The sequence below is a fragment of the Clostridium subterminale genome, from assembly GCF_039521425.1.
Classification (GTDB): Bacteria; Bacillota; Clostridia; order Clostridiales; family Clostridiaceae; genus Clostridium_J; species Clostridium_J subterminale.
This window is the reverse complement of record NZ_BAAACI010000006.1, coordinates 607,408-838,093: the sequence shown is the minus strand read 5'-3', so window position 1 is coordinate 838,093 and position 230,686 is coordinate 607,408. Positions and strand designations below refer to the sequence as shown.

Below are 230,686 nucleotides of genomic sequence, written 5' to 3'. Positions count from 1 at the left end.
ACAGCTTCTATAACTCCATCTATAGCACTATTTTGATCACCTATACCTGCAGACACTATTAATAAATCATCTCCTGCTTCTATGGATTTAACTGCTGATTCAGCAGTTGGATACTTCCCTTTAACCCCTTCCATAATCATATCATCCGTTACTACTACTCCATTAAATCCCAACTCTTCTCTTAAAAGCTTTGTAACAATATTATTAGATAGGCTTGCCACATATTCACTATCTAGTTGAGGTAAATATATATGACTTACCATTATCATATCCATACCATTATCTATTGCATATTTAAATGGAATTAATTCTAAATTTTTTAACTCATTAAGAGATTTATTTATAACTGGTACTGCCACATGGGAATCTACATTCGTATCTCCATGTCCTGGAAAATGTTTTCCTACTGCTAAAACACCAGATTTTCTTAAGCCTTTATACACTTCTGTACCCATGGTTCTAACAATTTCAGGATCATTTGAAAATGCTCTAATTCCTATGACTGGATTATTAGGATTAGAATTTACATCTAGTACAGGCGCAAAGTCCATGTTACATCCTAAAGATTTAATAGTTTCGCCTATAGCTTTTCCATGTTCAAAAGCATAATTTAAATCTCCAGTGGCACCTACATCCCATGCAGATTCAAACTGCCCCATTTCCTTAGGAATTCTGCTTACAATTCCACCTTCTTCATCCAAGGACATAAAAAGTTTAAACTTGTTTTCACTATTTAATTCATTCAAATTTTCTATTAATTTTTTTGTTTGATTTACAGTATTAATATTTTTACTAAATAATATTATCCCTCCTATTTTTTTATTTTTTATTAAATTAATTATATTATCATCAACTTCATAACCATCAAATCCAACAATAAACATCTGACCTACTTTTTCCTCTAATGACATAGAATCTATTTCATTTTGTATTAAGTCCACTTCTAGCTCCTCTTCACCGAGTTCTTCTACGCTATTATTCTTTTCCAAATCCCCATCAGACTTCCCTTCTATATCTATTTCATTATTACGCTTTACTTCTTTACTTATAAGTCTACATCCACAGAATAAAATAACAGATGTGCAAATAACTACGATAATTGTTATAACCTTTATTAATTTACTTTTTGTCGTAAAAATATTTCTATTACTCTTCATTTATTTTACACTCCTTTAATTTCCTATAATAAAATACACAAAATAAACCACACTAAAATTATATCCAAATTAATTTATTTTAGGAGGAATTTTTATGACAAAAGATAGTCAACCAGATAACAAACAAGCTAGAATGGAAAAATGTAATTATCAAACACCAATTACTAGTGAGACAGGAAAAAATCATAATAGAACTGCTAAAAAACACTCCATTAAAAGAGAAGGATTTCAAAGTCCACATATAAATTAAAGTCATAGATTATCCTTTAGTAATGGGGCATTTTCCCCATTACTTTTTTTAGTATTTCCATCTAAAGTGTCCTATTATTTCCCCTTGCTTAAAAATAAATGGACATTCTGAAGCTCTTGGGGGCGTATTGTGAATTATATATGGAATTCCCTTACTATCATATTTATCTGAGATTATAGCTACATGCTCATAAGGTTCTAATGTAATTACTATATCTCCCGGTTGCCACTGATTTAATATTTCTTTATCTTCCCAATTAATTTCTGTAGTTAAAGATTCTGCAAATCGCTGAAAAAATATTAACTGATTAGGAACTCTTCTAAAATCAATATTAGGATCAGGTTTTCCATCAACTCTTGGATACATCTCTGTATTATCTTTTATATCTTTATCCATTAATTCTTTAAGATTTATATTAATATTTTCAAATGCTCTCCATATAACATCAGTACATACCCCTTCTTTTTTAGGCGGATAACCTCCATCATAATAATTACTCTTATATTTAGTTTTATTTTTTACTTCATTTCTAGCTTCTCTAACTAAATCTATGGCATCAGAAATATTATTATCATTCTTATCTATTAAACTATATTCCTTTCCTTCAGTATTTTCTGAATTTATTCCTAAGACCCTTTCTACACTCCAGAAGCTAGTCCCAATTCTACTTATAACAAACCTTCTAAATGGGTCTATATTAACCATTGATATTAAAAATATTAATATGAAAATACATAACCATTGGCAAATTCTTTTAAAAGCATGCTTCATAATAACCTCCATAATATATATAATAAAATTCCTATTGAATATTAATTACTTATCTTAAAAAATGACTTATTATAGTAATTACACTTACTTATATTAAAACTACAATTCCAACGCTATCCAATACCCTTATGTAAAATATTGCATATAATTATAATATTACTCTTATATTCCTTCAACTTAAATTTAATTTTTATTTAAATTTATTTTTTATATAACTTATATTATTCTTCTGTTACATATTAACACCTTTATTCAACTGTAGTAATATATGTATGTACGGAGGTGTATTAATTATGATTTATTTCGCTCATAGAGGTGCTAGTAAAAATTATCCTGAGAATACTTTGCTTGCCTTTAATAAAGCTATTATGGTAGGTGCAAAAGCTGTAGAATTAGATGTTCATAAAACAAAAGATAATAAACTAGTAGTTATCCATGATGAGGATGTTAAAAGAACTTTTCAAGGTAAAGGACTTATAAAAGACTTAACCCTTGAAGAGCTAAGTTCTTTAAAATCTAAAAATATTGAATGTGAAAACAATAAATTATGCAAGATTCCAGCTTTATGTCAAGTTTTAGAGTTGCTTAAACCTAGTAAAGCCTTTATAAATATAGAGCTAAAAACTGATGTTATTCACTATAAAAATATAGAAAAAGACGTTATTGATTTGATAAAGAACCATGGTATGGAAAACACAATATTACTTTCCAGTTTTAATCATAATTCCCTTGAAATATGTAAATCTATAGATGAAAATATAAAATTAGGCGTGCTAATTGATAAAAAAATAGATAATATAATTGCTTATGCTAAAAATCTAGGTGCTTATTCTTTAAATCCTAATGTTTATTTAGTAAATGAGACTTTAATAGGATTAGCTCATAATAATAGTTTAAAGGTATTTACCTACACCGTAAATAAACCATTTATAGCCAATCACCTTGATAAAATTGGATGCGATGGTATCTTTACCGATAACATAGAGAAATTTATTTAAGTATGATTTTAAATTCAGTGGATAAACGGAGTTAAATTGCTTATTTTAACTCCTTTTGTTGTGCTTTATATCAAATTGTTGATTCAATATTCATAATTTTAAAAATAATTATAGAAGTACTTTTACTTATAATGGTATAATTGTTTAGGAACCAAAAATAATTATTAAAAAGGTTGTGATAAAATTGAAAACAAAACAAATAGTTTACAGCGGACTTTTAATTGCTTGCAGCGTTTTACTTCCTCAATTACTCCATTTAATAGGAGGTCCTGGCCTTGGAACTACACTTCTTCCTATGCATATTCCAGTCTTAATTGCTGGATTTATCCTTGGTCCTATTACAGGTTTAATAATTGGTATTATAAGTCCTATTTGTAGCTTTTTATATACTGGAGGAACAATGCCTGCAATACCTATGCTATATCTTATGATATTTGAGCTAGGTACCTATGGATTATTTACAGGTCTTATATTTAAGCAATTTAAATTCAACATATATGTATCACTTATTGTATCTATGATTGCAGGTAGACTAGCTAGAGGTTTAGTTTTTGTCGTTGCTACAAAATTCTTAGGAATTACCCTTCCACCTGCTATGGGTATATCTGTAGCAATAACTCAAGGTATCCCCGGAATAATACTTCAACTGTTAATTATTCCACCAATTCTCTATTTATTATGTAAGCTACCATATACTAAAAACTTAATGACTCAATAAATTGGGAGGCGTATTAAATTGAAAACCCGTATAAAAACTTTACTTGAAGAATATAAATATAGCTGTATTCTTATGAACAAAGAAAAAACTGTGATGACTTCTTTTGATAAAGGTGTAAGCCCTATATATAAATATATCAAAGAAAATGGAGTGTCTCCTATACCGTTAATAATGGGCGATAAAATTATAGGAAAGGCAGTTGCTCTTCTGGCTATTTATGTTGGTGTTGAATATATATACACAAAAATAATCAGCCAAGGTGCTATAGATATTTTAAATTCCCATAATATTAAGTTTGACTACGAAGAAATAGTTCCTTTTATAAATAATCGTAAAAAAAATGGGCAATGTCCTATGGAAGCTTCTTTGTCTGGCACAATAAATCCTAAAGAAGGATTTAACATAATTGATACATTTATTAAAAATAGAGAATTAGAGGAGTGTACAAAATGATTTATAAACCCTATGGTAAAACTGGTAAAATGGTATCTGCCATCGGCTTTGGTGGAATGAGATTTAAAGATGATTGTTCCATTGAAGAAGGAGGTGAAATAGTTAGGTATGCAAATAGCCTCGGTATAAATTACTTTGATACTGCACCTAACTATTGCAAAGATAGAAGTGAAGATATCTTTGGAGAGGCTTTTAAAAATATGCCTGGTGAATTCTATGTATCTACTAAAAGTAGTCTTGGTAGCGAACCAGATGCAGATTCAGTAAGGCGTAGAATAGAAAATTCCCTCAAAAGACTTGGTATAGACAAAATTAACTTTCATCATATGTGGTGTATTATGGACATTAATCACTATAGAAAAGTTATGGCCAAAGGTGGTCCTTATTGGGGAGCTCTTAAAGCTAAGGAGGAAGGCTTAATAGACCACCTAGTATTTTCTACCCATGCTTCTGGTGAAGAAATTAGAATTATGGTAGAAGAAGGCTATTTTGAAGGAGTAACCTTAGGGTACAACATTTTAAACTTCCCGTATCGACAAGAAGGTATTTTGGCTGCTCATCAGCATGGTCTAGGAGTAGCGACCATGAACCCTTTATGCGGTGGCTTGATTCCCGAAAATAAAGAATATTTTTCATTTGTAAAAGAAAATGAAGATGAAAGTGTTGTGCAAGCAGCGTTACGTTTTAATGCTTCTCATGAAGGTATCTCTGTAACTCTATCTGGTATGAGTAGCAAGGAAGAAGTTAGGCATAATGTAGATGCTGTTAAAAACCTTACTATTCTCAAAAACTCTCAAATAGAAACTTTAAAATCTTCTCTTAAGCAAGATATGAATCAACTATGTACAACCTGTCAATATTGTAATCACTGTCCTAAAGGTATTAACATTCCTAAATACATGGATTTATATAATTATTACGTATTAAAAGGACTTAGTGGTATAAAAGAAATGTATAAATTACTCTCTAAATATGGCGATATTGACTTTGAGAAAGATATGGCTCCTAGTGATTGCATTGGCTGTAAAAAATGTGAAACTCTTTGTACACAAAAGTTAAATATAGTAGACAGACTAGCTTGGATTAATCGCAGTGTGATAAATAACTAGTTATTTATAATGTGTTAGTTATGTAGTTTAGCTCTATATTAAAAAGATATGGATTTATTAACATTTCATTTAATAAATTCATATCTTTTCTCTGTTATGTACTTTAAAATACTAATTATAAATTATTTATAATTTTATTTATCCTTTAACCTATTTTTATTAACTACCGTAGTATTTCTTCCCTTTTCCTTAGCCTCATAAAGATTTATATCTGCCCTATGTATTATATCTTCGGTATTCATATCTGAATCTCTAAAGCCATATACCCCGAAACTACAGGTTATACTAAACTTATTCCCCTTATATTCAAGGGTGGTTTCCTCCAAATTTCTCCTAATTCTTTCTGCAATAATTTCTGCTTTATCTTCGTCTGTGTCATTTAAAACTATTAAAAATTCTTCTCCACCATAACGCCCAATCCAATCGTTTCCATTACTTCTAATATATTTAGAAACAATTCGCGTAAAGTCTTTTAATACATTATCTCCAACTATATGACCATAGGTATCATTAATTTCCTTAAAATAATCTATATCTGCCATTATAACAGACATAGGTTTATGTTCTCTTATAGATTTCTCAACATCAACTTCTAATCGCTCTCTTATGTACCTTCGATTATATACCCCTGTAAGATCATCTATTAAGGTAGTTTCCTGTATATTTTTCAAAAAATTCTCGATAGATTCCGAATATTCCCTATCTCTATCTATAATAACCCCCCCTTGGGATATATCCTTCAGTAATTCAACTATATATGTTTCTTTACCAATATTTATAGGAGACGCCATAACTACAAAAATTTTATTATTGTTATACTCTATTTTTACTACGGTTTCATTACTTTCATATGCCTTTTTAGAAACACAATTTTCACATATACCATTCCTATTCCATAACTCATAACAGTGTGTATCAGCATTCATAGTATCACTCTCTGTTGATATAATTTCATTTTTCATTGGATCAACTATTCTTATCATATCGTATATATTTTTAAAAATTGAAAGTCTCTCTTTTACATCATTCATTATATCCATACTTCAAAAGCCTCCTTTTTTAAAATATGGTTTCATTATGTTTTGTCTTTTTTATTTTTAAAAACTTAATGAATTATTTCAATATGTGTTATTCTAGAATGTCTTTCATATATATTAGACAAAAACAATCTAGAATATACTTATACGCCACTATTCCTCTATAGGAAATACATCTATATATTTCTCTGATACATCATTTGTCAAACTTTCTACACTCATAAGTTTTTTGTTAATCTGCTTAGTCCTTGTACCTACAAGTTTATCTAAATCTGTACTTGCTTGATTTAACTTTTTTTGTGTAGATTTAAGCACTTCTTCAAATTTTCCAAACTCTGTTTTTACTGCTCCAAGTACATTCCAGACCTCACTAGATCTCTTTTCAATAGCAAGAGTTCTAAAGCCCATCTGTAAACTATTTAAAAGTGCTGCTAAAGTTGTGGGTCCTGTTATATTTATCTTATACTCTCTTTGAAGAATTTCAACTAAATTAGTTCTCTTAACTACCTCTGCATAAAGACCTTCTATTGGTAAAAACATAATTGCAAAATCAGTGGTATAAGGTGGGTCAATATATTTATCTCTAATATCCTTAGCTGACTTCTTTATAGCTGCTTCTAACTTTTTATAACCCTCTTCAATTAAACTTTGATCTCCTGTATCATAGGCATCCACTAAGTTATGATATACATCTAAAGGAAACTTTGAATCTACTGGAAGATATACTACATCAGAAGCTTTATCCTTACCAGGAAGTCTTATTGCAAATTCCACATTATCTCTAGATCCCTTTTTAGTTGCTACATTTATGTCATACTGATCTTTAGTTAGAATCTGATCTAAAATCCTTCCTAACTGAATTTCTCCTAGAGTTCCTCTAGTTTTAACATTAGAAAGGACTTTTTTTAAATCTCCTACTCCCATGGCTAAGGTTTGCATCTCCCCTAGTCCTTTATGTACAACTTCTAATCTTTCACTTACCAGCTTAAAGGACTCTCCTAGTCTCTTTTCCAAAGTACTTTGCAACTTTTCATCCACAGTTTCTCTCATTTTTTCTAACTTATCCTCAGTGGATTTAAGTAATTCACCTTGTTTTTGGGATAAATCATTAAATTTTTCCTTTTGAAGATTATTAAACTCATTAACACTTTTAGAAAATTGATTTTCGAAGGATTTAAGGGATTTTTCTATAGTATTAGAATAAGTGTCTAATTGATTCTTTTGAAAATTTGCTATTTCACTCATTCTACCTAAAATAGCTTCACTTAACCTCTGTACTTGAATACTCAACTCAATTCTAGCTTCTTTTTCACCTTTACGGGATTCCTCTCTATTTCTAGAAATTTCATCTCTAAATGCTTTTTCTAATTTATCAACACTTTTATCTATATCTCCTACTCCTTGCTGTATCTGTAAAATTGAATTCCCAATATTAGCTGTACTGCCCTTTTGAATTCTATTTCTAGAATTGTTTAAAGTAAAATATGTATTTATAATTAATAATATAATTACAATTACCAAAAGAATCTCCATAACCTCATCTCCATTCTTAAAATTATATAAGAATAAAACCTTAAATACCACTTAAAGGCTAAATAGAAAATTTTATCTATATAGCCTTATATTTAAGGTTAAATTAAGAAACATGAAAATATGTTCCCTTATTCATTATATCATTTTTCATCATAAAATTACAAATATATTAAATTCTTCAGTCTTTTTTACTATCTTTATAATTTATATTAAATACTTCTCATAAGTACAATTTTAAATTCAGTACCTATGTCCACTTTACTTCTAACTTCTATATATCCTCCTTGCGCTTCAATAATTGATTTACTAAGAGATAATCCAATTCCAACAGACTCAGATTTTCCCCCCTTATAAAATCTCTTAAAAATATTAGGAAGATCCTTTTCACTAATTCCTACTCCCTTGTCCCTTACTATTATCTTTGTATTTATATGATTTTCTTCAAGCTCTATATAAATTTCACCATTATCACTATGCTCTATACCATTCTTAACTATATTAATCAAAGCTTCTCCTAACCATTTCTCGTCATAATTAAACATAAACTTATTTTTATTTTCTTTGTCAATTTCTACTTTATTACTTATTAATGCCTCTTCATACATTTTATTTTCAAATATTATATTAACTTTATTTTCTGCTGCCATCAATGCAACATTGTCTATAACTTCATAAATAGTATTAACTAAACTATTTTCCTTCATATTAAATTCAATTGCTCTTGCATCTACCTTAGCTAGCTTCAACATACTTTTTATAAGCCAATCCATACGATTTAATTGTGTCTTACTATTATTTAAGAATTTTTTCCTATTTTCTTCACTAATTTCCTTATTACTTAAAATATCATTGTAAATAATAAGAGCAGACAGTGGTGTTTTTAATTGATGGGATATGTCTGATAATATATTTACTAGAAACTCCTTTTCCTTTTTTAAATCTATCATCTGACTTTGTAAAACTTGTCTCATATTTTTAAATCCATAAGAAAGTTTTGCAAAATCTCCTTCCTTCTCTTCATAAAGATTTACATCATAGTTTTCTTCCAGTATTTCCTTTGAAGCTCTTGTCAAATTTCTTACTCGACTATATATACATCTATACTGAATATAATTTAATAATATTAGTAAACCTCCAAATGTACTACCTATAATTATAAATATAAATTTGCTATTTTTAAAAGCTTCATTTATTCCATCTATATACATTATATCTAAATTGTCTTTATACCCGTAATTATCTAAAATTTTTTCTCCTAATTTTATCTCTTCCTTTGTTGGCACTTTAAAGGCTACCTCTACTAAATCCGCTTCAATGTTAGGGAATTTTTCTGACATTATAGATATCATTGCAGCTCTGCCATCTATATATTGACTCTTTATACTATTAAAACTAAAAGTAATCCATACGTTCACGATAAATATAAATATTGTAATTATAGTCATCAATACTATGGAACTCTTTTTTAATTCTGGATTTATAAGCTCTTTCATTAATTTCTCCTACTTTCCATTAACAACTTCTTTTATCCACATATAGCCCATTCCTCTTTTGGTAATAACATATTCTGGCTTACTAGGATTATCCTCTATCTTTTCTCTAAGTCTTTTAATATAGACTGAAAGGGTATTTTCCTCCACATATGCTCCCTCATCACCAAATAACTCCCTTAATATGTGCTCCTTGCTAAGTAATATTCCTGGATTCTGTAGAAATGCTAAAAGAAGCTTATATTCCTTTGCTGTCAATGATATCTTTTCACTACCTTTGGACACTTCTGCACTAGACGTGTTAATAGTTATATCTTCTGATTTTAAAAGTGTCAAAATGCTATCACCTTTGCCAACTCTTCTTAAAACTACACGAATTCTTGATAATAACTCCTTTACTCTAAAAGGTTTTGTTATATAATCATCACCGCCCATATCTAATCCCAAAATTATATTTACCTCCTCATCTAGGGCAGTTAAAAATATTATAGGTGTGTCCTTCTTTTCTTTTACATACTTACAAAAGTCATATCCACTTCCATCAGGTAAATTTATATCTAAAAGTATCAAATCAAAATCCGTATTATTAAATTTATCTTTTCCATTCTCTATCGATCCCGCTCTAAAAACCTGATATCCTTCTTCTTGAAGGGTATATTCTACTCCTAAAGCCAATGCCTGATCATCTTCAACTAATAAAATTCTATTCATCACGCAACCTCCTTCATAAACAAACCTTTAAATTATTTATTTAACATTAATCCCTAAACACTAATTAAAATTTGCATTTATAACTTGATACTATCATTAAAATCATATAACATCATAATGATTTTAAAAAGCTTATCTTAGAATTATATTAAAACAAAAATCCAAAGAATATTTCCTTGGATTTTTATTTTATCTATTTCTTATTTTAGAATTGCTACTTTATATAATAGTTTACTCTCCCCTTATACCATCAATAATATTTTCTTTATTTAATCTTCTAAGAGGTATTAGTGCTGAAACATATCCCATAATAACTACAGCTATTATAGCTATAATAATACTCTCCCAAGGTAATATAAACTTGAAATCTCTAATGTTGGACATTGGATTATACAATACATATGATAATATAGTACCTAGTATGGAGCCAATGATTCCGCCATATAATCCAAATAATACTCCTTCAAAAGTTATCATCTTTTTTACTTGTTTCCTTGTCATTCCTATAGCTTTTAAAGCTGCTATTTCTTTGCTTCTGAGAAGAATATTTGTAGTTACTGTATTCACTATATTTACAGCACTTATTAGCGCAATTACTATTGTAAAGCCCATAAGTAATATACTTATTTGCAATTTGAATGCCTTATCGCTTTTAGCAGCCTCAATCTTATTATTATAATTAAGCCCTGCATTAGTATTTTCTATCTTTTTTAGAGACTCATCTATTTTATCTACATAGCTTTCATCACTAATCTTTATTTCTATACCATCAATTTTAAAGTTTTCCATCTGCTGTGGATTACCTTCTATTATATTTTTAGCAGTCTCATTGCTTCCTATAATATTCAGTGTTCCTTGGTACTCAACAGAATTGAATGGCTGTACATCTACAATTGCTGCTACCTTAACCTTTTTAAGATCTTTACCATTAAATTCCTTTTGTCCATCTGAATACTCAGCATTACTAATTAAAACTTCATCTCCAACCTTAAGCTTAGCCATAGGCGCAATAAGACTTCTCTCCTCTCCAAAGAATATTGTTTCTCTAACTATAATAACTTCTCCATCCTTAAGATTATCAATACTACCTTCTTTAATATATTTTTTAGCTGCTTCTAATTTATTATCCTCATAGGCTTGAAATACAACCCTAATTTTAGACTTATTTTCTCCATCCACTTTACTATTAAATAAATCTTCACTATCATTTTCTGATGCCCACTGTCTAACTTCTTCCGGTATAGCAGAATTATCAACAAACCCTTCCATTGGAATATACTTATAATTTATATATGTTTCCTCTATTCCTGGAATACTTTTTACTTCTTCAATGATTTTACCATCTATATCCTGTGGCTCATCAGTATTGTAGTTTTGAAATATACTAAATGCCATATCATTATCTTCTGTAACCTTTTCTGCAAAATTACTAGAAAACTTAGCAAAACTCGTAAAAGCTACAAATAAAGTTACGCTTATAGCCATAGATAATACAGTTACATAAAATCTTCTTTTATTTCTTTTTACATTTTTTAAAGCTATGGTAGTATCGACTTTAAGGAATCTTCCTAAAAATTTACCACTTTTATTTTTCTTTTCTTTTTTAATTAAAGATTGGCTACTTATTGCAACTAAAGGTGAAGTTTTCCCTGCACCCCTAGCTGGTAGATAAGCTGAGAAGTATATAGTTACAGCTCCTACACCTCCACTTATCAATAGTGCTAAAGGTGATATTACCACTTTAAGGTTTGAAAAATCTCCAAAACCTGATATTTTACTAAATGTAAAGACAATACAATATACAGACACTATTCCAAAAAATATTCCAAGTGGAATACCTATAAGTATCATAATAGATGCTTCCCTAATTACTAGGGTCATAATTTGTTTTTTAGTAGTTCCAATAGCTCTTAACAAGCCAAATTGCTTCATTCTCTCTGCTATACTAATATGGAATGCATTATAGATAACCACTACTGTAGCTAAAACAACAATTCCTATGACAATAAAAGTTACACTATATATAGACCTATTTAGTCCTCCATTACTAGATTCCCCTGTAAGCCTTAATAAATCCTTATTTTGATTTACTTTACTTTTACCACTAATTAGATTAGATATCTCGCTGATCACTTCTTGTTTATCTGCTTTTTCATTAATTTCAACTAATACTGTAGAGTCTTCTTTTATAATACTACTATTTTTTATCAAATAAGCCTTTGATATGCCTTCACTTTGATTTTTCCAATCGTCCTTAGCTATTCCAGACAAAATATAATTTCTTTCATTTCCAGTTTCATCTTGTATTTTAACTCCATCTCCAACTTTGATTTCTTCATTAAAATATCTAAGAATCCATCTTTCAATAACAATTTCATTATCGTTTTTAGGTAGTTGTCCTTCCTCCAAATTTACATTCATCAGCTTTAAGGCTGCCTCATTTAAATAATTAAGTTGAATACTCTTATTTTTAATAAAGGGTACTGCATCTTCACTAACCATAACTCCTATGGAATTTACCTTAGGATTAGTCTCAATTTTATTTATTTCATTCTCAGATACATTAGTTATAGCTACATGAAAAGCTCCTATTGTTTTCTTTGTATTTTCTAACATTGAATTTTGTACCGTTAATATAAAAGTGCATATAGATGTTATAAGTGCAACTGATAATATTATTCCTATTATAGTTAATATAGTTCTTTTTTTATTATCCTTTAAGTATTTCCAACTTAAAGTTTTATAACTGCTAATCAATGTTTATTCCCCCTATGCCATAATTTTATCACTTTCTATTTTTCCATCACTTATGGTTATAACTCTATCTGCTTGCTCAGCTACCTTACTATCATGGGTTATAAGTATTAGAGTTTGATTGTATTTTCTTGCTGTAACCTTTAAAAGTTCTATTACCTCTTTAGAATTTTTACTATCTAAATTTCCTGTTGGCTCATCTGCAAGAACTATAGATGGTTTATTAATAAGAGCTCTTGCTATAGACACTCTTTGCTGTTGTCCTCCTGAAAGCTCTGCTGGAATATGCTTTCTTCTATCTTCTAGTCCAATCATAGATATAATTTCATCTAAGTATTTCTCATCTACTTTTTCACTATCAAGAAGAGCTGGTAAGGAAATATTCTCTTCTACATCAAGAATAGGCATCAAATTAAAAAACTGAAATATAAATCCTATATTTCTCCTTCTAAAAATGCTAAGTCCAGTTTCATTCTGTTTATATATATCTATATCATTTATAAATACCTTTCCTTCTGTAGGAGTATCTAAGCCCCCAATTAGGTGTAGTAATGTAGATTTTCCAGAACCAGAAGCTCCAACTATAGCTACAAATTGTCCTTTATCAACACTGAAACTAACATCATCTAAAGCACGAACCTGATTATCTCCTTGTCCATAATATTTCTTTAAATTTTCAACTTTTAAAATCTCCATGTGTAATTCTCCTTTATTGTATATTTACATTTTTATTTTAGGCATCTGAAAATAAATAATAAGTCAAAGATGGGAAGTATATTTTGAGTTAGACAAGGAAACAGGTTCCGCAGATAGTAGCACTATCTAAGGGTTTTGTTGACGCAGTATGACACAAAATAGACGAGCATTCTGACTTACTTATTTTTTGAAGATGCCTTATAGTCATAATAACTTGAATCTCAGTGAAGTTAATAGTTTTATTAATTAAATCATATTAGTCCCTTCATTCTCTTTACAAATATCATTATATATATTAAAAATCTCTTTCACCATAAACCTTATCTTACATAATCAATAATTATCTTACAATTTAGTCATATAAGAAAGAGTGTAGTTAAATCCTATAAACAAATTTAACTACACTCTTGTATTCCAAAAAATTATTTTAAATTTTCTATGTATTTTAAATTATATGTATTATCTTCCTAATAAATATAATATGGTGTTGGATCTATTTTCTCTCCGCTAGCATTGGTAACTTCAAAATGTATATGTGGTCCTGTTGAATATCCCGTAGTTCCCACTAAGGAAATCTGTTGTCCACCTTTAACGCTATCTCCTGCACTAACTAAAAGCTGTGAATTATGAGCATATAAGCTGCTAATGCTTCCATGATTTATTACTACTACATTTCCATAACCATTCATCCAACCTGAATAAGCTACAGTACCATCCATCAATGAATGTACACCTGCACCTTGTGGCGCTCCAATATCAACGGCAGCTTGAAATTCTTCCTTACCACTAATAGGATTTGTCCTCCATCCATAGCCTGATGTAATTGGATAAGCTATATTCCCAGTTATAGAGGAAATCTCACCATTAGATGATACTTGTCCACCTTGTGAATTGGTTGAAGCCCCTCTACTTGGTCTTTTATAAGCTTCTTCCATATCATTAATTATAGCAACAATTTCTTGAAATTCTGATTCCTTTTGAGCTATCATTTTTTCCTGAACATCTATATCCTCTTCTATCTTATCCATCATCACAGATTTTTCATTTTTCTTGCTATCAATCTCTTTTGATTTTGATTCTTTTATAGCCATATTTTGCTGTAGAGCTTCTTTTTCCCTAGATGCCACTTGTAGTGTTTCCTGTAATTCCTTTTGGCTATTTGCAAAATCAGACAATACTCCCTTATCGAAATCTAGAATAGTTTTAACCATTTCGAGTCTATTAAAAAAATCAGAAAGTCCCTTAGATTCAAAAAGAGCCTCAATATAGCCTTGTCCTTGATTTTTATATAGAGTTTTCATTCTTTTGTACATGATGTCCTTATTATCTTCTAAATCTTTTTCTAACTTTTTAGCCTTTTCATTAAGGTCCCCTATTTTCGTAGTAGCTTTATCCATATCTAACTTCAATTTATAAATTTCATTATCTAAGGCATTTATCTCTTCATTAAGATCTACCATATCCTGAAGAACATCTTCTTTATTCTTTTCTAGCTCTTTTATTTTTTCCTTACTACTACCTATTTCCTCTTCAATGCTATTTGACTGTTGTTTCTTATCACCTATTTCATCTGCCATCGCACTAGTGGCAACTAAATTAGTACATATCATTACTGAAATAATTAACTTTATTTTCTTATTCATTAGTTTCCCTCTTTTTAATTTTATTTAACTTATAAAATTTATTTTTCCCAAGTTTATTCTAATTCGCCTCCTTAGTCCAAGCATTCATGGGTATATACTAACTTCTTATAAATTAAATGTCAACAGCTTTCCCTCTACCAATAATATATATAGTTAAAATTTGTTCATAAAAAAGCTGCTGCAAGATAAGTTAATCTTAAATAAATATTGAGTATAACTTTATTTTAAAGCTATACTCAATATTTTATAAAGATCAGCAAGATATTTGCAACAGCCTTTCAGCTCAATTGTACTTCAAACTATATATTAGTCATATAAATCCATTTCTAAATCAGTAGTAGATGAATGTTCAAATTCACATATATCATATCCAGATACACTTAATTTGAAATCCTTCTTTTTTCCTCTACCTATATATCCTTCATGACTACTATTTGAAGTTACAGAATTAAAGTTTTCCTCATTACCTAAATCAGCCCCATCAAAATGTACTCTTCCACCACGATTATCTTTTAAATCAACATTCATAGCATATTCATTAAAATCAGTAGTATAATCTATGTCCCTTCCAATTAATATAACATTTTTCCCTATTGGCATGTAGGATTCTATATTTATATAGTCGGCATTGATGGTAACATTATCAGGCAACACTTTACCCTCTTCATAATCATTATAAGTACCTCCTGAATAGACTCTAGCATTACTACAATCGATTTTAATATTCTCAGCATTTATAAATTCCCTTAAATCTATTTCTAGATAATTGCTAGTTTTAATACTTATATTTTTAAGAGTATTATTATATGGCAAATTTACATACCCACCTCTAGGACTTGTGAAAATCAATGTATCTTTTAAAACTTTACTATCCTTTATTATTAAGTTCGTATAATAATTACTATTAAAATTAATGTCTACTCCTACTGGGACTTCTATAATAATTTGAGCATTATCATTTTTTTCTTCCATAAGTGTGTATATAATTGCGTCATAAGATTTTTCAAAAAATCCCCTTATATTTTCTGCTTCAAAGAAATTATACATAGTTCTGTCTCCTACAACTTTAAGTCCCTTTGTATTAGCATCATAGGAAGTTTCTACCTTCATATCATTTTCTATATATTCTAGTACCTTGACCCTTGTATTTTTATCTGGTGAAGGTTTAATTTCTACATTATATCCTTTATTCTCTAAGGATGAAATATCAACAGCATCAACCTGTTCATCAGTTACAAACACTTCCCTTTCAGTTGGAGTTGCATTTATTATCTCTTGTCGAACTCTATAAACTTTATTTACAATTTTAGGCATCATATAAGCTCCACTTATTATAGATCCTGTAATTCCTACTGCAAGAAAAATTCCAGCCACAATAAGAGATTTTTTCCATCTATTCATTAGATTTCTCCTCCTTATTATCTTTATTTTCTATACCTTCTTCAAAATCATCATCTATAACTTCTGTAAATATAGGCTTTTCTTCATGGGCCCTATCTTCTACAGAAATTTCTTCGACTTCTCCATTTCCCTTTAAACCTTCACCTATATATTTTTCATTAAAAGTTTCACCATATCCAGTTTGATTCTCAGTACTATCTCTATTTTCCTCTTCATAATGAATTATCTCTTCATTTTTCTCAGTAACATTTTCATTATCTACAGTGTTTTCTTGTTGATTTTTAACTCTTACATACATATTTCTAGTTTTAACCCAAGATATATACTGAACTACTAGGTATTTTAATCCTTTATACACTAAACAGTATACTGTCCAACCTAAGATAATAAATCCAGTCCATGCTATACAAGCAAAGAATCCAAACACTCCCATAGATATATCAATTCCACAAATGAAGGCAGCTCCTAGATAACCTATAAAGTTTGCAATTGACATTCCAACAAGTCCTAAACCACTGGCTATCATAGACATAACTATTGTTAAAGCTGGGAAAAATAATAGAACGCTTATAACAAATATTATTAATTTTACTCCAGCAGAAGATATCTTCCCGTTAATTACTGAATTGGAATCTAAAAATTCTTTAGTCTTATTACCTGCCTTTTTTCCTTGTCTCTTTACATTTTTCCAAAGATTTTTAGCGTCCTTAGAAACCTTATCTTTAAATTCATTATTGCTATTACTTGTAGATTTGCCTTGTCCCTTCATCTCTTCAGTTAATTCTTTTGCAATACTCTTAGGAGATCCTAATGTTTTTATAATCTCCTCATCACTCTTTCCCTGTAACTCTCCATTTAAGAAAAATTCCTCATAGTCTCTTAATATATCATTTATCTCAAGTTCACTAAAAGCTCCCTTTAAGTAATCTCTAAGTATATCTAAAAAATCATTTTTAGTCATTATCCTTATTCTCCTTCCTATAACATCCTAATATTAAATTTACATCCCTTACAAATTCATCCCATTCCTTAACTAAAGTTCTTAAATTACCTTTTCCATAGTCTGTAATCCTATAGTATTTTCTATCTGGGCCACCTTCAGACTTCACCATATAGGTTTCAAAATTTCCTTCTGTAGTAAGTCTTCGTAATAATGGATATATAGTGCTTTCCTTTACTGACATAACTCTTGAAATATTTTCTACGATTTCATACCCATACATATCTCTGTCATTTATAAGTGTAAGAACACAGATTTCAATTACACCCTTTCTGAGTTGTGTACTCATATCTAAACCTCCTTTATTAAGTTTTAATAACATACTTTTCTTTGTATCTATTTTAACTATCCTTATACTATGTAAAACACAATAGTGTCTTAAAAAATATAGAAGTTACTGTGTATTACACAACCCTTCTAAAAATTTCAGCAACTTTACTATGTAAAACGTAGTAGTCCTTTTAAAATTTAGTACTACGTTTTACGTAGTACTCTTATATTCTTATGTTATCATAGTATTGTGTCATACACAATAGCTATATATTAAAAATATCATAAATAGAACATAAAGATTTATAAATACATTTAATTCCAATATTATAATTTATTTCACAGTTTCTTTATACATTTCAATATAAAATAACCAAGGCTTTAAGCCTTGGTTATCCAATGTTAAAATAAATTATTTATAGCTTTCATATACTTCTTGAATTTTATCCCAGTTAAATAAATTCCAAATGCTATTAACGTAATCTGGTCGTACATTTTTATATTTTAAATAATACGCATGTTCCCAAACGTCAATAGTCACAAGTGGTTTTTTACCTTTACTTAAAGGTGACTCTTGATTTAAAGTAGCCATAACTTCTAGCTCAGCGTCACTATTTAAAACTAGCCATCCATAACCTGAACCAAATTGTCCAATAGCAGCTTTAGAAACAGCTTCTTTCATATTAGCAACGCTTCCAAAAGCTTTATTGATTTTTTCAAGTAATTGTCCTTTTGGTTCGCCTTTTCCACCTGGTGTTAAAATACTAAAGTAAAAGTTGTGGTTTGCCACTCCTCCACCTTGATTAATAACTCCTTGGCGAATTTCATTTGGAATACTATCTAAATTCTCTAACAATTGTTCTAAAGTTTTACCTTCAGTAAGTGCTTCATGTCCTTCAAGTAATTTGTTAAGATTATTTACGTATGTTTGTAAATGTTTGCCGTAGTGAGTTTCTACTGTTAAAGCATCAATGTGTGGCTCTAGCCCATTGTATTCATAAGGTAATTTAATTTTATCATATGTCATTTTAATCCACCTACCCTTTCCATTTATAACATATGCTTATATTTTACCACTTTTCATCCATATAAGCACTAATAAAAATTTTTACATATAATTTATTATTATAATTTACTTAATATATTATTCATTAATATTTCATATACATTAATATGTTATAAATTTGTTTTAAAAATCAATAATTAAGGAGAGATGTTTTATGAAATCCACACTATTTATGTGGGAATGCATTGGTGCAATTATGATTTTCCTAATAGGGGCATTAATACATTTTGGCTATGAAGTAACAAACAAGTTAACTTTTACCTCTGGTATCTTTGCTGTTAATGAAAGCATATGGGAACACTGTAAACTTACCTTTTGGGCTCCTATTATCTTTGCTATTATAGAATATTTTTTTGTCGGTCAATATGTAAATAATTTTCTCTTTGCGAAAACTATAAGCGCCTATATAACTACAATTTCAATGTTAGTCCTTTATTATGGAATGCTTAAAATTAGTGGCTCCCACTCACTTTTAAAAGATTTAATTATCTTTGAAGTTAGTATTCTAATAGGGTTATTAGTAAGCTATAATTTAATGCAATTGCCTGAATTTCCATCAATTATGAATAAAATAGCTATTATTATGTTAGTTGGTGCTACATTCACTTTTTATTTATTTACCTATTGTCCACCAAAATTACCTATATTTTATTGCTCTGTATCCAATTCTTATGGTATCAAAAATTAAACTCTCACAACAAATACAATTAAAATTGACTGTATCAAAATTAACTAAATGTTAATATTTTGATACAGTCAATTTTGAAATTTCTTATATATTAGGTATTTCTATTATAAATTCCGTTCCTTCATTAACTTCACTTTTTACTTTTATATTTCCTTCATGAGCTTCTATTATTGCCTTAGATATGGTGAGACCTATACCCGCTCCTCCCGTAGCTCTAGTTCTTGATTCATCAGCTCTATAAAATCGCTGGAAAACATACGGTAAGTGTTCTTTAGAAATTCCTATGCCACTATCCTTTATGTGTATTATCGTTGTATTCCTTTCCTTATAGCATGTAATTTTAATTATTCCCCCAAATTCAGTATACTTTATTCCATTCGAAATAATATTTACTAGTGCTTGAGTAATTTTATCTCTATCTAAATTTATAATAAAATTTTCTATATTATTTTTTACATTAATATTTTTATCATGAAGTTGCTTTTCAAAATTAATTAGAATCATTTCTACTAGATCCTTTATATTTACTTCACTTTTATTTAAAATCAAATCTTCACTTTCGTATCTAGAGAGATGTTCTAAGGAACCAACCAACCTGCTTAATCTTCGCACTTCCTCATGAATACTTTGTAGTCTTTCTTCTGTAGGTTCCCAAATTCCATCTATTAATGCCTCCAATTGTCCTTGCATGGTAGTTAGCGGAGTCCTAAGTTCATGGGATATATCCTTAGTCAAAGTTTTTCTTATCTTTTCCTCTTCATCTAAACTATTAGCCAAGGTATTTACTGAATTAATCATTTCCTCAATTTCCTTTATATTGCTTTCCTCTTTAATTTTATTTTTATATTTCCCCGTAGCTATAAAATTTGTAGCTTTAACCACACTTCCTATAGGTTTGCTTATTGAAGTAGAAATTAAAACACCTATAAATATGGAAATACATAAAGAAAAAATCCCTACAAAAATTAATATATTATCTAAGGTTTTAAAAAAAATCACATCAGAATCATTGTAATAAAGAGGACCATAGTAGCCTATTTCAAGAATTCCCGCAGATTTGTCATCTATTTTTAAATTATATACTTCCTCAGTATAATTACCTTTATATCCTGGATTTACAATGCTCATATTGTAACCCATCTTATCCATCATTGCCTCACACATACTACTATTATGAGTTTTAGCACTCCATACTACATTATCTGAAATATCTTTAATACTTATAATAAATCCATTATTTATAGCTTCAAGTCCTATGGTTTCTATATTTTTATTGTCCCACTGTCCATTTTTATAAGTATTACTTATATCTTTAATCAATACTTTTTTTCTCTCTTCTATAATATCTTCTAAATATCTATTAAAGTTTTTCTTCATAAATATATGAGATGAAAAACTAATCAAAAGAATTATTGTCATAGAAAATAGTAGAAAAATCAAAGTAAGTCTATGTTTTAATTTCATCGAATTATTCACCACCAAACTTATATCCAATGCCATGAACTGTTAATATATATTTAGGGTTTTTACTATTATCCTCTATCTTGCTCCTTAAATTTTTTATATGAGAATCTATTATTCTATCATAAACATCACTATCATCTCCTAGCGCTCGATCAAGAAGTTCTCCTCTAGTGAATACTTTCTTTGGACTTTCACATAAAGCTAAAAGTATCTTGAACTCTGACGGAGTTAATTCTATTAAATTATTACCATGTCTTACCTCATAAGTATCTAAGTTTATAACTAAGTTTCCTTTATTAAAGCTTAGAACATTATCTCGTTTATAATTCAAGGCTCTTTTTAGCACTGCATTTACCCTAGCCACTACCTGCTTAGGGCTAAATGGTTTGGTAATATAATCATCAGTACCTAGAGAAAAACACTCCAAGATGCTTTCTTCCTCTACCTTGGCTGTTAGCATTATTATAGGCACCTCTGATTCCTTTCTTATGATTTCACAAATTTTTTCTCCCGTTATATCTGGTAACATTAGATCTAAGATTATTAATCTAGGATTGTATTGTTTATATTTATATATAGCTTCACTTCCATTAATTGCTGTTATAACACTATAACCAGCCTTCTTTAGATATGCTTCCAAAACCTCTAAAATTTTAACTTCATCTTCTACAATAAGTATATCCACTTGCATCTATACTCCTCCATTAATTTAAAACTTCTTATAGTATACTTCCTAATTATAATAAACCATTATGAAGATTCTATGTAGAATTCCTCCATAAAATCTACATAACTTAAATATATACTTTAGCTACTATCTTAAAATTATATATGAGGTGATAATTTTGTCTAATAAATCCATAACTCTAAATATTGATAATATGGTATGTATTTCCTGTGAGAATACTATAATAAGGCATTTAAAAAAACTTTCAGGAGTTACAAGTGTAAAAGCAAAATACACTAAAGGAACTGTCCATATTGAATATGATTCTGAGAAAGTATCCTATTCTACCATAGTTTCTACCATTGAAAAATCCGGCTACAAAATTACTAGTGATAAAAAAAATAGTCACTCAGAATTTTTCCCCATTGTGGGAATATTCCTTATAGCTTTACTTATAATACGCCTTGGCAAAGGTACTGGCGTATTCGATATGTCATCTGCTTTAAGTAGTAAAGTTAGTTACATTGCTCTATTTACCATTGGCGTTTTGACCTCTTTACACTGCGTGGGTATGTGTGGTGGAATAATGATGTCCCAAAGTATTACATCATCAATTGTACCTGAAAAAAATAAATTTAAACCTGGACTTATGTATAATTTAGGCCGTTTAATTTCTTATACGGTTTTAGGAGGTATTGTAGGTGGTATTGGTAAAGCATTTTCTCTTTCCTTTGGAGCTCAAGGCTTCATAGCAATAGTTGCAGGTGTATTTATGGTAATTATGGGTTTGAACTTATATGGTTTTAAAGCCCTTCGAAGACTTTCTATAAAGCTTCCTTGGAACGGCTGTAATTCCCAGAAAAAATCTAGAAATCCCCTTATAGTAGGATTTCTAAATGGGTTTATGCCTTGTGGTCCCCTACAAACAATGCAGCTTTATGCTCTAGCTTCTGGTAGTGTTATAGCTGGTGCAACTTCAATGTTTTTCTTTGCTCTAGGTACAATTCCTTTAATGCTAGGCTTTGGAGCTATTGCTAATCTACTTAGTCAAAAAAATTCCAACAGATTAATTAAATACAGTGGTGGTATTATCATAGTTTTAGGTATTATCATGGCTAATCGTGGCTTATCTTTAATGGGAGTTAATTTAATGCCTAATTCCTTATCTTTAGGTGGAAATAATAATACAACTATATCCGAAAAATCTTCAGCTAATAAAGCAACAATTTCTAACGGAAAGCAAGTTATAAAGATTTCAGCTAATAATCAAGGATATACTCCAAATGTAGTTTATATTCAAAAGGGAATTCCTACAGAGTTTATAATTGATGGTGAAAGCATTAACTTCTGTAATAATAAAATTGTTATTCCATCTATGAATATTGAAAAGAATTTATCCTCTGGAGAAAATGTAATAGAATTTACTCCAGACTCTGGAGACATAAACTACAGCTGTTGGATGGGCATGCTTAGAGGAACAATAAAGGTAGTAGATGATTTAAATTCTATAAGTGATTCTACTATACAGAATGATATAGATAGTGAATTTTATTATCCCTCTAATGATTCTAATAATCAATTTTTTAATGGTGGTTTTTCTTGCCATTAATAAAAAAAGTATTAAGGTAACGTTCCTTAATACTTCTTTTTTATATACACTTTATATAATAGATATTTTAATTGACTCTTTAAAATTAATTCACTAGTTAAAGTCATCTATTAATTTTATCCTTTTAATTTTTATTCTAGCACTTCAGAAATAGTTACTAGTACTTTACTATCTACTTCAGCAATTATGCTATGATCTATTCTTGCATCAAAGGGAAGGAAATCACCTTTTTTTAATCTAAACTTTTCTCCAGTTTTAAATTCCATAGTTATATCACCTTCATATACTTGAATTGATGCATAACCATTATGAGTATGATATGGCTTACCACTTCCTTCTACAAAGTTGAAGAATATAGTTTTAAATTTTTTATTTGATGCTATAACCTTAGTCTTAATCTCTATATCATTCATACTTATAGGTACTAATATATTTTTATCTAAACTCATTTTAATTTCCTCTTTTCAAACTTATTTTTTCTTCTTATCTTACTTATATATTAACGTTCCATTAAATATATATAAGTAAATCCTATGTGCAAGATATTAATTTAATGCAGCTAATAATTTTTCTATATCTAATCCATGAACTATAGCAGCTTCTGCAAGAGTTTCTGCTTGAGCTGATGGGCATCCTACGCATCCCATACCAAAACTCATTAAAATTTCAGCAGCTCCTTCTTTCATTCTTATAACTTCACCTATTGTCATATCTTTATTTATCATATTCTTTTCCTCCTATAATTTAAATTTTTATTTATAACTAATAATTTTGGATTATTAGTACCTCTTACAAGTTAAAGTATACTAAAACAATCAACTTTATTCGGTAACATTCGTTACCAATCAATAAATATTTATAAAAAAGTATTCAAAGGTAAACTCCTCAGTTTAACCTCTGAATACTTCATTACTTGTAATTATTAGCTTTCCATGAACATTTTCATGTCATCTTCTACATTAGTTATTCCACCGATACCAAAGTTATCTATAAGAACTTTAGCAACATTTGGTGATAAAAATGCTGGTAATGTTGGTCCTAGATGAATATTTTTAACTCCTAAGTATAACAGTGATAACAATACTATTACCGCCTTTTGCTCATACCATGCAATATTATATGATATTGGTAGAGCATTAACATCATCAAGACCAAAGACTTCTTTAAGTTTTAACGCTATAACAACTAATGAATAAGAGTCATTACATTGTCCTGCATCTAGAACTCTTGGAATTCCTCCAATATCTCCCAGATTTAACTTATTGTATTTATACTTTGCGCAACCAGCTGTTAGAATAACTGTATCCTTTGATAGTTTCTCAGCAAATTCTGTATAGTAGTTTCTTGATTTAGCTCTTCCATCACAACCAGCCATAACAAAGAATCTTTTTATATCTCCAGTTTTAACAGCCTCCACAACCTTATCAGCTAAAGCTAGTACTTGATTGTGTGCAAATCCACCAACTATTTGTCCCTTTTCTATTTCCGTAGGTGCTTTACATTGCTTAGCCATTTTTATAATCTTAGAAAAATCTTTTACTCCACTTTTATCAGCTTCTATATGATCACATCCTGGCATTCCAGTTGCCCCAGTTGTAAATAATCTATTCTTGTAAGATTTATCTGGAATTACTATGCAGTTTGTAGTCATAAGAATTGGACCATTGAATTTTTCAAATTCTTCCTTTTGCTTCCACCATGCATTTCCATAGTTTCCTGCAAAATGTTTATATTTTTTAAACTTAGGATAGTATTGTCCAGCAAGCATTTCTCCATGGGTATAAACATCTATCTCTGTTCCTTCTGTTTGCTCTAATAACATCTCTAGATCTCTTAAGTCATGTCCTGAAATCAATATTCCTGGATTTTTTCTAACTCCAATATCTACAGTTGTTATTTCTGGATGTCCATAGGTTTCAGTATTGGCTTTATCTAATAATGCCATACCATCTACTCCATATTTTCCTGCTTCTAATGCAAGTGCTACTAAATCATCAACAGTTAAACTATCATCTAAAGTTGCAGCTAATGCCTTAGCCATAAATCCATGAATTTCCCTCTCATCATATTTTAGGTTCATAGCATGCTTCATGTATGCTGATAATCCTTTTAATCCATAAGTTATAAGTTCTCTTAGACTTCTAATATCTTCATTTTCAGTAGCAAGCACTCCAACTTTTTCAGCCTTAGCATCAAATTCTATAGTATTATCTGCTGTCCAAGCTACTGCATCTGCCATTATTATTTCTTTCTTTTGTAGACCAAATATCTTTTTAAAGAATCCTCCAGTTATTTTAACTTCTCCAACTTGTCCACCAGCACTAACAACTTTTCTTTTTAAAGTTTCTCTTAATTTTAAAGTTTCTCTTACTCTATTTAAAATAGCATCTCTATCGAAGTTAGCATTAGTAATAGTAATAAATAAATTTTCTGTAATATATTTATCTACTACCGTATCAATAACATTTACTTTTCTTCCTTCATTACTTACGATAGCTAATCCTTTAGTTACATATACTAATAAATCTTGAGCCTTTGCAACTTGCTCGTCTTTACCACAAACACCTTTTATAGTACAGCCTTTACATCCTGCTGTCTCTTGACATTGATAACAAAACATTGACATAAATTTCTCATCTCCTATTAAATTGTTATTATTGCTTTTCACAAGTTAAAGTATACTAAAGTACAAAACAATATTCGGTAACATTCGTTACTAAAAATCAAAAGAATATGTATTTAAATATGTAAATAAAATTCAGATATCAATATAAACAAATAAAATGAACTTTAAGCACAAACTCTCATGCACTTAAAGTTCATCATTTCAAATATTAAAGATATTTTTTCTCTAACTCCTCTAATATTGATGTATATTTTTTCATAACCTCAGTATTTGCATCTTCAAATTCAACACACTCTAAATTTACCTTATCAATGATTTCTTGCTTTAATTCTCTAGTAGCAAATTTATATATTACATTATCTTCTTTATCTATATGCCTTTCTAAAAGATGAGTATAAGAAATGGCATTAGCAATAACATCTAATATAGCTTCTTTATTTCCTGATTTTAAACTTTCAAGTGCCTCACTTAGTCCTGTAATGTAAAGTCTTCCTAAATCATGTTCTACAAGCATACCATATTTTACAGTTTTCTCTGCTATAAGTCCAAGTTCATCTACCATCTTATTAAAAAGAATTACCTCTTCTTTTTTATGGTGATGTGCATCTGCATAATTTCTAATGAAATCTATCATCTTATAAAAGTCTTCGTAGTTTACATTCTTTTCTTCTAAAGCTTTATAAGTAGCTTTTCTAACCACAGTAAGCATACGTTTAATATACTTATGCTCTTCCATCATTAAATCTATAGCATTCATTTCTTCTCCTCCTTCTACTTTCTTTTAATTGCTTGAGTTCCATCTTCTAATTCTACATACTCAAAGTTATTATTAACTTCATTAACAAAAGCTTTAATCCACAATCCTCTTAAGCTGTAGAAATAAGAAACATCTCCAGATTCTCTATTCCATATATCCTTATGCACACAAATTCTTCTACTCCACTCTACCATATCTTCAGTAGACACAAGGACCTCATTCACTCTATCACATGGCATTCCATCTAATATATAGTCATTTATTCTATCATATATATCCATAGCATTACTTGCTGCATCTAATTTTTCTTTAACTTCCTTAGCTGCTTTCATTCCTTGATGAATATATATATTTTCTAATTTTGCCTTAGCTTTTTCATTATTATTAAGTAATTTAGTTGTCCAAGCTGCCATTCTTCCCTCTGCTGAATGTATCTTTCCTTGTAGCCAACCATGAATATTACTTGTATCTATCATGTCTTCTAAAGGAAGATTTGGTAATTTTTCTCCGTGATTTTTATTGATTTCCTTAGCTAATGAAACTACATCTAGTCCCTCTTCCTTAGCTAGATTAATTATCTCTTCCTCTAATCCTTCAAACCATAATATTTTGTTAAATAACCAATAATGTACTTTTCCAAGATATAAACTCATATTTTTTCCTCCTATTATTTAATTGATTTTAAAACTATGATCATGTTTAAAATCTATATTGAAATTACTTCATACCATTAATTTCAACATCTTTATAAATCATAATCCTTTAGTTAAATATATTTTAACCTACCTAATTTATATTAACCTTCATAAGCAGATTATATTTTATTAATCCCTACATCTATGAGTTTATAGTAATATGTATATAAATTCGGTAACATTGGTTACCAATATCAAAATTTAAAGCTGATATATCAAAATATTTTATGATATATCAGCTTATACTTTGTACATTTATCCTATTTATAATTAAAATTCAATAATTCTTCAAACTCTTCCCTTGGCATAGGTTTTGCAAATAGATATCCTTGTGCCATTTCACAACCTATCTCTTTTAGGAAATCAGCTTGTTCCCGCGTTTCTACACCTTCACAAATTACTTCCATGTGAATATTTTTTGCCATATCAACTATACTTTTAACAATATCTTTACTACGTTGTGAATTAGTTGTTTCATCTAAAAATGCCTTATCTATCTTTAATGTATTTGCTGGGAACTCTTTTAAAAGGTTTAGTGATGAGAATCCAGACCCAAAATCATCAACAGAGATTTTAAATCCTACCTTTTTTAAGCCTATCATTTTTTCTATAAGTCTATCAGCATTTTTCATAAAAGCACTTTCTGTTAATTCAAACTCCACTAATTTAGGATCTATATTATAGCTTTTAACTAACTCATTAATATCCTTAACTATATTAGGATTATTAACATGAAATCTAGAAACATTTAAAGATATTGGAACTACTCTTTTTCCATTATCTAATCTTTCTCTTAAATATTGCAATACACTTTTATAAACATACATATCTAGGTTTAATATAAATCCATTTTTCTCAAACAAAGGTATAAATTTTACTGGAGAAATTAATCCTTTTTCAGGGTCCTGCCATCTAACTAAAGCCTCAGCTCCTACGATTTTCTCTGTATTTAAATCATATTTAGGTTGATAATAAACCTTAAATTCTTTATCTATAAGAGCCTTATACATTTTATTTTCTATCTCTAATTCCTCAATAATTTTATTTTCAAAACATTGATCATAAAAGGCAATTTTATTTGCATGCGAACCCTTAACTGATTTACGTGCTATGTTAGCTTTATTGATAATATCTTCAACCTCTATATCATTAGAATCAAATATATATATCCCACTTACAACTATTAATCTATAATTTTTTGCAATAACTTTTTCTATTTGTCTAAAAATATTTTCAAATTTTGTTAACCTACCATTTAATTCTTTTCTATTTGTGTATTCTACAAGTATTAAAAAATTATCCGCAGATACTCTTGCAAAAATTTCATTTTCCCCCAATGAATTATACAATTCATTAGATATTGCACATATAATTTTATCTCCTTCTTCATAACCTAAGTTATCATTTATAAACTTAAACTTATCTATATCGCTATATATAAGCGCATAAGATTTTCCTTTATTAGCCTCAAATATCTTTTTAGCTCTAACTTTAAACTTATTAGCATTCCATAGTCCTGTAAGTGGATCTGTAAATGCCATTTTTTCATAATACTTTGTCCTTCGTTGTCTCACATAAAAAAATATCAAAAGGGATATTATTACTAATAAAGATATAAAAATAATAATTTCTAATCTATATTTAACTAGTATTACCTTTAAATTTATTGGCATGGATTTTTGCACTACATTTTTCATAATAATATCTACCCTAGTTTCTTCATCTATAACATTAATACCCTTATTAAGTATAGATATTACTAGGGGATCTATATCAGTATTTACTCCAATTGATATATTATAACTTAAATTTCCAATATTCATTGTTTTTAATTCATTGTCTTTTATACTGCTAATAGCAATATTGGCTGTGTAGCTATCTAATACTGTTATATCTACTTTTCCAGATTTAACTGCATTAATGCAACTCATATAATCATTGTAATACTCAATGTTGCATTGCCCAAATTTATTTTCAAAAACTTCTTTGTTAATTTTCATATCAGTAGGTATAGCTATGTCTACATTCTCTGTTTTTATATTTCCTTCCCCTTTTCCAACTACGATTAAAGGTAAGGATAAATAAGGATTAGTTAATACTATGTCTCTAAAATGTGTATTTTTTTCAATACTAGATTCACTAGCTATTAAATCTACTTCTCCATTAGCCATTAACTTTATGGCTTCTTCTGTATTTTTTACCTGTACATACTCAAATTCTATACCTATTTTTCTAGATATTTCTTCTAACATATCTTTTACCATTCCAGAGAAGTTCCCCTGGCTATTCCTATATTCTATAGGACTTAAATAATCTTTATAAGCCACTTTCAGCACTGGCTTTCTTTTTATAAAATCTACTTCTCTTGGAGTAAGTAATGGTTGTTGATTTAAAATACTATTACCATAATATTTTTCTTGCAATTTTATGTCAAAATTTAAATCATCTAATTTTATCCTTCTTAATGCCTCATTAAGTTCATTTGTGATACCATTATTGCCTTTTTGTGTTATAAAATAAAAAGGATGAAGGCCACATTTTGCAACTAATCTACCACTATTCTGATTTGAAATGCTTCCTAAAACTATAGCATCTACATTACCTGATTCCATGTCCGCTATCATTTCTTCTTCAAAATCATAATATACTTTTTCATAGGTGAAATTATTTCGTTTTGCATAATCTTCAAAGACCGTATTTTGAAAACTTTCTTTTAAAAATCCTATTTTCAAGCCATTGAATGCTTCAAAATCTTCATAAAATACACTGCTATTTTTACTTGAAACATACATAGTTGTAAGTTCTATTCCATTTGAATATTCTACGTAGTCATATATCTTGCTTCTCTCCTCAGTGTACTGAGCCCCACACAACAAATCTATCTCTCCTTTAGATAGCTTGTCTAATAGTTCTGGCCATGTATCATAAACATATTCATAATTCCAATTAGTATATTTTGATATCTCCTCAAGATACTCCACTCCATACCCTGAAAAAAAGCCATCTTCATCTTTTTCAATAAAAGAAGGATAATCATAATAACCTACTTTAATTATCTTACTCTCAGTATCAGAAAACGCTATCATCGTCATAGCTGTATTGGTAATTATCAAAAATATCAGTGTTAAGCATAATAATTTAAATTTTCTCATCATACCCTCCTTTCTTACTGTAAATAACAATATATTTACATACCACTATAATTATCGTACTTTAAAATTATATCTAAAAGCAAGATTTTTTATCTATTATGAAATAATATTTTTATTTCATTAATTTTATTTTTAAAATTTAAATTTATTATATAATTTTTATAAAAAATAGGCTTTAGATTTATAAATACAAATCTAAAGCCTATTTTCATTTATTTTAAAACTATGATTATATTACAAAAATTAAAAATTTGATGATTGTCCTAATGCATTTCTATCTAATTTCTTGAACTCTACCAACTACACCATCCTCAAGCATTACCTTAATACCTCTTGGATGTACTGAAGAATTAGTTAATAACCTCTTAACTATTCCCTCTGTCAATTTTCCTGTGCGTTGATCTTCCTTCTTTACTACTAAGACCTTTGATCCCACTTTTACATCTGATCTTCTCGTTCCATCCATAATTATACTCCTTACTTCTTGAATAGATCTCCAAGAGCTGCAAATGGATTATCATTAGCTGCTTCTTGTTCTGCTTCTTTTTTCATCTTCTTCATGTAGTTGTTAACATCTCTCTTATCAACTTTTCCGCCCTTTTCAAATCTCTTATTAAATTGGGATGCCTTTTCTCTAAAGTTACAGTTCGATCCTGGACATACATAGATTTGACCTTCTCCATGTCCTTTAAGCATAAGTTTTTTCTTACACTCCGGACAACGAGCATTAGTAGTTCTACTAACCCCTTCTCTGTGACCACATTCTCTATCTTGGCACACATTCATAACTCCAGTTTTAGTCTTAACCTCTAACATGTATTTTCCACATTTAGGGCATTTTGCACCTGTGACATTTTCATGAACAAACTTATTACCATTGACTTTAACATCTTCAACTAGAGCTCTTGAATATCTTCTCATCTCTACAATGAAGTCCATGGCATCTTCTTTACCTTTGCTAATATCCTCTAGTTGACTTTCCCATTTAGCCGTTAAAAGTGGCGACTTAAGGTCACTTGGAACTAATTCTATAAGCTGTTTTCCCTTAGAGGTTGGAGCTATTTCCTTTCCTCTCTTTTCTATAGAAAATGAGTTAAATAATTTTTCTATAATATCTGCTCTCGTAGCTACAGTACCTAATCCACCTGTAGCATTTAAAGTCTTAGCTGCATCTTTACCCACATTAATATACTTATGTGGATTTTCCATAGCTGAAAGTAGTGTTCCCTCATTAAATCTTGCAGGTGGCTTAGTTTGACCTTTATTTATATCTACAGAGTTTATTTTTAACTTATCACCAATATTAAGCTTTGGTAGAACTTGATCTTTTAAACCATCCTCTTCGCTAGAATCCTCCATGTCTTCTCTATCATATAGTACTTTCCATCCCTTAGATTTTATAACTTTTCCTTTAGCTATGAACTTCTCTCCAGCTATTTCTGTCACTATATTAGTTTGTAAATATTCAAAAGGTGGCATCATAACACTTAAAAATCTCTTAACTACCAAATCATAAATATTTCTTTCCTCTGAACTTAAGTTAGACATATTAGGACTTTGCTCTGTAGGAATTATAGCATGGTGATCTGAAACCTTACTATTATCTACAAAACTCTTACTTGGAGTAATTTTTCCCTTTAAGATATTTGTAGCTGCTGCTCTATATGCTCCTATAGATATAGCTCTTAATCTCTCTGGAAGTGTAGCTACTATATCCGTAGTTATATATCTTGAATCTGTTCTTGGATAAGTTAATATCTTATGATTTTCATAAAGTCTTTGCATTATAGAAAGAGTCTGCTTTGCAGAATATCCCCAAATTTTGTTGGCATCCCTTTGAAGCTCTGTCAAATCATAAAGAGCAGGAGCTGGCTTTTTCTTTAAGCTTTCAGTTATATCTACAATACTTGCCTCTTGACCTCTAGCCTTCACTAAAATTTTATTAGCTACTTCTTCGCTAAAAGTACTCTGATAATTATTTTTATCTACCCATTGAAGTGAAAATTCTCTAGCCTTTGCAGTAATTGTATAGTAATCCTTTGGAATAAAGTTTTTAATATCCTCTTCTCTTTGAACTATCATAGCTAAGGTTGGAGATTGAACTCTTCCGGCTGAAAGCTGAGCATTGTATTTGCAAGTAAGAGCACGAGTTACATTAAGTCCTACAAGCCAATCTGCCTCTGCTCTACACACTGCTGCCTTATATAAATTATTATAATCTTTACCTGGTTTTAAATTTTTAAACCCATCTAAAATTGCCTTATCAGTTTGAGAAGAAATCCATAATCTCTTTAGTGGTTTTTTTACTCCAGCCTTTTCTATTGTCCAACGTGCTACTAACTCGCCTTCTCTTCCTGCATCTGTAGCAATAACTATCTCATCTATATCATTTCTTAGCATTTGCTTTTTTACTTCATAAAACTGCTTTTGAGTCTTTTTTAAAACTGTAAGTTTCATACGTTGTGGAATCATAGGTAAAGTTTCCATGCTCCACTTTTTATATTTTTCATCATAGTCCTCAGGATCTTGTAGTCCCACTAAGTGACCTAGTGCCCAAGTTACCACATACTTACTTCCCTCTATGTATGCACCCTTACTCTGATTACATTTTAAAACCTTAGCTAAGTCTCTCCCTACTGAAGGCTTCTCGGCTAATACTAATATTTTTCCCATCTTTTACTTCCTCTCTTATCTACAGTATCTATATAAAGTATTATTAACTTATTAAGCTAAATCTTATCTTTTGTATTATATCATACTTTACCTTAGTATAAAGAGAAATGGTAAAAGAAGGCCATCAACCAAAGTCGATAGCCTTCTTAATATATTGATTAAACCTATTTTACGTACATTCCACTTGGTTTTTCAGATAAATTAACCATAATATTCTTCATTTGAGTATAAGCATCTAGAACAGATTTATGAGTTTCTCTACCTATTCCTGAGTTCTTATATCCCCCAAATGGTGCTCCAGCTGGGAAATTATTATAAGTATTTACCCATACACGACCTGTTCTAATGCCTCTAGCAACTTTTATAGCTTTATTGATGTCTCGGGTAAATACCCCTCCACCTAAACCGTATTCACTATCATTTGCCATATCAATTACTTCCTCTATTGTCTTGAATTTAATAACAACTCCTACAGGTCCAAAGATTTCTTCTCTAGCAACTCGCATGTCATTAGTAACATCTACAAGAAGAGTTGGTTTCATGAAATAGCCTTTAGCAGCATCGCCTTCAGTGTATCTTTCTCCACCTGTAGCTACTTTAGCTCCTTCTTCCTTACCTATTTCTACATAACTAAGAATTTTATTAAGTTGAGCTTCACTTACTTGTGCTCCCATTTGGGTATTACTATCTAATGGGTTACCCACATTAACCTTCTCAAAAGCTTCAACTGCTTTTTTTATAAATTCATCATAAAAGTCTTCCTGTACAAAAATTCTAGATCCTGCTGAACAAACTTGACCTTGGTTAAATAGAATTCCTAGTTGAAGTCCTTCTAGGGCTATATCTAAATCTGCATCTTTAAAGAATATATTAGCAGATTTTCCACCAAGCTCTAGAGTTGCAGGAATGATATTTTCTGCTGCTGCAAGTCCAATTTTTCTACCTACTTCTGTAGATCCAGTGAATGCTAATTTATTAAGGCCTTTATGATGTTGTAGATATTCTCCACTCTTAGAACCTCTACCTGTAATTATATTAATTACACCCCTTGGAACTACATTTTCTATTAATCTCATAAGCTCAAGTACACTTAATGAAGTTGTGCTTGATGGTTTAAATACTGAAACATCTCCTGCCGCTAATACTGGAGCAAGCTTCCATGCAGCCATTAAGAATGGGAAGTTCCAAGGTACTATTTGTCCTACAACCCCAATTGGTTCTCTTAATATTATATTTAAAGTATTTTCATCAATCATTGTTGAGCTACCTTCATCTGAACGAATAACTCCAGCAAAATATCTAAAGTGATCTGCTGCTAGTGGTATATCAGCTCCTGTAGTTTCTCTAATTGGTTTTCCATTATCCATAGTTTCAATAGTAGCTAAATACTCCGCATTGTCATCAATGATATCTGCAACTTTGTTTAACACATCTGCTCTTTCAGCAGCTGTTGTTTTTCCCCAAGTTAGGAAAGCTCTTTGAGCTGCTTTAACTGCATCATCTACATCCTTTTCTGTAGCATCTGCAATCTCAGCTAAGAATTCTCCAGTAGCGGGATTGTAAGTTTTCAAGACTCCTCCATCAGAAGCCTCCCTCCATTGACCATCAATATATAGTTGATATTTTTCTTGTAATTTCATATTCATAGTAAATCCTCCTTGTGCATTCTCATAATGTTTTATATTTTTAAATTTGTTTTTTCTATCTCTTAATTTAACTTTATTATAATCACAAAATATCTTTTCAGGAAGTAGGCACTTTATTCTCATTAACTATACTTTTTGTGACATAGTATCATAAAGGATACTTATATATTAAAATTAAATAAATAAGATTAGGAAATTTTATATATAGCACAATATAAATAGTAGATTTTAAATTTTAATCTCTATGAAATTCATGGTATAATGCAGAGTATGTTATAGACTTTTTATATGTAGTTACTTTTTTATACTATAATATTATAAATATACTATTAGGACGGTGAATATAATGGATAAGAATTTACTATGCATATTTCCCAGACATGAAGAGTGTCATATGAGGAATCAATGAACTAAGTACTCTACGTGCCCCATGGTGGTGGTACAAAATCTTCTATCTGGTAAATGGAAATTATTAATTTTATGGTACTTAAGTTATGGCACCTTGAGATTTAGTGATATTAAAAAGAGGTTACCTAAGGTAACTCAAAAAATGCTGACTTCACAATTGAGAAGCTTAGAAGAAGATAAACTTATATCTAGAAAAGTTTATCCTGTAGTACCCCCTAAGGTTGAATATAGTTTAACTGAAGTTGGTAAAGAAATTATACCTATTCTTGAAATGATGCATTCCTTTGGAAGTGAATATTTAGATGCAGGCTTATTAAATACTGAAGAAAAGGATGAAGCTAGCACTCATTTAAATTAGTTAGACCTTTCTATTTAACCTTATATAATAACTGAAGAAGTACATATAAACCGTGTTCTTTGCTTCAGAGGGAGTTTTTTACTCCCTCTGAAGGTTACTAACAGAATTCTAAGTATCAGTATTTTTGATACTTAGAATTCGTTGTCCTTTAGGGGAAATCATTATCCAGGTTCAGAGACGTAGCAGCTCTTTACTCCCACTTTGAAGAGATGTGCGTATTAAAGCTGGTAGTCATCGGATAAAAAGTACCCAATGTAATTAGCATTGGGTACTTTTTATAATAGTTGTGTAACCTGAATATATTGGTAGCAGATTGGTACAGTATTTAACTATTTTCTTTTATCCATTTAGACTTTAAAATTGACATTTCATATAGACTCCAATAACCCTCCTTAGCCTTTCTTGCATCCTTTAATAATTTTTCTATTACAAAACCAGCCTTTTCATAGCATCTAACTGCACCCTTATTAAAATCAAAAACTCCAAGAGTTATTTTTTCAAATCCTTTAACTTCAAATCCAACTCTTAAGATTTCCTTTAATGCTAAAGCACCTATACCCTTTCCTCTTTTCTTCTCTTCTCCAATTAAAAATCTACATACCCTAGCAATCTTATTTTCTCTATCTATTTCACGCAGCTCCACTGTCCCAATAATATCTCTTGTACTAATATTAACTATCTTATATATAGAGGTATCCACAACTTCCTTATTTTTCTCATCTAAGAAATATTTTTCTACTTGAGAAATGGTTAATGGATACTCATATAAAGGTCCAGCCCATTGCAATAGATCATCAGCAGATTTATTCCTATTCCATTCTACAATTTTGTATAAATCTTCTTTTTTAATTAACTCTAATCTTATCATTTCATATCCCCTATTTCTTATAATTAGTAACTCTTATGACTTATTAGAGTATAGTGTCTTGTTCAAAATTTTCCGAATAAATTTTGTCTTTCTCTCGCAGTAAGTATCAGCATCGTATCTATACTCTTTAGCTAGTTTTGTTTTCAAGGCTGCATAATCCTCTCGTGCATCTCTACTTGTTCTAAGGTAATCTCTTAATGCAACATGTTCTAAATATCCTTTCCCTTCTTTAGGACATACATATAAGTGATATGGCATAAATCTATTTTCCACATAGCTAAACGCCTCTCTATCTTCAATGCCTAAATTCCCTTCATGATGATATCCAGCTTCTTCTAACCTCTTCTTTATTTCATGGAAATCTTTATAACTATCCATAACTACATCTATATCGATGATAGGTTTTGCAGATAATCCTTCCACTGAAGTACTACCCACATGCTCAATTGATAAAACTAAATCTCCAATATAAGAATTTAGCATGTCCCTTATTTTTTCAAATTCTAACTTCCATTTTTCATTATAAGGCTCAATAACAATAACTTTCGTTCTTATGGTCATAGATTTATACCTCCTTTTTTTCTATCTAAAATTAATTATACTATTCAGCTAGAAATCCCTGGAATCCTCATGAATAAAACAACTATTTAACTATTTAACTAGTTTCCTATATACCAATATATCTATATAAATATTTATACAGATATATTGGTCTTAACTTCTTTTCTATCTATATCAACAATTCTAGTTCTAGTATCTGCTTTTGATATAAATATTTCTTCTCCATTACTGTCTATACAATATGAAATAGGAATAGATATACCACAATTTCTGTATGAACCATCTGCATGACTTGTTCCAATTACAATTGTTTTATAGATTTTAGCAATATTTTTTGCTTCTGTTATCCACTGCTCAAATTGTTCATCGCTAAACATTCCTACACCAATAGGATGAGCAATAAACTTCATTTGATCAGTAACTCTTTTTAAATCTCTAGCACCTTTTAAAATTTCCATGCATAGCACATATCCAATATTTATTTTATTATGTCTAACTACTAAAGGAGAATATAATTCCTCATTTTCATCTGGTGGTGTTTTAGCTCTCTCTAATATTTTCTCTCCATGATTATTGATTATCACAGCTCTATCTTTGTTGTTTAATTTGTAGGAAGTAATGATCATCACATTATATTCTTTTGCAATACTACAAGCATCCTTTAATGCTTCTTCATTATCTAAATACCCTTCAGGATATATTACAATATCAACTTCTCTATTTTCTCTTATCTCATTATTAATTCGCTTAACTCCACTTTCATGTAGTGGTTGTCCTATTAATATCTTCATCTCCAACCCCCATTATCTAGATAAAACTTCCTCTAAACCCATTATAAACATTTCCACTGCACCTGTGTATAAATATTACGATTCTAAATTAAATATTGTTACTATCCTCACTATCTAATTTCTTCAATATAATATCTAACTTTTCATCTATTTCTTTATTTCTACTAACAAAGTCTTTACACCATTGTATTCCTTTACAAACAGCTATTAAAATTATAAATAACAAACTAACGTTAATAATAGTAGTTATTATTATAGTATAATCTAACTTCATATATAGTCTCCTTTCTTAATTTCAAATTTTTATTAACTTTACTTCTCTATGTCCCTCACTATTCATCTCACTACATCTATACCATCATACAAAGTAAATTATAAAATTTTTATTTATTTTCATTCATATTAATTTCTTTTACATTTAACTTAACAATAAAACTTCCCATTTGCCCATCATCTTTTAAATAATTAAGATTAAAATATAGATTATCCTTAATGATTTCTGTATCATCTTCACTAAATAATACCTGTGAACTCATTTCCCCTAAACTTTTATTTAACAAAAGTTCATCAGATAAAGATGTTCCTTTATTGTCCATTTCCATTGAAACTGTTTTTAATAAAACTACATCTTTATATCCTTCTTTATATAAATAGATACTTTCAGAATATGATTCAATTTGTTCTTCTTTACCTCCTATATACTGTATATTACCGCCACTAACTATATGTTTGTTAGGAGACATAATAATTAATCCATCAGTTATTCTTATATCTGTACTTTCCCCCTGAAATGAATATACTTTAAATTCTTGTTTATCCAGCTTAGTTTTATACCACATAGTTGTACTAATGAATACTACATTAGTTATAACTAAAAAAAACATAATCCAAAATATAAATGTTTTCTTCATACATTTCTCCTCCTATTTTACTACAAAATCAGCATTTTCAATTGGTGAATAATCTAAGATATATTTTTCTTCCGCTGGGAAGTAACGCCTTTCATATTTGCATTTTATATCCTTTAATCCACCTATATACCCATCTCTTTTTATAACTCTACTTAATCTAACTTCTTGTGGTACATCAAGATAAATTATAAAATCTAAATACCTTCTTATTTCTTTTCTTTGTAGAAATATCCCTTCTAAAAGCAAAACAGTACCATGTTCTATTAAAATTTGTTGTTCAATATATCCATCATTTTCTTTATCATATAACTCTATTAATTTATATATTTTATCTCCTCTTTTTACAGGTGATAAAATTTCTTTCACTAAATAATCATATCTCCACTGCATATTATAATAACAATCCCATTCTTCTTTAGATTCATCATATCTAATATGTTTTGGATGTATAAAATCATCAATATGCAACACATAAGTATGATACTTTTCCTTCTGTAATTGCAATTTTAATGAATTAACTATTGTACTTTTACCTGCTCCTCCTAATCCATCAATTCCAATAACATAAATTCTCTTAGAAATATCTTGATTTCTTAATTCATTTAACAAGCACTCCATTTAATATTTCTCCACTACATATTATTTCGTTCCTTTATCATTTCCTCAAGTTTATTCATTGTAAATAACAACTCTTTTATTGCATCTATAATTGCATCTGGTCTTGTTTCATTTATACAATGATTGCTATTTTTAATTACTCTTATTTCACTCATGCTTGATAATTCTTTTAATCCACTAGATAGCTCTTGTGATAACTTCTCTATTCTTTCTGCTTCTATTTTAGGGATTCCTTCTTCAATCATTTCATTAATAGAAAAAACTGGATCTTCAATTAGTATTATCAATGGACAACTAGGAAAATTTCCATACTTATCCATATATTTTACATTGTTTCTTAAATCCATTATTTCAGATAACTGATTTATGTATATCTCTGGTCTTACATAAAGCTCTAGAATCTCATTCTGCATATTAAGTGGCAATCTTAAACTTGCTTCTGATAATTTAGGTTTTATCTCCTCAATTAATTGCTCCTTGCTAAATTTAGAATATTTTTCCCATAATTTTATGTAAATTTCATCTGAAGCAAATTTATCTGATACAGGAGTTTCTAACTCATCATATTTATCTTCTCTATACATAGATGCCGATTCAACAAGTATCATACTATCTACTTTTTCAGGATACATTCTTGCAAAGTTTTGAATGCATAGTCCACCATAAGAGTGCCCTACTAGTATAACTTTATCTTCAACGCTTAACTTATCTAATAGTAAATTTAAGTCCTTAGCAGCTGTAACTATATTACTTCCCTCACTATTTAACTCACTATTTCCAATCCCAGCTCTATGTATTGCAATAACTTTTGCATATAGAAATATTTTATCTATAATATTTATCCAATCATAAATACTTCCGCCCATTCCAGGCATAATAACGACTGTTTTCTTTCCATAACCTTTTATTAAATATTCTAACTTTCTTCCTTCAATATCTATTAACTTAATCATTATTTAATCTCCTTATCTATATTTCCTTAGATTTTAGTAAGTGATCTGCTTTTAGTTATAATATTTTATCTCTATTTGTTCTCTCAATTCCTTATGAAAAGTAAGCTCCTTTTCCTAAGAAGCCTCTAATATGCTTTCTAATATATTCATTATATCCTGACTTTAAATATTTTACATTATAGGTTTATTATATATCATCCTCAACTATAACCCTATAACTTTTACATAATTTTACTCTTTTAAGTCTTAAAAAGACTGTCATCTTAAGTTAAAATAAAGTATATACTTTAAAATGGATAGTGATATAATTTATTTATTACTAAGTACTATTTAATTAATTTTGTGATAATCTCTATGTGAAAACTTTGAGATTCATACTTATAAAACTAATTTTTTATTGTATTAAAGGGGGATTTCAAAATGAAGGTACTATTAATAAACGGTAGTCCTAATGAAAAAGGATGTACTTATACTGCTTTATGTGAAATAGCAATGGAACTTGAAAAAGAAAATATACAATCAGAAATATTCCATGTGGGCAAGGCTCCCATTAGAGGCTGTATGGGGTGTGGTCACTGCTATAAAACTGGTAGTGGCAAGTGTATTTTTAATGATGATACTGTTAATATTGCTTTAGAAAAAGCTAAAGATGTAGATGGATTTATCTTCGGTTCTCCAGTCCACTATGCTGGTGCCTCTGGTATGATTACGTCCTTCTTAGATAGATTTTTCTATGCAGGAAGTAGCTTTGAATACAAACCTGGGGCTGCTATTGTAAGTTGTCGTAGAGGTGGTTCATCTGCTACCTTTGACCAATTAAATAAATACTTTACTATCTCAAACATGCCAATAGTTTCTTCACAATATTGGAATATGGTTCATGGCAATACTCCAGAGGAAGTAAAACAAGACCTTGAAGGTATGCAAACAATGAGAACTCTCGGTAAAAATATGGCTTGGCTATTAAAATCTATAGAAGCAGGTAAAAAAGCTGGAATATCCTTACCTGCAAAAGAAGAAAGAGCAAGAACTAATTTTATAAGATAGAATAAACAGAGTTCTTTGCTTCAGATGGGGTTCTTTTCTCCCACTGAAGCTTAGAAATCGTTATCCAGGGTCGTAGCCACTCTTTACTCCAACTTTGAAGAAGATGGGAGTATTAGAGCGGATAGTCATCGGATAAAAGCAAAAGTGCTTTTGCAAAATATATCACTAATCTTATATAAAATGTTGAGCATGTACTTTAATATTATTGTTAGCGAACGCCATTTGCAGGAGCATTCGATTTACTTAGGATTTATGAATGGTAAAATCGTAAAGCAACACAACTTGTTTGAGTGAATACGAGTTGTTGTGTTGTAGATTTTAACTTGAATAAATCCTTTTAGTAAATCAATGCTTCGAAACGGCTGAGCGGCAATAATATAAGTACAAGCTCAACATTTACTTAGATTAGCTTATTTTGCTAATCACCTTTAATTTATATTATAAAGTTTACTTTATTCTTCATATCCCTTTGGATTTTGGCTTTGCCATCTCCAAGAGTCTTCACACATTTCTTTTATACCCTTTTCAGCTTTCCAACCTAATTCTTCATTAGCCTTTCTTGGATCTGAATAGCAAGTTGCAATATCACCAGGTCTTCTAGATGTAATTTTGTAAGGAATTTCTCTTCCACTAGCTTCTGAAAATGCCTTAACTATATCAAGAACACTATATCCATTTCCTGTTCCTAAATTATAAGTTACAAGACCAGAGTTAGTTTTTAATTTTTCTAGTGCCTTTAAATGTCCTTTAGCTAAATCTACTACGTGAATGTAATCTCTAACTCCTGTACCATCTGGTGTATCATAATCATCCCCAAATACACTGAGCTCCTTAAGCTCTCCTATGGCAACCTTTGTTATAAAAGGCATTAAGTTATTTGGAATACCACATGGATCTTCTCCAATGGTTCCACTTTCATGGGCACCTACTGGATTAAAGTAACGAAGTAATGCTATATTCCATGAATTATCAGCGCTATATACGTCCCTTAAAATTTCTTCTAACATTAGCTTTGTTCTGCCATATGGATTTGTGGCAGAAAGTGGTGAATCCTCAGTAATTGGAATAATTTTTGCATCTCCATAAACAGTGGCTGAAGAGCTAAATACAAAATTTTCAACTTTATATTTTCTCATAAGCTCTAAAAGTACAAAGGTGCTAGTTAAGTTATTGTGGTAGTACTCTAATGGCTTAGCTACAGATTCCCCCACGGCCTTAAATCCCGCAAAATGAATTACTGAATCTATAGTATTTTCACTAAAGACCTTGTCCATATCTCCCTTATTTAAAACATCATATTTATAGAATTTAGGCTCTTTTCCTGTGATAGCTTTAATTCTATCCTTAACTAACTCTTTACTATTACTTAAGTTATCTACAATAACAACTTCATATCCCTCTTTTAATAGCTCTACAGTAGTATGACTACCGATATAGCCCATTCCTCCAGTTACTAAAACTGCCATGTAATACACTCCATTCTTGCTTTATTTATGTCTAATTTAAATTTATATCATAGCATTTAATTATATTGATAATCTTCAGAAAAAGACTCCATATACAATTATATCTCAAATTGTAAAATTATTAAAGAAAAAAGAGCTATTAGTTTAGCTCTTTATTTAAAATCTTTAAGAATTCTTCCATAGTATCTTTATTAATACTGTAAAAAATTTTATTATCTACCTTTTCCATATATACTAATTTAGCTAAAATCAGAGCATTCATATGGTAGGATACCGTAGCTGTGGTAAGAGATAGACTATTTGCAATCTCCTGTCCAAACATAGACTTTTCCTTAAGCATCTTCATAATATTAAATTTGCTTTTATCGCTTAGACACTTTAATCTATCAATTAGGATTTTTTCCTCATTATCATTTCCTATTGAATCACATAAAAGCTCATAAAACTTCCATCCAAAGTACATATATTCTCTTCTTTTATTATTAAAAACATGGCTTCTAGTTGATAAAAATGATACTGAATTAAATCTAATTATACTTGGAAAGATATAAATATCATCTTCCCACTGATCAAAGATTTTAATACCTGTGGAATCAGAGATAAATTTCGGGTTTTCTTTAACTAAAGCTCTAAGATCATATATAAACTTTTCTACTTCTTTTTCCATAACCTTAAAAGCTTCCTTAAATACATCTATAGAATTTATAATCATATCAATAAGTTCGCTTAAATACTCCTTTGGATTTTGAGAAATAACCGTAAGCCACCACTTAGATTCACTGTCTAAAGTACATCTTTCTATAAGATAAGGCATAAATTCTTTTTCTGCATCTAGGTTAGATAAATCATCCTCATCAGGAAAATCATCTCTAAGATAATCATCTTGACATAGAATATCCTTCATAGCAAGTTCCTTTAGTTCCATGGAATCTAAATTGCGAATTCTCTTACGTCCCTCAATTAGTTCCTCCTCGGTTATATTGTTAATGAACATACTAGCTATACAATGTGTTTTTTCATGGACTTCACTAATATCATTAAAGAATATCTTAAGTCTATCCATAGGTATCTTATTTCTAGTCTTAAATTTTCCGATAAATTTAAAGAAGCTTTTTAAATCCTTATTTATATATTTATCTATATCTTCGCCATACTTTTTAAAACTGTCCTTCAGCTTGTTAACTATTTTTTCTTCATTAACTATAAAATAAAGAGTATTTTTCACTTCCTCAATTAAATTAATGTTATTCTCTACTATATATTTCATATGAAACTCCTTCTCTCTTCCTTCAGATGAGTAAGTTCCAATAACTAAATCAAATATTTAGATTGTCACTTAAATTTCCTGCATGCTTTTATTATAACGTTGACATAGGAATAATACCACCATGCCTGTTCCGAATATTAAGAATAGTTGAGCTGTGCTTAAGAATACACAAAGACTTCCTACTACTAACGATCCTACTGGTGTAGCTGCCATGCATAATGAATTAAGTATTCCTGCTGCCCTTCCCAAATATTGTTGTTCTGTTTTTTGCATAAAAGTTATATTTACTATCATCATAAATATACTAGCAAATGCGCCGAATAAAAAGGCTAATAAAATGATAGTTCCATAAAGGACTAAATCAACACCTATCATAGGTACAAATGCTAGAGATAAATATGCAATTCCTATGATTACCCCTGAAATTATAAATAAATTAATTCCTTTAAATTTTTCTGCTATTTTAGGATATATAGCACCACCAATAAGCATCCCTGTAGTTAAGCTAAAGCTAATCATAGCAACTACTTCAGGTCCCTTTAACAACTCCTCATTTACATATGCAACTCCTAAAGTGTTAAAAGGTATCATAAACAAATTAATTAATGCGGCAAATATGGTTATTGACATTAAAATTTTTCTAGTCTTTAAATATATAAATCCATCCTTTAAATCTCCGAAGTACCCTCTCATATTTAACTGTTGCTTCTTTAAAATCTCTTCTTTATATCTAACCATAGCCATAAATATTCCACATAGAAAAAAACTAACTGCATTAACAATCATTCCACCACCGATACCAATGACTGCAATGATTCCAGCCGCTACAGCAAGGCCTACTAGCTCCACAATTCTAGATAAAGTAGATTGTACAGCTCTTGCATAGGCAAACTTCTCTTTTTCAATAATTAATGGATAGGCTGCTATTGCGGCTGGTCCTTCAAAGGACTCAAAGGTAGAATTCATAAAAGTAAATATAAATAAATGATATGGCTTAAGTATGCCAAATATAAACATTAATGCTGTGATAGTTACTACGGTGGCTCTTCCTAAATTACAAATGACAACTACATTTTTTTTCTTTTTATAGTCTACAAACACACCAGCAATAGGTTGAAACAGTATTGTTGGAATAGCATTAACTCCAAAAATTAAAGCCATTAATGCAGTACTCCCTGTAATTTCATATACCATCCATCCATAAGCAATGGTATCAATAGAATCCCCAAATCTTGAAATCAGATTACCAATGATAAATAAACAAAAATTTTTATCCATAAGTATGTCTTTATATCCTATTTTTTTCTTTTCTACAGCTAAATCCATAACCACACCTCTTTTCCATAATTTATATATTATTAAATTTTCTTCCTAATATTAGTTTATGATTGTATTAGATAATTGTCAATACAAATTAGATATATATCTAATTTGTATTTAAAATAAAAAGGGCAAGAAGTATTTATTCAAAATCACTCTTTATCAAAGTGTCTTGCTACTTCTCAACCCTTTACTTATTTCTTACTTATATTTCTCTTCACTATTACCTAAACATTTTAAAAATAGCTCTACAAGTCCTGGATCAAATTGGGTACCTGCACATTTCCTTAACTCTTTAATAGCATCTTCTTTACTCATGGCCTTTCTATATACTCTATCATGGGTCATAACATCATAGGCATCAGCAATGGCAATAATTCTTGCCATAAGTGGTATTTCTTCTCCTGCAATGCCTAATGGATATCCAGTACCATCCCACTTTTCATGATGGGTTAAAACACATTTTGCCACATTCATTATTTCACTAGAAGCATTGATTATTCTAAACCCCTTCTCAGCATGAGTTTTCATTACTTCAAATTCATTTGTTGTAAGTGGCCCTGGTTTTAGAAGTATATCTTCCTCAATGGCAATTTTCCCAATATCATGGAGTCTAGCTATTATCATTAATTCATCCATTTGTGAGGTCTTAAATCCATATCTCTTTCCTATTTCCAACGCATAGGATTCTACCCTTTCAGTATGCTCTTTTGTTTCCATATTCTTAGCTTCCAAGCTCTTTTTTAATGAGCTCATCATGGAGCTTCTAACACTATTATGTTCTAAGAGTTTTTGCCTATATACCCTCTCTTCTACTTCTTTAATACACTTATCAATATCTTCTTCTACAGAATGCTTAACCACTTCACCAAGAGCAATACTAAGTTCAATGTAATTATGTTTATACTTCTTACATTCACTTCTTATTTTTTCAACACTTCTCTCACAACCGCTTTCATCACAGTTTGGCAGAAGTATCATAAATTCATCTCCACCCCATCTAAAAACAAATCCTTTATCACTACAAGCTTTATTAAGAACACTAGATATACTTTTTAGTAACCTATCTCCTTCTAGATGTCCTAATGAATCATTAACTAGCTTTAATCCATTTACATCTCCCATAATTATTCCTAAAGGAAGGTGCTCCTCATTATTTAATTCTCGTATCTTTTCTTCAAAATAAGTTCTGTTATATATTCCTGTTAGAGCATCATTATAACTCAAATATCTAAGCCTATCCTCTAATTTTTTTTGGTTAGTGATATTTCTAGCTAATCCAACAATTCCCAAAACTTCACCTTTTTTATTTATGACAGGAGCCTTAAAACTTTCTTCCATAATTCTATTTCCATTTTCATCCAAGGTAACTCCTTGAATATATTTTGCTTCTTTACTCTCCATTATTTCTTTATCTACTTTAATAAAATTCTCTGCAATTTCCTTATCTGGATAAACTTCTAAGTCATTTTTCCCAATTACATTATCTACTCCAAATTGCTTATAATAATCATTAAAATTTTTATTGCAACCAATATATCTTGAATCTTTGTCTTTATAAAAAATAGCCTCCGGTAATGAGTCTATTATAGTTCTAAGAATACTTTTTTGATTTTGAAGCTCTATTTCTCTTCTTTTTTCTTCTTCAACATTTACAATAATCCCACCCATAGCATTAGTGTTACCGCCATCATCAGTGATTGGGAATACATAACACTCTTCTACTATGTCTATAGTAGTTTCATCATAAGGATACAATTGTAATTTATCTAAACATTCATTTACTCTTTTGTTATATACACTTGCTACTTTTTTCGGAAAGATTTCTTCATAGGTCTTACCTTTTGCTTCTTCTAGCTTTAAATTATAACTTTTTTCACAGGCTTTGTTAATAAATATAATCTTTTTATCTATATCTGCAATCCATGCAGCCCATGGCATATTCTGTAAATACAATTCAGCTAACCCCATACTTATCCCCCATATTTATTCCCAATAATTCATCATCACCTTATTCTACCACTTTTCTTCCTATAATATCTACATTTTTCTTGTCATACCATGTATTTTTATTCATCCTAAATTTATCTAATCTCGAATCCATACACTATTTAATATAAATCCATACAAACTTATAATATATACTCATATTAAATTATTTTATATTATTTAATATGAGTATATCAGCCAAGAAGATAAAGGAAATTATATCCAAGCTATTTGCTCATATTAGAAGCTTATTAATTTCTATGCAACCCTCTAATTATCTTCTTTCCTTTCTTCTTAATTCTCTTTGCAGTTTAAGCTGAAATCTAGGATCATTATCCATATAGTAACTTAAAATGTCACTTATAGTTTCTCCATCTAAATCTCCAATTGTACCTCTTCTATCTACCTCATCTTCTATAATGTCTAAAATGTATTCCTCTAGAATTTCCCTTATTAATTCCTCTCTCTCTTTTATTTCTTCTTCCCTGTCCTCTCTTTTCTCTTTTTCTTCATCAGCTTTTAATCTTTCTTCTATTGATATATATTTATTAATTTTTTTCTTTCGTTTTTTTCTCTTTTTCTTAATTTTACACAAAAAACATCCCATACTAATCATCTCTCTTTAAAATTCTTTTAACAAACGCTTCACCTACTGACTCTTTTTAATGAACACCTTTCCTAAGAATTCTATTTATATAGTAAACTCCATATCTTTGTTATAATCAGTTCTAGAAATCAAATATCTTTTTAATATTTTAGATGTGTATACTCTAAAGTCTAAGGAAGGCTCTACTTTTATAGAATAGCTTTCACTAGTTATAGCTATTCTTAGTTCTTCTATGGTATAACACGGATTATCTAGTTTAGTATATATCCCACCCAATTGTAATGGAGTGTGACTATCACTACCTGTAATTACATTAACTCCTATTTTATTAGATAATTCATATAACTCTCTTCTTGCTTCTTCTTCACCTTTTTTGAATATATCTTTAGCATTTAAATCTATTGCATCTAGTCTCTTTAGTAGTTCTTCAGGATGATTACATAACTTATGTCCTCTTCTAAAAGGATGTGCTCCTATTTTTAAACATCCATACTCATCAGCTAAATCTAATAATTCTTTGAATTCTACTAAATTTTCTCTATCCATATAGGGCTCTAGTTTTTCATGAATATCTAATATCGCATCTCGCCTTCCTACTAAAACAACATGTCCCTTATCCTTTATGCTAACTTCCATAGCCGGAAAAACAGAAACTCCTTTAACTAAATACCTATTGCCTTTATATTCATAATTTTCTTCCAGATATTTATATATCTCTTTAAAATTTATAGCATTAAAATGTTCACACATAATTATTCCATGCAAATCACTCAGCCTTGCATATTCAATTTCTTCAATAAAAAATCTCTCATTAAAATCTTTTCTCTTGCTCAGCAGTCCATGGACATGAAAATCTATGTTCATATTAACTTCTCCTCATAAAATTACTGACAGAATCTAAAGTCTAAACTGTAAATTCTCTCCTCTTATCATTATATAGAAATAACACTACTAAGTTACCCTTGCTAAATCCCTTCTTCCATATTGTACATAAATAAAAGACTGCCTTAAAATACTTTTGAGACAGTCTTTCTATAAACAGAGTTCTTAGCTTCTCTGAAGCTTTACTAACAGACTTCTAAGTATCAGTATTTTTGATACTTAGAAGTCGTTGTCCTTTAGGAGCATTCGTTATCCACAGGAACGTATCAGCTCTTTACTCCCACTTTGAAGAAGATGGGAGTATTAGAGCTGATAGTCATCGGGTAAAACTAAAACTTGATTTTTTCTTTTCTAAGTTTTTGTATTGCTCTTTTTTCTGTAATTACTGCTACTACTTGACTTTTTAAGTTCTTATTTTCTGAGTATTTTCCATGGAAGGATAAGAAATTGAAATTTCCTATAAGAGCAAGATTTTCATCGCAAATTAACACCTTTTCACAGGTATCACCCTTCTTTATTTCAAAGAGTTTACCATAGCTATTAAAATCATCTTTAATGGTATCTGCTATCCTTTCTAAACCACGTTCCATTTCTTCAATGTCAGAATCCTTATTGGAACCTAAACCATAAATTATCCTAATCCTAACCTCTCTGTTTAAAGCCTCTTTCATAAGGGTGTAAACCTTTTCCTTATACATTACATGATTATTTATCCAAGGAGTAACTATATCTATTTCACTTTTTGCTGAAATTAAAGCTTCTTTGAAAACATCAATAATTTCATCATCTTTTATAGTTTTATAATCAGTTATCCCTAGTCGAGATAGGCTATTTACTATTTCTATAGTGCAATCTACATTTTTCTGAACTGAAGTCATATAGCTTTCTTCTAATTCTTCTATATTTTTTTTAATATTTTCACTTATCTTTTCATAGTTACCTTTTTTCTTTAGTTCTTCAAATTCATCATTAATGTTATCAACCATTTGATTAATTTGTCTCTTACTTTGTTTTATACAAACATCCATAACATTGTTAGTATGACTCTTTAAGTTTTTTTCAAAGTCATCTAACTTAATGTTATTACTATTTTTAATTTCTCCTTTCATAGCCTTCAACTGCTTGTCTATGTTCATTCCTATTTGCATCTTTAATGAAGTGCTCTGTCTAGTTAAAATCTGTTCTACTTCTTTACTATAAATAGTCATACTTTCACTTAAAAGCTCATTTATTTCTTTATTAATCCCTCTGTAATCTTTTTCATTATTATCAATAACATAATTTTTTATCTTAGTTTCTATAATTTCTATGAGTTCTTCGTTGTTCTGTGAAAATTTATTTCTTGATTCCTTTATTACATCTTCATAGGTATTGTTCACAGCTTCACCTATTTCATTGACTACCTGTTTCTCTACAAATCTTTTTTTTCCTTTCATAGAAGTTGCTAAAACATTAGACATACTGTTATTTACCGTATCATTTGCATATTCTATAACAGCTCTTTTAACTTTACTTACTTGACTATTAATTTTTTCTCTTATATCATCCTTAATATCAACAGGTTTTTCATCAAGTGTAACTGCTACTTCTACTTTTTCTTCTTGATTCTTCTTTTTCTTTAAATTATACCCCTCAAGTAACTTTGAAAATAGAAATACACATAATGTAGCTAAGGCTATTACTATTAAAATAGTAATTACTAACGTTACTGTACTTTCTCCTAAATTTTGAAACATCGTTTTTCCCCCACAATCCTATTTGCATCTAATTTACTGTTTATCCCCATATAGTATAAATCTTCATAATGATTATACTATATATTATAATATTCTACCAAAATATATAAATCTTTATAGTTAAAAGAAAATATGATGAAAATATTGTAGCCGTCAGAGACTTTACCTTAGAAATAAAAGATAAGGAATTTATTATTCTGGTTGGACCATTAGGCTGTGGAAAATATACCACTTTAAGAATGAGTATTCTAAAATTTAAAAAGCACCTTCTTAAAAATTATTAAGCAGGTGCATAATTATTAAATTTTACTTGTTTATCTAATTTATTATCTCTATATTATCTATACTTTCAATACGGATAATACTAACTTTAGTTACATCCTTTTTATCTTTATAGGTTATCTTAACCCACTCATCATCTACATCAAGAACCTCACATTCCATTTCATTTTTTCCTGTAAATACTACAGCTCCATCACAATCAATAATACATTTCACACCAATTAGATCCTTTAACAACTTTGACAAGGCATCTTCCCCCTTAATTTTTCTTTTTAAAATCTTTAGTTCATTTTCTAATTTTTTTATTTTTGATGAATATCCCATCTGAGATATGACTAGTACGAATGCAATTAACCCAAAATACTCCAATGAATTAATCTCCTTTCTAAAGTTCACTTATAACTTTACTAAAGTGTCCATATCCTCCCATAGATATGAAACTATATAAATATTAACATATGAACCTAGTTATATATGAAACAATTTATATATAAAAATATATAACTATTTAACTAGATGTTCTGTTCATGCGATTTTCAGCGCTTTTGTTACTTAAATTAGCTCTTTACAAATGCTTCAATAACTGATTTAATTTCCATTTTATTCTCCATATATAACATGTGCTTTCCCGAAAGAATTTTAGTCTTCATATTAGGAAACATAAAATTTTTATGATGATCTGGTCCTACGGCATAATCTTCATCTCCAGTTACTACAAGAACATGAACGGTTATTTTCTTTGTAAGGTCAAAATAACTTTTAAAGTACTCTTTATTGCTAAGTCCCTGATTTGCCATGGTTGCATTAAAACTATCTATTGTATTACTTACTTCTCTTAATTTTATAAAATTATCATATTCCTCATATTGCAGTTTATAAAATATATCTTTTTTAATAAGTATAGTAACTATCTGTTGCCATTTTTCCATATAAGATTTAGCATCTATGCTCTTTAATTCATACTCAGTTAATAGTTTTGCTCCATAATATATCTGACTCTTAAAGGAATCTTCCATGCTAAGACTAACATTTAATAAAATAAGCTTGTCTATAAATTCTCCATACTTATAAGCATAATTTGTTGCAATAATCCCTCCAGAGGAATGAGCCATCACTATCCACTTTGATATACCTAGCTTCATTCTAATTTCTTCCATATCCTCTACAAGTCTATCAATAGAATAATCAGTTTCCTCGTCTCCTTCTGATCTTGCACTTCCTCTTTGGTCAAAATATATCATATTCATAAAATCTTCTAAGTCATTTCCACCTAACACTTCAAAATCAAGACTTCCTTCCCCTGGTCCACCATGGACAAATATACATGGAATACCTTGTCCTGACTTTTTTACATATAAGTTAACCTTATCAATCATCTCCAAATACATTTATTTCACCTCTTTAAAATATCTTCCTGTTATTCCAATAGTGTTTCCCCCTGGATCTTCTAGTAAAATATGATAATAAGACAATTTGATGTTTAAATACATATATAATTTTTTCTATTCATCCATTGTATATTAAGCTTTAATCTTTTTGAAAATATACGTAACAATAAATCCTCTATCATCTTGACTTTCACTATATTTAATTAACTTAAATGACTTATTTAGAACTTCAAAATCAGTTTGCTGAATCAAGTCTTCTTTTCTAATTTTAGTATCTACCCTATGCTTCCATCCAAAACCACATACAAATAAAATACCATCATCAGCTATACAGTCTCCAACATATTCAAGTTGATTCTTACTTAATCTATAATGGTTAATTAGAGCATTATCAAATACGCCAATATTTTCCAAAGAACTTTTTGCACTTAAATCAACTTGTTTTATATGAACAAAATAATTACTTCTTTTAGCAAATCTCTTCAAACGTTCAAGTGCTTTATTGCTAAAATCAATTCCAGTTACTTGAAATCCTTCTTCAAGAAAAAATAAAGTATTCCTACCATCTCCACATGCTATATCAAGAACAGATCCTTTTTTAAAGTATCCTACATTTTCAATTATTGATTTTTCAGGACTTAATGGTTTGTCACTTCGATTTTCAAATTTATCATTCCAGTATTCTTTATTTCCCATGTACTCCATATTCTAACCCCTCGTTAATCCATTTGCTAACATTCTCTTATCTCTATAATCAATAGTGTCATAATTATATTTCTTCTTAAAATAAATGATAAATACTTTTCATCATCTATATACATATTCTTTTCGAACATATTCAAATTATAACATATATTCGAATCCTCTGTATATATTTTACATATAATCAAGTTGATTCTATTATTTCTTGTTTATAAGATAAAGATTTATTGAATTAGTTAATGCAGATACAATAGAGGTTGTTGAAAGCTTTGTTAGCTTAAAGGATAATAATATAGCTATATACCGTATAGAAGTTTTTTACATTGCTTTGCCTTTTATCAAATTGACTCTTCTTATATTAGCCTAATACCTTACCCTTGCTACATCTGATATCGGGTTATAACTTACACATCCTAAGAATACTATCGTCATATCTAGCATTTTTAAATTATGACCTTTTTAATAAGAAAAATTATATATTTAAGTAGCAATCTACTTGAATTGCGCACTAAAAAATACCGCATATTCATTTTGAATAGTACGGTATTGATATTAATTTAATATTTGATTTTATTTTCATAATATAACAAAATTGTTTATTAAATTCAAATGATAAATTGGAATTTATCGAACTTCGTATTATGTTCCTTAGGCGTGGCTGGTAATCCATTCTAAAATATAGTCAAAGCGTTCTTGTGTCAATTGATGACCACCTTTATATTGCTTTATCTGCAAATTTCTTTCTGCATTTCTTGAACTATAGTGTTTTTTTACAATTTTATAAATTTGTGGTGCATCCTTTGAATACTTATCTTCATCAGAGCAAATAATTAAGAAATCTCTCGGTGCTATTTCTTTTATTACATCAACAATTTCAAATTCTTTAAGAAATCCAGGTATAATACTAGACATTTCTATTCCTGTTGAGTTATCCATACGATGTTTATAACTGACAATGCTTCCGCTTGACATGGCATAGCTTATTCTTTTGTCAAAAGCAGTTGCGAAATATGTAGTGTTCCCCCCATAAGAATGTCCTAAGCAACCAATTTTTGTTTTATCCACAATATCCAAACCGTTAAGAACACTTACTGCACCTATAGCATCTTCTATGGAAGTTTTAGCCAAGGTTTCTCCTGTCAAAATACCATGCATAGGGCAAGGAAATGATTCCATTCATCTTCTGTGTGATTTTCTTCAGTGCCTACCGCATTTACTCTTCGTTCCTCGAAACATATTGCATCTGGAGCAATTACTACAAAACCCGCACAAGCAAGCTTACTTCCAAAATCTTGTAATGGGTCACCAACTAATCCGCAAGCTTCACTTTTGCCCCAATTTCGTTGACTATGGTGTTGATGATTAATCAAAACTGCTGGGAACGGTGCTTCACCTTTTGGAATAAGCAGGAATGCAGGGATGATACGACCGTTTACTTCATATTTAATTTTATTTCTTATATAGGCATCACAATCAATAACGGAATTGTAAACAAATTCTATTTTATCTGTTATTTGTTCAAGACCGATAATTTCGGACATTCTACCTATTACACTCATTTTTTCGCCCTTTCTGTTATATAAATAATCTCCACTACAAATTCCTATTTATTGAGTAGTTTGATAAACTAGTAACTCGCACAATAATACTATTATAAAGTTATTATAACATATTTTGTAAATATAGCACTATTCAATTTTCAAAGAACATTTTTAAATTTTCACTTCGCAATATCTACATATTGTGCCATAACACATAGAAATTTATCTTTCATAATAACCTCCCCAATCTATTTTTATTTTATTGCTTCTAAAATACCAGCCTTTGTAGTTATTGAAATATTACCATTTTTCTCAATATAGCTCTCTATATGCTTTTCCAATTTACTTCTCTTATCTCCTACAAGAATAGAGCTCCCTTTTATTGTAGATGCCTTATATGAAACCACTGGTTCAGCAGTATCTACTATGATCTTACCTTCTAAAATCTTAACATTAACATTACTAAAATACTTTTTAAGCAAAGTTTGTCCTTTTTCTAAATCAAATCTTTCACACATACCATTATCATGTAGTTCAAGTTTAGAATCAAAATTTTTCATAAGCACATTTAACTCAGTCATAGCTTCACAGGAGTTAGTTGTTACATAAAATATTCCACCTTTAACAAGTACTCTTTTTATTTCCGCTATAGCCTTTTCCATATCTGATACAAGATATAGCATATGTCTTGCAATAACTACATCGAAGCTTTCGTCTTTATATGGAATGTTTTGTGCATCAATCTCTTCATATAAAAAGTTATGCTCTATATCATTTAATCTATTTTTAGTACTAAGTAGCATTCCCTTTGAGAAATCTGATAAAGTAATTTTCCAATTGTCACTTATATTGCTATTATTCTTATACCATAAGTCACCTGTTCCACAGCCTAATTCTAATATTCTTGCATTTTTAGGAAACTTCATTTGATTAAAACACCAATTGGTCCAATCAGTTTTATTGATATTATAACTATGTAGCTTTCCTCTCAAATTCAACATTTCATCTGTTTTATATTCATCCTTTACCCTATTTTCCATATTAGTTATCTTGATAATATCAATGAGTTTATAAATATCTAAAAATCCCTCTTTATTTATTTGACTTTCAGCCTTATTAAAGACAGTTATAACTGATTCAATATGCTTTTTCTTTTCCTTCAATGACTTTTTTTGAATTTCAATCATATCTTCTAGGTTTTCTCCATTATTATATAAAACCTGATTTATTTCTTTCAATGACAGGCCAATAAATTTCAAAGTAGTAATTTGTTGAAGTTTTAAAAAATCATCCTCACAATAAATTCTATATCCAGATTCAGTTTTTTGTTTTGGTTTCAATAGGCCTATCTTGTCATAATAAAGTAATGTCTTTACAGTTACTCCTGTTCTTTCAGCAACCTCACTTATTTTCAAGATATTACCTCCCCTCGGAGTTATTATAAACTCCCCCCTTAAGGTAGAGTCAATACTAATTCATAATTAAATTCTTATATTATAATCTCTCACTTAATCTATCAACATACTCTTTAGCTTCTTTTAAACCAAGACCAGTAGCTATTCTGTATCTTTTAACAGCTCTAACTTTCTTTCCTTGTGAAATAAGTTCTCTTAATTCTTCATCTATATTTTCTACTTCTGGATTTTTTACTCCTATATGTTTCTCAATCCTATATAAGCTTGCATTAATGCGTGCAATATCTCTCTGTAATTGACTAACAATGGAAAATACAATCCCTAATATTACACATCCCATAATTATACATATTTTTTCTTTAATGTTTAATACTTATTTTTTTAGTTAGTTTATATATTAGTTTTTATCTTTGCATAGTCTTTGAATAAAAATTTATCTCTCAAATTTAATCTTTAAAAAATCTTACTTTATACTATTTATTTTTCTCTATAGCATACACATAGTGAGGCATCTCAATATTATATTATTGCTTTACAAATTCCCCTTCCTTGGTCATACCTACTCTCTTAGCAACCTGTTGCGATGAATAGTTGTTGTCTCTAATTATACTTATAGCTCTATCTCTATCAAGATAATTAAATGCATAATCTCTGCAAGCAATTGCAGCTTCCGTGGCATATCCTCTATGCCAATACTTTTTCTTAAGTAAATATCCTATTTCTAGTTCTTCTTTACCTTCTACACATTGAATTGTAATACCTGCTTGTCCCACAAAGCACTGAGTTTCCTTATCTATAACTGCCCAAAGTCCAAATCCAAATTGTTTATATCTATAGAACTGCTTGTTTAGCCACTCTTCAACCTCATCATCAGAAAACCCATGCTCATAGGCATACATAGTTTCAGTATCCTGTAAAATGTCACAAATATCTTCATAATCTTCTTCAGTCATTTCTCTTAAATAAATTCTTTTAGTTTCTAAAATCTTTTTAATATATTTTCTCCTACATGCTACTAATATCTATATATGATAATAACTTTATTATATTATAGGTTGTATCAGCATCCTGTTTAATTCATCATATATCAACTTCTATACCACCTTGGAATTATGTTTTTAAAGTAGCTTACATTGGTTTTTATTTTATAATTTTGTGCATTTTGTATGCATTAGATTTATATCCATTCCATTCTAATTCTATTTTTTCATTAGATATAAAACCTTGCTTTTCCCAAAAGCCAAGTACATTTTCCTCATATTCATATACAACATCTATTCGAATACGTTTGGCATTCTCAGATTTGAACATTTTCTCTAACTGATTATAAATTAATTTTCCTACTCCTTTGCCTTTAAATTTATCATCAATCATCAATAGAGATAAATATACCTCATCACCACTGCTATAATCACACAGTCCAATTATTTCCCTTTTATTATCTTTTATTATTACTGAATTGAAACCAACTTTTTTCATCTGTTCAATCTCATTAAGTATAAATTCTTTAGAAACACTTGAAATCCCCATATGCCTGTATAAAAAAGTTTTATTTGAATTATAAATATCTACAATTCGATTTATATGATTTTGATTTACTCTATCAATTATATAATTATTCACTTTAAAACCTCCTATATAATCAAGTTATAATACTCAATAGAAAACCATATTAATTTCAACATTTCCATGCATCGGTAAGCTTACTTCTACAATTATAATGAATTAAATCAGAGATATTAATAATTTATTAAACCAAATCATCATTGAATTATTTCTTTATCAATTTTCAATATCCCTTACTAGAGTGTTAATAATAGTTTTTCTTTTATCTCCACTTATATTATGATATATATCTTCTTCCTTATAATCAGGTATTATAAAACTGCTATCAATATTCATCAATCTTGCTAAATGTATGTTAAACTCATAATGACTTACTGGTTTTTCGCCTGCTATATTTATTATTCCTGCAAAATGACTATATATAAGTTCAATTATAGCCTCTGCTAGGTCTTCTACATTAACAAAACTGGCATAGAAATTTGCAGTTCTTGAATAACTTCTACCCGTTTTTGAAATTTCCAATAAAGACTTCATTCTAGAATCCATTCTTCCATCATAGTCATAACCGTATATACTCCCTGGTCTTACAATTACATTATTAGAATGCTTTCTAACTATACTTTCGCCTTCAATTTTACCGTTAATATACTTTGAAAAATATTCATCAGGCATACGTTTATGGGGAATTACATCTTCAATTTGATTCTTTCCTTTTCCAATTGTAGTAGAAACATAAATTAAACGTACATCTTTAGCAATACTGGTAACTATCTCATTTATACCTATTTGTGATAATAACATTTCTTTTTCAGCATCAAAAATGCTCCAAATAATTATATCTGGTTTAAATGAAAACAACTTCTTTATGTCTAATTTATTCAATACATTGATTTGTAAAAGCTCTTGATTATCTGAGCTATAGCAAGTTCCATAAATATCATCATTGCTAGATTCCTTAAGTTTCTTATATATTGTATTTCCTAAATATCCGCTTGCCCCTATAATTAATATTTTCATAGTTGTAATCCTTTCCAAAAGACATAGTAAATACTTTCTATTTCTAATATCATAAAAAGGTTTATGATATTCTACTTTTACCTTTTTCATATAATTTGTTTAAGTATAGTCCAAATGGTATCTCATAGTAGGTTGGATTATTATTGTTATCAATATAATGATAATCATAGTTTTGAAACTTTATCAATTCATTAAATCCCCAAGATTTATATATGGCTGTTAATCTTTCTACATCATCATTATCAGCAGCAGTTCTTACTTCTTTAAATCCTTTTTCTGCAATTCTTTGAAGAACTCTTTCTATAAGTTTTTTGCCGAGTCCTAATCCCCTAAAGTCCTTTTCTACTCTGAAAGCACAAAGATAAGCTCTGTCTTTACCATTAGCTTCATCCTTATCTTCCGAATTCCAAAATATATAAAGCTCACCTATCAATGAACTATCTTTCTCATTTTCAATTATCCAAAACTCTATATTATTTTTTTCAATTTCATTAATGAAATATACTTTAGTTGGAGATTCATTTTTCCATAAAGCCTTTAATTCATTCAAATTGCCCGTCCTAATTATCATATTTATCTCTACCTTTCATGTAACTATTGAGTTAAATACATATTAAAAACCACATTCCTCATTAACTATAAACAACTTCATCCTATTTTTATCTGCTTGTCCCTCAATTATGGAAAGCACATTACAAACCCTTTCCTTTGATGTACAATCTACACATCTATTTATTTCTACACATGGTGGATTATAACCCGCTCTTTTCGCATTTAAAGGACATGCTATATTCTTAACTCTATTTATTCCCTCTTCAACATTCTCTACAATTTTATTTTTACCTACAACTACAATTACTTTATCTGGTCCAAAAGTAATTGCTGCTACCCTATTCCCACTATGATCTACATTAATAATTCTTCCATCAAGGGTTACAGCATTGGAGCCAGTAATATACCAATCAGTTGTAAGAGCTTTCTTTTTAAGCATCTTACTCTCTTCCCTAGTTTTAGCTAACTCCTTATCATACACTATATTTCCTCTGTCCATCAGTGATTCTACTATATTCATTTTCTGAAGAGTAGCTGAATGACCAATTCCAATGGTACATTCTTCATCTATGATTTCTAATATGTGATTCTTAACTTCACTTAAATCTTCAAAACATTCAATCTCTATATTCCTCATCCTAAAATTTTCTTTTAGCTTATTAACAATATTTGTATCCATGATTATACCTCCATAATAATTTTATATAGAAAATACCGTATATACATTAATGAATAGTACGGTATTCTATAGATAAACATTTTAATTTCTTATTAAATACTCCTATGTTATAAATTTCTATTCTTCAACAAATCTCATTAATTCTTCATTAAATTTTTCTTTCTGATCGTAAAATACTCCATGACCACTATATTTGAATGGTACAAGTTTTGAATTTCTAATACACTGATTTTGAATTTCAGCTAACTCAAATAGCACAACTTTATCATGAATGCCATGAAGAATTAATGTTGGAACCCTTATAGTCTCTAGATCAGAAAATAATTTTCCCTCACCTAGCCAAGTGTTTGCAATAGCCGCTGTAGACCATCCTGCTGCTTGTAGTCCAAGATTAAAGAACCACTGAGAAAATGGTTCAGATATATATTTAAAGAAAAATATATCTCCGAAATCTCTCAACATTTTAGGCCTATCATTATATGTCCCTTCAATAATTTTAACAACTTCTTCTCTATCCAATCCATAAGGAAAGTTTTTACGCTTAATAAGACTAGGTGCTGCTGCAGATATAAGAACTAGCTTAGATACTCCATACCCTTTATGACGAGCCATATATCTAATAGCTATAGCTCCACCTGTTGAATGTCCTGCCAGTGTGAAATCTCTAAGATTTAGAGCTTCTACTACACATCTAACATCATCAGATAAACGATCATAATCGTATCCATCATAAGGTTTATCAGAATCTCCAAAACCCCTGGTGTCTATTCCGATACATCTATACCCGAATTTGGGAAGTTGGTCAAACTGATATTCAAACAAATTATGGCTACCAGGCCAACCATGTAAAAATACAATTGTTTTCTTTCCTTCTGGATTAAGATCCTCTACATAAATTTTCACATTTGGTTCAACTTTAATATAATATCCCACTCATTACCTCCATCAATGAAATAAGTATATTGATAGATTATTCATTCGGAAATATTTTGTGAGTTATTTTCATAATTCTTACCCAATATATTGTTAGCTTTTCAATAAATCATTGACTATATATTTTAAATTATCTATAATTGTTTAATATTTCTCTTAACCTAATAATTTGACTTATAATCTCCTCTTTAGCCTCATTACATATATTATTTGGTGATATTAGAGGAATATTAGAGTTAATCCTATCATTATTTCTTCCATATTCTAATGTAACTATTTTAGGATTACATTCTTTTAGAAGCTTTTTCAATGTTCTATACCCTAACTCATTTATTTTAGTGTGTGCCATAATATCACTTTCTGTTTCAATCCATCCGTTAATATGTATTTCATAAACCTTATCTATAGGTAGTCCATAAAGATAAGTTTCGAAATTAACGCCTAATTTTTTTGAAGAGCAATAAACATGGCTTATATCTAATAGGAAATCTGAATCTGTTTCATAAATAATCTCAGAAATAAAATCAGGTTCAATGCATATTCCAAAGTTATTATTCTCCATATAAGGATTTCCATCAGCATTCTCGAAAGATATAAAATCTAAATTATAAAACTGTTCATTAAGATACTTGATGTTACTTTGAAATAGTCTATATCTATTCTACCTTCTTCAACAAGCTCTACAACCTCTGGATAATAATTACATCCTAGTTTTATCATCATATTAATTCTCCTTCTAATTAACTAGTAACTGTATTATAAAATGCTTTTAAATCCCTTTTTACTTCTTCTGAAAGAGAATGCCATCTGATTCCTCGTATTGCTCCCTCTAAGGCACATAATCTATTAATACATGCAGAACTATCTATAGCTCTAATATTTAGCCATGCTTGCTTACTACCTACAGCCTTTAATTGCTCAATAGTCTCTATTCCAACTTCATTAAGTTGCTCTTCTAGTTTCTTGCCTATATTAGGTAAATCAGATAATTTACTCATAACTTTCCTCCCATATTAAAATTATTTAATTTAAAATTTATGCTTTGGTTCTCATAAAATAATCACCATACATCATCATTTTTCTATTTAGCGGAACATAAGATTTTTTCTTTAATGACTCAATACGTTCAGTTGCATTTGGAATTGCCTTTGTAAGAATTTGCTCAACATTAAATAGCTCAAAAAAATTCTCATTTACAATTTCTAAAATATCATCTATATATTTTTGTTTTTCATATTTACTCTGCAAATCTATTCTCAATACTCCATAATCGTTAAACTCATCTTCTGCCTGTCTTCTAAACATTTCAATAGTACCAACTTTTTCATCTGTGTCATTCAAAGTGATTGTCCATCTCACAAAGTATTTATTTTCATAGGAAAAATCCCAAAATTTAATTGCCTGCTCCATTCTTTCAACTGTTGTATAATAAAAATCGTCACCATTACAGTTATCAGAATTGAAGAATTTAACAGCCTCTTTATCTGAATAACACTTTAGTAATTCCCCTGCTTCTATAGTTGTTGTCTTTTTTAATGTAATAAAATCATTTTTAAATATAGGGCACTGCTCATAAACATTCCTTCTCATTTTAATTCTCCCCTTAAATTAGTGCTTTTATCTTGAATCTAACTCACTGAAAATTATTTCATAAAATTTATCTTTACCATAAACTTCATTCCAAGGGCTATGTCCACAGTCCTTCAATAGTATAAATTTAAAATTTTTTATAGCTTTTGATAAGGGCTTTTCAACCCCTTCAAAGGAATGTGAGTCATATTCACCATGTATAGCAATCACAGGACATTTTATCACCTTTCCAAGCTCCAAAAGCTCTCCACTACTTCTCAATTTATTGATTTCTTTCATACAATTTTGAAAAACCTCTGGTTGAAAATCTAGAGATTCATTTTCAATACAAATAGGACTAAAGGAATCCGCCTTTGCCATTAGTTCTCCAAATTCACGTAATACTTCTTTTTTATTTTGATTATTAGATTCATTTAATAGTTGAAATAATACTCTAACTCTTAAATTCTCTTCATCTGTAAGTCTATTTTCTCTTTTACTATTCATTGATGAAATGTAATTATCCTCAAAGGATCCACTTCCAACAAGTATAATCTTACTAACTAGATTAGGATATCTTGATGCAAAAATATAGCTTAACCATGCTCCCCATGAATGTCCAATTAATATTATTGGGAATTCTCCATTCCTTTCAAGTAATTCTTTAAGCTCAAAGACTTGTCCATCAATAGAGTCTTCTGATTGCATAGGTTCCAGAACCCCATACTTTTTTGATAGTTTTTTTGCTACTGGTGCCATTCCACCTGGGGCACCTGGTCCACCATGAATAACAACTATACTATATGGGTTACTTCCATACTTACGTATATTAATCATTTTAATTACTCCTTCTTACAACTTAATAATCTAATACATTAAAAATTAAACCTTTTTACAAGTAAATTTCACCTTATTATCAGCCATTTATTTTTTTATTATACAAAACTTTTAAATTTATTACAAATATTTTCCACCCGTATTATTATAAAGAATTGATATAGCTTTTCATTTTAAATCTACTCTTTAATTAGTTTCATTAATTTCAAAAATGTATTTAAAATTAAATATAGATACTACAATATGGTAAATAATAGTATAATAGACTTATAAATTACTAAGCTATTTAACATATATTAACTAGCAATTAGCTACAATCATAATATCCCAATCATATATCAAAAAAGTTATTAAACAAGGAGAGGAGTTAATACTATTATGGAAAGTATTAAAGCAATTATTTTGAAACCTCCTAGATAACATGTATTCTTTAGTAGTAAGCTTCCAAGAGGTCCTCCTTATATAATTTTGTAAATATATTTAATAACTCTATTAAATTTTAGGGGGATAATATAATGAAAGAAATAAAAAAATTAATATTAAATAAAGAAAGCGAAAATCATAAAATTTTATGTACATCTGATGAAATTTTAATTCGAAAGATGGAGGATATAGCTTTTGACTATGCCTTAATGGCAAAATGGTTAAGTGACCCTGAAGTTCTTTTCTACTATGAAGGTAGAGATAATACCTTTAACATAGATAGAATAAAAGAAAAATACTCTCCAAGGATTCTAGGTGAAGAATCTGTTACTCCATGTATCATTGAGCTTAATCAAAAACCCATTGGATATGTTCAATATTATTATGAAAATGAGAAGAAAGACCTTGGGGTTGAAAACTATGATACTCTTTATGGAATTGATGTATTCATAGGTGAGACAGAGTACCAAAACCAAGGAATTGGCACCAAAGCCATAAAGCTTTTAACTAAATACTTATTTGAAGTAAAAAGTGCTGATGTTATTCTGATAGATCCTCAAACGTGGAATAGTCGTGCTATTAAATGTTATGAAAAATGCGGATTCAAGGCTATTAAAATCCTTGAAAAAAGAGAATTTCATGAAGGTCAGTATAGAGATAATTTGATAATGCATCTAGTTAGAAGTTAGTAAAAATTATTATAACTACTAATATATAATAATTCTAAGAATTATTTAATCTTTTAGCTAAATAAAATAAAGGGAAGTCTCAAAACAGACTTCCCTTTAAGAAAGTATATCTAACTATATTTTAAGAAGCTAGCTAGTAACAATGTGTTTTTATATTCACCTTTGATTTTTATGTTTTTATTTTTTCTTCCTTCTTCAATAAATCCGAACTTTTTATAAAGTGCTATAGCTGGTGTATTTTCTTCAAAAACCTCTAATTCAATTTTCTCAACTTGATTTTCTTTACACCATTTTATAATCTCTTCCATTAATAAAGTTCCTATTTTTAACCCACTGTATTCCCTTAAAATTGTTATACCGAAATCTGCAACATGACTTGTCCTTTTAGTGCTACCCTTTTGTAATGTAGTAGAACCTACTATTTTCCCATCTATCTCTGCTACTAAAAATAAAGATGTGTTTTTAATATATTCTGCCTCATCTTCAGCTGTTAAGTCAAATTCGTCTGGCTCTTTAGGGAAGAAACTTACCTCGCCCATTACTTGTTTCACCAACATTACAATTTCATTAGCATCTTCAACTGTTGCTTTTCTAATTATAAGTTCATGGTCATTTTTTAATTTCATCATAATTATAATACCTTTCTATGACTCTGAAATTTTTATTAATTTATTATTTATATTGTATTTCCCCATCCTTATCAAAGATTGATAATTGAGTATGGCCTTCTTGATTTAATTTTTCTTGCATTGGCTTTGAATAACTACTTGATAAGCCATATTTTTCTCTCAAAGCATTTACTGTTTTATATAAATTATTTTTATATTCCTTATCTGCTCCACCAGTTTTATATAATAATAGTAGGTCATCATATACCTTTGGAAATTCTTTCTTTATGAAATCTAAAAATACTATTCTTGTACTCCCTCTTAAATAAAGAGTTCCAGGAAGAACGTAATCCACATCACATTCTTTAGCATGAAAATATAGGGAATTTATATTTTCAAAAGTATCTGTTATATATGGAATAATTGGCATAAAATGAAGTCCTGTAGAAGCATTTGTTTTACTAAATTCCTTTAGCATTGCAAATCGCTTTAAAGATGCTACTCCATTTGGTTCAATTAGTTTACGTATATTTTCATCCATAGAAGTAATTGTAGCAGCTACATTCACATAGGTAACTCTAGAAAGTTCGTCAATTAAATCATAATCTCTTAAAATTAAATCGGACTTAGTTGAAATAATGCAAGGTGTTTTATACTTTATCATAAGTTTTAATATATTTGGCATCAGTTTATAATTAGCTTCTGCTGGTTGATAACTATCTGTAACTCCTCCGATATTTACAACCTCCCTTTTCCATGAAGGACTACTCAGTTGCTTTTCCAATTGCTCAACTACATTAGTTTTTACATATATATCATCAAAATATTTATCCGAATCTAAGTATTGATGTGAATATATAGCATAACAATATTTACAGCCATGCTCACATCCTCGATATATATTTAAATCCCATGCAAAGGGAACTTTTCTTTTTAATTTATTACATGCTATATCACAAGTAATTTCTCTATACTCTGCCACTTATTCACCTCCAATATCATAATAGTAAGATTTCAGCAAAACTATTTTTATATTTTTACTTATAGGTAACATTTTACCATATACATGTATATTAAGTATATCTTTAAGAAAATATTTATTTATATCCATGAATAAATTTTTATATTTCCACATATGTAATCATTTACTATAGACGAAAATTAGGTTACTATTATTATATGACCATCTTTTTTATAAAAAATTTTATATTACTTAAACTTATCTAATTATCTATTACTTAATGAAAGGGTTGTTGGAAATGAATAAATGCTTTTTCAAGAAAAATAGGCTTAAGTTATCAATGGAGTTAGCCAATGGTTCTATATTAATAATGTTTGCAGGAAGAGCACCTAAAAAATCAAATGACTATAATTATAAGTTCACACCAAACAGAAATTTTTATTATTTATGTGGAATTGATGAGGAATATATAAACCTTGTAGTTATTAAAGACAAAAATGGAAATATGGATGAACGCTTATATATTAGGCAATGCGATGAAAAAAGATCTAAGTGGATAGGTAAAAGTATTGATGTGGACACAACTAAAGAAGTATCTGGAATAGATGATGTAAGATTTATAGATGACTTTAAAAGAGATTTAAATAGTCTAATATCAACTAAAAATTTAGTCCATATATACTTAGATTTAGAAAAAGATGCCTATGAAGATGATTTAACCCCTAATGGTTGCTTTGCCAAAGACTTAAAAGAAAGATATTCTCAAGTTTTTATACATAATGTATATCCTAAGTTATCCATTCTAAGAATGTGCAAAGAAAAAGAAGAAATAGCAGAAATAAAGGTTGCCATAGAAAAAACTAAATTAGGAATAGAGGCTATGATGAAAAATGCTAAGCCTGATATTATGGAGTATCAATTAGAATCCTATTTTGATTTTGAATTAAAAAACAATGGTGTTAAGGATTTTTCATTTCCAAGCATAATTGCCAGTGGACAAAATGGCACTATACTTCACTATGAACAGAATAATTGCGAAATTGAAAATAATTCTTTAGTTTTATGCGATGTTGGTGCTGCCTGGAATTACTATCATGGAGATATAACTAGAACCTTCCCTATAAATGGTAAATTTACTGAGAGACAAAAACAAATATACAATATAGTTCTAAATGCTGAACTTGAAACTATAAAAGCCCTTAAGCCAGGTCATACTTTTATATCAATAAATGAGGTTACAAAAAAAGCTTTAGCAGAAGGATTAATTAACCTTGGTATAATAAAAGATGAAAGTGAATTATCTAATTATTATTATCACCAAGTAAGTCATCATCTAGGCTTAGACACTCATGATGTTGAGGACTATGATGCTCCTTTTGAAGAAGGCATGGTGCTCACTGTAGAGCCTGGACTATATTTGTCTCAAGAAGGTATAGGAATAAGAATAGAGGATGATGTAGTTATAACTAAAAATGGCTGTAAAGTCTTATCTGATGGAATTATAAAAACTGTTGATGAAATTGAAGAATTTATGAAAAGATCTTAAAAATAAAGAATTCTTTATGATTACTTAAAATATAAAGGAGAGGAATGAGTTTGCGTTTACACAAACTCATTCCTCTCCTTTTTTTAATATATAAACTTTTATTTAATAAGTGCATCTCCAAAGAGAGAATTAAAAATTTCATTTGCTATTCTTGTAAAATTTTCAGGTGTAGAATATTCACTTTCTAGATTAAGATTTTCCCATGTTGCAGTCCAAATTAGATATTTATCTAGAGATAACATATCCTTTACCTTTAAATGACAACCGTCACGAACTAACAATCCATCTTTAGCTATTTTTTCAATATCAAAATATAACCTTGCACCAGTTTTATATTTCATATTCTCATCCATAGTAATTTTATTATTTTCCCTTGATAATGCAACAATTTCACCTGAAACATTACCTCTAGAAAACTTAATATAATCACTATAGTCCTTTGGATCACCAAGAAGTTTACCTATAAGCTTGTCCTTGTAATTATCATCTTCTCTTTTAAGCATATTCCAAGACTTTAAATAACCATCTCTCTTAATTTTTTCCCAATTTTCTATTGTTGTACTATGGATAAGAACCTTAGGCTCATTATCCCTTAAAAATGCTTCATTATAATGGTGACTTCCATATACTTCCTTTGCTTTAATTAAGTCTTCTTCATTCACCGACAAAATCATATTCTTACAGTAGCTATTTTCGTATTCTATAAAATCCATAAGGCTAAATTCCCATTGTGTACACTTTTTACTTACCTTTAAAGTATACACATGTGAATCGCCTCTTCCATTGGTTATTTCATAATTTTTAGAATTAGTTAAGCAAAATACAATCCAATCATTAGTATATCTTTCTTCTGTGAATGGATTAATATGTTTAGGTTCAAATCCAGGCTCCGTTATGTATATCAAAAGCTTTCCTCCATTCTTTAGATAATTGCTACCACTATTAAAACTACGTTATATTAATTCTATTTTTAATATTTCTATTATAGCATATTTTCTAAATATTCATTATTAATTTTTTTATTTAATTTAATATATTGAGTTAATTAATAATATCTATGGCTTTAATATACTTAACATTATTACTTTATTAAATTTTATTATCAACTTCTACAAATCCAAGTTTTTTATATAGATTATAAGCAGGTTTATTATCTATATGTACATCTATAATGATATCTTCTATATTCTTTTTATGCATATCATTTACACAGGTAGCTAATAGTGTAGAAGCAACTCCTTTATTTCTATGATCTGGTGCAACATGCAGTGAATAGATATGCATTTTATTTTCTCTTCCAGGTAAGGCTATTAAAATACCTATTACTTCATCATTGCAATGTGCAGTTATAATATATCTTTTTGAAAAATCACCTAAAACATTATTTTTAAGATTTGCAATAAACTTATCTGGTTTTTTACCAGATAAATCAGGATCTAAAGTTCCCTCTATAAACCTTGATAGATAAATATTTAATTCCCTTTCTAATTCTGCTCCTTCTAAAGCTAACTTTTGGATTTTAAATTTGAATAGATTTTCTATTCGGTTAATTAAATTCTTTCTAAGTTGCATTCTCATTTGCTTACTCTCCTTTATATATATTTTGTACAAGATATCAAACACAAAAATTTTATATCCTAGTTACAATTCCATGAAATCTATTAAATTTCCTTCTTTAAAGTATGTACCATTTAAGTTAATTATAGTAAAATAATCTTATGGTTATTACATCAAATTATAGCTATACAAATTTTGATCTAAATTTTATATTTAGAAATATAATTATTTTAGTAAGGAAGTGGAAGATTTGGATAGAGAAATTGAGGAATTATTTAATAAGCAAATTTTAGAAGAAGCAGCAATTAAATTTAATATAGATATGTCTACACTAAATTTAATTGGAGGTTTTCAAAACTATGTTTATGAATATAAAAAGCAAAATAAATCTTATATTTTAAGATTTACTCATAGCTCACATAGAAGTGATAACCTTATAAAAGGTGAACTGGACTGGGTTTTATATTTAATTAATAATGGAGTATCAGTTTCAAAGCCCATCTACTCTATCTCTGGTAATTTATCAGAAAAAATCCATATAGGAGGATCGTACTTTACAGCTACTTCTTTTGAAAAAGCTACTGGAAGAAAGATTGGATATCCTGAATGCATTAGTAATAAAGATTTATTTGAGAAATGTGGTAGATTAACAGGGAAAATGCATTTTTTATCTAAGAAGTACATACCTTCATCAAAAGAAATTAAGAGACCTGATTGGTCACATAATTATTATTTACAAAACATAAAGAAATATATTTCTACTGATCAGATCAAGATTTTTGAAAGTTATGATGATATAGTGAATAGAATAAATAAGCTCTGTACGGATTCTGATTCCTTTGGAATTATTCATGGAGATATTAATGTCGGAAATTTTCTGTTAGATAATGAAAACATTAATATATTTGATTTTGATGAGTGTCAATATAGTTTGTTTATTGAAGATATAGCTATTCAATTGTTTTATATTACTTATGTATTCTTAGATGATAGCATAGATGAAAGACAAGCTCAAAGTTGTATTTTTATGAAAAGCTTTATGGATGGTTACCTTAAAGAAAATCATATAGATGAATATTGGCTAAAACAAATACCTCTATTTCTTCAGCTAAGAGAACTTATCGTCTATATAGGTATATGTCGTAGCACTGATTTTTCTAACGTGAGTCAATGGATGAAAAACTATATTTCTCAGAGCAAATATAGAATTGAACACGGAATTTCTATAGTAAGTGAGAACTATGTATAAACTACATAATTCTTTTATATACTTAAATATTTATTTTAGGAGGATAACATCTTGGACCTTTTGGGAGTATTTTCATATGCATGTTTAGCATTTCTTATTTTCAACTTATTACATGTGATACTTATGAAATATAGAGGTAAAGCCATTAATTCCTTTACCATTATAGTAAATTCTCTATTTTTAGTACTTATATCAACTTTAAGTATATGGCAAAATGGAATCTATGTTGATGAATATAGTCTAAGTGGTAGCAGTGTAGATTTCTACATTAACCTTGTAAACATAGCTATTTTTATTATCATAGCTGCTATAGCATCTTCTAATAAAAATGAACATAAAAATCATTAGATGGAGTTATAACAGTACTGAACACTTAATTGATTATATTTTTATGAAAAGATTAGAGTAGATAAGTTTGTGTAAATACAAATTTATCTACTCTTCATATAATTCTATCCTTTTATTTCCTCCAAGTGCCCTGTATCATTAATGCATTTCACAGCCATCTTATTGCTTATCTCATCACATTTAACAATACTTATACTACAATTATCAATTTCCATGTTAAATCTTTTATACTGCTCTAAACCTAAGAAGTAACTCAAAAGTATCGCAATAGTTCCTCCCGAAGTTACTATTGCTACATTTTTATACTTTTTCTCTACTATTTCGTCTATAACTTTTATTACTCTTCTACATACATCTTCTCCACATTCTCCCTCCGGATAAGGTAAGTCTTTTAAATGCTTATCCCATTCTTTTGCATAATCTTCATAATTTATATATCTATCTTCAATAGTTAATACATCCCATGATCCCATATTTATTTCCCTAAGCTCTTCTTTAATAATAATTTCTGTATTAACATATTTATTTATAATCTTAGATGTTTCTACTACTCTTTTTAAGTCACTTGAGTATATAATATCTATACTATAATTTTTCACTCTTTTTCCAAGAACTTCAGCCTGTATTATTCCAAATTCATTTAAATCTTTATCAACAGCTGATTGGTATTTTCCATTTCTATTTATATTAGTTTCTCCATGTCTTAACAAGTAAATATTCATTCATCCACCTCTATTACAAATCTTTAATAAATCATTATTAACAAACTACACCATTAAAAATAATATGGATTATAAAGAAACTTTCTAGGAAACCAATGGTCTAATATTATTTTAAACTTTGAATCTGATAGTATAATCCATTCCTTAAATTCAAGCTCTTCTACAGAATATGCACCATACAATAGTGCGGTAAGCCCTTTTATGTCCATCTTTACATCTGGTTTTTTACTCTCATATTTACTCATTTTTAGTTTCTTATTCACAGCTTCTAACTTATAAATACCATTATTCCACTGACAATGTTCATCATATAATTCTAAAATAATATTACCTTCTAAAGCTACATTAATATCACTCATTGCTTCTACTGCATCAATAATTCTTACCATCCATGAATGATTGCTAACCTTTACTTCAATAGGCCTCATTGGATCATTCAGCCATGTCCAAAAATTAGTACCATATGGAATTCTTAATTCTAGATGTGAAAATTGGTCTTTATGCTTTGCAAAATATCTGAATAACATCACTCTGCTTTCTATGTCTTTCCAATACATTTCTGTCACAAAAATTTTTCCATCTTCTCCTGATCCTATTTTAATATACTTTGCAGCTGCCATAGTTTTATTATTTTTCTTTATAAAGACTACAATTACACCACCATGATCTTCTATCCAATACTCCTTGGATATATTATTGAGAAAAACAAGTCCATGATGCTCCAACAAATCAAGTTCAAATTTAAATGCTTCAAATTCCTCTTGTACCTCAATAGCTCTTACTCTTTTCTCTTCCCATTCACCATTTATTTTTGATATATCTTTTAAATAATGAAAAAATCCATCTAAAGAAATTTTAACTAGCAAATTGTCATTTGTACCAACATATCCAAAATAATTATAAAAACTTTCTTTAAAAGGATGTAATAAACTAACAGATTGATTTTTTTCTTTCATATCTAAAAATGCTGCTTTTGTTAAGTCCTTTACATATCCCTTCAAACGATATTCAGGAAAAGTAGCCACATGGGAAACCCCTCCCATCTTCTTAATTACACCTCTCACTGACTGATTAAATGTATAGTTCCTTATCATAGCTACTAGTTTCTCTTCATCAAACATTCCTAATATTTCATCAGGAGTATAAAATGATAATTCATCCTTTGATGGTTTACTATCAGTCCACTGACGACCTGTACAATATACGTGTAGCTCCCTTACTTGCTCAATATTATCAACTTTAATTTTTTTAATTTTCATAGGCATATTCTCCTATATATTTCTTTAGAGATTGCTCCATTCTACTTTTCATTGATAATATGTCCGTTAAGAATACATCCACCAAAAGTTTACCCTCCATCTGATATTCTTGTTTTGTAACTTGTCCACAAAATTTGTGATAAAATTGATTTGATGATGCATAATGATGGTTATAAACAACAATCTTTTCCATACCTATACCCATGTAGAAATTCAATGTGTAAATAATCATCATGAGAGAAATCCCCCTATTTCGCTGGTCAGGATATACCCAGAGACCATTTAACTCTATACCCTTTTCAGGTATATCAAAGGTTTCTGCAAAACTGCTAAAGGCTATTCCAAGCATCTTGTCGTTTTCAAATGCTCCAATTAACAATCGAATATCATTATTTTCTTTCCCTGTATGCATCCACCCTACCCAGAAATCTAATTCTTGAGAAACTGAAAGGGTGTTTTCAGCCTTACCTGCCAACTCTTCCGTCCAGCACAAAATCTTTAATTCTAAGGCCTGCTGCATGTCAGATTCCTTTAATTGTCTAATTTCAATCATTGATTCATCCCCCCAATTATACAGCTAATCTTATTCAATTACTTTTTCACTAGTATATATTCAAGATAAACCGATGTATTTTCTCTATCATCGATATTTCTTTTTACTGATTTCTTTTCCTTATATATAACTTCAAATTTTGTAAGGGCTTGCTCAATTTCGTTATCCTTATAATGACAATAGATCACTTCATCATTATCTTCAATTTGTAAAAACTCCCCTTCACCAATTTCTTTTCCTATGCCATAAGTATCACACTCTTCACCTAAAAAATTCACATAGCATAGTCCTCCAGGTTTTAACACTCGATAAAATTCTGATAAAGCAAGTGAGAAATCTTCTTTTTTCATATGAACAGACGTATTATAAGAATACAAAAAATTAAAAAACTCATTTTCAAAAGGTATTTTTCTCATATCACCAAATATGATATTTAAATCTGTATTATGTTCTATACAAAATGCTCTTGCATTTTCTAATTGTTCTTCAGATATTTCGATTCCATAGGTTTCATATCCAAATTCATAAAATAAAGAAAGAGGTGGATTAGAACCACCAGCACCACAGTCTAATATAATTTTTACAGAGGAATTGTTATTACAATATTTTAAGAAATTATATAGCGGAATAGCATTTATAAGGTTATGCATATTTTATTACCACTCCTTATATTTAGGCTATGTTTAAGAATATTGTTGATATTACAGCAAATATTAACAGAAGCTTGTCTAATCTTCCATTATATACTATTTCAAATATATATGGTTGTCCTAAAATTAACGTTCATCATATTTGTGAAATTTATATGGAGAAATTGATTTATAGTATTCTAAATCAATTATTAATTCATCTCTATTCATTTCCCCTAATGACGGATTGTAATTCCAAATTACAAGAGGGAATATTTCATATAACTCATTGTTAATTTTCTTAAATACAGATACATATTGTGGAAAGCGTTTGTCGTAAATTGTTCTTTTGTTTGTATATTCTTCACTTCCATATTGAACAACCTTTGCAATCCCATGAATTTGCAACGTTCCAACTGAAACTGCAACATATGGATTTTGCGATATATTTTTACATTTTAATGTATCTGAATAACTCCCAAAATATAAATGTAAATTTTCATCATATGCAAAGCAAACAGCAGAATTATCTGGATATTTACCATTTGTTGTTCCCAAGTAAATGAGTTTCTCATTTTCTAATATATTTTTAATCTTTTCTGAACTGAGTTCCATATTATCATCTCCATATTTTATTTACTTTAATAATAGTAATTTGTAATAATACATTTATTTTAGTATATTAAGTAATTATATTTATTTCAATTTTTTTAACATTATGCAAAAATTGTTTTTCGTATTCTAAAGTCCTTTAATTTTGTATCAGAATGGCATGTATGAGATTGTATCAATAGATTTTTACTCTTAACAGTATCTTTCTCTGTATTAAAGACTTCCAACCACTTGAACCAATACATATTAACCACTTTAAAGCTTCATTTAAATCTTCTTGTCCCAAATCTGCATTTTCATATTTATTTGGTATTACTGCTTTAAATACATTGTCCCAAAACATTTTTGTGCTATTATAATTCTCTATTGATATTTCCCCCTTCCTTCAATATAATTCTTTACTAGCGGACTTAGCTTACTACAAGTTATGATTATAATCTTGGATTAGTCATTTCATATGATGGATGATACAGTCCTGTTGGTTCATAGAAATTATCCCCTATATATTGAAAACCTAAGCGTACTAAAAGTTTTTTAGATCCAACATTTTGTGGGTGATGTCCTGCAAAAAGCTTATCTGCATTTAATTTAGAAAAGCAATAATGGATTACCGCTTTTGCTGCTTCATGGGCATAACCTTGCCCCCAGTATTTTTTACGAAGATGAAAACCAATTTCATATGAGTGTTGTTTAGATTTAAATGGACGTACACCACAGCAGCCAATGAATTCTCCTGTTGTTATTTCAAATATAGGCCAATATTGAACATGAAACTCCTTACCATTACAAATTTCAATATTTAACCCATTGCGAATATCATTTTCTGTAAATTCTCCTGTAGTACAAATAAATTTAGTAACATTCTTTTCTCCCCAAAGATGATGTGCTAGTGTAAAGTCGCAATCTGACCAATTCGAGAAACCTATACGCTCTGTTTTCATAAAGTAATCTCGCAAACCTTTCACCTCCTGCTATGTGAATAGCCTTTCCATGGCAGTATGATACAATTGTAATTTAAATTATAAAAGTATGATACTTCCTATTAATAAGTTAGTTTTATTTATTCTATTTTCATCTCAAATAATGCAAATGCTCCACCATTATCTAATAAGAATTTATTAACTATCTCAAATCCTAAACTCTTGTAAATGTTACATAACTTTTTATTAGTCCATCCTGTATCTAATCTTAAATATTTAACGTTTCTTTTTTTACATTCTTCTATTGCAAATTTAACCATTTTGCATGGTAGTCCCATTCCTGCATACTCTCTTCTCACGCACAGTTTATGTATATATCCTGCTTCATTTTCCTTTGAATTTGGCCAAAAGAAAGTATCTCTCCATTGCAATATCATACAACATGCATTAGCTCCTGAAACTTTTCCCACACAAAAATCTTCTTCCATAACATTTACCATTAATTTTTCTCTTGTAAGGTGTTCATCCTTCCATACATTTAATCCAATAGAGCGTCCCCAAGAAGCGACTTCTTTCATAATATCAATTACATTATCAACTTCTCTGGTAGATACGATAAAACTCATACTTCTCCCCCTCAAATTTGTAATCTGGCACACCATAAATTGTCATCAACTTAATTTAAAATTTTCACTATATAAATATAAAGATGTTTACATTTTATTTTTTCTTCAATAATGTTGTCCACATAAAAGATTTTCCAAATACATTGTCATTCTCTATCTCTTTCATCTCTCTAAATTCAAGTATATTGAAGTGTGGTTTTAAAATTGTTTTTAGCTTATACTCAGAAAATCCAAGTCCACCATGCATTGAATAATCTCTATACACATCATAATCAGATATATTTGCACCTCCGTTTAAATTAAAACAGTTCATGGAAAAATATCCATCTGGCTTTAAAAGTTTTAAAACAGCACTTAGGTATTGATTTCTCCTATGAGGTTTTATATGATGAAAACATCCTGAATCATAGATAAAATCAAAACTCTCTGGTTCACATTTAAAGTCAAATATTGATTGGCATAAAAAATTCACTTCTATAGATTGTTCTTTCGCCAATTGTTTTCCCCATTCAATAGATGTTTTTGAAAAATCAATTCCATAAACTTCAAACCCTTTGTGTGCAAGATATAATGAATTTCTACCATTTCCACATCCTATATCAAGTGCTTTTCCTTGTTTTAATAATTCTAACTCAAAATATGAAGCAAGGTTTTCATCAGGAATATTTTTAAAGAATGGAATTGCTTTTTCCTTATCAGAATAAAAATTGCTCCACCATTCATTATCCCGTTTCTCTAATAGATTATCTAGCATATCAAGTATCTCATTCTCACTTTTAATAATCTCTGAATTGATTTTTTCTATCACACATATCCCCCCTATACATTCATAAAGAATATCAATCATTAATTTTCAAAGAAAAATATATCTCCCAGCGTTCCATCGTTATATTCAGAATTAGGATAAGATTCTACAAGTCGGTATTTGCCCTTAGTATATTCAGATACAACATTATCCCAAAAATGAACCGAAGCAATGTTTTTAGGATGTCTCTTTAACTGCCACTTGCCTTAAATATTTTAATCTAAAACTATCTCATAAATAATATTGATGTCTTAACACCACATTTTGAGAACCCACATTTTTTATACATATCCTTTGCTGTATCGAAATTGTCTGTTATTAAGTATGCTATATCAGCTCCTGCATTAAGAGATTCTTCTAGCAATTTATGCAACATAGAAGTACCATATCCTTGTTTTTGATATTTCTCAATAATATCAAAATCCTCAATCTTTGCAATGCCATCTTTTATGAAAAGCTCACATTTACCTATAGGTTCCTTTCCCTTGTAGCATACATAAAGGTTCAAATCAAAATTGTCCTTATATACTTCCATCTTTCTTTTGCTTCTTTTTATAGCAAACTCTTCTCCCATCGCTACCTTATTGGCTTGTACATCTGCTTTGTATCCATCATCAAGTATTTCAAGAGTATCTGCTTTTAAAGCTATGCAATTATCTTTCACTTTTAATTTATTAAAATCTTTTGGCTCTATAGCCATAAAACAGTATTCTGTAATCTCAGGCTCTTGAATCAAATTCTTTAACTCATCCCACTTCACACCATAATCCATCATGATATGCAGATGTTCATTATTTGACTTTTGCATTTCACTAAGCTTATTTTCAATAAAGCTTCTTAGTTCATCCATCTCCATTAATTCTTTCAAAAAAATGAAATTATGCATGTACATATCACGTAGTTTTTTGTCTGTGAATATGATAGATTTCTGCTGTTCGGCATAATCTGAAAAACATTTTATATATTTCAATTCAGTTTCCAACATTTTTTCATATAATTCTACCTTCATAATATAAATCTCCCTAATTTATCTATTTAAAAATAATTACTATATATTTAAATTAATTACAAATAATTCTTTAAGAAAATTATAACATATAACTATAATGAATAACCCAAAATATATAATATTCTTCTAATTTCTACTATTATGTTTCTAATATCAACTATTTAAATTTCAATGTTTGAAGTGTAATATAGTTTAGTATTAAATAAAAAAATATCACGCATTCCTTTTAGAACATGTGATATTTAAACTAATTATAATTAGTATTATTAAAAATATTTTAGGATTTACTTAATAAATTTACCTATTGCATCATTTAAATCTGTGAGAACTTCTTTATCTCCTGTTTCTACAGCATCAACAACACAATTTTCAATATGATCTTGTAAAATTATTTTACCAATATTATTAATTGCAGATTTCACTGCTGAAACCTGTACTAATACTTCACTGCAATCTCGCCCCTCCTCAACCATCTTTTTCACTGCCTCTAAATGTCCTATAGCTCTTGATAATCTATTTATTACAGCTTTAGTATTTTTATGTGTATGGTTATGTCCCTGTTCATCACTCATAAATTTATCTCCTTTTGTTTTATTTTAATTATATGTTAATTTTCTGCCATTTTCCATTTAAGAAACGTTTTAGCAAAATAATACCTCTAATTGTAATATCTAAAGCATATCCAAGCCATACTCCCAATAATCCAAGCCCAAATGTTACTCCTAGTAAATATCCAACGCCTACTCTTCCACACCAAATTCCTATTAGTGTTGCATACATTGGAAATTTTGTATCTCCAGCACCTTGTAACGCACTGGTAAATATCTGAGTAATTGCTGCAAATGGCTGAAATAACGCAATCAACCTTAATACTCTTATAACTGCTTCTTGTACTTCTTTTGTATCTGTAAAAATCATTGCAAATTGTGGAGCAAATATAAAAAATATAATTCCAATACAAACCATAAAAATAGTTGCGATGAAATCCGATAAAAAAACAATACTTTTAGCTTTTTTAGTATTATCTTCACCAAGACTTATACCGACAAGAGTAGCTGTAGCAATCCCAAAACCCATTGCAGGTATATAGGAATAGCTTTCAATATTACCTGCTATATTATGAGCTACATATGCCGATATACCAATAGAAATAATCATACTGTTGTATACTAATTGACCTAACCTCATAACTAATTTTTCAATTCCGGCTGGTATTCCAATTCTCATAATGGATTTAATTATATCTTTTTTAATCTTTATATTTGTCAAATCAAGCTTAATAACACTACCATTTACTAGTTTTAATAAAAGAATTAAAACATTTACTATACGTGAAATAGTTGTAGCTAAACCTAAACCAAGAATTCCCAATCCTAATTTTATAAAAATATAATTTAAAAATATATTTAACACATTAGCAACTCCTGTTGCTATCATTGGTGTACTAGTATCTTTAGTTGCTCTTAAACAGCTTGATAGAATAAGTGATAAGCAAAGAAATACTGATGGTACTGCAACAACCATATAATATGGTACTGTATAACTTAATATTTCATTTGAAGCACCTGAAATCATTAATATAGGTTTATAAAATATTAAATTAATTGCTCCAACCAATATCCCTATTATGATACCTAATATATTGGACTGTTTTATGACAGCATTGGCCTCCTCAAAATCAAACCTTCCAAAGTTTCTTGAAATAATTGCGCTAGTTCCTATACTTATTGCAGTATAAAAAGCAATGAACACATTAACAATTAAATTAGTTATACTAATTGCTGCAATTGCACTATCATTAATCTGCCCTGCAAAGTAGGTATCTACCGTTCCCAATAGTGTTTGAAGAATATTTTCTATTATTACAGGTATTGCTAACAAAAATATAGTAATAATATTATCTTTATTTTTCTTTACCCAATTCATTCTATCCCCCCTTATATTATCCCCCTATAGGGGATAATATAAGGGTATCATTTTTAAAAATACACTTCAACAGTTTTTGTAATTTTATCCACTTAAGTTTTGTAATACCAAATTTAAAAAGTTATATTTTACCTTTTTAATATATATCAAAAATTAACCTCCCATATTTAATATTATTTTGCAATGCTTTTTTACGCTTAATATATGTAAATTATACTATATAATTTCTAAGTAGCTTATTATAATATAATTGATTTCAAAATAAAAATACCGTAAAACTCATTACAAATTTTACAGTATTTTAAAAATTCATTTATTCTCATAGTTATTGCACATTATAAGAAGATTACCATTTATTCAAATATCAGCTGTAATAACACGTAGTAATTGAGCAAAAGTATAGAAAATTTTACTTGTTTTTCTTTTTTGCCATTTTATACTTTTGGTAAAGAATATCTTTTAAAACTAAAACAGTGTCTACATCATCAAACCCAAACTCATTTTTAAAAGTATCGTACAACTCAGATACTTTCTCACTATAAGTATTTATTCCTTTCACACTTTGATATGAAGCCAAAATTGGATACTTTTTACTCCATGCACTTGTCCAGTCAATTTCATCAACTATCATTTCAATGCTAGTAACATCACCACCAATATGGCTTCCACTAATAAGATAGTCGTAACTTACATTGTAAAGTTGACTTAGTAATTTTGCTTTAATAAGTTCAGGAACTGTTTGGTCGGTTTCCCATTTACTTACCGTTTGTCGAGATACACCTAATTTATCTGCAACATCTTCCTGAGATAAACCTTCCTTTTTACGCAAATATAATAATTTTTCGCCTAATGACATAATTATCACCAGCCTTTCCTATATTTCAAGTTAACTTGTAACTATAGTATACTAAACACTAAACACCTTTTCTATCAAGTAAAAATGGAAGTTTGTCAACTGAACTTAACATTTAAATGTGCATAAAAGTCATATGGATGAATGAACTACACAGGTTTGTACTTGGTATATATTAAATTTAAGTTTGTTAAATAAAATATACCCAGTATTCCTTGTCCACGTTATATCCCAATTTTTGTGCAAGTGACACAGAAAGTAAATTTGAAGCATCCCATTGAGGATATAGCCCTCTTTCCATACATTCTAATATAACTTTAGAAGCACAAGCTAGTGCTAGCCCTTTTCTTTTATATTCTGGTTTAGTCTCAATGGTAATATCAATAGCTCCTTCACAATAACTATAGGAAGATGCTCCAGAAATAATTTCACCATCTTTCATAACAACATAACCGACTCAATATTTTAAGTAATGATCTAGAGATAAAAAATTAGAACAAAAATCTGCTGTCCAATATTGCTCTAAAGCTTTATAATATACCTCCTCATTAATTCTTATTGGTAGGAATTCATGTTGCACTGCCATAATATATTCATTGAGTCTACTCTTGTCAAACACATCTGGCTCTCTTTTCATAGAATAACGCTTATATTTTTTGAAAGTTTCATGAAAGTTATTTTCAATAAATTTATACCAAATAGAATTATAAGAAATAATTAATTTTCCTTTACAATTTTTTGATAAAATCTCTATAATTTCAGATTCCTCATTAGTATCTATGTATCCAATTAGTATACAAAAATCTGCAATTACAAGTATTCCTGTAGTTGGATTTGTTTTTTCGTTAACCCAAGCAAATCCATCAATTACTCCTTGAAGATAACTTTGAATATCAACATTATCCTTTGGTAAATCTAATTGGTTTAATAAATATAAATCTTTTTTTACTAATTCTATCATTTTGTAATCATCCTCTCAGGTTTTTAAAGTTATATCAAATTCTCATATGAGTTGACTTTATTGCTATATTGAGATTTTAAAATAGCACACAACTTTAAATTATAGCTAAAGTTATGTGCCTCAATATCGCAATTAATTAGTTGCTAAAAGTGCTCCTGTTAATTTTTAAATTTTATAGTTTATAGATTTATTTTAAATATAAAAATTATTAAAATTTATATCTTTACTTAATAATGAATTAATGCAGGAGCAACAAACTCAATAATAATTTATAAATATATACATACTTTCTACACTCCCTATTTTCTTTTATCATCCTCTTTATTTCATATATCACAACCTCTAAGATATGGAATTGAATCATAATTACTTATCAGATTATCTTTATCAGTAGAGGTTTCTTTACTTACCTTTTCACCAGAATCATCCTTAGACTCCATTAAATCATTTATGTATAAAGCATCTCCTATAGTTAGGCATTTAACTTTTGCCAATATTTCTTTTGATGCAGCTTTTGCTGGAATACTTTTAATACATTTAGGTGGATTTTTACCATCACTAATATAAAGTTTTATCATGCCACCTTCAAGTTTATATTCTATTTTTCCTTTACTTTTACTTGATATATTAAACTCACTATTACTAGAATTTATGTCCTCTGTTATCTTAAAAAATTTTTCTTCTGTATTTTGTTTTTTATTCTTACACCCATAATTTTTTATAATAAGGTTATTTAAATTAATTTTCATTATGAATACTATCCTTTCCTTTATAAACTTAATAACTCTTTCTAAATCCCATATGCGATTTAAAACTATTTCTTTGATAAAAGTCGTCAGCACTATCCGTTGAAAGCAAATCTAATCTTGCATGTGGACATAAATTATGACATATACCAAGTAATGCTTTTCCTATGCCCTTTCCTCTATAACTATTATCAATTATAATTTCAGCTATATAAGTAGTGATTTCTCCGTCTGTTAATGCACGAATTAATCCAACTATTATGTCTCCATCTAATGCGACAAGTGTAATATTAGAATTTTCCCATGCCTTTAATGCATCTTCTGATCTTTTTAAGAATGTCATCCATCCTTCTTTTTCATATAATACTTGAATAGCAGAAAAATCAGTTTCATTAAATTCTCTAATATAAATTCCTTTTGGTAATTTTACTTGTCCAATTAACTCTTCTGATAAAGTAAGTTTATTCATAAAACCCCTTCTTTCGTAGCATTTATAAGTTTAGCAATTTGATTGAGTTATCAAAATGAATACCAGACATATTGTTAACTCTTGCAATATATTTATTAACTTCATCAATATCACACCACATAATATCATCAACTTCATTAGAATTATTAAATGGTTTTGCCTTAACAAAAGCAATGAATCCAGCCATTATTAATTCCTTAGGTTTAAAGTAGTAACTTTCTACATACTTCATTTTTTCAACTTGCTGACCTGTTTCTTCTAAAACTTCTCTTATTACTGTTTCCTCCAATGTTTCACCATTGCTAACATACCCAGAAACTACTCCCCAATAAGTTTTAGAAATATAATTTTGCTTCAATAGCAATATCTGATTATTTTCATTAATAACTAGAACTTCAACACAGCTTGCAGGGCCATCAAAATATGGTCTATCACAATCTATGCAATATCTTATTAATCCTTCATCCCCAATACTTTTTTCATCTAGCTTTTTCCCACATATAGGACAATAAATAAATTTCATAGGTTCATTCCACTCCTTTGATTATTAAAATCATCCTTTATAACTTATTTTTTGTATGATTCTTCTGCTAGTCCATCTGCTTTCAAATACTTGCAAAACCGCTCAAAACATTCCCTCATAGCTTCTATATCAGTATCTTTTACTTGATAGTTCTCTTCCCACCACCAATTTTTTATTATCAATGGTTCATTTCCTCGATGCATTTCTGGTTCAAATCTTGCCACCAGTTGATCTCCATATAAAACAGGCAGTACGTAATATCCATACTGTCTCTTTGAAATAGGCTTATATACTTCCCAACTATATTCAAAGTCAAAAACATCTTTTATTAATTTTCTATCCCAAATAAGATTATCAAGAGGAGCTATAAAATTTGCCTTTTTATCAATATTAGAATTAAGATTATCTAACATTGATGTATCTTCAGCCCTTATATAAAAAGCTTCATTCAGTCCCTCTACTTTTACAAGTATAAGCTCACCATCTTCTAGTAGTTCCTTTAATATTTTCTTTCTAAGGGTTTTATCAGATACAAAATGACCGAGCCATCCTCCGCCACTTCTATCCCAGTAGATTCCTGTGCTTCCTATTCTTCTTTTGAAATACCACTTATAAAAATCATTATCATCATCAAATGTATCTTTCATTTCTAGTATCTCTGTAGGTAGTAGATTTTCCACCAAGTCATAGATTTTCTGAGTATTCTTCTTTTCTTTAATACCTAAAATTCCGCTATTCCACATATAGTCCATGGTAGCACTAGAAAGCTTACCATGGCCCCAAACTCCACTTTCTACGCGTCCAAACTCTAGCTTTGAAGGTAAGGTAGCACCATTTTTCTCTATATATTCTTTTGCTGCATTAACATAGTTAATTGCTTCAATTGAATTCCTATGATTCAATACTCTCTCAATCTCTTCTTTTCTCCTTAATCTCACTCTTTCAAAATAAGGCCAATCATTAACAGAATAGATAGCCATCATTTTATCCCAACCATCTATGAGCTCATTTTTATTATAAAGAAGAGTTTCTAGCATCATAGGGTTATAGTTTTCAATTCTGGACTGAAGCACCAAATCAGCATTTCTCCCTACCATATTTAAAGGATCATATTGTATGCACCCTACTCTATTTATAAAATTTTTAATACCCTCTTCACCATTAAAAGATTTTGGTGAAGATAAACCCTGATACATCACCAGGAATTTCCTCAATTCGCCCTTTGACATAGTAATTTTTTTCATATGACTTCCTCACTAAAATTTTTATTTATTATATTTTCAATTTTAAGGCTAGATTTTAAAATAAACTTCCCTAATAAAACTTTTTATAATAATTATAATTACATAGAAGTATTGAGCTTATGAGGTTTTATTTCTTTTACAGGCATTACAATTTCAACAAAACCAACTTCTTCATATCTACTGTTTGGAAAAACTTCATAGTTTTCAATTACATATTTTGTAGCTTTCCCTAATGCTGATTCTTTATCTTCACTTCCCAGCATAACGGCACAATGAGGTACCCATTGTCCAGCTGTGTAATATTCCCAACCAGTATAATCACAAAATGCAAAGGTTTCGTGTACATTTTTGTGTAAAGCAATCAATTCATCACATACAACTGGTGCAAGATATACAGTTCTAGTGTTATTAAACACTCCAATACTAGAAAGTAATGCAGGAAACGATTTTGTATCCTCAGCAATTTCTTTTAATAGCTTGTCACACTTCTCAATATCAATATCATTAAATATAGCTATGGTAATATGAGGACGAGTCTTCCATTCTAAATATTTTTCGCTGATTCCCTCTCTTGCAATTCCTTTAGCTAATTTGAGAATTTTTTCTTCTGTCTCCTTGTCAAAATATAATTCTATTGCATATTTCATGCTAATTCTCCTCCAATATATAAAGATAATTTATTATAAATCTGGCTATGAATTTCATGTTATTCAAATATCAAAACTGTTGAAATCCCTGGTATCACAACAAATAGTTAAATAGTTCCATATATACATAGTTATAAATTTATATTACTTTATTTAAAATTTAAAATATTTTCTTTAACATATGACTCCATGATTATTCTATATTCTTCTGGTCTGTAGTCCATGGATTTTATCAAATTAATCATCTCTTCAGCTGAAATAAATTTAATATCATCTAACTCTGACTTTTGTATTGTTAAATCTGAAATATTAATATCTTTACATAGTACAAAAATATCAATGAAATGATTATATTTCTCCCATAGAACTCTTTTTATAAAAGCTATATTATCTATCTTTATACCTAATTCTTCATCAATCTCTCTAATAATAGCTTCTTTGCTTGTTTCTCCAGCCATAACATGTCCCATATGAATATCCCATCCACCAGGTAAGAACTGTTTTGTTTTTGCTCTTTTCTGAATTAAGAATTCTCCCTTTGAGTTATATATATATGCATGTGCGCCTAAATCATATTGTCCCTCTAAAAGCTCTTCATCTTTTGGTGCTATTTTACCACTTCTACTACCATCCCTATTTAAGATATCAAAATACTCCATTCTTACTTATCTCCCTATGTAATCTAATAACATATTTTTTCAACTTTTAATTTTTTATTATTTTCTCAGTAAATACTTTTTAAAGGCTTCTTATAAATTACAATATAGTTACTAGTACTTAATCCTTTTGTTATTAATCTTAAGTTTGTCACTTCAATCTTGCTGTCATACTATGAGAATAGCTTTTGCGCTGACTTTATATCTATAGCTATAAATTCATGTAACCCAACACCTTCATTACTCATATAAATACCTCATAAGCATGGTTTCATTGTAACATTTATTTTAATGTTATGTATATATTTTATATATAAGTTAATTTATTCTACAGGAAAAAGCAAAGTGGTTACTTCCAAATGGAAGTAACCACTTTTATAATTTTTCTAGAAAATATCTGGTATATCTATATTAGAAGCTATCAATAATATTGTCGCATAAATTCTTATTTTTCTATTTTCATACGAAACTCATATTTAAAATTTTACACATATATTTTAAAAAGATACCCTCTTCTAAATTTAAGACACTTTGGTAATCTTCCCTACTAAGTTCATTTTTAGGTTCAGGGCGCATTGTAGCCCGCCTTTTATCCTCAGATATTTCATAATCTTTGCACCATCTTTCATAGGTTCTCTTACTGATACCAATAGTTTCACATACTTGGATTAATCTATCACCATTTTGACTCGCTTCACTAATTAAACTTAATATCAATTTGCGAGCTTCAAGACTTATTAATCTTCCTCTTCTTCCCCTAAAATAGCATTTAACTTTTTTCTCATTACCAATAATGCTGTTGTTTCAGCTAGTGCCTTATCTTTAATTCTAATCTCTTTAGATAGTTCTTTTGACTTCTTTTTTCTCCTTTCAGCTCTTCTACAATTGATGAAAAAAAGAAAAATTCTATAAAAGTAATGATGTTATAGCATGGATGAAAACACCAAAATTCCATAATAAGTGATTCACAATTCAAATGAATAGTGAGATAACCAAGAGGTAGGACAACTTTGCATCCTTATATAATTGTTCTTTGAAAACTAAACAATATAATGTTATAAACTACTTGTCTTAATATTTATTATATGGTACTATTTGGATATACAGATGCGTAATTGTAAGTTATTGTGCAGCAACTATAAATTAATTATCAAGATGCAATCTTCTTATAGTTTGTGTATATTCTAAAAATACCATATATACAATATTGTATAATCTGACGTAATAACTTATAAAGAGCATTAATAGTTTGAATATAGGAAGTGAAATTATGAAAAAAGACAAAAGGTTTGAAATTGTATCTACACAAGGAACTATAGAAAGTTATAGAGTAATAGTTGATAAAGAAACTGGAGTAAATTACCTATATGTTAGTAATGGGACTTCTGGCGGACTGACAGTGCTATTAGACTCCCAAGGAAAACCTATTATAGGAGAAGATAAATAACAACTTTAAGTAGTTAATTTTATGAACAACTTTCTTATAAGACGCAACAGCTACAAAATCAAATAATTTCTTAAAACACCGTAATATTCAAATCTGAATTTTATGGTGTTTTTGCGCGTTATACAGACAGAAAGCTAATTGTAGGTAAGCGTCAAAAATTTGACGTCTTTATTGTTCTAATTCATGGACCTATGTAAATAACTAGGCACAAAAAGTCGTACGATATTAAGCTGATTTTCTTAGTTTCTCAAATTCGATTGGTGTCATACAATTAAGTCACTAGATATTTTCTTTTTCAAGAACTGTATTCTTAGTACTATAAGGTTTATATTTCTTTACAACTATGGAGCATATATTTAAAGCTTTCATGTGTCTTTAAACTCTTTTTATACTGCAAGGAATCCTAGCAGCATTAACCTTTACTGGTGATAGCTTTTTTTATCCAGCCATTCATAGTTGATTTTGATACGCCATATTCACTTTCCAATTCTGATAGGGATTTATTTTCCATATTATACAAATCCACTATCTGTTGTTTAAATTCTTCAGTATATTTCTTCTGTGATATATTTGAACATCTCATTCATATTAATTATATTTTACTTTCCTCAACTTTTCGTGTCCACAATTATATACTAGCACCAAATTGACATTATCCAATTCTTCAGGACACACTTTGACGCTTACATTTTATTTATATTATACCTCCTATTAAATGGTAAAGAATAACTGATAAAACGGCAATGGTATAAATTGCATTTACCATTGCCGTTTTTGTTCCGTTGCTACAGAGTCTCCAACTTGCATCTACTTTAAGGATGAGAGTCCTGTTTGAGAAAAATCTAACAACACTTATATCAGATGTTTTATTGTAGCCATAACAACATCACTAAGATTACTCAGAGATAACCTTTTCTCCTGAAGAATATTTAGTCTCACAAATCGTTAATGTAAAGTAATGATTTATTAGATCAGCATAAAAGTTAGTATTTTACTTCTTCAAATAAAGTACTTTATTTGTAAACTCTATTCCTTCTTCTTGATGAGAAATAATAATTATTATATTAGCAATATTTTTCTCCCTGAGTATTTCAATCACTACTTCCCTAATTTCTGAATCTAAGTTTGATGTAGCTTCATCTAATATAATAATATCTTTATAAGTTATTATAGCTCTTAAAAACGCAATAATCTGAGTTTGACCACCTGATATTCCTATACCATTTTGACTGATTTCTGTTTCTAAACCATTATCAAAACTGTTTATGTATTTTTCTAAGTTATATTCTTTAATTAAATCAATTATATCTTCCTTTTTCTTATCAGTATTCCCATATAATATATTATCTAGAACACTTCCTTTAAATAAAAATATACTTTGGGATACAACCCCTATTTTTTTTCTTATACTTCGCTTATCTATTGTAGAATATTTTTTATTATTAATAAAGATTTCCCCTTCTACTGGGTCATATAAGCCTAAAAGAATTTTTATTAATGTAGATTTACCTGCGCCATTTTCTCCTTTTATAAATAGTCTGTCTCCTTTATTAATGACGAAATTTAGATTACTAATGACATTTTGTCCATTAGCATCATATTTAAACATCAAATTCTCAATATTAATGGTTTCAATTTCTTCCTCAATAATTTCAGTTCTATTTTCATTTTCATCTGTAGACTCTAAAAATTCGTAAATCCTTTCAATGCTAACACATACCGGGTTTAGTGTCATTCCTAAATTAGCAAAAGACATTGTACTTCCAAATACCTTACCCATATAGGTTGAAAAAGCTACATATATTCCAATAGTTATTTCCCCATTTAAAATCAATATACCTGAAAATAACAACATAATCAACATAGCTAAATTATTTACTAAAGTGAGATTCTCCATAAAAAATAGAAGCTGACTGCTTTGTTTTATTCCATTCTTAACCATAGATTTCAACTTATTTTTAAATTTAGCTAGTTGATGTTCCTTCCCATTTAATATCTTTATCTCCTCCAAGCCATTTAAGACTTCGTAAGTTTCCCCACTTAAAACTGCTGAAGTTTCTAGTAGTATTTCTGTACTTTTAGTCAATTTTTTAGAGGATGATTTTACTGAACAATAGTAAATTGGAATTAAAATTAAGGCTGCAATAGTTAATTTGTAGCTTAGAGCAGTCATCATAATGAGTGAGAATATCAAAGTAAAAATGTTTATAAAAATATTTACAAAATCAGGAGAAAACAATCTTCCTACACTTGAACATTCAGAAATTCTGCCTAATACGTATCCCTTTTCATTTTTAGACAAAAAACTCATAGGCAAATCAATTATTTTATTCATCATGGACATTCTTATTTCATTTACTATAAAATTTTCTGTTTTTATAAAAAGCTTTTTAGAAAATATTGATATTCCATACTGTGCTACATAAAATAAAAACAAAATAGAAATAATCTTGTATAATTCAACATATTCTCCATGATTCAGTAAAATATTATCTATTATATAACCAGTTAAATAGGGCACAGGTATATATATTAGTGAACAGAGAATCATACCTATTATGCCAACGATTAACCACGGTTTACAATTCTTAATATAAGGTTTTAACTTAATAATGCTTTTCAAATTTTCCATAAATATATTACCTCTAACATTCATTAATAGTACCATAGGAAACTCTCAAATTATTACTATTTCTTTGTCTATTTTTATAAAAAATGAGAATGCCCCATAACTTTTACCAAATTTATATTTGTATTATTAAAATAAATAATTATCGTCCAAACTATTACAATAGAATATTCTTAATTTAGTATTTAAAACACAATAACTTGCATATAAATATAAAAAAAGGGTATAATTAAATTATAGGTGTATTAATCGATATAATTTTTGATATAAGTTATAATGCTAATTACAGAAATTCTTTAGTTACGTTATATTACAAAAAAATTTATCAATATAAGTATTAAAAATAAATTAACTATATTGTTCTAGTGGTTTTGCTTAGTATTTGTTAAGTATTAAAAACAACAACTTCTTTGTAAGTTGTTTAATCGAGCTACAAAGAAGTTGTTTTTTTAGTAGTATTTTAAGTGCTCACTAAAACTAGTTATTCATTTTTTAATGTTAAGAAAATGAATACTATATTATAGTGTACCAGCAGCACCACCTGCTGTAGCAGCAGAACCACTTGCAGCAATTCCTAATGCAGAGCCAAGTCCAAGAGTTGCAGCGCACATTGCTATACAACCAAATCCACCTACGGATGCACAAGAAATTGCACAAATTGAAGGATCAACAGCTTGAATATTTGTCATAATCTCACCTCATTTCTATATATTATTTATAAAAATTCTTACGTATACCCCAATTCATTTGAAAAGTTCGGAGTATAAGAAGAAGATTTAACAACTTAACTTAATCCTAATTTCCATTTTTCTTGCTTGCCTATAATTTTAGCAAATACGTAATTCAAAACTAATGGAACTAATATTATTACTGGAATATATATATTATTTACTAGTATAGGTGAAGAAACCATAGTCATGAATATCCATGTACCGAAAGTTAACGACATAGTATAAATTAAGGTAATAATCATATTATTCTTAAAGTACCAAAACAAAAATGAAAGAATCAGAACTAATGAATATGATATTATTGGTCCTATAATCATATATGTTATGATTCCCTTTAGTGATAGGACCATAGGTAACTTAAATACAATTTTTATCATTAAAATATCTAAAATCAAAATTAACGTATATGCTATATATCCAACAATAAAGCTTAAATAAGTTTTAGAATGCCAAATATCTTTAGCACTTATTCCTAAGGAAATCAAAATAATTATGCTTTTATTTTTCTTTTCCTTTTGTATACTCCTATTCATTGTAGAGTTTGACATAAAAGTAATGCATATAATTGATAAGGAGACGAGAGATAAATTTATCATCTGTGTCATAAATTCAACTTTATTGCTACCTACACCTTCAAATAGATTTTTAAATCTACCTAACACTAGGTATTGCTGAATAATACACATACAAGCTAATGCTAAAAAATTTATTAAGAATGATCTTAATTCCTCTTTACCTTCCTTTATCATAAAATTTTTTAACGTCTTCAAAGTCATTACCTCCAATTATTTATTAATAATGTTTAAATATAATTGTTCAAGACTTACTTTTTCTTCACATAAATCTATTAGTTTTAATTTACTATTTTGAAGTTTTTCTAAAATTCTTTCCTTTTCCTTCTTATTCCCTATACTTATTTCAAATAAATTATCAGTAGGATTATAATTTCCTACACCCAATATCTTCTTTATATCTTCTTCGCTATAAATTGTATCAAATTGTAGTTTTAATTTTGAATAAAGGTTATTTCTATTTCTAATAACTTCTGTAGTATCATCTAATAAAATTTCTCCATGCTTTATTATAGCTATTCTAGTACAAATGTCTTCTAATTCCTTTAAGTTATGTGAAGTTATTAATATACCCATTTGCTCTTTTTCTTGTTTAATAATATTTAGTAATTGAATCTTTGCTTCTATGTCTATTCCATCAAATGGTTCATCTAAAATTAATAGTGCCGGCTTATTTATTATAGCTCTAGCAAAAGCTAATCGTTGAATCATACCTTTAGAAAAAGTTTTGATTTTATCATTCCTTTTATCATATAAATTAACTTTCTTTAGAACTTCAGCTATTTTTTCTTTAATCTCATTTTTAGAACAGTTAGAAATAAGTCCTAAAATAAATGCTAAATATTCTTCTGCAGTTAATAATTCGTAAACACCCGACTCTTCAATCATCAAACCAATAAATGGACCTATTTCTTCAAAGTTTTTTCGTACATCTTTACTTAATATTGTTATGGATCCACTATCTTCATTGTATAAATTCAATATTGTTCTTATTAATGTAGTCTTACCACTACCATTTGGGCCAATAAGAGCAACAATATCACCCTTATTAATGTTTAAACTTAAGTTATTCAACACTACTTTATTTCCAAAAGATTTTGAGATGTTTTTCACTTTCAAAAGCTCATTAACCATATATATCAACCCTTTACTAATTTTTTACTCATACAACTTTAATAAATTCCGTAGCATCTATTTTAGAATAATCTATTTGCATATCATCTAGTAAAATATTACAAATTGTTTTTCTATAGCATGATTTATCAATTGCATAACAATCTAGACAAAAATATCTCAACGAACAATTTTTGCAATTTTCTGTATCATTTTTATTTTCATTCCAATAATCGTATAACCTAGTATTAGATAAGGCATTATAAATATTCTCTCCATCTTCACCTATATCACCCAAGTATTCCCTAATTTCACAACAAGGTGTTAATTTATGATTAGAATTAATACAAAACGTTCCATATAAACATCTATTATGGGATTTGTTCCAAAAAAATTCTTTTGGAGAATTAAGTTTTGGTATAAATTTTTTACTATATTTTATTAATGCTAAAGTTTGTTGATCATCTTCATCTATTAAATTAGAAACCGATACCTTTTTATTATATTTTTCTCTAATAGTATTTATAGTTTCAACAGATTGTGTTTGATTTTGACTTAACACTTGAAAAGTAATATTAAAATCTATATTATCTCTTATAAGCTTGTCCATTAATGAATTCTGTTCTCTTATTACATTTTCCATATAATGGTCAAAATCATATTTGTCTATAAATTGCTCTAATCCGAATAAAACTATTTGTAGCTCTACGAATTTATTACTTAATAATTTGACTAATTGTTGATATTCTATTCCTAACCCATTAGATATTATTTTTAGCTTAATGTTTTTGGGAGAAGAAATATTATTTATAATAGCCTCTAATATATCAACTTTAATTAATGGATTTCCACCTTTAATAACTAATTCATTTATATTTAATGGTTTTAATTTTTCTATAATGTTTAGAATCTGTTCTTGTTCTATTATGTTTTCATCTTCATGATTTTGAAAGCAAGATACACATCCTTGCCAATTCTTCAGATTTTCTTTGTTACAAAAATCACAGTTTAAATTGCACTGGTTAGAATAATTTAATATCACTTTGTTAAAAAATGGTGGTGGTTGAATAAGATTAAGTAATTTTTCAGAAGTATTAAACTTAAATTTTTCTATATGAGTTTTTTTATCTGCAATACATCCAAGATTCAATTTTTCTAATTTAAATAAAATTTCATCTAGATATTGTTTATTATTTTTATAGTAAGTATATTCTTCAATTTGATTATTTTCCTCACAATACTTAATAAATTCTCCTGCTTCTTTATTTAAAATATAAACAATATTTTCTTTTAAATTATATATGGAAATATTTTCCCCTAGAATTAATTGACACAAACTATTTAATCTAAAAAACATAAATTTCTCCTTTACGAATAAATTAATTGAAATTCTGAAACACGAAGAGCATCTTCAAGAAAATCAAATTCTATGCTTGGGTTTTCTTCTAAAATTGTGGTATATTTCGAAAGTGTCTTTATAATAAACTCTTTTTCTTGTTTACATCTAGACATATTATGCTTAAATGTATTATCACTTTCAAAATGCATAAAACAAAATGGACAAAATTTTTGTATAGAGCAACCATTGCATTTAGAAACAATCTCTTCTTTATATTTATTTATATATTCAACAATTTTTTTGAAATCTAGCCCATTATTCAAATCGCCTATAGGATTCTTCCCATTTACTTTTTCGCATATATCAATATTACCATTCCATCCAATATGAATCTTGCGTCCTATCATACAAGTACCTGTAGAAGGCAGTATATTTCCTCTTATATCATGAAATCTTTCACGTACAGCAATTCTATTAAATTTAGGGCCTATTAATGATAGAAGGTACGTGCTACATTCTTCTCTTCTTTTTAATTTATCATTATATTTATTTTCTAGAAAATCAATATTTTCTTCAAAGTATTGACTATCTGTTTTATCAAATTGATCATAATATTGAGTATTTACATTTGACACCATGTTAGTGAACAAGTGCCCTGGTATAATTTTAGAAATTTCACCATTTTCAAAAAAAGTATCTGCTTTTTTTAAGTCAGTATTTAAGTCAAATACTGAAGTAATTCCTATTTGTGTATTAAAGTAATTAGGATATTTTTCTCTTATCATATTTAAATTATTTAGAATAGTTTTAAAACTACCGTTGCCACCTCTAGTAACTCTTCTTTTATCATGTTCTTCTTGATCACCATCAATACTTATTGCTAAAGTTACTTTATTCTCTGCTAAGAAACTAACTATTTCTTCATTTAACAACAAACCATTAGTTGTTAGTGAAAAAATGTATTTTTTATTTTTAAATATTTCTTTTATGTAGTTAATAGAAAATTTTATAACCTCAAAATTCATTAGGGGTTCTCCTCCGTAGAAGGTAAATGCAAAATCTTTTTTTGGATTTGTAATAAATTGTTTAGAAACTATACTATAAAAGTAATCAATTGATTTTTTAGCAGTTTCTTTTGTCATATAATTATTTGTGTTAGTTTTTGTTAAGAAATAATTATCAGAAAATATACAATACTTACAACTTAAGTTGCAATTATCTGTAACTGACAACATCAATTGACTCACTTCATTTGTGACTAATGCTTCGAATTCTTCAGTATGTTCCAAACTTTTCTGCTCAATATCCTCTCTAAAAAATGCACCATTAACTTTATACCAAAATTCAATTTCTTTAACAATTTTATCTATATTTCTTATATCTTTAAAATTATTTATTATATTTTGTGGAAGTTCCCCTTTGTGCATTAAGTTTAGAACCTCATCATGAATATCACTCCAGTTTAATATATGGCCTGTCACATCATCGTACAGGTATTCATTACCATTTGATGAGCGAAATCTTAAAACAACTTCTCTATTCATAGTTAGCTCCTTTCAAGAAATATTTTTATAATATAAATTTTATAATCAATATTTACGATTTACGACAATTAACTTATATGTAAGTTAATTGTTGTAACAAATATTTTGCTATTACTTATTAGATGTTTTAGAAATTTCTCTTAACTTTTCTGGCACTTTAGGTTGATACATAGCTCCCAAACAAGCATTATTAGCACCTGTCTTTGCAGCTAAAATAACCCCAAGAGCAATAATTTTTAAACCTTTTTTATTTGTATTCATATGAAAATCCCTCCTACACTCATATATTTAAAATATTAATGTACATGCTTCTATAAAACTACCAAACGCTGCTACAGTACAATAATTGATTAAATTATTATCTATAAAATAGATACCTAAAATAATTAACGATTGAATAAAAAATGTGATTATACTGTTTCTTCTATGTTTCTTTTTTTCCATACTGCTTAATGGTTTATTCTGTGTATCTGAAGGAGCATATTTTAATATAAGAATAAATGTGATAGCCATCAATAATATAATAATTGTTATATTATTAATAATCATTATGTTATTGCTAAGTAAAATAACTCCTTGTGTCAATATATTGAATAAAACAAAGCATCTTACAGGTGTTTTAGCATGATAGCCACCTGCATTTATCCTAAGCAAGCAAAAGAAAATTATAAAAATTATAGTATCAGATAACCAATTAAGCAAAAGTCCTATAAGCAGTGTTCCTATTATATCTAGAGATGTTATAAAAATTACTTCTAATCCATAAATACAAATTTCGTAATCATCAAACTTTACAACATCATTTTTAACTAATATCTTAGATATTTTAACAGCTAATTTATTTATCATTTTTAATCTAACCTTATCTTTTTTTAATATAGGCTTGTCCTTTAACAATTTCATCTTATAACACTTTTATTTAAATTTAAACCCTCATTGCATATTTTAACCTTAAAATGTAATAATTGGATATATTTTATCTAATTAAGTAAAAAGAGATTACAGTTTTCCACTGTAACCTCCAAGAGCTATATTAAGTAAAAATTTATTTTCACTTTCTTCTATTTTCAATAATCCATTATATTTATTTACAACATATTCTATATTCTTAAGACCAAATCCATGATTTTCTCTATCATTTTTAGTTGTTATATACTCATTATTTTTCTTTAAACTACATTCTCTTTTTGAATTAGTAATCTTAATAATTAAATGTTTCTTCTCCATATATATTTTTACACTAATAAACCCATCTTCTAAATTGTCACACGCATCCAAAGCGTTATCTAACGCATTTCCTAATATCACTGATATATCAATAGGTTCAATATTTAATTTCTTTGGTATATCCACATCAATATCTATCTTAATATTCTTTTTTTTAGCTAGATATAGCTTTAAGTTTAAAATAGATTCTATTATTGGATTGTCTATGTTTACTATATTATTAATATCCTGTATATCACCAACTATTTCTTTTATGTATCCTTCTAATTCATAAATTTTATTCATTCTCACAAGCCCGTATATACAACTTATATGATTATTAAAATCATGTCTCTGAGCTTTTAATTTATATATCAGTTCCTGCATCCCTATAATAGAACTTATCTGTCTCTTATATTCTCTATCTTTCATATTCCATTCTATTTCCCTAAAAGAATATTTAATTATCGCCTCGACAAGTTTTATAACTGATACAGTAAATATAATTATAGCTAATGTAATTATATATACTACTATACTATTTTGCTCCACAAAACTTTTCTGCTTGTATACATTAAATACCATAAACATAAAAAAAATATTAAATACTGATATTACTATCAGTTCGTATATGTATATTTTTCTAAGATTACTATGCACTATTTTCATATTCATTATAAACCTTAGAACAAAATAAACTATAATTCTACTTAAAATAGTACCTATGATTCTGTATATGCTACCTATAAATATCACATCAGGTGTAACATTGAACATTATTGTGATAATATTTATTACTACAATTTCATCAAAACATAGCAAAATAAAATACAATATTATACTCAATACTAATTTAATGAAGTTACTATTAAGTATATATGAATATACAACTATGTTAAAAATCAATAAAATAATAAGTCCATAATAACTTCCAGCATCAGTATATATATTAACAAGCTGATAAACTACAGCCTGAAAAAATAAAATTAATGTAATTTTATTTTTAGACTTTATTTTACTTTGAAAAAAAATACTAATATACATATAAAGCAAAAATGCTTCAACAATATTTACTATAAACTCATAAATCCCCAACGTAAAAGTCATGTAAATACCTCCTAACCAAATAACTGCTTAGCTAATACATCTTTTGTATCCCTAATACAACTTTTACTTACAGGTATATACTCATTTAATTCCTCTATATAAATTTCCTGATTCTTATATCCAGATATTTTATCATTATTTACAATAAAACTCTGATGACACTGCATAAAATAATTCATATCTATATCGTCTTTCAAAGTTTTAAATGATCCATAAAATTCTATATTATAATTCTTACAAATCACGTTTATTTTTCTTAAACATTTCTCAAAGTAATATATATCCGTATACTTTATACGCTCTATTATTCCTTTATTTTCTATTATAAATTCCTTATCTTTCTCTTCAATATAATATCTAGCATTCAAACTATTCAATACCTCATAAAATAAACTTTTAAATTTCTCATAAGATAAAGGTTTTATAATATAATGAAATGCCCTGATTTCAAAAGCATTAAATGCATAATCTTTAAATCCTGTAACATATACAATAACTGCTTTATTATACATTTCTCTCAATCTACAACCCAATTCTATGCCATTTAGTCCAACCATCTCAACATCTAGGAAAAACACATGTACTTCCATATGTTTTATTTTATCTAAAAGTTCCTGTCCACTATTAGCAGTTATTATAGTGAAATTTTTTTTAATTTCACTATTAGTTTCTTTTATATAATCACTTATAATATTTACTTGAATCTGTTTATCATCACATAAAGCTATAGTATAATCCATCCTAATTCCCCCTAAATCAAATTATTAAATGATATAAGAAATTATAAATTACGGTTATTGCCCCTTATAGTTTTGAAATAACAAAATGGTTTTATGATTACTTATAAAACCACTATTTTTGACTTGAATCCATTAAGTTACCGATTTCTAGGTGTATCGCCGTACGCCCTTTTTTACAAATTTATTTAACTATATAACTTTACACTCTTCAAAATCTTCTGTTGCGGAAAATATCAGTTCTTATTAAAACTCTTGAATTAAGCCGTCCAAACTTTTTGTGTTCAAGGGTTTGTTACATTTTTTGAATATATAAACACTGATTATCTTCTATTTATAAAATTTTCAAGCAAATCTAACTTTATTTTCATTTTCTAACTTTATTTTACTACTAATTACCCTAAATTTCAATATTTTGTATCCTTAACAATTTCTTTTAATAGCTTGTCACACTTTTCAATATCAATATCATTAAATATAGCTATGGTAATATGAGGATGAATCTTCCATTATAAATATTTTTCACTAATTCCCTCTCTTGCAATTCCTTTAGCTAATTTAAGAATTTTTTCTTCTGTCTCCTTGTCAAAGTATAATTCTATTGCATATTTCATACTAATTCTCCTTCAATATATAAAGATAATTTATTATAAATCTGGCTATGAATTTCATGTTATTCAAACATCAAAATCGCTGAAACCCTTGGTATGACAACAACTATTTAAATATTTAAATAGTTAAATAGTTACATATTTGTATAGTTTCATATATAACTATTTTCATATATAAATAGTTATATATTTGTATTACTATATTTAAAGTTTAAAATAATTTCTTTAACATACGACTCCATTATTATTCTATATTCTTCTGGTCTGTAGTCCATGGATTTTATCAAATTAATCATCTCTTCAGCTGAAATAAATTTGACATCGTCTAACTCTGATTTTTGTATTGTTAAATCTGAAATATTAATATCTTTACAAAGTACAAAAATATCAATGAAATGATTATATTTCTCCCATAGAACTCTTTTCAGAAAAGTTATATCATCTATCTTTATACCTAATTCTTCATCAATCTCTCTAATAATAGCCTCTTTACTTGTTTCTCCAGCCATAACATGTCCCATATGAATATCCCATCCACCAGGTAAGAACTGTTTTGTTTTTGCCCTTTTCTGAATTAAGAATTCTCCCTTTGAGTTATGTATATATGCATGTGCTCCTAAATCATATTGTCCCTCTAAAAGCTCTTCATCTTTTGGTGCTATTTTACCACTTCTACTACCATCCCTATTTAAGATATCAAGATACTCCATTCTTACTTATCTCCCTATGTAATCTAATAACATATTTTTTCAACTTTTAATTTTTTATTATTTTCTCAGTAAATACTTTTTAAAGGCTTCTTATAAATTACAATATAGTTACTAGTACTTAATCCTTTTGTGGTTCGTCTTAAATTTGTCACTTGAATCTTGCTGTCATACTCTGAGAATAGCTTTTGTGCTGTCTTTATATCTATAGTTATAAAATCATGTAACCGAACACCTTCATTACTTATATAAATGCCTCCTAAGCATGTTTTAATTGTAACATTTATTTTAATGTTATGTATATATTTTATATATAAGTTAATTTATTCTACATGAAAAAGCAAAGTGGTTACTTCCAAATGGAAGTAACCACTTTTATATTTTTTGAATAAATATCAAGTATATCTATATTAATAAATCTCTAAGAATGATGTTATCTTTCCATCAGTATGACAGTCTTCAAGAAGTCCAAACTCTGGGTCATAAAATTTACCTTTATGATGTACTACCCAATGTGTATACTTTGGCATGTGTACTGTCAAAATTGCTACTTCAGAAATCTTAGGGTTCTTTTTAGATAATCTTACATTTTTATCAGCATGTTTAATGTTATAAAAATCAAGAGCTTCAATTAACTGTCCAATAGATGTTGGTCCATGCGTATGCATAATTTTAATAACTTCATCAACTGATACTCCCGCAAGCATAGCTATGCACGCTTGTCCACATGCACATGGGTTTGGTTGCATTATTAATTTTATACTCATTTTCTTACTCCTCCCTAATGTACAAGGACTTAATATTAATATTCTTATTCAAAACTAGAAATTAATTTTTCAGGGTTTATTATTTTCCCCTTATATTTTTCTGTTCCTTTTTCTATTTGTCTGCTATCTCCTGTCGCAAGAGCTTGTTTCCAAAATTCTTCTGGCGTAATATCTGGTTTTACTTGACAAGCTAAAGCATAAAGTCCAGCAAGATAAGGCATACACCAGCTCCATCCACCTTCTCTATAAAATACATAATCCTTCTCTCCTGTAGGACTAGCTACTGTTTTAGAATCAATAGGGATGAGTAGTAATTCTTCTGGTTTGTCCGAATTAAATTTCTCTTCATAATACTTATTAAGTTCATCAATATGCTCTATTTTCGATACCCACTTATTCCATTCTGTAACTTTATAATTAGAAATATCATCTTTATCTGCAAGGGAATCTATATCTAATCCATGGAAATAAAACTTATCCTCATATGTGTCAAACATATTTACTGTTATAACAAATATATTTTCTTTAATTGCTTTTTTAATTGCTTCTATAAATTCGTTATATCCCTTACTTTCAGGCTTGCATCCTGCTGATATAGATAGAACTCGTATCTTATCATCCTTTGGCAAGGATTGGTTTACTTCAATAATTCTTTCAATTGCTTTTGCTGTCCAAGAAAAGTCTATTTCCATTTCACTATCAACAACGTTATAGTTTTCGGATGCTATAAAATACAAATCTGCTTCCGATGCAACTCCAGTATTCTTTCCAGCTGCAATAGATGCCACTGCTGGAGCATGCATCTGTGCTTCTTCTGGTTCATAATGAATTTCTTCATACATCTTCACTCTATCATAGTATTCTTCATGATTCACTAAAAGAGAATAATCAATAAATGCTATGTTTATGCCCTTACCAGTTATACCTCTTTCATGAAGTCTTTTTATTTCAAGACCAGGATTTTTATGAAATTCTAAAAAGCTTTCAGGGTTAAACTCCTCTGGAAGTTTATCAGGCCATTTTGTTTTACTATCAAACACTGAATTTAAAAGCCTGTCTTTCTCTCCAGATAAGTCAATGTTCTCAAGGTCATATCCTCTTAAATCACTACTATTTTTTCCCCACTCATCTTTGAGTTCTTCAATTTTATTTATACTCCCTCTTCCAAAATCAGCCATGTACGGAAATCTTTCAATTTTTACCTCTTCTTTAATATTATCATTAGTAGAAGTTGTTTCTTTGTTATTAACTTTATTATTGCAGGCAGTGATATTTATTACAAATACTGCTACCAACAACACTATTACTAACTTTCTTTTCATTTAATATCCAACCTTTCATTTTTTACTTTTCTCTAACTTCAATAAATATAATTTTTAGTTATTTATACATATTGTAACATATATTCAAATGGTATACTTATATTTTGTCAAAGAATAACTCCTTATAGTAAATGCTATTTTTTAATTTTTATTCACCCTAACCACAAAACAAAAATACCATAAAATTCATTTTTAAATTCCATGGTATCTCAATAAATCACTTGGTTATATAGATGTTGTCTTTATTCTTCAATTTCACGTTCAAATATAATTTCATAATCTGTAGGTTTTCCGTAAGAATTATAATAAGTAGGTAATACTTGTACTAACCTCCAACCTTCTTTAGCATATTTATCTATTATTTCATTATGATTACCTTTCGTAAAAAAGCCATCTAAAGTTGCTTCGACATATTTATACTCATACATGTAAGTCACCTCCATTGTAAAATAGTCATAAACATCCATCTTCTTTAACTGCTTCAGTTCCATATCTTAATCCATTATAATTGTTGGAAATGGCAAGTTCAAATTCAAATATACTTTTTTCATAATCAGTTCTTTTGAAATGAATTAACCTTTTTTGACTACATAAAATATTTTATATGCCTTATCATCAATTGTAGATAACCTGAAATCTTTATACCTATTCATTATTTCAAAGTCAGAATTTATAAGAAACTCATCCATTTCTTCAACAGTATATGCCCTTTGAATATGTGTTTCACATTGATTATCACCAAAGTCAAAGACAGTTTTACCTATTTTACTTACCCTATCATATTCTAATATTTGTTTAAATTCTATATTATCAAACTTTCTATCAATTATTCCAAAATGTCTTTCTTCATATAAAACTGGAGTATTAATATCAAATATAAAAATTCCGTTATCCTCTAAATGCAAAAAAACATTTTTTAAAGCTTTTTTCATGTCTGAATCCGTTACTAAATAATTTAGTGCATCAAATGCACAAGTTATAAGTTGAAATTTTTTATTTAAGGTGAACTTTACCATATCTGCAACTGCAAATTCTATTCCCGTTGTAGTCTCCTTTGCTACATTAATCATCTCTTCTGAAATATCAATTCCACTAACTTCAAAATTTTCATTATATAATTTTGATGCCAATATACCTGTCCCACAAGCAACATCTAACACAGAATTAATATTTAGATTGTAAATATTAATTACATTGTAAATTAAATCACCATATTTAATACTGTCTTTTCCCCAGCCTTTTTTATAAAGCTTTGCTAATTTTTCATAAGGTTTCATTGATTATACTCCCCCTTTTTACTTTACAATATAATCTACAGATTGTTAATAAATCTATGTATTGTAAATTATAAATATAATTGACTCTATAAATCTAAAGCCATAATTATTTCATCTTCATCTACTTCTCCTGTATGATAAAATCCTAACTTGGTATAAAGATTTTTAGCAATAATATCACCATCACAGTAACATAAAACTATTCGATTGTATTTTCCATTATTTCTCATAAGTTTTATTGCTTTAGATACAGCTTCTTCTCCATATCCCTTTCTCTGAAATCTGCAATCAATCATCATTTGATCAAACACAAAGGCTTGTACTTCATCACACTCTCTATACATTAATAACCCTACTATTTCACTATCATTATATATTGCTTTAGCTTGACTTCTTTGAGAACTAAAAGCATAAGCCTTTGCCAAAATCCCAACGTTTGAACATACATACTGTTGCTGTTCTTTTTCCACTTCTAGTGATTTAACTTCTCTCCAATTTTTCTCCGTAACTTCTTCTAAATATATCATCAAACTCCCTCCCTAGTATTCTCCATAAATAGTAATCATAATAAAATTATACCATATTATACTAAATACAAATCCATATATTTATATATATGGTAAAATTATAAAATAAAAAAATATCGTATACTCATTTCTGAATAATACGATATTTTATAACCTTATTATTTAATATAATACATGTTCAACTCTAAAGTGCTTCCACCATTACTTTCTACTTTATTGAATCCAACTTCTATTCCACCTAGAGCTTTAACCAACTGAATACTATTAGGATTACGACGATCTGCCTCATAAATAAAATAATCTAAATCCATATGTTCACGAAAAAAGTTAGTTAGACCAGTAATAGCTTCATACCCATACCCCTTACGTTGTTCATTCTTTCGTATCCATAAACCCACCTCAGGAGTCTTAGTATCTATCAGATGAATCTCTATACTTCCAATGAATTTATATTCCTTATCTAAAATACAACACACCAAATTTGTTCCCAATTCTTTAAGTTCTGTAAACTCATCAATAAATTTTATTGTACTATCTAGGCTTTTAAAAGGCTCTGGATACTGGTATTTTGTTATTTCATCATTAAATTCAGTAAAATAATCATATGCAAATTCTTCTGAAATAGGCACAAGAAGTAACCTACTTGTTTCTATATTAAATCCTGTTTCACTGATAATATCCTTTATCATTCTTACCTCCGTTATATCTGAAAAACCAAATATCTTACCTAACTCATTTATCTACACTAGAATTTTATCAACCATCATTTTTTTCTTCTTAACTATTTAGTTCAATTGTGTATCATAACTGTTTCAAGTCATTAACAGTCATTCCCTTTAATCTCGTACCATGGTTTTCACTATCAAAGTGAGCATTACTATGTTTGGGATACATAAATTCAATCATAGCGAAGTTTGCAATATCAACTAAAAATTCGGTATTACCAGTTTCTTTATACTTTTTTAATCTTATTTCGAGATTTTCAATTGAATTAATTAAACCCTCACCATAATTATTTTTTATAGGACCGTATTTATGATAACTGACAAACATTCTATTTTTTCTTAGTTTATCAAATTCTTCACTATATTCTGTTTGTAATACTTGTTCTATGTCATTCATAATTTCCTCCCTAAATCTGCTTCACTATCTTAGAAATGCATCATTTATAAAAATATCATGAACTATTTAATATTATTTATTTTCTCTTTTTATATTTACTTAATAACCATCACTACAAATAATTCATGTATTAAATTTAACAAGGTAACTAATATTTATTCATATGTATGCTCTGCAAAATAGGCAATTTCAACAAAATTATTTCTTTCGTATAGTCTTTTAGCACCAATATTAGATTTTGCAACTCGTAGCCTTATATTCTTAATAGATTTCTCCATACTCATATTTCTAATACAATGTGCTAATATATAGCCTCCATATCCTCTATTCTGAAATACTGGTTTAACAGCAATATCTGTTATATAATTATTTTCGAAGATATATGCACCTACTAATTCATCCTTTAGCCAAAATGAAGATACTTGGCCATCTTTATTTAAATCAATGAGCTTTTCATTAAATCTATTTTTATTTATAGCATAACTGTTTATTTGCCATCCATTATCTACACATAATTGATAATATGAGCTATCAAATAGATCAACAAATTCTTTCAGCATAGAATTTTCAAACCCTCTAACAGTTAAATTATAATCATTTAATTCAGGTAGCTCTTCTCCAACAAATTCAAGGTGATACCCTTCCATATCAGTTTTAAAACCTAATTTTTTTACTAAATCAATTATCTTTAAATTATTTCCATATACGTTAAAGCATATTTCCTTTGAATTTAATTTCGAAATATATTCGTTAGTTTTACTATTTATTACTTCTAAAACTTCCTCTATATTATCCTCATTAAGAAAAGAAGCATAAAAAATGCAGCAATCATCGCTATTAACCACTATAAATACTCCCTTATTTTCCTTTGTTACTATTGAATATAATGTCTCAACTTGATTATCATCAAAGGCTTTATTTACATAATCTTTTGCATGAGGAGATATATTACCTATGAGCATTACTATTTCTTTAGTATCCATTTCTACCAACCCTTCCATAATATATTTAATAATTAAAATACCGTATATTCATTTCTGAATACTACGATATTTTAATTAAATGGTTATCTATTTTTCACAGAAATTTTCAAGTTTAAAAGCTACAATCTACTATTTAGTAATAGGAATCCATATTTCACAAGTATAATCATCAGAATTTGTATCTCCTGGAGGATAAACCTCAATTTCATAATCAGCTACCCTCTTATATCCACATGTTGGAAACCATTCAGTTGTTATTCTTGTCCACATAGCATCAATTGGATGCTCCTTACCACTCAAGCTACCTCTTACAGTAAATATTGCCCATTTACTTGATGGAATAGTGTAGGTCTGTAAATCAGTTGAAACATTTACATCTCCTTCTGCACCAATTGCAAGTAGAGTTTCTCCATTCTCAAGTGTTTTTGTGAAACCCATCTGCCACATGGGAGCACGATAAAGGTTATAAACATTGCTAATCTTTTCATCAGTACCACCGTTTAAAAATTCTTCCCATACATTCCAAACTTCACCTGCAGTCTCTTTCCAGTCATTTTCCATAGTATTTGCCGATTGCCTCTTTATATGCTTAACCATCCCAACTAGATTTATGTCTTGTTTTTCTTCAATACGATATTCCATCTCTACATCTCCTTTAATTGAAATATGAAAAGTGATGAGTGGATAGGCTTTAAGCTTTACTCCCAAAGTGCGCGCTACCTTAGGAGTTACACCATGCATTCCTACGAAAGCACGAGTAAATGCATCAGGAGAATTATATCCATACTTCATAGCAATATCAATAACTTTTTCATTGCTACTTTGTAAATCTAATGCTGAAAGGGTTAATCTTCTACGACGAATATATTCAGATAGAGATATACCTACAACATAAGAAAAAACACGTCCAAATTGATGCATTGAGCAACAAGCAATTTTTGCTACTTCGTCATACATAATATCATCAGTTAAATGATTTTCAATATAATCTACTGTTGCTGTCATTCTCTCAACCCACTCCATTCTACATCCTCCTTTCGTATTTAATTGTAACAAATGAAATATTCTACTACCCTACATTATAAGTACAAATATGACGGCATGAATTAAATTTTAGAATAATGTAGTAAATAGTAGTAATACCAACACAATCATATTAATTCTTAATTATAATTTAATAAATAATAGAATAAAATTTAAGATTATTTTTGACGAATTTTTGACGGCAAAAGAAAGACTAAGGTTTAATTTCCTTAGTCTTTTTCTGTAAATTTATTTCTGAATTTCTACACCTTGGATTTTTAAGTATTGTCCATCAGTAACAGTTATATAAGAATCTGCTTGAACATTCTCATTTGTAACTATACTATCTAATTGATGCCTACTATCTGTAGCTACTTCTATATAACCCATTCCTACAGCGCTAGTTAATTTTACCTTGTATTCTCCAGCCGGTATATCTTGTCCAACTTTGTACATTCCAGCTTTGTATAAGCCATCTTTAGGTATTACGGAAGGTGCTTCTGCTACTGGGTACATTTCTCCACCTTGTATCTTTAAATACTCACCTTCATTAACTGTAATATAACTGTGACCTTCTACATTGTCATTATATAATATACTCTCTAAAGCTCCAGTAGTATCCGTAGAACATTGTATGTACCCCATGCTCTTTGATACAAATAAATATTCTCCAGCTGGAACTTCCTCGCCTATTTTATATGTACCAGCTTTTATCTTACTATCTTTCACTTCTTCTTTTGGAGTTTCTGTAGGTGCTTTTTCTTTAGATGTATCTTCCTTTTTTTCTTCTTGTTCTGCACTAGTATTAGTGGTTGCTACTTTATCTTTGTCATTGCCAGAACCACCACCATTTATAGCTGCAATTACAATTATTATTATTATAGTCCAAAACCACCATTTTTTATAAAATTTCTTTTTTCCCTTTGCCATTAATTAACCCCCTAATTATTATTTTATATATACATTGTACAATATATTCACACTTTGTCAATATTATACACTTATTGTCTATAATATAAATACATCTTAAACCATATTCTTATACAAAAGAAAACAGGCTAGTAAGGATTTTATTCCCTACTAGCCTTAAAATTATATTATTTCAACTTCGATTGCATCTATAGTTCTTCCTACTATACCGGCAAAGTCTGTATCGTCCTTAACCCACTCAAGCCAAGAACCTCCTAACAGATGTACTCTATATCTTATAGAATATCCATTTAACCCCCTAAGTTTCATTTGAACTCTATCTATCGCTATACCATTACCAGCAAAATCATAATTTCCATTGGATGATTTATAGTTCTGTACCCAAGAATAATAATCTCTATTAACAGGAGATACCCTAAATAGTATTTCACCTTGAGAAGGATATGCATATAAATTCTTTACCGGAGTTCCTAACCACCCTGCAAAGTCCTCTAAGTTCTTAACCCAAGAGAAATTATCCACCTTGATAAAAGAATCTATCTTCTTTTTACTTGGTGTTGGTGGAGTTTCGGGTACAATAGTATTAATGTTGCCACTACCACTTAATTTAGATTTAAATTTATTCCACTTGTTCCAATTATCTTTACTCCATGGTGCTGGACATATTTTTCTACTGGCATCATAATGCCTTACTACCCTATCTGTAGTAACATTATATTTACCCATTAGGTATTTAACTAGTTCTAAGGTATTGTTTTCTGTAGTATCTGATATACCTCCATCAGTACCACACATCTCTATTGATATAGAGTTTTGATTTGTTATACCATATTTGCCATTACCATCTCCACAATTCCAACTAGAATTACTATCTTCAACTACTTGTACTATGTTATCATCATCCACGAAATAATGTGCTGAAGCATTTCTATTCCCACCGCCAAAATAATTAGCATTTCCTAAAGCTGTATCATTTTGATTACCAGTAAAGTGCATAACGATATATTTTATAGAATTGTCATTTCTACTTGAAAAATTATACTTAGATATCTTTCTTGTTATTGGTTTCATGATCCATCCCTCCTTAAATTTTAAAATAAAAGAGCAAGGTTTCCCTTACTCGCTTTTACTTTCCTTAGTAGCTTGTCTAGTAGCACTAGAACCAAAATAAAATCCTACTATCATTGTAAATACACTTAGAAATTCTGTACTAGATATAATGTTTCTTAATGCTAAAATACAAAATACTACTGTAGTTAGTAATGCTATTAATTTTTTAATCTGTAAGAATTGCTTTAAAAATTCCATTTATCTCACTACCTTTCTAACTTTTCTTCTATCTTATCTACACTCTTTTTTATATCATCTACAATGTTTAATTTATCCGTTAATGTAGAAATTATTTCCTGATATCCTCTTTCTCTTTTGCTATTCTCCTTTAACACATAAAATAAAAGATACACAAATAAAATTGCAAATATCCCATAACTAGCTACCATTTTTATTACTTCATTTTCCACGTTGCACCTACCCTATTTCAAAATAAAAAAAGCCTTATGGCTCTACTACAAATTCTATTCCAGTAATCATTGTGTACTCTTGTGGACTTATCTCCCCAAACCTATTAAGATTGGTTTCTACAGCTCCTTTTAAGGCTTCGGCTGTTACCCATCCCATATCAAAAGCTAATTTCCAGAAATCCATTTTACACTCCTCCTTTAATTTGTATCACTTCTAATTTTACATTTGCTAATTCTTGGCCCAATTGAGATATGGTGTTATCCTTTTGTATATTCTTAAGCTTTTCTTGAGTTAATTCTTCACCTAAAGATTTTATAGTATCTGGTATAGTTGGAGGTTGAGGTGTAGTATCCACTGGTTGTACTACTTCCTTAAATAAATCTATATCATCTATAGTGTGCATAAACCTATTAGTTTCACCTATATACTTCCATAATCCCGTTTCTAATAGTTTAGAATGTAATTCTTCATCTATTTTAATGCCACCCTTAAATAATACTTTTTGGCATTTTTCATAACCATTTATATCTTCTAAAAAATACCCATCCCATTCCATGTTTTCGTTTAAGGCTACATAATAAATTATATCTGTCATCTTAGCACCTCCTTAAATTCCTATTGTTTCCCAGTTAATAAACCTTTGCTCAATCTGTGGCTGATTGTTAGTATTTATCAATTTGGGGTATACATCAAACCGAGATTTCGAGTTTGATAACATAAAAGTAGGATAAACCGCGGGAGCTTCACTTGTTACGTACTCCTCTGTAATACTAACACCGAGAATTTTTTCGTTATAAGCTACTGGGAGAGGTATTTGAACCCTAAGTGTTTTAACTGGTATTATGGCTTGACCCCATTGCTTTATAGTACCGTTTGGTTCTTTGCTATATCCCGAAATTCCAACATTAGAAAACCCGTTTAAGTAAATGTCATTAAAACGGAAATTTGAACTGCCTAAACTCATGCTATTCTGAGAGGTAGAGCTCGGTCTAAAAACATTTGCCACTTCATCCACTACGACACCTCTACTTCCCGCATTTAATCCAAGGTATCCTTTAGAAGTGTTTATGACATCCACTGTGGAAGAAAGTGGTTTTAACTGTAAGCTATTAAATAAAGTACCACCATTACTTTTAAAATCATTCCAGCTATCTACAAGAGGTGAAAGTATATCTATTTGACTTTGTAAATTTCCAGCCGCATCCGTGCTAAGTTGACCTTTCATGTGTTCGAACCAAATATCAAAACTTGATTGGAATTGAGTAAATAAATTTGTGGTATCTATCTGTTGTACTACACCAGCAACTAAGCCACAATAAGTATTATTCTGCCTTAAGTCCGTTATATCTGCTTGTACTATCTTAGTAACACCTTTATTTACTCTTATATCTGCAAGTCCTAACTCATACATATCTGAATTTCTAATTAATGTTGGTGCTACTGGACTACTAGCAAAAGTTCCTTTCTTTACGTAGGCCTTTATCTCTCTGTTTATAAAATCCAATCTTAAAACTACTCTATCTATTCTATTTAGTACGCCATCTGCTATAGCTACGTTAAGTGTTAAATCATCAGTATTTTCGTAGAAATAGCCATTAATCCACCCTTTGCCACCTTTTAAGATTATGTTCATAGTTGTTCCATTTGCAACTACTTGTAGGTTTGTACTCGGCGTAGGGAATACTCCATTCCCTATAAAGCTAGAAAAATATCTAGCATAATCTTCTGCAAGATACACTCTATCATAGGCTTCTCCATTTAATACTGCATTAAAAAAAGAACTTCTCTCCATATTACTTCACCATCCTTTTAATTTTGTCCGTTATTGTTGGTATATTAGTTCCGAATGTAGGGTTAATTTCTACCTTACCGCCCTCGTAAACTTCTTGTATCTCTGTAATTCGTGTATCCACTCTCAAACCCCACTTTTTATCTTGTATCGTTACTATATCACCTAGATCATAATCTTTCTTATAGACGTTATTCCCTTTTGTATTTATCACACTATCAAAAGTTTTAGTTTCGCTATATTCTGCTAACTTTTCAAGTCCTCTTTGAAGTAACATTGTATTGTATTGTTGTTCTGTATAGGTAACTCCATCAACTGTTTTTTGTAAGTCCCTAGCATCCACAAATAACTCTTTTCTATTTAAACCCTCGTTAGTATTGTTAACAGGACATAATACCCTTAAATCTCCTTCTCCTTCCCCAGCAACCAAGGCGGTATTTTTATACCCATTATCGCTCTCAAAGTAAGTTTGACTTAGTATATTCTCAAATTCTCTACTAAAAACACAAGGAGCAATAAGAGACTGATTAACACTCCTATTAACTCCTTTGTATACTTCAAATTTTAGATTTTTATTTGCTTGGTCGAAATTGACTCTATATCCTAATTCACTAGTGTTGCTTAAATTCTCTAATTCGGTAATTAGATTACCATAAGAATTTTGATAATTAATAGACTCTGTATAGTTTTTAAGAGTTCCTAGAGATAATAAAGGTATTTTTCTTTTTATATCTGTAGGATTAACTGCATTATCATTAACAAGTTTCCTCATTAGTACCTCTGTTAAACCTATAAATGCTACCCTCGACCAATTTATTCTTATATTTAAGTAATTAGTAATGAATTTACCTTTTACTAATAAAGTTTCATTCCCTTTTTCATCTAAAGCTATCTGCCTAGTTTCAATGTATCCAGCTTCATTGTCACCCTTCTTGTAGATTATATTCCCTCTAGTAAGATAGTTTATATTATCGGTAGTTAAAGGGACATGAAGTTCAAATTCACCAGGCTTATGATATTTTCTAGTCCATATAAGAGATGTAAACACGTCAACAATGTGCATTCTCTCTATATTAGGATTAAATACATATAGTTCCATGTTACACCCCCAAATAGAATGGATTATAATAGATATTTATTTCTAAATTATTTAAGTTTGTATCTGCATCATACCTTAATAGGTTATCTCCTACATTTAATTGTAAAAACGTACTGTCTAGATCTATGAGGTTGAGAATATTAGTTTCCACTCCATTTAAATTATCTATAACCTTTTTAGCACCTACATTAGTATTAACCGTGATTGTTTCACCCGCGACCATGGATTTATTGACCTTGAAGAACTCTTGTGTTTCTACATTAAGTATAGATGGGTTCGCAAGTGTTCCTAATGCCTTAAATTCGATTATCATACCACTTTCTACGTTACCAGTATTAAGTGCATTAACGATAAGAGAAGGTTCTCTCAATCCCATTATAATGCCTGTTTTATTTAGTTCTTTATAAGCAGAATTTAGGTCAACTAGAAGTGCTGGTCCTTTAAGATAATTTACTGTATTCGCCCTTGCGACTTCCTCTGTAGTTAGGATTTTATTATAAACCCTATAGTTTTTAACTAAGCCACTCGCTATTAGAGGATTACTTAAATCTATTCTACTAACATTACTAGCTAAGCTACCACCTATGGTTATAGGATATTTAGCAGTTAAATATGGAGCTATTAAAGTATTAACTTGCAACGTACCATTAGAGAAGGATTTTAATTTTAAGGCTTGTGATAATTGTTCTATAGTTGGTGTAGCTAATTGGTAATAAACTGTTATTGGGTTAGCTTGTAGCCATGCTTTGAACCCTGCTACATCAGGAGTTGTAAGTTTAGATTTTGCTATGCTAATATAAAGTGCAGAAGCAGTAGAAGATATTCTTATACCCTCTTCGTCATAGTTTAATATGTTTAAACCTGTAGTAAATTTATCACATATTAAATTGTACAGGTTTGTGTACAATATATTAGGAGTTATACCTATAGCAAATTTAAGCGTATTCGTCATACTAGATGCCAATATAGGATTTATACTACTATCTAAAACAACTTTCCCTACATTTTTAGTAACTAAATTACCTTTAGCAACATCTCTCACATTGTTTGGTAAACCTCTTAATGGGTTGGTTAATGTTATAGGTTGTTTGTGTTCTTTGTATGGTTCATAAGGAGTTGCAATTGTTCCTTCTTCTATTTGAAGATAAGGAATATCAACTATTTCAATGCCATTTGCATTATATAATTGGAAATATACATCAGTGACACCATCTGGTATTGTCATAGAAAATTCTTTGCCACTATTAGCTACATAACCACTATGATTTACATTTGATACTAAAGTATTATTTGAAAAAAATACAAACGCCCACCATGTAGCTTTACTATCAAGCTTCACTCTTAGTTTTTGTCCACCTTTGGCACTTACCTTTGCTTCTAAATAAAGATTTGATGTCCTTGGTATACCATCTACATACCAGTGTATATTATGTGAAAATTTACTTTTATCTATTAAATTCTTCCCACAACTTACAAGCTCTAAATTCTCACCTTCTCCTACGCTTCTTATACCTTCAAAGTAACTTGGTATTCCTTTATTAGTCCAGTCACCTTCGAGTATCATACCTTTTAATTCAGTTTTATTTGCTTCTGTCCAACCATCGAGAGTTCTACCTAAACAAGAGTAAATTCTATTATTACTTTCTAAATTTACTACTTTTATACTAAAAGGGAGTACAACTTCATCTCTAATAAATACATCTTGTAAATCCCTAACGCCATACTGAACTCTTCTTGGAGAATTGTTAATTAAAGTAATAGTCTTACTACTCAAATCTGTTATTGGATGTTTATTGAGATAGTACCAATAACCTGCAGTTTCATTGCCTCCTATAGCTATATCAAGTTTAAATAAATTCTGTAATGTATTACCACCAATTTCAATATCCATAATCCCATCTACTGTAGTATTTAAAGAAAGAATATTACTATTAGCACTAGTTGTTTTATAATCTGTATTCTTATCGAATGTAGCTACTTGGTTATTAACCTGTATAGTACCTTTCTCCATGTCTAAAGTAGGTAAGGTTACATAACTATCACTGTCGAACTTTAGTCCCTCTGTAGTCCATCCGCTAGTACTATCGAAATTAAATCCTGTTAGTAAACCATTATTGAGGTTTCCGCTCAAATCCTTCCACGTGCTATCAGTGCCACTATGAGGAATTATCGTTGAAGGTAAAATTAAAGGAAAATGAAACATTCCTCGCCACATGGCTATATTAATTTTAGACTCTAAAATATCTCTCCAGTAAGGCTGAGGGCATAATAGGTCTACTGTGAAACTAACTGTATCGAAAATACTATTTAACTTACAATTAAAACCCTCCACTTCATATTCTATCGCCCTTTCTACTTCTCCATAATTTACGATCAACAATCCTTTATTCTTGGGATTAAAAAAAGAGATTAAACTCTGTCGTTCAACCTCTTGACTATTAGTTCCTTTGTAATCCACTGTAATAGATATATTTCTGTTCTGTATTCTCTTACTAACAACTACCGAACCATCAAACTGAGCATTAGAAACTGTATTTAATTCTAAACTTCCACTGTCTATTCCATCTATATTAACAAGCTTGTAGGAGGTATCATTGCCTACTTCTAATGTTCTATTATTACTTTTTAATGTTAATTTAATCTCCAAAAGCTAAATCCCTCCCTACTCTTTTTAATGCTCTAGCGTTTTCGCTTGGTGTCCTCTCCGGATTAACTATAGTAACATTTTGAGTTACTCCATTATCATTATTATTTATGACGTTAGATTGACCTCTATAGCCATTTCTACCTACGATACTTGCAGTTGTCCTAGCCATGTTGTAATCTACTGCTAATTGCATTTTACCAGCCATTCTATTAAATTCTTTTTCCATGGATTTCTGTACATTGTCAGCTTCATCCTCGAACCCTACTCCAACACCTTGTGCCATGTATTTTCCGACTTGGTCACGATAAAGTCTTGATGGTGATTTTATCTCATTGGCATCTTTTGCACCTTCAAGTATTCCATCAAAAAAACCTGTAACCTTTTGATGCAACCATGAACCAGCATTTGTAATACCTTCCCATATACCTTCTACAATTCTTCTACCTATATCTACAAACTTAGAAGGCAAATCTTTAACTGCACCTATAATCTTTTCTACCATGTTAGAACCCGCTTCCTGTGCTTTAGTTCCTAAATCTCTACCAAATTGAATAACTTTAGCTATAGTATTTAATAACCATTCCCATATTCGACTTGGTAATTTAGAAAACCACTCTATAACCGCATTTATAGCGTTAGTTACTGCAGTAACCATATTGGAATATGTTTGAGAACCCCATTGAATTATTTTATTTATTGTATTTAGTAACCAAGTCCATATTTTGCCTGGCAATGTAGCGAACCATTCAACTATAGATTTAATCCATATAGGTACATTAGTTACGAGATAATTCCATGTATCTACGCCCCACTTGATTATAGTTGTTAATACATAACCCATGGCATAACCGATTTTATAAGGGAGTTCATTAAACCAATCAAACATTTGTTGTATCCATGCTGGAATTGTTTCAGTAAAAAAGCTTACTATAGCGTTCCATCCATCTATGAAGAATTGTTTAATATTAGTCCATAGAGTTCCAAACCATTCACCTAGAGAACTAAACCACGCCTTTATGCTTTCTATCCAACTAGGTATGGTTTCGGTAAAGAAAGCAATTATGCTATTCCATGCATTTACGAATCCGTCCTTAATCATATTCCAAGCATTAATCCAAAATTCTCTAAACCCCTCGTTAGTGTTCCAAAGATATATTATCCCCGCTACTAACCCAGCTATAACTGCAATAACTATACCTATAGGATTAGCCGCCATTGCCGCATTTAATAGCCATTGTGCTACTGTTGCTCCTTCATTAGCTAACTTAAAAGCTTGAAAGGCTTTTACTAGTCCCATAATCATATTTGCTACATTAAGAACCATCAAAGCAGTACCTATACCGACTATTCCAGTCGCTATCGTGTTACTGTTATCTAGTATCCAAGCGAAACCTTCTGTTATTTTAGGAAGCCATTGCATAGCCACATCAGCTGCAGTTTTTATCGCCTCAGCTATCCCCTCAAATATTCTTTTTACATCCTCTTGCATTGATTCCGGGAATAAAGATGCCATCATTTCTGGAATTTCATCTAGAATTTTAGGGAGTAATGTTCTAATTAACTCTCCAATACCTTCTATTGCTATTTTTATTCTTGGTAATAAATTTTTACCTAGAGAGCCTAAACTGCTAACTAAATTTTGTACTAATACATCAAAATTAGCATTATCATCAGCCATACCAGTTAATAAATTAGTCCATGCGGATTTAGTCATATTAAAACTGCCTTCAATTGTAGAAGACGCTTCTTTTGCAGTAGTTCCGGTAATTCCCATTTCAGTTTGAACTGCATGGATGGCCTCTATTACATCACTGAAATTGTTTATATTATATTTAATCCCAGTAAGTTTTTGAGCATCTGCAAGAAGTCTTTCCATTTCTGTTTTTGTACCACCATAACCTAGCTTAAGGTTGTCTAGCATGGTATAGTTTTGCTTTGCAAATCCTTGATAGGCATTTTGTATATCTCCAATAGCCGTACCCATTTTATTAGCATTATCAGACATATCAGTAACAGCCTTATTGCCTATTTCTGCAGCTTTTTTAGTATCTCCACCAAGTCCTTGTAATAATGAAGCTGAAAAGCCTGTTATAGTTTTCATATATTCATTCGCAGACATTCCAGCCGTCTTATATGCATTATTTGCATATTTCATTACTTCATTGCTGCTATTTTTAAATAAAGTCTCAACTCCACCAACTAATTGTTCGTATTCGGCAAATTGTTTTACTGATAATGTAGCTAATCCGGTTACCACAGTACTAGCAGCGGTAACTAATCCTGTTATTGCAACTGCTCCTGTTTTTGCTAAGCTACCCAATTTACCACCTAGACTTTTAATTCCACCTTCAGCACCTTTACTGTCAATTTGGGTATCAATTATAATCCGCCCATCTGCCATTTTCTCACCTCCTATGAGGAATTTCAGACATAATAAAAGCACCTACCAATTAAGTAAGTGCTTTATATCTTATTCTATACTAAACTCTATATTTTCAATTGTTTCTCCAGTAGAATCATCCATAACTAAAAATGTCCCTTTAAAATTTTTAACCTCAGTTATATTGTTATCCATAACAGATAAATCACTTTCGCTTTTCATTTTAGCAGTAATAGTTTCACTAAATAAATCATCAACCATAGTTCCATCATTACTGCATTTATCTGTACCGACAAGAATATCTTTATCAGTCTTATTTACAACTTCTAATGTTATATATATCCCCCCGAAAGCACTTTTACCCTTACCTTTACAAGTAATAGTAACATTATCTGTATCTGCTAAAACTATATCGCATTTATCATCTTTCTGTTGTTCTCTTATTTCTTCTAACGTTTCTTCTTTTTCCTTAGAAGTTTCTGCATTTGCAACATCTTTTATAGTTTTATCTTTCTTTTCTTCTTTGCCACAAGCTACCAAACTCAACGAAAGTGTTAAGCAAAGTAAAATGGTAAATATTTTTTTCATAATACCCCTCCAATTCATAACATATACAATATAACATATATTAAGAATAAATTACAATACTTTACTAACATCTCCACCATTTAGTAAAATCTGATTAATTTCATCAAGCTTTCCTTTTTCATCTTTAGATGTAGGAATTTTATATAGTTCTTGCATTTTCTTATAGTATTCCTTCTGTTCTTTATCTTTTATTTTATTAACATCCATAGCACGATAACCCATTATTTTAACTATCTCATTATCTTCCTTAAGGCTTTTAAACATAGCTTTAAACTTCCACCAATGTAAGTACTCTACATCTTGCAAATCAACTCCGTACTGGTCTAAAAATGCAGAATAGATATAGTCATCATCATGTAAATAGGAATAAACATTTGTACTCTTGCCTGTTCCTTTATTTTTATTTTTAACTTCATCTTTTCCGCATCTATAGAACCATAATATCTTCTCTATGGCTTCATTTATGTTTTTAGGTAATATAGGATAGTAAAGTTCTAAAGCTTGTATAATCTTATCCTCTTCACTTACAGAGTTATCTTGCATTAAGAGTTCAAATAAAATAGAGGTGCGAAAATCACTATTAATTTTGTAATCTTCACCCTCTATATTTACTTCTTTAGGTAATAGGTCAATAAGTATATTCATTACTTTTTATTTCTGCGGTTAGCGCGATTAGGAGAATATTTACTTGCTATCTTCTCAACCTCAGCACTTTGAGACTTAACTTGTGTCACTAATTCCTCAAAAGCTTTTAGGCACATCATAAGATTAACTCTATCACCGAATACTTTCTTGTCTGTTCCTTCACCGAATAGTGTGTTAAATACCTCAAATATAGCGTTACACTGTGTTTTAATAGTTTCTGATACTTTCATACCCTCTGTAGTTTTTGCTACCCCCTCAACATGTTCTAAGGCATCTTCCCATTTTTCTGCTACCTCTAAATCTAATATATCTATATCTTGTAATTCTACATTGTTAATTTTCATTGCTATTATCCCCTTTCAAATTATACTACTTTAGGCTCGAATCCTTCTGTGAACGTCTTAGTATCTGTTACAAATGTTCCTTCTACTGGGTCACTAATACCTAAGAAACTTCCGCTTATTCCTAATTCTCCATCATTATCCTCGAAACTATCTACTGCTATAGCTACCTTGAATTTTCTTGCCCTAAATCCAGCGGTAGTTGCAGCCTTGTCTAGATCCACAATTATATATTCTGTTTCTGTATCAGCGCCAGTCTTTTGCATTTCTCCTATTTTTCTAATGTGTTCAATGGCTTTTTCACTTGCTATTTGGTCTGCAGTAAAGCTTGTACTCCATTCATAACCTGTGATAGATTGACTAGCACTAGATTGATTTATATACCTCTTACTAGTTGTTTGTGCACTAGGACTCTCATTTAACTCTGTGAATCCTGTTCCTAATAATTCAAAAGCATCTGTCACCTTTAAATAGTTAGCTTGTATTAATCTTTTTCTAACTCCCATTTATATCACTCCTATTTTTAATTTTGAATAAAATAAAAAGCCTTAGTCAATTCTAAAGCTCAAATCGTTCTATTTTCCCACTCATCCACCTACGTTCAATTGTTTTAACTTCATTATTCTCAACTGACTCATAAGTTTTTTCGAATATATCTGGTTTACATGGGTAAATTTCTCCATTAATGCCTTTTATAATGTAATCACCTTGGTTAGCTTTCATGCCTCCTTCTAATGTATTTATAAGCATCACACATGTTTTATCAGCTTCATAATTCACAAAACAAATATCGCGTTTTTTAATTGCTTCAATTATCCACTCTGGGTCTTCTACTTGGTTTGCATCTCCAGTCCTCTTAAAAGCTTCAATTACAACTGGTTTCTTTCTATATTTCATATCTATTTCCCCTTATTTCTTTTTATAATATTTTAATCTAAGCTGTATTTGAAATTGCGCCGTTGACTCTGTAACTGCAAAGGCATAACCTGTGCTAGTAACTTTTATTTCAAGGGGTTCAAGTCCTGCATCTAATGTAGGAAATATCTCATTATCATTATTATTTTCTACCCAATCAGCAAACTTCTCATAGAATCCACTATTATCAATATTCTGTAGCACATCAACCCCGTAAGGCTCTCGAGAAGTAAATATAAAAGCATATTGCCTTATACTATCACCATTAACATACTTCTTTAATATAGGTTCTATTGGAATTTCTTCTATAGAGTAAGTATCCGGAGAAGGTTCTAGATAGTTGACATTAACCTTAATGGCGCTATTGAAAGTATCTAAGTAAGGACATTGCCTTATATAATTTCTTAAACTTTCGATTATCATTTTGCCTTACCTCCTACAAATTCAGCTATAGATTGAACTATCTTATCTCCGTTATTTATCCACATTCTCCTATCCCACATCTTACCTCTAAGTCCACCGACCGAATTTCCTTGCTTACCCATACCTTTATTAAGATAATAATTTTTAGCTGCATAAGGTGCATTATAAGTGATTTTATCTGTATCTATGGTAATCATCATATCTTTAAGGCGCCCAGTCTTGAATGGCACGTAGTTATTAGAATACTTCGCTACTTGCTTTGTAAATTCTACTTGAGCCTTTCCGTTTTTGCCTAAATACCTTTTTAACAATATCTTTTGAGTAGGGTCTATCTCGACTCTAACATTAGTAGCCATAATTACACCCCCTCAACTTCTATATGGTTCGGTAGTGTGTCATTAACAGATTTAATGTCTATTACATTATCAAAAGTGTCCTCGAGGTCAGATAGCCTGTAGGGTGATATTCCTGTTACTTCAAAGGATACATCCCCTTTAACTATCTTGTCACCACTAGCAAATGTGAAATAGTTCGGTCTTTCTGCATCAGATAACTTTTTAAATCTCTTAGGATTAACATAATTTTCTAGCTTATCTATAAAAATCTTTGTGCTATCTGCTAAGAGTAAGCCATTGTTGTTTATAGTGGAGTTTCTTTTACCTTGCCAATCAACATCTTTAATAACAGTTCTTTGGTATCTGTCGTAGCCTAAATTGTTGTCATAGTATCTATTGTAGATAGTAATATCTGTATTTGGGAATAAAACCATATTACCACCCCACTATATAGGGTCTAGGCAATAAAGCTTTTACACCACCAGTTATAGTAAATACTTCAACCTCATCACCAAAACTATAGGACCTATCCCCTTCACTTACTGTCTTTATACCTGGTATTCTTTTAGCGCTATCTAATTTAATAGTGTCCTCAATAATTTTCTTTATAGCTAGTGGAAATTTACCCTTAATATATTCATCTGTCCACTCAGTTTTACTCTGAACATTAAGATAATACCTAATAGAGTTAATAGCCGCGGTTTCCATCTCTATGTCTGTAAAGGTCATATAATCCCTCCTTTATAAAAGAAAAGGGGAAATTACTCCCCTCTATTTCTTAAGTTTTGCTATTACGACTTTAGATGTATCACTTAAAGCCGCTACATAATGCTTATCTACGGAAATATCTGTTTTTCTAGCTAAAGATACTCTATCAACTTCTAAGTTTGTATCTCTTTTTAAGTAAACAGTAATTGCAGCAGTTTCGTCCTCGGTTTCGTTATCTTGGTTTAATTTTACTATTGGGTTGAAATATGCTGCAGTAGATTTTAATAATACGAAATCTCCTACTTTTGCATTTGGTAAGCTTGGTAATACAGCAGAAAGTAATACTTCGGATGAAGTTGGAGAACCACTTGCAATTATTTCTAATGCACTAGCAGTCCCGCTCTCTGTTGGAGAATACCAAGTTGCAAATTCCTTAACTTTTCTTGATGGAACTATTCTAGTATTTGCGATCATACCTATTTCGCCGGTCATTACAACATTACCTGGATATTTATCAGCACTAATAAAGTTAGAATCATCTCTTAACTTAGTTACTTGTTTAGGGTTAACAAACATAACCTTATCTGTGTTCATTTCTTCGTTAAATACGTCTATTGCATTAACTATATTGGCATAGGATATACCTGTAGAAGTATTCTCAAAGAATAATTGTGCATTATACAAAGCATCCATAGAATCGCTATCAACCTTACTAGCTATAGACTTTGCAAGTTGCATATTAGTTTGTCCTACAGGATCACCATATCCGCTTACAATTGCTTCATCTGTTAATTCAACCGCCTTCATAATTTTTTTAACAGTTACTTGTGTAGTACTTGCAGTTAATTTTACAGTTTCAGCCGCAACACCTTCTGCAACGTCAACCGCATCACCAATATAAGCATATTGAGGAATCGTAATAGTATCGCCTGGTTGACCTACTAAAGTATTGTCTATTCTTGCGAATGGTGCTACCACTATTTTATTAGGTATTTTAGCGTCAATCATATCCGCCATTACCTCAGGATTTATTAAATCTTCTAATTTTGTTGTTAAACTTGACATTTTACATCTCTCCTTATTTGTTTAATTCTTCATATAAATTAGGGTTTTCATTTTTTAAAGCAACCCTTTCTCTATAAGACATTTTGTTAAAATCTTCTTTTTTAATTGTAGTTGGAGAATTATCTCCCTTAGGAGGTACATACTCCCCACCTTTTAACTTTTCTTGTACTAGGCTATCCACTGTAGACTTAAACATATTTTCAAACTTACCTATGTTCTCATTAATAACTTCTTCATTGTCACTAATGATGAAATTCACTAACTCGCTAGGTAGCTTTTTCTCGTTTAGAGTCTTAGTGTACTTCGCCATTAATTCGGCTTTTGTCTTTTCTTTTTCCATAGACTCGAGTTTTTTTTCTAACTCCAAAAGTCTTATTTGTTCAGGGGTTTTACCCTCGTTTTCCTTGTCTTTTATTGCCTTTTCTAAATAAGTAGGCATTTTATTGGTCTTAAAGGACTCTACTCCCTTAGAAACTGCTGAATCTAAAGTCGATTGATGATATCCTTTTATAGTTTCGTTGTTAGCTAACATAGTTTTAAAGTCCTCTAATGTAATGCTATTAACATCAAAGTCCTTAGCTAAAGACTTTATTTCTTCATGTTCTTTTAGTATGTCGATTACTTCTGCTTCATCTTCCATACTTTCTAATAATTTTATTAAATCTATCTTTTTCAAATTTATCTCTCCTTTTACCCCTTAAAGTAGTTACCCCTTAAAGTGCATATTTTTGCATTAAAAAAAGCCTTAATTTTAAGACTTATAAAACATTTGTTTCTTTTTTCCCTCTATTAATTAAATCTCGATTTTTCTTTTAAACATACAGTAACATTTACCGAATAAATTTATTTGTATCCACGACTCCGCATATCTAGTTCCGTTCTCTTCGTATTTAGTAATGTAATGATGCATATTTACTCCCCCTATTTTATTATTTCATAGAAACACCTACAAAAAGCATGTTGAGGTAATTCTATTTTTTCATCAATATCAAATGGTTTTCCATCATTTGGTGAACATTTAGGACAAGTTTTACTGTCTAAAATTGCATTATATCTAACTTTCTCAACCCCTACTTCTTTACAGAACCTATCAAAGGCACTAGAAGAACATCTACTAACTTCCGTAGTTACTAACCTTTCAGCGTTGTCCTTACTAGCTTTAAATCCCTTTTGTATATTAGTTTTTATATCATTAACGCCTATTTTGCCATCTAGGAACTTCTTAACTTGACTCTGTAGGTACTTAGAAACTTCTTGTTCATTATCCCAAACCCTCGTTGAGAAGTGTTTTCCTTTAAAATTAGCTTCAATAATCTTTCTAACATCTTTTAAACCTTTATTGTAGCTATAAAAATTAAAGGTTTTTCCTGTGATGCTAGTTAGAATATTTAATATAGTTTCTTCTTGTAATGTTGCTTGTCCTTTAGTTGCCTTTTTAATCATCTTAGTAAGCCTTAGGAGTTCTTTGTTTCTCTGTCCTATACTAAGTGCCATCACACCTTCTAAAACTGTGTAGGTAAGCATTATCAATGCTATTTCTTGAAGTAATTCCTTTTCATTTTCCTTTTGCTTATCATAGACTCGCTTCATTTCTTCGTCAGCTTCATCATATAGACTTGCTATAAACTTTTCTTCTTTAGTCATTAAATATCACCTTCAAAGCCTATGTTGTCTGTAGGAACTCCTGTTAATTCTTCAACTTTTTTTATTTCTTCTAGTTTCTTTTGATATAAAACCTTGCCGTTTTGAGTAAATGAGAATAAATTCAATCCATCATCAGCCGGCATCCAATCTTTAATATAAGATAGCATTTGAGCCGTAGCCATATCGTCAGAAGGTACATTCATAGTGAAGTTAATCTTTATATCTCTATAGTTATAATTCTTGTCATAAGCTAAATTAAGGTATTTAAATAGTATTTTAAGTCTATTTCTTATACCATCCCTAAGACATTTCTGTTCTAAGGTGATTTTGTTTCTTAAGTTTATAATTCTACTTAATATTGCCACCCCGCTAAGATTACTTTGCATATTCTCATTAGAGTTAATGGATTGAGATATTTGATATATTTTATCTTCTAATACATCTACTAACCTATTTACATAATCAGCATTAGCGTTTTTAGTAAGGAATCCAGCATCAGCGTTCTCGCCTTCTAACTCGATAATTCTTTTATCTTTCATAGTGTCAGCGAAATCTTTATCAACAGTTACATTTTTAGTAAAAAAATAACTATCTCTAAAATCATTGTCATTATTAAGCCAGTTAGAAATTGCCTTTTCAAATCCATCTTGTAGACTTTTTATGTCATTAAAAACAGTTTCGAACTCTTCTTCATCTAACATTACAATACTTACTGGTACACCTAAATACGTTGTAGTGGCTTGACTTACCTCAGCAAAATCTTCATTAAAGTGGTAAATTATATCATCACAATATACATCCATAAATAAAGTATCATCCAAATCCTTTTTATAGAAATAGATAAACATTTCAGCTTCATTTTCATTGTTAACATAAGCAATAGAATTTAATGGTGTAGTTACTTTGAATCTAATTTCATCATTATAGATGTAGCCTAATTCGTAAGCCTTACCGAAAATAAGCATATTCTTATATAGCAAACTATCAAGACTAGATTTTTGTATTTGAACATTATACTCTATATCATCTATGCACGCTTCATCTTCATTTCTATGTGTATAAGTAACAGGACTACCAACTCCATAGGCTACGTGTTCAGTAATAAATTTCTTAACATAGTTAGTTTTAATCACGTCATTACTTCTACCATCAATATTTTGATATACACTTTCTGTGTCTGTTTTACCTATGTAGTAGTCGTACATCTTTTGATATAATGATAGGTCGCTAGTATATTTATCTTTTAATTTTCTTGCTACTTCTAAGTCAAATTTCATGTTCTCACCTTCTTTCTATATTCCTAATACTTTTCTATCTAATAGTCTTATAACTCCACGTGTTTTAATTTCTTTGAGTCCATCATTTAACTCAGCTAACATGTCCGCAAAGTCATCATGTACGGAGTATTGTTGCCCTTGAAACTCTTTTAATTGTTCTACAGCTTCATTAGTATCTTCACACTCACTATTAATAATTATTTGTCCGTTATTAACAGGATCTATAATAGTAGATATTTTTTCATCCTTGTTTTTCTTTTGCATTTTATTAATCCATTCAAAAGTTCTACCCCTTAAGCGTGGGTCATTTGCAATTAATTCTTTCATTTTTAACACATCCGACCCGTTGAAGGTATTCTTTTCAACCGAAATATGAGTTATGTCTTTCCAATCTGCAAGTAAATCCACCGCAGTTTTGCAATACTCATTAAAACTTAGCTTTTTCATAACTAAATCTCTTACATAAGTAAAGTCATTATCAGCTTTAGAGCCGACACCCATTGCAGTATAGTCAGATTTTTTATTCGTAGTTGATGCTGGGTCAATACAAAGCATGGTTTTTATGAATTTGTGGTTTTCAATTTCTTCACTAGGTTTAGTTATTACGGATTTAAACCACTTTTCACCTATAGAAGTCGCATCATTCATTAACTCACTCATAAAACTTCTTCTATTTTCCCAATATGGAATCGCAAGGTCATTAAAACAGTCCCACTTTTCTTCCCATAATATAGGGAACTTCATTTTATATATATTATCTCTATAGAACTTTTCAGCAGTAGGTTTTCTTTCTTCCTTTTTTAGCTTGTCATCAAAATAAATCCTCTTACATTGCAACCATAAGTCACTCTCAAAAATATCATCAACAGTTTGTCCTTCTTCAAGGATAATTGCCCTTTTCAATGTAGTAAAATAGTCATTATTCCTAGATAACTTAGACATTAGGCAATCTATGTGTAATACTGTGCCGATTGCTATTACTTTGGTAGCTGATTTAATCTTTTTACCTTGTCTATAAACCGCTTTATCCCCTACCTGTTCTATTTCTTTAGTCCATTTATTATATTGTTTTTCCCTTGCATCATCAGTAAGGATATTTTTTTCATCTTGGAAGTCATCACCGATAAATACAGTCGGTCTTATTCCTCCCCAGTTAGCACCTCTGACAGAAGTACCACTACCTACAGTACGAATATAAGTGTTATTAGTAAGTTCCAACTCATTAGCATTAGACTTAAATTTCTTATTATCTATAAGCCTACCGAAACACTTATTTATTTTCTTATTCTCTCCTAGTACTTTCTTGATTGAGTCCAGGAATTGTACGGAGTCTGTATCTGTTTTAGCACCTATTAAGGTAAAAGTAGAATTTTTATAACAATGTAGCCATATACTAATCGCAAGGTCAAATATTGTTGTCTTTGCAAACCCTCTAGGGCATATAATGTTTAATTTATCATGTATGTCATTAACGAAAACGTCGTTAGCTATCTCCCATAGTTCATAATGGCTCTCAGATAGTTCCCTAGCCACGTTACTGTCTTTAACAACGAATATATCGGACATAAAATAAAGACAGAAGAAAGCTATATCTTTAGCCCCTAGTGCCTTTGCTAGTTTATCTATATCATTTTTATTAGCAGTTATTAGCTTTAACGCCTTATCTTCTCCGTAGTATTTAGATAGGTACTTATTTAGTATATAAACCTCGTACTCTATCTCTGTAAATTCTCTATTATCGTAATATACCAAATAATCACCTTCTTTTATTGCTTATTTATATTGGTAGTACGAAGGTTCTCTGTACCATTTTGCATTTTCACCATTGATTAGCGAATAGTATGGTATTTTTTCTTCTTCTCCTACCGAATCAAAATATTTAGAACATGCTTGGTAGGTATATTCCATAGATAATGGATTATATTCTACCCCAAGAACTATCAAATCTTTAAATAATATTAATAATTCTTCTGTCTGTTTCTCTACTTGTCTTCTGCTTATTTTAATTAAGCCTTTTCTATTTAATAAACTCATAAGTACCTCCTTATAATTACTTGTTCAGCTCTTCACCATATATTAATTTAAATAATATTGCTATTAACCCCTTATATTCATAGTGAAACCCATTAGTTTCTATACTAAAACCACTTAATGATATTAGGATTAAGATTATATAAATCACTTTTATACCTCCAGGTTTGAAAAATGGTGAGAAATTTTGTAGACCTAGTGGACAGGGTATACAGTAATTGGAATTTAGAAGGTATGGGGGTTATATAATCTTGCATATACTCATTCAATATAATTAATTATAAGTTACCAATACTATATTGTTTATCAATAATTATTTATCTTATAACAATCACCATTCAATATAACAATTATTATGTTGAATGCTTTTTATTATAATAATTATACTGACAATGTCGTGAAATAATTGTTTGACGACATCGCAATCAACACCCTTAATACCACTTAAACCCTTGATATCACTAGCATACAACCTATACTACATCCTTCTCCAAGTCCGCTATCATGCTATCTATGTCCTCAACCTTCTCTTTGTCCTCATCCTCGCTAACATCTGCAACCCTTGTCGTAGCCTTGCCTAGAGCCCTATCAATCATGTATTCACAAGCACTACGACGCTCCTTCTCTGTCTTGCCTGTAGTTGCTATCTTGTGCATTTCCTCGAGGTAATACTCTAATCTACCAGTTATTTTCTTATCGGCATTAGTTTTAATTTCAAGTTTACGCCTTTCAAGCTCAGCCTTAAAATCTTTATCACCTAACCAATTGTAAATAGCAGTCCTACTTACATTACATAGTTTGGCTATTTCACTAGTGTTCTTACCCTCTAATATATATTTAATTGCATCTAAATGGTTATCAGTTAGTATTAACATAACTACTATTCACCTCACTTTTCATGTTTACACATTTATTACTAAATTCAACTCTAAATTCAAGTTGATATTAAAATCTAATTTATAACCCCTATAAACCCAAAATAAAAAAGGACTGTAGACGGAGTAACTTAGTACTCGTTAATATCTACAACCCTTATATCGTCTTACCCAAACCCATTACGATACTTGCTAGACTCCCAATCTCTAGCACCACACTGAAGCCTGTAGGCAAGGACTTACTCACTTGTTTATTGCTAATAGCAATCTTCTTAACTCACTTTATGGCTACCTACCGAAACATAAAGGTCATAATCAATAGGGGTAAATGGGGAAAATAAAAAAGCTGGATATAATATACCCAACCTTCTATGATACTAATATAACACATAAAAAATCAACTGTAAACGACACGAACTCGCCAGTTTAACGCCATTTATACGCCACTTTTAACTCTCATCAAATACTAACCAACAATCCTTACATTTATAAAGCGTTGATTTTGGATTTTCTTCTCTTTTGAAAGTGTTTGTACTGCCACATTTTGGGCACTTAATTTCTTCTATTATTTTATCATTTTTATTCATTTAAGTTACTCCCTACCTCCCTATCTTCTTAATCAAATCCCAAATACTAAAGCTAGTCTTATGATAAACCTTATTATAAATAGCTCTCTTTGGCTCAAATATCAATCCTGTGCCCTTCTTCCCATATAAAGGATTAATTGTACTCTTAACCTTTCTCTTAAGCTTGGCGGTCGTTCTAGCCTTGATTGATTTCTTTAGGCTTGGTGTTCTTAATCCTAACTTCATAATCTTACCTCTCTAAATTGATAATTTTATACTTTTTATTTTCTTCAATAACACCATCAAACCACTTTTTAATATTTTCTTCTAGTAACATCTTAACTTCATTGTCTTTTAAGCTTTGGTTATAATAAAGAGGTATATTGAATAAACTTAAATTGTTTTTATCTATCTTCTCTTCACATTTACAAACTTCATATTCTTTAACTAATACTGATACTGTATTAGAGTTTGCATATAATTCTATTGCCCCATGGTGGAAATCTATTGCATCTTTAAGTTGTTCTATATAATTCATTTTACCATCTCCTTATTTTAAGAGAAAGACTAGGTTTTACCCTAGCCTAAATTCTTCTCTATTCTCTGTACTGTCCTCTCGCCTATACCTAAAATATCAGCAGTTTCAGCTTGTGTCTTATGCTTAACCCTCCTAAGAAACTTCACTTTCTGATAATTATTAGTAAGTAATGCTAAGTATTCATTAATATCAACCTCTGTTTTCCTAATCGCAAGTGCATTTTCACTAAGTTCTAGCAAATTTACAAGTCTTTCTCTTTCAGCTGAGTAATCCTCTATATGAAACTCTTTATTTCCACCTTTGATAGTATCGTAATCATTGTAGCTTGTACCTTTTCCATATCCTTTGGGCATAAAAGCTTTTTTATATAGCCTATCTAAGTCATCTATTTGCCTTTTGGTCTGCTTGATAATGGACTCTAATTCCTTTATTTTATCTATGTTATTCATTGGCTACCTCCTTCGTACTACATGGGTCAACTTCGGCAAGTAATTCTCCATCTAAAGACCAATACTGTGTTAAATATCTAATCGGTGTTTCTTTTCCATCTCCTCTTTTAGCGAGTGTAGTTTTTATAACTTGAATTATTTCAGCATTACCCATTTTTTACCTCCTACAATCTATATTTTTCTTTCAGTTTTATACATTCTTGTATGACAATGCTTAAATTTTCACTTTGGTTAGTACTTTGATTTATAAAATCATCTAGCATCTTATAAGCACTATCACATTTGCTCTTATATTCCTCTCTATGGCGTTTTACATCTTCATCAAAGGCGTTAGGTCTACTAGAATATTTACTATCTACAGAGCCACATTTAGGGACTTTATCTATCCTGTGTCTATTCATTTTCTACCTCCTCGATAAACCCCTTATTCTTAAGAATATCTCTCACACCATATCTCAAAGTGTGATATATTTCGCTTCCCATAGCTGACTTGTCTGTAGGTCTTATCATTGTCTTAAAATCACGTTCTAAAGCCTTAATTCTTGCATATAGAGTTTTAGGTTCATACTGTGCCCTATACTTCTTATTTCTTATGTTATAGTCAAAATTCTTATCTTCCATCAATATGAAAAACTGAACTTCATGCCTATTCATATTTGAAAACTCAAATTTAAGCCTGTTGTAGTCTGTTTTTAGTACCTTCTCTAAATACTCCTTACCTAGCAAATCTATTATTTCTTGATTAATACTGTTAATGGCATCTACTTTATTTTTTAGATTCATGGCTAATTCATCTATACAGAACTTTCTTTCGATAACTATATCATTAGTGAAGTATATATCTCTCTGTTGCCCTTCAAAGCTACCATTCGGCAGATAGCAACTATAATCCCCGTATTCAAGCTTTTGCACCTTATAGGGTTTTTTCTTCTTATCTAGCCACTCTATGATATGAATATTTGCATTTTCTCTACTGTCAACAATGGTAATCATTTTATCTAGTATTTCTTTAAGTTCTTTATCTGTGAATTTATACATCATCTTCTCACCTTCAATTTTACTCAATTTTATTGTATTCAATTTGTTAGGATGTAGGGATTACCTACACCCTCAGTTGTTGCATTTTATGCAACTAGTTAATTTCTTTGAATTGCGAATTATTTTAATAATTTAGCCAGTTCACAATCTTTTTTATGCCCATTTATATTTGCACTACCACAAATAGGACAAAACTTATATATCGCTCCACCAATCATGCCACTATTTTGTACAAATTGTAATTTTTCAAGCATATCACGATATTTTAGAGTGGTCTCTATAAGGTCTTTTTCATAAGCAGGACACTCTTCATTCTTAAAATTTTCACATTTCCTACAACCAAAGCTTGATTTTTGTTCAATGCATTTTTGAGTTTTTAATAATTGCTCTTTATCTAACACCTTAATACCTTCCTTCGTATAACCTACAATTATTGAATTTTGTATTATTCACTATCAAGCAAAACAATATTGGTAAGAGTTACTTTTCTTACATTTTTATTTTTTTCTATATCATTTTGTATTGATTTAATGGCTTCGCCAGTCCTTATCTTTTCATTACTTTCAAATGTTGTATTACCAGTTGCTGAACCATACTCATTTTGACATTGAAAACTAACAAAATAATAATACTTAATTTTAATCACTCCTTCACATTTTCTACAAATTGTGGTCTTTTCCAAATTAGAAATAACCAAATATAAACTATTCTTTAACTCTAGGTCTTAATTTAATTTTCTCTAAATGCTTACCATATTGACTCATAACATATTCAGCATCTAACCCCATCTTTTGTAATGCTCCTAATCCACTCTGTCCCACATCGAAGAACTCCTCTACTGCATTAGTCACATCACCTTTGATTACTGCCTGTACAAACTCGTCAACCTCTTCGTAAAACTTGTTAATCTGCTCTTGTTGTGTAACGCCTTCTAGGCTAATATTTTTAAATCCTATCATCTATTTCACTCTCCGATACATAATTCTTTAAATCTCGGTAATGTTTCTATCCATTTGTAAAACGAACGCCACTCTGGTAACCTGTGATTTTTCCTTTGCTTATAAACTGTTTTTTAACTGCCTATAATTCGTTGTTAGCCTTGCAGTTAGTTGAAATCCACTAGGATTGCTATAGAGTAATTTTAAGTAGTCCTCCTTATCCTGTGTAGTATTGTATCTGTCTTTTAACTCATCCATGATATCTATTATCCTTGTATCGACATACTCGTTATATTGCTTTCTAAGGTCAAATTTTGCTATCCTATGCATGGTTGATTGAGAAGATACAAAATCTATGAAATTATATCTTTCTAACTCCACCCAAGCCTTATTTGAAAATGTTAGGTCAAACGAAACTAGTATTCCATTTAAGAAATTATCATGTCCAGTACCTACTTCCGTTGTACCTAGTTTTTGGCATAACCCATTATTAATATTAAGTGTTTCAATGTCTGTCGACATTGGATAAGATGCCGCTTTTAAACTTTCTTTCATATCATAGATTTTTACATTACTAATCATTCTCTTGCCCCATTTCTGTATAATACTGCTACAAACAATATGTCGAAAACTACAATTCCCATTATTATTTTTAATAGCATTTGCATTACCTCCAAAGGGGAATTTAATCCCCTGCTATTACTTGATATTTTTGATTATGGAGAATATCTAACTCCTTAATTAAAAGGCATATCAGAGTTATCTACTTCTGATGCTCCGAAATAATCTCCTGGCACATCTACACTTTGAGTATTGTTAGAGTTATTATTTTTACTATCTAAGAACTCAACACCATTAAACATATCCGCTACAACCTCTGTAATAAATCTTTTACTTCCGTCCTTAGCATCATATGACCTAGTTTTTATCTTTCCAGTTACTCGAACTTTACTACCTTTACGGGTGTAATTCGCTACTGCTTCACCTTGTTTTCCCCATACCACTATAGGTATAAAGTCTGTAGTTTTTTTATCTCCAAAACCATCATCTACCGCTATAGTGAATCTAGCCACCGCAGTTCCCTTACCTTGTGTAAATGCTAGTTCACAATCCTTGATTAATCTTCCTATTCCTATCCAAATATTAGTACTCATTGCTTTCATTCTCCTTCTCTAATCTTTTTATAACTTTTAGCATAACAACGCCTATCTCAGATATTTCATCCTCATTCATCCATTGCGACAATTCTCTTATAGTCACTAGTAATTGTCTTACTTTTGCTGGATTACAAGCCATTCGAAACACTCTCCAAACCTTCTAAAATTCTTACTTCTTTTTCTTCCTTAAGCCATCTCTTATATAGTCTTTCGCATCTTGAACCACATCCATAAGGATAAAATAAATCACACAAATCTCTTCTGACATCCTCGCTTTTAGCTGGGCAATCCATATCTCTACTTCCTTTCCTAATTGACTCTCAAATAATAATGAAGAGTCGTAACTATTGTGTTTTTAATGGTTATTCCCCTAAACTATAAACTTTTTCTTTCCATCATTGTTTAATTCGTAGACCCTAATTCCTTTTTCTTTTGCCATTTCTATGAGTTGTATTGAACTTAATTCGCCTGTGTAGTAATTATCTACAAAATCTAAAAACTCACTGTCTAAAATCTCTTTGCTTAAATTTTCAAAAACTTTAGATGAAAACTTATTTCCCAATGGTTTATGATACGGATTTTTCTTTGTAGCATAACCAGCATAAGCCTTATATCTTGCTAATTCCTCTGGATAATCTGTATTTAATTCATCTCTGTAGTAAGAAATCATCTTGCATAAAGTACTAGTAGATACTCCATATTTCTCACCGAATGCCCCTAGACTTCCTTCCTCCACAACTTCCCTCATTACAAATCTAACTCTTTCAATGCCTTTGTATTTATCCTTAATTTCTTTCCACTTTTCTCCACCTAAATGTCTAATCTTCTTTGTGTTTCTTCCTCTCGCCATATAGGCGTGTTCCTTAAATTCTTTGTAGGTCTGCGGATATGCAACCTTTAACTTCTCAGCGTGATAATTTATGGCTGATGATACATTCGCATGTTCAGTTCCGTATTTCCTTGCTATGGCTTCATAAGTGCCATATTCGATATACTCCTCCGCTAAAAACTTAGCTAACTCTATTTTTTTATACTTCTTTTTTAACTCCTTCCAAGTAATTGACATTTCTCTATCCTCCTAAAATTTATCTTGCAAGTGTAGATATAATCTTTTAGCGGTTTCTTGCCTAATAGTTTTATTCACATCTTCCAACTTACAATTAACCTCTTTTATTTCATATCCACACATAGCTATATTCTGAGATAATGTTCCTAAGGCTTTCTCATTAAATTGTGCCATTTCTTCTAAATTTGCATTTATTCTCTGTGCCTGTCCTTCTATATGCACCTCATTCGCTCTAATTTGCTCCTCTAAGCGATTTAATTTGTTGTTTAGAGTATTTATACTCATTATAAGCAAAGTTGCTTGTAAACCCAATAAGACTAAAATTAATACTAAATCCATTTTTATTCCTCCTAATCTTCTAAATACCATTTGCCTTCTTTGATAACTTGTTTAAATTCTTCATTACTCAATATCCAAGGCAATACACTTATTAAGTTGTGAAGCTCCATATAATTCCCTTCTTTTAGTGTTTGATAATCCTCTAAAGTTACATTATCGTTAGAAGTTATTTCATCATCTAAGCCAGAGTCTATTAATTCATGTTCAACCCTACATTTTTTATTACTATTTAAAACTTCTTCAAAAGTAACAGGATTTCTTGCAAGCTCCCATTCTGACGCTAAGTTAATATTACCCTCTAACTGCTTCTTGCTGTAAGTCGTTTCTATCAACTTAAGAAATCCTAGTTCACTTGAGCCTATTACATGTCTGTCATTTTTAAATTTCAGTTCGTTATTTTCTTCTAGCATTTTTATAACTTCCCACAATTTATATTTTTTCATCTTCCTACCTCCTACACTCTCTAACTTGTATATATCCACAATCAATATCACACTTGTTGAAGCAAGTCTTATAATGCTTTCTTTGTACCAAAAAGTAACTTCCTTCATCTGCTATTACTGTGCCTTTGGCTCTTTCTTCTCTATTTGTATCTTCTTTAGTTGTAAAGATGTATTTGTGGCTAACCTTGATTTCACTGGATTTCATGGCTTTTACCTCCCTGTTTACTTAGATTGTAAATTACCTTTTGACTTTGACTATTTCTTCACTAATTACTTTGTAGAATGTTGGTTTATAATTATATTTCTCTTGCCAATTATAAAATACTTCATTCAATTGTTTCTCTAACTCAATTAAATAATCTGATGGTATATAGTCTAAATAATCCTCTGCAACTTCTCCTACTTCATCGTACATAGTATCTTGTATATGCTCTATAACTTGGTCTACATCTATTCCATAGTTAAAAACTTCTTCTACAATTCCTATTCTAAAAGTTTCTTCATTGTACTCTATCGCCTCAGAATTAGCCTCTTTAATCGCTTCCTCTTTTGAGTCGAATACTCCACCTCTCCATATATCGCTATTTTCACTTATTGTATATGTCCATTTATCCATTTTCTTACCTTCCTCTCCTTCACTCTTTCTACAAATTACTCCCTATTTCTTTACTGGAAACAACATTTTAGTAACCACATTGTAAAATATATATTCAAAGTCCGTTTCTCGCTCGAATAAGAAGTCTTGTGGGTTGTATCCCTTATCTGCTAAGAACTCCTTATGTTTTCTTTGTAGCTTTTTAGGATGCTTCAATTTATTTCCCCCTATCTCAATCTATAATTATTACCTTGTCCCTTAATCTCAACTACGTACCCTTTGCACATCTCATAAATTCTACTTCCTATGGCTTCATCAAAATCTAACAACTTCGGCTGGTCGCATTCTGTACTGATTATCATTGGTAGGCAATTTAGGTATCTGTAATTTACTAATTCAAACATTATATTTACATCCGATTCTGTTATTTTACCTTTGAGTAGATCATCTATAAGCAGTACTTCTGCCTTTTGGTACTTGTTTAAAATTCTTTTGTAATATTCTTCATCTATCATATTTTGCTTAAGGCTGGTTATTATATCTCTGTAAGGCATATAAACCACTGCAACCTCTTTTTTCTTTAGTAGGTTATTAGCTAATGCAAGACTTAAATGTGTTTTCCCACAGCCACTTTTACCACTTAACAATATTGAGTTATGTCTTTCTTTTTTGATATTGTTAAATTGCAGATAATAGCTAGTGGTTTTATCCTTCATGTTTTTAACGTCTGTGTTCCACGCTTCAAAATTAGTAAATGACTTGTCTATATCATTTACGCTAATGCCACTCTGTTCCCATATCCTTTGAACCTTCGCCATCTGCTGACACTTGCAAGGCTTGTACATATCATATCCTTTATCGTCTTTAGATACTGTAAATCCTGTATCGTTGCAAATCTCACATTTAATCGAACTCTCCATTTTCCTCTGCTCGTCGGAGTTCTTCTCTTGTTGGTGCTCCTGGTGCATGAATGTCGGCTTGTCTTTTAACTCCTTGATAGTCTGTAGTATTCTCTTTATTGGATCCGCTGTAGTTTCCATAACTGCACTCCTTTAGTTCAAATATTCCCTTCCATGAGTTCATAATGCTTTGTTCTAAGATTGCTATTCTTATACCAGGACTATCATCATTTAGAGATAGCTTGTCTAGTTTACCTAACATCAACTTAAGAGCATTACTAGTCATTGATGACCTAATAGCCTTTCGCATTTTTATAAACTCGTAAATTGTATTCCTTAATTGCAAATCATCCGTATAAGATTCTATAAGCAAATCAAACTCAGATTTCTTTTTTTCTTTTTTTATATTATTCTTATCTTCTTCTCTTTCTCTTTCTTCTTCTCTTTCTTTATCTGTTGCGTTACTCTCCGTTACTGTAGCGTTACATGTAGCGTTACTAGGTAGAAACTTCTGTTTTTCTCTGCATTTTGCCACTCTTCTGCGTGTTTGTTCTCTTATTTTTTCAAGTCCTTCTACATTTTGGTGTTCTTCCCAGCCGGTAATGAATAATGTTTCTTCACTTTGCATTATCATGTTTAATCTACTTAATGCCCCTAGTGCCAAATGTATAGTGCTTATCTCAAAATCAAACTCAGCCGCTAATATTTCCGGTGTATAAGGGATATTTTCAGTTAGAAATATATATCCATTGCTATTACATTTACCGGCCTTAGCTAGTAGCATTACCCATATTAAAATAATGTTGTTACCTTCGGGAAGTGTCCGTAAATACTTGATTTTTGAGTTATCAAACATATCCGTATTTATCCTAATCCACTTAACATCTGCCATCACTTCTCACCTTCCGACCAATTTGTATCTTCTAGCACGTCCAAGACTTGTTGACAATGACTATGAAATCCACAATTTTCACAATCATTATTACAAGTGTCTTTGTGCCAATCCCTCATGATATTAAATATCTGTTGTCTTTTCTTGTTATAAGCTTTCGTATTACCTACACTGGTATTACATGAGTTACACTTATTACTGCGATATGCGAACTCTCTAAGGCTTTTCTCCTTGCCACATACATTGCATATCTTAGTAGTCTTAATCAATTATCTCGACCTCCTCGAAGGTGAATATCTCTACTTCAAAATCTCGAGAATGTGCTTGATGTTTTAACCTGTAGTAAGTGCCTGGCTTCAACTCCGGACTATAAAAAGCTTTTTTACCGATAACTTTTAGCCACTTTTCACCAGTTCTGATTATTTTTTTATTTACTTCCATTCCAAAACAACTCCCTTCTCTGCGATATTTGTTGTCTTTCCTGTAAGTTCTTCTATCTCTCTCTTGAATAGGTCTTTATCTCCGTTTCTCTCACTGACATGAAGTAAAGTAATATCTTTGCTATTGCTTAAATCCCATGTTTTCAAGGTTTCTTTTAAGTTTTCTAAAGACATATGGCTCCTAACAACTCTTTCTAAACCTTGCTTATCTTCTGCATTTAATAAAATATCCTCGGCATAGTTACACTCAATTAGAATATGATCTATATCATTAAACTTATATTTGATTTTATATGTGTCAGTAGTGAATAATATCTTTCCTACACTTGGATGAAATATTAAATATCCAACACAAGGGCAATAATCTCCATTAGGTTCACTATGATAATTTTTAAAGGGCATTACTTTAAAATCTCCGACATTGTTAATAGATTTAGTTTCTAATGCATTTATTCTTTCTACATTCCCTCCTAAAGAGGTTTTTATATGGTTGGGGGTATAAACACTAACCCCTAATGGTAGTCCTTTATAGTAAACCTTTGAGTGGTCTTTATGATGGTGCGTTATTAAACAATAAATATTATCATAGGGTTCTTTTTCTATCTCTTTTTTTATATTTTTCCAAGCCACTCCACATTCTAGGAGAAGGACATCTTGCCCAACTCTTAGAACATAACAATTTCCCTTACTGCTGCTACCTAATACACTTAAGGTAGCCATCTTATAGTGCCTTTTGACTAATAACTTTGTAATTATAGTCATTAGATTTTAAGAAATTACTTAATATCATTAGTTTTTCCTTCTTTCCTGTAACTTCAAAATTAATTGTTATTTGTGAATGTTTTTGAGGTTCTTCTTGCAATTCTACTTGTGGAGTTTCTGGAATTTCTATAGGGTCAATTGCTTTATTTTCAAATTCTTGAATAGTTTTAAGTTTCGCTTTTTCCTCTTGTATTATTCTCTCTTTTTCTTGTCTTATCTTTTCCTCTTCTTTTCTTCTTTGCTCTTGGATTGCTCTTTCTTCTGCTGCTTTCTCTGTTCTTCTTACTAATTCAGCAGCTCTATTAATTTCACTAACTACTTGTGCTACGTTGTAACCTCTATCTATATACTTGTAAAAATCCTCTGCTTTTAACTTAGTGTTAATAGTTGCATTAGCACCTTCTACAGTAGCAATGATAGTAGCTTTTAATATCTGTGCTTGTGCTTTTTCTTGGTCTTGCTGGTCTTTTAAAGCCTTTGCCCTAACCTCTATATCTTCTCTGACACCTTTCAAGGTAACTGTTAAATTTGTGTAGCTATCTAGTACATTTAATTGACTAGAAAACTTCTCTTCCAGCTCATATCCTTTTATAGTTTTTGCAATAATGTTTTCAGCATATTTCATTTTTTCGTTTCTAACCTTGTCATTAAATACTTTTATACCTTCTTTGATAGGCTTTTCAACTTCATCTATTAGTGCTATTAGTTCCTTGCATTGGCCTTCGAAAGCTTTAATAGGAACTTCCATGTCCTTCTTAACTTGCTTTCTGTAGTCATCTATCTTCTTTTTAGATGCACTCAAATCCCTCTGTGTAGCCTTGCAATCCTTTAATCCTTCCGCTGTTACCACTATACCTTTATACTTGTCCATAGTTGCCTGTAGTGAAGTTTTAACCTCTTCAAAATTCATTGTTATTACTGGTAGTTGTTTGTCTAATATTATCTCTTTCACTCTTAATTCCCCCTAAAAAATTTTATCTATTATAGTTGCTACATAAGAATTGTTAACTTCAAAATTAGGATCATCTTCTTTTTTCTTTTGAAGTGCATCAATTAACATTGCAAAGAATGTACTATCAACTCCCACTAACTGGTCTTCCAATACTGATATATCTTTCAAATTCAATTCATTAAGTTGCATACACATTTTAAGGTATTGACCAGCATTTATTGTCCACCCTCTGTTAATAAATTTTCTAGTTCTTATAATTGAACATAATGGATATTTACTTCCTACATATAGCAATTCTTTATTTATTATTGATTCCAAGGCTTCTTGTTTGAGAGTTACTTTTCTATCCCAACTAGTCCAGTAATTAGTACAATGTACAAAATCATAATTTTCATGGAGCTTATCAGCTTCACCATAAAATCTAATTACAAGTTGAATTTTGCCACTTAATGATATTGCATTAGAGGTCAAAAATTTAGGCTGATATTTAGGTTCTTCTTTTAATTCTTTCTCAATATCTGTATCTGGTTCGATATTAGTCTGCATATCATCTATTGATTCATCATCTTCATATTCTCCAGCAATACCAACACTACTGATAAATATTTTTATTCTTGGTTCTTTATCTAAATTCTGCAATGCAATTTCAAATGAAGTCCATTCATTACCTATTTTGATTTTTATTTCAGCTTTCTTTGATTTCTTGCTATCATTAAATTTATCAACAAAGTACTTTGCAACCTCATAACAAGTTTTAAAATCCTTGAAGTACATATCATAATCATGAGGTACTTCACCTTGTAGTAAACTCACTAATGCCCCACCTGTTATTATGGTTCCATTCTTAACTAATTCTTTAACCTTCTCGTCATCTATAGTGCTTATAAAATCATCAAATATCCTACATAATTGTGCATTTATATGTTTTTTATTCATTATTAAATCCTCCTAAAAATCTATCTTTTCATTTTCTACTATCTCGGCATCTATCGGTTCTTCATCAAAAGGCATATTTAAAGTTTCCTTAGGTTCTTCTTGTATTTCTTGCTTAATCTCTTCTATGGTGCTTTTAATATTTTCTTCTCTTATAGGCTGCATTTCATCCTCGTCATACAATCCGCTTAGTTGAGTTGGGAAGGCTTCACGTAAGGCTTGTACTATTGCAACTTTTCTTATCATAGTAAGTGGCATTGACTTCCAAGTACTCTGACCTTTGTTATACTCCTCTAGACTCACCATGGCTTTAACAGGATATTTTTTATCTTTAACGTAGACTTCACACCATCCACCAATTAATGTGTCTTTAGGTAACTTGAATGAACCTTCTTGTTCTACTATTTGACCTTCTCTTAGAAGTATCACACCAGCCTTAAACCCTTCATAGTTCTTGTCCTCTTCTGCCCTTCTCATAAATGCACCCTTGCCTACTAATTGTTGCGCCGCTTGACTTCCGAATTTTACAAGATATGCTTCATTATTGAATGGATCTAACTTATTATGGCTACACCACATCATGAAATTAACTGCTTCACTCGGTGTAATATCTCCGTTTCCTCTAGTTATGAATTGCTTAACGATATTTTGAGTTAGCTTGATTTCATTTCCACCAACTTCATATACTATTTCTTTCTCTTCTTTTTTAGCTATTGCTTTGTTATCTGCCATATCCTACGCCCTCCAACATTCTTCATATTTTAGATATTCTTCCTCTGTTAGTTCTTTCTCTATCCTTTGAACTGCTCTGCCATAGCTATTACCATATTTAGTATTACAAAATACAAATGAACCATCTGGTATTACTTTATTCCCTCTACTTCTAAAGAAATAAATTTTCCTATTTAATCCATGTTCAATACCATATAAAACATATTTCTTTTTAGGTTCTTGAAGTTTGAATCTATTTTGATGTGTTATTACAAAACCAGCATTCATTCTTGATATACATGATCCATCCTTAAAGTATCTAATACGCAATCCTTCATTTACTAAGTCAATTTTTGCATCAAATTCAAGACCTTTGGTACTTATATAAACATCACCTGGCATAATCCTTGCAATAACCTCTTGGAAGGTAAATTCTGTAGGTTCTTCAACTATTTCAAAATGTGTAATACAAACACCATTAAGTTCATCAATTTCATTTTTATTTATACTTGATATCGTTTTAACTTTAATAAAATTTTTATTTATTATTTCTGTAACTAACCCTATAAATTTATTTTTTTTATTTGCACAAGGATAATAATTATCTATTGCTCTAATCCTATCTCCTACTTTAAATTTCATTTTCTTACTCTCCCATTTTATTATTTTGTAACCCTCTTTTTCATAGAATTTTTTATCACAAAACATTAACCTGTTTTCATCAATTTTATAATCATAGCAAGTATCTTTTTTATACCAATCAAACATAGTCTTTTTTTCTGTGGAACTACTCCATTCCATACCTCTCTCATAACACTCTTTTATGAACTCTCTAGCCTTCTCCTCAGTATCACACCATACTGCCACTTTTTCATTTCTAAATTCGCTCCAATTAAACATCCTTATTTCCTCCTATTATTTGAATTTATAGTGCTTTATTTCTTCTGTTTCATAATCAAAGTTTTTAGAATTAACTCGTCCATTTTTGTAAATCTTTCTAAGAGTGTCTAGGACACCTCTAAGCCTTTTTATATTTTTTTCATCAAAATACATTTCATCAAAATAAGTTGGTTCTTTGCTATTTACCCATCCTTTTTCATGAAATAGGAATTGTATTCTTTTAACATGGGCAGAGATATTAATAAATACATCATGTTCCGTTTCTAGGTTTATTAATGTAGCCACCTCGCTTATGTCAGCTATTACCTTTGCTATATCTTTATTCATTCATCTATCCTCCTTATGGTTTCTCTTGTCCTCGTGTCGTAAATCTCGCCATTGTCAATTCCTACTTTCGGTGATAAAATTAAGTCAAGTATATTTTCTTTTGGGTGCAAGGCTATTCCCGTAGCTAAGCACCTATTTACTTTTGTACCCTGGACGTCTTTTCTTGTGCATTGCATCTTTTCTCCCATAGTTACTTTGTCTTTCGTAGATATACACATCTGCTTCATTCTTTTCAACCTTCTTTTTAGTTGGTTTTGCAATTCCTAAATCCCTACATGCCATGCTCACAAATTGGCTTTTGTTTAATCTCACTTCCATAGCTTGTCCTCTCTTTCAAAGTTTCAAATTCTTCTATAATGGGTTTAAAATACTTTTCCTCAGCTTCCTTACGTGCTTGGATTGCATCTTCTATTTTGCTGAAATACCCCAAAAATTTGCCTTTGCCTCTAAGAATTATATATGCTCTATATTTTCCTCGTGATTCTTCCCACGAAACACCTTTGTAACCACTCGTATTGTGCTTAGGTAGTGTCGTGTTCAAATTTCTTATTTTTGTACCCTTGAATCTGTCGTTATTACCAGACGTGTTTGAAGTTTCCGTTTTCAAACACCCACAACTCCGAGTATTTCCCTGTACAAGATGAGTTGACACAATATTTACAATATTTCCACATTTACATTTACATTCCCATATATAGTTTCCTTTTCCGGTCTTACCAATTGCCTTTATTACTATCAACCTTCCAAATTTCTGCCCTGTTAAATCTTTTAATTTAAACATAGCTTGTCCTCCTAATAAAGCTTATCTGCTATTAGATAAAGTGCTCCGAATATTGCCCATGTTGCTAAAGTGCCTTTGATATAATCTATTATCTTTTCTCGCTTAGACATTTCTATAACTTTCCTATTTTCTTAATACAGCTTGGACAAATATTCTTTCTATTAAAGTTCTTTATGTCTTTACCCTCGCCGCAGAAGATACAAGTAGGCTCATATTTCTTTAATATAACCTGGTTACCATCCACATATATTTCTAATGGGTCACCTTCTTCTATGCATAAACTTCTCCTTAATTCTTTTGGTATTACAATTCTTCCTAAATCATCAACACGTCTTACTATTCCTATCGCTTTCATTTATATTACTTCCTTTCTAAAACACATTTGATTATTAGTTTCTTGTACTTCTCTTAGTAATCCACCTTGTAGACTTAAGTTGCCAATGTAATTAATAGCCTTGTCTACATCTTTCCTTAAAATGTTATGGTATGCAGTTACATTAAAATAATCTTTTATACTTCTCCATACAAAGCTATAAACTCTACGCCTTAATGCCTTGTTTAGATAAGATGCGCTTTCACTTCCACAACATAACTTTCTTACTGTTAAATCTACTGCTAACTTAACATTACAAGCTTGTCCATGGTTTATAGTCATGGTGTTTTCTAAGTTATCTACTCTTACAACAACTCCCTCAATCTTTTGGTCTTGCTCTTCTAAAATTTGAAGTTGTAACTTTAACTGTTCTTTTGGAGATAATACTTTTTGAGTTTCTTCCTCAATGTACTCTTTTATTTCTTCAAACCTATCCATATATCTGTCTGTAAATAAGTTTCCTTTAGTTCCTGTGGTTTTATTTGCTAGGAATTCACACCCTCTTTTAGTTATTAGAAACTCTCTATTTGATTTACCGCTATTGTCTTTGTAGGTATCTTCTGTCCAATATTTACTAAACGCAATTTTGCTTTCAGTAAAATCTTTGTTTATGCCATCTATTTTTCTCAATAAATCTGAATGTTGTTTTAACTCCATCATTTCGGCTACTTCTCTACTACTTAATTTATTTTCTAATTTATTCATTATTTATTCCTCCTATTCATCTTTATTTTTGGATGGTATCTTATCTGCATACTCTCTTATTGTGTTATAATATTCTTATCAGCTATAAAACTGAAATACATTTAGGAAAGGAGAATTCTTTTGAATACACAATTACAAGAATTAATTGAAGTATTATTAGAACTTCGTACAGCCAGTATAGAATCAACAGTTGATAATATTGAAGATACTATGCAAAAGTACGACATGCTTTTCTTAGGTAAAACGTTTAATTGCATATATTCTGATGAACTTTCTCATGCATTAAAAGAATATTTTCACATAGAAATTAGTAAACATGACCTTACTAAACTAATGCCCATTGCTTGCGAAACATTAAATATGAAATTCGAGCTAATTAGAGACTCTAAAAGGTCAAGAAATTCTAATCCTAATACTTCTTGTTACCAAATTGTACTGTGGTAGAATATTCATCTCCACCTTCTATTGGTTCAAGTTCAAATTCAGATCGTATTTGATTTATAGTATTTTTACCTTGTGACAACCGATTTAGTGCATCTTGTGCTTTGTCGGTTGTTTTTTCTTTTCTAAATGAGTTAGCTTCATTTTCTAATTTGTTCATCTTTTCCTCCTTTATTTTGTTTTATCCCCCAATAAATGTTAGAATATTGTTGAAAGGGGGTGAAATTATGGATACAATACCTTTATTTGATAACAATACACTTGAGCAAATTAGTAAAATTCTTGGCGAACCTCCTACTAGCGGTTCTCAAATAACATCAATATTTGCAAGTGTTGGTTATAATGAAAATTCCAACATAACTAAATGGAGAAGAATATATCATTATTTTAATATGAGTCAAACTCAGTTTAATTCTCCCAACAAAGTTCTTGAACTTATTCTTAAGTTTGTTGATCCAGTTAAGTTCCTAAATAATAAGGAGAATTTTATAAGCATTACACATGAACTAAATAAGGTCTTATCATTCTCCGGATTACAAGTTAATAATCAAGGTCAATTAATAAAAACAACTAAAGCCACTACAATAGATCAAGCCCACCAACGTGCATCTAATTTGCAAAATGTTTTATATGAAAGAAGTATTCATTCAGATATCTTAAAATTCTGTAAGGCTGAACTATTGCAAGAGAACTACTTTCATGCTGTTCTTGAAGCAACTAAAAGTGTTTCAAATAAACTTCGTTTAATTTCCGGTGTAGAGCTTGATGGAAATGAGCTTGTAATCGAAGTGTTCAATAAAAAGAAACCCTTGATTGCAATTAACTCTTTACGAACAAGTTCTGAAATAAATGAAGCTCAAGGTCTTAAAAATTTGATAATGGGTGTATTTAGCATGTTTAGAAATCCTCATGCACATGAAGCTAAAATTTATTGGAATATCTCTGAACAAGATGCAATCGACCTCTTAACCACATTGTCATTTATACATAGAAAACTTGATAACGCCGTTAAAATTCCGTATCAATAAAATATTTCTTCTAAAGATACTTTTTTAACTTTTCCAATACTTCCTTTATAAAAGTTTTCTGCTATAGTCGCTATTTTATAAGCTAAATCTTCTGAAGGTATAATGAGGGAATCGCTGATATTCTTAGATATAGATAATTCAAAATCTAATAAGTAGTAGCTTCGTTTATTTATCAAAATATTTACTACAAAAATCTTATCCAACTGCTCTTGAACTCGTACTTCTTGGGCAGTTTCTTTTTTATTAGTCATGTTTTTTCCTCCTTATTTTTTACCCTCCGTAGAGCTGTTTGAATAATTTAGTCATATTTCTTTAGTTCTACACATAGAATATAGTGTGTAGTGTTTGTCCATTTTTCAAAGATAGTTTTTTATAAAAGGCTATTCAGCCTTCTCTCTTTGCATTTTAATTTTATTTTCATTTTTAAATTACTTTTTGTAATAAGTTCATGCTCTCTGTTCCCAACATTGCTACTTTTCTAAGTTGTTCAGTTTGCAGCTTTACTATGGTTTCTAAATCCTCAATTCTTTGTTGCATCCTTCTTCTTTCTAGTGGTGAGAATTTATCTAAGCCTACTCCTTCAAGTTCTGCTATATGTTTAGGGTGAAACATAACTCCGGGGACTCCTTTGCATGTTTTTACGACACCTTCTGAAACGTATTTCCTTATACTCTTTTCATCCTTTTGCCATCTTCTTGATAAATCTTTTACACTTAGTAGTTTTAGTTCTTCCATAATTTCCTCCTAACTTGTCTGTTTATTTTCATTTTTATTTTTGACACAATTAACGTCATTTGTTTGTAAAAAAAATTTCAGATTCTCTAATTCTTGAATAAGGTCTTTTTTTATTTCTTCCATTCCTTAACTCTCCTTTTAATTATTTCATCACTACTAACTCCATAGAGTTCTGCCAGTGTAGGTATGAACTCTGTAGGTAGAGTGACTTCACCATTTTCTATTCTTGCTAATCTATCTCTGCTTATGCCTAATTTACTTGCTACGAATGTAGCGGTTATTCCTTTGTTTTTTCTAAGCTGCTTCATTGTGTTTCCTCCTTCCGATAAATTTATTATGTCACAATTAACGTCATTTGTATAATCCGATTTAACACTGTATTAAGCCAAATTAAACCGTTTAACTAAAATAGCTTTGTCGAACTATTTATTTCGTTAATTTACTACATTTTTGTTGTAATTAACGTCAAAAGTAGGTATAATAATACCGAGGTGTTAATATGTTAAAAGATAAAGTGAAAGAAATAAGAAAAGAAATGGGATTAACTCAAGAAGAATTTGCTAAAAAGCTAAATATAAGTAGAAGTTACTTAGGGGATATTGAGAGAGGAAGATTAAAAGGTACTAATGTAAAGATAATATCTAAGTTGTCTGACGTGACTGGAAAGCCTATGGAGTACTTTCTAGGCAAAGATGTAGAAGTAAAACAATATGATATTTTAGATTCTGCTTTAGATTTACTAATAGATAAGGGGTTAATAGATAATAATGGAGATATCACAGATGAAACTTCTAAGGAAATAATATTAAATATATTAAAAAAAGAAATTCAACTTAAAATGAAAAATAGGGAATAGTCGTTAACTATCCCTTAGGTGTTTTTTTATATGTTCTAAAAGTTTAATTAGTTCATTTTCAATCTCCTCCATACAAATTCCCCCTCGATAAGTATATTCTAGCACCATAACCACACAAAATCAAGAACAAATGTTCGCAATTTATATCACTTTTACAATTTAAAGTAAAAATTTTAGGAGACAATTAGGAGGTTAACAATGGAATACAATATTACTTACAGGCAGAAGGACAAAGGATGGCAATTTATTATTAGTTATAAAGATGATAACGGAAAATGGAAACAAAAAAGCAAACAAGGGTTTAAAACTAAAAAAGATGCTAAGCCTGTAGCTGAAAATATGCTGGATGAAATCAAAAATAAGATGGCTTTAGATATTCCAGTTGAATTTACTGGCATTACATTTAAAGAGTTTTCCGAGATGCATATTAAACATCTTAAACTCTCTTTAGAATATAACTCAATACAAACATATTGTACTGTTTTGGTTAAATTTAACAAACTTAATGATATGGAAATGAGTAAAATTAAACCCATACACATACAGAACATAGTTGATGATATGGTAAATGTAAATAAAGAATCTTCAATAAAAACTTATCTCCAAAAACTTAAAACAACATTTAAGGCAGCGGTAGAACAATATAATATAATTGTTTCTAACCCTGTTCAAAATATAAGAATTAAAGTAGATAAAAATATACAAGAAAAAACTGCGTTAAATACAGTTCAGTCAAAGGGATTGTTATCTAAGATCAAAAACCCAAAATATTATTTAATTACTATAATAGCACTAGAATGTGGTTTAAGAATAGGCGAAATTATGGGATTAACATGGGATGATATTAATATGAAAGATAAGGTCATAAATGTAAATAAACAATGGAAAGTTATTAATGATAAAGGCGACTATGGCTTTGGTAGTGTTAAAAGTAAAAATTCTAATCGTGTAGTTCCAATGAGTAAAAATGTGTATAAAACTTTAGAGGATTATAAATTTAGAAATTTAGATGGTAGAATATTAAATTATAAAAATACTAGTGCTACCACAGGTGAATTAAGAAGAACTTATATAAAATTAGGTTATAGCATAAGTGTTCATGAATTAAGACATACTTATGCTACTAATCTAATAGCTAGAGGTTTAGACTTTAAAACTGTGGCTAAATTAATGGGGCATGATGTAGAACAAACTATGAAAACATACTCACATGTTACAGATGAAATGTTACAAAAGGCTTTTAACTTAATAAATAATTTTTGACGAATTTTTGACGAGTTAAAATGAATCCTTGATTTTACAAGGTTTGTAGGCATATATACACATTCTAAGTACAAATATGCAGGGTAGTATATATTGTACGTCTTAAATAATTTAAATTTTACTTATTTATACATATTATAACATTTCTATCTGTAAATTTACATATACTTATGATACTTATTAAGTCTCATTCTTTAACCATTTTTCTAACTCCGAAATCATATCTGAATAATGTATAATTGCATTTATTGTTTCTATTACTTCAGTAGTTCCTAAATTCTATTCTTCTTCATCTGAACATTCAATCCCTGACGATCGCTTTAAATTATATTCTAGCCATTCCAATTTACCTAAAAAGCCATTGGATAATACTATTTTCCAATTTGCATTTAATGTTCCATATATATTTTTATATCCATTTATAAAAGCTAAAAATTTTTCTTTATTTATGTTTCCTATTTCATTTTCAGACCAATAAATAGCTGTTTCAATTAATTCTGCCATAGGATTTACATAGCCAGCTGCCTCCCAATCAATAATAATTGGTTTACCTTTGCTCCACATAACATTTTTAGAATCTAAATCTCTATGACTAATAACCATATCTGTTGCAAGTAATCTTAATGAAATTTCCGTCTGAGTACTCCACTCATATAACCTGTCAACTACTTCAATCATCAAGTTGACCCACATCGAATCATTTTCTTTTCCCCTTTGTAAATAGTAATCCCAATCTGTTATATGCTCATTATCTGACCAATCATTAACTATTATCAATTCCGAAAAGTCTGTCATATGTATATCTGCAAGAATAGATCCTATCTTTTCACAATGCTCTATATCTATTTCATTCGGCTTTAGACTTTTACCATCTACCCAATCAAATACAAGATAGAATTGATTATCTACTTTGTGGATAAAAATTTCATTAAACCTTTTAGCTGGAAGAGCTGATATACTCTTAGATGCAATATTTGCAATTTCTTCTGAATTTATGAAATTCTGCATTGCCTCAGCTCTAAGGATTATTTGAGGGTTTAGTGCTTTAATAGCATATTTACCTTTAGTGGTTTTAATAGCATATATTCTATGCAACAGACCTCCTGATATCCTTTCAGGTACATCTACTATCTCACCGATTTGTAAAGCTTTACACATCTTTTCAAATTGAAGATTATAATGTATATCATTCATTCTTTATCTTTCTGAGAGAGTGTATAATAAGTACTAGACTCTCACCAAAACTCACCTCTTTTCTTTTTATATATTTTCTATGTATAACATGTTAATAACTTTGTGAGTATCCTTATTTGATTATTATTCTTTAAACATTTCATATTCTTCTTCCAATATTTCTTTAAAATTTTGTAGTAACCATATCCATCTGATTTTTTAAACAATTTATCTTTAAATGGATGAGTTGTAGTTACTGTATTTTCAAAACCAACATCATTATTTCGAGTATTTTTATAAACATAGCTTATCCAATAATACTTTTTATCCATAATCTTTCTTTAGTAAGAGAATGTATTGTAAGTTATCAAGAGTTGTTTTTTTATTCTCTTGTAAATAGTACCTTTTAACATAATACACATATGTATTATGTCACACCTCTCACTAAAATCCACCTCCCTTATAATTGTTTATATATATCTGCATAATTTATTTTAAGTTGTTCTTTAAGTTGTTTATTTTCTTCTTCAAGTCTTTTTATTTTCCTTTTTAGACTTGATATAACAGCGTCTTTATTATTATCATTCATTTCTCTTTTAACTTGTGATGGAGTAGGCACTTGAGATTGTTGATATCTAAGGGTTTCTATGCGCTCTTTAATCACTTTATTATCATATAATGTTTTCTTAGTAATACCACTTTCACTTGCAACACTATTAAAGTTAATGGACTTTTGAGCCTTTATAAGCCTTTGTATTGCTTTATCTACCTTTTCTTGAGTTATAGCCTTACGTTTACTATGCAATTCTTTTAAGTGTTCTGTACGATTATAATCGCTCATTTATTCAACCTTCTTTTTTAACTTATCTAATCTACTGTAAATCATATTTCCTTGTGATATTTTTGAATAAATATCTTCGTATAATTTTAATAGTTCCTCATTTTCGCTTACCATTTCGGTTCTATTATACATCTTAGCATTTTCAATCATAGTTTTAGTTGAATTTATTAGTATTTCATACTTAACGGAATCACCTTCAAATGCTCCAACACATAAGTCTTTACAAGGATTTCCGTTATTACAAGTTAAGCAAGGTGGTTGTTTAGCATAACTACATTTACCGTTTTTTCTTTGCATACAAGTACCATACGGTGTATCAAGAGCATTTAATTTATGATTTGTATATAGCATATCTATAATATCAGAAGGTATTTCACCATTATTTTCTTCTCTTAATCTATCGCTTTCATTAAAACTAAATATGCCTTGTTTTACTACTTTATCAAAGACTTTTCTTTTAGTACTATCAAGTAATTTAGCATATCTCATGGTCATCTCTGGCGATGCATGAGCCAGTAATTCCTGAACTGTAAGTATATCAGTGCCACCATTTAACATTTTGATAGCATAAGTATGTCTAAAAGAGTGATTTTTAAAATAATATCTGTTTCCAAGTTCATCAGTTATGTTGAAATCTATTGCGAATAAATTAAGGTTATTTTGAATCCACGCTTGACTATATGGTTTCCCTTTACGAGAACCCTTGTATCTCACAAAAATATAGTTTTCTGGGTTATTATCTTGATTGCTATACTGCTTAGCATTAACAATTAAAACTGCTAACATATTAGCAAGTTCATCATCTATAGGTATTCTATGACCTTCTACATAAGTTTTTTCTATATCTGTTTCTATCCAGAACTTGTTATTTAACTTAATTAAGCAATCTTGTTTTAATCCTAAAACGTCTGATATTCTAAGTCCAGTTTTAAACATTGTATAAACTACTGGAATTATTTCTTTATTAAGATTAGTTATGTTGTCAAATAATTGCTCTAATACATGGTCTGGAACATAGTCTATCTGGTCATAAGGCTTTTTAGGCATTTTAGGTTTATCATCTGGGTGAATTAACAATCTGATATTTTTTTGTGGAGCACAGTTATCTTCAGAAAGTTGAATGTCTGATAAAAATTTTTGAACTATTTTAATATTCTTATTAACATTTGATTTATGATTAGCATTTTTATGAGTTATTTTACAACTTTCAATGTTAATATATTCTATATAACTCTCTATATGCTGTCTATCTAATTTAATAAAATCTACCCATTGACTCTCTTTAACTGATATAAAGTTTACAAATTTAGATAAACATGAAATATAACTATGTGCTGTATTCCAAGAAAAATTTCTTTTGCTCAATAATCTTTTTTTGAAATAATCTTTAACTATTTTCCTGAAAAATATATTATCTATACAAGTAAAATCAATATAGTAATTACTCATAGATTTTACAAAGTTTATTCCGTATTTATTTAATACTCTAACGTCCCATTTATCTTTTCCCCACTCTTCCCGTTCATCTGTATATAAATATATCCACTCATACATATTTCTTAAAAACTTTGTAGTATATGATTTTATACTATAAGTTCCTTCTGTAGTTTTATTCCTTTGTAATCTTGTAGTTTTTATATTCCTTTTTTCAAGCCAATCAATCCATTTAAATTCTGCTTTTGTTATATCCACATCTAAAAATGATATAACATTAGGATAGTATGTGTTTATGAATTCATTTAATAATTTCATTGATGGATTCTGCGTGTAAATTGCAGTCTTTAAAGTCCATTCATCACTAAAAATTTTATTATAAAAAACTAATTTGAACTCATTGTTTACATTTTTTAATTTACAGTCAAATTTTATTATTTTACAATTAGATTTTACTGATTTAAACTGTTCAATGAAATTAAAAAACTCTAAATTCCATATATCATTAACTAAAAAATAATCTGTTTTAATTTTAATATACTTCACTGTACCGTCATCGTTAATTATTTTATTATGATATTTAGATAATTTATTGATTATCGAAGTTGTATATTCTTCTGTGTTTTTATAACCTAATAAATTAATTGAATTCTCTATCATATATATTTCTCCTTAGTAATTTAAATGATGGTTGAGCAATTTCCCAATTTTCCCTTATATCTTCATCAGAAGGGTGTAGATACATATTCATAGTAGTTTGTATTTGTGAATGTCCTAAACGTTCTTGTACCTGCTTTATATCCTTAGTAGTTTGATAATAAATAGTGGCATGAGTATGTCTTAAAAGGTGTGCGTGAATGTCTATTTCAGTTTTCTTTTTAAGTCTTTTGAATAAGTCACTAACATCTTGATATTCTAAAGGTTTTCCTTTATTTTTACCTCTTAATTTTACAAATACAAAGTTTGTATCTATCTCTAATTCATCTAAAACATCATAAGCATAATCATCAAATAAATCTATCAATTCTTGAGATATGTGTATCTCTCTTTCTCCTGTTTTTAATCTTGCTCCATTAGGAAGTTCCCCCCTATTGACTAATCTAATTTTATGCCCATTATTGTGGTCAAATATAACGTCTTCTATAAATAAAGATAAGACTTCGCCTATTCGTAATCCTGTCTCAAATAACAATTTTATTAAAAATTCATCTCTAATATTAGTTGTTGCATTATAAACCTTTTGCATTTCTTCTTTTGTTAGAACTTTTACTTTACGTCTTGGTTCTTTAATTTTCAATATATTCTTATTTGTAGGTTTATCTTTATTTACATGATATAAGAAGTCTTTGTATCGTGTATGACCACCTGTAAACACCTGTTTCATAAGTTTATCAACCATATCATTGTTTATTTCTTCTGTTCTATACAAATAATCATAAAAGTTAGTTACAACTGTTATAGTTAGATTTACAGTCTTTTCAGTTCTTTTTGCTTTGATTGATTTTATACTAATTGTTTTATTGCTTTGATATGGATTTCTAAGCCATCCTACAAAATCTGATAATATGTTAATATTCACATTTTTATAGTCTACATCTATTTCTCTGAGATACTCAAAATATAGTTTTAAGGAGTAGCAATAAGTCTTTTGAGTATTAAAACTCTTTCCACTAATATCTATATATTTTAAATATTTAGCCACTGGTATTATTGGTAATCCATTATCTCCAACTAACAAATATCTTCTTTGTTTATTATCCAACTTTACTTCCTGTACTTTCATCTCTTGTTTACCTTCTTCTTTTTTAGTTTAACTTATGCCTCTCAGGTTATGCTACACTTATTACACTATTATCATTAACTATATTTAGTATTTGTATTATATAAAAATATATACAGGATAAGTATATATACTATACATAATACCCTATATATATAATACTATATTTAATATAAGTACCAAACTCTTACTAAAGTTCACCTCCTTTCATTCTAGACTTTTGCATTACTATACCTGATGAAGTATTAAGAGTATTATGTTTTCCTTCTATCCTGTTTATACCAACTTCTTTAAACATATAATTAGTAACAGCTTTTAAAGCCTCTACCGTAATTCCCTTTCCCCAGAATGATTTACCTATATTATAAGCAACATCACATGAATAATATTTTTCATTCAAAGTCACTATTGAAATTTGACCAATTACCTCTCCAATTTCTTTTAATTCGATTGACCAATTATAACAATTGTTATACACATAGGCATTACTCCATTCTTTAACGACTCGTTCAATCTCGCTAAAATTGCTATGAGGATTCCTACTAAAAAATCTAAATACTTCGCTATCTGTTGCCCAATTCTTAAACATAAATTCTGAATCGCTCAGTATAAATCTACGCAATATTAATCTTCCAGTTTCTATTTGCCTTGTCCCCCTTATGAGTTAACATATTTATTCCATCTTCCTAATGTAACTCTTGTTATATTCCTATAATTTATTAGTATTGCATTACACCATAATACATCAATCCTACATATCCTCATACACCGGTTTCCCTTCAATAAAGGAAGAAACAAGTCCAAGCTTTTCAAAGTAATCACACATCCTTTGACATGCAAATTTTTCAGTAGAATAGTGTGTACCACCTAAAACATTAATACAATTTTTTTGTTCAAGCTCATGAACTTCTAAATAACTTTCATTGTTTACTGAGATGCCTGTGATAAGAACATTAACATTGTTTTCAAGCATTTCATAAACAGTATCCTTATTATTACCACCACCTGCTACGATAGCTACTTTTCCATTCTCTATATGGTTATCTCCGTATAGATAAAGCTTCGTATCATGTCCTAATACTTTTGAAAACTTACTATGTAATTCTTCCATGGTTTTACGCTTAGTTTTTCCAATTACACCACTTAAAGATCCACAATACTCCTTAAAAGGTTTTTCAATTTCTATATCTAACACATCTGCTAAAGTTTTGCTTGTTGAATATTCACTGAAGTTATCAAGTGGTACATGTAGATTATATATAGATATTTTATTCTGTCTAAACTTTTCTAATAATGATTTATTCATCTGATAAAATGGTTTTGGTCTTCTAATATCCCAAATAGAAGGGTGGTGCAAAAACAACATAGCATCTGTAATTCCATCATCAATAATTTTCTGCATAATTTCTTCCGTTGGAAATACAGCAGTGTAAACTTTATTAATTTCATCTGCAAAATCACATACTAAACCCATGCTTCTTTCTTTGAAATTCATTGAAAGATAATTCTCCACTTCACCCATGAATCTTGCCCAATCATCACTCAATCCATTGAAGATAAAATCTCTCTCTAAATGATTATATAGTTCAATAGCTCTCATAAAATCTCACCATCCCGCCAAAATATAAACCTTACTACATAAAATAATTCAATTATAGAATGCTTGTTTTATTTCTTCACAAATATCTATTAAATCATCATCAGTTCTTAAATATATACTGACCTACAACGCTTTTTCCATTTTTATGAATTCCATTTCTCCCTTAACAGTTTTCCTCATAAACTCATTAGTAACTTTAAAATCTAGACTTTTATAAAGTCTGATAGCTCGTTCATTAAATTTAAGAACAGAAAGCTCTATATTTTTCAAATTATACTTCTCCTTAGCAAACTCTAAAAAGCTTCTAAAAATTCTTTTCCAATACCCTTGCTTGTTAAACTTGGTCTCATCTGAATTGAAAAGCTTACTTTATCATTAAGATAAAAAGCACAATATCCTACTAATTCATTTTTATTATTATAAATTGCGTATACATTATCATCCATAGGAAAACTCTTTACATAATTTATCTTTCCTTCTGAGAAGTCATTATCAAAAAAACGAGTAAATACCTTCATACTTCCATGTAAGCATATCCTCAACATCATTCTCTTTTTACAAAACTTCTAACATATGCTTAACATCTTCTCTATTTCTACAAATAATAATTTTATCTCTATATTTATCACATATATTAGCATAGTTTCTTTTAAGCTTCTTGCTTCTTCCATCTATCAAAATCCATTTTATAAATTCAAAATCAAATTTCTCTATGCATCCTTCAGCCATACTTTCTCTAACTTGACTTTTAGAATTCAAATACCTCCTATAAGCTTGTTTAAAACAAACAAATCTTGAGAAGTTCATAAATATTATTTTATCGGCTTCTTCTAATCTTCTTTCTTGATAAAGCTCTTTATAGTTACCGTCTATAACCCATGACTCATTCTCCATGAAGCTTTTTAATATTGCTTTACTCTCTTCTCTGTTACGTTCTTTCCAACCTGATTCAAAATTCACAGCATCTAGATAAAGAAGTGAGCAGTTATACTTTTCACTCAGTTTTTTGGCAAGAGTAGATTTTCCAGAACCACTGTAACCAATAATCGCTATTTTCATAAACACTTTCTCCTTACAAATTAATATTTATTTCACACAGGCATAAAAATAATTATACACTATTTTGTAAGTTTATATCATAATTTCAAAATACCTACTAAATCATTTCGAAATTATTTTAACAACATCACTTCTACATTGATCTAAATACCAATCTGATATATCGTCTGTATCTATAATTCTCTTAATTACCTCTAATTCATTTGAAACTATTTCTTCAACTACTTGTCCCTTAGGTGAAATTAGCATAGTAGGACATTGTTGATCTTCATTAGCATTATTAGAGCTAATTACAAACCTTTGATTTTCAGCTGCTCTACTTATTAAATGACTTCTCCAAACTGAAAAATTATTTCCTGAAATGGCATTTGTTAAATATATAAATACTTGAGCATTATTTAAAGCTAGTATTCTCCACTGCTCTGGGTAACGTATTTCTCTACAAAGTTGTATTCCTAATTTTAAACGTTGATTATTAATTTTAATATCAAGAACTGGTAATTCATTACCTGCAGTAAAAACATTTCTTTCATGAGTTGCTAGATTCACCTTTTTATGATACTATTCTATTCCTATAAGAGAAATCAATCCATATGCCAAGGTTTCTCCCCATGATAAGTAATCATGACCACCCTCAAACCATTGTAAATTAACCTCATATCCTTTAGATATTAAGGTATCTCTTAAATTTATATTTGGATCTATAATTTTATACTTAGTTTCTAAAACTCCCATATCTAAATAAAATTTAAGAGGAAGTCTGTTTACTTCCTTAAACTTTTTGCTCATCCAACAGTCCTCATTAGGTGCATAGTCTTCTGAATTGTACCAAAAATAGCCTGATTGAGAAAGAACGTTACCAAAAATTTCTGAATAGTTTAACCCTAAATAAGCTGCTGTTAATCCTCCTAAACTAAGCCCACAAATTATAGCTTCCTCTGGATTACTAGAAATATTATAACTTTTCCTAACCCATGGAATTATCTCTTTTATAATAACTTCACAAAAGGAATCATTACACTTTAGTTCTTTACCCCTATTTTCTGTTGAATCAATAAATATTGCAACTATAGGTGGTATTTTTTTAGAGGCTATAAGATTATTGAAAGTTTCTATGGCAGAAAGGGTTGATATGTAATCATCACCATCGGTTAAAACCATAAATCCGTATGGTTTTTCTTCTTTACTATATCCATAAGGTGTATAAACTCTAATTCTACGCTTGTCCTCTAAGTTTTCACTTTCAAATTTATATTCTTCTACATGGCCTCTTGGTATATTATCCATTTTTTTAGACCAAATATCTTCTGGTGACTTATGCATTATCACATAAGAGCCTTTATCCTCTGGATTTTCTTTATCAAAAATCAAAGTTCTTTTACAAAATCTATCATACTTGACTCTACTACCAAATCTGTCATTCCAATTATCATCCAACGGATCATTTGGTGAAAAATAATATATAAACCGCAAATTATTTCTCGCTTCATAGGTAATAAACCACAGATCTGTTTCCATTATCTTTTCCATTTTAAAATCTTTATATCTATCTTTAAATCTATCTAGTCCTATATCAGGCACAAACAAAACACTTTTACATTCTTTATCCCCCTCATATATAAAAGTAACTAAATTGTTTTTATCATCATTTTCTATTTCTTCTACTATTGGAGAACCCTTATGTTCTAGATCCTGTATAAATTCTTCTACAACCCCATGCCCATACTGTTTAATTCTTTTTTCTAATTCAATAATAACCTTACTTTTTAATAAAGATTTTTTCATATCACTCTTTACTCCCTTGCTTTCATTCACTAATTTCTAAATAAAGTGAATCCCCATTTTATAATTCATGCTGAAAATAATTAACTGCTCCTTCCTATCTCTGATCCTTATCATAATCCTATACTAATTAATGCTTAAAATATCTATTAAAACTATATATCATAGAGTAAATCGTATAAATTAATTTATAAACAGTAAATATTTACAATGTAAAATTATATTTAAGGAAATTATACCATATTATTCAAAATATCTATACATTTGTGATTTACATAAGTCATACTTCTAATGCATACAAAACAAATTTTTACAATATGTTATACTATAGATAAAATAGTTAATTTAAACTTAAATTTCAAGATATTAATAACAAAATGAGGAGTAATTTAATTATGAATGATTTAGAAAATATACTTAATTACTATAAAAATGAATTAAAGTGGAGTCCTCCCTTTGCTGAAATCCTATCTAAATATTCTCCAGATAGTTTAAATGGATATTTAGTAATGCGTGAGTCAGTCCAAAATGGGCATTTATCTAAAAAGACTAGGGAATTAATTTTTACAATATTAGATAGTTTGGATGATGAAGTAAGTGGGGCAAAAGCACATGCAGTTGCTGCCATAGAAGCAGGCTTAACCATGGAAGAATTAGTAGAAGCCTTTGTCATTGTAACCATTGTTAAAGGTATTAATCCTTTATGCAAAACAGGTGTTGAAGCAATAAAAGCTGCTGAGAAAAGACTTGAAGAAATAAATTTAGCAAAAGAAAAGCAAGAATAAAATTTTTATTATATTTAACCATAAAATCATGATTACACATATGATTTCACTACCAATCTAAATAAAACAAATTAAAATACTGCATATTCATTTTAAAGAATAATGCAGTATTCTAATATTTATTTTCTATTTATTTTTATATAGACCTATTGAGTTCAACTTTATTAAAAGTCAATTATATTACTTTATAGGAAATTGTAATTCCGTTACGTATTTATTAGGATCATCTGTTACCCATTCACCTTCATGGTATATTTCACGCACTGGTCCACATATTGAATATTTATTGTCAGAAACCCATTTATACATTGTTTTATAGGTCTCTCCAATTGTGGTAAATGAACCATTATGAACTATACAAGCCATTTTTTCCACCATAGGTAGTTCATATACTTTAATATTGTCACCTGCTGGAATTGATTTTGTTATAGGTTCTACAACTTCCATATCCTGTACTGAAGTATTATCTTCGTGATAAAGTGTCATACACGGAATTGTACGTTTTCCTTTTACTTTATCAATATATTCATTCACTTGTGTCCATAGGCTTTCACAAAACTCATCATAAGTTTGGTTACCATCCTTCACAAAACATTTTCGCAATGATGCAACTAAGATTTTTTCTACTTTTTTAATAGAAATTTCATTCATAGTAGGTATGCCTCCATTCTTTATTAAAAATATATTTGTACGAAGACGTTGAAGCCTACTTGTTTCTAGTTCCAGTGCCTTTTCAAGTAATTCTGCTTTCACTTCCAAAACCTCTATAAGTGACTCACTGCTAGAATTATTCTTAAAGAAATTGCTAATTTCAATAAGAGAAAATCCAGCATCCTTTAAAGCAATTATTTTATTTATGGTTATAAGTTGATTTGCATCATAGTACCTATAACCAGTAAACTTATCTATATATATAGGTTTCAAAATTCCTACATTGTCATAATGATACAGTGTATTAATTGAAAGTCCACTCATACGTGAAAATTCACCAATCTTAAACATAACTTCACCTCAACAAATAAGCTCTACAAGTGTGCACCTTGCCATCTACTATTATTATAAACCCTTTTGTAACCCAAGAGTCAACTATTATAAAAAGGGTTGAACAAAATTAATATCTATAATAGTAAGTATAATACTAAAAATAAGTGCTAAACTTATAATAATTATATTAAACTTTTTATAGATATACATAACACCTATATATTCACGGATAAGTGCATTAAGTGAGAAATAAAGTTTAGTTTTAGATCCAACACCATCACATTTTAATCCCACTATCCTAGCCCATATTAAAGATCGAAACAAATGAAAATTATTAGTTACAACTACACACTTATATTTTTTATCTCTATTTCCATAATCCTGCTTAAGAAGCTTTTTTGAATTATATAAATTCTCATAGGTATTTACTGCCTTATCCTCAATTATTACATTCTCAAATTCAATTCCCTTATTTTTAGCATATTGCCACATAGCAAAAGCTTCTGAAACATCTTCATCCTCACCTTTTGCTCCTGTAAATATAATTTTTGATGAATAACCTTTTTCAAGCTGCTTTCTATATATTTCAATACCTTTATCTATCCTACTGGCTAGTAAAGGAGGAACTCTATCACCAATTAAACCACTACCTAGGACGATAATGTAATCATATTTTTTTCTTTTTGGTAAGTAAGTATTTATTGCTGCAGATATTGCAAAGATAAACATCATCATAAAAAAATAGCTAATTAAAAAAGTTATGAATGATATAATTCCCCTAGTTACTGGATGTGTAAAATTTCGAATAATAATTGGAAAAAACATAATCCAAAATATAATAAATACACCTAAACTTAAGGATAGAAAGTTTGTTAATCTAGCTCCCTCTCTCTTTATAAGTTGATATCCACTTCTAAAAAGTAAAAATATAAAGGACAAAATATATAAAGGAAATCCAACTGTAACGATAATAATAGTGAGTATAATAAAATATAGTACCATATTTATTTCATAGGTCTCACCTATAGCCAAGCAAAATACAAATCCAGATCCAAGCCACAAAAGAAAAAATATACCAAGCCACAATGTCCTTGGTTCCCTACGAAGCATGGTGAAAAAGCATGCTGTGGTTAAAATTAAAACAAAGAATAACAAATACATAACATTCCTCCTTAAGTACTGTATTTATATTTTATGAAGTTTATATTCTTTAATTCTATAATTAATTATAATACATTTTTATTTCAAATTTATTATATTTTAAATTTTTGTAAAATAATTAATATAATGAAATGTATTTTCCAAATATATTGACAAAATTTTATATATATTGTAACATTTTGTTCATGTATAGTAGTATCTATATTTAAACATCAAATTCAAATGTGAATGGGGAGGACTTTATGGGAATAAAAATTCAAGAAATATCAATATATCATCCTAAAAAAAGAATAGAAAATCAACACTTTCTTAATGAGTATGGACAAGATCTAGAAAAACTTTTAAATCACTTAGGGAGAAAATCTAGGTATTTAGTTGATAATAATACAGAAAATTCTCTTACTATGGGTATCGAAGCTGCTAAATCCTGTTTAAAAAAAGCTAATGTTAAGGCTTCTGAATTAGACATTATTGTATTTGTTAGTGATTCTGTACAATATTTAATACCTACTAATGCTCTTTTGATAAGAGATGATATAGAGGCATGTAACTGTGATTTAACTTATGATATGAACGATAATTGTATAGGAATGATAACAGCTATAGATAGCGTTTCAACCTATATGGAATCTAAAAGTAAATATAAAAAATCTTTAATCGTAGGTGCTTCATATGGTTCAATACTTGCTAAAAGTAATTGTGAATTAGTAAATTCTACTGTTGGAGATGGTGCCGCTGCAATATTACTTACTAGTGATGAAGAAAATGGTGGGGTTCTTAATTCTGCCTACCATACAGATTCTAAAAATCATAAATATATGGTCTTCCCTGAATGTGGATTATCCCATATATATGATGAAGACCTACCTATAGATAGTAAAAAGTATGCCTGGGTAAATCATGATGTATCTTACTTTAGTGATGAATGGGTAAAACTTATTAATAAACTTTTAAAAGAAGGAAATGAATCTATATCAGATGTAAAACACTATTTATTTTCACAGTTTTCTCATGCTGATATTAAAGAAACATTAAGCAAATTAAATGTAGATGTTAGTAGTGACACTTATACCTTTGTTGCAGATGAATATGGTTATACCGGATGTACAAGCCCGTTTTTTGCACTTAATAAAGCTATAGAAACTAAAAAGATAAATAAAGGAGATCTCGTTATTTTTTGTTCAGTTGGTTCTGGATATACAATGGGAGCTTTTTTATATAAATTTTAAAGGAGGAATTTAAAATGTATAAAGTAGAAGTAAATAATGCTAAGAAAATCTTATTTATCACTGTAGGAGGATTTTTTCAAGAGGAGGATGGCAAAAATTTCTTAAATGATTATAATAATGCTGTAAAGTCTATAACTCCATCAAGCTTTACTCTTGCACTTGAAAGTTCAGAATTATCAACATCAAAAGCAGAAATGATTCCAATTCTTGAGAACTGCATTAAAATGTATAAAGCTACTGGGTTCAAAAATATAGTTTCAACACCACCAAGCTCAGCTATTGCTGCAATGCAATTAAAAAGATTATTAAGTTCATTAAATGTAGATATTCAATTTGTATCAGATTTATCTCAATTATAAACAGAGTTCTTTGCTTCAGAGGGAGTTTTTACTCGCTCTGAAGGTTACTAACAGAATTCTTAGTATCAGTATTTTCGATACTTAGAATTCGTTGTCCTTTAGGGGAAATCGTTATCTAGGGTCGTAGCCGCTCTTTACTCCCACTTGAAGAAGATGAGAGTAAAGAGCGGGTAGTCATCGGATAAAATACATATCTTAATTTCAAAGTAAGTGGTAAATAGCTTATCAAAATGATTAGTTATTTACCACTTACTTTTTTATGATATATTTTGAACAAAATAATTATTAAATATATTTCACCTTATTTTTGATATAATAAAATTAAGTTATATAATAAAGTATATTAAGGAGTGATATTATGAAATTCCCAATCGGTTTTATAGGTCATGGTTCACCAATGAATATCATAACTGACAATAGCTACACAAAAAGTATTTATAATATCTGTGAGACTCTACCTACACCAAAGGCAATAATGGTGGTTACTGCTCACTGGATGTCAGACGGTGCTACTGCAGTTACTACATCCCAAAATCCAGAACTTATATATGATTTTTATGGTTTTCCAAATGAATTATATGAAATAAAATACCCTTGTCCAGGTTTTCCTGAAATCAGTAAAATGCTTAAAGATCTTGACATAAAACCTATTGATACATATGGTCTTGACCATGGAGTTTGGTCAGTCTTAAAACATATGTATCCAAAGGCTGATGTTCCTGTAGTAGCCCTTAGTATTGATATGGCACAACCTGCTATATACCATTACGATATGGGTAAAAAATTAAAATTTTTAAGAGAGCATGATATTTTGGTATTAGGTAGTGGAAACATTGTCCATAATTTATACTTGGCAGATATGAATTATGATACTACTCCATATCAATGGGCTATTGATTTTGAAAATGAAGTAGTAACAAATCTAAAATCAAGAAATTTTGAATCCTTAATTGAATATGGCGATAAAAAAAATAACGCCATTCCTACTAAGGATCACTATTTGCCATTACTATATATACTTGGCATGGTGGATAAAAGTGACACAATAGAAATACTCTATAAAGGTATTCAAAATAAATCTATATCAATGTTAAGCTTTTTATTTAAATAATAGTTTAACATTACCTCCACCATAGTTGTACTAATATATAAGGATTTTATGGTTATATAAACTATTGAATATATTGAAATATTAAGAAATATATTACTGAATATTTCCTTTAATTATATCATTTATATTTTTACTCATATATTCCCAAGTATCCACAAAATCCTTTAGTTCTTCACGGCCTTTATCCGTTAAGCTATAATATTTCCTAGCTGGACCAAATGGCGATTCCTTCATAGTTGATGATATAAAGCCATTCTTTTGTAACCGTGTATATAATGGATATAATGTTCCTTCAGAAATGTCAGTGAATCCATTTTCCTTTAATATTCTAGCAATATCATATCCATAAATTTCATCCTTTAAATCTATAATTTTAAGAACACAGCCCTCTAAGCTTCCCTTTAATAACTGTGATTTATTATTCATGATTTCCTCCTTCTATTGATTTCTATTTTCAAGGAAATACTGTATCAAATAAATAATTATAAGTATACCCATGAATATTAAATAATTAACATCAAAAAGTACCTTTGTTAAAAACAATTTAGTTAATACAAATATGGCTGTTAGACCACAGAAGCCTATCCATAATAAAAATGTAATTTTTCTATCTGTTTTTTTATCATCTTCCTTAAAAACCTTATTCATATATGGTATATTAGATAATAAATAATTAGTTATTATAATTACAAGCACTGTATTCACTAACATTGAAACTGTTACTGAAACTGTAAAAAGCGTTGTTTTATTTACCCACCCTTTAATTAATTGTCCAATAAACATTTCAAATACACCTGTAAAAATAATCAGTATTATTGGTAGTTTAGAAATCTTCCAGTACACTTTTTCCAGTGTAGAGTACCCCCCTATTGTTTCTGATATAAACTCATCACAAAAGGAATTTATATCACTATTTCCTAGTATTTCTTCTACCTCAATTCCTCTTTCCTCAGCTTGTAAAAACAAATCTAGACAATGGTGTATGAAATCTTCAGCATCATGATCATTAATATTTGAAAAACGTATTTTAAATAATATATTTTCAAACTTTTCCTCATTTTCTTTACTTAGTTTACCAATAAATTTATTAACCTCTTCTATATACTGTTTTGTTTTCATAAACTTCCCCTCCAAAACTAAATTTACAGTACCATCTATCACAAGGTATCTTGCAATGCATAATAGTATTTTTCTATATTGTATTGCAAGGTAGCATTTTTGTCAATAAAAAAGCTTCAACTACATTTTAAATCTTATATTGCAGTTGAAACTTTATTATTTATCAAGTATAAAAAACTATAAATTTAGTTATACTATTAAACTTGAGCTATCTTTGTCTTATACCATCAACCTTAATAGTATAGTCAACACTGCTAGAGTTATTTAAAGAGTATAGTTTAATAAAATATTTACCAGGTGCAGCCTTAAAGCTTCCACTAGTTCCATCTTCTTCACTATTCTGACTCCAGCAAACATAATTATTTAAGTTATCTGATTTACACACTATCCAAGTGTATCCTTGCTGAGCACTTCCAACCTTTATATTTACATTAGATGCAGTATCTACATCAAAGTAAAAAACGTCAGTGTCTCCACCTGTAGGTAGTTTTCCTTTTGCATCAATGTTGTTGTATATAGCTACATTTGCAGATTCAAAGCTATTGTTTGGTTCTACTTCTATAATATTGCTTGGCACTTCTGGGTCATTATTATAGGACTTTATACCATTGATATTTATGCTATAGTTTCCATTTTCTATAGCTTCATCTGTTGAGTATAGTTTAATATAATACTTTCCTGGAGTAGCACTAAAGCTTCCTTTACTTATATTTCCTTCGGTGTATTGCTTCCAACATACGTAATTGTCTAAATCATTCTCTTTAGAAACTATCCATGTTATTTTAGATGAATTTTCTGTAATCTTTATATCAACTTCACCAGCATTATCTACTTCAAAAGCAAATGTATCCTCATCATTAGCACTTTGTATGGTACCAGTTACATCTTTATTATTCGCTATAAAGTAATTAGCCTGATTATAATCGTTATTGGGTTCTACTTCTGAATTTATTCCATTTTCTCCAGATGTTTTACTAGCTTTAATATTAAATGTTGTTTCTCCAATGGCACCTTTGTTATCTGTAACTTTAAGGCTAACAACATAATTTCCTTCTTTATTATAAGAGTGAGTTGGATTTTTAGTTGAACTTGTAGATCCATCTCCAAAATTCCAATCATAGGCTACTATAAATCCATCTGAATCTGTAGATTTATCTGCACTAAATGAAACCGTCTTATTTACTTCTACATTATCTGGAGCATCTATACTTGCAGTAGGAACTTTATTTTCAGGATTTACTGAGCTATCATTTAAAAGGCCTTTAAATACTAAGTTATATTCATATTTACCATTGACAACTTTATAATCAGTAAAATAACAAGTTACTGTTTCGTAGCCTGTCCAACCTTTTAATAATAGGTTTTTGAGCATTTCATTAGCTCTTTGATTCATTTCAACATTATCTTGTAATCCTCCCTTTGAAATTCCACCTACATACTTACCAGATATCTTAAATGTGTTGAAATCTGATGAATAAGTTTTATCTTTATTTACACCACTAATTCTACTTATACTTACTATGTCGGAAGAAATCTCTTCTATAGTTCTTTTAGGATGAACCTTTGTATAACTATCTGATACCAATGGCGTTCCTATAGTAGTATCTCCTATTAATTGTCGCATATATTGTTGATATGCTACGTTTTTATTTGAGTCAGCCTTTAACTGTGAAATGAAATTTCTATATGCTTTTATATCAGTATTAATCACATAATCATTTATTTTATTTAATGATTCCATATCATTATTATACATGTAGCTTACAAGGGCAAAGCCATAATTATAGAATTGCCATCCACTATTGTATCCAGAAGATATAGTTTGACTTAATGTGAATCTGTTGGCTTCTTCCTTTGCAAGTTGATTCACTATAGCTTCTCTTGGTTTCACTCCTTCTGTACGAGTAGATCCAGCAAAGAACTCTGCTGAACCTTCTTCAAACCAAGTTAAATCTTCATTTTCATAAAACGGACCTTGTCCCCATAAACCATGAACTAAATATCTACCCTGTAGATAGTGAGTAAATTCATGTCTAAATAGTTCTTCTAAGCTATAAATACTTTCTTGAATTGTTCTTTCGTAAGTGTAAAAAGTTCCTATAGGTTCTATATATATTCCACCATTATCTGTACTAACATTACCTAAATATTGATTCATTTTATACTCTGATGGCGAGTTGAAGATTTTTATAGTTAAAACATTATCTTTATTTCCTGCTTCTAAAACTTTATCACTTCCAATATTTCTAAAGAATTGAGCTTCAACTTCCTTTGCTGCCCAATAAAGTCTTTTTGCCTTTTCTTCTGAAACATTAGAGCCAACTTGCATTACTATTGAGCCATTATCAAAAGTATACTTATTAGGTAGGTACTTGTTATAACCTTCTTCTTTAAGTTGTGTATAGTTTATATTTTCTCCACGTGAGTTGATTCCTTTATATAGATAATCAATTCTTTCTGCTGCTATAAAAAATTTCTCTGAATACTTATTTGAAGTATCCATAACATCAGTTAATAATCCAATTGCCATCTTCGGATTGCTATGGAATACACCTAGTTCTCCTATTTGGTAAATGGCATTATTAACCAACCACTGGTTACCACTACTAGCATTTTTCATTAATGCTATTTCTTTTAATTCATTTATAAAGGCATCAATTTTACCATAGTAAGGCATTGTTGCAGGATCTTTTCCGTAGGCTGCAGAAGTTAAATCATAGGATATACCTTTAATTACTCCATAGATAGCATTAGCCTTTGATAAATCAGTGCCATATGTCTCTATGTTGATTTTATAATCTCTTAATAGTGCTGCTGACTTATTAACTACTTCCACACTGGAAGATGCATTTCCAATTAAAGATCCAAAACTTTCAATGACACCGTTTTGAAGTTTATTTCCAAATTTAAAGTTAGGATTCGCAATCATTGAGTTTAATGCTGGTAAGCAAAAATCTTTAAAGTTTCTGTCATTTAAATAACTTAACCCAGTATTATAGTAGCCCAAATAGAATCCTGATCTTAAAACCTCCACTATAGTCGGAATACCATTGTTATTAGTGCCTGTAAAAGTTTTAGCTCTTGTATCTAAAGCATCTATTATATACTTTACACGAGCTCTATCACCATAAAATTCTTGTGAATCTGCAGAATACTTAAATAGTCCATCGATATTTCTCCACTCTAAGGATGCAATAGTATTAACCATTTCTTGATAGCTCATCGCTGAAAGTTCTTTTAAGGTATAGTTGCGCTGAGCTTCAATTACCTTTTTATCTACACTCTTCTCTTCTGAAGGTTTAAGTAAACTGACATCATCTACTTTAGTCTCTGCTAATGTTTTAGCTTGAATAATTTCTTCATTATTTGAAATCCCATCTTTTAATACTCCATATGGTTTTGGCTTTTGTTCTAAATTTTGCTTTAAACTATCCTTATTATTTTCTGCTGCTATATTAATTGGTATCTTGTCCATATCTTCCATAGTCATGGCCATAACTCCAGTCGATGTATTTACCACCATAAATACACTTAAACATGCTAATGAAGTATTTCGCTTAAAATTTTTCCTTCCCATAAATCGAATTAAATTTTCAATTAATGTAATTTTAATGTTTTTATTCATTTTAATACCTCCATTGTATTTTTTTGTATTTTATATAATTATACTACCTTCATGAATAATTACAATGTTTTTTAATCATTTTTTATATAATTGTGAATATTTTTTATATTTTTTCAATATTTCAAAATACTATAATAAATTTACATATAAATATTTTCTATAAACAAAAAAATCCTTACATCAATCTATTACGTTGGTATAAGGATTCATTAAAGTCTATTATAGTATTGCAGACTATATAAATAATTTAAAAATTCATGTTCTATACGAACTATACATTATTTAAAATTATCAATAACCTAGTTGTTCTCCCACAATAATTACTTTTATTCTATTTTTAATAAACTGGCCTCTTATAATTGTAAAATCATTACATATTCTGTTAGGGCTTTTACAATCTACACAATAGCCTAAGGTAGTGCATGGAGTATCTTTATTTAACCTCTTTGCATCAATAGGAGCTGCATAATTTCTAACCCTTTTTTCTGCCTCCTCGATATCCTTTACAATCTTATTTATTCCAGTTACTAGAATAACTTGCTTTGGACCATATAGCATCGGTGCAACTCTACTTCCATTACCATCAATATTATATAGTTCACCCTCCTCTGTTAATGCATTAGTGCTACACATGAATGTGTTTGTAGAAAAATTTTGCAGATAAATTTCCTTCTTATCTTCACTAGTAATACCGTCTCTATACTTGTCCAAAAATACATAATTACCTTTGCGTAGAAAATCTATAACTCCTGTTTCAAAAAGTGTCATGGAGTCCCCTACACCTACTGTAGATTTTTCATCTATAAGTCCCTTTAAAATCATCATTAACTCACTTTTATCTTTAACAAAGAAGCCCTCCATGTTTCTTTTTCTTAAGTTTTTTATAGTTCTATCAATTTGCTTCTCCATATACCATAAAGTACTATTATCCATTTAAATCATTCCTTTCTAAAATAGAAGCTTATATCTTTAGTTACTTCTATGTTAACTTAGACTTCTCTAAGAATTCATATGCATATTATCTACAACATTTATAAAATAATAAATCTTGTGCAGAAAATAAAATTTCAGATTTTTTCCAGAATACATTTTATATAATATAATATACATAAATTATATTATATATCTGATATATAAGTTTTTAGATCATCGCAATTAAAACTCCCTTCATTTTTCCATAAGTATGTTGTACTACTTATTAATTCATTAACTAAATATACATAATTTACAGCCAATTTAACACTTACTTAACAACTTTTAAAATTTATTGTAAATACTTATTTTTGCTAATTTATTTAGATTGTTTTATGTTAAAATATAACTATAATATTACTTACATTAAAATTTTACGTTTTACATTTTCATTTAATTTTAAACTCTTATAAGGTGAATGCTGGTTATGTTTTACGTTTCCATTTCCAGCATTTATCTTATAAACCAAGTATATAAGTAAAGAATATACCATAAATGTATATATATGAGTAGTGCTCATTTAATTAAAGTACTACTTTTTTTATTTTGGCATATCTTAACTTTTTTTAGTCATAACTCATCCTTTCTATAAATATATTTTTAAAGAAAGGAGTGATGAGAAAATGGGTAAGCAAAGAAGAGGTAAGGTTATTAAGAAAATAGTTGGTTGGAGAGGTACATGTCCCCTATGTGGTAGAAAAAGAGTAAAGCTGGTTTGGACTAAGAAATGTGAAGACGGAAAAACTATAAACATCTGTAAAATCTGTTCATCAACAGTAGCTCAATAATTTTAGAACTTAAAAGGATGTTTTGAAATAACCTTATTTCTAAACATCCTTTATGTTTATTTTAAAACTCACTCTTTTAACTTTCTTTAATATACTTAACTATTGCCCATACTAATCCTTTATTTGATATAACATAATAAATCTTTCCATCTTGATATAATTTATTTATCATTTCAAGCTTTTCAAGATAAACTAAATGAGACATACACTCCCCTAGTGCAAAGAATCTTTGAGTTATCGGGAAGTCTTCCCAGTTTTTAATTGTTATACTCCAGTGCATTCTTCCTGCAATTTCATAAGGTGAAAGCTTTTCTCCATTCGCCAAAATATCCATAATTTCCTCTAACCTAAGATCATAATGGTCCTTGAGTTCTCTTATTCTCTTTTTAGTATTCCTTATAATAGCTCTATGAGAAGACAGTGTCACGTCTATAGGTAGAGATGCAACTCTATCTAAGCTATCAAAGTATTCTTGTAAAGGGTTTTCCATCCACTGTTCAAGGCTATAGGTTATGTTTGGAGTTATCTTTGCTAATATTAAATCTCCACCAATTAAAATCCTATGGTTTTTTTCATATAAACAGCAATGAGCTGGAGTATGCCCTGGAGTCAAAATACACTTAAACTCATACTTTCCTACCGTTAATATTTCTCCATCTTTGATATCTGTATAGGTTGGCTCAGTGAAGCTTTCCTCAAAACCTTCTTGATCTCTTAGAGCTTTTAGAGCTGATACCGCCTTGCCCTTAGGGAATCCCATGGCTTCATTAAATATATTCATTTCTTCCATATAACTTACTTTTCTTAAATTATATATCTCTTCACTTTCTCTTGGATGAATATAAGCCTTATTATTGGAATTTAAAAGAAATGGTACAAGACCCGTATGGTCATCATGAAGATGGGTTAAAAATATATCCGTATTGTCCATATTCACATTCAATTCTTTTAAGCTTTGTCTTAAGCTTTCTAGGGATTTAACCTTACGAAAGCCTGTATCTACAAGTAGATTTCTTTCATTCCCCTTAATTAAATAAGCATTTAGCGCCCTTAAAGGATTGTCTGGAAGTTCTACTTCTATTTGATATATATCTTCAAACAATTCTCTTATCATCAGTATCTCCTTATCTTTTACCTCGTCATTAGAAAGTAAATAAAACCTTTTTATATATTTAAAATTTATATTTCAATGATATTATTAGTAATACTATTATCATATTATTTTGCAACATATTTTATTATAATACTTAAATATTTTATTATCCAGTGCTACTGTAGTATATAGTCCTCTATTGGAATGATTCCTATTGCTGCCATTAACGTAGCATTAAGATTTTCATCTTTTTCTCTTGAATTGTCTTTCACAAATTCTTCTATAGCATCTCTGTTCTTATTCAAACATATAAGAGATTTTATTTCTGGATTTTCTCCTTTATCTATTAATTTTTCATTATGCTGATTTAAAATTTTATCTAGCTCATCTTCATTAATAAGTAAAGACATTTTAAAAATGGCTGATAAAAAATTATCTTTGCCCCCACTCTTTAAAACATAGTGTTTTAACTCTTTTACTAAAGTTTTATCATCTACATCTATTCCTATTTCTTCATTAATTTCTTTTTCAATGTTATGTCTTAAGTCAAAAACATTATTCTTTATATCGTTCTTATCTATGCCACCGCCTATAAATTGAAGCTTTCTTGGAGCTGCAGTGCCTAAATTCATCTCTCCAATAACAAATTTTCCATCTACGGTTTCAATTAAAACAGAAGTGTGAATGACTCTACAATCTGGCTCTACAAATTTCTCTCTATGAATGGTATATAAAAAATGTGCATAATCTGTTTTTGAAACAAAGATGTCTAGTCTTTCATTAGTCTCTTCTATTTTACTTATAGTGTATACATCCCCTCTAAAAAAATCATTACCTTCTTGTTGTAGCTCTTGCCAATGTTTTTCTACTTGGTCACTATAATCCTTGGGTAAAGAAATTTTTTCATTAGTATAGTATGTGTTAACTACCTGATGAAATCTAGAAATAATTGTTCTCCTCATAATTAATCCCCTTTATTACATGATAAAACTATATTTTAATCATAACGACTAAAATATAGCTTATACTTTTTACTTAACAGCCTTAAGAACAACACCGTCCTTAAATCCCCCACGCTGCTTCAACTTCCACTTTCTTTTCTCCAATAGTTCCTCTTCAGAATATCCTAAATTATGAGCTAGTCCAAATAGCACTTCCATAATATCAGCTAGCTCCTCTAAATTTTTATCCTTTAGATATTCATTTACCTCTTCTTTTAGCTTATCTTCTAATAAAGAAGTCATATCCTCCTTAGATGCAATTTCTATATCACACTGATTTCCATCTTCAGCTATCACCTGTGGAATCTTATCTCTTACTAATTTATTATATACTTTCATTATCTACTCCACTGCTCATAATGAACTATTTCTTCTAAACTCTTTCTTGGGCGAGGACTTGGTGCTTCATCTGGATAACCTAAAGTTAATACTGCAACCACATACTTATCATCAGGAATATTTAAAACTGGTCTAAAGTCCTTCTGCTCAAACCAAGCAATCCAACAAGTTCCCAATCCTAAATCTGTAGCCGCAAGTGCCATATGTTCAATTGCAATAGCTGTATCTCTAATAATTTGCTTAACTTCGAATTCCTTACTATATTCATCAATATAAAATCCGTTACTCTTAGGCAACCTTGACTTTATATCTGCAACGCATACAAGGTGCACTGGTGCACTAACCATCCACTTTTGATTATAGGCAGCATTTGCAATTTTTTCTCTATTTTCCAGTTCCTTAACCACAATAATTTGCCATGGCTGTGTATTGCTACCTGAAGGTGCTAGTCTTGCACTATCAAGAATTTGTAATATCTTCTCTTCCTCCACTTGTTTATCCATATATCTTCTTATACTTCTACGATCTTTAATTGATTTAATCATAATTCTACCTCCGACACTACCTTTTATATTCCTATTAAATTATGTAGGTATTCTAACTTTTAAATGCTTATTTACATATATTTATTATAACACGCTTTCCATAATTATATAAATCAACTATAACATTTATTGATCATATTGTATATTTTTGTAATATATAATATGATTAAGATATTATATTTCATATTTTATTTAAAGGAGTTTATTTATGGGGTACAATAATTTTCTATTTATACTTTCAATGATTATGATAATACTTCAAATAATGTATTACATTAATGAAACCGTTGTTGATTTATCAGTAAAACATTATATTTCAGCAATTATTTCTATAATATTTATACTTTCTGATTTAATTCTAATTTTTATTTGGTTTCCTAAATCTATTAATAAAACCATCTATATTTCTTATATCTATACTGATAATTCGCTCAATAAGATTTTATTAGCATTAGGGCTAGCCATTATGATTCTATGGAGCTTAAAACTTTATAAATCTATAAAGGAAATAGGTAAAATTAATAATGAATAAGAATAATACACCTAAAAAACTAAAGTTTAAATCCAAGTTATATTTCTGTAGTTGTTGGAACAAAATTTCCTATTATACCTGCCACTAAAACTGGAACTATCCAGTTAAAACCTAAACTCGCAAATGGAAGTTCATCTACTATTGATATTCCTATGGAACTGCCTATTCCCATATTATTTAAAACCGTTAATACACTTATAAATAAAGCTGTATATGTTGATAAAATAAACACATTATTATTTTTAATTTTTTCTCTAAATAAAGTCAATATTACTAATGTAACTGTTGGTGGATATATGATACTTAATATTGGTGCAGAAAATTTTATTATAGTGCTTACTCCAAAATTCGCTACTACACCACTAAACACGCACACAAATATAACTATATCTCTATATTTCCATTTTCCCTTTGATACCTTATTAAAATACTGAGCTGTTGCAGAAGTAAGACCTATTGCTGTTGTAAGACATGCAAGACCTATTATTATTGCTAATAATATCTTTCCTGGTTTCCCAAGTAATATATCTGTTATATGTACTATTAATGCTGTTTGAGATATTTCCCCTAAGGGGATGTTTGTATATTGCTTTGAAATTGTAGCTCCTAAATAAGTCAGCCCTCCATAGACTAAAACTAGTCCTATTGATGCAACAATAGACGCTTTTAAAGTTAGTTTTATCTTTTCCTTTATGCCCTTATATCCCTTATTAGTTAATGTTGTTATTATAACAGCAGATAAAGCTATGGCTCCTAGTGCATCCATAGTCTGATAACCCTGAAGTACCCCTTCTGCAAATACACTTTCTACTTTTGGTGCTATATTTACAGAATCAATTGGATTTATTATTCCAACTAATATGAGTGATAGAAGAGTTACGAGAAGTATAGGGGTTAAAAACTGACCTATTATATCAATTACCTTAGATGGCTTTATAGATAAGACCAATGTTATAATAAAGAATATTATAGAAAATACTATGGGACTAAATCCATTGAATATTGGTGCAATACCCATTTCATAGGTTGTTGCTGCAGTCCTTGGTATTGCTAAAAGTGGTCCTAAGCATACCATTATAACAGTACCTAAAATTATTGATATTTTTTTACCTATTTTTCCAAAAATTCCATTTATCTCTCCGTTACATTTAGCTGCAGCTATAATTGATAGTATAGCTAAACCTACATCAGCTAAAACAAAGCCAAATAATCCAATAATCCAACTTCTTCCTGATTCTAGTCCTAAAAATGTTGGAAAGATAAGATTTCCTGCTCCAAAAAACATAGCAAATAAAGCAAACCCGACTACTATAGCATCTCTCATCATATCTTTAGTTTTCATTTAATCTACTCCTTAATAAATTCTGTCTTTAACTATACTTTTGTTTAGTATTTACATTAATGTATTCATTAATCCTATATATATATATTATTTAAATATAAATAAAAAAGATCGTCCTCAAAATAAAAATATGAGACAATCCTTTTAGCTCTAATTTAATAGGTCTATTTTAACTTTATCTCTATCTTGTCTACACTTGGAGTTAATTGAGTTAATTTCACATTAGCCTTTTCAAACATATACTTGGAGGCCTTTATGGAATCTGTTTCAGCATACTTATCACTAAGATAATAAACTTCCTTTATACCTGATTGAATAATATTTCTAGCACATTCATGGCAAGGAAATAAATTCACATATAGTCTACAGCCCTCTAAAGATTTACCCCTAGCATTTAAAATAGCATTTTGTTCAGCATGAACTACATAAGGATACTTAGTTTCTAAAAATTCTCCATCTCTACTCCAAGGAAAATCTTCATCACTACATCCATTAATAAATCCATTATATCCAATAGAAACTATTCTATTGTTGCAATCAACTATACAAGCTCCTACCTGTGTTGATGGATCCTTACTTCTCATTCCTGATAGTAAAGAAATACTCATAAAATAATCATTCCAAGAAATATAGTCTTCTCTTTTCATATTTTCCCTCCTTGAAGTATTTACTACTATTTTATAGTAAAAACCTTCATAATTAAAGATACTTTTTTAAATCTGTTATGGATTACATATTAAAAATCTCTGTTAAATATACTTATTAATATCACTAGGTAAAGCAATAATCCTCGATATATTGATTAAATTTTTTTATAATGACAATAATTACTATACGAGGTGATTGATATGAACAAATATGAAATTTTAATACTACTTATAATACTCATAATACTTTTTAAAAGCATAACTCCATTTATTGAAAAAATAAGAGGCTTTAAAAATGAACAACTAAAATTTACCATGAGAATTAAAGTAGAAAATATAAATAGATTAACAGGCCTTGAATTTGAAGGCTTCTGCCGATGGCTTTTTCAAAATAACCCCAAATATAAATATGTAGAACTAACCCCCTATGGTAATGATGGTGAAGTAGATTTAATTCTTACAAATGCCGATGATGAAAAGATCTATGTGGAATGTAAAAGATATGATACTCACTTCAACCTAGATAATGAAACCGATACAAAAGAAAGAGGCCAACTCTTTATTGGCAGAGTTGCATGTCAAAAATTAGTTGGTGCCATGATGGCAAACAATATTAAAAAAGGTATTATCCTTACTACTGGAAGTGTATCCCCTAATGCCCTAGAATACATTGGGAAACTAGAAGATAATAGTGATCTCTCCCTTGAAATATATACTATGGATAATATTTTAAAGCTTATTGGCGCACATGAAAATCAAGATGACTATGAATTTGCTGTAGAGATTTAAGGACTCAGTTACTTCTAAAATAAATATGTAATAAAAAGTAAAGGATTTTTCCTATGTTTAGAAATATGAAAAATCCTTTATACTGTCTTTTAATAAACTTTAATTTATCTTTTTAAATATATCTGATTTATAATTTTATACTTAATTACTATATGCCTAATAGCAAGTTACCATATTTCTTTAAAACCTTCCCTATAAACATCGCACTTTCTTAACAACCTAGCCTTAACTCTTTTAACCAATCAGGCTCTTTAGAAAAATCACTATCCTGTAATGATCTTAATAACTTCGTAAAACTTACTAAATTATCAAATCGCTTAAATCATTGAATTATTTTACTTTAAAACTTAAATTATCCAAACATCTTGATTCTTTATATGCACAAGTGTGTATTAAATAAATAATTTTTAAAAATATACTTACTCTAACTCATGTGTTCATATCATTGATTAATTTTCTAATTTTTACGTATATGAAATCAATTCCTGCAAACACTAACCTTGTAAATAAATTAAAAATAAGGAGGAATAAATATGGAAGCAATAGTGAACAAAGATACATGTATAAGCTGTGGAGCTTGTGTTGGTGTCTGCCCTGATGTTTATTCATTTGATGATGATGGTAAAGCTGAAGCTATAGATGGAGATGTTCCTGCTGATCTTGAAGCCGGTGCTGTAGATGGAAGAGATCAATGTCCTGTAGATGCCATAGATATTAAAGAATAAAATGCTAGGCTTAATGCCTAGCTCTTCTTATCTTAATACTTATTTATAATTATACTATTAATTTTTATAGTTAAATTTCCAAAGTATAATATAAAATTTATAACATACAATAAATTTACTAGTTCATAGTTAATTTCTTTAACTCATAGTAGTAACAATTCTCTATAGAAAAGAAGCTTACTGTGAATAAAAATTAATCTTAGGAGGGCATTATTATGCAACAAAATCAAGGAAAAAATGCTAAACAACATGTTCAAGATGTACAAAATAACCTTCTGGACTCAACAAACTGCTTAAATCAAGCATTAAACTCTGTTGAAAAACCAGAAAACAGACAAAAAATCCAGAATACTCTTAACTCAGTAGAAAGTGCACTAAACTCAGTGAATAGCACTCTTTCTAACTATCAAGAATAGTAAGAACACAAGGTTAAACCATAAAAAACCTTCAGATCTATATAAATATCAATTAATTTAATAAAAAGACTAAGATGCTAAATAAAACATTTAATATCTCAGTCTTTTTCCTTTTTATGTTCTACTTCTATCATTATTTATCCGATGACTACCCACTCTAATACTCCCATCTTCTTCAAAGTGGGAGTAAAGAGCGGCTATGTCCCTGGATAACGATTTCTAAGCTTCGAAGAAGCTAAGAACTCTGTTTATATTTTACTAATATTAGTTATATCAATAGATATATATTATATATAGGATAATTCAATTATACAGTGTGAAATATATCTTATATAATTATTTTAGAGTTATATAAATATATTTTTCATTAGAAAGGGGACCGTTAAGTGATTAAAGAAGAAATGACTCCAAGAGAAAGAATGGATGCATTCTCTAAGGGTATGGAGATTGATAGGCTAATATGCATCCCTGATATGGGAGCCACCATGGTACCTTTTATTGGAGTAACAGCTAAGGATTATTATCATTCAGCAGAGATTATGGCAGATTTAGAGATTGCTTTATTTAGAAGACTGGGTCATGACAGCGTAGGCATATCTACTAGTCTTAGAGGAGTTGCAGAAGCCATGGGATCTAAAGTAGGATATCCTGATCATGCCATCTCCTATTTAATAGAACCAGCTATTAATTCTGTAGATGAAATAGAATCTCTTAGAATCGTAGATCCTCTAAAGGATGGCAAGTTACCCATCTTAATTAAAGCCTTAAAACTTACTAGGGATGCCCTTATAGATGAAGTAGATGTTGGAGCTGCTATGACTGGTCCATTTACTGTTGCAGCCTCTGTAGTTGGAACTGAAAATTTATTAAAATGGATGATTAAATACCCTAAAAAAGTTCACACCCTTATGGAAATTGTAACTGAATCCAACAACAGATACATAGAGGAAGTTGCTAAACTGGGTGTATCTATTGGGTTTGCTGATCCAGTTTCATCTACTAGTCTTATAAGACCAAAGCAATTTAGAGAATTTTCATTACCTGCCCTTCAAAAGAATGTTAATAAAATCAAAGAAAAAACTGGTAGTTACCCTGGCATACACATCTGTGGAAAAAGTAGAGACATTTGGGAAGATGTTGTGAATACTGGGATTTCTAATTTTAGTATTGATAATATAGAAGATATAGAAGAAGCTAAAAAAGTAATGGGTGATAGAGTTGTAATTACTGGAAATGTTCCTCCTGTTGATGTTATGTATGCTGGAACTAAAGAAGACATTTTTAAGTCAGTTAAACAATGTATTAGAAAAGGTTATGATTCTAAAAAAGGTTATATTTTAAGCACTGGATGTCAAATTCCAATGAACACTCCAATGGAGAATATTGAAGCCTTTATGGATGCAGGTAAACTATACGGAAAGTATCCAATAAATCCGGAAAAACTAATGGATGATTAACAAGAATTTCAACTAAAATCTTAAACAAATAGATTCTTTAGTAGTCTATTTTTTAAGATTTTTTTCTTTCATAAGCTAAACTTTCCAAGTATGATTCTAAATTTATAACATATAATAATTTTGATATTTCATAGTAAAATTTTTTCTGATATTAATGGTATTAATGGAACTGTTGTTGATGAAGAAATTTACTATGAATAAAATTTTACTCTTGGATTGAGCTTAAGCTTATTTTCATAATATGCTAGCTCCATACCTTAAAAATAAAATTTTAGGAGGTGATTGTTATGCACAATAATGAAGGAAAAAGCGCTAAACGCCATCTACGAGATGTACAAATTAAACTTCAAGATTCAAAAACTTGCTTAGATCAAGCATTAAAATCTGTTGAAAAATCACAAAACAGACAAATAATCGAAAATACTCTTAACTCAGTAGAAAGTGCACTACATTCATTAAATAATACCCTTTCTAACTATCAAGAATAGTAAAAACTAGTGCTATTAAATCCCACTATTAGCTCTTCGCCAATATCCTTTTGTGGGTATTGGCGAATTTTATTATTTTACTTTAATTTCACTGGTTATAGTAACATGATACTTAAACCCTATACAATCTCTGTCATTATATGCTCATAGTTTGGTGGTAAGTCATAACTTTTTATATGTTCAAAGTTTTTCACCTTAACCCTTCCGTTACCTTCTACTGTAAAATCAATATTATCAGTTCCCACAAGAATATGAGGTCCTATATAGGGGTTTACTTGAAGGCTTATATCAAAGACAAAGGAACGATAACCATTGGGCCTTGAAATACTATTTATATATATGGAGTAAGGATCAACTAGTGGCGTTTGGGACATGTATGTGGAGTAATATTTTTCTACCTCCGTCTTGATATAAGGCATTAGTAAAGCTAAAAATACATCCTGATACAGCTCTTCTGTGGATTCTTTAGGCGGTTGATGAGGTAAGTCTATGATTGTAGATACATACATAAAACCTTCATTACCTTTTATTCTTTCAAAGGTTTTCTGTTCCCAAATAACATTAGAATCCGCTTCAGCAAGACTTACTTCATTCTTTTCTATTCCAAATACTATTTTGCCATTGAAATTGCCCATTAATACCATAACTGCCAACAACATTAAACCCTTCTTAACATGTTTTTTAAAATTTATCATTCCCTATGCCCTCTTTTCCTTTACTTTTATGCAATATTTATATTATTCTTTTACAATTCCAAGGCCTTCTCTTTACCCCAGTACTGCAATTATCATAATGTAAATTATTTAACTCTCATTCCCTTTATGTATATAGTATGTGTATACTTACAGCCCAGGATACACTACAATAAAAACTCGTATTATGAAAACTTCTTACAGAGACCTATTTAAAAGGTTAGATATATTGCTATTTTTCTATATAAATAAAGCAGTAGAATTTTTGCATTCTACCGCTTTATTACTTAATCTAATCTCACCTTTCTATTTCTAAAAGCTTTACCTGTGATGTAACTTAATAGCAATATTGCTACTAATACCATAGATGTGTATAATGAATTAATTTCTACAACAAAATTTGTAATCAAAATATAGTTTAGAATCGCTCCTGGTATTACAAATAAAATATATAACAATAGCACCATTATTATTTTTTTTACATTACCTTTGTTTTTTATTATTACTTTCCTTAATCCTATACTAAAAATAAACCTACAAAACAAAAAGTCAACTATAAGCATAAAGATTATATTTAAAGTAAATTTCATATCAAATAAATAATATACTAATGACATCATTGATGAAATAATTAAAGCCCATTTAATACTCTGAGATATATTAAGCATTGTTCTACTATTAATATCCTTTGATTTTATTATTTCCTTGCAAAACTCTTCAATATTATTACCAATAATACTCTTCACATCAATGCCATCATCCTGTGCACTTATTAATAAGTCCTTTATATCTTCACTTACTTCATCCATAAAGCTACCTTGCATACCGCTACTTGATAAGTACATTACTATACTTGTGTATGATTCCTTATATTCATCCCTCAATATGCTATTACTCATTTTTCGATCCCCCCTATAATCTTATTTACATTAACATGTAGTTTGTTCCAGTATTCTATAAAACCTTCAAGTTCCATACTTCCCATTTCTGATAGTTTATAATATTTTCTATTAACTCCCGTGGATGATTTCCTTTTTTCAGCAATTATTAACTGATTTTTTTCAAGCCTAAGTAATAATGGATAAAGTGTTCCCTCAACAATATCTTCAAAGCCACGTTCTTTTAGTTTTGTTAGTAGTTCATAACCATAGGTCTCTTCCTTTGAAATTATACTTAGTATACATCCTTCAAGAATACCCTTAAGAATTTGGGAATTATTATTCACAGTAACTCCTCCTTTACCTTGTAATACAAAGTATAATATTATTATATTCAAATATACTTTGTATTACAAGGTATATTTGAATAAATCATGCTATTACTTAATACTTACCATAAATAATCACTAAAAAAGAAGGTGTAGCCTCTATGACTACTCCCTCTTTCCTACTTATATACGCCATTAAACTATGATTTATTTAAATCACAGTTAGCCAATTCTTTTACCTAAATCCTTCTGACAAATACTTGCTTCATAAACAACAATTGTAGCTGCTACTCCTACATTTAAAGAATCTGCTCCTCCAAACATAGGTATTATTACTCTTTCACATTCATATTCATTCCAAATTTCTGAAATTCCATGTATTTCATTTCCTACAATAATAGCAATTCTTCCTTTATAATCAGCATCATAATAATTTTTACTAGCTTTTAAATCAGTAACAATAATCTTAAATCCATTACTTTTAAGCCACCTCACAAGCAATGATATATCACTACTTACAACTGGCAACATAAAGCTAGATCCCATACTTGATTTTATTAATTTTTGATTTGTTTTTCTAACTTTACTGTTACAAATAATTACTCCATCTCCACCAGCACCATCAGCAGACCTTATTATTGTGCCAATATTTCCTGGTTTCTCTAATCCATCAAGTACTACTAACAAATTGTTTTCCTTCAGACTTATATCTCCAAGCTCATGCTGTGGAAAGCTACATAACATAAAAAACCCTTCCCCACTATCTCTACTACTTAATCTATTACACAAATTACTTGATATCAAACACGAATCATCTGCCTCACTAACAATAAATTTGACCATTTCAAGACTGGATTTATTTTTAATAAATTCTGGGCAAAATATAAAATTTCTTATTCTAATATTACTTTTTATTATTTTTTCATATGCCCATAATCCCTCTATAACAAATAATTCTTCATCCTCAACCTTTTTATTCTTTAATAGTCCATTAATGATTTTTATTGAAGGATCCTTATAGCCAACAATTTTCAAGTTAGAAAACTCTCTATATAATTTCTCAACATCTAACTCCATTTTAATTATGATTCCTTTCTCGGTACTCAGTTATAAAAATTTAATTTATATATATTTCACCCTGCAAAACATAAATATCTTTAATTAATAGTTTCACGCACGTACAATTTATCATCATATTTATTTTAATATATAGGTATAACAAAATAATATATAAAGAACAGTTCTATATTATTCTTTGCACATAAAAAGCCACCACTCATTATAAGAGTGATAGCTTCTCATTTCTATTTTTACTATATACAATTTTTTTAATACTATCTATGGAAAGAAAAAATTCTTCTGACAGCGCGTCAATGGTATATCCACTTTTATGCTTATTACGTATAGCTTCATTTCTACTTTGTATACGCTGCCTAGTTCCTGACTTTTCCCCCCACTTTTTTCGTGTTGTATGTTCAGATGGAATATATACATATTCACCTTGAATATACTTTTGAATTTCTCTTACTAAATTATCCGGTAAAATTGTTTCAGCCTTTACATATCCCATAAAGCTCAGCTCCTTAAATTTATACTTTAAATTAAGGAAACAAAGCCTGTATAAGTATGAATTTATTTAGTAATGGCGACTATATATTTACCTCTGTGCAATTGTCGCCTTAAGCCATACTTACAGACTTTGCACAGAGTATTTTCAGTTGTTCTTTTTTTGCTAATTCAAATCTCATATTTAATCCCCCCAATAAACCTTATCTTCTATATAATACCAAATATTGTAGAAATCATCAATTAATTTTCTAAATTAGCTATCAAGTTTTATAAATAATCTAACGGATCTACTAATTCGAATTCATTATACTCTGATACAAAATCCTGAAGTATTTTGCAATGTCCTGCTCCATAAATCACCAAAACTCTATCTCCCGGTTCAACCATATCTTGTAGATTTCCCAAAATATAAAGATTTCTTCTATACCATTCTGTAAGCATGTCCACTCCGTAATATTTATCTCCAGCTCCTACTTGAGCTAAATCTAGATATAAATCACTATGTTCCCTTGCAATACGCTTAGGATCATTAAGATGCCTTAAAATTTCAATAACTGTACTATTCTTCATAAGCTCATTTTGACTTATACCACATTCCTTTATTTCATTCATGAATTTCTCATAGAACTTTGGACAATTCTTTTCAGCATATTCGAAAACATCTTCTGGTAGATCTACTGGATAATCTATAGGATAAATTTTATTATGGTTTAATATTTGTCCTAATCTAAAACCCAATTGAACAATTTCATTTCTATGACTTATTATTTTGTTAGATGAATTATAATTATTTATACAATACTCGGAATAAGCCTTATTTAATTCCTCTTCTTTTCCTCGATTTGCTTCAACAGCAATTTTATTTGGCTTGAATTGCACTAACTTTTCTATTACTACCTTAATCTCTTTTTGTTTTTTCTCGGTGGTAATATCCTCACATTCAGTTTTTATTAAATGTTCTCCACCATTTCCAAAATGATAAGTTCCTAATATAAATATTTCTGCCTTTTTTCCCATAAATATACCCCCTTTATATTCTACATAATACTAAATGTTGTATAAATTAATAATCAATCTTCTAGATTGTATTGAGACTTAAGAATATTATGACTTATCTTTATTGGTTAAGTTCAAAATATAATGCTTATAACATTTTTAATTACCATTAATATCAAAATAAGAAGCATACCCACCATCATAAATAATTACATAATAGTAATCATCCTTTTTGCTATCTTCTTCCAATATAAAACTTTTATGCACTAATAATTTACTATCAATTTTACCATCACTTATAACTCCAACCTCCATAGTTGGAGGATTATCTTTCTCTTCTATAGTATGAAAATCTCTTGATTTATAGTAATTTTCTATATTTTCGGTATCCAATTCAGATTTTAATACTATAACAGTAGCAAAATCTAATCCATTACCATTGCCATTTAATTTACCATATACAGAATCTTTATCAATTAACTCGGTATTATTTGGCAATTTACAATTATATAATTGCTTTGAAAACTTATATAATTTTATATTATTACTAATTGGAAATACTATCCAAGGTAATATTGTAATTGCTACTATTATAATTACTAATACCATAAATAATTTTTTAACTATCCTCATATCAGCTAATCTCCCATTATATATTTAAAACTATAAATGTTATTAACAATTATTTGATTATCTACAACATATACTTATTTACTCTTCTTTTGTGATATATTTACGCCCTGCATAATACCAATAACAATTCCACTAAATTATTAATTTATCTCCTAATCAGACTCCATTATGGTTATAGGAATAAATGGATTAATCTGAAGTTATTCTATTTCTTTTTTGAAATATATACACTATTATTAAAACAAGTAATGCGATTAACAATATGTGTAAAATTATATGGTATAAATCAGGTATTAGTACCATATCAGATTGTGGAATAATATGGTATGTGTTAGCAAAAAATTTATTATATACACTTAATTTCCTTTCAGTCACACCAAAAATTGTATAATTCCAATGTGAAAAATATTGAACTATAGCCCAACCTGTAAGAAATACTGACAATACATATTTACCTTGCTTTTCTTTTAAGAAAAACAACATAGAACAAACTACAAAAATTACCCACCAAGCAGCATCAAAACTCAGTATACCAGGACTTTCAACTAAGCAAAAATTTCCTAAGGAAAATCCTGTAATATCCAGCGTAAACCAAAACAGTAAACTAACCAATAATATATTTATATTTCTCTTCATAAATCCCCCATTTACACAATCAACTTTTTTAATTTTGAAAAAATTAAACTATTCCCTACTAAATATTTGTGTATCTCCCAGTAATGTAATTGCATTATTATCCCACCAGTATCTTTAATTGCATATACAGTATCTGTTCTTTGATTTAATACTCTATTATTTAATTATTAGCCTTATTCTTAATATAATCATCTATAAGCCTAATATCCTTAATATCCTTCTCTCTTCCTAATTGTGCCTTCTGCTTTTTTATACTTTCTAAACTTCCTACAGGTAATCCATCAATGAGCACTATTTCATCTACGAACCAATTTTCTAGTATTTCTATTGTATCGTTTATCTGAACAATTCTTGAATTATCTTTTTCTACTATGTACTTACAACCCATTTTTAAAAATAGTTCAACTAAATGTGTAGTACACCCTAAATCAATATCATTTGTGGTTTCTTTAACGCCATGAATTACTAAACCTGCACCAGAGGTTATCCAATATTCATTTAAAGGTAACTCTATGTCTTTAAGCATTTTAATTATGTCTTCTTTTCCTAACATTTTAATAACCCCCTAATTACATTCATTTTCATGTGATTGCTAACATGATACTAAAAATATATACATTTATTTTCAAAAATTATTAACGCTCTTCATAATTAACAAAGTAATAATAGTTCCAATTATTATTTATATGAATTACTTCATTTTGCAGTAATATACTACTGTTTCATAATCAAAAATCAATGTTCCATTTTTATTATATTTTTTAAATAGAAATTCGAGTTCAGAAATCATATAATTGAATCTTGGGTCTTCTTCATTTGGAATATATGAATAAGATACTAAATCTCCTTTTAATCTTTCTAAATTATACACTTGAGGATTAGAAAATATTTCTTTATCGATTGTTTTTAAATCAAAGAATTTGGGTAAATCCGTGTTAAGTGAATTCCCCCACTCACGTTCTGAGTATTTTTCAATTAGTTCCATATATTCATTCATAAATTGGCTATTGCTAAATTTTCTTCTATTATTGATAATTACTACGAACCCGCCAGGTTTTAATATTCTGAGGAATTCTTTTTTTGTAGCTTCTGGTTCAAACCAATGGAATGCTTGTCCTGATGTAATTATATCTACTGATTCTGATTCCAACTTTGTATATTCAGAAGATGCATCTATTGAATAAAAATTTGTGTAATGAATTAGATACTTCTCTCCAGCGGACCTCATTTCTGCATTAGGTTCAATACCGTATACTTCGTTTCCATTATCCAAAAATAATTTAGCAGAAATTCCTGTTCCAGAGCCAATATCAGCAATAATTGCTTCTTTAGTTAAGCCAATTGATGTATTTAGAAATCCTATTATTTCATTAGGATAGTTAGGTCTATATTTTGCATAGTTCTCTACTCGGCTACTAAATCTACCTTTAGGATTAAGTTCTGTTAAATTCATAATACCCTCCAAATTAAAAAATTTAATGTTTTCTTGTAAATTTTACTTGTATTATAACTCCCTATCATCAAATGCTTTTCTGGTAGAATTTCTTTTTTTTGCATCAAAATTTATAGGAAGATGCTCTTTATCAATTATGTCTTCATAGTTAATGTCAGAAAAATAATTACAAAAATTAATTTCAACATAAATCAATCTATTATTTTCTTCATCAGCTAAAGCATAAATATACCCATTATAACTATCAGCGTAAACTGCACATACTGGATAATTAAATCCTGTTGCACCATATATAAGATAATCTTCAGAGGAATTCAATTTTGACAGCCTCTCTATTTCTTTCATATAATCTTCATCATTACATGAATATACAAGATATGCTACATAGTTTGGGTCAAAAGGATTATAGTAATAGTAAGTAAATTTTTCAATTTCTGCAGAATCCGGTATGCTATTGGGGAATATATCATTAGGATGTTTCCCTTCACTTCCAAGATATTCACTGTAATTTGAAATATCTGTAGTTTTATCTTTTTCCGCAATCAACATTTCACAACCACTACAAATCAGCATGGCTATCATAATTGAAAAAATTATTAATATCTTTCTCATTTATTAGCTCCTCCTTAAATTCTATAATTAAGTATAATTTCATATTATGAGAAATTTTTTTTATTACCTTTACTCAATAAGTCCTTTTTCCTTTATAAACAATTTAAATTCATCAATATCACCATTTATAAAACCACTTTTACTAAGAATTATGTTTTGTTTTTCTATCATCAATGAATATAGATTTTCTGTTTCTAATACTTTAGTAATTTGACTATACTCTATTGTTAAATTAGATCTAAATGTAATAATATCTATTTTTTCATTGTAAAAATTTAACGTAAACTCCACTGATTCACCATATACTCCTTTAAAGTTTTTATAGCTCTCTTTTAATTTTAAAGTGTAACCTTTAAAAAATATAAAAAGAAAAAATGCTGTAAACAATAACCCACATACAGAAAACCAGTATACTCCATCTGTTATAAAATTTATAACAGTTAAAAATGCAGATACAAGAAACATCAATAAAACAAAACTGCGATATTTCTTATTACATTCTTTAAAACTCTCTTCTGAAAGCTCATTTATTACTTCCTTTGTAATTATTGTTTTATTTTCAAATATTGGCATCAATTCAACTCCTAACATTCCATTCTTTATTTTATCCTAGGTTTTTTAATCAGTTTATTTACATTCTAATTGTAACATTAATTTCAATATAGTATATATATTTGTATATAAGTTAATTTATTCTTTAGATAAAAATAAAATAGAAAGCATTAACTTTACTTAATGCCTTCTATCTCCATCTGTAACCTATTAAAATATTCTTCCATAAACTTAAGTCTTTCTTTACCAATTTCTTTTGCTTTCTTTGTATATAATTTATCTGGAATTTTTTTAAACTTTACTTCATATTCAATAAAAGGCGTATGTTTAGAAACATCTTTTAACCTTCCGTTCTCAACAGTATTAGATTCCACATACTCATTAAGTGGCTCCTTCACTGTCAATCTTTGTCCAAATTGTCTTGATAACATAAATGTACGAGCAATTCCAATTGCACCGATAGCATCAAGCTTATCTGAATCAAAAAGTATTTTTGCCTCTATTGTAGTAGGCTCATTTCCAGTTCTAAATCTATGTGCTATAATACAATGTTTTATCCTTTGGATTTTTTCTTCTTCATATTGTAATTCTCTTAGTATATCTTCTGCAATTTCACTGCCCAAGATAGCATGGTCAAGTTTTCCTGTTTTATCTTTACTCTCTTCCACCCTTGCAATATCATGCAACAACGCTGACGGAATTAATATCTCTAAATCAACCTCTTCTTCATGCTTGGCAATCAATAAGCAAAGATTATAAACTCTAAATACATGATCTAAATTATGAGCTGAACAAGTTAATTTATCCTGAACAATCTCCATAATTTTTTTATGTTTTGCATTTATATTCATTAATATCTCTCCTATATTAAACTGTTATCTTTTTACTTAAGACTTCCGCGAAAGAACCATCATCTATTTCATATACCTTACATGATACAAAGCCATTATTTGATAATATTTTTCTAGATGCTATGTTATTAGGAGCTATTATTCCTATAACTTGTTGTATACTCTTCACGCTTTCAGCTTTATTTAATAATTCCCTTAGAATCTCACTTCCATATCCCATTCCCCAATACTCAGGAGGAAGTAGTAAATACTCAACCTCAGCCTCTGTAAAATCATCACTCATAATCAATCCACCTATGCCTATAAAAGTATTAGTAGTAGCTTCAAAAACCTTAAATTGTCCAAACTCTTCATGAACTTCATTTTTTTCTAATATACCTTTATATACCTTCTTTGCTTCTTTTAATGTAAATACCCTTCCATAATTCATTACCATCACTTTTTCATTTGAAACTAAATCTAGAAAATATTCAAAATCATCCTGAGAAAGAATTTTCTCAAAATATATTCTCTCATCCAACTTTACCACTCCTGGTCTATATTATTAAACTAATATATTTATTTTTCTCCAAATGCATATATTACTGGCATATTAAAATGAAGTCCATCACCTTTGTTAAACTTTTCTAGTCCTTTGAATATGTCTCTTTTAAACTCTTCAAATACATCACAACCCAAATCTTCTATTTTTTCAAATATTCCTCTAACGGCATTCGCCCACATTTCTTGCCACCATTCTTCTTTACCCTTATATACAACATCTGCACTTTCTTCATGAACTTTAACATTATTAAAACCTGAATCATCTAATATTTTTATTACATCCACTACTGTATCAAACTTTGGAATATCTGGTTTTCTATCATTATTTTCTTTTTGTAAGTTCTTAGGTAAATATTTATTAACTATTTCAGTTAGCCACTTTTGATCTTCTTGTTTACCCCATATGCTAAATCCTGCTTGTCCTCCATTTTTTAATACTCCTAGTATTCCATTTAATCTATTTTCACTAAGCAAAAGATATCCTATGCCAAATCCACAAAGAACATTATCAAATGAATCTTTTTCAAAGTTTAAATTCTGAGCATTCATATTTTTAACTTCTGCATTACATATTTTCTTATTTAAAATATCTTTATAAGTTTCACTTACCATAACTTCTGAATTATCTATACCTAAAGCATATCCATCTTTACCTATTTTATCTATTGCAGCAAATAATGAAGCACCTCTCCCCATTCCAATATCTAGCACTGTCGCTCCTTTGTTAATCCTTGAAAGTTCAACTAATCTATTCCCAAAATCATTCCAATATTTAGGTCCAACTTTTCCAAAATCAATGGCAACTTTGTCCCATATTGTTACTAATTTCATTGTTATTCCTCCAAATATATTCGTACATTGGCTAACTGCCAATAAATTACTAATATCCTAAATAAACATACCCCTATATTACTTTGTAATATTCTACAATCCATTACAAAATTCAATCAATGGCTTAATTGATGATTGTTCTGTAAAATTTACTACTTGTCCATAGGTTTCAATCATCATTTTTGTTTCATCATCCATTTTATCCTGTGGCATTTTACTTACTTTATTTTTTAACAAAGCCATCATAGACTTGTGGATAAGGCCAAGATTTTTATAATCAATAGCACCCCTAAAATGAAATAATTTAATACTCTTTTGCATTTCTTTTGTAAGATTCTTATCAATGACGGGTATAAATTGTTCAGTGTTACTTGGATCAGCAAGTCCTACAGTAAATACAACTAAATTTTTATCTTTTAACTTATCAAAGGCTTTAGTAATTAATGAAATACCAAGTATTCCACTTGCATAAAGACCGCCCCCATAAATAATAGTAGAATACTTTTGCATATCCGTAGCATCAATTTTAGAGGCCTCAAAAATATCTGCACCAAGTGCAGTAGCAATCCATTCTGCATATTTTTTTGTTGAACCATATTTTGATTTGTATATAACAACTGTTTTACTCATATATTTCCTCCTATAACCTCATATTATAATAATCTTTTTATTCTTTCTTATACTTCCCAATTTTTCCAAATAGGAAAATACCTCAATAAAACTAAAAGTGAATATTCCTAGATCTATATTCTTCTAATCTCTTCTGTAATAATGATAGTACATCATTAAACTCCATATCTGCTGTGTCTAAACTTATTGATAAAGGTGCGTAATTTAACATTAAATTTATTTTAATGATTATTCTCTTTATAGGCGAAATTCTTTTCATAAAATTATTTAAGTCATAAATACTTATTCCTATAAATCTTTGATTAAAACTCTTTTGAACATATATAGATTGGATTTCTTGCCATGCAATAAAACCAACACTAGAAGCAGTTGACCTGTCTGTTATACCATCTTCTCCTATCAATAATAGTGGCATAGAATTTAACATACATTTAATAACAAAGATAAAACATGTACAAAAAAATACTGTAGATATTATCCCAATAATTAAATAAATCGGTTTTGTTTCAATTAGTCCAATCATTAATACATAAATACTTACAATCATCATAATAAATCCAAGTATTAAAAGTTTTATTCCTTTCTTTTTATCTTCTTTAACAATAACTTCATTCATTTTTCTTTCCCCCCGAATGTCTTTTTAGGATGTTTCTATAAGTAATAAAACCTATATAAATAAGCACATTCCTACAAAGATTACATTCATATGATAATTTACTTTATTTAATTATATTAGGCATATCTACATTAGTATTATCTATAATTAAATCTACAAAGGAATAAGGGTTATCAATCTTTTCATATAATTTATACGCAGGAATATATCTCTTATTATATTTATTTAATAACACTTTTAAGTTATCATTCTTAAATATATCTCTTTCTGAAGCTCGTCTTAATTGTTCATTTGTTTCAACTACAAGCATAATACTATAATCATAATATTTCTTAAATTCATTTTTAAATATAAATATACCCTCAATTATGAGTATCCCCTCACTGCCTAAAGAAACATCTAATTTTTTTGTATATTCATCCTTTAAAGTATCTAAAACGAAATCACTAAATTCTATTTTCCCTGTTATTCTAGCTTGTTTTAAAATATCATTTTCAAACTTCATATAATCAAAATTATTATTATATTGTTGTTTCCAGCATGGTAATTCATCAGAATAACGTGTAGCTCTTTTATTACAAAAGTCATCAATTGAAACTACTTCAGCTTTAATTCCTGATTTTAATAAGGATTTTTTAATATTTTGCGATAAAGTTGATTTCCCTGAACATCCTTGTCCATCAATTCCAACTATCAAGCATCTATCTTGTATTATTAGCTTCTGAGCAGCTACTTTTTTTGTTATATACTCAATTAATTCATCACATTTCAACTTTATTCCTCCATTTAATGTTACAACGAATATATAAATCCTAATTTTCATTGTCTTACTTTAATAATATGATTGATAAGTTATTACTGCATTTGTTTTTAAAGATAATTAATATAGGTTTTAAATTTAATATATTCTAATTGTAACATTTACTTCAATATAATGTATATATAAGTTAATTTAATCTATGATGAATAATAGCTAAAAAAGAAAGAGGCTTTCGCAAAATATATTACTAATTTTATATAGAATGTTGAGTTTGCACTTTTATATTATTGTTAGCGAATGCCATTTGGATAGGTAAGAATCTAAATCTTTGATTTAGTTATTCGAACTTAGTTCTTCTAATTTATTAGAAAAACTTCCATGAATATTTTATTACTTAGTGTTTATGAATTGTAAAATCGTTAAGCAGCACAACTTGTTTGAGTGTACACGAGTTGTTGTGTTGTAGATTTTTCCTTGAATAAATACTTTAGTAAATAAATATTCCGAAACGGCTGAGCGTTAATAATATATAGGCATGCTCAATATTTCTTTTAGCTTAGTCTATTTTGTGAAAGCGCCTTTATAAAATTTAAGATTACTCAATTAATCTCTCTATCCTCTTGATTTTCCGGTAATATGTTCTATTTTAATTTCTACTATTTTTGCACTATCTTGTGCTCTTTCAATATATCTTTTACCTTCTTCTATAAAATTTTGAGAATATTTTTCAATAAATTTGAATAAAATATCCCCTTTTAAATCTCCAATTAGTTCCTTTGCTTCTCCAAAGGCTATAATGCTTTTGTAATTTGTACTAAACTTTCCTGGTAATACTTCAGTATCTGTAACAACACAGAAGGATACTTTAGGACTTTTTTCAATATTTTCGAGCTTATGCCCTTCTTTAGCACAGTGAAAATATATGGTGTTATCTTGGTAAACATAACTTAATGGCACAGCATAAGGATATCCACTTTCACCAACAGTTGCTAGAATTCCATATTCTCCATTAATTAAAATTTTTTCTATGTCCTCACCAAAAACTTCTCTATCCTTTTTTCTCATTTCCTTAAACATATAAACAACTCCTTTAAATCTTCTTCATAATATTAACTGATTAAAATTACCTACATAAAACTGCTAAAACAACTTTCCTTGGAAATAATTAAATCTTAATTATTCCCTCCATTTTCAAATTACTTGTTATCAATTATTCTCAAAAATCTATCTACATATCTTTGATCAAAGTCACATAGTTCATAATTTTCTTTAGATGATGTCTTTTCAACTTTACCAGTGTCCATAATAAGCTTATCAAATATTTCAAGTTCTAAATAAGTATCTTCAAACTCACTATTTGCTTGATAAAAATTTACTTTATTGCCATCATTCAAGGATACAATATAATAAAAGTCACCTGCTCCTTTTGGAAAAATACTAAACTTCTTTCCATTAAATCCAGCTTCAACCTTAGAAATATCACTATAGGAATATTCTTTTCCCAGTGGGTTATAAAAACTATAGTCCGTAATCTTATTTTCTGTTACTACAGTAATTCCAGTAATGCACATATACAATAAAGCAATATTTAAAAGAATAGTTACTACAATATTTTTCTTTGCAAAATTACAAAGATCTACAGTCCACTTTAACTCTATATTCTTAAATTTTTTATATATTCTTGAAATTAAAAATGCAATTAGTTCTACTTCAAAGAAGAAAATCAAATAACTATATGGTGGTTTAAACATAAACATTAAATAATTCTTTGGTACAAATATAGACTCTTGTAACTTCCCTATACCTACAAAAATAGCAATGGTTAAAATTATTATAAGAATTGAAATTAAAAATACAGAGGCTGTCCCCTTAGTCTTTTTATTAGGTTGCTTTAAATATCTTCTCCAAGTTAAAGTCAATATTACTGTACTTAATATAGCCATGATACTATTAAGGCCTATGGAATCATAATTTTTATCAGTAATATTAATCCAAAGCCACAATAATGGACCACTAAGCATTAAAGTTCCAAACAGTTGAGCTGTTAATGAAATTTCCCCTAGCTCCTTAACTTCGCCTAAAAATTCAGTGAATTCTTCACTTTTAATATATTCAAGGTCATCATGATAACAATCTAAATCAGCATTAGGATTTTTATTTATCTCTTTTAATAGAACTTCAATAGTAAGCTTTTTACTTTGAATATCTAACTCACCTTTATTTAACTCTTCTAATTTTTCTTTTAAAATATTTTCTAATAGTACATCTCCATTTTTAAACTCTTTTATTTTAGAAATTGGAATTTCCAATTGCCTAAGAATCTTTATCCTTTTTAATTCCTTAATATTTTCTTCATTGTATTCCCTATAAGCATTTGAATTTCTTTTGACTGAAATTAAGCCCTCACTTTCATAAAATCGAATTGTCTTTGCAGATAATCCTGTTAACAGTTCCGCGTCCTTTATTTTCATGTGTAGCCTCCCCTATCCTATTGATTTTAGTTAATTAAACACCTTACACCTACTGTAACGTCAATAGTTTTATAGAAAATATAAAATTTTCCTATGCTTTAATGAATTAGTTTAACCATTAAAATCTATGAAACCCACATGGTGGCAACAACTATTTAAATAGTTTCATATATAAATAGTTCCATATTAATCTATTTTCCTATTTCTACATTTAAATATTTCCCTATAATACTATATATAGTTTTTTATATAAACAATTTCACAATACCCCATATAATCTTGTCTATTCCTTTTCTTGCTATCATTAATGGTCCATCTAAAAAATTAAACATTAATAATGCAAATATAATTAATTGACCATATCTTTCATACTTCATAAATTTAAAATATCTTTCCTCTGGTAATAATGCTCCAATAATCTTGGCACCATCAAGTGGAGGGAATGGAATTAAATTAAATACTCCAAGCCCTATGTTTATTATATAAGTATAGTTAAAGAGTTTGAACATAAACACAATGATATCTCCACCATAGCCTCCTGTGACTTTTAAGATTACTTCTATGGCAAAAGCACATATAAGAGCTATTAAAAAGTTCATCATAGGTCCTGCTAGACCTACCAGTGCCATGCCCCTTTTTTTATCCTTATAATAATATGGATTTACTTGTACAGGTTTTGCCCATCCAAAGTGGAAGAATAAAAGACATATAGTTCCCACTGGGTCAAGGTGTGCCAATGGGTTTAGTGAAAGACGGCCTGTTGCCTTTGGTGTTGGATCTCCTAGTTTATAAGATACATAACCATGAGCAAATTCATGAAGAGATACTGCAATAAGAATTGCTGGTATAAGATAAATTAGTTCTTTAATATCCATAGTATTTCTTTACTCCTTTAAGTAGACTTCCCTTTAAATATAGAATACTATTACTTCTTTATATAGTATATTATTATTTATCTATGAGTTTTTCAATAAGTGATTAAATATGTTTACACAATTGTATTATTTTAAGTAGAATGTCTATTAATATGGTGAAATATATTGCAAATGAAAATGGAAGAATGATGTTAATATAATTTTCTCATCTTCGTGTAATAATATATTATTGAGTATACATTATTAAGGCTTGCTGCGATTTATACACTTTCTTTTGCAGGCTTTAAAAAATATGTTATGATTTACATAAAGGTTTAAATACTCAGTATTAGAGGTTCTAAACTATTGATTTACTCATAACTAAATATAGAAAGGTAGGATATTATGAATATTTTAGTAACCTTAGATGCCAATTACATACCACAATTAATCATTATGATGAAATCCATATTAAAATCAAACTCAAATACAAATTTTAATACATATATAGTTCATAAAAGTCTTACAGATGAAAACTTTAAACAATTAAATGAGGGGGTAAATGATTCTAGATGTGGATTTATTTCTATTGTTATAGAAGATGAGCTTTTGAAGGATGCTCCAGTGACGGATAGATATCCTAAGGAGATGTATTATAGAATATTTGCAGCTAAGTATCTTCCTAATACCTTAGATAGGATTCTTTATCTTGACCCAGATATTGTAGTTATAAATTCTCTAGAAAAGCTATACAGCATGAACTTTGAAGGAAATTTTTTCATTGCTGCCTCTCATGTTAACAAGCCATTACAACTTATAAATGAATATCGCCTAAACATGGACAAAGATAGTGCTTATATCAACTCTGGCGTTATGTTAATGAATTTAGAGCTTTTAAGAAAGTATCAAGACTTCCAGCAAGTCTTCGACTATATTGAAAAATTTAAAAACAGACTTCTTTTACCTGACCAAGACGTTTTAAGCGGTCTATATGGCTCTAAAACTAAAACTGTAGAATCTATAGTTTATAATCTCAGTGATAGATACTTAGCCCGTTATAACTTAGACCCTGAAAACTGGAGACAAAAGTTAGATTTAAATTGGGTTAGGAAAAACACTGTAATAATTCATTATTGTGGTAGGAATAAACCTTGGAAGAATAATTATCTTGGAATCTTAGATGTGTTCTATAAAGAGCTTCTTTAATAATAGAGAAGCTTTCGCAAAAAGACTAATCTGACACAAACGTTGTATCTTTTACGAAAGCTTCTCATTTAAATATTTAATAAAAGCTTTACTCTCATATTACTTATAATTTAGCAACGCCTTTATCCCATTTGCTAGATTATCTTGCCAATCATAGTAAAGATGAGCTCCTATAAAGGTTTCAGATGCTACATTATATCCCTTATCCTTTAATGTAGCTATCATTCTGTCATTTGCCTCCACATGACCTTTTGTAAATCCCTCTAAGCTTCCCATATTTAAATAAAAATCTATCGGTAACAACTCTGAATTCTTATATTCTTCTATTAGTTTACTATTTCCTTCAGAATCAAGTTGCATTTCTCCCTTATGGTCAATATACCATGCAAAAGCCCCTGACTGTGATAGAACCTTTCCAAATATATCAGGTCGATTAAGTGCTGCATAAGCTGCAAATTGTCCCCCTAAACTTAATCCTGCAACAATTGTTCTTTTAGGGTCTTTAGTCACCCTATAATTTTCTCTAACCCATGTTAATATGTCTTCTGTTATAAATTCAAGAAACTCTTTATTACAAAGCAACTCTTGGGATCTGTTTTCTGAGCTTGCAATAAATACAGCACAGGTAGAGCTTGTATATTTATCCCCTATGAGATTGTCTAATATTTTAGTGGATTCTACTAAATTTATATATTCCCACCCATCAGTAAAGACCATTAGATTATTTTCACTTTCATTTTCTTCATAACCATAAGGTGTATATATCCAAACTCTTCTGTCCTCCATATCTGATTTAAACTTAAATCTAGACATATGAATTTTTCCTTTTTTATTATCAGTTCTTTCCTTTGTCCATACTTTTTCTTTAGCCCCAGGCATCTCAATTATATTTTCAGTGGCTACAAGTAAACATATGTCTTCAGGATTTTCATCATCTATAGGACAGGTATACCTTTTAGGATTAAAAGGATCTAGGATTATATCTTCATCCTTCCACTCATATTCTTCATCTACATTTGCTATTAACGTATATAAAAAGCGAGCTTTTTTAGGTGCAATAGCACTTCTATACCATAAATCACTATTTCCTAATCTATATAAGTTAGTTTTCTTGTCTCCTTCTCCGAACATCCATCCTCCAAAGATTTCACTAAAAACAAATATATTATCAATCTCTCTATTCTGTCTCCAAATTACAGTTACAATGGAATTATTCTCATCTCCTTCTATATCTTCAATAAGAGGAGCACCTTCCCTTTCAACCTTTTCCCAGAATTTATTTATGGCATCATCATTTCCTAAGTTCATATCCTCTTGAAGTTTTAGCAGTATTTGGCTTATTATTTCTTCATTATACATAATTGTTTTCTCCTTTATTAATCATAATTTTCGCTGTTCTCTTGTTAATCTAAGTCTATTGATTTTTAATGGAGCTTCACTTCTTAAAATTCTTTATTTCTTAAAAGAAATCCTTATTTTCTAAATAACTCATATTATTGAATAAATAAAAAGGCTATAAGAAAGATATCTCTCTTATAGCTAGACCTAACACTTTATTTTACTTAGGTATATATTAAATCTCTGACTTAATATATACTACCTACCTCACCCAGCATATGAGTAAAGTTTTATATAAATATAAACTTATATTACCTTTTTAAGTCACTGAATTTTTCAGAGCATAGGTAACCATGACTTCCATTTAAAAGTAGCCACACAAAGTTTAACCTTATTAAGATTTATGTCTTAATTAAAGGCTTTTATTATAATAATTAAGTAAAATTTAGAAATAGTTCAATAAGATTGATTTCATTTCAATTGTTTTAAAAAGAAGAATCACAAAAAATCCCATAGAAATACTATAGATTTATAACCTAAAAACCTCTTTTAAATTAAATTTTTTCTTTTTAAAAAATTTAGCTAACAATTGAATCTAATTAACATCTCATTGCCACCTTCCTAAATTTAAGATTACAAGTACAATTTACCATATTAACTATATATAATCAATATATTTTTTATATCTAATATTTATTAGCCCTAACTTTTTAGTTTCCTACATATTTAAAGATTCATTGCTTTCCCTTGATAGCCTTAGTGTCCTATACTATAATAGGTAATGAAGTTAAGTTTTCTCTGGTTTAATGATATTTTAAGGAAAGTTTCTACTATATCTTATTCTCAGAAAACTACTATTAATAGAAAGAATGAATGGGGTATTAATTATGGAATTTCAAAAGTGTATAGAAACAAGAAGAAGTATTCGTAACTTTAATTCAAAGGAAGTAAGCAATCAGGTTATAGAAGAATTAGTAAATGCAGCTGCTTATGCACCATCATGGAAAAACTCTCAGGTAACTCGTTATTATGCAGTGAAAGATACTGCAACAAAACAAAGAATAATCGATGCAATGCCTGATTTTAATAAGCATTCTTGTGAAACAGCTCCTGTTATAATGGTATCAAGTGTAGTCAAGTTTAGATCTGGTTATACTCGTGATGGCAGTTTTGACTCTGCTAAGGGTGAAGGTTGGCAAATGTATGACTGCGGATTGTCTAATATGATTTTCTTATTAAAGGCTAAAGAACTAGGTCTAGGCACAGTTATTCTAGGTATCTTTGATGAAGCAAAGGTAACTAAAATTGTTGGAATCCCTGATACAGAAGAAGTTGTTTCAGTTATGCCTCTTGGATATTATGATGAAGAAGTAGCAATGCCAAAGCGTAAATTTGCAGATATGATTTTAAAAGTAATAGAGTAATTATAAAAAGAGGCTTTCGCAAAATATATCACTAATCTTATATAAACTGTTGAGCATGTACTTTAATATTATTGTTAGTGAACGCCATTTGCATAAGTAAGAATCTAAATCTTTGATTTAGTTATTCGAACTTAGTTCTTCTAATTTATTAGAAGAACCTCCTAGAACATTTATTACTCAGGATTTATGAATGCTAAAATCGTAAAGCAACACAACTTGTTTGAGTGAATACGAGTTGTTGTGTTGTAGATTTTAACTTGAATAAATCCTTTTAGCAAATCAATGCTTCGAAACGGCTGAGTGGCAATAATATAAGTACAAGCTTAACATTTACTTAGATTAACTTATTTTGCGAAAGCCCTTTTATTTAAACTCCTATAAATAATTAGTTTTAACTTGGATCAGGTGCCCTACATAATCTTATTTGTCTGCTAGCACCATTATCTCCGCAACATACTTCCGTTACGCTTACCCTTACGTCTTCTGTAACTCCTCTAATTTCTATTTCATAGGTATCTGGAATGTTACGGAAAATAACTTCCCTACATGAATCTGGTCCTACTATTATGGAAATAGTACAAACCTTGCTTATATCATTACGTATATTTTTTCTGCGTATTTCTAGTTCTACTGGTATTCTAGAGTTATTTCTTATATTTATAAATAAATTAGCTACTCTACACGCTCTTCTTACCCTCCCAGTAGTTAATGTGAATCTTCTTTTACAGTTCATACAAGCTATTATACAATCTAGTTTACATTGAATTTCCCTATTTCTAGCTTCTAATCTACGTATGGTCTCCTTGACATTTCTTTCTATAGCTCTCACTTCTCTTTTTATCTCTGCTAAGCCATAACGTGAATTTGTAATAATATTATAAATATCTTCAATGTCTGGTTTTTTATGATGATCTCTATCCAATGTATTCAATTCATGGTCATCACTTTCTCCTTCAATTACAGCTTCTTTTGGTTCTTCCACTGGCAAATCGCCATATATTATGTCAGATAAATCTGTTACATCATTCACTCCAGCATTTTCTACGCTGTCCTTTTCTACTATATATTCCATGTCATCACCTTCTCCTCTCGAATATTTGAAGTATGACAGTGCTGATTCAATAACAAGGGGAAGAGTTTTATCATAGTGACCTACATTTATAGATAAACTATTACCCTCAATCTCAAATTCACTAGTTACTTCTATTTTCATTTCACTATAGCTTTGATAAACACTAGATTTTAGAATTGATAATTTACATTCCTTAACTGTAACTTCTACATTTTTTCCTCTACCTAACTTAATGTTATCTATGCCTTCAAAAGTCATATTAATAGTTCCTGGATTTGTTCCTTGTTGAAGTATAAATTTATATTCTAAATTTCCATCGTTAAAGTAAAAAACTAAATCTATGCCATGATAAATTCCTTTATACCTTATCTTTGAATAAGTAGGCACATCTATAATTTCTTCATTAGGGTCATAAAAATCAAAATAATTTTTCTTTTCATCACCTTCTCTTTCCCCTATGATTTCAACATCAGGTAATGAATTCTTAAGTAATATCTTAAAGAAATTAGTAGTCTCTGTATCCGTGATTTCCTTTAATTGGTCTTCATCATAATTAAGTGTTGTAACATTATTAATCTCCTTGAGACCCATAATTATCTCATTTTTAAGAAATAATATAATATATCCATCTTTAGCAGCGGTGTATTTTACATCTTTATGATTCTGCCCATTATTAAATTCAAAGGGATAAGTATTATTTGAATCTACTTTCTCATCCATATTATGCAACATTCTAAACCTCCTTCTTAATTCATTTAAAAGTTTATCATTATTAATGTATTCCAAAGGAAAATTATATGTGAAACTAAATTCATGATTATGAGAAATTTTTATTCAAAAAGAACTAGAGGAAGGACACATATCCTTCCTCTAGTTCTTTTGATTGTTTGTGTTTTGTAATTTAAGGTTAATTGTCTATTGTAACATATTAAAAGATGATAATAATTTAACATGTTGGGGATAATCAATAGACAGGTAATAACTTTAATAAATTTACATTTCTCCTGCTTTTTTTGCACATGCCTTCATAGCTTCAATAACACTGCTACGTAAGCCTTTTTCTTCTAAAACTCTTACTGCTTCTATAGTTGTTCCACCTGGAGAGCATACCATATCCTTTAATTCTCCTGGATGTTTACCTGTTTCCATTACCATCTTTGCACTGCCATAAACTGCTTGAGCTGCAAACTTGTAAGCCTTATCTCTTGGCATGCCTTCCATTACTGCTGCATCTGCCATAGCTTCTATAAACATAAATACATAAGCTGGTGAGCTTCCACTTACAGCTACTACAGCATCCATCATTCTTTCCTCTATAACTTCAGCTTTACCAAAGCCACTTAAAATATTACATACATATTTTAATTCTTTCTCAGTAACTAAAGCATTTTTACACACTCCTGTGATTCCTTCTCCTACAAGAGCTGGCGTATTTGGCATAGTTCTAACTATCTTAATAGCTCTTCCAAATTGCCCTTCTAACTTATCAAGACTTTGACCTGGAGCTATAGTTACTATAATAGTTTCATCCTTAATCACAGGTGAGATTTCCTTAATTACATTATCATAATATTGAGGCTTTATAGATAAAACCACCACCTGACTATTCATTGCTACTTCTTTATTATTAGCAGTAATATTTATACCTAGTTCTTTATTTGCCTTTGATAATCCCTCAGCATATGCATCAGAAGCTATAATTTCCTCTGCACCAAGGATCTTTGAAGAAATAATTCCTCCAATCATAGCCTTTGCCATATTTCCACAACCAATAAATCCTAACTTCATTTCCATTTTAAAGACCCCTTTATTTCTATATTTTATATTATACTCTTCCTTATATTTATTCGGTGGAGTAACTTCCGCTAACTAAATCGTAGATTTAGAGCGTCAGTTGAATCCCTGTTCTGTTCTGTTTATTATTTCATCTTGAAGTTCTTTGCTTAAATTTCTGAAGTGGTCACTGTAACCTGCAACCCTTACTATTAAATCCTTATAATCCTCAGGATGTTTTTGGGCTTCTATTAGAGTTTCTCTATCAATTACGTTGAATTGAATATGATGTCCATCCATGTTAAAGTAGGTTCTTATTAAGTTGGCCATGTGGTCTAGTCCTTCTTCTCCTGCTACTACACTTGGAGTGAATTTTTGGTTTAAAAGAGTTCCTCCAGTTCTTAGATGATCCATCTTAGAGGCTGATTTTATAACTGCTGTTGGTCCATTAGTATCTGCTCCCTTTTCAGGTGATATTCCTTCTGATACTGGTTTATGAGCAAGTCGCCCATTTGGACTAGCTATCATCACCTCTCCAAAGTAAACGTGGCAAGTTGTAGGTAGCATATTAATTCTATAGCATCCACCCTTAACATTTGGTCTGCCTGTGATGATTTTATTATAGGTATTAAATACTGATGTCATTATTTCATCAGCATAGTCATCATCATTGCCGTATTTTGGAGTTTTATTTCTAACTAAATTCGCAATTATCTCATTGTCTTCAAAGTTATTTTCTACTGCTTCTATCAATTTTTCCATGGTAAATTTCTTTTCATCATATACATTATATTTTATAGCAGCTAGAGAATCTGTAATTGTTCCTATTCCAACACCTTGAATGTAGTTAGTATTATAACGAGCTCCTCCTTCATTATAGTCTTTCCCTTTCTCTATACAATCATTAGTTATAATTGAAAGGAAAGGTGCCGGCATATAATCTGCATATATTTTTTCAATGATATTACTTCCTTCTATTTTTATATCTGCAAAATACTCTATTTGATTTTTATAAGCTTCAAATAACTCTTCATAGGTTTTAAAATCCTTAGCATATCCAAGTTGTGGCCCTAGTTGTTTTCCACTTACTTTATCATATCCATTAAATAGAGTTAATTCCAATATCTTGGGCAGATTAAAATATCCAGTTAAAATATAGGCTTCATTTCCAAAAGCACCAGTTTCAACACATCCACTAGTACCACCTCTTCTTGCATCTTCTATGGATTTACCTGCATTAAGTAGTTCTTGTACAATAGCCTCTGTATTGTAAAAAGCAGGTTGACCCCAGCCCTCTCTAGATATTTCACAAGCTCTTTTTAAAAATTTCTTAGGTGTTTTCTTACTGATTTGTACATTTGAACTTGGCTGAAGTAACTGCATTTCATCCATACAATCTAGGATTAAATAACTTACATCATTAACCCCATCTTGTCCTTCTTGCGTAATTCCACCAGTGTTTATGTTGACAAAATCAGTGTAAGTACCACTTTCCTTTAAGGTTACTCCAACCTTTGGAGGTGATGGTTGATTATTAAACTTAATCCATAGACATTCCAAAAGTTCCTTAGCCTCATCTTCATTTAAAATTTCTTCCTCTATATCTCTCTCATAGAAGGGATTTAAGTGTTGATCAAGTCTACCTGGACTATAGGCATCCCATGGGTTTAATTCTGTAGTTACTCCTAAATGAACAAACCAATACATCTGTATTGCTTGCCAGTAAGTCCTTGGAGCATGAGCTGGTACCACATCACAGTTTTCTGCAATTTGAAGTAGTTCTTTTTTTCTTTTCTCATCTATTTCTTTGCTAGCCAGTTCTCTAGCATATTTAGCATATCTCTCCCCTAGAATCATGATGGCATCACAGCTAATACTCATAGCATTTAACTGCTCTCTTTTAGAAAATGCTTCTCTATCATTTAAGAAGTCCAATTTATCTATAGCTTCTTTAATTTCAATTTTATAATCTAAGAATCCTTTTTTATATATATTTTCAGAGCCTACTGTATGACCAGGCCCTCTTTGCTCCATGAACTCAGTGAAAATCCCACTTTCATAGCAAGCCTTCCATTTATCACTCATGGAATTTATAATTTTATTTCTAATAGATCTTCTTTCCCAATAAGGAATGATTTCTTTCTCTTGAATTTTTAAATCCTCTTCATTTACCCTAAAGCAAATTAATTCTCTATCATTCATTATGTGCATATCTTCAAGAGTATGGCAGCAAAGCTCTGGAAAGGTTGGAGCTGTCTGTGGTCCATTTCCTTTTTCTCCAACTATAAGCTCTCCATCATTAATGCATAAAGCTTTGTTCTCCATAAAATGTTTAAATGCTAAAGCTCTCATTTCTGTAACTGATACAGAACCCTCATACTTTTTATAGGCCTCGGTCATTAACGTTGCCCTCTCCATGTATATTTTGGGAACAGTATTTATACTTTGTGCCCTTAACTTTTTAATTCTTTCATTCATACCTCTTTCCATAAATTAACCTCCTATCTTTTAGCTAAATACTTGAAATTACCTTAAACATAAAAATCATTGTTATCCACCTATTTTTATATTTATAAACCCAGCCTTTTCAAAACTTTCCTTTATGGTCTTCATTCTTTTCTCACTAGGTGCTTCAAAATTAACTCCGTCATATACCTTTTGAAGTTTCTCATATTTACTCTTACCTGTATTATGATAAGGAAGTAAATTTATCTTTTGCACATTTATATTATTCTTCAAAAATTTTATAAATTCCTCTATAGATTCATCATCTGCATTAATACCCTCAACCAAAGGTATTCTTATATTTATATTTGCTCCAGTTTCACTTAACTTTTTTAAATTATAAAGAATAACCTTATTGGATTTTCCTATATACTTCATGTGCCTTTCATTATCCATAAGCTTTATATCATATAAAAAAGTATCCACATAATTAAGTACTCTTTTGTAATTTTCATAGGGTGCTTGCCCACAAGTATCAATGGCAATGTTATAACCCTTTTTCTTTAACTTTTTTAATAATTCTTCTATATAATCCATGTTTTGAGTCATTACCTCTCCACCAGATAATGTAATCCCTCCACTTGATTCCTCATAAAACATTCTATCCTTCTCTGCTTCCTTAATAAGCTGTGCTACTGTATACTCTTTCCCTACTATTTCACGAGCATTATTTACGCAATAGTCAAGGCAATTCTTACAAAGATCACACTTATTTCTATCTGTAACAACATGATTTTCTTCCTTTGAGATTGCCCTTTGATGGCAAGTTTCTATACATATCATACACCCTGTACATTTTCCTTCATTGTACATAAGCTCTTCACTATAATTTTGACTTTCTGGGTTATGACACCATAAGCAAGAAAGGGGACATCCCTTAAAAAATATAGTTGTACGAATTCCATCTCCATCATGGATAGAATACTTTTGAATATTAATAATTTTTGGTAAATTCAACATATCACCTCAACATACACTTATAAATAAAATTCATATTGTTAAAATATTTTCATTTATGTGAATTTATTTATTTATATTTTCACTTTAATTATAAAATTTGTTGTATATAAAGTCAAATATTATATTTTCATAGATCTATTATAAATTTCAATTCTATATATATAAGTACAATTTATATAATAAAAATACTAGGCCTAACTTTTGACTCAGCACTAGAACTTTTAAATTATTTATTTTTACTGTATCTTTTAATTAAAAAGATTACTGAAATATTATAAAACCTCACTCTCCCTCTAATTGTGTAAAAGTTTGCATTTATAAAGAATTCTATATATAATATTGTTTATAACTTATAATTTATTTGAATATTAATTATTATATACATATATGAATTTTGGAGGAATTTTAATGTCAAAAGAAAAAAAGATTGAAAAAGCAAATGCAAAGGCAAGGAAAAGATTAGAAAATGCCATGAACAATATCTATGTAAAATTTACTTTGCTTAAAGAAGTTCATGAAACTGCTTATAAATTAAATCCTGAATATAAATACTTCTGGGATAAGCATCCTGAAAAAACTAAGCAAGATATACTAAAGAATCAAAAACCTATGGATATGAAGCTAAACGAAGGTAGAATTCCAGAAATGCAATTCGGCTTTGGAACCTTAGGATTTGGTTATGGGATGAAGAGATTATTCTCTAGTGAAAGGTTATCTCCAGAAGAAAAAATAGAAATTTCTATAACTTGCGAAAAATTCACTAAAACTGTAAGAGCAGTTAATGAAACTCTTTGGAGAAAACCACCTAAAACTATATAATTAGTTAGATAAAGAGTGTGCAAAATCCTATGATTGTGCACACTTTTATTATATACAATTTATCTTTATTATCTTAATTTACATACTCTTTTATTACTCCCAATAACTTCTTTTATAATATTTTTATTCAGCATAAACTCTATTAAAGTTCTTGTAATTTCTTTTTTGTCAGTTACTACAGCTTTTTTCTTACTATAAAATTGTGATACTGTAATTCCAGAAACCTCCTACTAACCAGCAAGTAATACTTCTGCACAAGCAGTTCATTCTGGATATGAAAGCACTCCGTGTTCATCAACAATAAGTGCTTTGCGAAGTGGTACCAAGAATACCACCACAAAGAGCAGTAGTGATATTAGCTATTACTACTGTTTCTTAAAGTATATAAAGAAAATATCCCGTAGAATAGACTGTTAAATAGCCTATCCTACAGAATACATTTTAAAATCCTTTAGGACTTATATGTTTCTATTGTAAATCTTTATGCATTTCTAAAATTTAAAATTTACTTGTATTAATAGCATTATTGCACTGAATGCTGCTATATATCCCATTAGAGGCATGATGAATTTTAACCATTTATCATAGGTTACATCAACCATCTCCAATGTTGCAAGAATTAATCCTGTTGGTGTAATGAAGGAAATTAATCCTAGTCCATATACATAAGCTGAAATTATAACGTCTCTTGAAAGTCCAACTGAATCTGCAAGAGGAGCCATAATTGGAATAGATAGAACAGCAAGTCCTGATGATGAAGGAATAAAGAATCCTAGTACTATGAATATTAAAAGCATTAATACTATGAATATATTTCCATTCATACCTGATATAGCATTAGAGAAGAAATTAAGTATTGTATCAGAAATCATACCATTTTCTAATACAAGGTTAATACTTCTAGCAACTCCTATAACTAGGGCAACGCTCATTAAATCAGCAGCTCCAGCTACGAATTGATTTACAAACTCTTTCTCTCCTAATTTTGATAGGAATCCAATAATTATACCAGACACTAAGAATAGAGCAGTCATTTCACCGAACCACCAGTGCTTAACAGAAACTCCATAAATCATTACTACGAAAGTTAAAAGGAATATTAGTAATATAATTTTGAATCTTAAAGTTAGCTCAGGTGCTTCTCCTTGACTAGCAAATTTAGCTTCGATTTTTTCTTTATCTGCAAATGTTAATGATTTGCTTGGATCTGCTTTAACTTTCTTAGCATATCTTAAGATATATATTATAGTAATTAAAGTACCAAGAACAAAAGCAATAATTCTGAAGTTAAGTCCATTTGTAAAGCTTATTCCAGCAGCATTAGAACCTATAACTACTGAGAATGGGTTTACTGTTGAGAACATACTTCCGATAGAAGAACCCATGTATATTGCTGCAATACATACCATAACGTCATAGTTTGCAGCTAGAAACACTGGAACCATTATTGGATACAGAGCTATAGTTTCCTCTGCCAGCCCAAAAGTAGTACCTCCAAGAGAAATCAAGAATGTAATAAATACTATTAATATGTATTCTTTTCCTTTAGTTAATCTTGAAAGACTTGCAATCCCTGCATTAAATGCACCAATGTGATTTAATACTCCAATAACTCCACCTATAATAAATACAAATAAAATTATGTCTATAGTATCATATACTCCGTTAATGGGTGATAGAATTATATCCATTATACCTTGTGGACTTTGTTCAACTTTTTCATAAGTACCTGGTATAGCTACTGGTTTGTTAATACTACCGTCTTCAAATTTAGAAATGTCACCAGTAACTTTAAGTTCATCTAAAGTTTCTTGAGTACCAGGCATTTCTGTTATATCTCCATTCGGAGCAGTAATCTCAAACTTAGTGCTATCCGTATTATAAGATAATTTTGAGTATGAACCAGCTGGTATCACATAAGTTAGTGCTGCTGCTAAAAGCAATACTATAATTAATACTGTGAATGCAGTTGGAAAGGACAATTTCCTTTTCTGCTTTGCCATGTAAATCCCTCCAATAATTTAATATTAGTGTTGGCTACACATAGTAGCTTAAATTATTTATATCTAAAGAGATATTATGTTCTTTAATACCCCTCTTTTGATGTAATTAGTTTTTTAATGAACTAAATTCTTAGTAATCATTACTTTACTTAATTACATCTACTTTAAGCATATAATTAACATATTATTCATAACTTCAGAAAGAATTTTCATTAATAATGTACTTTTAAATATGCATGATTTTCTAAAAATAATGTCTAAAATTCATACTTTGTGTATAATTATCCTATGAAGTAAGAATTTTTATGCTTTTTTTATATTCTAAGTCTTCATATACTTCTAAACGTTTTCAAATATTTTAAATTTTTTTGACCTCTTTAGGTCTAAATTCCTTAATTTTCAGTATTTCAGCTTAGTAAATCCTATTAAAATTCCATATTAATTTTAGATTGTACATCATAATGGTAACTTTCTGTAAACTTATAAATAATAACTTGTCCCTATATACATTAAGATTTTAGATATAAACTCAACAAATTTTGACTTTATGCGTCAAAATTTTATTGATATTCTATAATTATATTACTATAAAACTACAAAAAAATAAAGCTTTATATTCGTTCCTTTTTCCCCAAATTCTATTTTTTTCTCCTTTTTTCTCTGTATTACACCTGTATATTCACCTTTTGTTCATTTTATGTTCATTATTTATAAATTTAAAATTTATATTAAAAAGTATTCCTAATGATACAAAATTTAAAAACCAATAAAAACACAGCCATCTGAAGAAGTAATTTTTCCTTTCAGATGGCTTTTATGCTCTTATTTTAAAACCTGTTTTTTTATATAATCTAAAGTTACATGTTCTCCTTCAATTGCTAACTTATTAAGCAAAAGTTCTAGCAGCTCCCTAGTCTCTTCATGGATAATTTGATAGTCCTTACCTCTTTCATAATATATTAATGCAGAATCATCTCTATATTTCTCCTTTTCATAATTCATAGAGGCACACATTCTATCAATGAACATTTCAATTACATAATTCTTTGGCATTTTCATACCAACCAATCCATCTTGAATCTTCATACCATAATCAATCCAATATTCTAGGTGATGTTTATTTCTTCCCTTATGATGAAGCCAAGCCTTAGAGTATCCTTCTACATTCTTTTGTATTCCATTAGGACTTATATTACCTCTGTAGTACTTTATTCCTGCTGAAAACTCCACCCAAGAATACTTAGAAAGATCATGTAAAAGTCCTTGTTTATATAAACCTACCTTAAAGCAGTATCTCATAACTAATAACTTATGCTTTGTAATAGTCTTAAAGTGATTAATTGCGTTCATTATGCCTTCATCCCCTAAAAATTATGTTTTATCTAGTCCTATATTAACATAATTTCCTTCTTTAATAAAACATTAAAGAATTAACTAATTTAATTTATAAATTTCTTTTACCTTATCAGGTAGTTCTTTTATTTCAACTTCTTCATAGCTCTTTGTTTTTTCACCCTTAACATATACCTTTAAATATCTATCAACCTTTAGTACCTTTGATGCTGTGAATGTAATTAATTTTTCATTTCCTTCTTTATCATACCCATTTATTTTATACTCATATACATTGTATCCTCTACTATTTTCACTTGTCCTATCCCTGTATTCACTGACGGTTTTAACGTAATACTTTGTTGAACCTAGATTAATTATACCGTTAGAATTTATTAACAATAAAGCTCCACCTATTATTAATATACTTACAATAATTCCTATTAACTTTTTCATTTTATGTCCTCCCATAGTTTCTTTTAAGTAAATTATATGTTTTTTATAACTAACTTCATATTTAAATCTATTACATTAGTCTTTCATTATTGTAAGAATTCTATGGAAAGCTCTTACTTATCCATTAATTATATATATAACTTGTACATTAATATTTTTTCTCATTTCTTTTGTAAAACTATCCCTTAATAATATACGAAATGAAAGGAGGATAATCCCATCATAAATAGATTATCCCCTACTTTAAATATACATATGTTCATTTTTTAATACTCCATTATCCATAGATAAAATTCTATCTGCTACCATTGTTGCAAAAGTCATATCATGGGTAATAATTAAAACTGTCATGCCCTTTTCAACACTTAACTTTTTTATAAGATTAGCTACTTCCCCAGTGCTACTTGGATCTAGAGCAGAGGTTGGTTCATCAAAACATATAAGTCTAGGCTCCATTGCAAGAGCTCTTCCTATTGCAACTCGTTGCTTTTGCCCTCCTGAAAGCTGAAATGGATAACTATTTTCTTTATTTGCAAGTCCTAAAAAACTTAATATCTCCTTACCTTTATTTTTTACTTCTTCAATGTATACTCCCAAAACTACCCTTGGAGCTTCCATAATATTTTCTAAGACACTCATATGTGGGAACAAATTAAAATTTTGAAATACTAATCCCATATCCATTCGTATTTCTAATTCATCCTTTTTTTGTGCTCTTTCCCCATATTTATATAAATATTTATTGTTTATTATTATAGATCCATTATCAGGTTCTGTTAGCCCACTTATACATCTAAGGAGGGTTGTTTTTCCACCACCAGAAGGTCCGACTATAACAGTAATTTCCCCTTCTTCAATTGCAAGATTTACACCTTTCAAAACTTTATTATCACCATAGTTTTTGTATAAGTCTTCTACTCTCAGCATAATATCCCTCCTCTATTGATAGTAACTATATCTTTTTTCTAACCTTTTAAAGACTTCACTAAATACTGCGATCAAAAGTAAATATATTATTCCTACTATTAAAAGCGGCATAAGAGAAGCTTCTGTATTTGATGCTATCTTGCCAACTTTTAAAAGTTCATCTAGCCCAACTACATATACTAAAGCTGTATCTTTTACAAGAGTAATAACCTCATTTGCCACTGCTGGAAGTATTCTCTTAATGGCTTGTGGAAGAACTATTTTAAAAAATATATATTTCTGAGAAAAACCAAGAACTTTAGCTGCTTCATATTGTCCTTCATCTATAGAAACTATTCCTGCCCTAAATATTTCTGCAAAATAAGCTGCATAATTAAGTGTAAATGCTAATATTGCAGCAGGAAATCTATCAAAGGTTATCCCTATAATAGGTAAGCCAAAAAATATAAATACAATTTGTAGAAGTAGCGGGGTTCCTCTCATAATTAAAATGTAACCACTTGTTATTTTGTTCAATATTTTATTTTTAGATAATCGTCCCTGTGCAACTAGTATTCCAAGTGGTATTGAAAGCGCAAGTGTTAATATAAATACCTCAATAGTTACTTTTAGTCCTTGGAATACTTGTGGTAATAGGTTAATTAAATTATTCATATAAATGCACTCCTATTTAAATATGTCTTGTCCAAACCATTTTTCAGAAATTTTCTTAGCTGTACCATCTTTTTTCATATCCTCAAAGGCTTGATTAAGTTTCTCAAGCAATTCTTCATCACCTTTTCTTATACCAACACCATAAGATTCATCACCGAAATCATCATTTAATATTTTATATTTATCTGCACCCTTTTGATTTATATAGTATCTTGCTAAAATTTCATCAGCTACAACAGCGTCTATTCTTTTTGCTTCTAAATCCATTAATGCTTCATTATTTGTTTCAAAAGTATAAACTTTACCATCATTAAAGGTTTTTAAAAGTTCCTCTTCCTTATTTATTGCATCCACTGCACTAGATTGATTTTGAGCTCCAACATTCATGTCTTTTAAATCAGCTTTGCTGTTTATTTTTGAATCCACTAAAGTTATTATAACTTGTCTGTTTTCTAGGTATGGTTTTGTAAAACTTATTTTTTCTTTCCTTTCATTAGTTATACTATAACCATTCCATATAAGATCTATTTTTCCTGAGTTAAGCTCTGATTCCTTCATAGACCAATCAATAGGCTGAAAAATTATTTCTTTATCTATTCTTCTTGATACTTCCCTTGCAAGATCAATATCAAAGCCTACGATCTCTCCCTTATTGTCTTTAAACCCCATAGGAACAAAAGTATCATCAAAACCAAGTATAAGTTTCTCCTTAGCCATTGTATCCTTTGACTTATTGTTACATCCTACTACCAATAATGACATCACTGCAATAATTCCAAAAATTATTATACTTCTTAATATTTTATTCATTTTCTTATCCCCCATTTACTTATAGTCTTTTACTTTATTACTTTACCACGGTAGAACAATAAAGTAAATACATTTTATATTTTTATTGATAGTATGATACATATAAAATAAAAAAGCCGCAGATTTGATCTACGACTTTCACCTTAAATTAATTGTAAAACTCACCTTGAGAATAAATTATAGAATTAGACTTTTATAAGTTTTGCATATAATACCACTTAAATTATTAATTTAGAGCACATTTTTATTACTAATTTTTTATTCGTACAACCCTTCCATATTAGTCTTATGATATTGAGCATACTCACCTTTTTCAAACTCTGCAGTATTGCCTATCAATACTTTTTTTACATAGTCTAAATTATCCTGTATTAAATTCTTATCCTCACAATTCGTATGACCTCCAATAATAATTTGAACATCAATACTTAAGTAATCTTCTAATGTTTTTATATATTGACCAATATCCTTTGATATAAGATAGGGTATAGGTCGTTCTAGATTGTCACCAGCAAATAGAACCTTATCCTCTAGATCGATAATTGATATTTCATCATCTGTATGTCCCGGAGTATGATAAATTAAAACTTTATCTTCTTCAAAACAAATTTTATCTGTGAATGTCAAATTTGGATATGCTAAAGCGACATCTCCTTTTTTATATTCTTTATACTCTTCAAGTTCCTCTAAGCCATCTTGCTCCATGTATTTTTTGCATAACTCATGTGATATTATTATATTGTATGAAAAAAAGTTGTTTCCCCATACATGATCCCAATGGCTGTGACTATTTACAACAATCACCTGTTTGTTTCCATATTGCTCATTAATATACTGATTAATTAATTTCATTATATCTGGCCCTAGATAAGTATCTAAGATATAAACGTGTTGCTTTGCATTGATTACATACACATTTGTAGGAATTCCTAAATCATAAAATGTAAAAAGAGTACCTCTGCTACCAACTTTTTTTATTTCCATATTAACCTCCATGCAACTTCATCATCATTCATTATTATTAAGGTTAGAGTTCACTATATTTAATAATTAATTGATTTACCTTTATATAAAATTATAACATGAATTTTCATAATATTACCTCTAATCCATTAGTAATTATTATAATTCTTAGATTGTGCTGTGTGAAGGATATAATGGTGGTATTTATTCTATTTTTCTAAAATAGTTATTATTTATATATAATTATAGATATAAAAATAAGGTAAATTATATCTAATATAACTTACCTTACTCTTATTATCTATATAATGTTAATTTAAAACTACTTTTTTATTTTCCTAAACATTATAACTGTTATAGCTATGATTATATCTGTTATAAATTTTAAAATAACTTAGCAGTATCCTTAGCTATTCTTATTTCTTCTTCAACTTTCCCTTCAACATCTGCTCCAATAACATCTAAACTTTCTACAGCAATAGTCTTCATATCTTGAATTCCAAAGAATCCTAGGATTGTTCTTAAATATCTATCACCCATTTCATATGGTGCATCCCCATATTCTCCTCCTCTAGATACAATGTGTACAGCCTTTTTATCCTTTAAAAGCCCAACTGGACCTTCTGCTGTGTACTTAAATGTTATTCCAGTAACACTTACATAATCTATATAAGCCTTTAAAATTGCAGGAATACTTAAATTCCACATTGGTGCTGCAATTACATATTTATCTGCTTCTGCAAATTGATATGCATATTTTAGAATTGGGTTATTCCTACTTTCTTCAGTTTTAGCCCCAAATATTTCTCCTAGATCCTCTGGTCTTAGAAAATCTATATTTTCTTTATATAAATCTAAAGTGATTATTTCATCGCTAGAATTATTACTTCTATACTCATCTATAAAACTATCTGATACCTTAAAAGTTCTTGATTCACCCTCCTTCTTAATATTTGCTTTAATGTATAATACTTTACTCATATCTTTCTCTCCTTATTCTATCTTGTATATATCATCACACAAGACATAACTTTATTTTTATTCTTAAAATTTATATTGTATTTATCATATATATAATGCTTCTGTTTTATTCATTTCTATTATTATTAAATGTGAGTTTTCATTGGCTTTAATTCCAATGTTTTCTTCAACTATTTCTAAGGCATCTTGTTCATTTAAATGTACATTATTAATATCGGAGTTACCTTCAATTTGTACTAAGTATGCCTGCCTTCCTTTATCTACCTTAAAGTATACCTCTTTATCTCTTTCTAAATAAGTTGTATACACATTTATATCTTGATGAACATTTATAGGTACATCCTTTGAAGTGCCAGATACCATATGGAGCCAATTGTTAGTTCTCTCTTCCCAATTAAATCTATAATCTCCGTAATTAGGTTTATATCCTTTCTTATCAGGTATAATCCATATTTGAAGAATCCTTAAATCCTCATTGCTACGATTAAATTCACTGTGATATACTCCTGTGCCAGCACTCATATATTGCATTTGACCTCTATCTAGACTCCTAGTATTCCCCATACTATCTCCATGAGTTAATTCTCCTCTTACAATATAAGTTATAATCTCCATATCATTGTGGGGATGAGTGTCAAATCCTGAGTTAGCTTTCATAACCTCATCATTTAGTACCCTAAGCACACCAAAATTAATATTTGTTGGTTTAAAATATTCTGCAAAAGAAAAATGAAAATTTCCTTTTAACCATCCATAGTTACTTTTCCCCATGTTCTTACTATCTATTCTCTTTACCATAACACCCTCCATTTTATCACTAATTAGTGATATATATTTATAAAAAAATCTTTACAAATTTTTAAACTTCTTCAATATATTTTTTAGCATAATTTTTTCTTCATCCGTTAGAACACTAAAAATCCTATTAATGTTTTTAATATGTTCTGGAAAAATGTCTTCTATAATTTGTCTTCCCTTATCAGTTATAGATATTATAGCAGCTCTTTTATCTTCTGGATCTATATTCTTTTTTATTAATCCCTCCTTCTCTAAATTTTTTATAACTACAGTTATATTACCAGAAGTAGTTAATATTTTTTCTATTAACTCATATATTTTTAAATCTCCCTTATTATATAAAGCTTCTAAAACTCCAAACTGAGCAACTGTAAGTCCAGACTCCTTTATAGTTTGAAACTCCCTTTTATGAATTTCATGCTCTGCCCTAGTAAATACAACTAGTGTAGATAAATCTAATTTGTTTTCCTTAATTAATTTTTTTAAATCTTCCATAGTTTGAATTTATCACTAATTAGTGATAATGTCAATAGATAAAACTATCATTTAAAAATTTATTTAACTTATTCATATGGACGAGCTTTAATATAAAAAATAGCTAGTAAAACTTAATTTGTTTTACTAGCTACTTTAAATTATTTTATTAAAATCGGTTTAGTTTATATACTTAGATAAAATTTATATTTTCAGATTAATAATTCACTAATCTCCTTTTCTCTCATAGGTATAATAAGTATAAGGTATTTCACCCTCAATTCTCTCCTCATAAGTTTTCACAAATTCTTTTTCATTAATTTTAGGGAAATAAACATCTCCTTCAATAACTTTATCAATAATAGTAATATATATTCTATCTGTCATAGGCAATGCCTGTCTGTATATCTCTCCTCCACCAGCAATGAATATCTCCTTTTCGCTCTTTGCTAACTCCAAAGCTTCCTCGAGAGATTTAACAGTAACACAATTTTCACCTTCTATATTTTTAGTTGTTGAAACAACAATAGTTTTTCTATTAGGTAAAGGCTTTCCCTCAGCTTCATATGTTTTTCTACCTACAATTATTGTATGTCCTGTAGTTAATTCCTTAAATCTTATTTGCTCTCCTTTTATAGTCCAAGGCATTATACCTTTATTACCTATCACATTATTCTTTGTAACTGCTACAATTATTGAAATCATTTTGGTATCCTCCTACTCTCATAACTATATTAAATAGTATTATAACCTATAAATATACATTTCACCTACTACTTTTATTAAAGCTTACACTCCATTACTCCCCTTTCTCTATATACGCTACATGTAAATAAATATTATAATTGTAATACACAATAACTACAATAAATTACTCATTTGTATTTTTTAAAACTATTTATATAGTATACAGAACGATTATTTCTTAAAAATATAAATATTGATGACAAAGATTTTATATTCAGCCAATTCTCAGATGATGTAGTCAATAAATACTTATTTGATGCAGAATCGGTAACTGATATGCAATGGACAGATGAAATCATAACATTTTATATAGAGCCTGAACCTCGACTACAACACCGTTGGATTATCTTAAAGAAATCAGATGGTAAGAAAATGGTACATGAGGGTTTCATTGCTGGGATCATAAAAATTATAAAGTATTAATTAAGGAAAGTCTAAAAGATTTTCTTGATGAAGTCTCTACTTGGCAATAATTTAATGAACTATATTTATACTTTTAGGCAAGCTATATGGTAATATTATGAAATATATAGTATAATTTATATATTGTACAGTTCAATATAGTTGTGGTGGGCTACTGGTATCACTTACCTCTTTATGGGGAGGTGATAAATTGATTAACAATGCTTTAATGTTACTATTTCAAGGAGGTTTATTCCTTCTAGCATTCTTGACATTTATAGTATTGCTTATTGAAAGAATATCAAAAAAATAGTAGCCCCGTGTGCAAATGGAAGCTACTAATTTCTTTTTTAGTTTTAGTAATACCAGTTGCCTAAACAACCAGAATTGTATATAATAGGGTGCGCCAACACCCTATTTTTATTATATGCATTTTCTTTACATAATTTACTTATAAATTACTAAACATTTTCTTCATTTCTCACTTATATTATACCAAATTATTCTAAGAATATGTATATTATTTTATAAATTTATCCAATATCTTTCAACTATATTCCCATTATTCTCAGCTATCTCATTTTCAAATATTCCACCATTTGCAATTATGGTTTTTACTGAATAATTATAACTTTTCTGGTAGTTAGCTCAGTCGCTTTTGATACCCCTTTAAAATACTGATTCGCATCTAATATAATATCATTCACACATATCACTACTTTCATATAATATAAATTCTCTCTAACTAAGCTTATTCCTTTATTTTATTGTATAAGATATTAATACCATATTCAAATATAAATGTATTGACATAAAAAACTAGTAGCTTCAGCACAAATGAAGCTACTAGTTTTTTAACTTAGTGGAAATTTTTATCCATGATAGCTATTAATAAGCCAGTGGATAAGAGGTATTTATCTATAAGAAGTTTTCAAAGCTTCTTTTAGTATCTTAGGGTTCTTTTTGTATGGAGTTACTGGACAAATCTTCTTATTCTTTACATTGAATAAAGTATATACTGCAATTCTTGCTGCACGTACTGAAAATTCTTCAGTAAATACCATATCTTCTGGAATTTCAACGAACTGACTAATCATAGCAAAGTTAGTTGAACCTTCTGGTACAACCTTTGGACGATCAGACATCTTACGGGGTTGGAATTGAGAATCGATATAAGGCATCATGCATGGAATAACATTCACCACATCTTCCATAATTTCTTCTATTTGATCTTCTAAATGTAAATGATGTAAAAGCTCTATTAACATTTCTTCACCAGTACAATCACGCATTGGTTTCTTTACATAATCTCCAACTTTGTCTGTATATAATCCATATCCCCAGAAAATAGTTGTATCCATTGTTTGAGCTTTAAAGTGTGGTTGAGCTGCAACTACTATACTCATTAACCAGTTAGAATCTTTAAATGTCATCAAAGCACCACTACCTGGAATATTAGTAGAAATCTGTTCTATCAATTTTAAAAGTTTATTGCCTTTACAAGTTACAGTGAAGCTTTCCCAGTTGGTTTCATCTGGGTGATTAAAGAATGGATCTGGATTACCGAGACCTGGCTTTTTATTAGCAACTTTTCTCCAAAGCTCACCTGAAATTGGAGCACTTGGATTATAAACTGCTGGTGTATGAAGATCACCTAAAGTTGCGCTATCAGTCATGCAACCATTAGTCATGATACAAATATCACCTTCATTTAATTCTATAACTCTTTCTCCATTTCCATCTTCTACATGAATAGCTGTTACTGTAATTTCACTGCCTGGTTTAAAATCTAAATCTGTTACCGTTGCATTTATACTAAAATCAACACCATGTTCATCTAGGTATGCCTTTATTGGTAAAATAACAGATTCATATTGGTTATAAGGTGTACGTGTAACCCCTTCTAGAGTTTCTATACGAGAGAATTCAAAAATCATACGATTCATATAACGTTTTAATTCAAATAGGCTAGACCACTTTTGGAAAGCAAATGTTGTTTGCCACATATACCAGAAGTTAGTCTCAAAGAAATGAGGGGTATGACTAAACCATTGTTCTATAGTCATATCATCTAAACTTTCTTCTGGAGTAATCATTAATTTACCAAGAGCCATACGGTCTTCATTGTTAAATCCCATGCTTTTTACATCTTGAATTACACCATACTTATCTACTAAACGAGCTTGAGCATGGGTTGGATGTAAGTGGTCAAAGTTAAGTATTTCTTCTGTTACACTCTTACCTGGCATATCTAAAGATGGAATAGTTGAGAATAGCTCCCAAAAGTTTTCATAGGTTTCTTCGTTTAACATTCTACCTCCACGACATACGAAACCATTTTGTACATCTCCAGCACCATCATTACTACCACCAAGAATTCTCATTCCTTCTATTATATGAATATCTTCTCCTTTAAAGTTGCAGTCTCTTACGAGATAAGCTGCTCCTGCTAAAGAAGCCAAACCTCCTCCAACGAAATAAACTTGTTTTCCAGAATGGTCTATATATTCAAATTCTGTCTCTTGACTTTGTGATTTGTTTTTAAATTTTTTAGCTCCTAAAGTAGCTATAGTTGCTGCACCTGCTATGGCCCCTATAGCAACTAATGGATTTATACTACTTTTACTTGATTTTTTATTCATAATAATTACCTCAACTTTCTAGTTAAATTAATTAATGTAGATTCCTTATTTATTATTATAGTTTAATACAATTAAAATGTATTTATACAGATTTACCTATTTGTCTAAAAAAGTATTAAGAAATTTAAAATAATAAATGTACATTTTTTTAACTCATAACTTTTAAGGGCAAATAATAACCTTTTATTAACTTCTACTAGACTTATTGGTATAATCTATATAATATGGAATATATATCGAAACAAATTCTTAGGAGGATTTAATTTTGAGTAAATCTGTTTATAAATTTAAACCAGGCTCACCTTGGAAAATTGGGGTTACCGAAAGCTGGCTTAATGCCATGGCTAAAAAGGGACTTTTTATAGAGAAAATGGGAAAATACTTCGCAACCTTAAAAAAAGATGAACCTAGGGATATGTACTATAGAATAGAATTGTCTGAGGAAAAGGATGAATTAAGTGAAGAACAAATTAGAATGTATAAAACTCGTGGATGGACTTATATTACAAACTATAACATTTTTCATATCTTCGCATCACCCTATGAGTTCAATACCACAGAGGTTCATATTATCCCTGAAGAATATGCAAAGATGTTAAAGCCATTTTATAAAAAAGCTATAATACAACTACTTATTTCTTTAGCAATTTTATTTGCATTCTATGTAGTTATTCCTATATTTATTGCTAAAAGATACGTTAGCGTTTTAGTAAATATGAGTTTCATAGACATCCTTTCCCAAGTAATAATTATATCAACCTTTATTAATGGAATATTTGAGATTTTATATATCAGTAATCTTAGAAAGTCGCTTTTACAGGGAACCTCTGTGAATCATAACGCACCTTGGAGATTTAATTATATATCGTCTATTTTCATTAGTTCTTGTTTAATTTTACTTACAACTATCTTAATAACAATATCTTTTTCTTCACTTTTCACTGGTTATGATGATGAAAAAACTATCCCTGATGATACCTCTTCCATGGCAATTGTAAGATTGAAAGAAGTTGAAAATCCTGAAACCTTAAAAAAAACTCCAGCTCCCGCTTCTGAAGAAGTTGATTATGAGCGTCATTATAGAGAGGAAAAAACTTTTTTTGCTCCATTACAATATACCAGTCATGAATTTGGCTCTGTAATGATAAATCCTACTACCACCTATGCTAAATCCCATGATACTGGAATAAACAATGAAGTATATAAAGTAAGATTTAAATTTATGGCTGAAAAACTACTTTTTGATTTATGGAAGGGTGATGATGGTTCTAGATATGAAGATACAAAACCTCCTATATTACAAGATGATGACCTAGACTTTTTAATTGTTCATGAAACTAATAGCGGATATGAAATCTTTGCTTGCAAAGGAAAAGGGGTTATGCATGTAAACTATTTGGGACAAGAAGATGCAAATAAAGTAATATCTGTGATGAAAGAAAAGCTTTCTTTAATAGCGGAATAGAATTATTATTAAAACTTATATAGAATTTTTATATTTATAAAAGAAGATTGGCGCTTTCTTTGCAAAGTTTGAAAAAGTGTAATCTTATTAATAAAAGGACTATATGAAAATAAGTTAATTTTTCATACAGTCCTTTATAAATGATTTTATGCTAATCATTATCTACTTTTCTTATCTTAACATATTCTTCCTCTCCGGTGTCAATTGAAATTTTGATCTCCCCCTTGGCTTTATTCCCTACAAATTTAAATCTATATTTTCCCTCTGTTAATTTTATTGTTTTTTCCCCTTCTTCAGTACCTACTAATATATCCTCTACCTGTTTTTCTGGATTAATTAAAACTCCTTTAAAATCACCACTTTCAACCTTGGAATCATATTTAATAGCAATTTCACACTCTCCTTCTGATTCTATATTCCAAATTGTTTCTGAACCAGAAAACTTCCCATATTTAACGTTAATGTCATTTTTAGAACCTGATTCATTCCTACCTACATAACTATAACTATCTCCATCTCGTGCTATTTTTTCATTATTATTATAAATATCTGATTTTCCCGTATTCAATGTACAACCACTAAAAGTGCATAATAATAGCATTAAACATATTCCTAAAAGAATTTTAATTTTTAATTTCAATTCTACTCCTCCTTATAATATCTTCACTACTTCAATATATTAGTTATAGTTTCGTTGTAACACAATTATTAAGTATTTAATATAAATAATTATTTCTCTACATTATAAATTAGTCTTGGAATTTTACGTCCTACCTTCACTAGAGATTCTACCTCTCCTATTTTTACAGCTCCCATCTTTATATAAAAATCTATAGCTTCTGGACTTGTTACTATTTCAAGCTGTTTTATATTAAGATTCTTAGCATTCTCAATTACATGATTCCATAATAACTTTCCATACCCTTTCCCTATATAATTAGGGTTAATGAAAAAATACTCTAACTCCGTTTCACCAACATTCATTAAAATACTATAAAATCCTACTATAATCTGGTTGTCTTCCATTAGAAAAGTAGGATAATTACTTATATAATTTTCACTTACACCATAAGTGTTTTTAAAGCTTTCCATATACTCTTCATCATAACCCCAATATGCTTCTGAGTTTATAGCAATGTTAGTTAAAATACTAGCTTCCCCTAATTTAGCTCTACGAATATTGATCATTCACATTCCTCCTCAAAACTAACTCCTTACACTTGAGAGTATATTAAAATTATAGAATATTTTGCATGATAAATCTATAACTGCATGACAATTAATCTCTTAGGTTAGCATAATACTAATTGTAAATTAGTATTAAAGTTCCTTGTTAAATAATTAATTAATTTACAATATATTTCAGTTATGCTACTATATTATTATAGCAAGTAAATATCCATTAATAATATTTGTTTATTGATAATATTTACAAGAGATTTATATTTTAGAAAGGATTTGATGTTATGAATAATTTATTCGATCTTACAGGTAAGGTTGCCATTGTTACAGGCGCTTCTAGTGGACTAGGTGCTGATGCAGCTAAAGCTTATGCTGAATATGGAGCTAGTGTTGCACTACTTGCAAGAAGAAAAGATAAGCTTGATTATGTAGTTAAAGAAATTGAAGACAAGGGTGGAAAAGCTCTAGCAGTTCAATGTGATGTTTCTGATGAAGAAAGTGTTAAGGTCGCAGTCGAAGAAGTTATGAAGCACTTTGGACAAATTGATATCCTACTTAACAATGCAGGGGTTGCAACTGCAGGTTCTGTTGAAAATATGTCTGTAGAAGTTTGGGATAAAGTTATGGACATTAACGTTAAGGGAATTTTCTTAATGAGTAAATATGTAGTTCCTCATATGAGAGAAAGAAAATATGGTAAAATTGTTAACATAGCTTCTATAAACGCAGTTATTGCAGATAAAGATCCTTCTCTTTTCCGTCACTCCTACAATACTTCTAAAGCAGCTGTTAGAGGTTTAACTATGGGCATGGCCGCAAGTTACATGCAAGATAACATTACAGTTAATTCCATAGGACCTGGACTTTTTGAATCTGAGATGACAGAAAATACTCTATTTAAACATGAGCCTTTCCTTAGAGCTTACAATGCTATTTCTCCTGCTGGAAGACCAGGTAAAAAAGGTGAGCTTAATGGAACAATTATCTATCTTTCATCAGATGCATCTAGCTATGTAACTTCTCAACATATCCTTGTTGAAGGTGGAATTGCTATAGTTTAAAATACATGAGATGTAATTAAAACATGCTTTACAATATAAAGGCTTCTTAGTATAAAAAACTGTTAACATAATATTATGTTAACAGTTTTTTATTTATATTTAATTGAGAAACCTAAATAGCCTCTCCCATAACTTCTCCATCTTCTATGTCAGGATTGTCTAACTTCTTAATTTCATGCTTAAACATAAAATGAGTGATTATAACAGATATGAAATCACTAGTTGGTCCTGCCATCCATACTCCTGTTAATCCAAGAGTTCCTCCATTTGTAAGTGGTATCCTAGGCAGAATTATAAGACATGGTATTAAAAGTATTACTTGTCTTAATAAACTTAAGAACATAGATTTCTTAGCTTTTCCTATACAAGAGAAGTAGTTAGTTCTTATAATCTGTGGTCCTACAAAAATAATCATAGAAAGGAAAATTCTCATTCCATGCTTCGTTATTGAAAGTAGCTCTGGGTCTGAGTTAAATGACTTTACTAAAACTCCTGGAATAAGTTCTATCATTAAAAATCCTATGGTAGCAATAATTAAAGCTGCTATTTGAGGATACTTTATAGCTTCCTTAACTCTATCATATTTTTTAGCTCCATAATTATATCCTATAATAGGCTGTACTCCTTGGTTTAATCCAAAAATTGGCATAAGGATTATCATAGTTATACTATTTACTATAGTCATTGCTCCTATGGCTAGATCTCCTCCATAATTCCTTAAAGCATTATTTGATATTACTTGAACTATACTTGCTGCAATTTGCATGCTAAATGGTGACATTCCTATAGCAAATATAGCTAATATTATCTTTTTCTCTAACTTAAAGTTTTTAACTTTAACTCTCAGATTAGCGTTTCCTCTTAAGAAGAAGCTTACTCCCCATATAGCTGAAGCAATTTGAGCTATTACTGTAGCTATAGCTCCCCCTTTAACTCCCATTCCTAATGTAAATATAAATATTGGGTCAAGAATTACATTAGTAATTGCTCCTATAAGCATAGATGCCATAGCTATATTAGGACTTCCACTAGCTCTTATGGTGTGGTTTAGTCCGAAACTTAACATATTAAATATAGTACCTATGAATATAATCTGCATGTACTCTTCAGCATATACTAGTGTGCTTGAACTAGCTCCAAACATTCTTAGTATATCCTTTCCCCAGATTAATCCTATAGCTGTTATAGCTAAGCTAATGATTATAATTAAAGTAAAAGCATTTCCTAGAATCTTCTCTGCTTCTTCCTTCTTATTTTGTCCTAATCTTATGGAAATAGTAGTAGCAGTACCTATTCCAACTAACATACCAAACCCTAATATAATAGTTGATATTGGCATAGTTACTCCAATACCTGTAATTGCTAAATTCCCTACCTCTGGAATGTGCCCTATGAACATTCTATCTATAATATTATATAATGCGTTAACCAGCATACCAATAATGGCTGGTATAGAAAACTTAAGTAATAATTTTGTGATTTTTTCTTCACCTAGTGCGTTTTGTCTACCCATGTAGTATCTCCCTTCTAAATTAAATTGTCTTTCTAAGTACTAATGCAAGGTTAGAAAACTCGTAACCTTGCAAAATACTTCTTAGAATATTTATTACATAACAGATAATTAAGGTTAAGGTACCCCTTAACCTTTAAATTCTCATGTTATAAGTTTTAAGTGCTTTTTAATTTAAACATTATTTTTATAATATAATTATACTTCATACATCTTATTTTTTCAAACATTTATTTCGACATGCTAAAAATTTCATTGTCTAAAGATAATTAATTCATAATGGTACTTTTTAACTCAAACTGAGTACAATACTTTTCAGATAGAGTCTTATTATGAAAATAATTCCTCTAATTCTTTTTCACTAATAGATGATAAGACTAGCTCTGTGTGCTCTTCTCCATCTATCACTTTCTCTATGATTTCTTTTTTCTTTTCTTGAATATTATAAATCTTTTCTTCTATGGTACCCTTAGCTATAAGTTTTATTACCTCCACAGTATTCTTTTGTCCAATTCTATGGGCTCTATCCACAGCCTGTTCCTCCACCGCTGGGTTCCACCATGGGTCAAAGTGAATTACCATATCTGCTGATGTGAGATTAAGTCCTGTTCCACCAGCCTTTAAAGAGATTAAAAATATTGATGGCTCGCCCTCATTAAATTCTCTAACTAAGTTCATTCTATCTTTAGATGGAACTGAGCCATCTAAATACATAGTGTTTACACCCTTTTTATTTAACTTTTCTCTTATACTCCCTAGAATTGTAGTAAACTGAGAAAATAGTAAAACCTTATGATTATTCTCTAAAGCTTCTTCTAAGATGTCATAAAGGGCGTTATACTTTCCACTATCTCCTTTATAATTTTCTATAAAAGAAGCTGGATCACAACAAATTTGTCTAAGTCTAGTAATAAGTGATAATATCTTCATTCTACTTTTGTTAAAGCCTTTTTCCTTTATTTCCTGTTCCATCTCTTCTTTATAAGCATCTACATAAGAATAGTATAATTTTTTCTGTTCTGAAGTCATATCTACCACGATTTTATGTTCTATCTTTGGAGGTAGTTCAAGGGCTACATCCCTTTTAAACCTTCTTAAAATAAATGGTTTTATAAGCTTTAATAATTCTTCTAAAGCCTTGTCATCCTTTTCTTTTACTATAGGCAACTCAAAGTTTTTATTGAACTTCCCATGGGTTTTGAGATATCCAGGCATTATAAAGTCAAAGATAGACCAAAGCTCTGTAAGTGAGTTCTCTATAGGTGTTCCAGTCATAGCAAATTTACTTTTAGCTTGTATTGATTTAACAGATTCTGCGTTTAAGGAAGTTGGATTCTTAATATACTGAGCTTCATCAATAATACAAATATCAAATTTCATCTTTTCATAGTATCCTAAATCCCTTCTTATTAAAGCATAAGATGTAATTATCACATCATATTTTTCCATATCTTCCAATAAGACTTCTCTCTCTCCTTTACTTCCACTTATAGCTACAATCTTTAGCTCCTTAGAAAACTTTTCAAATTCCATAACCCAGTTATAAACTAAAGAAGTAGGACATACAATTAGTGCCTTATTTTTCAAATTACCTTCTTTTTTTTCTGAATTTATAAATGTTATAGCTTGAAGAGTTTTACCAAGTCCCATCTCGTCTCCTAGAATCCCCCCAAAGCCACATTGAGCTAAGGTTTTAAACCACTTAAATCCAATTACTTGATAAGCTCTTAATACCGACTCTTGTTCTTCCGGAACTCTATATTCATTACTATTTACATCTTTTATATTATCTATAAGATTTTTAAACCCTTTATTTCTTGTGATAAAACTCAATGCCCCCTTATTAATCTTATCATCTATATACAGGGACGCATACTTAGGTATTTCTACACTTCCACTAGCTAATTTTGAAATTGATATGTCAAAGTTATCAATAACAGAATAAATATCTTTAATTTCATTGCCTTGAAGTGGAATTATAGAACCATTCTTTAGTTTGTAGTATTTTTTCTTCTGTTTAATAGAAGTTAATGTTTCCTTTAATTCTTCTCTAGAAATTCCTTCAATATTAAAATTTAATTCTAAAAGATCCAAGTCATTTAGTCGAATACTAGAATTAAAAGATTTAGGCGTTAATATTTTTATCTCCTTGAAGCTGTCAGAGTAGTAGACATCTCCAACCTCGGCTAGTTCCTCCACACCATATGTTAAAAACTCCACTAAATCTTCTTCATCTTCAATATAAAAATTGTTATCTCTATTTTTAAACCCAAGTCCATAAAGCTTCTCTATAATTTTTCTTTCCTTCACTAAATCTCTAATAAGTATATCTTCACTAGTATCTTTGGATATTCCAGCTTCTATTTCATTTAATGACTTTTGATTTTCTTCTTCTATATTTTTCTTTTCATTTTTTAAGTTATAATAAAAGCTTTCCTCTCCATAATTGAATTTCACATCACAAGTTACTGTATCTTTATCCTTATCCAAATAAAATTCTGTTATTAAAGGTTCTTCTTTTATAAGCTCCTTTACACTTTCATCTTTAATAACAATTGGACTTATGCTCTTTAATTTTGGGAGAATAAAATTTGCCACATCGTTAATACTGCTTCTTTCAAAGGATATAGTATTATTTTCAGACTTTGTAAATGCTCTATGAAGTGGAATAAAATCACCTTTTTCCTTTTCAGACAATAGATATAAAGTATTATTTAGATAATAAAGTCCTGTATCTTCACAAATTACCTGTGGAACTTCTCCGTTCATATCTATATTCAGATTATCTCCCTTCATAAACATATAAAAACTAGTAGGTATACATCCTAACGAAACAGTTGTATCTTTATGATACTCTCCCTTATATTCTAAATTGATAACTTTCCTATTTTTAATTGTTAGAATGTTTTTAAGTTGACCCTCTGAAAGAAATACCCTTTTCCCACTAAAGAATACAGAACGATTAGTATATACTCTATTCATTACTTCTAAATTCAAATCATAAACTTCCTTTATAATGTTCATGATTTCCTGATCTTTATCTTTGAACATATACTTAGTATTATTATACTGAAGTTCTTTTCCAAAATTAATAGTTCCACCACTTTTATACATGCACTCCATAAGTTCACGAATATTTTTTACCACATATAACCTACTAGTTCCTACCTTTAACTCTAAATAAAAACTCTTTTTCTTACTACCATAGTGCTCATCCTCTACCACTAAAGTAACATCCATATTTAGAGATTCCTTCTCAATACCTCTAACTTCTTTATCAAAGGTACTTTTATAGGTTTCAAGAAGCTCTTCCTCTCCAGACTTAGGAATATTTATACCTCTTCCCCTTATACCTTCCTTATTTAATTTTATAAGTACAGCTCCTACATGCTTACACATATGATATTCACTAAAAGCTTCACAACTACAGTTGGGATATAATTTTAAATTTTTATTATTTATAAGCACACTAGTTTTATAATTATTTACATCATAGGCTGATTGCACTATGGCTGTAACTGATAATATATTTATAGAGTTTTCATTGACCCTTATACTTCTAACTTTATTTCTAAGGTACATATCCATGGCTCTATTATAAATAACATTTCCACATATATCCTTTATCTCTCTCAACTCTAAATCAAAATTCATTCTCATAATTCTCCTAATTAAAATTTCTTTCTTTTTCTCTAAATTTACTCCACCTTTTATTATATACCCTTTTCCACCTTTATAGCGCATTTATTTTAAAGTTATTCCTCTTTAATTTAGATTTCAATTATAAATTTACTTGCTCTAGTGTTCAAATATATAATTTTTATGGACAAAATCCTTAAATTATCCACTAATATATTAAAGTTTAACTAGGAAAATATATAACTATTTATATATGGAACTATTTAACTAGTTAAATAGTTGTTCTGTTCATGGGCGTTTGAAGGAATCTGACCTTTAAATTATTACATTAAAATGGTGAGCATGCCCTTAATATAAGCACATGCTCACCATAAATATAAGATTTAGTTTAGACCTTTATTCAAGCCAAGATTCACTATATCATTTTCATCTACGTCTTCAGTATTTAACTCAATATATATATTCCATTCTGCCATGTCTGCAGTGCCTAGTTCAGGAATTTTTCTCTCAATAGCTACAGAGATTTCATCTCCCTCTTTAATTACCTTTTTTACATTATGCCTCACAGAACCACTAGATTCATCTAGAGTTATAATAATTAAAGCTTTTTTAGTAAAAAACTCATCATCATACTTACTTATGTCCAAATAATTATTTTCACTTACGCAGGATAGCATACTTACAGCAAGACCTTTTACCTTTCCTTCATGCTCCTTTAAACATTCCTTAGATTTACAAATAGTGATAATAGGATATTTTTTACCTGAATTATAATACGGAGATCTTTCATAACTTGCTTTAAACTCTAGTTCCCTTGCAGAATCACTAGGTTTTTTAATAATTTCCCCTTTATCTTTATCTTCTGGGTTTGCTGAAGTTTCATCATCATCTTGATTTTCTGGATTCACTACTACAACAGTTTCCTCATCTTTTTCACTTTCACTTGCATTTATATTATTGCATCCTGAAAAAAGTAGGCCCGTAGTGAAAACTAAAGTACCACACAACAGTTTTAATTTATTCTTTTTCATATATATACCTCCATATTTAATATAAAATATTATTTTCCCAATTATTCCTATAATGAGCCATTATAATAATTTATTTTTCATTAACTTAAATATTATAATAATATAGTTTCAATTATATTTTAAACCTTAATATTTATATCATAAGAAATATCCTTTATTTATATACGCTAATTTATATAAAAAGATTTAAACTTTATATTTACTAATCTAATACCAATTTCCTCAGTTGTAAATCGAACATCTAATATATATTGTTTATCATTATTTTTATATTATTTAAAAATTTATTTTTAATGTTTATTATTATATTTTTATTGACAAACGATAAAAATAATATTAATATTAAGCTATAATTAAAATAATAAAGTAGAGGTAATAAAAATGGAAAAAACTATTAATGCAAAAATATTGAATATACTGGTAACCCTAGGAATTATTCTTACACTTTTAGGGCTTATCGCCACCCCTTTAATAACAACTGCTTTTTTTAAAAGTGCTCTATTGCAACCAAATAGTCCCTTGATAATAGTTATTGTAGCTTGTATATATTTATGTTCAGTTCCTTATGTTATAGCTTTAATAAAACTTAGGAAGATGTGTAATTTAATTGGAGAAAATGATCTTTTCTCTATAGATGCTACTAAATCATTAAGAATAATTTCTATATGCGCTTTCAGCGAAATAATTCTATTTAATGGATGTGCAATCTATCTTCTATGCATTTATGATGTGTTCCTATATGCTTTATCAATTATACCAATAGTTTTAGTCACATTTATATCTTTGGTGATAGGATTCATAGCTTTAAGTTCTGCACAGTTTTTAGAACAAGCTTCAAATAATTAAATTCAATATTCCTATAGCAATATGTTTACTATGACCGTATCTATATTATCTATGTGGATATTCGGAATTGGTTTTGGATATCTCCTTAGAAAATTCTTTGGCATTGAGGTTTTAGGTGCTGGATTGCCATGATTATTGACTGGATATTTAGATCTATCATGTTCATAACCTGTCTTTTTAATGATAAATGGAGAAAGAAGCAATTATTATGATAAAAAATTAAGGCTGAGTCAAAATTACTTTCTTGACTCAGCCTATTTTGCATTATTCTTCTTTAAATTTTACTGCAGTTCCATAACATATAACCTCAGATGTACCGTTCATTATTGAACTTGTTGCATATCTTATATTCACTATAGCATCAGCACCCATAGCCTCTCCTTCGTCAGCCATACGCTTTGTAGATATTGCTCTAGCTTCATTCATCATTTCTGTGTATCCTTTTATCTCTCCACCTACAACGGTTTTAAGCCCACTAAGAATATCCTTACCTATATTTTTTGACCATACTACTGACCCTTTAACCATTCCTAACATTTCTAATTTTTTTCCTTCAATGTAATTAGTATTTACTAATATCATTTTCGTCTCCCCCTTTTATTTCCTTTAATCTCTCTATCATATTATAAATAATTGCTCCTC

The 230,686-nt window shown here is 29.3% G+C and carries 270 protein-coding genes and 4 pseudogenes (2 of these 274 running past the window's edge); 37 read left to right on the top strand and 237 right to left on the bottom strand.

Translation table 11 applies throughout. The annotated features are described in order from the left end of the window. Positions 1-1,157 carry the 5' portion of a glycoside hydrolase family 3 protein gene (locus tag ABDZ93_RS13145; RefSeq protein ID WP_343826867.1) on the bottom strand. 76 nt of this gene lie to the left of the window's left edge, so 1,157 of the gene's 1,233 nt are visible here — the first part of the coding sequence; it begins with the start codon at positions 1,155-1,157; the stop codon falls past the left edge of the window. A gap of 94 nt (positions 1,158-1,251) precedes the next feature. Here ABDZ93_RS13145 and ABDZ93_RS13140 point away from each other — a divergent pair, with 94 nt between their 5' ends. Continuing rightward, positions 1,252-1,407, top strand: coding sequence for a hypothetical protein (locus tag ABDZ93_RS13140; protein ID WP_167402876.1), 156 nt, complete (start codon positions 1,252-1,254; stop codon positions 1,405-1,407). A gap of 48 nt (positions 1,408-1,455) precedes the next feature. Here the strand turns inward: ABDZ93_RS13140 and ABDZ93_RS13135 are convergent, their stop codons facing one another. Beyond that, positions 1,456-2,178, bottom strand: a complete 723-nt coding sequence (locus tag ABDZ93_RS13135) for a DUF1287 domain-containing protein (RefSeq protein WP_343826866.1) — start codon at positions 2,176-2,178, stop codon at positions 1,456-1,458. A 293-nt stretch (positions 2,179-2,471) separates the two neighbouring features. Between ABDZ93_RS13135 and ABDZ93_RS13130 the strand changes: the two genes are divergently transcribed. The 4 genes from ABDZ93_RS13130 to ABDZ93_RS13115 all read left to right on the top strand — a co-directional run bounded on the left by ABDZ93_RS13130 (position 2,472) and on the right by ABDZ93_RS13115 (position 5,456). Then, on the top strand, positions 2,472-3,176 hold the full coding sequence (locus ABDZ93_RS13130) for a glycerophosphodiester phosphodiesterase family protein (RefSeq protein ID WP_343826865.1): 705 nt from the start codon (positions 2,472-2,474) through the stop codon (positions 3,174-3,176). Between the two features lie 184 nt (positions 3,177-3,360). After that, on the top strand, positions 3,361-3,894 hold the full coding sequence (locus tag ABDZ93_RS13125; RefSeq protein WP_343826864.1) for an ECF transporter S component: 534 nt from the start codon (positions 3,361-3,363) through the stop codon (positions 3,892-3,894). Positions 3,895-3,912: 18 nt separating this feature from the next. Then, positions 3,913-4,347 (top strand): DUF1893 domain-containing protein, encoded by a 435-nt coding sequence (locus ABDZ93_RS13120; RefSeq protein WP_343826863.1) that lies wholly within the window; start codon positions 3,913-3,915, stop codon positions 4,345-4,347. Next, positions 4,344-5,456 (top strand): aldo/keto reductase, encoded by a 1,113-nt coding sequence (locus tag ABDZ93_RS13115; protein WP_343826862.1) that lies wholly within the window; start codon positions 4,344-4,346, stop codon positions 5,454-5,456. Before ABDZ93_RS13120 ends, ABDZ93_RS13115 begins: the two co-directional genes overlap by 4 nt. A 134-nt stretch (positions 5,457-5,590) precedes the next feature. Here the strand turns inward: ABDZ93_RS13115 and ABDZ93_RS13110 are convergent, their stop codons facing one another. The 11 genes from ABDZ93_RS13110 to ABDZ93_RS13060 form a co-directional block, all read right to left on the bottom strand. After that, positions 5,591-6,496, bottom strand: a complete 906-nt coding sequence (locus ABDZ93_RS13110; RefSeq protein WP_343826861.1) for a GGDEF domain-containing protein — start codon at positions 6,494-6,496, stop codon at positions 5,591-5,593. A 150-nt stretch (positions 6,497-6,646) separates the two neighbouring features. Further along, positions 6,647-8,026: a DNA recombination protein RmuC gene (locus ABDZ93_RS13105; RefSeq protein ID WP_343826860.1), complete on the bottom strand. Its 1,380-nt coding sequence runs from the start codon at positions 8,024-8,026 to the stop codon at positions 6,647-6,649. Between the two features lie 209 nt (positions 8,027-8,235). After that, positions 8,236-9,519 (bottom strand): sensor histidine kinase, encoded by a 1,284-nt coding sequence (locus ABDZ93_RS13100; protein WP_343826859.1) that lies wholly within the window; start codon positions 9,517-9,519, stop codon positions 8,236-8,238. A 9-nt stretch (positions 9,520-9,528) separates the two neighbouring features. Continuing rightward, positions 9,529-10,227, bottom strand: coding sequence for a response regulator transcription factor (locus ABDZ93_RS13095; protein WP_343826858.1), 699 nt, complete (start codon positions 10,225-10,227; stop codon positions 9,529-9,531). Between the two features lie 231 nt (positions 10,228-10,458). After that, positions 10,459-12,984: an ABC transporter permease gene (locus ABDZ93_RS13090; protein WP_343826857.1), complete on the bottom strand. Its 2,526-nt coding sequence runs from the start codon at positions 12,982-12,984 to the stop codon at positions 10,459-10,461. A 12-nt stretch (positions 12,985-12,996) separates the two neighbouring features. Further along, positions 12,997-13,677, bottom strand: a complete 681-nt coding sequence (locus ABDZ93_RS13085; RefSeq protein ID WP_343826856.1) for an ABC transporter ATP-binding protein — start codon at positions 13,675-13,677, stop codon at positions 12,997-12,999. 467 nt (positions 13,678-14,144) lie between these two features. After that, a complete protein-coding gene (locus tag ABDZ93_RS13080; RefSeq protein ID WP_343826855.1) occupies positions 14,145-15,320 on the bottom strand; it encodes a murein hydrolase activator EnvC family protein in 1,176 nt (391 codons plus the stop codon). A 306-nt stretch (positions 15,321-15,626) separates the two neighbouring features. Continuing rightward, complete coding sequence (locus ABDZ93_RS13075) at positions 15,627-16,721, bottom strand: hypothetical protein (RefSeq protein ID WP_343826854.1); 1,095 nt, start codon at positions 16,719-16,721, stop codon at positions 15,627-15,629. After that, positions 16,714-17,682 (bottom strand): DUF1700 domain-containing protein, encoded by a 969-nt coding sequence (locus ABDZ93_RS13070; protein WP_343826853.1) that lies wholly within the window; start codon positions 17,680-17,682, stop codon positions 16,714-16,716. Before ABDZ93_RS13070 ends, ABDZ93_RS13075 begins: the two co-directional genes overlap by 8 nt. Next, a complete protein-coding gene (locus ABDZ93_RS13065) occupies positions 17,675-18,010 on the bottom strand; it encodes a PadR family transcriptional regulator (RefSeq protein WP_343826852.1) in 336 nt (111 codons plus the stop codon). Before ABDZ93_RS13065 ends, ABDZ93_RS13070 begins: the two co-directional genes overlap by 8 nt. Before the next feature lie 393 nt (positions 18,011-18,403). Beyond that, positions 18,404-19,018 carry a superoxide dismutase gene (locus ABDZ93_RS13060; RefSeq protein WP_343826851.1) on the bottom strand — a complete coding sequence of 205 codons (615 nt, stop codon included), beginning with the start codon at positions 19,016-19,018 and terminating at the stop codon, positions 18,404-18,406. Between the two features lie 193 nt (positions 19,019-19,211). On the opposite strand from ABDZ93_RS13060, the gene ABDZ93_RS13055 reads away from it, so the two are divergent. After that, a complete protein-coding gene (locus ABDZ93_RS13055) occupies positions 19,212-19,745 on the top strand; it encodes a DUF6512 family protein (protein ID WP_343826850.1) in 534 nt (177 codons plus the stop codon). Between the two features lie 84 nt (positions 19,746-19,829). Here ABDZ93_RS13055 and ABDZ93_RS13050 read toward each other — a convergent pair whose 3' ends face one another. Continuing rightward, positions 19,830-21,209, bottom strand: a complete 1,380-nt coding sequence (locus ABDZ93_RS13050) for a sensor histidine kinase (protein ID WP_343826849.1) — start codon at positions 21,207-21,209, stop codon at positions 19,830-19,832. A 4-nt stretch (positions 21,210-21,213) separates the two neighbouring features. Continuing rightward, complete coding sequence (locus ABDZ93_RS13045; protein ID WP_343826848.1) at positions 21,214-21,900, bottom strand: response regulator transcription factor; 687 nt, start codon at positions 21,898-21,900, stop codon at positions 21,214-21,216. A gap of 154 nt (positions 21,901-22,054) precedes the next feature. Between ABDZ93_RS13045 and ABDZ93_RS13040 the strand changes: the two genes are divergently transcribed. Further along, complete coding sequence (locus ABDZ93_RS13040) at positions 22,055-23,485, top strand: urease accessory protein UreH domain-containing protein (RefSeq protein ID WP_343826847.1); 1,431 nt, start codon at positions 22,055-22,057, stop codon at positions 23,483-23,485. Positions 23,486-23,616: 131 nt separating this feature from the next. Here ABDZ93_RS13040 and ABDZ93_RS13035 read toward each other — a convergent pair whose 3' ends face one another. The 9 genes from ABDZ93_RS13035 to ABDZ93_RS12995 form a co-directional block, all read right to left on the bottom strand. Beyond that, a complete protein-coding gene (locus tag ABDZ93_RS13035) occupies positions 23,617-23,934 on the bottom strand; it encodes a cupin domain-containing protein (RefSeq protein ID WP_343826846.1) in 318 nt (105 codons plus the stop codon). 96 nt (positions 23,935-24,030) lie between these two features. After that, positions 24,031-24,210 carry a DUF1858 domain-containing protein gene (locus tag ABDZ93_RS13030; protein WP_343826845.1) on the bottom strand — a complete coding sequence of 60 codons (180 nt, stop codon included), beginning with the start codon at positions 24,208-24,210 and terminating at the stop codon, positions 24,031-24,033. 197 nt (positions 24,211-24,407) lie between these two features. Then, positions 24,408-26,111, bottom strand: coding sequence for a hydroxylamine reductase (hcp, locus tag ABDZ93_RS13025; RefSeq protein WP_343826844.1), 1,704 nt, complete (start codon positions 26,109-26,111; stop codon positions 24,408-24,410). A 208-nt stretch (positions 26,112-26,319) separates the two neighbouring features. Continuing rightward, positions 26,320-26,868: a hemerythrin domain-containing protein gene (locus ABDZ93_RS13020; protein ID WP_343826843.1), complete on the bottom strand. Its 549-nt coding sequence runs from the start codon at positions 26,866-26,868 to the stop codon at positions 26,320-26,322. A 14-nt stretch (positions 26,869-26,882) separates the two neighbouring features. Further along, the gene (locus tag ABDZ93_RS13015) at positions 26,883-27,521 is read right to left on the bottom strand and encodes a hypothetical protein (RefSeq protein WP_343826842.1); all 639 of its coding nucleotides are present in this window, start codon (positions 27,519-27,521) and stop codon (positions 26,883-26,885) included. A gap of 302 nt (positions 27,522-27,823) precedes the next feature. Further along, positions 27,824-30,715, bottom strand: coding sequence for an EAL domain-containing protein (locus ABDZ93_RS13010; RefSeq protein ID WP_343826841.1), 2,892 nt, complete (start codon positions 30,713-30,715; stop codon positions 27,824-27,826). Between the two features lie 274 nt (positions 30,716-30,989). Beyond that, positions 30,990-31,181 carry a YwbE family protein gene (locus ABDZ93_RS13005; RefSeq protein WP_343826840.1) on the bottom strand — a complete coding sequence of 64 codons (192 nt, stop codon included), beginning with the start codon at positions 31,179-31,181 and terminating at the stop codon, positions 30,990-30,992. 11 nt (positions 31,182-31,192) lie between these two features. Continuing rightward, positions 31,193-33,388: a DNA topoisomerase III gene (locus tag ABDZ93_RS13000; protein ID WP_343826839.1), complete on the bottom strand. Its 2,196-nt coding sequence runs from the start codon at positions 33,386-33,388 to the stop codon at positions 31,193-31,195. 164 nt (positions 33,389-33,552) lie between these two features. After that, positions 33,553-35,034, bottom strand: coding sequence for an aldehyde dehydrogenase family protein (locus ABDZ93_RS12995; protein ID WP_343826838.1), 1,482 nt, complete (start codon positions 35,032-35,034; stop codon positions 33,553-33,555). A gap of 430 nt (positions 35,035-35,464) precedes the next feature. Between ABDZ93_RS12995 and ABDZ93_RS12990 the strand changes: the two genes are divergently transcribed. Next, positions 35,465-35,800 carry a winged helix-turn-helix transcriptional regulator gene (locus ABDZ93_RS12990; protein WP_343826837.1) on the top strand — a complete coding sequence of 112 codons (336 nt, stop codon included), beginning with the start codon at positions 35,465-35,467 and terminating at the stop codon, positions 35,798-35,800. A 325-nt stretch (positions 35,801-36,125) separates the two neighbouring features. Here the strand turns inward: ABDZ93_RS12990 and ABDZ93_RS12985 are convergent, their stop codons facing one another. The 7 genes from ABDZ93_RS12985 to ABDZ93_RS12955 all read right to left on the bottom strand — a co-directional run bounded on the left by ABDZ93_RS12985 (position 36,126) and on the right by ABDZ93_RS12955 (position 40,502). Then, positions 36,126-36,668, bottom strand: coding sequence for a GNAT family N-acetyltransferase (locus ABDZ93_RS12985; protein ID WP_343826836.1), 543 nt, complete (start codon positions 36,666-36,668; stop codon positions 36,126-36,128). Positions 36,669-36,701: 33 nt separating this feature from the next. Then, entirely contained in the window at positions 36,702-37,229 is a 528-nt protein-coding gene (locus ABDZ93_RS12980) for a GrpB family protein (protein ID WP_343826835.1), read from the bottom strand. Positions 37,230-37,363: 134 nt separating this feature from the next. Further along, the gene (locus ABDZ93_RS12975; protein ID WP_343826834.1) at positions 37,364-38,020 is read right to left on the bottom strand and encodes a hypothetical protein; all 657 of its coding nucleotides are present in this window, start codon (positions 38,018-38,020) and stop codon (positions 37,364-37,366) included. Between the two features lie 88 nt (positions 38,021-38,108). After that, the gene (locus ABDZ93_RS12970) at positions 38,109-38,294 is read right to left on the bottom strand and encodes a hypothetical protein (protein WP_343826833.1); all 186 of its coding nucleotides are present in this window, start codon (positions 38,292-38,294) and stop codon (positions 38,109-38,111) included. 109 nt (positions 38,295-38,403) lie between these two features. Then, a complete protein-coding gene (locus tag ABDZ93_RS12965) occupies positions 38,404-38,931 on the bottom strand; it encodes a hypothetical protein (protein ID WP_343826832.1) in 528 nt (175 codons plus the stop codon). Positions 38,932-38,943: 12 nt separating this feature from the next. Then, on the bottom strand, positions 38,944-39,549 hold the full coding sequence (locus ABDZ93_RS12960; RefSeq protein ID WP_343826831.1) for a nucleoside/nucleotide kinase family protein: 606 nt from the start codon (positions 39,547-39,549) through the stop codon (positions 38,944-38,946). A gap of 14 nt (positions 39,550-39,563) precedes the next feature. Continuing rightward, a complete protein-coding gene (locus ABDZ93_RS12955; protein ID WP_343826830.1) occupies positions 39,564-40,502 on the bottom strand; it encodes an alpha/beta fold hydrolase in 939 nt (312 codons plus the stop codon). Positions 40,503-40,922: 420 nt separating this feature from the next. On the opposite strand from ABDZ93_RS12955, the gene ABDZ93_RS12950 reads away from it, so the two are divergent. Beyond that, positions 40,923-41,549 (top strand): flavodoxin family protein, encoded by a 627-nt coding sequence (locus tag ABDZ93_RS12950; protein WP_343826829.1) that lies wholly within the window; start codon positions 40,923-40,925, stop codon positions 41,547-41,549. A 452-nt stretch (positions 41,550-42,001) separates the two neighbouring features. On the opposite strand, the gene galE is transcribed toward ABDZ93_RS12950, so the two are convergent. The 7 genes from galE to ABDZ93_RS12915 form a co-directional block, all read right to left on the bottom strand. Continuing rightward, positions 42,002-43,015 carry a UDP-glucose 4-epimerase GalE gene (gene galE / locus ABDZ93_RS12945; protein WP_343826828.1) on the bottom strand — a complete coding sequence of 338 codons (1,014 nt, stop codon included), beginning with the start codon at positions 43,013-43,015 and terminating at the stop codon, positions 42,002-42,004. A gap of 139 nt (positions 43,016-43,154) precedes the next feature. Continuing rightward, positions 43,155-44,282, bottom strand: a complete 1,128-nt coding sequence (locus ABDZ93_RS12940; protein ID WP_343826827.1) for an ArsR/SmtB family transcription factor — start codon at positions 44,280-44,282, stop codon at positions 43,155-43,157. Between the two features lie 69 nt (positions 44,283-44,351). Beyond that, positions 44,352-45,608, bottom strand: coding sequence for an MFS transporter (locus ABDZ93_RS12935; RefSeq protein ID WP_343826826.1), 1,257 nt, complete (start codon positions 45,606-45,608; stop codon positions 44,352-44,354). Positions 45,609-45,803: 195 nt separating this feature from the next. After that, a complete protein-coding gene (locus ABDZ93_RS12930) occupies positions 45,804-47,573 on the bottom strand; it encodes a sensor domain-containing diguanylate cyclase/phosphohydrolase (RefSeq protein ID WP_343826825.1) in 1,770 nt (589 codons plus the stop codon). 292 nt (positions 47,574-47,865) lie between these two features. After that, positions 47,866-48,198, bottom strand: coding sequence for a hypothetical protein (locus tag ABDZ93_RS12925; protein WP_343826824.1), 333 nt, complete (start codon positions 48,196-48,198; stop codon positions 47,866-47,868). A gap of 84 nt (positions 48,199-48,282) precedes the next feature. Then, entirely contained in the window at positions 48,283-49,062 is a 780-nt protein-coding gene (locus tag ABDZ93_RS12920; protein ID WP_343826823.1) for a PHP domain-containing protein, read from the bottom strand. A gap of 347 nt (positions 49,063-49,409) precedes the next feature. Next, a complete protein-coding gene (locus ABDZ93_RS12915; RefSeq protein WP_343826822.1) occupies positions 49,410-50,816 on the bottom strand; it encodes a hypothetical protein in 1,407 nt (468 codons plus the stop codon). A 110-nt stretch (positions 50,817-50,926) separates the two neighbouring features. Between ABDZ93_RS12915 and ABDZ93_RS12910 the strand changes: the two are divergent. Continuing rightward, positions 50,927-51,058, top strand: a pseudogene (locus ABDZ93_RS12910) (ABC transporter ATP-binding protein); the annotation flags it as partial. A gap of 76 nt (positions 51,059-51,134) precedes the next feature. On the opposite strand, the gene ABDZ93_RS12905 reads toward ABDZ93_RS12910, so the two are convergent. The 18 genes from ABDZ93_RS12905 to ABDZ93_RS12820 all read right to left on the bottom strand — a co-directional run bounded on the left by ABDZ93_RS12905 (position 51,135) and on the right by ABDZ93_RS12820 (position 63,297). After that, entirely contained in the window at positions 51,135-51,467 is a 333-nt protein-coding gene (locus ABDZ93_RS12905; protein ID WP_343826821.1) for a hypothetical protein, read from the bottom strand. A gap of 188 nt (positions 51,468-51,655) precedes the next feature. After that, on the bottom strand, positions 51,656-52,486 hold the full coding sequence (locus ABDZ93_RS12900) for an alpha/beta hydrolase (protein ID WP_343826820.1): 831 nt from the start codon (positions 52,484-52,486) through the stop codon (positions 51,656-51,658). 132 nt (positions 52,487-52,618) lie between these two features. Beyond that, entirely contained in the window at positions 52,619-53,191 is a 573-nt protein-coding gene (locus tag ABDZ93_RS12895) for a class I SAM-dependent methyltransferase (protein ID WP_343826819.1), read from the bottom strand. 645 nt (positions 53,192-53,836) lie between these two features. Then, positions 53,837-54,343 (bottom strand): alpha/beta hydrolase family protein, encoded by a 507-nt coding sequence (locus ABDZ93_RS12890; RefSeq protein ID WP_343826818.1) that lies wholly within the window; start codon positions 54,341-54,343, stop codon positions 53,837-53,839. Continuing rightward, complete coding sequence (locus tag ABDZ93_RS12885; protein ID WP_343826817.1) at positions 54,328-54,558, bottom strand: hypothetical protein; 231 nt, start codon at positions 54,556-54,558, stop codon at positions 54,328-54,330. Before ABDZ93_RS12885 ends, ABDZ93_RS12890 begins: the two co-directional genes overlap by 16 nt. Before the next feature lie 425 nt (positions 54,559-54,983). Continuing rightward, a complete protein-coding gene (locus tag ABDZ93_RS12880) occupies positions 54,984-56,144 on the bottom strand; it encodes a MerR family transcriptional regulator (RefSeq protein ID WP_343826816.1) in 1,161 nt (386 codons plus the stop codon). Between the two features lie 79 nt (positions 56,145-56,223). After that, on the bottom strand, positions 56,224-56,484 hold the full coding sequence (locus ABDZ93_RS12875) for a ribosomal protein L7/L12 (RefSeq protein ID WP_343826815.1): 261 nt from the start codon (positions 56,482-56,484) through the stop codon (positions 56,224-56,226). A gap of 184 nt (positions 56,485-56,668) precedes the next feature. Beyond that, entirely contained in the window at positions 56,669-57,112 is a 444-nt protein-coding gene (locus tag ABDZ93_RS12870) for a GNAT family N-acetyltransferase (RefSeq protein ID WP_343827001.1), read from the bottom strand. Between the two features lie 172 nt (positions 57,113-57,284). Continuing rightward, a complete protein-coding gene (locus tag ABDZ93_RS12865; RefSeq protein WP_343826814.1) occupies positions 57,285-57,767 on the bottom strand; it encodes a GNAT family N-acetyltransferase in 483 nt (160 codons plus the stop codon). Positions 57,768-57,926: 159 nt separating this feature from the next. Then, entirely contained in the window at positions 57,927-58,817 is an 891-nt protein-coding gene (locus ABDZ93_RS12860; protein ID WP_343826813.1) for an NAD-dependent epimerase/dehydratase family protein, read from the bottom strand. Beyond that, the gene (locus ABDZ93_RS12855; protein ID WP_343826812.1) at positions 58,789-59,277 is read right to left on the bottom strand and encodes a GNAT family N-acetyltransferase; all 489 of its coding nucleotides are present in this window, start codon (positions 59,275-59,277) and stop codon (positions 58,789-58,791) included. Before ABDZ93_RS12855 ends, ABDZ93_RS12860 begins: the two co-directional genes overlap by 29 nt. Before the next feature lie 63 nt (positions 59,278-59,340). Next, complete coding sequence (locus tag ABDZ93_RS12850) at positions 59,341-59,958, bottom strand: lactate utilization protein (protein ID WP_343826811.1); 618 nt, start codon at positions 59,956-59,958, stop codon at positions 59,341-59,343. 117 nt (positions 59,959-60,075) lie between these two features. Further along, complete coding sequence (locus ABDZ93_RS12845; RefSeq protein WP_343826810.1) at positions 60,076-60,891, bottom strand: alpha/beta fold hydrolase; 816 nt, start codon at positions 60,889-60,891, stop codon at positions 60,076-60,078. A gap of 130 nt (positions 60,892-61,021) precedes the next feature. Further along, entirely contained in the window at positions 61,022-61,453 is a 432-nt protein-coding gene (locus tag ABDZ93_RS12840) for a multinuclear nonheme iron-dependent oxidase (RefSeq protein ID WP_343826809.1), read from the bottom strand. A 38-nt stretch (positions 61,454-61,491) separates the two neighbouring features. Continuing rightward, positions 61,492-61,614 carry a hypothetical protein gene (locus tag ABDZ93_RS12835; RefSeq protein WP_343826808.1) on the bottom strand — a complete coding sequence of 41 codons (123 nt, stop codon included), beginning with the start codon at positions 61,612-61,614 and terminating at the stop codon, positions 61,492-61,494. 17 nt (positions 61,615-61,631) lie between these two features. Further along, complete coding sequence (locus ABDZ93_RS12830) at positions 61,632-61,889, bottom strand: TfoX/Sxy family protein (protein ID WP_343826807.1); 258 nt, start codon at positions 61,887-61,889, stop codon at positions 61,632-61,634. A gap of 37 nt (positions 61,890-61,926) precedes the next feature. Further along, a complete protein-coding gene (locus ABDZ93_RS12825; RefSeq protein WP_343826806.1) occupies positions 61,927-62,481 on the bottom strand; it encodes a GNAT family N-acetyltransferase in 555 nt (184 codons plus the stop codon). 27 nt (positions 62,482-62,508) lie between these two features. Then, positions 62,509-63,297 (bottom strand): alpha/beta fold hydrolase, encoded by a 789-nt coding sequence (locus ABDZ93_RS12820; RefSeq protein WP_343826805.1) that lies wholly within the window; start codon positions 63,295-63,297, stop codon positions 62,509-62,511. 515 nt (positions 63,298-63,812) lie between these two features. On the opposite strand from ABDZ93_RS12820, the gene ABDZ93_RS12815 reads away from it, so the two are divergent. Next, positions 63,813-64,409: a GNAT family N-acetyltransferase gene (locus ABDZ93_RS12815; protein WP_343826804.1), complete on the top strand. Its 597-nt coding sequence runs from the start codon at positions 63,813-63,815 to the stop codon at positions 64,407-64,409. Positions 64,410-64,519: 110 nt separating this feature from the next. Here the strand turns inward: ABDZ93_RS12815 and ABDZ93_RS12810 are convergent, their stop codons facing one another. Then, the gene (locus tag ABDZ93_RS12810) at positions 64,520-65,038 is read right to left on the bottom strand and encodes a GNAT family N-acetyltransferase (RefSeq protein ID WP_343826803.1); all 519 of its coding nucleotides are present in this window, start codon (positions 65,036-65,038) and stop codon (positions 64,520-64,522) included. Between the two features lie 43 nt (positions 65,039-65,081). Next, on the bottom strand, positions 65,082-65,999 hold the full coding sequence (locus tag ABDZ93_RS12805; protein ID WP_343826802.1) for an SPL family radical SAM protein: 918 nt from the start codon (positions 65,997-65,999) through the stop codon (positions 65,082-65,084). 277 nt (positions 66,000-66,276) lie between these two features. On the opposite strand from ABDZ93_RS12805, the gene ABDZ93_RS12800 reads away from it, so the two are divergent. After that, on the top strand, positions 66,277-67,524 hold the full coding sequence (locus ABDZ93_RS12800) for an aminopeptidase P family protein (RefSeq protein ID WP_343826801.1): 1,248 nt from the start codon (positions 66,277-66,279) through the stop codon (positions 67,522-67,524). A gap of 98 nt (positions 67,525-67,622) precedes the next feature. Here ABDZ93_RS12800 and ABDZ93_RS12795 read toward each other — a convergent pair whose 3' ends face one another. Both ABDZ93_RS12795 and ABDZ93_RS12790 read right to left on the bottom strand, forming a co-directional pair. Next, a complete protein-coding gene (locus ABDZ93_RS12795) occupies positions 67,623-68,429 on the bottom strand; it encodes a hypothetical protein (RefSeq protein WP_343826800.1) in 807 nt (268 codons plus the stop codon). Between the two features lie 184 nt (positions 68,430-68,613). After that, positions 68,614-69,102: a GNAT family N-acetyltransferase gene (locus ABDZ93_RS12790; RefSeq protein WP_343826799.1), complete on the bottom strand. Its 489-nt coding sequence runs from the start codon at positions 69,100-69,102 to the stop codon at positions 68,614-68,616. Positions 69,103-69,331: 229 nt separating this feature from the next. Here ABDZ93_RS12790 and ABDZ93_RS12785 point away from each other — a divergent pair, with 229 nt between their 5' ends. Both ABDZ93_RS12785 and ABDZ93_RS12780 read left to right on the top strand, forming a co-directional pair. Next, a complete protein-coding gene (locus ABDZ93_RS12785) occupies positions 69,332-70,330 on the top strand; it encodes a phosphotransferase enzyme family protein (RefSeq protein ID WP_343826798.1) in 999 nt (332 codons plus the stop codon). A 51-nt stretch (positions 70,331-70,381) separates the two neighbouring features. Beyond that, the gene (locus ABDZ93_RS12780) at positions 70,382-70,678 is read left to right on the top strand and encodes a hypothetical protein (protein WP_343826797.1); all 297 of its coding nucleotides are present in this window, start codon (positions 70,382-70,384) and stop codon (positions 70,676-70,678) included. A gap of 104 nt (positions 70,679-70,782) precedes the next feature. Here ABDZ93_RS12780 and ABDZ93_RS12775 read toward each other — a convergent pair whose 3' ends face one another. The 21 genes and pseudogenes from ABDZ93_RS12775 to ABDZ93_RS12675 all read right to left on the bottom strand — a co-directional run bounded on the left by ABDZ93_RS12775 (position 70,783) and on the right by ABDZ93_RS12675 (position 86,555). Beyond that, complete coding sequence (locus ABDZ93_RS12775; RefSeq protein WP_343826796.1) at positions 70,783-71,400, bottom strand: histidine phosphatase family protein; 618 nt, start codon at positions 71,398-71,400, stop codon at positions 70,783-70,785. A 53-nt stretch (positions 71,401-71,453) separates the two neighbouring features. Continuing rightward, on the bottom strand, positions 71,454-72,659 hold the full coding sequence (locus ABDZ93_RS12770) for a GNAT family N-acetyltransferase (RefSeq protein ID WP_343826795.1): 1,206 nt from the start codon (positions 72,657-72,659) through the stop codon (positions 71,454-71,456). Next, positions 72,649-73,212: a GNAT family N-acetyltransferase gene (locus ABDZ93_RS12765; protein WP_343826794.1), complete on the bottom strand. Its 564-nt coding sequence runs from the start codon at positions 73,210-73,212 to the stop codon at positions 72,649-72,651. Before ABDZ93_RS12765 ends, ABDZ93_RS12770 begins: the two co-directional genes overlap by 11 nt. Before the next feature lie 38 nt (positions 73,213-73,250). Then, entirely contained in the window at positions 73,251-73,862 is a 612-nt protein-coding gene (locus ABDZ93_RS12760; protein ID WP_343826793.1) for a class I SAM-dependent methyltransferase, read from the bottom strand. A gap of 126 nt (positions 73,863-73,988) precedes the next feature. Beyond that, on the bottom strand, positions 73,989-74,456 hold the full coding sequence (locus ABDZ93_RS12755; RefSeq protein WP_343826792.1) for a pyridoxamine 5'-phosphate oxidase family protein: 468 nt from the start codon (positions 74,454-74,456) through the stop codon (positions 73,989-73,991). A gap of 172 nt (positions 74,457-74,628) precedes the next feature. Then, positions 74,629-74,796, bottom strand: coding sequence for a hypothetical protein (locus ABDZ93_RS12750; protein ID WP_343826791.1), 168 nt, complete (start codon positions 74,794-74,796; stop codon positions 74,629-74,631). An 88-nt stretch (positions 74,797-74,884) separates the two neighbouring features. Next, entirely contained in the window at positions 74,885-75,409 is a 525-nt protein-coding gene (locus ABDZ93_RS12745) for a GNAT family N-acetyltransferase (RefSeq protein WP_343826790.1), read from the bottom strand. A 104-nt stretch (positions 75,410-75,513) separates the two neighbouring features. Then, on the bottom strand, positions 75,514-75,999 hold the full coding sequence (locus ABDZ93_RS12740; protein WP_343826789.1) for a GNAT family N-acetyltransferase: 486 nt from the start codon (positions 75,997-75,999) through the stop codon (positions 75,514-75,516). A 94-nt stretch (positions 76,000-76,093) separates the two neighbouring features. Beyond that, positions 76,094-76,807: a class I SAM-dependent methyltransferase gene (locus ABDZ93_RS12735; protein WP_343826788.1), complete on the bottom strand. Its 714-nt coding sequence runs from the start codon at positions 76,805-76,807 to the stop codon at positions 76,094-76,096. 223 nt (positions 76,808-77,030) lie between these two features. Further along, a complete protein-coding gene (locus ABDZ93_RS12730) occupies positions 77,031-77,813 on the bottom strand; it encodes a GNAT family N-acetyltransferase (RefSeq protein WP_343826787.1) in 783 nt (260 codons plus the stop codon). Between the two features lie 284 nt (positions 77,814-78,097). Then, the gene (locus ABDZ93_RS12725) at positions 78,098-78,385 is read right to left on the bottom strand and encodes a metal-sensing transcriptional repressor (protein WP_343826786.1); all 288 of its coding nucleotides are present in this window, start codon (positions 78,383-78,385) and stop codon (positions 78,098-78,100) included. Positions 78,386-78,413: 28 nt separating this feature from the next. Next, positions 78,414-79,739, bottom strand: coding sequence for an MATE family efflux transporter (locus ABDZ93_RS12720; RefSeq protein WP_343826785.1), 1,326 nt, complete (start codon positions 79,737-79,739; stop codon positions 78,414-78,416). A 409-nt stretch (positions 79,740-80,148) separates the two neighbouring features. Continuing rightward, complete coding sequence (locus ABDZ93_RS12715; protein ID WP_343826784.1) at positions 80,149-80,595, bottom strand: helix-turn-helix transcriptional regulator; 447 nt, start codon at positions 80,593-80,595, stop codon at positions 80,149-80,151. Between the two features lie 187 nt (positions 80,596-80,782). Beyond that, positions 80,783-81,553: pseudogene (locus ABDZ93_RS12710) on the bottom strand (GNAT family N-acetyltransferase). Between the two features lie 326 nt (positions 81,554-81,879). Beyond that, positions 81,880-82,302, bottom strand: coding sequence for a hypothetical protein (locus tag ABDZ93_RS12705; protein WP_343826783.1), 423 nt, complete (start codon positions 82,300-82,302; stop codon positions 81,880-81,882). A 28-nt stretch (positions 82,303-82,330) separates the two neighbouring features. Further along, positions 82,331-82,768: a GNAT family N-acetyltransferase gene (locus ABDZ93_RS12700; RefSeq protein WP_343826782.1), complete on the bottom strand. Its 438-nt coding sequence runs from the start codon at positions 82,766-82,768 to the stop codon at positions 82,331-82,333. Between the two features lie 22 nt (positions 82,769-82,790). Further along, positions 82,791-83,291 (bottom strand): NAD(+) diphosphatase, encoded by a 501-nt coding sequence (locus ABDZ93_RS12695; RefSeq protein WP_343826781.1) that lies wholly within the window; start codon positions 83,289-83,291, stop codon positions 82,791-82,793. Between the two features lie 44 nt (positions 83,292-83,335). Next, positions 83,336-84,535, bottom strand: a complete 1,200-nt coding sequence (locus ABDZ93_RS12690) for a DNA glycosylase AlkZ-like family protein (RefSeq protein ID WP_343826780.1) — start codon at positions 84,533-84,535, stop codon at positions 83,336-83,338. A 98-nt stretch (positions 84,536-84,633) separates the two neighbouring features. After that, entirely contained in the window at positions 84,634-85,182 is a 549-nt protein-coding gene (locus ABDZ93_RS12685) for a 2'-5' RNA ligase family protein (protein WP_343826779.1), read from the bottom strand. Between the two features lie 149 nt (positions 85,183-85,331). After that, positions 85,332-85,841 (bottom strand): NUDIX domain-containing protein, encoded by a 510-nt coding sequence (locus ABDZ93_RS12680; RefSeq protein ID WP_343826778.1) that lies wholly within the window; start codon positions 85,839-85,841, stop codon positions 85,332-85,334. A gap of 456 nt (positions 85,842-86,297) precedes the next feature. Continuing rightward, entirely contained in the window at positions 86,298-86,555 is a 258-nt protein-coding gene (locus ABDZ93_RS12675) for a hypothetical protein (protein ID WP_343826777.1), read from the bottom strand. A 553-nt stretch (positions 86,556-87,108) separates the two neighbouring features. Here ABDZ93_RS12675 and ABDZ93_RS12670 point away from each other — a divergent pair. After that, on the top strand, positions 87,109-87,285 hold the full coding sequence (locus tag ABDZ93_RS12670; protein ID WP_343826776.1) for a DUF6440 family protein: 177 nt from the start codon (positions 87,109-87,111) through the stop codon (positions 87,283-87,285). Between the two features lie 412 nt (positions 87,286-87,697). Here the strand turns inward: ABDZ93_RS12670 and ABDZ93_RS12665 are convergent, their stop codons facing one another. The 83 genes and pseudogenes from ABDZ93_RS12665 to ABDZ93_RS12260 form a co-directional block, all read right to left on the bottom strand. Then, positions 87,698-87,868 carry a transposase gene (locus ABDZ93_RS12665; RefSeq protein ID WP_343826775.1) on the bottom strand — a complete coding sequence of 57 codons (171 nt, stop codon included), beginning with the start codon at positions 87,866-87,868 and terminating at the stop codon, positions 87,698-87,700. A 408-nt stretch (positions 87,869-88,276) separates the two neighbouring features. Beyond that, positions 88,277-89,917, bottom strand: coding sequence for an ABC transporter ATP-binding protein (locus tag ABDZ93_RS12660; RefSeq protein ID WP_343826774.1), 1,641 nt, complete (start codon positions 89,915-89,917; stop codon positions 88,277-88,279). Positions 89,918-90,432: 515 nt separating this feature from the next. Next, the gene (locus ABDZ93_RS12655; protein WP_343826773.1) at positions 90,433-90,603 is read right to left on the bottom strand and encodes a hypothetical protein; all 171 of its coding nucleotides are present in this window, start codon (positions 90,601-90,603) and stop codon (positions 90,433-90,435) included. A gap of 95 nt (positions 90,604-90,698) precedes the next feature. Next, positions 90,699-91,415 carry a hypothetical protein gene (locus ABDZ93_RS12650; RefSeq protein WP_343826772.1) on the bottom strand — a complete coding sequence of 239 codons (717 nt, stop codon included), beginning with the start codon at positions 91,413-91,415 and terminating at the stop codon, positions 90,699-90,701. Positions 91,416-91,430: 15 nt separating this feature from the next. Continuing rightward, the gene (locus ABDZ93_RS12645) at positions 91,431-92,291 is read right to left on the bottom strand and encodes an ABC transporter ATP-binding protein (RefSeq protein WP_343826771.1); all 861 of its coding nucleotides are present in this window, start codon (positions 92,289-92,291) and stop codon (positions 91,431-91,433) included. Between the two features lie 88 nt (positions 92,292-92,379). Next, a complete protein-coding gene (locus tag ABDZ93_RS12640) occupies positions 92,380-93,687 on the bottom strand; it encodes a radical SAM protein (protein WP_343826770.1) in 1,308 nt (435 codons plus the stop codon). A gap of 11 nt (positions 93,688-93,698) precedes the next feature. Further along, complete coding sequence (locus tag ABDZ93_RS12635; RefSeq protein ID WP_343826769.1) at positions 93,699-95,213, bottom strand: radical SAM protein; 1,515 nt, start codon at positions 95,211-95,213, stop codon at positions 93,699-93,701. A 111-nt stretch (positions 95,214-95,324) separates the two neighbouring features. Continuing rightward, positions 95,325-95,474 carry a cyclic lactone autoinducer peptide gene (locus ABDZ93_RS12630; protein WP_343826768.1) on the bottom strand — a complete coding sequence of 50 codons (150 nt, stop codon included), beginning with the start codon at positions 95,472-95,474 and terminating at the stop codon, positions 95,325-95,327. Between the two features lie 27 nt (positions 95,475-95,501). Continuing rightward, entirely contained in the window at positions 95,502-96,116 is a 615-nt protein-coding gene (locus ABDZ93_RS12625; RefSeq protein ID WP_343826767.1) for an accessory gene regulator ArgB-like protein, read from the bottom strand. Positions 96,117-96,212: 96 nt separating this feature from the next. After that, on the bottom strand, positions 96,213-97,526 hold the full coding sequence (locus ABDZ93_RS12620) for a sensor histidine kinase (RefSeq protein ID WP_343826766.1): 1,314 nt from the start codon (positions 97,524-97,526) through the stop codon (positions 96,213-96,215). A gap of 11 nt (positions 97,527-97,537) precedes the next feature. Beyond that, positions 97,538-98,266, bottom strand: coding sequence for a LytR/AlgR family response regulator transcription factor (locus ABDZ93_RS12615; protein WP_343826765.1), 729 nt, complete (start codon positions 98,264-98,266; stop codon positions 97,538-97,540). 790 nt (positions 98,267-99,056) lie between these two features. After that, a complete protein-coding gene (locus ABDZ93_RS12610; RefSeq protein ID WP_343826764.1) occupies positions 99,057-99,584 on the bottom strand; it encodes an NUDIX domain-containing protein in 528 nt (175 codons plus the stop codon). A 407-nt stretch (positions 99,585-99,991) separates the two neighbouring features. Beyond that, a complete protein-coding gene (locus ABDZ93_RS12605) occupies positions 99,992-100,348 on the bottom strand; it encodes a hypothetical protein (RefSeq protein ID WP_343826763.1) in 357 nt (118 codons plus the stop codon). A 44-nt stretch (positions 100,349-100,392) separates the two neighbouring features. Next, positions 100,393-101,670, bottom strand: coding sequence for a S8 family serine peptidase (locus tag ABDZ93_RS12600; RefSeq protein ID WP_343826762.1), 1,278 nt, complete (start codon positions 101,668-101,670; stop codon positions 100,393-100,395). A gap of 242 nt (positions 101,671-101,912) precedes the next feature. After that, a complete protein-coding gene (locus tag ABDZ93_RS12595; protein ID WP_343826761.1) occupies positions 101,913-102,098 on the bottom strand; it encodes a DUF4177 domain-containing protein in 186 nt (61 codons plus the stop codon). A gap of 144 nt (positions 102,099-102,242) precedes the next feature. Continuing rightward, entirely contained in the window at positions 102,243-102,947 is a 705-nt protein-coding gene (locus ABDZ93_RS12590; RefSeq protein WP_343826760.1) for a class I SAM-dependent DNA methyltransferase, read from the bottom strand. Positions 102,948-103,033: 86 nt separating this feature from the next. Continuing rightward, positions 103,034-103,474 carry a GNAT family N-acetyltransferase gene (locus tag ABDZ93_RS12585; protein WP_343826759.1) on the bottom strand — a complete coding sequence of 147 codons (441 nt, stop codon included), beginning with the start codon at positions 103,472-103,474 and terminating at the stop codon, positions 103,034-103,036. Between the two features lie 158 nt (positions 103,475-103,632). Then, positions 103,633-104,163, bottom strand: coding sequence for a GNAT family N-acetyltransferase (locus ABDZ93_RS12580; protein WP_343826758.1), 531 nt, complete (start codon positions 104,161-104,163; stop codon positions 103,633-103,635). A 112-nt stretch (positions 104,164-104,275) separates the two neighbouring features. Further along, a complete protein-coding gene (locus ABDZ93_RS12575) occupies positions 104,276-104,596 on the bottom strand; it encodes a hypothetical protein (protein ID WP_343826757.1) in 321 nt (106 codons plus the stop codon). 155 nt (positions 104,597-104,751) lie between these two features. Then, positions 104,752-105,597, bottom strand: a complete 846-nt coding sequence (locus tag ABDZ93_RS12570; RefSeq protein ID WP_343826756.1) for a GNAT family N-acetyltransferase — start codon at positions 105,595-105,597, stop codon at positions 104,752-104,754. A 111-nt stretch (positions 105,598-105,708) separates the two neighbouring features. Continuing rightward, entirely contained in the window at positions 105,709-106,602 is an 894-nt protein-coding gene (locus ABDZ93_RS12565) for an AraC family transcriptional regulator (RefSeq protein WP_343826755.1), read from the bottom strand. A 249-nt stretch (positions 106,603-106,851) separates the two neighbouring features. Next, entirely contained in the window at positions 106,852-107,532 is a 681-nt protein-coding gene (locus ABDZ93_RS12560; RefSeq protein WP_343826754.1) for an Rv1352/Rv1906c domain-containing protein, read from the bottom strand. Between the two features lie 162 nt (positions 107,533-107,694). Beyond that, a complete protein-coding gene (locus ABDZ93_RS12555) occupies positions 107,695-108,603 on the bottom strand; it encodes a peptidoglycan recognition protein family protein (protein ID WP_343826753.1) in 909 nt (302 codons plus the stop codon). 45 nt (positions 108,604-108,648) lie between these two features. Continuing rightward, positions 108,649-108,840, bottom strand: coding sequence for a hypothetical protein (locus tag ABDZ93_RS12550; protein ID WP_343826752.1), 192 nt, complete (start codon positions 108,838-108,840; stop codon positions 108,649-108,651). A gap of 8 nt (positions 108,841-108,848) precedes the next feature. Further along, positions 108,849-109,052, bottom strand: a complete 204-nt coding sequence (locus ABDZ93_RS12545) for a BhlA/UviB family holin-like peptide (protein WP_343826751.1) — start codon at positions 109,050-109,052, stop codon at positions 108,849-108,851. Positions 109,053-109,086: 34 nt separating this feature from the next. Further along, the gene (locus ABDZ93_RS12540) at positions 109,087-109,236 is read right to left on the bottom strand and encodes an XkdX family protein (RefSeq protein ID WP_343826750.1); all 150 of its coding nucleotides are present in this window, start codon (positions 109,234-109,236) and stop codon (positions 109,087-109,089) included. Between the two features lies 1 nt (position 109,237). Then, a complete protein-coding gene (locus ABDZ93_RS12535) occupies positions 109,238-109,648 on the bottom strand; it encodes an XkdW family protein (protein WP_343826749.1) in 411 nt (136 codons plus the stop codon). 12 nt (positions 109,649-109,660) lie between these two features. Beyond that, the gene (locus tag ABDZ93_RS12530; RefSeq protein ID WP_343826748.1) at positions 109,661-110,845 is read right to left on the bottom strand and encodes a hypothetical protein; all 1,185 of its coding nucleotides are present in this window, start codon (positions 110,843-110,845) and stop codon (positions 109,661-109,663) included. Position 110,846: 1 nt separating this feature from the next. Next, a complete protein-coding gene (locus tag ABDZ93_RS12525; RefSeq protein WP_343826747.1) occupies positions 110,847-111,941 on the bottom strand; it encodes a siphovirus ReqiPepy6 Gp37-like family protein in 1,095 nt (364 codons plus the stop codon). Position 111,942: 1 nt separating this feature from the next. Continuing rightward, positions 111,943-112,326: pseudogene (locus tag ABDZ93_RS20095) on the bottom strand (phage distal tail protein); the annotation flags it as partial. 1,890 nt (positions 112,327-114,216) lie between these two features. Beyond that, positions 114,217-114,588, bottom strand: a pseudogene (locus ABDZ93_RS20090) (phage tail domain-containing protein); the annotation flags it as partial. Then, positions 114,578-116,989, bottom strand: a complete 2,412-nt coding sequence (locus tag ABDZ93_RS12515; RefSeq protein WP_343826744.1) for a phage tail protein — start codon at positions 116,987-116,989, stop codon at positions 114,578-114,580. The gene ABDZ93_RS12515 and the pseudogene ABDZ93_RS20090, both read right to left, overlap by 11 nt. 69 nt (positions 116,990-117,058) lie before the next feature. After that, on the bottom strand, positions 117,059-117,556 hold the full coding sequence (locus ABDZ93_RS12510; RefSeq protein WP_343826743.1) for a hypothetical protein: 498 nt from the start codon (positions 117,554-117,556) through the stop codon (positions 117,059-117,061). Positions 117,557-117,607: 51 nt separating this feature from the next. Continuing rightward, entirely contained in the window at positions 117,608-118,201 is a 594-nt protein-coding gene (locus ABDZ93_RS12505; protein WP_343826742.1) for a bacteriophage Gp15 family protein, read from the bottom strand. Continuing rightward, entirely contained in the window at positions 118,201-118,545 is a 345-nt protein-coding gene (locus ABDZ93_RS12500; RefSeq protein ID WP_343826741.1) for a DUF6673 family protein, read from the bottom strand. The genes ABDZ93_RS12505 and ABDZ93_RS12500 overlap by 1 nt, the downstream gene beginning before the upstream one ends. Before the next feature lie 20 nt (positions 118,546-118,565). Next, positions 118,566-119,048, bottom strand: coding sequence for a hypothetical protein (locus tag ABDZ93_RS12495; RefSeq protein WP_343826740.1), 483 nt, complete (start codon positions 119,046-119,048; stop codon positions 118,566-118,568). Positions 119,049-119,100: 52 nt separating this feature from the next. Beyond that, positions 119,101-119,439 (bottom strand): hypothetical protein, encoded by a 339-nt coding sequence (locus ABDZ93_RS12490; RefSeq protein WP_343826739.1) that lies wholly within the window; start codon positions 119,437-119,439, stop codon positions 119,101-119,103. Positions 119,440-119,451: 12 nt separating this feature from the next. Beyond that, positions 119,452-119,880 carry a chloramphenicol resistance protein gene (locus ABDZ93_RS12485; protein ID WP_343826738.1) on the bottom strand — a complete coding sequence of 143 codons (429 nt, stop codon included), beginning with the start codon at positions 119,878-119,880 and terminating at the stop codon, positions 119,452-119,454. Beyond that, on the bottom strand, positions 119,877-120,236 hold the full coding sequence (locus ABDZ93_RS12480; protein WP_343826737.1) for a minor capsid protein: 360 nt from the start codon (positions 120,234-120,236) through the stop codon (positions 119,877-119,879). The genes ABDZ93_RS12485 and ABDZ93_RS12480 overlap by 4 nt, the downstream gene beginning before the upstream one ends. A 2-nt stretch (positions 120,237-120,238) precedes the next feature. Beyond that, complete coding sequence (locus ABDZ93_RS12475; protein ID WP_343826736.1) at positions 120,239-120,649, bottom strand: DUF6751 family protein; 411 nt, start codon at positions 120,647-120,649, stop codon at positions 120,239-120,241. Position 120,650: 1 nt separating this feature from the next. Beyond that, positions 120,651-120,944 carry a hypothetical protein gene (locus ABDZ93_RS12470; RefSeq protein ID WP_343826735.1) on the bottom strand — a complete coding sequence of 98 codons (294 nt, stop codon included), beginning with the start codon at positions 120,942-120,944 and terminating at the stop codon, positions 120,651-120,653. A gap of 42 nt (positions 120,945-120,986) precedes the next feature. Further along, positions 120,987-121,988, bottom strand: coding sequence for a N4-gp56 family major capsid protein (locus tag ABDZ93_RS12465; RefSeq protein ID WP_343826734.1), 1,002 nt, complete (start codon positions 121,986-121,988; stop codon positions 120,987-120,989). Between the two features lie 13 nt (positions 121,989-122,001). Next, positions 122,002-122,664, bottom strand: a complete 663-nt coding sequence (locus ABDZ93_RS12460; protein WP_343826733.1) for a DUF4355 domain-containing protein — start codon at positions 122,662-122,664, stop codon at positions 122,002-122,004. 245 nt (positions 122,665-122,909) lie between these two features. Beyond that, positions 122,910-123,632 carry a minor capsid protein gene (locus tag ABDZ93_RS12455; RefSeq protein ID WP_343826732.1) on the bottom strand — a complete coding sequence of 241 codons (723 nt, stop codon included), beginning with the start codon at positions 123,630-123,632 and terminating at the stop codon, positions 122,910-122,912. After that, positions 123,632-124,909: a phage portal protein gene (locus ABDZ93_RS12450; protein ID WP_343826731.1), complete on the bottom strand. Its 1,278-nt coding sequence runs from the start codon at positions 124,907-124,909 to the stop codon at positions 123,632-123,634. Before ABDZ93_RS12450 ends, ABDZ93_RS12455 begins: the two co-directional genes overlap by 1 nt. Positions 124,910-124,924: 15 nt before the next feature. Continuing rightward, on the bottom strand, positions 124,925-126,661 hold the full coding sequence (locus ABDZ93_RS12445; RefSeq protein ID WP_343826730.1) for a phage terminase large subunit family protein: 1,737 nt from the start codon (positions 126,659-126,661) through the stop codon (positions 124,925-124,927). Between the two features lie 21 nt (positions 126,662-126,682). Further along, the gene (locus ABDZ93_RS12440; RefSeq protein WP_343826729.1) at positions 126,683-126,943 is read right to left on the bottom strand and encodes a hypothetical protein; all 261 of its coding nucleotides are present in this window, start codon (positions 126,941-126,943) and stop codon (positions 126,683-126,685) included. 16 nt (positions 126,944-126,959) lie between these two features. After that, positions 126,960-127,091: a hypothetical protein gene (locus ABDZ93_RS12435; RefSeq protein WP_343826728.1), complete on the bottom strand. Its 132-nt coding sequence runs from the start codon at positions 127,089-127,091 to the stop codon at positions 126,960-126,962. 322 nt (positions 127,092-127,413) lie between these two features. Further along, a complete protein-coding gene (locus ABDZ93_RS12430; RefSeq protein WP_343826727.1) occupies positions 127,414-127,815 on the bottom strand; it encodes a helix-turn-helix domain-containing protein in 402 nt (133 codons plus the stop codon). A 449-nt stretch (positions 127,816-128,264) separates the two neighbouring features. After that, positions 128,265-128,402, bottom strand: a complete 138-nt coding sequence (locus ABDZ93_RS12425) for a hypothetical protein (RefSeq protein WP_343826726.1) — start codon at positions 128,400-128,402, stop codon at positions 128,265-128,267. A gap of 12 nt (positions 128,403-128,414) precedes the next feature. Further along, the gene (locus ABDZ93_RS12420; RefSeq protein ID WP_343826725.1) at positions 128,415-128,627 is read right to left on the bottom strand and encodes a hypothetical protein; all 213 of its coding nucleotides are present in this window, start codon (positions 128,625-128,627) and stop codon (positions 128,415-128,417) included. 4 nt (positions 128,628-128,631) lie between these two features. Beyond that, positions 128,632-128,919 carry a hypothetical protein gene (locus ABDZ93_RS12415; RefSeq protein WP_343826724.1) on the bottom strand — a complete coding sequence of 96 codons (288 nt, stop codon included), beginning with the start codon at positions 128,917-128,919 and terminating at the stop codon, positions 128,632-128,634. A gap of 41 nt (positions 128,920-128,960) precedes the next feature. Further along, positions 128,961-129,368 carry a sigma-70 RNA polymerase sigma factor region 4 domain-containing protein gene (locus ABDZ93_RS12410; protein ID WP_343826723.1) on the bottom strand — a complete coding sequence of 136 codons (408 nt, stop codon included), beginning with the start codon at positions 129,366-129,368 and terminating at the stop codon, positions 128,961-128,963. Next, entirely contained in the window at positions 129,361-129,522 is a 162-nt protein-coding gene (locus ABDZ93_RS12405) for a carboxypeptidase (RefSeq protein ID WP_343826722.1), read from the bottom strand. Before ABDZ93_RS12405 ends, ABDZ93_RS12410 begins: the two co-directional genes overlap by 8 nt. Positions 129,523-129,532: 10 nt before the next feature. Beyond that, positions 129,533-129,769 carry a hypothetical protein gene (locus tag ABDZ93_RS12400; protein ID WP_343826721.1) on the bottom strand — a complete coding sequence of 79 codons (237 nt, stop codon included), beginning with the start codon at positions 129,767-129,769 and terminating at the stop codon, positions 129,533-129,535. Next, positions 129,762-130,448 (bottom strand): ERCC4 domain-containing protein, encoded by a 687-nt coding sequence (locus ABDZ93_RS12395; RefSeq protein WP_343826720.1) that lies wholly within the window; start codon positions 130,446-130,448, stop codon positions 129,762-129,764. The genes ABDZ93_RS12400 and ABDZ93_RS12395 overlap by 8 nt, the downstream gene beginning before the upstream one ends. 77 nt (positions 130,449-130,525) lie before the next feature. Further along, positions 130,526-130,807 carry a hypothetical protein gene (locus ABDZ93_RS12390; RefSeq protein WP_343826719.1) on the bottom strand — a complete coding sequence of 94 codons (282 nt, stop codon included), beginning with the start codon at positions 130,805-130,807 and terminating at the stop codon, positions 130,526-130,528. A 44-nt stretch (positions 130,808-130,851) separates the two neighbouring features. After that, positions 130,852-131,088: a hypothetical protein gene (locus ABDZ93_RS12385; RefSeq protein ID WP_343826717.1), complete on the bottom strand. Its 237-nt coding sequence runs from the start codon at positions 131,086-131,088 to the stop codon at positions 130,852-130,854. A 22-nt stretch (positions 131,089-131,110) separates the two neighbouring features. Beyond that, complete coding sequence (locus ABDZ93_RS12380; RefSeq protein ID WP_343826716.1) at positions 131,111-131,365, bottom strand: pyrophosphohydrolase domain-containing protein; 255 nt, start codon at positions 131,363-131,365, stop codon at positions 131,111-131,113. A 99-nt stretch (positions 131,366-131,464) separates the two neighbouring features. Next, positions 131,465-131,926 (bottom strand): hypothetical protein, encoded by a 462-nt coding sequence (locus ABDZ93_RS12375; RefSeq protein WP_343826715.1) that lies wholly within the window; start codon positions 131,924-131,926, stop codon positions 131,465-131,467. Positions 131,927-132,081: 155 nt separating this feature from the next. Then, positions 132,082-132,498 (bottom strand): single-stranded DNA-binding protein, encoded by a 417-nt coding sequence (locus tag ABDZ93_RS12370; protein WP_343826714.1) that lies wholly within the window; start codon positions 132,496-132,498, stop codon positions 132,082-132,084. Beyond that, complete coding sequence (locus ABDZ93_RS12365) at positions 132,488-132,640, bottom strand: hypothetical protein (protein WP_343826713.1); 153 nt, start codon at positions 132,638-132,640, stop codon at positions 132,488-132,490. The genes ABDZ93_RS12370 and ABDZ93_RS12365 overlap by 11 nt, the downstream gene beginning before the upstream one ends. Beyond that, positions 132,630-132,794 (bottom strand): hypothetical protein, encoded by a 165-nt coding sequence (locus ABDZ93_RS12360; protein WP_343826712.1) that lies wholly within the window; start codon positions 132,792-132,794, stop codon positions 132,630-132,632. The genes ABDZ93_RS12365 and ABDZ93_RS12360 overlap by 11 nt, the downstream gene beginning before the upstream one ends. 77 nt (positions 132,795-132,871) lie before the next feature. After that, positions 132,872-133,567 (bottom strand): hypothetical protein, encoded by a 696-nt coding sequence (locus tag ABDZ93_RS12355; protein WP_343826711.1) that lies wholly within the window; start codon positions 133,565-133,567, stop codon positions 132,872-132,874. A 12-nt stretch (positions 133,568-133,579) separates the two neighbouring features. Further along, positions 133,580-133,906, bottom strand: coding sequence for a hypothetical protein (locus tag ABDZ93_RS12350; protein WP_343826710.1), 327 nt, complete (start codon positions 133,904-133,906; stop codon positions 133,580-133,582). 11 nt (positions 133,907-133,917) lie between these two features. Further along, positions 133,918-134,349: a hypothetical protein gene (locus ABDZ93_RS12345; protein WP_343826709.1), complete on the bottom strand. Its 432-nt coding sequence runs from the start codon at positions 134,347-134,349 to the stop codon at positions 133,918-133,920. A gap of 4 nt (positions 134,350-134,353) precedes the next feature. Beyond that, positions 134,354-134,554, bottom strand: a complete 201-nt coding sequence (locus ABDZ93_RS12340; protein ID WP_343826708.1) for a hypothetical protein — start codon at positions 134,552-134,554, stop codon at positions 134,354-134,356. 33 nt (positions 134,555-134,587) lie between these two features. Further along, a complete protein-coding gene (locus tag ABDZ93_RS12335; protein WP_343826706.1) occupies positions 134,588-134,965 on the bottom strand; it encodes a hypothetical protein in 378 nt (125 codons plus the stop codon). A 42-nt stretch (positions 134,966-135,007) separates the two neighbouring features. Further along, positions 135,008-135,160 (bottom strand): DUF6906 family protein, encoded by a 153-nt coding sequence (locus ABDZ93_RS12330; RefSeq protein ID WP_343826705.1) that lies wholly within the window; start codon positions 135,158-135,160, stop codon positions 135,008-135,010. 11 nt (positions 135,161-135,171) lie between these two features. Continuing rightward, positions 135,172-135,864 carry an ATP-binding protein gene (locus ABDZ93_RS12325; RefSeq protein WP_343826704.1) on the bottom strand — a complete coding sequence of 231 codons (693 nt, stop codon included), beginning with the start codon at positions 135,862-135,864 and terminating at the stop codon, positions 135,172-135,174. Then, complete coding sequence (locus ABDZ93_RS12320; protein ID WP_343826702.1) at positions 135,848-136,735, bottom strand: phage replisome organizer N-terminal domain-containing protein; 888 nt, start codon at positions 136,733-136,735, stop codon at positions 135,848-135,850. The genes ABDZ93_RS12325 and ABDZ93_RS12320 overlap by 17 nt, the downstream gene beginning before the upstream one ends. Beyond that, complete coding sequence (locus tag ABDZ93_RS12315) at positions 136,735-137,004, bottom strand: hypothetical protein (protein ID WP_343826701.1); 270 nt, start codon at positions 137,002-137,004, stop codon at positions 136,735-136,737. Before ABDZ93_RS12315 ends, ABDZ93_RS12320 begins: the two co-directional genes overlap by 1 nt. Beyond that, entirely contained in the window at positions 136,997-137,176 is a 180-nt protein-coding gene (locus tag ABDZ93_RS12310) for a hypothetical protein (protein WP_343826700.1), read from the bottom strand. Before ABDZ93_RS12310 ends, ABDZ93_RS12315 begins: the two co-directional genes overlap by 8 nt. Next, on the bottom strand, positions 137,167-137,937 hold the full coding sequence (locus tag ABDZ93_RS12305; RefSeq protein ID WP_343826699.1) for an MBL fold metallo-hydrolase: 771 nt from the start codon (positions 137,935-137,937) through the stop codon (positions 137,167-137,169). The genes ABDZ93_RS12310 and ABDZ93_RS12305 overlap by 10 nt, the downstream gene beginning before the upstream one ends. Beyond that, positions 137,897-138,889: a DUF1351 domain-containing protein gene (locus ABDZ93_RS12300; protein WP_343826698.1), complete on the bottom strand. Its 993-nt coding sequence runs from the start codon at positions 138,887-138,889 to the stop codon at positions 137,897-137,899. Before ABDZ93_RS12300 ends, ABDZ93_RS12305 begins: the two co-directional genes overlap by 41 nt. A gap of 12 nt (positions 138,890-138,901) precedes the next feature. Next, complete coding sequence (locus ABDZ93_RS12295; protein ID WP_343826697.1) at positions 138,902-139,825, bottom strand: Gabija anti-defense Gad2 family protein; 924 nt, start codon at positions 139,823-139,825, stop codon at positions 138,902-138,904. A 12-nt stretch (positions 139,826-139,837) separates the two neighbouring features. Beyond that, the gene (gene bet / locus ABDZ93_RS12290; RefSeq protein ID WP_343826696.1) at positions 139,838-140,554 is read right to left on the bottom strand and encodes a phage recombination protein Bet; all 717 of its coding nucleotides are present in this window, start codon (positions 140,552-140,554) and stop codon (positions 139,838-139,840) included. Positions 140,555-140,557: 3 nt separating this feature from the next. Continuing rightward, on the bottom strand, positions 140,558-141,433 hold the full coding sequence (locus ABDZ93_RS12285) for a hypothetical protein (RefSeq protein ID WP_343826695.1): 876 nt from the start codon (positions 141,431-141,433) through the stop codon (positions 140,558-140,560). Positions 141,434-141,448: 15 nt separating this feature from the next. Then, complete coding sequence (locus tag ABDZ93_RS12280) at positions 141,449-141,760, bottom strand: hypothetical protein (RefSeq protein WP_343826694.1); 312 nt, start codon at positions 141,758-141,760, stop codon at positions 141,449-141,451. A 132-nt stretch (positions 141,761-141,892) separates the two neighbouring features. After that, the gene (locus tag ABDZ93_RS12275) at positions 141,893-142,042 is read right to left on the bottom strand and encodes a hypothetical protein (protein ID WP_343826693.1); all 150 of its coding nucleotides are present in this window, start codon (positions 142,040-142,042) and stop codon (positions 141,893-141,895) included. Beyond that, positions 142,032-142,541: a hypothetical protein gene (locus ABDZ93_RS12270; RefSeq protein ID WP_343826692.1), complete on the bottom strand. Its 510-nt coding sequence runs from the start codon at positions 142,539-142,541 to the stop codon at positions 142,032-142,034. Before ABDZ93_RS12270 ends, ABDZ93_RS12275 begins: the two co-directional genes overlap by 11 nt. A gap of 112 nt (positions 142,542-142,653) precedes the next feature. Next, positions 142,654-142,896 carry an AbrB/MazE/SpoVT family DNA-binding domain-containing protein gene (locus tag ABDZ93_RS12265; protein ID WP_343826691.1) on the bottom strand — a complete coding sequence of 81 codons (243 nt, stop codon included), beginning with the start codon at positions 142,894-142,896 and terminating at the stop codon, positions 142,654-142,656. Continuing rightward, positions 142,897-143,619: a Rha family transcriptional regulator gene (locus tag ABDZ93_RS12260; protein WP_343826689.1), complete on the bottom strand. Its 723-nt coding sequence runs from the start codon at positions 143,617-143,619 to the stop codon at positions 142,897-142,899. A 120-nt stretch (positions 143,620-143,739) separates the two neighbouring features. On the opposite strand from ABDZ93_RS12260, the gene ABDZ93_RS12255 reads away from it, so the two are divergent. Further along, positions 143,740-144,063 carry a hypothetical protein gene (locus ABDZ93_RS12255; RefSeq protein ID WP_343826687.1) on the top strand — a complete coding sequence of 108 codons (324 nt, stop codon included), beginning with the start codon at positions 143,740-143,742 and terminating at the stop codon, positions 144,061-144,063. Here ABDZ93_RS12255 and ABDZ93_RS12250 read toward each other — a convergent pair. Then, complete coding sequence (locus tag ABDZ93_RS12250; protein ID WP_343826686.1) at positions 144,029-144,220, bottom strand: hypothetical protein; 192 nt, start codon at positions 144,218-144,220, stop codon at positions 144,029-144,031. The two genes, ABDZ93_RS12255 and ABDZ93_RS12250, sit on opposite strands and share 35 nt — an antisense overlap. Before the next feature lie 67 nt (positions 144,221-144,287). On the opposite strand from ABDZ93_RS12250, the gene ABDZ93_RS12245 reads away from it, so the two are divergent. Then, positions 144,288-145,088 (top strand): TIGR02391 family protein, encoded by an 801-nt coding sequence (locus ABDZ93_RS12245; RefSeq protein ID WP_343826685.1) that lies wholly within the window; start codon positions 144,288-144,290, stop codon positions 145,086-145,088. Here the strand turns inward: ABDZ93_RS12245 and ABDZ93_RS12240 are convergent. From ABDZ93_RS12240 to ABDZ93_RS12230, 3 genes are all read right to left on the bottom strand, one after another. Next, positions 145,082-145,339, bottom strand: a complete 258-nt coding sequence (locus ABDZ93_RS12240) for a hypothetical protein (protein WP_343826684.1) — start codon at positions 145,337-145,339, stop codon at positions 145,082-145,084. The genes ABDZ93_RS12245 and ABDZ93_RS12240 overlap by 7 nt on opposite strands. Before the next feature lie 172 nt (positions 145,340-145,511). Continuing rightward, on the bottom strand, positions 145,512-145,823 hold the full coding sequence (locus ABDZ93_RS12235; protein WP_343826683.1) for a histidine kinase: 312 nt from the start codon (positions 145,821-145,823) through the stop codon (positions 145,512-145,514). Positions 145,824-145,933: 110 nt separating this feature from the next. Next, positions 145,934-146,131 (bottom strand): helix-turn-helix domain-containing protein, encoded by a 198-nt coding sequence (locus ABDZ93_RS12230; protein ID WP_343826682.1) that lies wholly within the window; start codon positions 146,129-146,131, stop codon positions 145,934-145,936. Between the two features lie 191 nt (positions 146,132-146,322). Between ABDZ93_RS12230 and ABDZ93_RS12225 the strand changes: the two genes are divergently transcribed. Together ABDZ93_RS12225 and ABDZ93_RS12220 are read left to right on the top strand one after the other, a co-directional pair. Further along, positions 146,323-146,679: a helix-turn-helix transcriptional regulator gene (locus ABDZ93_RS12225; RefSeq protein WP_343826681.1), complete on the top strand. Its 357-nt coding sequence runs from the start codon at positions 146,323-146,325 to the stop codon at positions 146,677-146,679. Positions 146,680-146,877: 198 nt separating this feature from the next. Next, complete coding sequence (locus tag ABDZ93_RS12220) at positions 146,878-147,942, top strand: site-specific integrase (protein ID WP_343826680.1); 1,065 nt, start codon at positions 146,878-146,880, stop codon at positions 147,940-147,942. A gap of 279 nt (positions 147,943-148,221) precedes the next feature. Here the strand turns inward: ABDZ93_RS12220 and ABDZ93_RS12215 are convergent, their stop codons facing one another. From ABDZ93_RS12215 to ABDZ93_RS12160, 12 genes are all read right to left on the bottom strand, one after another. Continuing rightward, on the bottom strand, positions 148,222-149,136 hold the full coding sequence (locus tag ABDZ93_RS12215; protein WP_343826679.1) for a phosphotransferase: 915 nt from the start codon (positions 149,134-149,136) through the stop codon (positions 148,222-148,224). Between the two features lie 77 nt (positions 149,137-149,213). After that, positions 149,214-149,447 carry a hypothetical protein gene (locus ABDZ93_RS12210; RefSeq protein WP_343826678.1) on the bottom strand — a complete coding sequence of 78 codons (234 nt, stop codon included), beginning with the start codon at positions 149,445-149,447 and terminating at the stop codon, positions 149,214-149,216. A gap of 128 nt (positions 149,448-149,575) precedes the next feature. Further along, positions 149,576-149,956, bottom strand: coding sequence for a DUF6262 family protein (locus ABDZ93_RS12205; RefSeq protein ID WP_343826677.1), 381 nt, complete (start codon positions 149,954-149,956; stop codon positions 149,576-149,578). Next, positions 149,957-152,050, bottom strand: coding sequence for a tyrosine-type recombinase/integrase (locus ABDZ93_RS12200; protein WP_343826676.1), 2,094 nt, complete (start codon positions 152,048-152,050; stop codon positions 149,957-149,959). Further along, on the bottom strand, positions 152,031-153,173 hold the full coding sequence (locus ABDZ93_RS12195; protein WP_343826675.1) for a tyrosine-type recombinase/integrase: 1,143 nt from the start codon (positions 153,171-153,173) through the stop codon (positions 152,031-152,033). Before ABDZ93_RS12195 ends, ABDZ93_RS12200 begins: the two co-directional genes overlap by 20 nt. A 187-nt stretch (positions 153,174-153,360) precedes the next feature. Beyond that, entirely contained in the window at positions 153,361-153,759 is a 399-nt protein-coding gene (locus ABDZ93_RS12190) for a GNAT family N-acetyltransferase (RefSeq protein WP_425544778.1), read from the bottom strand. A gap of 162 nt (positions 153,760-153,921) precedes the next feature. After that, the gene (locus ABDZ93_RS12185; protein WP_343826672.1) at positions 153,922-154,770 is read right to left on the bottom strand and encodes a Nif3-like dinuclear metal center hexameric protein; all 849 of its coding nucleotides are present in this window, start codon (positions 154,768-154,770) and stop codon (positions 153,922-153,924) included. A gap of 123 nt (positions 154,771-154,893) precedes the next feature. Further along, positions 154,894-155,082, bottom strand: a complete 189-nt coding sequence (locus ABDZ93_RS12180; RefSeq protein WP_343827000.1) for a GNAT family N-acetyltransferase — start codon at positions 155,080-155,082, stop codon at positions 154,894-154,896. Continuing rightward, positions 155,064-155,288 (bottom strand): hypothetical protein, encoded by a 225-nt coding sequence (locus ABDZ93_RS12175; protein ID WP_343826671.1) that lies wholly within the window; start codon positions 155,286-155,288, stop codon positions 155,064-155,066. The genes ABDZ93_RS12180 and ABDZ93_RS12175 overlap by 19 nt, the downstream gene beginning before the upstream one ends. 37 nt (positions 155,289-155,325) lie before the next feature. Further along, on the bottom strand, positions 155,326-155,829 hold the full coding sequence (locus ABDZ93_RS12170) for a DNA topology modulation protein (RefSeq protein ID WP_343826670.1): 504 nt from the start codon (positions 155,827-155,829) through the stop codon (positions 155,326-155,328). A gap of 102 nt (positions 155,830-155,931) precedes the next feature. Continuing rightward, positions 155,932-156,378, bottom strand: a complete 447-nt coding sequence (locus ABDZ93_RS12165) for a carbon-nitrogen hydrolase family protein (RefSeq protein ID WP_343826669.1) — start codon at positions 156,376-156,378, stop codon at positions 155,932-155,934. A gap of 12 nt (positions 156,379-156,390) precedes the next feature. After that, entirely contained in the window at positions 156,391-157,644 is a 1,254-nt protein-coding gene (locus ABDZ93_RS12160; protein ID WP_343826668.1) for an alpha/beta hydrolase, read from the bottom strand. 362 nt (positions 157,645-158,006) lie between these two features. Between ABDZ93_RS12160 and ABDZ93_RS12155 the strand changes: the two genes are divergently transcribed. Next, positions 158,007-158,396: a carboxymuconolactone decarboxylase family protein gene (locus tag ABDZ93_RS12155; protein ID WP_035131778.1), complete on the top strand. Its 390-nt coding sequence runs from the start codon at positions 158,007-158,009 to the stop codon at positions 158,394-158,396. Between the two features lie 180 nt (positions 158,397-158,576). On the opposite strand, the gene ABDZ93_RS12150 is transcribed toward ABDZ93_RS12155, so the two are convergent. Together ABDZ93_RS12150 and ABDZ93_RS12145 are read right to left on the bottom strand one after the other, a co-directional pair. Then, positions 158,577-159,398, bottom strand: coding sequence for a MerR family transcriptional regulator (locus ABDZ93_RS12150; RefSeq protein ID WP_343826667.1), 822 nt, complete (start codon positions 159,396-159,398; stop codon positions 158,577-158,579). An 87-nt stretch (positions 159,399-159,485) separates the two neighbouring features. Beyond that, positions 159,486-160,541, bottom strand: a complete 1,056-nt coding sequence (locus ABDZ93_RS12145) for a YdcF family protein (RefSeq protein WP_343826666.1) — start codon at positions 160,539-160,541, stop codon at positions 159,486-159,488. A 242-nt stretch (positions 160,542-160,783) separates the two neighbouring features. Between ABDZ93_RS12145 and ABDZ93_RS12140 the strand changes: the two genes are divergently transcribed. The 3 genes from ABDZ93_RS12140 (at position 160,784) to ygiD (ending at position 163,240) form a co-directional block, all read left to right on the top strand. Beyond that, on the top strand, positions 160,784-161,770 hold the full coding sequence (locus tag ABDZ93_RS12140; protein ID WP_343826665.1) for a 3-oxoacyl-[acyl-carrier-protein] synthase III C-terminal domain-containing protein: 987 nt from the start codon (positions 160,784-160,786) through the stop codon (positions 161,768-161,770). A 14-nt stretch (positions 161,771-161,784) separates the two neighbouring features. Next, positions 161,785-162,129 carry a hypothetical protein gene (locus tag ABDZ93_RS12135; RefSeq protein ID WP_343826663.1) on the top strand — a complete coding sequence of 115 codons (345 nt, stop codon included), beginning with the start codon at positions 161,785-161,787 and terminating at the stop codon, positions 162,127-162,129. Between the two features lie 358 nt (positions 162,130-162,487). Beyond that, complete coding sequence (gene ygiD / locus ABDZ93_RS12130) at positions 162,488-163,240, top strand: 4,5-DOPA-extradiol-dioxygenase (RefSeq protein ID WP_343826661.1); 753 nt, start codon at positions 162,488-162,490, stop codon at positions 163,238-163,240. A 93-nt stretch (positions 163,241-163,333) separates the two neighbouring features. On the opposite strand, the gene ABDZ93_RS12125 is transcribed toward ygiD, so the two are convergent. The 4 genes from ABDZ93_RS12125 to ABDZ93_RS12110 form a co-directional block, all read right to left on the bottom strand. Continuing rightward, positions 163,334-163,666 (bottom strand): PadR family transcriptional regulator, encoded by a 333-nt coding sequence (locus ABDZ93_RS12125; protein WP_343826660.1) that lies wholly within the window; start codon positions 163,664-163,666, stop codon positions 163,334-163,336. A gap of 12 nt (positions 163,667-163,678) precedes the next feature. Further along, positions 163,679-164,359: a DUF1129 domain-containing protein gene (locus ABDZ93_RS12120; RefSeq protein ID WP_343826659.1), complete on the bottom strand. Its 681-nt coding sequence runs from the start codon at positions 164,357-164,359 to the stop codon at positions 163,679-163,681. A gap of 208 nt (positions 164,360-164,567) precedes the next feature. Further along, positions 164,568-167,984, bottom strand: a complete 3,417-nt coding sequence (locus tag ABDZ93_RS12115; RefSeq protein ID WP_343826658.1) for a collagenase — start codon at positions 167,982-167,984, stop codon at positions 164,568-164,570. Between the two features lie 291 nt (positions 167,985-168,275). Continuing rightward, complete coding sequence (locus ABDZ93_RS12110) at positions 168,276-168,917, bottom strand: lactate utilization protein (protein ID WP_343826657.1); 642 nt, start codon at positions 168,915-168,917, stop codon at positions 168,276-168,278. 662 nt (positions 168,918-169,579) lie between these two features. On the opposite strand from ABDZ93_RS12110, the gene ABDZ93_RS12105 reads away from it, so the two are divergent. Then, entirely contained in the window at positions 169,580-169,744 is a 165-nt protein-coding gene (locus tag ABDZ93_RS12105; RefSeq protein WP_167402990.1) for a hypothetical protein, read from the top strand. Between the two features lie 76 nt (positions 169,745-169,820). On the opposite strand, the gene ABDZ93_RS12100 is transcribed toward ABDZ93_RS12105, so the two are convergent. The 4 genes from ABDZ93_RS12100 to ABDZ93_RS12085 form a co-directional block, all read right to left on the bottom strand. Further along, entirely contained in the window at positions 169,821-170,858 is a 1,038-nt protein-coding gene (locus ABDZ93_RS12100) for an MBL fold metallo-hydrolase (RefSeq protein ID WP_343826656.1), read from the bottom strand. A 155-nt stretch (positions 170,859-171,013) separates the two neighbouring features. Then, positions 171,014-171,799: a hypothetical protein gene (locus ABDZ93_RS12095; RefSeq protein ID WP_343826655.1), complete on the bottom strand. Its 786-nt coding sequence runs from the start codon at positions 171,797-171,799 to the stop codon at positions 171,014-171,016. 69 nt (positions 171,800-171,868) lie between these two features. After that, positions 171,869-172,177 carry a nucleoside triphosphate pyrophosphohydrolase gene (locus ABDZ93_RS12090; RefSeq protein ID WP_343826654.1) on the bottom strand — a complete coding sequence of 103 codons (309 nt, stop codon included), beginning with the start codon at positions 172,175-172,177 and terminating at the stop codon, positions 171,869-171,871. Then, the gene (locus ABDZ93_RS12085) at positions 172,177-172,722 is read right to left on the bottom strand and encodes a nitroreductase family protein (protein ID WP_343826653.1); all 546 of its coding nucleotides are present in this window, start codon (positions 172,720-172,722) and stop codon (positions 172,177-172,179) included. The genes ABDZ93_RS12090 and ABDZ93_RS12085 overlap by 1 nt, the downstream gene beginning before the upstream one ends. A gap of 208 nt (positions 172,723-172,930) precedes the next feature. Between ABDZ93_RS12085 and ABDZ93_RS12080 the strand changes: the two genes are divergently transcribed. Next, on the top strand, positions 172,931-173,254 hold the full coding sequence (locus tag ABDZ93_RS12080) for a hypothetical protein (RefSeq protein WP_343826652.1): 324 nt from the start codon (positions 172,931-172,933) through the stop codon (positions 173,252-173,254). 37 nt (positions 173,255-173,291) lie between these two features. Here ABDZ93_RS12080 and brnQ read toward each other — a convergent pair whose 3' ends face one another. Together brnQ and ABDZ93_RS12070 are read right to left on the bottom strand one after the other, a co-directional pair. After that, a complete protein-coding gene (gene brnQ / locus ABDZ93_RS12075; protein WP_343826651.1) occupies positions 173,292-174,596 on the bottom strand; it encodes a branched-chain amino acid transport system II carrier protein in 1,305 nt (434 codons plus the stop codon). Positions 174,597-174,760: 164 nt separating this feature from the next. Beyond that, a complete protein-coding gene (locus tag ABDZ93_RS12070) occupies positions 174,761-175,243 on the bottom strand; it encodes a deoxycytidylate deaminase (RefSeq protein WP_035131756.1) in 483 nt (160 codons plus the stop codon). Between the two features lie 201 nt (positions 175,244-175,444). Between ABDZ93_RS12070 and ABDZ93_RS12065 the strand changes: the two genes are divergently transcribed. The 5 genes from ABDZ93_RS12065 to ABDZ93_RS12045 all read left to right on the top strand — a co-directional run bounded on the left by ABDZ93_RS12065 (position 175,445) and on the right by ABDZ93_RS12045 (position 179,118). Next, positions 175,445-176,032, top strand: coding sequence for a restriction endonuclease (locus tag ABDZ93_RS12065; protein ID WP_343826650.1), 588 nt, complete (start codon positions 175,445-175,447; stop codon positions 176,030-176,032). A 533-nt stretch (positions 176,033-176,565) separates the two neighbouring features. Next, positions 176,566-176,757: a ferredoxin gene (locus ABDZ93_RS12060; protein WP_343826649.1), complete on the top strand. Its 192-nt coding sequence runs from the start codon at positions 176,566-176,568 to the stop codon at positions 176,755-176,757. A gap of 215 nt (positions 176,758-176,972) precedes the next feature. Further along, positions 176,973-177,173 (top strand): EscE/YscE/SsaE family type III secretion system needle protein co-chaperone, encoded by a 201-nt coding sequence (locus ABDZ93_RS12055; RefSeq protein ID WP_343826648.1) that lies wholly within the window; start codon positions 176,973-176,975, stop codon positions 177,171-177,173. Positions 177,174-177,559: 386 nt separating this feature from the next. Beyond that, positions 177,560-178,630, top strand: a complete 1,071-nt coding sequence (locus tag ABDZ93_RS12050) for a uroporphyrinogen decarboxylase family protein (RefSeq protein WP_343826647.1) — start codon at positions 177,560-177,562, stop codon at positions 178,628-178,630. Positions 178,631-178,917: 287 nt separating this feature from the next. Next, positions 178,918-179,118 carry a hypothetical protein gene (locus ABDZ93_RS12045; RefSeq protein WP_343826646.1) on the top strand — a complete coding sequence of 67 codons (201 nt, stop codon included), beginning with the start codon at positions 178,918-178,920 and terminating at the stop codon, positions 179,116-179,118. 119 nt (positions 179,119-179,237) lie between these two features. Here the strand turns inward: ABDZ93_RS12045 and ABDZ93_RS12040 are convergent, their stop codons facing one another. The 21 genes from ABDZ93_RS12040 to ABDZ93_RS11940 form a co-directional block, all read right to left on the bottom strand. Beyond that, on the bottom strand, positions 179,238-179,813 hold the full coding sequence (locus ABDZ93_RS12040; RefSeq protein ID WP_343826645.1) for a DUF3888 domain-containing protein: 576 nt from the start codon (positions 179,811-179,813) through the stop codon (positions 179,238-179,240). Between the two features lie 284 nt (positions 179,814-180,097). After that, positions 180,098-180,709 carry a DUF1048 domain-containing protein gene (locus tag ABDZ93_RS12035; protein ID WP_343826644.1) on the bottom strand — a complete coding sequence of 204 codons (612 nt, stop codon included), beginning with the start codon at positions 180,707-180,709 and terminating at the stop codon, positions 180,098-180,100. Further along, positions 180,706-181,035, bottom strand: a complete 330-nt coding sequence (locus tag ABDZ93_RS12030; RefSeq protein WP_343826643.1) for a PadR family transcriptional regulator — start codon at positions 181,033-181,035, stop codon at positions 180,706-180,708. The genes ABDZ93_RS12035 and ABDZ93_RS12030 overlap by 4 nt, the downstream gene beginning before the upstream one ends. Before the next feature lie 204 nt (positions 181,036-181,239). After that, positions 181,240-182,094, bottom strand: coding sequence for an RNA methyltransferase (locus ABDZ93_RS12025; protein ID WP_343826642.1), 855 nt, complete (start codon positions 182,092-182,094; stop codon positions 181,240-181,242). 202 nt (positions 182,095-182,296) lie between these two features. After that, on the bottom strand, positions 182,297-182,587 hold the full coding sequence (locus ABDZ93_RS12020; RefSeq protein ID WP_343826641.1) for a CD3324 family protein: 291 nt from the start codon (positions 182,585-182,587) through the stop codon (positions 182,297-182,299). A 266-nt stretch (positions 182,588-182,853) separates the two neighbouring features. Next, a complete protein-coding gene (locus ABDZ93_RS12015; RefSeq protein ID WP_343826640.1) occupies positions 182,854-183,603 on the bottom strand; it encodes a DUF5694 domain-containing protein in 750 nt (249 codons plus the stop codon). A 138-nt stretch (positions 183,604-183,741) separates the two neighbouring features. Further along, positions 183,742-184,215, bottom strand: coding sequence for a hypothetical protein (locus ABDZ93_RS12010; protein WP_343826639.1), 474 nt, complete (start codon positions 184,213-184,215; stop codon positions 183,742-183,744). A gap of 189 nt (positions 184,216-184,404) precedes the next feature. Further along, positions 184,405-184,851, bottom strand: a complete 447-nt coding sequence (locus ABDZ93_RS12005) for a hypothetical protein (protein ID WP_343826638.1) — start codon at positions 184,849-184,851, stop codon at positions 184,405-184,407. A gap of 160 nt (positions 184,852-185,011) precedes the next feature. Continuing rightward, positions 185,012-185,404, bottom strand: coding sequence for a hypothetical protein (locus ABDZ93_RS12000; protein WP_343826637.1), 393 nt, complete (start codon positions 185,402-185,404; stop codon positions 185,012-185,014). 138 nt (positions 185,405-185,542) lie between these two features. Next, entirely contained in the window at positions 185,543-186,304 is a 762-nt protein-coding gene (locus ABDZ93_RS11995; protein WP_343826636.1) for a class I SAM-dependent methyltransferase, read from the bottom strand. A gap of 51 nt (positions 186,305-186,355) precedes the next feature. Further along, positions 186,356-186,916, bottom strand: a complete 561-nt coding sequence (locus ABDZ93_RS11990) for a hypothetical protein (RefSeq protein WP_343826635.1) — start codon at positions 186,914-186,916, stop codon at positions 186,356-186,358. A gap of 69 nt (positions 186,917-186,985) precedes the next feature. After that, positions 186,986-187,489, bottom strand: a complete 504-nt coding sequence (locus ABDZ93_RS11985) for a YcxB family protein (RefSeq protein ID WP_343826634.1) — start codon at positions 187,487-187,489, stop codon at positions 186,986-186,988. A gap of 155 nt (positions 187,490-187,644) precedes the next feature. Continuing rightward, positions 187,645-188,319 carry an HD domain-containing protein gene (locus ABDZ93_RS11980; protein WP_343826633.1) on the bottom strand — a complete coding sequence of 225 codons (675 nt, stop codon included), beginning with the start codon at positions 188,317-188,319 and terminating at the stop codon, positions 187,645-187,647. A gap of 16 nt (positions 188,320-188,335) precedes the next feature. Continuing rightward, entirely contained in the window at positions 188,336-188,839 is a 504-nt protein-coding gene (locus ABDZ93_RS11975; protein WP_343826631.1) for a GNAT family N-acetyltransferase, read from the bottom strand. 38 nt (positions 188,840-188,877) lie between these two features. Further along, the gene (locus tag ABDZ93_RS11970; protein ID WP_343826630.1) at positions 188,878-189,693 is read right to left on the bottom strand and encodes a class I SAM-dependent methyltransferase; all 816 of its coding nucleotides are present in this window, start codon (positions 189,691-189,693) and stop codon (positions 188,878-188,880) included. A gap of 93 nt (positions 189,694-189,786) precedes the next feature. Next, positions 189,787-190,323: a flavodoxin domain-containing protein gene (locus ABDZ93_RS11965; RefSeq protein ID WP_343826629.1), complete on the bottom strand. Its 537-nt coding sequence runs from the start codon at positions 190,321-190,323 to the stop codon at positions 189,787-189,789. Between the two features lie 91 nt (positions 190,324-190,414). Further along, positions 190,415-190,939 carry an STM3941 family protein gene (locus ABDZ93_RS11960; protein WP_343826628.1) on the bottom strand — a complete coding sequence of 175 codons (525 nt, stop codon included), beginning with the start codon at positions 190,937-190,939 and terminating at the stop codon, positions 190,415-190,417. Positions 190,940-191,042: 103 nt separating this feature from the next. Beyond that, entirely contained in the window at positions 191,043-191,762 is a 720-nt protein-coding gene (locus ABDZ93_RS11955) for a nucleoside/nucleotide kinase family protein (protein ID WP_343826627.1), read from the bottom strand. A 549-nt stretch (positions 191,763-192,311) separates the two neighbouring features. After that, positions 192,312-192,776 carry a pyridoxamine 5'-phosphate oxidase family protein gene (locus ABDZ93_RS11950; RefSeq protein ID WP_343826626.1) on the bottom strand — a complete coding sequence of 155 codons (465 nt, stop codon included), beginning with the start codon at positions 192,774-192,776 and terminating at the stop codon, positions 192,312-192,314. A gap of 119 nt (positions 192,777-192,895) precedes the next feature. Continuing rightward, on the bottom strand, positions 192,896-194,170 hold the full coding sequence (locus tag ABDZ93_RS11945; RefSeq protein ID WP_343826625.1) for a MerR family transcriptional regulator: 1,275 nt from the start codon (positions 194,168-194,170) through the stop codon (positions 192,896-192,898). 245 nt (positions 194,171-194,415) lie between these two features. Continuing rightward, on the bottom strand, positions 194,416-195,045 hold the full coding sequence (locus tag ABDZ93_RS11940) for a site-2 protease family protein (RefSeq protein ID WP_343826624.1): 630 nt from the start codon (positions 195,043-195,045) through the stop codon (positions 194,416-194,418). Between the two features lie 384 nt (positions 195,046-195,429). On the opposite strand from ABDZ93_RS11940, the gene ABDZ93_RS11935 reads away from it, so the two are divergent. Then, on the top strand, positions 195,430-196,230 hold the full coding sequence (locus ABDZ93_RS11935; RefSeq protein ID WP_343826623.1) for a glycosyltransferase family 8 protein: 801 nt from the start codon (positions 195,430-195,432) through the stop codon (positions 196,228-196,230). 99 nt (positions 196,231-196,329) lie between these two features. On the opposite strand, the gene ABDZ93_RS11930 is transcribed toward ABDZ93_RS11935, so the two are convergent. Further along, the gene (locus ABDZ93_RS11930) at positions 196,330-197,589 is read right to left on the bottom strand and encodes an alpha/beta hydrolase (RefSeq protein ID WP_343826622.1); all 1,260 of its coding nucleotides are present in this window, start codon (positions 197,587-197,589) and stop codon (positions 196,330-196,332) included. Positions 197,590-198,455: 866 nt separating this feature from the next. On the opposite strand from ABDZ93_RS11930, the gene ABDZ93_RS11925 reads away from it, so the two are divergent. Further along, entirely contained in the window at positions 198,456-198,992 is a 537-nt protein-coding gene (locus ABDZ93_RS11925; RefSeq protein ID WP_343826620.1) for a nitroreductase family protein, read from the top strand. A gap of 391 nt (positions 198,993-199,383) precedes the next feature. On the opposite strand, the gene ABDZ93_RS11920 is transcribed toward ABDZ93_RS11925, so the two are convergent. The 4 genes from ABDZ93_RS11920 to ABDZ93_RS11905 form a co-directional block, all read right to left on the bottom strand. Further along, a complete protein-coding gene (locus ABDZ93_RS11920) occupies positions 199,384-200,796 on the bottom strand; it encodes a DUF7948 domain-containing protein (protein WP_343826619.1) in 1,413 nt (470 codons plus the stop codon). Positions 200,797-201,057: 261 nt separating this feature from the next. Further along, a complete protein-coding gene (gene proC, locus ABDZ93_RS11915; RefSeq protein WP_343826618.1) occupies positions 201,058-201,858 on the bottom strand; it encodes a pyrroline-5-carboxylate reductase in 801 nt (266 codons plus the stop codon). 96 nt (positions 201,859-201,954) lie between these two features. Continuing rightward, positions 201,955-204,327 (bottom strand): trans-4-hydroxy-L-proline dehydratase, encoded by a 2,373-nt coding sequence (hypD, locus tag ABDZ93_RS11910; RefSeq protein ID WP_343826617.1) that lies wholly within the window; start codon positions 204,325-204,327, stop codon positions 201,955-201,957. A 60-nt stretch (positions 204,328-204,387) separates the two neighbouring features. Then, positions 204,388-205,299: a trans-4-hydroxy-L-proline dehydratase activase gene (locus ABDZ93_RS11905; RefSeq protein WP_425544776.1), complete on the bottom strand. Its 912-nt coding sequence runs from the start codon at positions 205,297-205,299 to the stop codon at positions 204,388-204,390. 411 nt (positions 205,300-205,710) lie between these two features. On the opposite strand from ABDZ93_RS11905, the gene ABDZ93_RS11900 reads away from it, so the two are divergent. Next, positions 205,711-206,121 carry a hypothetical protein gene (locus ABDZ93_RS11900; protein WP_343826614.1) on the top strand — a complete coding sequence of 137 codons (411 nt, stop codon included), beginning with the start codon at positions 205,711-205,713 and terminating at the stop codon, positions 206,119-206,121. A gap of 491 nt (positions 206,122-206,612) precedes the next feature. Here the strand turns inward: ABDZ93_RS11900 and ABDZ93_RS11895 are convergent, their stop codons facing one another. From ABDZ93_RS11895 to ABDZ93_RS11845, 11 genes are all read right to left on the bottom strand, one after another. Then, positions 206,613-208,124, bottom strand: coding sequence for a YfcC family protein (locus ABDZ93_RS11895; RefSeq protein WP_343826613.1), 1,512 nt, complete (start codon positions 208,122-208,124; stop codon positions 206,613-206,615). Positions 208,125-208,946: 822 nt separating this feature from the next. After that, a complete protein-coding gene (locus tag ABDZ93_RS11890; protein WP_343826612.1) occupies positions 208,947-209,474 on the bottom strand; it encodes a DUF5662 family protein in 528 nt (175 codons plus the stop codon). 84 nt (positions 209,475-209,558) lie between these two features. Further along, complete coding sequence (locus ABDZ93_RS11885; RefSeq protein WP_343826611.1) at positions 209,559-209,912, bottom strand: YxeA family protein; 354 nt, start codon at positions 209,910-209,912, stop codon at positions 209,559-209,561. 243 nt (positions 209,913-210,155) lie between these two features. After that, positions 210,156-210,839: an amino acid ABC transporter ATP-binding protein gene (locus tag ABDZ93_RS11880; protein ID WP_343826610.1), complete on the bottom strand. Its 684-nt coding sequence runs from the start codon at positions 210,837-210,839 to the stop codon at positions 210,156-210,158. 12 nt (positions 210,840-210,851) lie between these two features. Further along, entirely contained in the window at positions 210,852-211,493 is a 642-nt protein-coding gene (locus tag ABDZ93_RS11875; RefSeq protein WP_343826609.1) for an amino acid ABC transporter permease, read from the bottom strand. A gap of 12 nt (positions 211,494-211,505) precedes the next feature. Then, positions 211,506-212,303: an amino acid ABC transporter substrate-binding protein gene (locus ABDZ93_RS11870; protein ID WP_343826608.1), complete on the bottom strand. Its 798-nt coding sequence runs from the start codon at positions 212,301-212,303 to the stop codon at positions 211,506-211,508. Positions 212,304-212,561: 258 nt separating this feature from the next. Further along, positions 212,562-213,287: an MBL fold metallo-hydrolase gene (locus ABDZ93_RS11865; protein ID WP_343826607.1), complete on the bottom strand. Its 726-nt coding sequence runs from the start codon at positions 213,285-213,287 to the stop codon at positions 212,562-212,564. Between the two features lie 363 nt (positions 213,288-213,650). Beyond that, entirely contained in the window at positions 213,651-214,247 is a 597-nt protein-coding gene (locus tag ABDZ93_RS11860; protein WP_343826606.1) for an NAD(P)H-dependent oxidoreductase, read from the bottom strand. A gap of 84 nt (positions 214,248-214,331) precedes the next feature. Continuing rightward, positions 214,332-215,045: a pirin family protein gene (locus tag ABDZ93_RS11855; RefSeq protein WP_343826605.1), complete on the bottom strand. Its 714-nt coding sequence runs from the start codon at positions 215,043-215,045 to the stop codon at positions 214,332-214,334. Positions 215,046-215,096: 51 nt separating this feature from the next. Next, on the bottom strand, positions 215,097-215,540 hold the full coding sequence (locus tag ABDZ93_RS11850; protein ID WP_343826603.1) for a MarR family winged helix-turn-helix transcriptional regulator: 444 nt from the start codon (positions 215,538-215,540) through the stop codon (positions 215,097-215,099). A 207-nt stretch (positions 215,541-215,747) separates the two neighbouring features. Beyond that, a complete protein-coding gene (locus ABDZ93_RS11845) occupies positions 215,748-216,224 on the bottom strand; it encodes a dihydrofolate reductase (protein ID WP_343826602.1) in 477 nt (158 codons plus the stop codon). Positions 216,225-216,897: 673 nt separating this feature from the next. On the opposite strand from ABDZ93_RS11845, the gene ABDZ93_RS20085 reads away from it, so the two are divergent. Continuing rightward, positions 216,898-216,981, top strand: coding sequence for a putative holin-like toxin (locus ABDZ93_RS20085; RefSeq protein WP_425544788.1), 84 nt, complete (start codon positions 216,898-216,900; stop codon positions 216,979-216,981). Between the two features lie 601 nt (positions 216,982-217,582). On the opposite strand, the gene ABDZ93_RS11840 is transcribed toward ABDZ93_RS20085, so the two are convergent. Beyond that, a complete protein-coding gene (locus tag ABDZ93_RS11840) occupies positions 217,583-219,310 on the bottom strand; it encodes an oleate hydratase (RefSeq protein ID WP_343826601.1) in 1,728 nt (575 codons plus the stop codon). A 265-nt stretch (positions 219,311-219,575) separates the two neighbouring features. On the opposite strand from ABDZ93_RS11840, the gene ABDZ93_RS11835 reads away from it, so the two are divergent. Then, positions 219,576-220,775 (top strand): DUF2812 domain-containing protein, encoded by a 1,200-nt coding sequence (locus ABDZ93_RS11835; protein ID WP_343826599.1) that lies wholly within the window; start codon positions 219,576-219,578, stop codon positions 220,773-220,775. Between the two features lie 151 nt (positions 220,776-220,926). On the opposite strand, the gene ABDZ93_RS11830 is transcribed toward ABDZ93_RS11835, so the two are convergent. Both ABDZ93_RS11830 and ABDZ93_RS11825 read right to left on the bottom strand, forming a co-directional pair. Then, a complete protein-coding gene (locus ABDZ93_RS11830; RefSeq protein ID WP_343826597.1) occupies positions 220,927-221,415 on the bottom strand; it encodes a hypothetical protein in 489 nt (162 codons plus the stop codon). A gap of 89 nt (positions 221,416-221,504) precedes the next feature. Continuing rightward, complete coding sequence (locus tag ABDZ93_RS11825; protein WP_343826595.1) at positions 221,505-221,963, bottom strand: GNAT family N-acetyltransferase; 459 nt, start codon at positions 221,961-221,963, stop codon at positions 221,505-221,507. A gap of 278 nt (positions 221,964-222,241) precedes the next feature. On the opposite strand from ABDZ93_RS11825, the gene ABDZ93_RS11820 reads away from it, so the two are divergent. Beyond that, a complete protein-coding gene (locus ABDZ93_RS11820; RefSeq protein ID WP_343826593.1) occupies positions 222,242-223,018 on the top strand; it encodes an SDR family NAD(P)-dependent oxidoreductase in 777 nt (258 codons plus the stop codon). A gap of 112 nt (positions 223,019-223,130) precedes the next feature. Here the strand turns inward: ABDZ93_RS11820 and ABDZ93_RS11815 are convergent, their stop codons facing one another. From ABDZ93_RS11815 to ABDZ93_RS11805, 3 genes are all read right to left on the bottom strand, one after another. Beyond that, positions 223,131-224,531, bottom strand: a complete 1,401-nt coding sequence (locus ABDZ93_RS11815) for an MATE family efflux transporter (protein WP_343826592.1) — start codon at positions 224,529-224,531, stop codon at positions 223,131-223,133. 327 nt (positions 224,532-224,858) lie between these two features. Then, entirely contained in the window at positions 224,859-228,272 is a 3,414-nt protein-coding gene (locus ABDZ93_RS11810) for an SNF2 helicase associated domain-containing protein (protein ID WP_343826590.1), read from the bottom strand. Positions 228,273-228,550: 278 nt separating this feature from the next. Next, complete coding sequence (locus ABDZ93_RS11805) at positions 228,551-229,198, bottom strand: hypothetical protein (RefSeq protein ID WP_343826589.1); 648 nt, start codon at positions 229,196-229,198, stop codon at positions 228,551-228,553. A gap of 381 nt (positions 229,199-229,579) precedes the next feature. Between ABDZ93_RS11805 and ABDZ93_RS11800 the strand changes: the two genes are divergently transcribed. After that, positions 229,580-230,044 (top strand): DUF2975 domain-containing protein, encoded by a 465-nt coding sequence (locus ABDZ93_RS11800; protein WP_343826587.1) that lies wholly within the window; start codon positions 229,580-229,582, stop codon positions 230,042-230,044. A gap of 264 nt (positions 230,045-230,308) precedes the next feature. On the opposite strand, the gene ABDZ93_RS11795 is transcribed toward ABDZ93_RS11800, so the two are convergent. Further along, the gene (locus ABDZ93_RS11795) at positions 230,309-230,626 is read right to left on the bottom strand and encodes a YbjQ family protein (RefSeq protein WP_343826586.1); all 318 of its coding nucleotides are present in this window, start codon (positions 230,624-230,626) and stop codon (positions 230,309-230,311) included. Then, positions 230,607-230,686 carry the 3' portion of a hypothetical protein gene (locus tag ABDZ93_RS11790; RefSeq protein ID WP_343826584.1) on the bottom strand. 145 nt of this gene lie beyond the right edge of the window, so the window shows 80 of its 225 coding nt (coding positions 146-225); the start codon falls outside the window, past its right edge; it ends in the stop codon at positions 230,607-230,609. Before ABDZ93_RS11790 ends, ABDZ93_RS11795 begins: the two co-directional genes overlap by 20 nt.

Excerpts from the sequence above, each read along its gene's own strand:
- ABDZ93_RS13140 (WP_167402876.1), top strand. The coding sequence starts at position 1,252 with ATGACAAAAGATAGTCAACCAGATAACAAACAAGCTAGAATGGAAAAA.
- ABDZ93_RS13135 (WP_343826866.1), bottom strand. The coding sequence starts at position 2,178 with ATGAAGCATGCTTTTAAAAGAATTTGCCAATGGTTATGTATTTTCATA.
- ABDZ93_RS13130 (WP_343826865.1), top strand. The coding sequence starts at position 2,472 with ATGATTTATTTCGCTCATAGAGGTGCTAGTAAAAATTATCCTGAGAAT.
- ABDZ93_RS13115 (WP_343826862.1), top strand. The coding sequence starts at position 4,344 with ATGATTTATAAACCCTATGGTAAAACTGGTAAAATGGTATCTGCCATC.
- ABDZ93_RS13110 (WP_343826861.1), bottom strand. The coding sequence starts at position 6,496 with ATGGATATAATGAATGATGTAAAAGAGAGACTTTCAATTTTTAAAAAT.
- ABDZ93_RS13105 (WP_343826860.1), bottom strand. The coding sequence starts at position 8,026 with ATGGAGATTCTTTTGGTAATTGTAATTATATTATTAATTATAAATACA.
- ABDZ93_RS13100 (WP_343826859.1), bottom strand. The coding sequence starts at position 9,519 with ATGAAAGAGCTTATAAATCCAGAATTAAAAAAGAGTTCCATAGTATTG.
- ABDZ93_RS13095 (WP_343826858.1), bottom strand. The coding sequence starts at position 10,227 with ATGAATAGAATTTTATTAGTTGAAGATGATCAGGCATTGGCTTTAGGA.
- ABDZ93_RS13085 (WP_343826856.1), bottom strand. The coding sequence starts at position 13,677 with ATGGAGATTTTAAAAGTTGAAAATTTAAAGAAATATTATGGACAAGGA.
- ABDZ93_RS13080 (WP_343826855.1), bottom strand. The coding sequence starts at position 15,320 with ATGAATAAGAAAATAAAGTTAATTATTTCAGTAATGATATGTACTAAT.
- ABDZ93_RS13075 (WP_343826854.1), bottom strand. The coding sequence starts at position 16,721 with ATGAATAGATGGAAAAAATCTCTTATTGTGGCTGGAATTTTTCTTGCA.
- ABDZ93_RS13070 (WP_343826853.1), bottom strand. The coding sequence starts at position 17,682 with ATGACTAAAAATGATTTTTTAGATATACTTAGAGATTACTTAAAGGGA.
- ABDZ93_RS13065 (WP_343826852.1), bottom strand. The coding sequence starts at position 18,010 with ATGAGTACACAACTCAGAAAGGGTGTAATTGAAATCTGTGTTCTTACA.
- ABDZ93_RS13060 (WP_343826851.1), bottom strand. The coding sequence starts at position 19,018 with ATGACATATGATAAAATTAAATTACCTTATGAATACAATGGGCTAGAG.
- ABDZ93_RS13055 (WP_343826850.1), top strand. The coding sequence starts at position 19,212 with ATGAAATCCACACTATTTATGTGGGAATGCATTGGTGCAATTATGATT.
- ABDZ93_RS13050 (WP_343826849.1), bottom strand. The coding sequence starts at position 21,209 with ATGAAATTAAAACATAGACTTACTTTGATTTTTCTACTATTTTCTATG.
- ABDZ93_RS13045 (WP_343826848.1), bottom strand. The coding sequence starts at position 21,900 with ATGCAAGTGGATATACTTATTGTAGAAGATGAAGTTAAAATTTTAGAG.
- ABDZ93_RS13035 (WP_343826846.1), bottom strand. The coding sequence starts at position 23,934 with ATGAGTTTAGATAAAAATATATTAGTACCTATAAGTATGAATGATATA.
- ABDZ93_RS13030 (WP_343826845.1), bottom strand. The coding sequence starts at position 24,210 with ATGATAAATAAAGATATGACAATAGGTGAAGTTATAAGAATGAAAGAA.
- hcp (WP_343826844.1), bottom strand. The coding sequence starts at position 26,111 with ATGTCAATGTTTTGTTATCAATGTCAAGAGACAGCAGGATGTAAAGGC.
- ABDZ93_RS13020 (WP_343826843.1), bottom strand. The coding sequence starts at position 26,868 with ATGAATGCTATAGATTTAATGATGGAAGAGCATAAGTATATTAAACGT.
- ABDZ93_RS13015 (WP_343826842.1), bottom strand. The coding sequence starts at position 27,521 with ATGAGTTTATATCTTGGAAAAGTACATTATTGGTTATTTAACAAAATA.
- ABDZ93_RS13010 (WP_343826841.1), bottom strand. The coding sequence starts at position 30,715 with ATGAGAAAATTTAAATTATTATGCTTAACACTGATATTTTTGATAATT.
- ABDZ93_RS13005 (WP_343826840.1), bottom strand. The coding sequence starts at position 31,181 with ATGGATGGAACGAGAAGATCAGATGTAAAAGTGGGATCAAAGGTCTTA.
- ABDZ93_RS13000 (WP_343826839.1), bottom strand. The coding sequence starts at position 33,388 with ATGGGAAAAATATTAGTATTAGCCGAGAAGCCTTCAGTAGGGAGAGAC.
- ABDZ93_RS12995 (WP_343826838.1), bottom strand. The coding sequence starts at position 35,034 with ATGAATATGAAATTACAAGAAAAATATCAACTATATATTGATGGTCAA.
- ABDZ93_RS12990 (WP_343826837.1), top strand. The coding sequence starts at position 35,465 with ATGGTGGTGGTACAAAATCTTCTATCTGGTAAATGGAAATTATTAATT.
- ABDZ93_RS12985 (WP_343826836.1), bottom strand. The coding sequence starts at position 36,668 with ATGATAAGATTAGAGTTAATTAAAAAAGAAGATTTATACAAAATTGTA.
- ABDZ93_RS12980 (WP_343826835.1), bottom strand. The coding sequence starts at position 37,229 with ATGACCATAAGAACGAAAGTTATTGTTATTGAGCCTTATAATGAAAAA.
- ABDZ93_RS12975 (WP_343826834.1), bottom strand. The coding sequence starts at position 38,020 with ATGAAGATATTAATAGGACAACCACTACATGAAAGTGGAGTTAAGCGA.
- ABDZ93_RS12970 (WP_343826833.1), bottom strand. The coding sequence starts at position 38,294 with ATGAAGTTAGATTATACTATAATAATAACTACTATTATTAACGTTAGT.
- ABDZ93_RS12965 (WP_343826832.1), bottom strand. The coding sequence starts at position 38,931 with ATGAAGAAAACATTTATATTTTGGATTATGTTTTTTTTAGTTATAACT.
- ABDZ93_RS12960 (WP_343826831.1), bottom strand. The coding sequence starts at position 39,549 with ATGGAGTGCTTGTTAAATGAATTAAGAAATCAAGATATTTCTAAGAGA.
- ABDZ93_RS12955 (WP_343826830.1), bottom strand. The coding sequence starts at position 40,502 with ATGATTAAGTTAATAGATATTGAAGGAAGAAAGTTAGAATATTTAATA.
- ABDZ93_RS12950 (WP_343826829.1), top strand. The coding sequence starts at position 40,923 with ATGAAGGTACTATTAATAAACGGTAGTCCTAATGAAAAAGGATGTACT.
- galE (WP_343826828.1), bottom strand. The coding sequence starts at position 43,015 with ATGGCAGTTTTAGTAACTGGAGGAATGGGCTATATCGGTAGTCATACT.
- ABDZ93_RS12940 (WP_343826827.1), bottom strand. The coding sequence starts at position 44,282 with ATGAAATATATAGTAGAGAATAACATTAATTTAATTGAGGAAGTGAAA.
- ABDZ93_RS12935 (WP_343826826.1), bottom strand. The coding sequence starts at position 45,608 with ATGGATTTAGCTGTAGAAAAGAAAAAAATAGGATATAAAGACATACTT.
- ABDZ93_RS12930 (WP_343826825.1), bottom strand. The coding sequence starts at position 47,573 with ATGGGGTTAGCTGAATTGTATTTACAGAATATGCCATGGGCTGCATGG.
- ABDZ93_RS12925 (WP_343826824.1), bottom strand. The coding sequence starts at position 48,198 with ATGGGATGTTTTTTGTGTAAAATTAAGAAAAAGAGAAAAAAACGAAAG.
- ABDZ93_RS12920 (WP_343826823.1), bottom strand. The coding sequence starts at position 49,062 with ATGAACATAGATTTTCATGTCCATGGACTGCTGAGCAAGAGAAAAGAT.
- ABDZ93_RS12915 (WP_343826822.1), bottom strand. The coding sequence starts at position 50,816 with ATGTTTCAAAATTTAGGAGAAAGTACAGTAACGTTAGTAATTACTATT.
- ABDZ93_RS12900 (WP_343826820.1), bottom strand. The coding sequence starts at position 52,486 with ATGTATTTGGAGATGATTGATAAGGTTAACTTATATGTAAAAAAGTCA.
- ABDZ93_RS12895 (WP_343826819.1), bottom strand. The coding sequence starts at position 53,191 with ATGGAGTACATGGGAAATAAAGAATACTGGAATGATAAATTTGAAAAT.
- ABDZ93_RS12890 (WP_343826818.1), bottom strand. The coding sequence starts at position 54,343 with ATGCATGGTATTTTGACAGGAGAAACCTTGGCTAAAACTTCCATAGAA.
- ABDZ93_RS12875 (WP_343826815.1), bottom strand. The coding sequence starts at position 56,484 with ATGGGATGTGTAATATTAGGGATTGTATTTTCCATTGTTAGTCAATTA.
- ABDZ93_RS12860 (WP_343826813.1), bottom strand. The coding sequence starts at position 58,817 with ATGAAAAAGGTAAAAGTAGAATATCATAAACCTTTTTATGATATTAGA.
- ABDZ93_RS12850 (WP_343826811.1), bottom strand. The coding sequence starts at position 59,958 with ATGGATACAAATATTGTTAATAAGCTAAAAGAAAATTTTAGGATGAGG.
- ABDZ93_RS12840 (WP_343826809.1), bottom strand. The coding sequence starts at position 61,453 with ATGGAGAATAATAACTTTGGAATATGCATTGAACCTGATTTTATTTCT.
- ABDZ93_RS12835 (WP_343826808.1), bottom strand. The coding sequence starts at position 61,614 with ATGATGATAAAACTAGGATGTAATTATTATCCAGAGGTTGTAGAGCTT.
- ABDZ93_RS12830 (WP_343826807.1), bottom strand. The coding sequence starts at position 61,889 with ATGAGTAAATTATCTGATTTACCTAATATAGGCAAGAAACTAGAAGAG.
- ABDZ93_RS12825 (WP_343826806.1), bottom strand. The coding sequence starts at position 62,481 with ATGAGAAGGAATGTTTATGAGCAGTGCCCTATATTTAAAAATGATTTT.
- ABDZ93_RS12820 (WP_343826805.1), bottom strand. The coding sequence starts at position 63,297 with ATGATTAATATACGTAAGTATGGAAGTAACCCATATAGTATAGTTGTT.
- ABDZ93_RS12815 (WP_343826804.1), top strand. The coding sequence starts at position 63,813 with ATGAAAGAAATAAAAAAATTAATATTAAATAAAGAAAGCGAAAATCAT.
- ABDZ93_RS12810 (WP_343826803.1), bottom strand. The coding sequence starts at position 65,038 with ATGATGAAATTAAAAAATGACCATGAACTTATAATTAGAAAAGCAACA.
- ABDZ93_RS12800 (WP_343826801.1), top strand. The coding sequence starts at position 66,277 with ATGAATAAATGCTTTTTCAAGAAAAATAGGCTTAAGTTATCAATGGAG.
- ABDZ93_RS12790 (WP_343826799.1), bottom strand. The coding sequence starts at position 69,102 with ATGAGAATGCAACTTAGAAAGAATTTAATTAACCGAATAGAAAATCTA.
- ABDZ93_RS12775 (WP_343826796.1), bottom strand. The coding sequence starts at position 71,400 with ATGAATATTTACTTGTTAAGACATGGAGAAACTAATATAAATAGAAAT.
- ABDZ93_RS12770 (WP_343826795.1), bottom strand. The coding sequence starts at position 72,659 with ATGAAAATTAAAAAAATTAAAGTTGATAATATTGAGCAAGTAAGGGAG.
- ABDZ93_RS12765 (WP_343826794.1), bottom strand. The coding sequence starts at position 73,212 with ATGATTGAAATTAGACAATTAAAGGAATCTGACATGCAGCAGGCCTTA.
- ABDZ93_RS12760 (WP_343826793.1), bottom strand. The coding sequence starts at position 73,862 with ATGCATAACCTTATAAATGCTATTCCGCTATATAATTTCTTAAAATAT.
- ABDZ93_RS12755 (WP_343826792.1), bottom strand. The coding sequence starts at position 74,456 with ATGGAACTCAGTTCAGAAAAGATTAAAAATATATTAGAAAATGAGAAA.
- ABDZ93_RS12750 (WP_343826791.1), bottom strand. The coding sequence starts at position 74,796 with ATGTTTTGGGACAATGTATTTAAAGCAGTAATACCAAATAAATATGAA.
- ABDZ93_RS12740 (WP_343826789.1), bottom strand. The coding sequence starts at position 75,999 with ATGAGTTTTATCGTATCTACCAGAGAAGTTGATAATGTAATTGATATT.
- ABDZ93_RS12730 (WP_343826787.1), bottom strand. The coding sequence starts at position 77,813 with ATGAAGGTAGAATTATATGAAAAAATGTTGGAAACTGAATTGAAATAT.
- ABDZ93_RS12725 (WP_343826786.1), bottom strand. The coding sequence starts at position 78,385 with ATGAGTGATGAACAGGGACATAACCATACACATAAAAATACTAAAGCT.
- ABDZ93_RS12720 (WP_343826785.1), bottom strand. The coding sequence starts at position 79,739 with ATGAATTGGGTAAAGAAAAATAAAGATAATATTATTACTATATTTTTG.
- ABDZ93_RS12715 (WP_343826784.1), bottom strand. The coding sequence starts at position 80,595 with ATGTCATTAGGCGAAAAATTATTATATTTGCGTAAAAAGGAAGGTTTA.
- ABDZ93_RS12705 (WP_343826783.1), bottom strand. The coding sequence starts at position 82,302 with ATGAAAATTAATTTAAATAACCTTATTATAAAAAATTATGGGTGTAAG.
- ABDZ93_RS12700 (WP_343826782.1), bottom strand. The coding sequence starts at position 82,768 with ATGAATAAACTTACTTTATCAGAAGAGTTAATTGGACAAGTAAAATTA.
- ABDZ93_RS12695 (WP_343826781.1), bottom strand. The coding sequence starts at position 83,291 with ATGAAATTTATTTATTGTCCTATATGTGGGAAAAAGCTAGATGAAAAA.
- ABDZ93_RS12690 (WP_343826780.1), bottom strand. The coding sequence starts at position 84,535 with ATGAAAAAAATTACTATGTCAAAGGGCGAATTGAGGAAATTCCTGGTG.
- ABDZ93_RS12685 (WP_343826779.1), bottom strand. The coding sequence starts at position 85,182 with ATGAAATATGCAATAGAATTATATTTTGACAAGGAGACAGAAGAAAAA.
- ABDZ93_RS12680 (WP_343826778.1), bottom strand. The coding sequence starts at position 85,841 with ATGGAGTATTTTGATATCTTAAATAGGGATGGTAGTAGAAGTGGTAAA.
- ABDZ93_RS12670 (WP_343826776.1), top strand. The coding sequence starts at position 87,109 with ATGAAAAAAGACAAAAGGTTTGAAATTGTATCTACACAAGGAACTATA.
- ABDZ93_RS12665 (WP_343826775.1), bottom strand. The coding sequence starts at position 87,868 with ATGAGATGTTCAAATATATCACAGAAGAAATATACTGAAGAATTTAAA.
- ABDZ93_RS12660 (WP_343826774.1), bottom strand. The coding sequence starts at position 89,917 with ATGGAAAATTTGAAAAGCATTATTAAGTTAAAACCTTATATTAAGAAT.
- ABDZ93_RS12655 (WP_343826773.1), bottom strand. The coding sequence starts at position 90,603 with ATGACAAATATTCAAGCTGTTGATCCTTCAATTTGTGCAATTTCTTGT.
- ABDZ93_RS12640 (WP_343826770.1), bottom strand. The coding sequence starts at position 93,687 with ATGTTTTTTAGATTAAATAGTTTGTGTCAATTAATTCTAGGGGAAAAT.
- ABDZ93_RS12635 (WP_343826769.1), bottom strand. The coding sequence starts at position 95,213 with ATGAATAGAGAAGTTGTTTTAAGATTTCGCTCATCAAATGGTAATGAA.
- ABDZ93_RS12630 (WP_343826768.1), bottom strand. The coding sequence starts at position 95,474 with ATGAATACAAATAAAAAAGGTTTAAAAATTATTGCTCTTGGGGTTATT.
- ABDZ93_RS12625 (WP_343826767.1), bottom strand. The coding sequence starts at position 96,116 with ATGAAATTGTTAAAGGACAAGCCTATATTAAAAAAAGATAAGGTTAGA.
- ABDZ93_RS12620 (WP_343826766.1), bottom strand. The coding sequence starts at position 97,526 with ATGACTTTTACGTTGGGGATTTATGAGTTTATAGTAAATATTGTTGAA.
- ABDZ93_RS12615 (WP_343826765.1), bottom strand. The coding sequence starts at position 98,266 with ATGGATTATACTATAGCTTTATGTGATGATAAACAGATTCAAGTAAAT.
- ABDZ93_RS12610 (WP_343826764.1), bottom strand. The coding sequence starts at position 99,584 with ATGGAGTATCTTGATATCTTAAATAGGGATGGTAGTAGAAGTGGTAAA.
- ABDZ93_RS12605 (WP_343826763.1), bottom strand. The coding sequence starts at position 100,348 with ATGAGTATAAAATTAATAATGCAACCAAACCCATGTGCATGTGGACAA.
- ABDZ93_RS12600 (WP_343826762.1), bottom strand. The coding sequence starts at position 101,670 with ATGAAAAGAAAGTTAGTAATAGTGTTGTTGGTAGCAGTATTTGTAATA.
- ABDZ93_RS12595 (WP_343826761.1), bottom strand. The coding sequence starts at position 102,098 with ATGTATGAGTATAAATATGTCGAAGCAACTTTAGATGGCTTTTTTACG.
- ABDZ93_RS12590 (WP_343826760.1), bottom strand. The coding sequence starts at position 102,947 with ATGAAACCTTATGAAAAATTAGCAAAGCTTTATAAAAAAGGCTGGGGA.
- ABDZ93_RS12585 (WP_343826759.1), bottom strand. The coding sequence starts at position 103,474 with ATGATATATTTAGAAGAAGTTACGGAGAAAAATTGGAGAGAAGTTAAA.
- ABDZ93_RS12580 (WP_343826758.1), bottom strand. The coding sequence starts at position 104,163 with ATGATAAAGGATATTATCAGTGAAACAGGATTTAATATAGAAACAAGT.
- ABDZ93_RS12575 (WP_343826757.1), bottom strand. The coding sequence starts at position 104,596 with ATGAATGACATAGAACAAGTATTACAAACAGAATATAGTGAAGAATTT.
- ABDZ93_RS12570 (WP_343826756.1), bottom strand. The coding sequence starts at position 105,597 with ATGGAAGGGTTGGTAGAAATGGATACTAAAGAAATAGTAATGCTCATA.
- ABDZ93_RS12565 (WP_343826755.1), bottom strand. The coding sequence starts at position 106,602 with ATGGAGTGGGTTGAGAGAATGACAGCAACAGTAGATTATATTGAAAAT.
- ABDZ93_RS12560 (WP_343826754.1), bottom strand. The coding sequence starts at position 107,532 with ATGGCAAAGGGAAAAAAGAAATTTTATAAAAAATGGTGGTTTTGGACT.
- ABDZ93_RS12555 (WP_343826753.1), bottom strand. The coding sequence starts at position 108,603 with ATGAAACCAATAACAAGAAAGATATCTAAGTATAATTTTTCAAGTAGA.
- ABDZ93_RS12550 (WP_343826752.1), bottom strand. The coding sequence starts at position 108,840 with ATGGAATTTTTAAAGCAATTCTTACAGATTAAAAAATTAATAGCATTA.
- ABDZ93_RS12540 (WP_343826750.1), bottom strand. The coding sequence starts at position 109,236 with ATGGATTTCTGGAAATTAGCTTTTGATATGGGATGGGTAACAGCCGAA.
- ABDZ93_RS12535 (WP_343826749.1), bottom strand. The coding sequence starts at position 109,648 with ATGACAGATATAATTTATTATGTAGCCTTAAACGAAAACATGGAATGG.
- ABDZ93_RS12530 (WP_343826748.1), bottom strand. The coding sequence starts at position 110,845 with ATGGAGAGAAGTTCTTTTTTTAATGCAGTATTAAATGGAGAAGCCTAT.
- ABDZ93_RS12525 (WP_343826747.1), bottom strand. The coding sequence starts at position 111,941 with ATGGAACTATATGTATTTAATCCTAATATAGAGAGAATGCACATTGTT.
- ABDZ93_RS12515 (WP_343826744.1), bottom strand. The coding sequence starts at position 116,989 with ATGGCAGATGGGCGGATTATAATTGATACCCAAATTGACAGTAAAGGT.
- ABDZ93_RS12510 (WP_343826743.1), bottom strand. The coding sequence starts at position 117,556 with ATGAAAAAAATATTTACCATTTTACTTTGCTTAACACTTTCGTTGAGT.
- ABDZ93_RS12505 (WP_343826742.1), bottom strand. The coding sequence starts at position 118,201 with ATGAATATACTTATTGACCTATTACCTAAAGAAGTAAATATAGAGGGT.
- ABDZ93_RS12500 (WP_343826741.1), bottom strand. The coding sequence starts at position 118,545 with ATGAAAATTAACAATGTAGAATTACAAGATATAGATATATTAGATTTA.
- ABDZ93_RS12495 (WP_343826740.1), bottom strand. The coding sequence starts at position 119,048 with ATGGGAGTTAGAAAAAGATTAATACAAGCTAACTATTTAAAGGTGACA.
- ABDZ93_RS12490 (WP_343826739.1), bottom strand. The coding sequence starts at position 119,439 with ATGAAATATAGAAAGAAACCAGTTGTAATTGAAGCTTTTAAGAGGACT.
- ABDZ93_RS12485 (WP_343826738.1), bottom strand. The coding sequence starts at position 119,880 with ATGATAATCGAAAGTTTAAGAAATTATATAAGGCAATGTCCTTACTTA.
- ABDZ93_RS12480 (WP_343826737.1), bottom strand. The coding sequence starts at position 120,236 with ATGGCTACTAATGTTAGAGTCGAGATAGACCCTACTCAAAAGATATTG.
- ABDZ93_RS12475 (WP_343826736.1), bottom strand. The coding sequence starts at position 120,649 with ATGGTTTTATTCCCAAATACAGATATTACTATCTACAATAGATACTAT.
- ABDZ93_RS12470 (WP_343826735.1), bottom strand. The coding sequence starts at position 120,944 with ATGACCTTTACAGACATAGAGATGGAAACCGCGGCTATTAACTCTATT.
- ABDZ93_RS12465 (WP_343826734.1), bottom strand. The coding sequence starts at position 121,988 with ATGTCAAGTTTAACAACAAAATTAGAAGATTTAATAAATCCTGAGGTA.
- ABDZ93_RS12455 (WP_343826732.1), bottom strand. The coding sequence starts at position 123,632 with ATGACTAAAGAAGAAAAGTTTATAGCAAGTCTATATGATGAAGCTGAC.
- ABDZ93_RS12450 (WP_343826731.1), bottom strand. The coding sequence starts at position 124,909 with ATGAAATTTGACTTAGAAGTAGCAAGAAAATTAAAAGATAAATATACT.
- ABDZ93_RS12440 (WP_343826729.1), bottom strand. The coding sequence starts at position 126,943 with ATGAGTTTATTAAATAGAAAAGGCTTAATTAAAATAAGCAGAAGACAA.
- ABDZ93_RS12430 (WP_343826727.1), bottom strand. The coding sequence starts at position 127,815 with ATGTTAATACTAACTGATAACCATTTAGATGCAATTAAATATATATTA.
- ABDZ93_RS12425 (WP_343826726.1), bottom strand. The coding sequence starts at position 128,402 with ATGAATAAAAATGATAAAATAATAGAAGAAATTAAGTGCCCAAAATGT.
- ABDZ93_RS12420 (WP_343826725.1), bottom strand. The coding sequence starts at position 128,627 with ATGAAGTTAGGATTAAGAACACCAAGCCTAAAGAAATCAATCAAGGCT.
- ABDZ93_RS12415 (WP_343826724.1), bottom strand. The coding sequence starts at position 128,919 with ATGAATTATATAGAACAACTTAAAGATGCAATAGATTTCCACCATGGG.
- ABDZ93_RS12410 (WP_343826723.1), bottom strand. The coding sequence starts at position 129,368 with ATGAATAACATAGATAAAATAAAGGAATTAGAGTCCATTATCAAGCAG.
- ABDZ93_RS12405 (WP_343826722.1), bottom strand. The coding sequence starts at position 129,522 with ATGGGTAATGCTGAAATAATTCAAGTTATAAAAACTACACTCGCTAAA.
- ABDZ93_RS12400 (WP_343826721.1), bottom strand. The coding sequence starts at position 129,769 with ATGAATAGACACAGGATAGATAAAGTCCCTAAATGTGGCTCTGTAGAT.
- ABDZ93_RS12380 (WP_343826716.1), bottom strand. The coding sequence starts at position 131,365 with ATGATAGGATTTAAAAATATTAGCCTAGAAGGCGTTACACAACAAGAG.
- ABDZ93_RS12375 (WP_343826715.1), bottom strand. The coding sequence starts at position 131,926 with ATGATTAGTAATGTAAAAATCTATGATATGAAAGAAAGTTTAAAAGCG.
- ABDZ93_RS12370 (WP_343826714.1), bottom strand. The coding sequence starts at position 132,498 with ATGAGTACTAATATTTGGATAGGAATAGGAAGATTAATCAAGGATTGT.
- ABDZ93_RS12365 (WP_343826713.1), bottom strand. The coding sequence starts at position 132,640 with ATGGCTTGTAATCCAGCAAAAGTAAGACAATTACTAGTGACTATAAGA.
- ABDZ93_RS12360 (WP_343826712.1), bottom strand. The coding sequence starts at position 132,794 with ATGGATTGCCCAGCTAAAAGCGAGGATGTCAGAAGAGATTTGTGTGAT.
- ABDZ93_RS12355 (WP_343826711.1), bottom strand. The coding sequence starts at position 133,567 with ATGTCAATTACTTGGAAGGAGTTAAAAAAGAAGTATAAAAAAATAGAG.
- ABDZ93_RS12350 (WP_343826710.1), bottom strand. The coding sequence starts at position 133,906 with ATGGATTTAGTATTAATTTTAGTCTTATTGGGTTTACAAGCAACTTTG.
- ABDZ93_RS12345 (WP_343826709.1), bottom strand. The coding sequence starts at position 134,349 with ATGAAAAAATATAAATTGTGGGAAGTTATAAAAATGCTAGAAGAAAAT.
- ABDZ93_RS12340 (WP_343826708.1), bottom strand. The coding sequence starts at position 134,554 with ATGAAATCCAGTGAAATCAAGGTTAGCCACAAATACATCTTTACAACT.
- ABDZ93_RS12335 (WP_343826706.1), bottom strand. The coding sequence starts at position 134,965 with ATGGATAAATGGACATATACAATAAGTGAAAATAGCGATATATGGAGA.
- ABDZ93_RS12325 (WP_343826704.1), bottom strand. The coding sequence starts at position 135,864 with ATGGAGAGTTCGATTAAATGTGAGATTTGCAACGATACAGGATTTACA.
- ABDZ93_RS12320 (WP_343826702.1), bottom strand. The coding sequence starts at position 136,735 with ATGGCAGATGTTAAGTGGATTAGGATAAATACGGATATGTTTGATAAC.
- ABDZ93_RS12310 (WP_343826700.1), bottom strand. The coding sequence starts at position 137,176 with ATGGAAGTAAATAAAAAAATAATCAGAACTGGTGAAAAGTGGCTAAAA.
- ABDZ93_RS12305 (WP_343826699.1), bottom strand. The coding sequence starts at position 137,937 with ATGACTATAATTACAAAGTTATTAGTCAAAAGGCACTATAAGATGGCT.
- ABDZ93_RS12295 (WP_343826697.1), bottom strand. The coding sequence starts at position 139,825 with ATGAATAAAAAACATATAAATGCACAATTATGTAGGATATTTGATGAT.
- bet (WP_343826696.1), bottom strand. The coding sequence starts at position 140,554 with ATGGCAGATAACAAAGCAATAGCTAAAAAAGAAGAGAAAGAAATAGTA.
- ABDZ93_RS12285 (WP_343826695.1), bottom strand. The coding sequence starts at position 141,433 with ATGTTTAATTGGAGCGAATTTAGAAATGAAAAAGTGGCAGTATGGTGT.
- ABDZ93_RS12280 (WP_343826694.1), bottom strand. The coding sequence starts at position 141,760 with ATGAATAAAGATATAGCAAAGGTAATAGCTGACATAAGCGAGGTGGCT.
- ABDZ93_RS12275 (WP_343826693.1), bottom strand. The coding sequence starts at position 142,042 with ATGGCATGTAGGGATTTAGGAATTGCAAAACCAACTAAAAAGAAGGTT.
- ABDZ93_RS12270 (WP_343826692.1), bottom strand. The coding sequence starts at position 142,541 with ATGTTTAAATTAAAAGATTTAACAGGGCAGAAATTTGGAAGGTTGATA.
- ABDZ93_RS12265 (WP_343826691.1), bottom strand. The coding sequence starts at position 142,896 with ATGAAAGCGATAGGAATAGTAAGACGTGTTGATGATTTAGGAAGAATT.
- ABDZ93_RS12260 (WP_343826689.1), bottom strand. The coding sequence starts at position 143,619 with ATGAATAAATTAGAAAATAAATTAAGTAGTAGAGAAGTAGCCGAAATG.
- ABDZ93_RS12250 (WP_343826686.1), bottom strand. The coding sequence starts at position 144,220 with ATGAACAAATTAGAAAATGAAGCTAACTCATTTAGAAAAGAAAAAACA.
- ABDZ93_RS12245 (WP_343826685.1), top strand. The coding sequence starts at position 144,288 with ATGGATACAATACCTTTATTTGATAACAATACACTTGAGCAAATTAGT.
- ABDZ93_RS12240 (WP_343826684.1), bottom strand. The coding sequence starts at position 145,339 with ATGACTAATAAAAAAGAAACTGCCCAAGAAGTACGAGTTCAAGAGCAG.
- ABDZ93_RS12235 (WP_343826683.1), bottom strand. The coding sequence starts at position 145,823 with ATGGAAGAACTAAAACTACTAAGTGTAAAAGATTTATCAAGAAGATGG.
- ABDZ93_RS12230 (WP_343826682.1), bottom strand. The coding sequence starts at position 146,131 with ATGAAGCAGCTTAGAAAAAACAAAGGAATAACCGCTACATTCGTAGCA.
- ABDZ93_RS12225 (WP_343826681.1), top strand. The coding sequence starts at position 146,323 with ATGTTAAAAGATAAAGTGAAAGAAATAAGAAAAGAAATGGGATTAACT.
- ABDZ93_RS12220 (WP_343826680.1), top strand. The coding sequence starts at position 146,878 with ATGGAATACAATATTACTTACAGGCAGAAGGACAAAGGATGGCAATTT.
- ABDZ93_RS12215 (WP_343826679.1), bottom strand. The coding sequence starts at position 149,136 with ATGAATGATATACATTATAATCTTCAATTTGAAAAGATGTGTAAAGCT.
- ABDZ93_RS12210 (WP_343826678.1), bottom strand. The coding sequence starts at position 149,447 with ATGGATAAAAAGTATTATTGGATAAGCTATGTTTATAAAAATACTCGA.
- ABDZ93_RS12205 (WP_343826677.1), bottom strand. The coding sequence starts at position 149,956 with ATGAGCGATTATAATCGTACAGAACACTTAAAAGAATTGCATAGTAAA.
- ABDZ93_RS12200 (WP_343826676.1), bottom strand. The coding sequence starts at position 152,050 with ATGATAGAGAATTCAATTAATTTATTAGGTTATAAAAACACAGAAGAA.
- ABDZ93_RS12195 (WP_343826675.1), bottom strand. The coding sequence starts at position 153,173 with ATGAAAGTACAGGAAGTAAAGTTGGATAATAAACAAAGAAGATATTTG.
- ABDZ93_RS12190 (WP_425544778.1), bottom strand. The coding sequence starts at position 153,759 with ATGTTTAAGAATTGGGCAACAGATAGCGAAGTATTTAGATTTTTTAGT.
- ABDZ93_RS12185 (WP_343826672.1), bottom strand. The coding sequence starts at position 154,770 with ATGAGAGCTATTGAACTATATAATCATTTAGAGAGAGATTTTATCTTC.
- ABDZ93_RS12175 (WP_343826671.1), bottom strand. The coding sequence starts at position 155,288 with ATGAAGGTATTTACTCGTTTTTTTGATAATGACTTCTCAGAAGGAAAG.
- ABDZ93_RS12170 (WP_343826670.1), bottom strand. The coding sequence starts at position 155,829 with ATGAAAATAGCGATTATTGGTTACAGTGGTTCTGGAAAATCTACTCTT.
- ABDZ93_RS12155 (WP_035131778.1), top strand. The coding sequence starts at position 158,007 with ATGAATGATTTAGAAAATATACTTAATTACTATAAAAATGAATTAAAG.
- ABDZ93_RS12150 (WP_343826667.1), bottom strand. The coding sequence starts at position 159,398 with ATGTTTAAGATTGGTGAATTTTCACGTATGAGTGGACTTTCAATTAAT.
- ABDZ93_RS12145 (WP_343826666.1), bottom strand. The coding sequence starts at position 160,541 with ATGTATTTGTTATTCTTTGTTTTAATTTTAACCACAGCATGCTTTTTC.
- ABDZ93_RS12140 (WP_343826665.1), top strand. The coding sequence starts at position 160,784 with ATGGGAATAAAAATTCAAGAAATATCAATATATCATCCTAAAAAAAGA.
- ABDZ93_RS12135 (WP_343826663.1), top strand. The coding sequence starts at position 161,785 with ATGTATAAAGTAGAAGTAAATAATGCTAAGAAAATCTTATTTATCACT.
- ygiD (WP_343826661.1), top strand. The coding sequence starts at position 162,488 with ATGAAATTCCCAATCGGTTTTATAGGTCATGGTTCACCAATGAATATC.
- ABDZ93_RS12125 (WP_343826660.1), bottom strand. The coding sequence starts at position 163,666 with ATGAATAATAAATCACAGTTATTAAAGGGAAGCTTAGAGGGCTGTGTT.
- ABDZ93_RS12120 (WP_343826659.1), bottom strand. The coding sequence starts at position 164,359 with ATGAAAACAAAACAGTATATAGAAGAGGTTAATAAATTTATTGGTAAA.
- ABDZ93_RS12115 (WP_343826658.1), bottom strand. The coding sequence starts at position 167,984 with ATGAATAAAAACATTAAAATTACATTAATTGAAAATTTAATTCGATTT.
- ABDZ93_RS12110 (WP_343826657.1), bottom strand. The coding sequence starts at position 168,917 with ATGGATAATAGTACTTTATGGTATATGGAGAAGCAAATTGATAGAACT.
- ABDZ93_RS12105 (WP_167402990.1), top strand. The coding sequence starts at position 169,580 with ATGGGTAAGCAAAGAAGAGGTAAGGTTATTAAGAAAATAGTTGGTTGG.
- ABDZ93_RS12100 (WP_343826656.1), bottom strand. The coding sequence starts at position 170,858 with ATGATAAGAGAATTGTTTGAAGATATATATCAAATAGAAGTAGAACTT.
- ABDZ93_RS12095 (WP_343826655.1), bottom strand. The coding sequence starts at position 171,799 with ATGAGGAGAACAATTATTTCTAGATTTCATCAGGTAGTTAACACATAC.
- ABDZ93_RS12090 (WP_343826654.1), bottom strand. The coding sequence starts at position 172,177 with ATGAAAGTATATAATAAATTAGTAAGAGATAAGATTCCACAGGTGATA.
- ABDZ93_RS12085 (WP_343826653.1), bottom strand. The coding sequence starts at position 172,722 with ATGATTAAATCAATTAAAGATCGTAGAAGTATAAGAAGATATATGGAT.
- ABDZ93_RS12080 (WP_343826652.1), top strand. The coding sequence starts at position 172,931 with ATGGGGTACAATAATTTTCTATTTATACTTTCAATGATTATGATAATA.
- brnQ (WP_343826651.1), bottom strand. The coding sequence starts at position 174,596 with ATGAAAACTAAAGATATGATGAGAGATGCTATAGTAGTCGGGTTTGCT.
- ABDZ93_RS12070 (WP_035131756.1), bottom strand. The coding sequence starts at position 175,243 with ATGAAAAGAGAAGACTATATTTCTTGGAATGATTATTTTATGAGTATT.
- ABDZ93_RS12065 (WP_343826650.1), top strand. The coding sequence starts at position 175,445 with ATGAACAAATATGAAATTTTAATACTACTTATAATACTCATAATACTT.
- ABDZ93_RS12060 (WP_343826649.1), top strand. The coding sequence starts at position 176,566 with ATGGAAGCAATAGTGAACAAAGATACATGTATAAGCTGTGGAGCTTGT.
- ABDZ93_RS12055 (WP_343826648.1), top strand. The coding sequence starts at position 176,973 with ATGCAACAAAATCAAGGAAAAAATGCTAAACAACATGTTCAAGATGTA.
- ABDZ93_RS12045 (WP_343826646.1), top strand. The coding sequence starts at position 178,918 with ATGCACAATAATGAAGGAAAAAGCGCTAAACGCCATCTACGAGATGTA.
- ABDZ93_RS12040 (WP_343826645.1), bottom strand. The coding sequence starts at position 179,813 with ATGATAAATTTTAAAAAACATGTTAAGAAGGGTTTAATGTTGTTGGCA.
- ABDZ93_RS12035 (WP_343826644.1), bottom strand. The coding sequence starts at position 180,709 with ATGAGTAATAGCATATTGAGGGATGAATATAAGGAATCATACACAAGT.
- ABDZ93_RS12025 (WP_343826642.1), bottom strand. The coding sequence starts at position 182,094 with ATGGAGTTAGATGTTGAGAAATTATATAGAGAGTTTTCTAACTTGAAA.
- ABDZ93_RS12020 (WP_343826641.1), bottom strand. The coding sequence starts at position 182,587 with ATGGGATATGTAAAGGCTGAAACAATTTTACCGGATAATTTAGTAAGA.
- ABDZ93_RS12015 (WP_343826640.1), bottom strand. The coding sequence starts at position 183,603 with ATGGGAAAAAAGGCAGAAATATTTATATTAGGAACTTATCATTTTGGA.
- ABDZ93_RS12010 (WP_343826639.1), bottom strand. The coding sequence starts at position 184,215 with ATGAGGATAGTTAAAAAATTATTTATGGTATTAGTAATTATAATAGTA.
- ABDZ93_RS12005 (WP_343826638.1), bottom strand. The coding sequence starts at position 184,851 with ATGAAGAGAAATATAAATATATTATTGGTTAGTTTACTGTTTTGGTTT.
- ABDZ93_RS12000 (WP_343826637.1), bottom strand. The coding sequence starts at position 185,404 with ATGTTAGGAAAAGAAGACATAATTAAAATGCTTAAAGACATAGAGTTA.
- ABDZ93_RS11995 (WP_343826636.1), bottom strand. The coding sequence starts at position 186,304 with ATGAATTTAACAGAACTTAATCCTAAAGGTAGATTTAGTAGCCGAGTA.
- ABDZ93_RS11990 (WP_343826635.1), bottom strand. The coding sequence starts at position 186,916 with ATGAGAAAGATATTAATAATTTTTTCAATTATGATAGCCATGCTGATT.
- ABDZ93_RS11985 (WP_343826634.1), bottom strand. The coding sequence starts at position 187,489 with ATGCCAATATTTGAAAATAAAACAATAATTACAAAGGAAGTAATAAAT.
- ABDZ93_RS11980 (WP_343826633.1), bottom strand. The coding sequence starts at position 188,319 with ATGAATATAAATGCAAAACATAAAAAAATTATGGAGATTGTTCAGGAT.
- ABDZ93_RS11970 (WP_343826630.1), bottom strand. The coding sequence starts at position 189,693 with ATGAAATTAGTAACAATATGGGACAAAGTTGCCATTGATTTTGGAAAA.
- ABDZ93_RS11965 (WP_343826629.1), bottom strand. The coding sequence starts at position 190,323 with ATGAGTAAAACAGTTGTTATATACAAATCAAAATATGGTTCAACAAAA.
- ABDZ93_RS11960 (WP_343826628.1), bottom strand. The coding sequence starts at position 190,939 with ATGAATGAAGTTATTGTTAAAGAAGATAAAAAGAAAGGAATAAAACTT.
- ABDZ93_RS11955 (WP_343826627.1), bottom strand. The coding sequence starts at position 191,762 with ATGAAAATTAGGATTTATATATTCGTTGTAACATTAAATGGAGGAATA.
- ABDZ93_RS11950 (WP_343826626.1), bottom strand. The coding sequence starts at position 192,776 with ATGTTTAAGGAAATGAGAAAAAAGGATAGAGAAGTTTTTGGTGAGGAC.
- ABDZ93_RS11945 (WP_343826625.1), bottom strand. The coding sequence starts at position 194,170 with ATGAAAATAAAGGACGCGGAACTGTTAACAGGATTATCTGCAAAGACA.
- ABDZ93_RS11940 (WP_343826624.1), bottom strand. The coding sequence starts at position 195,045 with ATGGATATTAAAGAACTAATTTATCTTATACCAGCAATTCTTATTGCA.
- ABDZ93_RS11935 (WP_343826623.1), top strand. The coding sequence starts at position 195,430 with ATGAATATTTTAGTAACCTTAGATGCCAATTACATACCACAATTAATC.
- ABDZ93_RS11930 (WP_343826622.1), bottom strand. The coding sequence starts at position 197,589 with ATGTATAATGAAGAAATAATAAGCCAAATACTGCTAAAACTTCAAGAG.
- ABDZ93_RS11925 (WP_343826620.1), top strand. The coding sequence starts at position 198,456 with ATGGAATTTCAAAAGTGTATAGAAACAAGAAGAAGTATTCGTAACTTT.
- ABDZ93_RS11920 (WP_343826619.1), bottom strand. The coding sequence starts at position 200,796 with ATGTTGCATAATATGGATGAGAAAGTAGATTCAAATAATACTTATCCC.
- proC (WP_343826618.1), bottom strand. The coding sequence starts at position 201,858 with ATGGAAATGAAGTTAGGATTTATTGGTTGTGGAAATATGGCAAAGGCT.
- hypD (WP_343826617.1), bottom strand. The coding sequence starts at position 204,327 with ATGGAAAGAGGTATGAATGAAAGAATTAAAAAGTTAAGGGCACAAAGT.
- ABDZ93_RS11900 (WP_343826614.1), top strand. The coding sequence starts at position 205,711 with ATGTCAAAAGAAAAAAAGATTGAAAAAGCAAATGCAAAGGCAAGGAAA.
- ABDZ93_RS11895 (WP_343826613.1), bottom strand. The coding sequence starts at position 208,124 with ATGGCAAAGCAGAAAAGGAAATTGTCCTTTCCAACTGCATTCACAGTA.
- ABDZ93_RS11890 (WP_343826612.1), bottom strand. The coding sequence starts at position 209,474 with ATGAACGCAATTAATCACTTTAAGACTATTACAAAGCATAAGTTATTA.
- ABDZ93_RS11885 (WP_343826611.1), bottom strand. The coding sequence starts at position 209,912 with ATGAAAAAGTTAATAGGAATTATTGTAAGTATATTAATAATAGGTGGA.
- ABDZ93_RS11880 (WP_343826610.1), bottom strand. The coding sequence starts at position 210,839 with ATGCTGAGAGTAGAAGACTTATACAAAAACTATGGTGATAATAAAGTT.
- ABDZ93_RS11875 (WP_343826609.1), bottom strand. The coding sequence starts at position 211,493 with ATGAATAATTTAATTAACCTATTACCACAAGTATTCCAAGGACTAAAA.
- ABDZ93_RS11870 (WP_343826608.1), bottom strand. The coding sequence starts at position 212,303 with ATGAATAAAATATTAAGAAGTATAATAATTTTTGGAATTATTGCAGTG.
- ABDZ93_RS11865 (WP_343826607.1), bottom strand. The coding sequence starts at position 213,287 with ATGGAAATAAAAAAAGTTGGTAGCAGAGGTACTCTTTTTACATTTTAT.
- ABDZ93_RS11860 (WP_343826606.1), bottom strand. The coding sequence starts at position 214,247 with ATGAGTAAAGTATTATACATTAAAGCAAATATTAAGAAGGAGGGTGAA.
- ABDZ93_RS11855 (WP_343826605.1), bottom strand. The coding sequence starts at position 215,045 with ATGGTAAAGAGAATAGATAGTAAGAACATGGGGAAAAGTAACTATGGA.
- ABDZ93_RS11850 (WP_343826603.1), bottom strand. The coding sequence starts at position 215,540 with ATGGAAGATTTAAAAAAATTAATTAAGGAAAACAAATTAGATTTATCT.
- ABDZ93_RS11845 (WP_343826602.1), bottom strand. The coding sequence starts at position 216,224 with ATGATTTCAATAATTGTAGCAGTTACAAAGAATAATGTGATAGGTAAT.
- ABDZ93_RS20085 (WP_425544788.1), top strand. The coding sequence starts at position 216,898 with ATGTTACTATTTCAAGGAGGTTTATTCCTTCTAGCATTCTTGACATTT.
- ABDZ93_RS11840 (WP_343826601.1), bottom strand. The coding sequence starts at position 219,310 with ATGAATAAAAAATCAAGTAAAAGTAGTATAAATCCATTAGTTGCTATA.
- ABDZ93_RS11825 (WP_343826595.1), bottom strand. The coding sequence starts at position 221,963 with ATGATCAATATTCGTAGAGCTAAATTAGGGGAAGCTAGTATTTTAACT.
- ABDZ93_RS11820 (WP_343826593.1), top strand. The coding sequence starts at position 222,242 with ATGAATAATTTATTCGATCTTACAGGTAAGGTTGCCATTGTTACAGGC.
- ABDZ93_RS11815 (WP_343826592.1), bottom strand. The coding sequence starts at position 224,531 with ATGGGTAGACAAAACGCACTAGGTGAAGAAAAAATCACAAAATTATTA.
- ABDZ93_RS11810 (WP_343826590.1), bottom strand. The coding sequence starts at position 228,272 with ATGCGCTATAAAGGTGGAAAAGGGTATATAATAAAAGGTGGAGTAAAT.
- ABDZ93_RS11805 (WP_343826589.1), bottom strand. The coding sequence starts at position 229,198 with ATGAAAAAGAATAAATTAAAACTGTTGTGTGGTACTTTAGTTTTCACT.
- ABDZ93_RS11800 (WP_343826587.1), top strand. The coding sequence starts at position 229,580 with ATGGAAAAAACTATTAATGCAAAAATATTGAATATACTGGTAACCCTA.
- ABDZ93_RS11795 (WP_343826586.1), bottom strand. The coding sequence starts at position 230,626 with ATGATATTAGTAAATACTAATTACATTGAAGGAAAAAAATTAGAAATG.